Below are 206,855 nucleotides of genomic sequence, written 5' to 3'. Positions count from 1 at the left end.
TATGAGGCAAAAAATGAAAATCATCAAAAAGGCTTTAACTTTAGGAGTAATCTTTATATTCCTTTCCTGCGAAAAAGATTTATATGATGAATATATAAATTCTGATAAACATTCAATACTCGTTCAAAGAAAAAACTTTGAAGATTTAAAAAAGAACAAAAAATTAATGAAGTCTATTGAAAAATTCACTTCAAAAAGTACTTACACTTTACAAAAACAACATTATGATTCAATAAATAATTTTTATATTGATTTAGACAATGTAATGTTTACTTTAGATTCTTTGAATCATCAAACTTATACATTTAAAATCAACAGGATTCCAAATAATTATTTATTTGAAAATCTTATACTAAAAACGAGCAAAACAGGTGGTTTTGATGCAATTTTAGCACAATACAATCAAAATGCTCTCAATTTAAGTTCAACAATACAAGGAGAAATACAAAATTCTATAAATCAAAATATTACTTTTACATATTTAGGAAAAAAATCACTTTCTGAAATAAATAGTAAATTTTCATATAATGAAGAATGTTTTGAACCTGGCTATGTTTACTCTTCTGGACAGAAATGTGCATCAGGGGACCATACATTTGCTCATGGTGCAAATTGTGATTATTGGGGAACAACTGATATGGCAACAACAAGTGGCTATGTTTACACGATGATGGCAGTATCATGTCCTGGAGGTGGTGGAGGTTCAGGCAGTCTAGGTGGAGATTTTTCAACTGGACCACACGGAGGTGACGGTGGTAGTGGTACACAAACTTTTCCCAATACTCCTTGTGGTAGATTACAAAAAGGTACAAACAGTGATAAATACAAACAAAATTTTAAGAATTTAAACATACCAGAAAAATTTGTTTTACCTTTTGAATCAGGTTTTGCTCAAAAAATGACAAATGGGGTTTTAATTTACTCTTATTTACAAGCTTCAAATGGAGCCTCTTTAAGTGTTCCACAAAATTCGTTGAATTATACTCATGTACACAATAATCATTTAGTTACAGACTTAAATGGAGATACTTATGATGGTGGTGTAAAAATTTTATCCCCAGCTGATGTGGTAGGATTAATAACTACTTGTCAAAATGCTTCAGTAAGTGCAAATATAAATCCAACTGAAGCTTTTGGGATTATGATATCTAATGAAGGTATTTTTGCTATAACTTTGTTAGAGCCAATGTCATTAGCCGAATTAGGTCAATTACATCCTAAATGGAATACATTTAAAGATGAATTCAAAGAAAAAGCTGGTAATATTGTTAAAAATCCCAATTTAGATGCAACTGGAAGAAAAAATGCTTTACAAAAAATGCTTTTGACATTACTAAAAAATGTAGGATTAGAAAATAAAGTTGGCTTATTTGAAGGAGAAGCACAAGACAATATTGACACTTATGATATAATTTGGACCAAAAAATCATTAAATCCAACTAATCCTAACGCAACACCAGTAGAAACACCTTGTTAAATTTTAAAATAAAAAAAATGAAATATTTAATAAAATTAATAGCTTGTCTTTTAATAACACTCAATGCGAACTGTCAAGTAACAACAACTGTACCGATATCCAGTTACGACTATCCTAATGGTGCTTATCTAAAAGATTTTAATGACGAATTAACATATTGGGAAGGCACATGGGAAGGCACAATAAATAACAAAAAATATACATTTGTGTTTACTAAATTTATTCAACATTTAAAAGGAGATGCTAATTCACATTATTATTATCGGGATGAAATACTTGGAAAATATAAGGTGGTAGATTTAACTACCAATCAAATTTTATATGATAACTTATTTGCAACTAATTATGATGATTATTTGATACTTGGATTAGCAATAAGAAATGGTGATTTTATTTTTAATTTTGAAGATGTTGCCAGTAAATGCTATAATTCTATAGAGTTTCATTTACAAAAAATTAATGGTCAGACTAACCAAGTCAAATATGGTTATTTTAGATTTCTTGATTATCAAAATTGGGATTGCACTAATTATTCTAACCAAGCTAGTATACCAATGTTCTTACCACAACAAGAATTAATACTTACTAAACAATAAAACCTCTTACAACAGTCATTTTAATAAATTGCGAAAAATGTGCAAAATTCATGTACATTTTTCGCAATTATATTTTACTTTTTAGAAGAAAATAGACCACAGCTACACAAAGTCTCACAACTTTGAGCAATAAACAACCAAAAAAAACCAAAACCGTAAACATTAGCGCCAAAAACCGTAAAATCGTATCAAGTATTTGGTATATTTTTGTGGGCTGCTAATGGCTTAAGTTTTTATAACCAAAATATAGTCGCGTATATTTATGAGTTATAACTCATTTTTCCAAACGAAAACTAAAAATCATGAAATACATATTCACAATTTTAATTATTTGCATATCATTAAATATCTACTCTCAAGACATGAAATTGAAGAATAAGGATAAAAAAGTTAATATTGAATTGATTAAATCTGGAAAATTCATTCAAGAGATTAAAAATCCAAAAGCTTCACAAGGATACTTTATGGTTATTAATGACAGTCTTCGCTATGATTACGCTGAAAATGGTAAATACTATACGAAATCAAAGATTAAGTTTGTTAAACCTGATGTAATTGAATCAATAGCATACGAAACAACTGTACCAAATTTCAACTGTCATATGGAAGAAATAGTTGAAACCAAAATTTTAGAAACTTCAACGCAAGATAGTTTAATAAGGATGAAAGAAAGAATTAACAAAGGTAGATGGCAAATTTATGTTTTGCGAAAAGTTAAGAATGAAAACGAGTTATAACAGCAGTTACACAAGATGCAAGGATTTGGTGGAACTGCCGTTTCGCATGAAATTTTATATTTAACAGAAAATATTCAGTTCCGAAGTTCTTACCTCATAATGCGCCGAAACGTTAGTCACAATTATTAAAAACAAAACAATGAAGCAACTATTTCCTGGTTACTACAAAAAAAACGAACTCGAAATCAAAAAAATTTGGGAAAACGGAGTAATAATATTTGATACTAATGTATTATTGAATCTTTATCGATATTCTGATTCAACTAGAGATACAATTTTAGATTTAGTCAGTAAATTTTCAGAACAAATTTATTTACCACATCAAGCTGCATTAGAATATAATAGAAATAGATATGAGGTTATTGCTGAACAGGAAAAAGCTTATAATGAATTTTTAGGTAAAATTTCTCAAATACAAAAAGACCTTCAATCAACTAACAAACCTCCTTTTTTATCTAGTAAAGTAGATAAAGACTTAAATTCTGTATTTGAACATGTAAGTTCAGAAGTTCAAGATAGCATTAAGAAATATTGTGAATATTTAAAAGACGATCCTATCTATAATAGAATTTCAGAACTATTTTCAGAAAGAATTACTGTGCCTTTTTCAATTGAAAAATTAAATGAAATTTACAAAGAAGGTGAAGAAAGATACAAATTAAAAATTCCGCCTGGTTTTGAAGATGAAAAAACAAAAGAAGGTGTTCGAAAATTTGGGGATTTAATATTATGGAAACAGATAATTGAAAAAGCAAAAGAATTAAATAAAGATATAATTCTTATAACTGATGACAGTAAGATAGATTGGTGGTGGAAAATTAAAGATGGTAGAAATATGGGACCACGACAAGAACTCGTAGAAGAAATAAAAACTGAAGCAAATGTTGATTTTCATATGTATTCATCAGAAAGATTTTTAAGTTACGGACAATCATTCTTAAAAGAACAAATTAATCAACAAGCATTAGAAGAAATTCAAGCAATGAAAAAGGCTGAAATGGAAGAAATGCGAAGAATAAAGAGGTTTAAGGAAAGAAATTTTATGGAAAAAGAAGCAACTACAAAAGAAGAAATTTCTTTTCTCAGAAATAAAATTGAAGATTTAAACAAGAAAATTTTCAATCTTAATAAACATTCTGAAAGTTTATTCAAAGAAACTATAGAGAATCCTGAAATTCAAGAATACATACATAGTTTAAGTATTCATGAAGCAGAACTTGAAGAGGAAAAGTCCGCTTTAATTCACAAACTTGAATCTTTACAAAAAACATTATTGAATTTTAGAGATAGAGATAGCGATATAAACTTTAATAGTGAGAAAAAAAGAATCTGGAAATATTTATCGGAAGAGAATGATAAATTTAGAATATAACTGTGTCTAACAGACGTTTACCAAGATTGCAAATTTTATAGTAAATACACATTTACATTTCCTAGAAATTTTATCTTTGATAGAAAATAATCGGTTCAAAAGCTAGCATCTTTGCCAAACGCCAGCACGTTGTATGCCATTAGCTAAAAAAACGTAAAAAAAATAAATTAAACTATTATGAAAAACCTTAATCGAATTTTAGCAGTCATAGTTCTGTCTATTTCTTTATTTAGTTGTAAAAATTCCAAAAATGAAGTAGAAAACACAGAAAAAGTTGAAAATACTATATCAAAAGACCCAAATCTTGAAAAATTAGAAAGCGAATCTTCAAGATTGAGAGCTGGTGGAAGTGTTAAAAATGTTGAACTAAACGATGGAAAAGCAGTAATTAGCTATGTTAAAGATTTTGCTGAATATAAAGAATTGAATCCTCAATCTGGATTAACTGAAAATGATTTTGAAGCATATTGGGAAAGTGGAAATGCAATTGAAAAAGCTTTAATTGATGGTACAGTAAAAATTATGGTTAAACTTGATTACATAAATGCTGTTAAAATTATTTTACCATACAAATCCAAAACATATTCAATTGATTTAAACAAAAATGATTTAGAAAAATTTACTGGTTCAGATTTTAATAAATTAAAAGGCGATTTAGAAAATAATTTTACAAAATTATATGTTTATAATGATAAAGGAAGAAATGAATTTTTTAAAAAGTTTGGAAAAATAGAATAATATCCTAAGCTAGCGCGAGCTTCTAGCTCGTGCCCACAAAGAAAAAATCATACCAACAAAAAATCCAAATTCCACCCTTGAAATTTGGATTTTTTTATGCCTATATTTCACAAAACACCTGATAATTAATCTGTTACTTTTAGGGCTCTAAACCACAAAAAAAATTTAACATTTTTTACGGAATAGCCGTAATAAAAATATTCTCAAAGTAATTATTTTGCATGCGATTAAAAAAATCGTAGTAAATAACCTATAAAACTAAAAAACAGCAAATTATGGCATCAACATCAGAGGTAGGACACGTAAAAAACGTAGCAAACTTAGGCACAGGCATTCAAATTTTACAAGAAATGGGCCCTATGTACAATCCTTCAAACAGCAACATTCAATTAACCAATTTAGTGAGCTTCAAAACAGCAATTGAGGATACAATTAGCCAAATAAATAGCAAAATTCCAAGCTACAAAAACGCAGTAGCTAACAGAGAAGTCGCTATCGAAAAATTGGGAAGAACATCAACAAAAGTGCTAAACTTCTCCAAATCACTAAACATTTCTACAACCGACAAAGAAAACATCCTAAGCCAAGTAAAAAAAATCAGAGGCCATGCTAAAATTAAAGCCGTAAACCCAGAAACTTCAGAAGCATCTGGATTTTCAACCTCACAAATGAGTTACGACAGCAGAATCGCAAACCTTTCTTTACTAATAAACTTTGTAGCTTCGCATCCAGAATACCAACCTAACGAAAACGAAATAAAAATAGCCAATCTAAAAACCTATCAACAAGAATTAAGTACTTTAAGTAGTATCGTAAATGCTTCAGGAAATGAACTTATAACCGCTCGTTTAAACAGAAACAACGCGATGTATTTATCAGATATCAATATTATTAAAGTAATGAACGAAACAAAAGCCTACTTAAGATCATTAGGTCAAGCAGCACAACCGTATTATAAAGCGTTCGTAAAATTAAAATTCAGAGATAAAGATTAATTATAAAACTAAAGTAAAAGTCTAAAAACGTATCGGGAAGTTCTAAAAATGCATCGGGAAGTTCTAAAAACGTATCGGGAACTTCTAAAAATGCATCGGGAAGTTCTAAAAACGCGTCGGGAACTTCTAAAAACGTATCGGGAAGTTCTAAAAACTCATCGGGAACTTCTAAAAACGCGTCGGGAACTTCTAAAAACTCATCGGGAAGTTCTAAAAACGCGTCGGGAACTTCTAAAAACGCGTCGGGAACTTCTAAAAACCCATCGGGAACTTCTAAAAACGCGTCGGGAAGTTCTAAAAATGCATCGGGAACTTTTTAAAACGTCCCAAAAAACTTTATAAACACCACATAAAACCAAAAAATCCCAACCTTTCGATTGGGATTTTTTTATCTTCTTTATTTGTACGAATCTTATTTCGTCAAATACATTTTTCTTCTTGCGTATAAATCGTAAAACTGATCATCTTTTAAATCATCAATGAATAAAATACTTTCTCCTGTACTCTTCATCTCTGGTCCTAAAGCTTTATTCACATTCGGGAACTTACTAAAAGAGAAAACCGGTTGCTTAATCGCATATCCATTTAATTTTGGTTCAAAAGTAAAATCAGTTACTTTATTATGACCTAACATCACTTTCGTAGCATAGTTCACATAAGGCTCGCCATACGCTTTCGCAATAAACGGCACCGTACGAGACGCTCTTGGATTCGCTTCAATAATATAAACGATATCGTCTTTAATCGCAAACTGAATGTTTATCAATCCAACTGTTTTTAAAGCTACAGCAATTTTCTCCGTATGATCTTTAATTTGTTGCATCACAAATTCACCTAAGTTAAACGGTGGCAAAGTAGCATTACTATCTCCAGAATGCACCCCACAAGGCTCAATATGCTCCATAATCCCGATAATGTAAACATTTCCATCGGCGTCACAAATCGCATCTGCTTCGGCTTCTATCGCACCATCTAAATAATGATCCAATAATAATTTATTTCCAGGAATCGATTTTAATAAATCAATTACATGCTCTTCTAATTCTTGTTTGTTAATTACGATTTTCATCCCTTGTCCACCCAAAACATAAGAAGGACGCACTAATAATGGGAAATCTAACGTGTCAGCTAATTGTGTAGCTTCTTCCGCACTTTCCGCAATCCCGAATTGTGGGAAAGGAATTTTTAATTCAGTTAATAAATCTGAGAATCTTCCTCTATCTTCCGCTAAATCTAACGCATCAAACGAAGTTCCTAAAATTTTAATCCCATATTTCGATAATTTCTCCGCTAATTTCAAAGCAGTCTGACCACCTAACTGTACAATTACACCTTCAGGTTTTTCATGCTGAATGATGTCGTAAATATGTTCCCAGAAAACCGGTTCGAAATACAATTTATCCGCCGTATCAAAATCAGTAGAAACCGTTTCTGGATTACAGTTAATCATAATCGTTTCATAACCACATTCTTTAGCCGCTAAAACCCCATGAACACAAGAATAATCGAACTCAATTCCTTGTCCAATTCTATTCGGTCCAGAACCTAAAACCACTACTTTCTTCTTGTCCGTTACAATACTTTCGTTATGAACGTATCTTGTTCCATCTGCTTTTTCAATCTCTGCTTCAAAAGTCGAGTAATAATAAGGCGTTTGTGCTTTAAATTCTGCCGCACAAGTATCCACTAATTTGTACACACGTTGAATGTTCATTTCATCGCGTAATTTGTGAACCTGACTTTCTAAACAACCCATCATATGAGCAATTTGTCTGTCTCCGTACCCTTTTTGCTTAGCTTCAAGTAATAATTCTTTTGGTAAAGAATCAATTTTATATTTCGAAATTTCTTTCTCTAAGTGGAATAATTCTTCATATTGTTTTAAGAACCACATGTCAATTTTTGTGATTTCATGAATTCTACTTAATGGAATTCCCATCGCAATAGCATCATAAATAACAAAAACTCTATCCCAACTTGCAAACGTTAGTTTTTCAATAATTTGATCGTAGTTGCTATATCCTTTTCCGTCAGCTCCTAACCCATTTCGTTTAATCTCTAAAGATTGAGTCGCTTTGTGTAAAGCTTCCTGGAACGAACGTCCAATTCCCATTACTTCACCAACAGATTTCATTTGTAAACCTAAAGTTCTATCCGCACCTTCAAATTTATCAAAGTTCCAACGAGGTATTTTTACGATAACATAATCTAAAGTCGGCTCAAATAAAGCAGAAGTCGATTTTGTAATCTGATTTTGTAATTCATCTAAGTTATACCCTAAAGCTAATTTCGAAGCGATTTTCGCAATCGGATAACCCGTAGCTTTTGAAGCCAATGCCGAAGAACGAGACACTCGAGGATTGATTTCAATCGCCACAATATCTTCTTTTTCATCTGGTGAAACCGCGAATTGTACGTTACAACCTCCTGCAAAATTCCCGATAGAACGCATCATCAAGATGGCCATATCACGCATTCTTTGAAAAGTCGTGTCCGATAAAGTCATCGCTGGCGCCACAGTAATAGAATCTCCAGTATGAATTCCCATTGGATCCATATTTTCAATCGTACAGATAATAACCACGTTATCATTACTGTCACGTAATAATTCTAATTCGTATTCTTTCCAACCCATTAAAGCTTTGTCAATCAAAACTTCGTGAATCGGTGAAGCTTCTAAACCATAAGTTAAAGCCGCATCAAAATCTTCTTTTTTATAAATAATCGCCGCTCCAGTTCCACCCAAAGTAAACGAAGGACGAATTACCAAAGGAAATCCGAATTCTTGCTCAATCTCTTTCCCTTTTAAGAAAGAATTAGCCGTCTTAGCAGGCGCTTGAGGAATCCCGATTTTATTTAATAAGTTTTTAAACTGTTCTCTATCTTCCGTAATATTAATCGCATTGATATCAACTCCAATTAATCTTACGTTAAAATCTTTCCAAATTCCTTTTTCATCTGCCTCAATACACAAGTTTAACGCAGTTTGTCCACCCATTGTTGGTAAAACAGCATCAATTTGTGGATGTGCTTTAAGGATTTCTATAATAGATTTAGTGGTAAGAGGTTTTAAATACACATGATCCGCCATTGTTGGATCAGTCATGATAGTTGCAGGGTTCGAATTGATAAGAATAACTTCAATTCCTTCTTCTCTTAAAGAGCGCGCTGATTGTGATCCAGCATAATCAAATTCGCAAGCTTGTCCGATTACAATTGGTCCAGAACCAATAATTAATACCGATTTAATTGAATTGTCTTTTGGCATGTTGTTGTGTTGTTGTGAAAGTTGTTGTGGGTTGTATTACTTCGCAATTATAAAAAAAGGTGCTACTATTAAAATAGTAACACCCTGATATTTTATTTAAATAAAAACATTATTTTTTATGTCTTGGTTCACAAGATACAGTCAATTTATGTCTTCCTTTAGCTCTACGACGAGCAAGCACTTTTCTTCCGTTAGGAGATGACATTCTGTCCATGAAACCGTGCTTATTTCTTCTTTTTCTCTTTGATGGTTGAAACGTTCTCTTACTCATTGCTAGTATTTTTAAATTCTATATAAATTCTTTAATAAAATGGCTTTCTTTAAACCGAGTGCAAATATACAAAGACTTTTTTCAAATACAAATACTTTTTTAAAAATATTTTTAATAGATTTTATTACCTTTGCAATCTAAACTAAAAATCATGTTCAATAAAAACATAAAACTTATTGTTGCTGCGAGTATTATAGCGTTTGCAATCTATCAATTTACAGAAGGAAATATAGGGAATGGTATTTTCTTACTACTATTATCAGCTATTTTTATCTTGTTTTACTTTAAAAACGAATTAATTATCTTGTCTTTTCTACAATTAAGAAAGCAAAATTTTGAAGGCGCTAAGAAATATTTAGATATGATTAGCAATCCTGATACGGCTTTAGTAAAAAAACAACAAGGGTATTACAACTACCTAAATGGTTTAATGGTTTCGCAAACTAACTTACATCAAGCTGAAAAATACTTCAAAAAAGCAATTGAATTAGGTTTAAGCATGGATCAAGATTTAGCCTTAGCCAAATTACAATTAGCAGGAATAGCCGCTTCAAAAAGAAGAAAAATTGAAGCAGAAAAATTATTAGGTGAAGCTAAAAAATTAGACAAACACAATATGTTGAAAGATCAAATTGTAATGATGAAACAACAATTGAAAAGAATTTAATACCTTAAGAGTCCCAAACGGGACTCTTTTTTTTGCAAAATTTTATAATAATGGATTTATTTACACCACCAAAAGATTGGAAAATCATCCTTCAACCAATTATTGATACATATAAAGGAAGAAAACATCCTTTAGAATATTCCAATTTATATGAATTAATGGTGGCGGTACTTTTATCTGCACAGGATTCTGATGCACATATTAATAAAATTATGCCCTATTATATTGAGAAATATCCAAATTTAGAAGCAATTAACACTTCAAATCTAACTGCAATTGAAAACATAATTTTTCCAGTTATGAATTCAAAAAACAAAGCTTCTTGGCTTTATGAAATTGCAAAAACTTTAGAAAAAAACGAAAATATACCCATAACATTACATAATTTAATGCAATTAAAAGGAATTGGAAGAAAATCAGCCAACGTCATTTTAAAAGAAATGAACCAACCCGCTGAAGGTATAATCGCCGATTTACACGTAATTAGAGTAGCACCTAGAATAGGTTTAACAGATGAAAGTAAAGACGGAATAAAAATTGAAAAACAATTAATGTCCATCTTACCAAAAGAAATCTGGAACGAAATTGGAATGGCTCTATCCTTTTTAGGAAGAGAAATTTGTAGACCAAGTCATCCAAAATGTCCAATTTGTTCCCTAAAAAGCGACTGTAATTACTTCAAAAAAGTATAAATACAGCATAATTTAGCAGATTTTCACTCAATAAAACTCAATCTTTCAATTCTTAAAAGATAACTTAATCGTTTTCTCTTCTGGGCGTTCCCTTTCAGGTCGTGTGTTCCGTTATATCTTTTATTTTGTTGCAGAAGTTTGGTAATAAGACAAGTAAATTCGGTAAGCAACAAAAAAAAGGATGCCACTCCAACCACTAACGCTTAGGTTTTCATAAGACACACACTGCTATAAACAAAAAACCGTCCCATCGGGACGATACATAGATAAAAAAAAACCTCAATCTAAAAGATTGAGGTTTTAATAAAAGAAGGCGGCATTTGATATTAAGAGGAGAATGTCCTGTGGACATTCGGTAAAAAACATCAATTAAGACACGATATAACAAAAAAAAAGAGGCTATCTTTTCAGATAGCCTCTTAATAAAAGAAGGCGGCGACATACTCTCCCACATAACTGCAGTACCATCTGCGCAGTTGGGCTTAACTTCTCTGTTCGGAAAGGTAAGAGGTGAGCCCCAACGCAATAACCACCTTAATGGTTTGTTACATTTGACAACTATTGTGTTGTCAATCATAACAGCTCCGATAAATCGGATGCAAATATCTTAACATACTGAGATAAAAATAATAAAAGTATAAAAACGATTCTTTCTGTGAAAGAATTTCGTTTCTCCCGATTACTCGGGAGAAACATTACAATAAGCTTACGGGTTATTAGTACTACTCGACTATGACATTACTGCCTTTACATCTATAGCCTATCAACGTAGTCATCTCCTACGACCCTTAAAAGAAATCTCATCTTGTGGTGGGTTTCGCGCTTATATGCTTTCAGCGCTTATCCCTTCCAAACGTAGCTACTCTGCGGTGCTCCTGGCGGAACAACAGATACACCAGAGGTTTGTCCAACTCGGTCCTCTCGTACTAGAGTCAGATCCACTCAAATTTCTAACGCCCACAGTAGATAGAGACCGAACTGTCTCACGACGTTCTGAACCCAGCTCGCGTGCCACTTTAATGGGCGAACAGCCCAACCCTTGGGACCTTCTCCAGCCCCAGGATGTGACGAGCCGACATCGAGGTGCCAAACCCCCCCGTCGATATGAGCTCTTGGGGGAGATCAGCCTGTTATCCCCGGCGTACCTTTTATCCTTTGAGCGATGGCCCTTCCATGCGGAACCACCGGATCACTATGCTCTACTTTCGTACCTGATCGACCTGTATGTCTCTCAGTCAAGCTCCCTTATGCCATTGCACTCTACGCACGGTTACCAAGCGTGCTGAGGGAACCTTTAGAAGCCTCCGTTACTCTTTTGGAGGCGACCACCCCAGTCAAACTACCCACCAAACAATGTCCCCCCATTGGGGGTTAGGCCTCAGACAAGTAAAGGGTGGTATTTCAACAATGACTCCACAACGCCTAGCGACGCCGCTTCAAAGTCTCCCACCTATCCTACACATCACGTGTCCAAGGTCAATATTAAGCTATAGTAAAGGTGCACAGGGTCTTTTCGTCCCACTGCGGGTAAGCGGCATCTTCACCGCTACTACAATTTCACCGAGCTCATGGCTGAGACAGTGTCCAGATCGTTACACCATTCGTGCAGGTCGGAACTTACCCGACAAGGAATTTCGCTACCTTAGGACCGTTATAGTTACGGCCGCCGTTTACTGGGGCTTCATTTCAATGCTTCTGCTTGCGCATAACATCTCCACTTAACCTTCCAGCACCGGGCAGGTGTCAGGCCCTATACTTCATCTTACGATTTTGCAGAGCCCTGTGTTTTTGATAAACAGTCGCCTGGACCTCTTCACTGCGGCCCTCATTACTGAGGGCGACCCTTCTCCCGAAGTTACGGGTCTATTTTGCCTAATTCCTTAGCCATGAATCTCTCGAGCACCTTAGGATTCTCTCCTCAACTACCTGTGTCGGTTTACGGTACTGGTACTTATAATCTAAGTTTAGAAGTTTTTCTTGGAAGCCCTTAGGCGCACTATCCCATTGTCCGAAGACTCCGAGTACTATCGTATTTCCCCAAAACCCGCGCATTTGACTACGGGTCCTATAGGTAGGTACTTCAACGAACTATTCCGTCAGTTCGCGGCGCTTTCATCACTCCGTCACTCCATCACAATTATAAGTAGTACGGGAATATTAACCCGTTAGCCATCGACTGTCCCTTTCGGGTTCGCCTTAGGACCAGACTAACCCACAGCTGATTAGCATAGCTGTGGAAACCTTAGTTTTTCGGTGTGCGGGTTTCTCGCCCGCATTATCGTTACTTATGCCTACATTTTCTTTTCTAAACAGTCCAGCATGACTCACATCACACCTTCGACCCAGTTTAGAATGCTCCCCTACCACTTGACTCAAAAGTCAAATCCATAGCTTCGGTAATACACTTATGCCCGATTATTATCCATGCTCGTCCGCTCGACTAGTGAGCTGTTACGCACTCTTTAAATGAATGGCTGCTTCCAAGCCAACATCCTAGCTGTCTATGCAGACAAACCGCGTTATTTCAACTTAGCGTATATTTGGGGACCTTAGCTGATGGTCTGGGTTCTTTCCCTCTCGGACTTGGACCTTAGCACCCAAGCCCTCACTGCTGGTAAACATTATATAGCATTCGGAGTTTGTCAGGAATTGGTAGGCGATGAAGCCCCCGCATCCAATCAGTAGCTCTACCTCTATATAACTATAACCCAGCGCTGCACCTAAATGCATTTCGGGGAGTACGAGCTATTTCCGAGTTTGATTGGCCTTTCACCCCTACCCACAAGTCATCCGAAGACTTTTCAACGTCAACCGGTTCGGACCTCCACTGTGTGTTACCACAGCTTCATCCTGCCCATGGGTAGATCACACGGTTTCGCGTCTACCATTACTGACTAAAGCGCCCTATTCAGACTCGCTTTCGCTACGGATCCGTGACTTAATCACTTATCCTCGCCAGCAACGGTAACTCGTAGGCTCATTATGCAAAAGGCACGCCGTCACACCACTTGGATGCTCCGACCGCTTGTAGGCGTATGGTTTCAGGATCTATTTCACTCCGTTATTCACGGTTCTTTTCACCTTTCCCTCACGGTACTGGTTCACTATCGGTCTCTCAGGAGTATTTAGCCTTAGCGGATGGTCCCGCCAGATTCACACAGGGTTTCACGTGCCCCGCGCTACTCAGGATACCACTATCGTTATCTTCTCTTACTTATACGGGACTATCACCCTCTTTGGTTAACCTTTCCAGGTTATTCTAATTCAATCCGTAACAAATGTCGTGGTCCTACAACCCCAATATTGCCGTAACAACATTGGTTTGGGCTAATCCGCGTTCGCTCGCCACTACTTACGGAATCACTTTTGTTTTCTTCTCCTCCGCCTACTTAGATGTTTCAGTTCAGCGGGTTCACTCTCCTATCGGAGTAACATGTCTTCAACATGTTGGGTTGCCCCATTCGGATATCTACGGATCAATTCGTGTGTGCCAATCCCCGTAGCTTTTCGCAGCTTATCACGTCCTTCATCGCCTCTGAGAGCCAAGGCATCCCCCATACGCCCTTATTTTGCTTATTGTATTCTTATAATGAGCTAAATTGTTTATAAAAACAACTTAATTATATGTTTTTTTTGTTTGTCTAGTGCTGTGCGCAACTAAACAAACGTGTTTTTCTACTTTTTGTATTTTATCTCAATATGTCAATGAACTTTAATGCTAAATAGCATTCGTGGAGAATAACGGAGTCGAACCGTTGGCCTCCTGCGTGCAAGGCAGGCGCTCTAGCCAGCTGAGCTAATCCCCCAATCTGTAGTGTTGAGTTATTAGTGATGAGTATTTAGTAATAATTACCGTAACCCCTCAACCCTAGAATTTCCTTTTTCTTAAGTAGTAATTAGTAGTCCCGCCCAGACTCGAACTGGGGACCCCTACATTATCAGTGTAGTACTCTAACCAGCTGAGCTACGAGACTCTATAACTTACTTAATATTTTGAACTAACAGCAAGAGTAAATTCTCTTATTTTATATTATAAATTGAAACCTAAATGATTATCTATTGTCTCTAGAAAGGAGGTGTTCCAGCCGCACCTTCCGGTACGGCTACCTTGTTACGACTTAGCCCTAGTTACCAGTTTTACCCTAGGCAGCTCCTTGCGGCGACCGACTTCAGGTACCCCCAGCTTCCATGGCTTGACGGGCGGTGTGTACAAGGCCCGGGAACGTATTCACCGGATCATGGCTGATATCCGATTACTAGCGATTCCAGCTTCACGGAGTCGAGTTGCAGACTCCGATCCGAACTGAGACCAGTTTTGAAGATTCGCTCCTTATCACTAAGTGGCTGCTCTCTGTACTGGCCATTGTAGCACGTGTGTGGCCCAAGGCGTAAGGGCCGTGATGATTTGACGTCATCCCCACCTTCCTCACAGTTTACACTGGCAGTCTCGTTAGAGTTCCCGACATGACTCGCTGGCAACTAACGACAGGGGTTGCGCTCGTTATAGGACTTAACCTGACACCTCACGGCACGAGCTGACGACAACCATGCAGCACCTTGAAAAACGTCCGAAGAAAAGTCTGTTTCCAAACCTGTCGTTTCCCATTTAAGCCTTGGTAAGGTTCCTCGCGTATCATCGAATTAAACCACATGCTCCACCGCTTGTGCGGGCCCCCGTCAATTCCTTTGAGTTTCATTCTTGCGAACGTACTCCCCAGGTGGGATACTTATCACTTTCGCTTAGCCACTCAGATTGCTCCGAACAGCTAGTATCCATCGTTTACGGCGTGGACTACCAGGGTATCTAATCCTGTTCGCTCCCCACGCTTTCGTCCATCAGCGTCAATATATTAGTAGTAACCTGCCTTCGCAATTGGTATTCCATGTAATCTCTAAGCATTTCACCGCTACACTACATATTCTAGTTACTTCCTAATAATTCAAGCCAAACAGTATCAATGGCCGTTCCATCGTTGAGCGATGGGCTTTCACCACTGACTTATTTGGCCGCCTACGGACCCTTTAAACCCAATGATTCCGGATAACGCTTGGACCCTCCGTATTACCGCGGCTGCTGGCACGGAGTTAGCCGGTCCTTATTCATACAGTACCGTCAAGACGCTACACGTAGCGTTGTTTCTTCCTGTATAAAAGCAGTTTACAATCCATAGGACCTTCTTCCTGCACGCGGCATGGCTGGATCAGGCTTGCGCCCATTGTCCAATATTCCTCACTGCTGCCTCCCGTAGGAGTCTGGTCCGTGTCTCAGTACCAGTGTGGGGGATCTCCCTCTCAGGACCCCTACCCATCGTTGCCATGGTAAGCCGTTACCTTACCATCTAGCTAATGGGACGCATACTCATCTTTTACCGTTGGAACTTTAATAATCAAATGATGCCATTCAAAAATACTATGAGGTATTAATCCAAATTTCTCTGGGCTATCCCTCTGTAAAAGGTAGATTGTATACGCGTTACGCACCCGTGCGCCGGTCTCAATTACCGAAGTAACCTACCCCTCGACTTGCATGTGTTAAGCCTGCCGCTAGCGTTCATCCTGAGCCAGGATCAAACTCTTCATCGTAGATTTTTTAAGATATCACTATCTAATTTATTTTATCGACGATAATCATTTTGCTAGGTATTCAATTCTTTATAATACTCGAAAAAGATTTACTCTTATTCTTATATGCTGTCAATCCAATATGTCTATGAACTTGTTCTCTTATTTTATTTGTTCGCCTTAACTTCGAGCGTTGCTCTCTGTGTTAGCGGGTGCAAAAGTAGAACCTTTTTTTTAATTACCAAAACTTTTTGAAACTTTTTTTTGAGAAAATTTTCATCCGCTTTAATCAATCATTATTTGTAAGAACTCCCTCTCTTGCGGGGTGCAAAGATAACATCTTTATATTTTAAATTCCAAATCTTTTTTTACTTTTTTTTAAAAAAATAATCTCCAATCTGTCTGTCATTATATAAAGAACTTCTCTCTCATTGCGGGTGCAAAACTAGCACTTAATTTTGTATTTCCTAACATTATCTTAACATATTTATAAAGTATTTTGCTATCTTTTGGTTTGCAGTAAGTTACAAACAAAATTTATTTAAACCATTTTACTCCATCTTAAGGTTTTATCGATTTTATAAGGCTTGCGATACTATTTCATCTTCTTGATTAGATATAAAAAATATGATTTACATCTAAAATAGTCTGTTTTCGGAGGTGTTTTTACAAATTCAACTCCCAAACTTCTCTCAAAAAAGGAATATTTTGCGAGAATTTCTTCTAAAACAGGATAAAACCATCTAAAAGTGGAGAATGTTTTACATTTATTTCTTTTGAAAACGGATTTCTAGCCCTGATAGGAGCGGCATCCTTTTATTTAATTACTCAAAAATTAAATAAAAGATATAGCGGATAGCAGGAAATGGCTTCTGAAAAAACCACACCTATATATAATAGCAAGAAACCATACCTATATACTGTATAAAATCACACCTATATATAGAATAAGAAACCAGACCATTATATTGTAGAAAACTATACCTATATATATTGTAGGAAATATTGGTTTGTACTATATTTGCATTTCAATAAAAACTAAACAATGATTAAAGTTACTTTACCCGATGGTTCGGTGAGAGAGTTTGCGCAAGGCGTGACTCCTATGGATGTTGCTAAGAACATTAGCGAAGGATTTGCTAGAAATGTGATTTCGGCTAATTATAATGACACAACAATTGAAACATCTACCCCGTTAACTACCGATGGTAATCTTACCTTATATACTTGGAATGACAAAGAAGGTAAAAAAGCTTTTTGGCATTCGACTTCGCACGTATTGGCGCAAACACTAGAAGAAATGTATTCTGGAATTAAGTTAACACTTGGTCCGGCGATTGATAATGGGTTTTATTATGATGTTGATTTTGGAGATAACAAAATTACGGATGCTGATTTTAAAAAGATTGAAGATAGAGTTTTAGAAATCTCAAGAGAGAAACACGAATTTAAAATGCGTGCCGTTAGTAAAGCGGAAGCATTAGAAGTCTATAAAGATAACGAGTACAAAACAGAATTGATTTCTAATTTAGAAGACGGTACGATTACTTTTTGCGATCATGCTAACTTCTTTGACTTATGTCGTGGTGGACATATTCCGAATACTGGAATTATCAAAGCTGTAAAAATCATGAGTATCGCTGGTGCTTATTGGCGTGGTGATGAGAAAAACAAACAGTTGACTCGTGTTTACGGTACTTCTTTCCCAAAACAGAAAGATTTAACGGAATATTTAGAACTTTTAGAAGAAGCTAAAAGACGTGATCATAGAAAATTAGGAAAAGAATTAGATTTATTCCATTTTTCACAACGTGTTGGACAAGGTTTACCATTATGGTTACCTAAAGGTGCTGCTTTACGCGATAGATTAGAGCAATTTTTAAAGAAAGCACAAAAGAAAGCAGGTTACGAGCAAGTGGTTACGCCTCATATTGGTCAGAAAGAATTATATGTTACTTCTGGACACTATGCAAAATATGGTGCAGATAGTTTTCAACCAATAACAACTCCAGCTGAAGGCGAAGAGTTTTTATTGAAACCGATGAACTGTCCACATCACTGTGAGATTTATAACTCTAGACCTTGGTCGTACAAAGATTTACCAAAACGTTATGCTGAATTTGGAACCGTTTATAGATATGAGCAATCGGGTGAATTACACGGTTTAACTCGTGTTAGAGGATTTACTCAAGATGATGCGCATATTTTTTGTATGCCAGATCAATTGGATGCGGAATTTAAAAACGTAATTGATTTAGTATTATATGTATTTGGTTCTTTAGGATTTGAAAACTTTACGGCACAGGTTTCTGTTAGAGATTTAAACAATCCTGAGAAATATATAGGTAGTGTTGAAAACTGGGAAAAAGCAGAAAACGCAATTATTAGCGCTGCAAAAGACAAAGGTTTAAACTATGTTATTGAAGCTGGTGAAGCTGCCTTTTACGGTCCGAAGTTAGACTTTATGGTCAAAGATGCCTTAGGAAGAAGTTGGCAACTAGGAACCATCCAAGTAGATTACAACTTACCAGAACGTTTTGAATTAACATACAAAGGGTCAGATGATAAATTACACAGACCCGTAATGATTCACAGAGCACCATTTGGTTCAATGGAAAGATTTATTGCCATTTTACTAGAACATACTGCAGGAAATTTCCCACTTTGGTTAATGCCAGAACAGGCTATTATATTAAGTTTAAGTGAGAAATACGAAAAATATGCGAAAAAAGTTTTAGATTTGCTGGAAATTCACGAAATTCGCGCCCTAATTGACAACCGAAATGAAACAATCGGGAAGAAAATTAGAGAAGCAGAAATGCAGAAAATGCCGTTTATGCTGATAGTTGGTGAAGAAGAAGAGAAAAATGGTACCATTTCTGTACGTCGTAATGGACAAGAAGGAAAAGGAAATATTACAGTTACAATTGAGGAATTTGCCAAAATTGTAAATGAAGAAATAAGCAAAACATTGAAACAATTTTAAAGTTTAACTAAAATTACTGAGTCATAGCAATTAGAAGAGGAAGAGGGAGTTACACTCCTAGAGTAGAAAAAGTAGCAGCACACCGTATTAATAATTTAATTAGAGGTGTAGCTGAAGTACGATTAGTAGGTGAAAATATTGAACCTGGAGTTTACAAAATGGCCGATGCATTAAGATTTGCAGAGGAACAAGAAGTAGACTTAGTGGAAATTTCGCCTAACGCAGAACCACCTGTTTGTAAATTGATGGATTATGGAAAATTCTTATACCAACAAAAGAAAAGGGAAAAAGAATTAAAAGCAAAATCTAGTCAAGTTGTAATTAAGGAAATTCGTTTCGGACCTCAAACAGATGAACATGATTATGAATTTAAGAAAAAGAATGCTTTAAAGTTCTTACAAGAAGGTTCTAAATTAAAAGCGTTTGTATTCTTTAAAGGACGTTCTATCATCTATAAAGAGCAAGGACAAATTTTATTATTACGTTTGGCTCAAGATTTAGAAGAATATGGTAAGGTAGAAAGTATGCCAGTTTTAGAAGGAAAACGTATGATTATATACATTGCTTCTAAAAAGAAAGTAAAATAATGCTATAAGCAATATGCAATAAGCCATAAGCTATCAAAAGCCTAATGCTTACTGCCAAAAGCCTAAAGCTATCAAGATAGTAAGTAAGAATAAATTAAATACCTAGGAAAAAATGCCTAAAATGAAAACAAAATCTAGTGCTAAGAAACGATTTAAAGTTACTGGTTCTGGAAAGATCAAAAGAAAACACGCTTTTAAGAGTCACATTTTGACAAAAAAATCTAAAAAACGTAAATTAGCTTTAACTCACTCTGCGTTAGTTCATAAAACAGATATGAGAAGCATTAAACAACAATTAAATATTATTTAATTAGTTGTTTGGTTAAAACAAATTAATAACCCTGGAGTGGGCAGACTTCAACAGGTTCTACCTGATAAAAGAAGTCGAAAGTACTTAAAGTCGCCTTACTACAAAAAACATTTAAAATTATGCCAAGAGCAGTAAATTCAGTAGCTACAAGAGCTAAAAGAAAAAGAGTATTAAAACAAGCAAAAGGATTCTTCGGAAGACGTAAAAACGTTTGGACAGTAGCTAAAAATGCGGTAGAAAAAGCAATGTGCTATGCATACCGTGATAGAAAGCAAAAGAAAAGAAACTTCCGTGCATTATGGATCATGCGTATCAACGCTGGTGCAAGACAATACGGAATGAGCTATTCTCAGTTTATGGGTAAAGTTAAAGCTAACAACATCGAATTGAACCGTAAAGTTCTTGCAGATTTAGCTATGAACCACTCAGAAGCATTTGCAGCTATCGTAAATAAAGTGAAATAATCAACGTTTAATCATATTTATTCTTACTTATACAAAATCCCAATCGAAAGGTTGGGATTTTTTGTTTATAAAAATTACTGATACTATTTTATTAATCGTAAATTTGCAACTTACAATAGTATATGGAAAACAATGAAACAAACCTTTCTTTTGAAGGTTTACACCCAAGAAACAAACATATTGGAAGATATGATTTTGCACAATTAATTAAAACGCATCCCGATTTAAACTTACATTTATTCTTAAATAAAGCAGGAGAAAAGTCTATTGATTTTTCTAATCCAATTGCAGTAAAAGCCTTAAACAAAGCGTTATTAATGCACTTTTACAATTTAGAATATTGGAACATTCCGAAATCTAACTTATGCCCTCCTATTCCAGGAAGAGCCGAATACATTCATCATATTGCCGATTTATTAGCGGCTTCAAATGGCGGAGTGGTTCCAACAGGAAACGCCGTTAGAATTTTAGACATTGGCGTGGGCGCGAATTGCATTTACCCAATTATCGGAAATCATGAATATGGTTGGACGTTTGTGGGAACGGAAGTTGACAAACAATCTTTATTGTCTGTTGAAACCATTTTAAGCAAAAACCCGAAATTAAAAGAAAACGTAACTGTTCGTTTTAACGATAACAAAAGAAATGCTTTAAAATACATGTTAGAATCGGAAGAAGTTTTCGATTTTGTAATTTGTAATCCACCATTTCATGCATCTGCAGAAGAAGCAGCAAAAGGCTCGGAACGAAAAAGTAAAAATTTAGGTCAGAAAGCAACAGATAAACCGGTTTTAAACTTTAGCGGTAACAATAACGAATTATGGTGTGAAGGTGGCGAACTTGGCTTTTTAACCAATATGATTTTTGAAAGTGTACACTTTAAAAGTCAATGTAAATGGTTTAGCGCAATCGTTTCTAAGAAAACAAACCTGAAACCGCTATACAAACAAATGAAGAAAGTAGGCGTAAAAAACAGTACAACACTTCATTTAACGAATGGAAACAAAACAACTCAAATTATTTGCTGGCAGTTTTAGGTTAGCCGCAAATTGCACGAATTTTCACGAATTACATTGCACAAAAGCATAAAAAAAAAACACATAGAAACATTTCGCTTTTATGTGTTTTTTTATGTTCAATCTTGTCATTTCGACCAAAGGGAGAAATCTCATAGAATCTTTCAATAATATAGCCTATATAAAAGTAGTTTATACATAGTTTAAGTTGTATATTTTATTTATTTTTCATATTATTGTATAGTACAATTTCGATTTTATAAAAATCTCTTCAAACTACATGTACTAAAATTTATCTTCGGTAATGAAATCACAAGCCTATTTCGAAAAAATTCATAAGCAAATTGAATATCGCTTAATAAAATCTGAACATAATATTAAATTAGCAGTAGCCTGGTTAACTGACCAAAAGTTATTTGATATATTATGTAAAAAAGCATTAGAAGGATTAGATGTTCAATTAATAATCGCTTATCAAGAAATTAACTTAGAAAGTAATATAAATTTCGATAAATTAATTTCATCTGGTGGGAAAATTTACTGGATTGGAAATGGATATAAGTATGAGGCATTGATGCATAATAAATTCTGCATTATTGATAATTATACATTAATTACAGGTTCTTATAATTGGACACAAAAAGCAAAATCAAATCACGAAAGTATTACTGTAATAGAAGATGATTCAAATTTAATTTTAGATTTTTCACAAGAATTCGATAGAATACTAAAAAAATATAATAAAACTTCAGATTTAGATTCAAAAACAGATTGGAATATCATAAGTATTAGACTTCAAACATTATTAAGTTTAATAAAATTGGAAGATGAAGAAGATGTTTTATTTCAAATAAAAAAACTTAAAAATCTAATAAATACTGATGAAAAAGATTCAAATACTAATAAAATTAAAGAAATTATAAGTAATTGTGAAAAAAAGTTATTTCATACTTCAGTTGTTCTAATTGAAGAATTTCTAAAACAATTTAGTCAAGTTAAAATTTATCAAAATCCAGAAGTTTCTGCTTTAAAATTAGAAGTTAAAATTTTAGAAAATCAAATTAATGCTTTTGATAACGAAAAAATCGAACTAGAAAAGATCTTAAATGATTTTCAACATCGTCATACTATAGAACTAGGCGATATTATTTTGGAGGTTTTAAATTATACCAAAATTTTATATAAAGATGATTATAAAAAGAAAAAAGAAGTAGAAGAAGACTATAAAAAATATAATGAACAATTTGAAATAGAAAAAAGTAAACCCCAATTTGATTTAACTGAAGAAGAAAGAATTGAACTAAAGAAAAATTTTCGCAAAGCTACAATGCTATGTCATCCTGATAAAGTAAATGAAGAGCAGAAATTAGAAGCAGAAAAAGTATTTATTGAACTTAAAGAAGCACAGAAAAAAAATGACCTTTTGACTGTTAATCGTATTTTATATGATTTAGAAAATGGAAAAATATTTAGTTCGCAATCAGAAAAAATCACAGAAATAGAAACTTTAAAAATATTAGCTGAAAAATTAAGATTAAAACTAATACAACTTGAAACAGAAATTAATGAAATAAAAGAAAGTGATACTTTTAACATTATTATAAAAATTACAGATTGGGATAGTTATTTTGCAGAAAAAAAAACACAATTACAACAGCAATTAGAAGATGTTAAGTTACAAATAATAGAGAAAGCATAATGGAAAACAATAAACTTGTAATACATAACCAAAATATCCTTTTACCTAAAGTTGGCAATCTTTTAGAGATTACAAATAAGCTTTTAAGTTTAAATGATAGGCAACTTGTTTTAGAAATTTTCAAAAAAAACCCTAAATTGTTTGTTGATTTAATATCTGAATATTATAATTTTAATGAGCTAAATTTAAAAAGGTATTTTAAAAATTTAAACAATGATTTGTTAAATAAAAACAGATTTATAATATGGACAGATGATTTAATTGAAAATTTTATTGATTTATTAGATTGGAATAATAATTTATCAAATAACGAAAAAATTCCTTGGTCTTTAGATTTATACATGAAATATCAAGATAAATGGGATAAATTAAAACTTAAAAATAATAAATCATTTTGTAATATTAAAATAGACGAAAAACAGCTACACAAGAACAAAGAAGTTTTTAATATAATTTATAGTAGTTATAATGATAACTTTTACTGGAATATTGAAACGATTATTAAATATGATAAGTATATTGATTGGTCAGATCTTTCAGCAAATAATAATGTTGATTGGTTAGAAAATTTAATTGACAAATTTATTGATAAGTGGGATTGGACAAAACTATCAAGCAACAATAATATTCCTTGGTCAGAAAGTTTAATTGACAGATTTATCAATAATTGGGATTGGAATAAACTATCTAGAAACAATAATATTCCTTGGTCAATTAAACTAATTGGAAAATATGAAGAAAAATGGAATTGGAAATTTCTATCACTAAACTTTTCAATACCATGGTCTTTTGAATTAATAAAAAAGTATGAAAATAAATTATACTTTGGTAGTCTAGGACTATCATATATTTCAACATTACCTTGGACATTAGACTTAATTAACGAATTTGAAAACAAGTGGGACTGGCATGATCTTTCTACTAAGGAATTACCTTGGTCTATAGAACTAATTAATAAATATGAAGATAGATGGCATTGGTCAGAACTTTATAATAACAAATCAATCATATGGACTATTGATATGATAGAAAAAAGAAAAAACTTAAATTGGAATTGGTCTGAACTGTCCAGAATAATCACTATTCCATGGAAATATAATTTAATTGAAATGTATGTAGATAAGTGGTACTGGCCTTTTTTATCTAGTAATGAAACAATTCCTTGGTCAGATGAATTAATCGAAAAATATAAACACAAATGGGATTGGGGAAGCTTATCTGAAAATAAATCTATAGCTTGGTCTGAAGAATTAATTGAAAAATATAAACACAAATGGAATTATATTTTTATGTCTAGAAATATATCTATACCTTGGAAATTAAATTTAATCGAGAAATTTGAAGAAAAATGGAATTGGAATAATGACAGGTTCTTTGCTAAATCTTTATCAAGTAATAGTTCAATACACTTTGATATAGAGATTATTGATAAATATAAAGATAAATTAAACTGGGAAGAAATATCAAAAAATGAATCTACAAAATGGTCAATGAAATTAATACACAAATATGCAGAAAAATTATCAAGTAGTTTTAATATATGGTTAGCTTTAGAAAAAAATATAGATGATAATTTAATTGAAGAAGTATTTAATAATTTAAATAAAAAATAAACATGAATCTAAATTTAAACACATATATAGATTTTGATGAAAGTCTATTAATTTCAATAAGTCAGGAAAAAATTCTTGAGTTAGCACATAAAAACATTGAATTTTACAATGCTAATTTTAAAGAAATTAGAGTTCAATACATTAAAGAAGATGGTTTACGAAAAGGTTTTTTCATGGATATTGAAGATAAAGCCTTAAATCATATTCTTAAGAACCTACCCAATTTTGTTTATGGTAAAATATCTCCTGATGAATTTTTCGGAAAGCATCATGATATAATTATGAATTTAATTAATAAATCTGAAAATATCAGAAACATTGAAAACAGATTTTTAAATTATTATTTTTATTTTGGTAAAGAACATGAGGTACGTTGTGAAAAGGTTAAAAATGAAATCAATGATTTTATAAGAAATCTTTAAATAACATTTGTTGTTATAATTACTCAAATTATTTGCTGGCAGTTTTAGTAACTATTTAAATATATAATAAGTTATAATATAAACTTTAGCTGTTATAATTCGATATTAAAAAAAATATGTTTAGAAAAAAACATATCAAAACACAAACAACTAAAAGAACAAATCCAAAATTCGCATTTGTAAAAACAACTAGAATGTCGTTTTTACTATATTGTACCTCTTTTTTCATACTACTATTTTTTATAATGTAAAAATACTAAGTTAAATTTGTGTGTAACTTTTAAATGTTATGAATGAGTTATTTTTATGTATGAAAAACACATATTAATGTATGAATACAATTATAGTGTAGAAAATTAAAAACAAAAACACCTGATACGATTTAAAATGTATCAGGTGTTTTTTGTTTCTGGCGACTGGATTGAAGTCCAGACAATTGAAACTATTCAGGAATATTTATATAAAGAAAACGAAGAAAGTAACGCTTAGAAATCAGACCTGACAGGTTTTAAAAACCTGTCAGGTCTTGTTATTTAAAAAATAGACATTCCTGTTTTGGTTGTCAATTGTTCTAAAGCATACATGCCTAATTCGGAATTTCCTTTTTCGTTTAATCTTGGATTCCATGTGGCAACAGAAAATTGTTTCGGTAAAACGGCGGCAATTCCACCACCAATTCCACTTTTTCCTGGTAAGCCTACTTTATATGTGAATTCTCCTGATTCGTCATAAAATCCGCAAGTTTGCATTAAGGCGTTAATTCTTTTGGCTTGGCTTGAAGTTAAAATTTGTTTTCCGTTTTTAGTAACACCTTCATTCGCTAAGAAAAAGAAAGCATCGGCTAATTCTTTACACGTCATTTCAATCGCACATTGATGAAAATAGAAATCTAAAACTTGATCTACATCATTATTTATATTTCCGAAAGATTTTAGAAAATTGGTTAAAGCCGCATTTCTAAAACCTGTATCTTTTTCAGATTGGGCAACTTTTAAATTGTAATTAATCGTATCACATCCTGAAATTTCTCTAATAAAATGTAAAAAATCTTCTTTTGGATTTTCTAAACAAGAAACCAACATATCTGCAATGACTAAAGCGCCTGCGTTTATAAATGGATTTCTCGGAATTCCTTTTTCGTATTCTAGTTGAACTAAAGAATTAAATGGATTTCCTGAAGGTTCTACTCCTACTCGTTCCCAAATTTTTTCTCCCAAATGCGAAAAAGCTAAAGTTACAGATAAGGCTTTTGAAACGGATTGTATGGAGAATTTTTCATTGTTGTCGCCCACACTAAATTCTTTTCCATCGATTGTGGTTAGGCAAATTCCAAATTTATCTGGATTTACATTCGCTAATTCTGGGATAGTTGTAGCAATATTACCGATTATTGGCAACGATTTAGATTGTAAGTATATTTCTTCAAGTATTTGCTGATAGTTCATTTGGCTGACTTTATAAGCAAATATAAATAAAAAAGGCTACAATTTCTTGCAGCCTTTATATATTATGAATTGATTACTAAACGGAAACCTTCACCATGAATGTTTAAAATTTCCACACGTTCATCTGGTTTTAAATATTTTCTAAGTTTGGCGATGTAAACGTCCATACTTCTTGAAGTAAAGTAATTATCGTCTCTCCAAATTTTTGTTAAAGCCAATTCACGAGGCATTAAATCATTTTCGTGTAAGGCTAACATTTTTAATAATTCAGATTCTTTTGGCGATAATTTAATTGGTTCTTCATTATCGAAAGTTAAGAATCTCAATTTAGAATTCAAATGAAATTTACCGATATTAAACTCGAAAACCGTTGAATCTGGTTTAGACTCTGATGCTTTTCTTTGAATAATAGCTTTGATTTTCATTAATAAAACTTCAGAATCGAATGGTTTATTTAAATAATCATCTGCACCTACTTTATACCCTTTTAAAACATCTTCTTTCAAAGTTTTTGCAGTTAAAAAGATAATTGGCACTTCTGCATTTTTTTCTCTAATTTCTCTAGCTAAAGTATATCCATCTTTATAAGGCATCATCACATCCAAAATACATAAATCGTATGTGTCTTTTTTGAATTTTTCAAAGCCTTCCATTCCGTTTTTAGCCAGTGTAACTTCGAAATCATTTAATGATAAATAATCTCTTAATACTGATCCGAAATTTGGATCATCCTCTACTAATAATATTTTTTTTGCTTCCATATCTTAATTTATTAATGGCAATTTAATTATAAATGTGCTCCCTTTTCCTTTTTCACTTTCCACAAAAACCTCGCCATTATGGTCGTCGATTATTTGTTTTACGTATGCTAATCCTAATCCGTGACCTTTAACGTTGTGTAAGTCGCCGGTGTGTTCTCTAAAAAATTTTTCAAAAACCTTTTTTTGTACGGTTTTTGGCATTCCAATTCCATTATCTTCTATTTTAATAAGAACATAATCTTTTATATTTTCTGTATATACATTAATAACTGGTTTTTCAGCCGAATATTTCATGGCGTTATCCAAAATATTAACCAATACATTGGTAAAATGTACATCATTTAATAGCACCGTTGTTCTTGTAGCATTAAAATGCGTATGAATTTCTCCTTCTCTATCTTCTAAAATTAAACTCACATGATCAATTGCATCTTCAATAAACTCAGTTATTTCTTGTGGTTCTTTATCAATATTTAATTCGTTTCTTTCTAATTTCGAAATTCTAAGAACGTTTTCCACTTGGGCATGCATTCTTTTATTTTCGTCCTTAATCATTTGAAGATATTTTTGAACTTTCTCTTTATCATCAATAATTTTCGGATTCTTAATTGCATCTAAAGCTAAGTTTATAGTAGCTATAGGTGTTTTAAATTCGTGTGTCATGTTATTTATGAAATCTGTTTTAATTTCAGAAATCTGTTTTTGCATGATCAATTGTTTTAATGCACTTGTATATGTTAATAAAATAATTACAACGAATAATAGGGTTAATATTGTCATTGGCAACATGGACGAGAATACAAAATTTGTTTTGTTAGGAAATCTAAGTAACAATTTGTAGTCTGTTTTTCCGTCTGCGTCTAATAATATTGGAACACTATATGTGGTGCATTTATCGTATCTAAATTCTTCCGATTTAACCTTTGTTGCTAATCCATTTTTGTAAACTGCAAATTCATAAGGCGTTTTTAATTCCGATTTATACAATTCAAAATTTAAAACATCATTAACCAACTTAGAAGAAATTCTTTGCTGAATGGGTCTTTTAGATAATACATCTTTTGATAAAAGTTCGAACTGCACTATATCAAAAATAGTTAAGTTTCCTGACTTTTCAATTGTTTCAGTTGGTTTTGAACTTAAATTTGTTCCGCTACCATCTAATGAATTGTCTTTATAAATTTGAGTCTTACGTTTAGCCGAATATTCTTTTATATTTACTCCTTTCAACTTCTTATCAAAGAACGAACCATCTATACCAAAATCTTCAGGAACAATAGCGTTTGTATAAATTAAAATTTCCTTTGAATTCGCGTCTTTTTCGTAATAAAAAAGTTGTTTTAATTGTTCTTGCTGTGGCTCTTTTCCAGTACTATCTTTAAATTTTTCGATAGAAGTTTTAAAATCAAGCATTTCTTTTTTATTCAACTTTTCAGAAACATTGTTTAAAACCACTAAAGCGTGATGTCTAAATTGCTCGTCATTCTTTTGAAAAGAACTATTGATCCAAAATAATTGTACCAATATAATTCCTATCAATGAAATGCTCATTAAAAAAACTAGTATTCTAAACCTCGTTTTATTCATTATTACAAAGTTAAGGGGTAATTGACTAATGTTAAAACAATTAACCAATATTTAACAAATGTGTTAAAATTTAATTTTTATTCAAAATTTCGATTAAATTATCAACTGTTTTATACGTAATATTCAAATTCTCATTTGTAACTACAAATGTTGCTAACTTCATTTTTTCTTCTTCAGGAAGCTGATTATTAATGATTTGAAGAATGTTTTCTCTTGAACTAGCATCTCTTTCTATAACTCTTTTAATTCTTGTTTCAATTGGAGCTGTAACTAAAATTGTAGCATCACAATATTTATGTCCATTGGTTTCAAATAAAATAGCAACTTCTTTAATAACAAATGAAGCTTTTTTGTTTTTTTTTAACCAATTTTCAAAATCTGTCTTCACTTTTGGGTGAATGATTTTATTGAGTTGCTCTAATTTACTTTTATCTTCGAAAACCAATTCACGAATGGCATTTCTATCTAACAATCCATTTTTTAAAATTACATTTTCAGTAAATATAGACTGTACTTCGCGAACCACATTTGCATCGTTCATAATATCTTTAGCTGCTTCATCAGCAATATATACCGGAATTCCTTTTGAAGCGATATATTTAGCCACAGTGGTTTTCCCACTTCCAATTCCGCCAGTAAGTCCAATTATTTTTGTCATCTTATCTTTTAAAAAACATTTTTGGAAAAGCGATTTCAGGTTGTTGTTTTAAAATATGAATTTTAACAAATGAAAGTAGAAACCCTTTCCCATATCCATAAAACTGAATCGCGCCTGCCACAATACTATAAAACGCGATTTCCAATGATTTATTTTGCCATAAAGAAGAAATAAACAATATGGAAAAATAGAAAACATAACAGTATAAAAAATACGGAAAATTAAAAATCGCACATAAAACAGAAAACAAAAATCCTACTAAAAACAAGGTTGGAAACCAAAATGTAATTTTTGTATATTCTGGATACCATGAGTTTAATATGGGTCTAGCTAAGCCGAATTTATTCACTTGAGTATAAAATTTATTCCAATCGATTCTGCGTTTGTGATATACGAAAGCTTTTGAAATTAATTTGGTTTTATAGCCCAATTTCCATAATCGAATAGACAAATCTGGATCTTCACCTGGATGAATATTCCCGAAACCTTTTGATGCCATAAAAGCATTTTTAGACAATCCCATATTAAAACTTCTGGGTTGAAATTTATCTAATTTTTCACTTCCGCCTCTAATTCCACCTGTAGTTAAAAAAGAAGTCATCGTGAAATTTATAGCCTTTTGTATGTTTGAAAAAGAATCTAAAGCGGCGTCAGGACCACCAAAACAATCTACATAATCATTAGATAATTCCTCATGAACCGTTTGTAAATAAGTGGATGGAATAATACAATCCGAATCTAAAATAATAAAATAGTCACCTTTAGCGACATTCATTCCATAATTTCTAGAATCACCAGGACCAGAATTGTTTTTAAAGAAGTAGCTAACATTTAAATCTTTATATTTTTCAATAATATGTTTACATGTTATTGAAGAACCATCTTCAATAATTACAATTTCATAATCGTTAGAATAAGTTTGCTTTGTTAAACTTTCTAACAATTCGTCAATTTCTTCTGGACGGTTATAGATAGGAATAATTAAAGAAAAATGCATATTAAAATTTTATATAAACAAAGATATGTATAAAAACAAAAAAGTCCCGATTTCTCGAGACTTTTAAGCAAAAAATATTTACAAAATTATTCTTTTATAACTTTAATTGTATGAACTGTATCTTCAACAGTAATATTAACAATATAAGCACCTGCAGTTAAAGCAGACATATTAACTTGAACGTCATTAGTATTAGTTTTAGTATTTAAAACTTCTTGACCTAATAAGTTAACAATTCTCACATTACTAATTTCAGTTTTGTATGATAAATTTAATACATCTTTAACTGGATTCGGATAAGCTACAAAAGTAGATTTATCAAATGAATCTGAACTTAAAGCTGATAATACTACTTTGAAATCATCAAAATTGATTCCATTTGGAGCAAAAGTAGGAGCTACTGCATGTACACCAAAAGAATAATCACCAGTTGTACTTGGAGTAAATTCAAAATTATATAATGTCCATGTTGGATTTTGGAAACCAGTTAATGGTGTTCCTAAAGTAGTTGTCATTGCAGCGCTATTTTGCCCTGTTCCAACACCAACTGTAACATTATATCCAACAGTAGCATCAACAGTTCTCATATAATAACTAAATGTATAAGAAGTGGCTGCAGTTAAAGTAAATCTTGGTGTAAATGCCCAACCATCTGTACTCCATGTTCTACCTAAAGAATTTACTCCTGAATTTGCTACTGGAGTTGTTTCGATATTCCAATCACTTGCTGTGTTAGAATACCCCCAACAAGTTGGGAAAATATTATTACCTAAAGCTAAACCTTCAAATCCTTCTGTCCATGGTAATGTAGTAACTGGTACACAAGAAGTAGTGAAAGAAATTGTAGCCCAGTTTCCATAAGTACTACCTGTACATTCAGATCTAACATGTAAATAGTAAACTGTTTGTGGTGATAAACCTGTTGGTTGAACATAAACATTAGCTGTAGTTGCAGTTCCAGAAGCTGGAGGAGTTGCAGAAGTTGTAATTGCATACTGATAACCTACTGCTCCTGTTAGAGACATATCATCCCATGAAGTTTCAACTCCTGTAGCAGTAACGTTTGTAAATGTTAATCCTGTTTGATCAGGACAAGTTGGTGATAATTCTACTCTGAAATCATCAAAATTGATTCCATTTGGAGCACTTGTAGGAGCTACTGCATGCACACCAAAAGAATAATCTCCTGTTGTACCTGGAGTAAATTCAAAATTATATCTTGTCCATGTTGGATTTTGGAAACCAGTTAATGGTGTTCCTAAAGTAGTTGTCATTGCAGCGCTATTTTGCCCTGTACCAACACCAACTGTTACATTATATCCAACAGTAGCATCAACTGTTCTCATGTAATAACTAAATCTGTAAGAAGTACCTGCAGTTAAAGTAAATGATGGTGTAAATGCCCAACCATCTGTACTCCATGTTCTACCTAATGAATTAGCTCCTGTATTTGCTACTGGAGTTGTTTCAATATTCCAAACATCTGTTGTGTTAGAATACCCCCAACAAGTTGGGAAAATATTATTACCTAAAGCTAAACCTTCAAATCCTTCTGTCCATGGTAATGTAACAACTGGTACACATGAAGTAGTGAAAGATATTGTAGCCCAGTTACCATAAGTACTACCAGCACATTCAGATCTTACATGTAAATAGTAAACCGTTTGTGGTAATAAACCTGTTGGTTGAACATAAACATTTGCAGTAGTTGCTGTTCCAGAAGCTGGAGGAGTCGCAGAAGTTGTAATTGCATACTGATAACCTACTGCTCCTGTTAGAGACATATCATCCCATGAAGTTTCAACTCCTGTAGCAGTAACATTTGTAAATGTTAATCCTGTTTGATCTGGACATGTTGGAGCTAATTGTAAAGCATAATCGTCAAAACCAATACCATATGATGAAAATGAAGATGTAGTTCTTCCTTGAGCAATTATGTAAAAATTACCACCAGTATTAAATGTTAACGGAACATCTACTATATAATTATACCATCCAGCAGAAGCAACCGTTGGAGCCTGAGTAATAGGAAGTGGTACATCTAATAATTGTGTTGCACCTGCTAAATTATTAGTAGTGTTTGCATGAAAAGTAATTCTATCAGCAGCTAAACCATTAGCACTTCTATAAATCCAAACATTAATTCTTGCTTGATTTGTTGGATAAGCAGCTAAATCATAAGCTGGACTTATTAATAATGCATCATCATTTCCAACCCAAGATTTACCTGCAAATCTAGTACCCGTTCTTGGAGCAGGTACACCATCATTATCCGTATCAGGAGCCCAATTTGTAGTTCCAGTTATTAAAGCAGTTGTCCAACAGCTTGGATTAGCTACTGCATCAAAACTTTCAACGTGAGGAAGAGTTGTGATAGCTAAACATGATGTTGTAAATGAAATTGTAGCCCAATTACCATAAGTACTTCCAGCACATTCAGATCTAACATGTAAATAGTAAACTGTTTGTGGAGTTAAACCTGTTGGTTGAACATAAACATTAGCATTAGTTGCTGTTCCAGAAGCTGGAGGAGTCGCAGAAGTTGTAATTGCATACTGATAACCTACTACTCCAGATAGAGACAAATCATCCCATGAAGTTTCAACACCTGTAGCAGTAACATTTGTAAATGTTAATCCTGTTTGATCAGCACAAACTGGAATTGCTTCCCAACGTACATTATCAATTAAAACACTATTTGCTGGTACACCAGTGTGCCTGAAAGCTATATAATCCGAATAAGTACCTGCAGGAGGCGAAAATTGAAAATTAGCATATGTTAAACTCGAAGCTGTAAAACTTGTTAAAGAAACAAAACTTGAAGCATTAGATATATCCGTTAAATATCCGAATTCGATAACCCCGCCAACTGTACCGCTAGCTCTCATATCAAAAACGATTCTATTTGTTCCTGCTCCTAAATTAGAGACTGGTTGCATAGATAATATTCCCTTATTAACAGCAGAAGTCCCTGCCATATTCAATGTATTTGGAACAGAACTTGCATTAGCAGTTTGTGTAATTACAGTTCCAGTTGTACCAACTTTAGTCCAACAAGAAGGCAAAGCAGGTGCAGTAACACCACCAAAATTTTGAGTAAAACTAGTTACAGAACTACAAGGAGTTAAAAATGAATATGTACTCCAAGAACTAAAAACGCCACCACAGTTAGATCTAACAAAAACATAATAAACTGTTTGTGGTAATAATAAAGTAATTGGTTCTGAAATATTAGTTGTAGGTGTCCCTGAACCAGCAGGAGTAACATTAGATGTAGATACAACATATTCATACCCAGTTGAAGGAGAAGGAACAGCTGCGTTCCAACTTAATGTTGCAGTACTAGTTGTTAAATTTGAAGCAATTATTCCACCTGGAGCTGAACATGCTGGTGGTGCAAATCTATACATTTTATTAGCCACATTTGTTACTGCAGCAACTGCATGATTAGCTGTAGCATTAGAAGAAGTTCCTGGTGCACCTGGTGTTACACTTTGAAAACCAGAAACATCACTTAAACATATTGTAGCTGATAAAGTACCAGCTGTAGCCATCGTACCATAATGAAATTCAACTACATTTGTTGTTTCGTATAATTTTATTTGATAATTCGCTAAATTCGTTGCGCTTGTTGCACCACTACCACCAATATTAACAGCGTTATAATCAACAGTTAATACTTGATTTGGTGATACTCCAGATAAACTATAAGTAATTGCACCTGTATTTCTATGATTATCATCCCACATTGGAGCAATAATTGGTCTATGCGTTGCTGCAATAAAATTAGCAGCACTATTAGAAAAAGTGCTGGCTGGCATTGCATTTCCTAATCTAATCCATCCATTAGTTGTTGCGCTAAAAGTTGTAAAATTAGTCCCTCCAAATGTAAAGGTAAATCCGATTGGAAGCCCATCTTGAGAACTATCATCTCCAGTTGCGGTAATGTTAGTTCCTCCCAAAGCAGCATAAGTGCTAACTCCTTCGGTGAAACTATACGCTCCTACCTGTGCTGACATTTGCCAACACGTAAATAAGGCAAATAACCATAAAGTAATTTTTTTCATTGTATAAAATTTAATGTTTAGTAACCGTAAATAAACAAAAAAATAATTAATTCATAATATAATTAACTTTTTTACCGACGAAATGCAGATAATATCGATATAAAACAAAAAAAATCCCGCAAAGCGGGATTTTATAACATTTAAACAAACTTATGTTATACTATACTTGGTACAAATACCATTTCTGATGTTTCTGCTTGATAATCAACACCATTAAAACCGAATCCAAATAAATTTAGAAAATCTTGTTTATAACCTGCTAAATCACCTATTTCTGAAAGATTTTCAGTAGTTGCAATTTCCCATAATTTAGAAACTTGCGCTTGTACGTCATCACGCATTTCCCAATCATCAATTCTAACTCTTCCTTTATCGTCAGTTGGAATAGTATTTCCACTGTATAATCTGTCAGCATACAAACGTTGTATTTGTTCAATACATCCTTCATGAATTCCGTCTTCTTTCATAGTTTTATATAACAATGAAATATATAATGGAATTACTGGAATGGCTGAACTTGCTTGAGTAACTAAAGCTTTATTTACAGAAACATATGCTTTACAATTTACACTTTCTAATTGTTTTGTAATTTCGAAAGCAGTTGCTTCTAAATGATCTTTTGCACGACCAATTGTTCCTTTTCTATAAACTGGTTCTGTAACTTCTGGTCCGATATAAGAATAGGCTAAAGTCATCGCATCATTTGCTAAAACTCCAGCATCATTTAAAGCATTCATCCACATTGACCAATCTTCACCTCCCATTACCACAACGGTATTATCAATATCTTCTTGATTAGCCGGTTCAATAGAGACTTCAGTTACATTTCCTGTATGAAAATCAACTGTTTTGTTTGTAAATTTTCCACCAATTGGTTTTAATGTTGAACGATGTAAAACTCCTGTTGTTGGATGCATACGCACCGGAGAAGCTAAACTATAAATTACTAAATCAACTTTACCTAAATCTTTTTTGATTAAATCAATTGTTTGTTGTTTTATTTCATTTGAAAAAGCATCGCCATTTATACTTTTTGCATATAAACCCACTTTTTCTGCTTCTATTTCTAATGCTGCAGAATTATAATAACCTGGCGTAGCCGTTTTTCCTTCACTTGGTTCTTTTTCGAAGAAAACACCAATTGTAGAGGCATCACAACCAAATGCACTTGTAATCCTTGAAGCTAAACCAAAACCTGTTGAAGCACCAATTACTAAAACTTTTTTTGCTCCATCGATTTTTCCTTTTGATTTTACATATTCAATTTGATTTTTTACATTTTGCGCACAACCTTCTGGGTGAGCTGTTAAACATATAAATCCGCGCATTCTTGGTTCTATAATCATAATTTTATATTTTATTGTTGTTGTATTTTATTTTTAAATGTGATACAAAAGTATAAATTTTAATTTAATAATGTTTTAGCGTGTGTCAATGCCGAATCTGTAATTTGCTTTCCTGATAACATTTCAGCAATTTCAACTATTCTTTCTTCGTTATTTAATCTTACAATTTTTGAAATCGTGTTTTCTGCGATAGTTTCTTTTGAAACTTTATATTGCGCATTTCCTTTTGAAGCAATTTGTGGTAAATGGGTAATGGCAAAAACTTGTCGGTTCGCACTCATTTTACTCATTATTTCGCCCATTTTTAATGCGATTTCTCCTGAAACTCCTGTATCAATTTCATCAAATAAAATGGTTGGTAATTGAGAAAAATCAGCTAAAACAGATTTTATTGCCAACATGATTCTTGACATCTCTCCACCAGAGGCTACTTTCTTAAACGATCCTAAACTCGTACCTTTATTAGCAGAAAATAATAATTCTAATTCGTCTTTTCCGTTAGATAAAAACTGATTAGAAGGAGTTAGCTCCATTTTGAATTGAGAATCTGGCATTCCTAATTGGAACAAAATAGAAGAAATTTTATCTATAAAAATTGGAATGGCTTTACTCCTATTTTCTGTAATCTTTTTAGCAATTGCATTTAAATCTGCTGTTTTTGCACTTAAATACGTATTTAATTTATTAATTTTCTCATCTAAATTATCCACTAAAAGCACTTTTTCATCCAATTGATTTCTAATTTCAATTAAATCTTCAATGCTTGAAACTTGGTGTTTCTTTTGTAAATCGTAAATAGTTTGTAATCTTCCAGAGATAAATTCTAATCGTTCTGGATTGTAAACGTTTTTCTCTGCTAAATTGAAACTTGTATCTGCAATATCCTCTAATTCAATTAATGACGAATTTAATCTTTCGTATAATTCCGAATAAGAAGTTGAAAAAGCAGCAATTTTGTGCATAGCATTTTTACACTCTTTCAAAGCATTTATAAATCCGAATTGTTCTTCATTAGCACTTGAAACCAATTTACTTAACGTTTCACTAATTAATTCCGAGTTGTTTAAACTTAATAATTCTTCTTCTAAATCTGCTTGTTCATTTGGTTGTAAACCCACTTGAATTAATTCATTTAACAAATATGAATTATATTCTTGAGCACTAAATAACGTATTTTTATCTGCAATTGCTTGTTCTAATTCTTTTGATTTTTGTTTGAAATCTGACAATAAAATCGAAAATTCTTTTAGATTTTCAGAATTGGAACCAATCGCATCTAAAATAGAAATCTGGTAATTTTGTTGTTCTAATTCACGCGTTTGATGTTGTGAATGTATGTCGATAAGATTTTCTGCTAAAACTTGTAGCTCAGATAAATTAACTGGAGTATCATTAATGAAAGCACGTGATTTACCAGAAGGCAGAATTTCTCTTCTAATTATAGTAGTATTTTCGTAATCTAAGTCGTTGGCTTCAAAAAGAGGCTTTAAATTGTATTTTGAAACTTCAAAACTGGCTTCCACCACGCATTTTTTTTCTTTATCTTTAAGAGAAGACAAATCGGCACGATTACCCATTATTAATCCTAAAGCACCTAATAATATAGATTTTCCCGCACCCGTTTCTCCAGTAATGGTAGCAAACTGATTGGTAAAATTAATATTAAGCTGTTCTATTAAAGCGTAATTTTGAACTGATAAAGATAAAAGCATATTATCTTATTTTATTCCATTTAGAAGAATTTAACGGAGAAATTGTTGCTAAATTATCTTTTACTTTTGAAACATCGATAACTGGTCCTCCAGTAAAAATATTGACAATTTCATCTGTTTTGGCATCAAAAAAAGTTCTGGCTAATAGTGAATTTGGTCTCACGTTATGAAGTTTAAGCAAGGTTTCAATGGAATTGATTATTTCTAATTTACCGGTTTTTAAATCGTCAGCCATTTTATCTAAACCATTAATATGATATTGATACAAAGTTTCTCTGTAGCCATCAAAAGTATTAGATATTAAATCTGAAATTAAATTATATCTGGTTGTTTTTTTACCTGTTTGCACCCAACCTGAAAAACCGCTTGACTGTGCAACATTAGCAATATTTAAAGCACTTTCTAAAAACTCTGAACCTCCTTTATCTGAAAAAGTATCGGCATCTGAAGCTAAAACAATATTTGCATAAAATGACAAAACTGATACTAAATTAGAAGTAAATGAATTTTGATCGTAAACTAGATTTTCAAATTCGATATATTTAAAACTTATGTCTTTGTCGTTAATATTTAAAATTGGTGTGGTATAAGTTGTATTAAAAACAGGTCTTGTTGAATTGACTTGTAAAGTGACTTCAAAATTATTAGCTTCAAATTTATTAATAATAAAGAAAAAAGAACAATTTACTTTTTCAATTAGTTTTGTTTCTTTATCAGTGAATTTGGTGTTATTTAAGAAATCAAAAACTTGTTTTTCTAAATTCTTAAATATCTGTTTATTGACATTAGTTACCTGATCTGAATTTATAGAAACCACAGCTTTTAATTCTTGTGAAGAAGCGCAAAAAGCACTCAGAACAAAAAGTAATAAAAATTTAATTCGCATATTTTTTCACAATTAGGTTAACAATATCTTCAGCAACTAATTCTTTAGATTTTAAAGGATTTTCAAATATATTAAAATCTTTATCAATAAAAGTAACTTTATTGGTTGGCTTTCCAAACCCTGCACCTTTATCATTTAATGAATTCAAAACAATTAAGTCTAAATTCTTTTTTTCAATTTTATTTTTTGCATTTTCTACCTCATTCTCAGTCTCTAAAGCAAAACCAATCAAAAATTGATTCTTTTTAATTTGACCTAAAGATAATAAAATATCTCTATTCTTTTCCAATTCTATAGTAAACGTAGCTTCGCTCTTTTTTATTTTCTGAGTTGCCACATTTTTTGGTTTATAATCCGCAACAGCTGCTGCTGCAACGGCGACATCCACATGATCAAAATATTGATGACAAACGTCATACATTTCGTCAGCTGAAGTTACTCGTATCAAATTTACCAAACTGTGTTTCATTTGCAAATGCGTTGGTCCGGAAACCAAAACTACTTCAGCACCCAAATTGGCAGCTGCAATTGCAATATCAAATCCCATTTTTCCAGAAGAGTGATTTCCTATAAAACGAACAGGATCAATAGCTTCATAAGTAGGACCTGCGGTTATTAAGACTTTTTTACCTTTTAACGGCAATTTACTTTCTAAATCCTTTTCAATAAATTGAATGATATTTTCTGGCTCAGCCATTCTTCCTTCTCCGCTTAAACCACTTGCTAATTCGCCACTTTCAGCAGGAATTATTGTGTTTCCGAAACTCTGTAATTTATCGAAATTAATTTTTGTAGTTGGATGAATGTACATATCTAAATCCATTGCTGGAGCAAAATACACTGGGCATTTGGCAGATAAATAGGTTGCCATAAGTAAATTATCACAAGTACCAGAAGCCATTTTAGACAAGGTATTTGCTGTTGCTGGAGCAATAAGCATATAGTCGGCCCAAAGTGCTAATTCTACGTGGTTATTCCAGGTAGCATTTTCTTGATCTTCGTTATAAAACGTACTATAAACTGGATTTTTTGAAAGTGTAGATAATGTTAACGGTGTAACAAAATCAATAGAAGCAGGTGTCATGACAACTTGTACATGTGCACCTGCTTTTATAAGAAGTCTTACTAATGAGGCTGTTTTATATGCTGCAATTCCGCCAGAAATACCTAGCAAAACATTTTTACCGTTTAAAACAGACATCAATATAAGTTTAAATTATTTAGTATCTCTATGATAAATTTTATCTTCTAACCATTCTTGTACGGCTAAAGCATGAGGTTTAGGTAATTTTTCGTAATATTTAGAAACTTCAATTTGTTCTTTATTTTCGAAAACTTCCTCTAAACTATCATTATAAGTAGCAAATTCGTCTAACTTATCTAATAATTCTTTTTTAATTTCAGAATTAATTTGATTCGCTCTTCTTGCTATTATAGTAATTGCTTCATATACATTTCCAGTCGGTTCTTCAATTACACTTTTATTGTAAGTTATTGTGTTTACTGGAGCATTTGTTTTCTTTAAATCCATAATAATGATTAATTTGTATATTGTTTCAATTCTTTATCTACTGTTTCAAGCATTTTGTTAGATTTCTCTAAATACTTGGTATCTGCTTTAAATTTAACTAAATTTTGATAATATGTTTTAGCTGTAGTTAATCTTTCTTCTTTCTTAGCTGGAATACTATTTATTGCTAATTTATACATAGAATCGTATTTGTAAAACAAAGCGTCTTCTTTATATTTTGACCCTGGATAATTAAAAACAAAATTATCTAATGCTTTAATTGCTGCATTGTAATCTTTTGTATATTCTCCAACTGTATTGTATTGTCTTGCGATTTCAAAAGCTTTTAACTCTAATTTATCTGTTAATACTTTAACAATCTCATTAGCTTTAGGCAAATATTGAGAATTTGGATATTTGTTTACAAAAATTTGAATTTTGCTTAATGCTTTATCTGTATCTACTTGATCTAAACTATAAATTGGTGAAACTTTACTATAGCTTTCTGCAGCTAAAAAAGAAGCTTCTTCTGCATTAACACTTTTTGGATAGCTACTTGCAAAACTTTCAAATTGATAGGCCGCTGTAATGTATTGTTTTGTAGCATATAAAGCCTTTGCGTAATTTAAAAAAGCGCTTTCTCCTTGAGGTTTTCCTCTATAAGATGTAGCATATTGCTCGAATAATCTAATTGCTTTTGAATACTTTTTCTTCGCAATTTGTTCAGTAAAAACTTTTGTTTTGAATTCAACATCATCTGATTTTAAAGCCTTTTGATACTGACTACATGATGATAATGTTAGAACCGCTAAAAGTATATATAAAAATTTGTTCATATTTATTGTTACGTTATGCCTTTTGCGCACTTTGAAAAAGCAACTGCAAAGGTAGATATATTTTTATGTTTTACAAAAAAGATTTTTAACCTAAATTTTTAATGAAATTTGACAATCTTCCAGATAAGTTTTCATCAACAGTTACTAACGGTAAACGTACCGTGTTTTCTGATAAACCTAAGTGTTTAAAGACTTCTTTGATACCTGCTGGATTTCCTTGTTCGAAAATCATATCAATTGAATCAGCTAATTTGTAATGAATTTTATATGCTTCTGTTACTTTTTTGTTTAATCCTAAACGAACCATTTCTGAAAATTCTTTCGGAAAACCTTCACCAATTACAGAAATAACTCCTGCTCCACCAGCTAAAACCATTGGTAAAGTAATCATATCATCTCCAGAAATTACTAAAAATCCTTCTGGTTTAGTTTGAATTAATTTCATAGCCTGAACAATATCTCCAGCCGCTTCTTTAATTCCTATAATATTTTTAAAATCGTTTGCTAATCTTACAACCGTACTTGGCAACATATTACTAGCCGTTCTTCCAGGAACATTGTATACAATAATTGAAATTGGAGACGCTTCTGAAACTGCCTTAAAATGTTGATAAATTCCTTCTTGAGTTGGTTTGTTGTAGTAAGGAGAAACGGATAAAATAGCTGCGAATCTTGACAAATCTCTTGTTTTTAATTCTTCAACTACTTTTGCTGTATTATTTCCACCAACACCTAAAACCATTGGTACTCTACCATTATTAGCAGCAACAATTGTTTCAATTACTACTTCTTTTTCTTCTGCATTAAGCGTTGCGCTTTCTGCTGTTGTTCCTAATATTACTAAATATTCTACTCCGCCTTCGATAACGAAGTTTGTAATTTTAGCTAAAGCTTCTGTATCAACAGAAAAATCTTTTTTAAAAGGGGTAACCAACGCTACTCCTGTTCCGATTAATGATTGCATGTTATATTTTTTTTAGTATTTTTAAATATTTAAATAATTCTGAAATAAATTCCGTGTGATTTTCTGCTACTGTATTTATTGATAAATGATTGATTCTTTTATCAATGGTTTGAAAACCTACTTTAAATTTGGCTTTTGAACTTTTAGTAACCAATAATAATGTTGGTTTTTGAACGTCGTAATAACTAATTAACATATCAAAATGTTGGTCGGTAAAATTAGTAACTCTTTCGCTCTTAAACAACCCACCAAACGTAATATCTTTCCTGAAAAAATAATCAAATTTTTCCAATAATGTTTTCTTATTCTTATTTACAAAAGATAAAATTTCAATGTTTTCTTTCGCAATTCCGTGCTTCTCAATTTCTTTTATTAAATCTTCCTGATTCGTAAAATAATTTCCATCAATTAAAACACCGACTTTTACAATTTTGTCAGAAGACACTTGCAGTTGATAGTTTATTAACTTTTTATTTACTTTTCTTTTAAGAAAAAAATCCTTTATTATTTTAGAAATCATTGTAACTTTACTTCCTTTACAAAATTAAAGTAATCTATTGGAATATATGACATTCAAAAGTAAAAATACTAATCTTCTTTACACAATTTTTGTTACAACTTTAACATTAATAAGTTTAACATCTTGCAAAACAAAAGCATACAACAATTATTTAGTTGAAGGAAAAAAGATTGAAATCAACAAAAATTATGCTGCTAATGAGCGTTTTGAATCTTACATTGCACCTTACAGAAGCCACATTAACAAAGATTTAGATAGTATTATCTCCTATTGTCCAGAAACTTTAGACAAAAGTAAAGGAGAATGGCAAACCAATATTGGGAATTTTATGGCAGATGCTTGTATGGAAATGGCCAATCCTGTTTTTATGAAGCAACAAAACAAGCAAATTGACATTATTCTTTTAAATAGCGGTGGAATTCGATCTATAATTCCAAAAGGAAATATTACAAAAAGAAATGCTTTTGAGGTTATGCCTTTTGAAAACAGTTTAATTGTAATTGCCTTAAAAGGTGAACAAATTAAAGCTTTGGCACAACATATAATTACAGAGAAAAAGCCTCATCCTTTAAATGGTCTAAAAATCAAATTAAATAGCCAAAATGTAATTACAAATATTCTTTTCAAAGAGCAACCTATCGACGATAATAAGATTTATTTTGTTGCAACTTCAGATTATTTAGCCAATGGTGGTGACAACATGACCTTTTTCCTTAAAAATGAAGGGACATATGATTTGAATTATAAAATAAGAAATGTGTTAATCGATTATTTCTACAAACACAAAACCATTGAAGCATCAATCTCACCAAGAATAATCAAAGAATAATACGGAACAAATGAAAAGAAGAACTTTTATAAAAAATACAGCAGCAACTACTGCATTAGTTACTCTTAGTGGCGTTTCTTTATCAAGTTTCACAACAATTAAAGAGCGTAAGATTACAATTTTACATACGAATGATGTTCACAGTCATATAGATCCATTTCCTGAAAATCACCCTAAAAACCCAGCCATGGGAGGAGTATCAAGACGTGCCAGTTTGATTGAACAAATTCGAAAAGAAGAATGCAATGTGCTTTTACTAGATGCAGGCGACATTTTTCAAGGAACTCCATATTTCAATTATTATGGTGGTGAATTAGAATTCAAACTAATGAGTATGATGAAATATGATTTGGCGACAATGGGTAATCATGATTTCGATAATGGAATTGATGGTTTTTATGCGCAATTGCCTCATGCTAATTTTGAATTTGTATCTGCAAATTACGATTTTAAAAACACGGAATTAAACGGAATTGTAAAACCGTATAAAATTTTCATAAAAGAAGGAATTAAAATCGGCGTTTTTGGTTTAGGCGTTCAATTAGAAGGTTTGGTAGACAAAAAACTATATAAAGAAACCGTTTACAATAATCCGATTGAAGTAGCAACAGACATCTCAAAACAATTAAAAGAAGTTGAAAAATGTGATTTAATTATCTGTTTATCACATTTAGGTTTCGATTATAAAAATGAACCTGAAAAGCCTTCGGATATAAAACTAGCCGCTTCTACTAAAGATATTGATTTAATTATTGGTGGACATACTCATACGTTTTTAGACAAACCAATTATAAAAACCAATAAAATTGGTAAACAGGTAGTTGTAAATCAAGTTGGTGCTTATGGCATAAATTTAGGAAGAATAGATTTCTATTTAAGCAATGATGAAAAATACATTAGCCAAGAAAAAAACATTATTGTTCAATAATATTTTTTTCTCTTTTTAATAAATATTTTAATAAAAAATAGTAAACAGGAACTTCAACAATAAAAATTAGAAATTTGAAAGCAACATGACCGTTGTAATAATGATGTATTGAAAAACATAATTCAGATAAAAACAGAGAAAGTAAAGCTAAAAAAAAATACTTTGTCTGTTTTGACTTTTGTTGAATAAAATTAAAAGTACTAATTAAGAACAAAAGTAAAAAAACTATCATATATTCAAATACCATAAACTTTTCTCCTGCTTTTTCTTTTGGATTATAAAAACTGAACCAATACAATAAAGTTGTTATAATTACACCTAATAAAACATACACCAAATTTCTTTTAAAAAATTTATTACTATTAATAAACTTATTATCTAACAAAGCATAATACAATAAAATAAACACGCTAAACATGTAAATCATTGTAGCGTAAACATATAAAGTTCTCATTTCAAGCAAAGTCGAATTGTCCGAAATAAAAATTAATAATAATAATAATAATAATAAAATACTTATTAAGTTTCGCTTACTGTTTTTATTAGTAACATATAAAAATGCAATAATTGGAATAATTAATGGCTTAACAAGTAAAGCATAATCTTTCATCTCCAATACTCTATCAAAAAATAGATATAAAAAATAAAAGATAAAATAGGCTATTAGAGGGATTACTTCTAAATCGCGTCTTAATAAACTCTGAATGTTTTTTTTCATTATTTACCTTTAGCTTTAATTAAAGAGAAAGTTACAAAAAAATAATATGACAACAATTGACTTATTACATTTACAGATTTAAACACCCAATTATATTCTACTTTAACAATGAAAATATAAAACATATCAGAAAGTATAAAAGCAATGACTGTCATAACCAAAAAAAGGTTTGAAACGGAATGCTCTAAAAGATATAATGCTATTGCAAAAAAACCTAAAAGCAATAAAACAAATCCATAAGTGTCTAACAATATTTTTTCAAATAATGATTCAGTCTCCAAAATCGACATAATACTTACATACAAAAAGACTAAAAACAGCAATACAAAAACTACTAAAACATTAATTTTATTATAACCTTTACTTTTCAAAAGTGGAATCAAATCCCTAACAACAAAATACAATAATATTAAATAAGGAATTAAAAAAAAACATACTGAATTAACATAATAGTTTTTTTCATCATTTAAAACCAGCATTTCTCCAATATAATAAAATATAAAACTGACAATAACTCTGTTTTGATATTTATCTTTTGCCTTTTTAATGTAAAAAAAAAGTAAAATAGGTAAAAACAAAGGCTTAACAAGAATTTCTAAACTATCTAATTGCAATAGTGCAGAAAAAAAATATAAAATACAAACTACGATAAAAGTATATAAAATTGTTTTTTTACTCATTAATCATTTTTTGAAATTGATATTCGTCAATTATTTGAATTTTAAGTTGATTGGCTTTTTCTAACTTGGCTGGACCCATATTTGCACCAGCAATAACATAATTTGTTTTGGCTGAAATGGAACTTCCTACTTTTCCACCATTATCTTCAATTGCTTTTTTCAGATCATCTCGAGAATAGACTTCAAAAACACCTGAAACTACAAATGTTTTACCTTCTAAAACATTAGAAACAGAGGTTGAAATTTCATTTAATTCAAATTGAACTCCAACTTCTTTTAATCTTTTAATTATAATAACATTTTCTGAATTTTGGAAAAAATCCATAACACTTTGTGCAATTCTTTCGCCAATTTCATCAACTGTTACTAAATCTAGTAAATCAGCTTTAGCTAATTTATCAATATTTTTGTAATGTTTGGCTAATTTTTTCGCAACCGTTTCACCAACATATCGAATTCCTAACGCATATAAAACTCTATCAAAAGTAATCTCTTTAGACTTATCAATACCAAAAACCAGATTATCTGCAGATTTATCAGCCATTCTTTCTAAAACAATAACTTGTTCTTTTTTCAAATCGTATAAATCGGCATAATTATGAACCAAACCTGCATTGAAAAGCAACGCAACTGTTTCGCCACCTAAACCTTCAATATCCATTGCTTTTCTACTAATAAAATGCTGAATTCTACCAATAATTTGTGGCGGACAACCGTAAAAGTTTGGACAATAATGATTGGCTTCACCTTCACTTCTTGTCAATTCCGTGTTACATTCGGGACAATTTGTGATGTAAACTGTTGGATTTTCTTGATTTCCTCTGTTCGCTACACCAATTATTTTTGGAATAATTTCTCCACCTTTTTCTACAAAAACTTCATCGTTGACACGAATATCTAATTTTGCAATTTGATCTGCATTGTGCAAAGAAGCTCGTTTTACAATAGTTCCCGCTAATTGCACAGGTTCTAAATTCGCTACTGGAGTTATCGCACCAGTTCGTCCAACTTGATACGAAATCGATTGCAAAATCGTACTCACCTGCTCTGCTTTGAACTTATAAGCCATTGCCCAACGAGGCGATTTTGCGGTATATCCTAATTCTTCCTGGTAATGAATGTTGTTGATTTTAACCACAACACCATCCGTTTCATAAGGCAAATTATGCCGATTTTTGTCCCAATTTTCGATAAACTCAAAAACTTCATCGATATTTCTTGCTAACTTACTCTGAGTTGGTACTTTAAATCCTAATTTTCGAGACAATTCTAAACCTTCATATTGCGATGCGATTGGCAAATTATTTCCAATCATACCATATAATAAGCATTCTAAAGGACGTTTGGCAACTTCTGCACTATCTTGTAATTTTAAACTTCCAGAAGCGGTGTTTCTTGGATTTGAATACGGAGTTTCACCTATTTCAATTAAATCTTGGTTCATTTTTTCGAAACCTGCAAATGGTAAAATAATTTCACCACGAATATCAAATTTATCAGGAAAACCAGCATTTAATTGCAATGGAACTGATTTAATTGTTTTAATATTATTCGTAACGTCGTCACCTTTAAAACCATCACCACGTGTAACGGCTTTAACTAATTTTCCATTTTCGTAAGTAATACTTATAGAAGCGCCATCATATTTTAATTCGCAAGTAAATTCTAAAGGCACATCGCCTAGGATTTTCTGACAACGTGTTTGCCAATCTAGCAAATCTTCTTTTGAATACGAATTATCCAAAGAAAACATTCTGTATTCGTGCTCAACAGTATTGAAGTTTTTTGTTATTGTTCCTCCGACACGTTGCGTTGGTGAATTTTCATCAAAAAATTGTGGATTTACAGCTTCAAGATCTTGTAATTGTTTCAATTTAGTATCGAAATCGAAATCTGAAATTGTCGGATTATCTAATACATAATAATTATGGTTATGTAAATTTAATTCTGTTCTTAATGATTGAATTGTTTCTAAAACAGTCATATTACGATACTTTTATTAATGCAATTAGTTTGATATACAATTCACCTTTACTGATAATCCCACCGTTTTGAATAATTTTAAAAACTTCTTCATTACGATTTTCTGCAACTTCTTTTTTCCCAGTTTGAATACTAACCACATCTGTGAAAAGATTATTTCCTAACCACTCTAATCCTTCTGTTGTAAAGAAATCAACGTCTTCATTTGACGTTTGAACAATCAAAGATTCTAATAACGTATCATGACATTTGAAAAGGAAAATATGATTTTTAGAAAAATGATCCACGAAGCGAACATTTGTAATGGCTTTATCCCAAATTAAATCTGAGAAGACATCAATTTCTTGCAAAGCAATTTCTGGTTTATTCGTTTTTAATTCGTCCCATTCTTTTTTATCAATAGTTTGTGTCGCTAAGAAGGTAATAAACTCAGGATGAAGTTCTTCTAATTGTTCTTTAGTTAATCGGGTATATTTCATTGAGATTTTTTATTTTCAAACTTAAGGTTTCGTAAAAATAAAAAAAGCGTTGCAATTGCAACGCTTTTTAAAGAAATATTTTAAATAAAATTATGCTTTTTCAGCAACAATTTCATAAGGTAATTCAATGATTACTTCTCTGTGTAAACGGATAGTAGCATTGTATTTTCCAGTTCTTTTAACAATACCAGACGTAATAAATTTTCTGTCGATTGATTGTCCGTTTGCTTGTAACGCTACTGCGATATCTGCATTAGAAATTGATCCGAATAATTTTTCACCACCTGCTTTTGCAGTAATTTTTATCTCTAAAGCTTTGATTGCTTCTGCAGTAGCTTTTGCATCTGCTACAACTTTAGCTTCTTTATGAGCTTTTTGTTTTAAATTCTCAGCTAATACTTTTTTAGCAGAAGAAGTAGCTAAAATAGCAACTCCTTGAGGAATTAAAAAGTTACGACCATATCCGTTTTTCACAGATACTACATCATCTTTAAAACCTAAATTTTGAACGTCTTGTTTTAAAATTAGTTCCATTTTGTTGTCCTTTTTTATATAAGTTAGGTTCCGCTAAACGAAAACCAACAAATGATTAATATTATTTTAATAAATCCGCCACGTAAGGCATTAAAGCTAAATGACGTGCTCTTTTCACAGCAACAGACACTTTTCTTTGAAATTTCAATGAAGTACCAGTTAAACGTCTTGGTAAAATTTTACCTTGCTCGTTTACAAACTTTAATAAAAAGTCACCGTCTTTATAATCGATATACTTGATACCAGATTTTTTGAAACGACAATATTTTTTTTGTTTGTTAGTATCAATGTTTAAAGGAGTAAGATATCTGATATCTCCTTCTTTTTTACCGTTGTTAGCTATCGACATGATTAGTTTCCTTTAGTTTTTAATTTTTCTCTTCTTCTTTCTGCCCAAGAAATAGCATGTTTGTCTAAAGAAACAGTTAAGAATCTCATGATTCTCTCGTCTCTTCTGAATTCAGTCTCTAAAGAGATGATTAATTCAGCTGGAGCTTGATACTCAAATAAATGGTAAAAACCACTTTTTTTGTGTTGGATTTCATAAGCTAATTTTTTTAAGCCCCAATCCTCTTTTGATACCATTTTAGCACCCTTAGAAGTAAGAAAATCTTCAAATTTGCTTACTGTTTCCTTTACCTGAACATCAGATAAAACGGGATTCAAAATGAAAACAGTTTCGTAATTTTTCATTTGTACGTATTTTTTAAATTGGGTGCAAAGATATACAATTATATTTAATTTACAAATCCTTTAAAAAGTATTTTTTTTAACACAATATTAGTTTATTGTGTTTTTTTTCCATATTTTTATCCTGTTAAACGAAACTTAAATAAAATGATTCCTAATCATTTAACCAATTTTTGCCTATGAAATTAAATACTATTGTTGTTGATGACAGTTCGATTCAGAGAATTACTATTGCAAAATTAATTTCTGAACACACTAATCTTAGATTAGGTGGAGACTTCTCGAATGCTTTAGAAGCTAAAAGTTATATCACAAATAACCATGTTGATTTAATTTTCTTAGATATAGAAATGCCACATATTACAGGTTTTGACTTACTTGACGGGCTAAAAATAAAACCATTAATTGTTTTCATTACTTCAAAAGCAGATTATGCTGTAAAAGCTTTTGAATACTCTGCCTTAGATTTTTTACAAAAACCTATAAAGAAAGAACGTTTTTTAGTTTCTGTAAAGAAAGCAATAGAAATGCATCAATTGAAAAATGATCAAATTCATGATGATCATGGTCCGCATTTAATTATCAAAAGTAATCTTAAAAAAATAAAAGTATATACTTCTCACATTAAATGGGTAGAAGCTTTTGGTGATTATATTAAAGTGGTGACTTATGAAGACACTCATTTAGTACTATCTACAATGAAAGCTTTCGAAACAGAACTTCCAAAAGATAATTTTCTAAGAATTCATAAATCGTATATTATCAATTTAGATAAAGTAGAACGTTTTAATAGTAAGCAAGTTGAAATTGACGGAGAAAAAATTCCGTTAAGTAGAAACAAAAAAGAAGAAATTATTACAATTTTAGAGAGCTATTAATAATCTACATTAATTGTAGTTCTAATAGAACGATACTGCGAAGTCGCCTCAAAACTTATCAAAGCTTTTTTGATAAGTTTTTTTGTATTTATAAGGTTTGTATTATTCGGAATCTTGATTAAAATTGTTCTGATGTATTCATTTCGAATTCGATTTATTGCTGGTTCTTCTGGTCCTAAAATCGGCACCGAAATCGCTTGCTTCAAAACATTATACAGCCAAGTCGAACCTTCACGAAGTTTTTCGTAATCCTTGTGTTTTAATCGAATCTGTAACAAACGGAAATAAGGTGGATATTGAAAATTACGTCTTTCGTATAATTGTTCGTTAAACATTCCCGTATAGTTATTATTCACCACTTGCTGAATCGTATTATGCATTGGGTTGTACGTTTGAATCACAACACTTCCCTTTTTAGCTTTTCTACCAGAACGTCCCGCAACTTGAACCATCATTTGATAGGCGCGTTCGTAAGCACGATAATACGGCTGATTTAATAAATTATCCGCGTTTAGAATTCCGACTAAAGTCACATTTTCGAAATCTAAACCTTTAGCAAGCATTTGTGTACCGACTAAAATATCAATTTCTTGATTTTTAAACGCATCAATCATTTTTTCGAAAGCAAATTTTCCGCGAGTGGTGTCTTGATCCATTCGGGCAATTCGCTTAGTTGGAAATAATTTTATTAATTCTAATTCCACTTGTTCCGTACCAAAGCCTTTTGCAGAAATATCTAAGGAATTACAAGCGTGACAATGCGTTGGTTTTGCCATGCTATGTCCGCAATAATGACATTTTAAATGATTTTTATATTTGTAATATGTTAAACTTACATCGCAACTTGGACATTGAGGCACGTGTCCGCAAGTCGTACATTCTATATATGGCGAATAACCTCTGCGATTTTGAAACAACATAATTTGTTCATTATTCGCTAAAGTTTCGTGCATTCTTTCCAATAATTCATCGGAAAAATGACCATCCATTCGTTTACGGAAGTATTTATCTTTTAAATCGATGAGATGAATTTCGGGTAAAACCACATTATTAAATCGGGTAAACAATTCAATTAAACCGTATTTATTGGTTTTGGCGTTATGATACGATTCTAAACTTGGCGTTGCACTTCCTAATAACACTTTTGCATTATGGAACTTAGCCAAAACAATAGCCGCATCTCTGGCATGATATCGTGGCGCAGGATCTTGTTGTTTGTAAGTTGCCTCGTGTTCTTCATCTACCACAATTAAGCCTAAGTTTGAAAATGGTAAAAACAACGCACTTCGCACACCTAAAACCACTTTTGCTTTTTCAGAATTCTGCAACACATGATTATACACCTCAACACGTTCATTAGAATTGTATTTCGAATGAAAAACGGCAATTTGATTTCCGAAATACGCAGACAAACGTTGTACTAATTGAGTTGTTAAAGCAATTTCAGGCAATAAGAACAATACTTGTTTGTCTTGTTGCAAAAATTCTTCGATAAGTTTTATGTAGACTTCCGTTTTACCAGAAGCGGTTACACCATGTAATAAATTGACATCAAACTGAAGAAATTTTTCTTTAATACTTTCTAAAACTGTAGCTTGAGATTCGCTTAACTGAATTTCGTAATCTTCTTCTTTTTCGAATGAAACACGGTCAGTATTGATATAATATTCTTCGAAAATTTGTTTATCGACTAACGATTTTATGACTGCTGCACTTACACCAGAAGTTTCGATTAATAATTTTGCAGGAATTGGCTTTTTTTCCGTGGCTTGCAATTGAAAATACGACAAAACAATTTCTTTTTGTTTTTTGGCTTTTCCTAAAATCTCTAATAATTCTTGAAGTTTTTCCGCTTGTAAAAATGCATCTTGCAATTTGATGTATTTTACCAATTTGGGCTTGTAATTGTCTTGCACCTCATCTTGCATCGTAAGTAAACCTTTCGCTAGCAAACTTTGAACAATTGGAATTACATTTTTCTTATTTAAAATCTGAGTAATTTCGGAAATCGTTATTGAAGATTTATTTTCTAAGGCTTCTAAAACTAAGAATTCTTCATCAGTGGCTAACGTTTTATCTGATTCTGTATGCGAAGAAGAAATCATCGTTTCACTTTCCAAAATCAATCCAGAAGGTAAGGCCGATTTAAAAACTTCTCCAATCGAACACATATAATAAGACGCAATCCAACTCCAATGTTTCAGTTGAATTTCGTTTACAATCGGAACCTCATCAATAATTTGACTGATTTCTTTGGCTTCGTATAATTCTGGTGGATTGGTATGTTTCTCGACAACTAAAGCCGTGTACACTTTTGTTTTTCCAAACGGAACTGTAACTCGCATGCCTGGTTGCAAAAACTTGTATTCTTCCACATTTACGGCATACGTAAACGTTTTATCAAGATTTAAAGGAAGAATGACGTTGATGAAGTGCATTTTGAGTTGGGAGTTTGGAGTATTTAGTTGGGAGTTTACCTGTTTTTGTCTTCTAAAATAGCTTTTAAATCTTCAATTCTATCATTTGTACGTTCTGATAAACAAGTCGAATAAATTAATGATGAAATACTACCTCCTTTGAATTGTTCAATTTCAAATTTACAATGTGAATCTCGAAATTTCAACCAATCTTTTTGGGCTTTAATCATTAATTGCTTTTCGGTTACATCCAAAACTTCAATTACTTTTTTATAGACTTTATTAAGTTCCTCATCTGCTTTCTTAAAATCATCATGAGCAATTTTATTCATTTCAGCTTGAGTTTGTGCGCTCAGGTTGAAACTGAAACATAATAGAAATAGTAAAAATATTTTATTCATATTGAAATTAAAAAAGAGATTTTTCCTTCGTGAGAACGACAAACTATACTTTTAACTTTTGCCTTTTTACTTGGCTCTTTAGCTATTAATCTAACTTGTCTGTTAATTTAGCAAACACTGCTTTGGCGTCTTTACCTTCGTATAGAATTTGGTAAACGGCATCAACGATTGGCGTTTTCGCTTTGTATTCTAAATTTAGGTTGTAAGCACTTTTTACAGCGTAATAGCCTTCTGCAATCATACTCATTTCCATTTGAGCCGATTTTACGGTGTAGCCCTTCCCTATCATATTACCAAACATTCTGTTTCTGGAGAAAACGGAATATCCGGTTACTAACAAATCGCCCAAATAGGCAGAGTCGTTAATATTACGTTTCATTCTATGTACTTTTTTAATGAATTTTTTCATTTCACGAATGGCGTTACTCATTAAAACTGCTTGAAAGTTATCTCCATAACCTAAACCGTGAGCAATACCTGCAGCAATAGAATAAATATTCTTTAAAACCGCTGCATATTCTGTTCCAACAATATCGTCAGACGTTTTGGTTTTTATATAGTACGAAGAAACATTTTTAGCTAAATATTTGGCTTTTACTTTATCTGAACAAGCAATTGTTAAATACGATAAACGTTCTAGCGCCACTTCTTCTGCGTGACAAGGTCCTGTAATTACCCCAATATTTTCGTAAGGGATATTAAATTTCGAATGAAAATGTTCTCCAACAATTAAACTTGTTTCTGGCACGATTCCTTTAATGGCAGAAAAAATAGTTTTTCCTTCTAAAGACTCGGTCATTTTTTCTAATTCTCCGCTTAAAAACGCAGATGGAATAGCAAAAATAAGTATATCAGCAAATTTTATAGCTTCATTAATATCGTTAGTTAATTGTAATTTATCGGTATCAAAAGCAACAGAACTTAAATAATTTGGGTTGTGTTTTTGGTGCTTCAAATGCTCTAAAGCATAAGTACTACGCATGTACCACGCAATTTTTTCTTGATTCTCACATAACATTTTTGCGATCGCTGTTGCCCAACTTCCGCCTCCTATAACTGCAAATTTTTTATTGTTTTCCATATTCAAAATAATGAACTTCAAAAATACACTTTTTCAATTAGAAGTGCAAGTTCAAAAATCAACATATGGGAACACAGATTGAACAGATATTAAAATTTTATTTAATCTATGTTTTAAAAAACAACTTCAATAAGATAAAAACACACAAAGTACATCTTTAAAAAAATCATGTTGCGGAAAATCTTCTGAAACCTTAATTATAAAGACACTACTTCATCTTGATTCTTTAAAAACTTGTTAATGAGTTGTGAATAAAACAATTTTGGCACGGCTATTGGAATGTACTTTATAACCTTAAAATTAATTATTATGAAAGCAAAATTACTTATAGTGGCATTTATTTCACTCTTCACTTTACAGTCTTGTACAACTGATGTAGTAGTAAATGATTATCAGGATTATCCTAACAACGTTAGTTTACCTGAATTGATGGAAAGTTATGATATATGGTATGTAGATTATAATATGACGACAGGAAATGGAGACGTTCCGTTTTTATCAAAAGCATTTACTGTTTCTTTTTTAGGTGGCGACTTATTTGCAAACAATAATTTAGTTGGATTAGGAAGTAACGGAAATGGTTTCGGAACAAATATTGGATATTACGATTATACTTCAAATTCTGTTCGTGTGAATCACAATATTTATGGATTTTATGAGTTAGCTGTTTATCAGATTTCTCAAAATGAAATTAAGTTAGTCGATCCACATACAAATACGACATATTATTTGATTGGTTACCAAAGGAGTTCTTTTGATTATGATAGAGTGTTTTACGACAATATGCATTATTTCTTGCAAGAATATGTAGCTTGGGAAAAAGTATATACAAGTGCAGCAGGAAATCCAAATGCTTTTGATGCGGAAAACTATTTGAAATTTGTAATTGGTAGTAACAATACGTTTCGTTCTTCACAAGATTACATGATTGGTAATATCAATAACATTTATTGGGATTATACTGGGAATTATAACATTCAGAATGTAGCTGGGAATTATTACACCAAAAAATTAAATCTGTACTACAACAGTAATGATTACGAAGGATTTAACATCACCGTAATTAACGATGGTAGAATAAGATTATATCACATAGCAAGTGGAACAACATACGAATTTGTAGGAAGAGGCTTTATTCCGATTATGAGAAATGCAGCCCAAAGAACCAAAACAAATTTAGAGTTTAAAAAATAGTTAGTAGTTTAGTTTGTAAAAAGCGTCTCGAGGTTTAGTTCTCGGACGCTTTTTTTTATTATCTTATTAAGCAGATAAAAAGTTTTTATAAAATTGAGCTTAGCACCTTTTTACTTTTGCCTTTTTACTTGGCTCTTTTAATTTGCCTCTTTGCTTAATAGCTCATTTCTACAATTTCTCTAACTTTTTCTGGAGTAATATTTTGTTTTTCTCCTAAAGCTTTCCAACCTCTTTCTTCAAAACGGTTTACAATGAAATCGGCTGTTTTAGCATACTCTTCTGTATTTTCAGATAACTTAGTTTTCATTCCCATGGTATGGAAAAATTCTACTGTTTTTTCAATCGCTTTATGAGCAATTTCTTCTACTGAATCTCCTGTTAAATGAAAAACTCTTTCCCCAAATTGTGCTAATTTTTCTTTTTTTGTTTCGAACATTACACGGTATAAATTCGGACCGATAATTGCCAAAGTTCTGGCGTGATCAATTTCGTATAAAGCGGTTAATTCATGGCCAATCATATGCGTTGCCCAATCTGAAGGAACTCCTTTTTGAATTAATCCGTTTAAAGCCATTGTGGCACTCCAAACAAAATTGGAAGCTAATTTGTAATCCGTTGGGTTTTCTACTACATCAGGACCGATTTCAACTAAAGTTTTCAAAATTCCTTCCGCAATTCTGTCTTGTAAAATGGCATCATGCTTATAGGTTAAATATTGCTCCATAGTGTGTGTAAAAGCATCTACAACTCCATTTTGCAATTGTCTTTTTGGTAAAGAAGCAATAACTGTCGGATCAACAACAGAAAATTTAGGAAATAAAGCACTTCCGCCTAATGTTAATTTTTCTTGAGTAGCGTTAATAGTAACTACAGCTCCAGAATTCATTTCAGAACCCGTTGCTGGTAATGTTAACACAGTTCCAAAAGGAATTACTTGAGAAATATCTGTAAAAAGAATTCTTTGTCTTAAAATTTCGGCGGCATCACCTTTATAATTTACAGCAGCAGAAATAAATTTCACACCATCAATTACACTTCCACCACCAACAGCTAAAACAAAACCAATTTTTTCGGTACGAATAATTTCTACCGCTTTCATTAACGTTTCATATCTTGGATTAGGCTCTATTCCACCAAATTCTACAATATTATTTTCTTCAAATTGAGTCGATAAAGCAGCTTTTACTTGATCATACACGCCATTATTAAAAATACTTCCACCACCATAAGCAATCATGATTTTAGTGTTCGCAGGAACCAAATCTTTTAATTTTTCAATTTGTCCTTTTCCAAAGACATAATTTACAGGATTATATAATTCGAAATTATTCATACTATTATTTATTTAATTGTTCTAATAATTTTTTTGCTACTAATTTTGATGATGCTGGATTTTGACCCGTAATTAACAAACCATCTTCCACAGCATATGGCGCCCAATTTTCTCCTTTACTATATATAGCACCATTCGCTTTTAAAGCATCTTCCAATAAAAACGGAACTATTTTAGTTAAGCCAACAGCTTCTTCTTCTTCATTGGTGAAACCTGTTACCTTCTTACCTTTAACCAAATAAGCATCATTTACTTTTACGTTTTTTAATACTGCAGGAGCATGACAAACAAATGCAACTGGTTTATTGGTCGTATAAAAAGTTTCGATTAAAGATATAGAATTTTTATCAGAAACCAAATCCCATAACGGTCCATGTCCTCCAGGATAAAAAATAGCGTCGTAATCAGCAGCATTAATATCTGCTAATTTAACTGTGTTTTTTAATTTTTCTTGTAAAGCTTTATCTCCATCGAAACGTTTAGTATCTTCAGTAGCTGCACTTGGATCTGAGCTTTTAGGATCAATTGGAGGCATACCTCCTTTTGGAGAAGCGATTATAATTTCTACACCTTTATCAGCTAATTCATAATAAGGAGCAACAAATTCTTCAATCCAAAATCCTGTTTTTTCTCCGGTGTTTCCTAGTTCATCATGACTAGTTAATACAAATACTACTTTTTTCATGTTTTCTTTATTTATTAATTGATTTTTTTGAGTTGTGGTTGCTGTTGATTTTACTTTACAACCGAAAGTTAAAATTACAAGTAAGCTTACTAAAATACGTTTCATGATTTTTTATTTTTTTTTCAAAATTACGACTTAAATGATATTAGTAAAAATAATTTAAATTATATTTGTGATAAATAAAATTATATCATGGTAAATTTAGAATGGTATCGAACCTTTAAATCTGTATATAAAAACGGGAATTTTTCACTAGCTGCAAAGGAATTATTTATTAGTCAGCCAGCTGTTAGTCAGCAAATGGCTATGTTAGAAGCGCATGTTGGTTATAAACTATTCAATAGAAAATCGAAAGGTGTTGAACCCACCGATTATGCTAAGTTACTCAATAATTTGATTATAGAAGCTTTAGATAGGTTGGAAAGTGTAGAAAACGGGTTTCGAGAAAAAGCTTTCAATGCGAATAAAGTAGTTTCTGTTGGAATTTCTCAACATTTATTTACAAGTATAGGTTCGAAGTTACTTTCGAAATTTGATTTTATTGATTTTTCTTTTGGAACAAATGATGAATTATTCCAGTTGGTAGATAACAAGAAGATTGATTTCGCTATAGTTTCTAAAAAATACGACACGTTTGATACGATACAAAGAATAGTAGGAACTATAAAACAAATAATTGTTGCTAGTAAAGATTTAGAACTAAATACCGTTAAAAAAGAAATTGAAAATGAAAATTATACCGCGATTGAAAATTGGTTGAACCAACAAAAATGGTATAATTATGATGCGCAAATTCCACATGTAAAATTATTTTGGCTATATGTTTTTGATAAAAAAAGACCGTCGATAATTTCAAACTATATTATTCCTTCTGAATCGCAATTATTAACCACATTATCTGAAAATACTGGAGTTTCAGTTGTTTGGAATATCAATGCAAAACCATTTATTGAAGAAAAAAAATTACAATTGGTTTGGAATAGTACGAAAATGCCAAGTACAGAAATTTATATATTGTCAAGAAAAAATGATACCTTAAGTTCGATATTAGAAGAAGTTCAAAAGGAAATTAGTGCGTCTTTATCCGTTTAATTTTCCTTCTTGAATTACTTCTTATAAAACAAATTATGCGCTACATAATCCCAAACTTTGTGTGGCAACATGGGAATCACATTTTTATTGTTTTTAATACTTTCGCGAATGAACGTCGATGATAATTCAACAACTGGTGCTCCTACTCTATGGATTTTTGGATGGTTGACAAATTGCTCGTCTATTTCTCCAGAATTTAATCGTGGATACACATAAATTTCATGATGTTGCAAAATGGCTTCGTAGTTTTTCCATTTATGAAGCGAATTCAAATTGTCTTCGCCCATAATTAAAGAGAATTCGTAAGTAGGATGTTTCTCTTGTAAATGCACTAACGTATTTATCGTATAATTAGGCTGTGGCAATTTAAACTCAATGTCCGAAGGTTTAATTTTTGGAAAATCTTCTGTTGCTAAATGCACCATGTGTAACCGATGGTAATCATCCAACAAGGTGTTCTTTTGTTTGTGTGGATTGTGCGGCGTTACGACCATCCAAATTTGATCTAAATCCGAATGCTCCGCCATATGATTGGCGATAATTAAATGCCCAACATGTATTGGATTAAACGTTCCGAAATATAAACCTATTTTCATTTTTATTGTTGTTTCGCAGAGATACACAAAGTTTTTTCACAGAGCATCGCAAAGAATAAAAGTTTTGTGAAACTCTGTGTAATATCTATTTGTTTACAAATTCTTTTACCAAATTATACGCATCAACCTTTGCAACGTCTAAATCGTAATTTTTAATAATCGTATCAAATTGTGGAGCTGTAGCTAATTCAACTGAAGCTTTTGCAATTCGCATGTTGATTTTATCGTCGCTTTCTGTAGAACGTTTTTTTAATCGGATTTTCAATTCGTCAATACTTGGTGGTTTTACAAACACTGCCAACGTTTCTTGTTTGAATTTCGATTTAATTCGTAATCCGCCAGACACATCAATATCGAAAATGACATTTTTTCCTTTTGCCCAAATGCGTTCTACTTCGTTTTTTAAAGTGCCATAGAAATTATCTCTATACACTTCTTCCCATTCTACGAAATCTTCCGCTTTGATGTGTTTTTTAAATTCGTCTAAAGAAATAAAATAATAATCCTTTCCATGAACTTCTTCGCCACGTGGTTCACGAGTAGTACAAGAGATTGAAAATTCTAAATTTAAATCTTCTTGTTTTAATAAATGCCTTACTATAGTTGTTTTTCCCGACCCAGATGGTGCTGAGAATACTAATAATTTACCTTGATTCATTGTGTTGTATCATTGATGTTCTGTCACTCTGAACTAGTTTCAGAGTCTCAATTTTTTAGATTCTGAAACAAGTTCAGAATGACAAAAATTTACAGTACGTTTAAAACTTGCTCTTTAATTTTTTCTAATTCGTCTTTCATCATGACTACCAATTTTTGCATTTCGGCGTGGTTCGATTTGGAACCCATGGTGTTGATTTCTCTACCCATTTCTTGCGTGATGAATCCTAATTTTCTTCCGTTAGCTTCACTTCCATTTAAAGTTTGTAAGAAATAATCTAAATGATTGGTCAAACGTACTTTTTCTTCGGTAATATCTAATTTTTCTAAATAATAAATCAATTCTTGTTCGAAACGATTCGTATCTACATTCACTTTTAATTCATCAATAGCGGTTTGTAAACGTTCTTTGATAGCTGTTACTCTTTCTGGATCTAAAGCTAAAGCTTGATTCATGTAACTTCTAATATTTTCAATTCTTAATGTGAATTCTTTTTCTAAAGACGCACCTTCAGAAGTTCTGAAAGACAACATGTTTTCAATCGCTTCGTCAATTACGGTTTGAATTTGTTTCCATTCGTTCGGGTCAATTTCTTCACGTTCGGTTTTCATCGTATCTGGCATTCTTACTGCCATTTTCATCAATTCCGTTTCGTCAGCATTTGGCAAAATGGCTTTCATTTGAGCGATGTAAGCTTTTACAATAGCCGCGTTAATTTTAGAAGAAGTTTCTTCACCAGTTACCTCAACAAATAAAGAAAAATCAACTTTTCCTCTTTCTAACTTTTGAGCTAGAAGATTTCTTAAAGCCAATTCGTTTTCTCTATAAACAGAAGGCATTCTTGTGTTTAAATCGAGTCCTTTACTGTTTAAAGATTTAACTTCTACTGTAATTTTTTTGGTTGATAATTGCAAACTTGCTTTACCAAAACCGGTCATTGATAATATCATATATTTTTATAAAAGAGTGTAAAGATAAGTTTTTTTAGTGATTCGTAAAAAGCGAATAGTGATTAGTCTTTGCTAGTCTCTTTCTTTTTATGAATTACCAAATAAACGCCAACAAATATCAATGAAGCTGAAATAATTTTAACCCAATTCAAATTGTCTTTTCCTAAACCAATAGCAAAAATCGTAGCAAAAAAAGGTTGCAAATAAATAAAAACGGCAACAGTCGTTGGCTTTAAATTTCGCATGGAAATTAAGTTTAGCAAATACGTAAAAAACGTAGAAAAAATCACAACAAATCCAATTTTCAGACTAATATCTAAAGGAATTTCGTTCCAATTTACCATTTGTAATTCGTTATAACCAAACGGTAAAACCATAAAAAATCCGAATAAATAAATGTATTTCACAAATGTAAACGCATTGTATTTATCCATTAATTTCTTAACGAAAATAAGGTAAAAACCATAAGAAACTGCATTTACAAACACTAATAAGTTACCTAAAGTGGCATTTGGTGCATTGTTTAACGCTTTTCCGTATAAAATTAAAGTGATAGTTCCTGCTAATCCTAACAAAATACCAATGATTTTTTTAGATTGCATTCTTTCTTTCATAATAATCGAAGAAAGTATTAACACAATCATTGGTGTGGTTACCATTAAAACTGCTCCCATAATTGGAGAAGTGTAACTTAAACCTTTAAAAAAAGTCAGCATGTTAAGAGCAACTCCAAAAAAAGCACAAGCTGCAATTCGAAGAAAATCGTTTGTCGCAATTTTTTCTTTTGGTCCGAGAAAAGAAACCAACCAAAATAGAATTGTCGCCCCACCAACTCGTAACACAATAAAACCATAAGCATCAATATACTTTGGCATTACATCTTTAGCGATGGTGAAAGTCATTCCGTAAATAATAGCTACAATCCAAGCGCAAACTAACGCCCAAGAACGACTATTCATTACTCAAAGCCTTTTGTAATTTTAAAATATTAGGCTGACTGTTTCCTATGAAAATTTCATTCTCTAAAATCACAACTGGGCGACTCAAAAAAGTATAATGTTCTAGAATATATCTTTTATAATCTTCTTCTGTTAACGTCAAGTTTTTCAAGCCTTTTTCTTTGTACAATTGGGCTTTTTTACTAAAAAGTGCTTCATAACTTCCAGAAAGTTGGTGCATGAATTCAAGTTCTTCAACTGTAATTGGATTTTGACGAATATCGTGAAACTCTAAATTTGCATTTGAAGGTAACGACTTAATTATTTTTCGACAGGTATCGCAAGAAGCGAGATAATATATTTTTCGCATAATAAATTTAAAGTGCAAAGGTAAGAAAGTTATTTTTTTATAATAAATTTACGGAAACAATTTAAATGCAGGTTATGAACACCCTTTTCAAATCCATAAAAAGAAGTCGAGAAATTTACGCTTCTTACATAGAAAACTATACTTTAGAGCAATTGAACCTTATTCCTGAAGGTTTAAGAAATAATTTGATTTGGAATATCGGACATATTATTGTTTCTCAACAACGATTAGCGTATTTACTTTCTGGAAATGAAACGTTATTAACTGAAGAATTTACCAATAAATATGTAAACGGAACAATTCCTGATGGAAAAACTACACAAGAAGAAGTGGATGAAATTAAGAGTTTGTTATTTTCTACAATTGAACAAACCATTTTAGATTATGAAAAGGGTAAATTTGAAAATTACACCGAAACACAAACTAGAACAGGATTTTTATTAACAAATTTTGAAGAAGGCATGCTTTTCAATCATTATCATGAGGGCGTTCACTTAGGATTTATGATGAAAATTAAACGTTTTATTTAATAATCAGATATTTATCAATTTCTTGATACGTTAAAAACACTTCGTAAGAACCTTTATCGTAAGAAGAAATTTCATTGATATTATAAAGGAATTTTACACCTTCAATATTAAAAAAAACGTTGTTTGTAAGATAAAATGAGCCCGTTTCAAAACAATAACCTTGTTGATTTAACGGAATTGAATTATTAACATTATATTTATCTCTAAATTTAGCTTCCACTAATTTAGAAACAGCTTTAGGATCGGTAAATATATCTTCAATTTTTAGCTGATTTCCTGATAATTTATTAAAAACGAGTGATCGTTTTCCTCCAAAACCTGAAGCATCGTCATAAGAAGAAGTATAATTAATACCAATATTAACAAATTCTTCGGTTTCGTATTCAATGATTGATTCTAGTTCGAAATCCCAGTTTTTAATATTATTTTCAGGCGTTTTGTTTTTTGCGTTTTTATAAGTATCCACAAACCCTTTTGTGAGTTGATTGTAATTATTTATCGTTAAGTTTTGACTGTCAATAAAACTAGAAAGTTCTTTAATATTTTCGAAAATTACTTTATTAATATTTTCATCATTTTTGGCTTCTAAAACTTCCATTTTAATATTTGCCGAATTATAACTTGTTGTATAATTTGGGCTATATGACGAATTGTATTGCTTACGCTCAAAAACTAATTGCTGCGCACAACTAGTAAGCAAGAATAAAAAAAGTAAAAGTATTGAATTTCTCATTATAGATTTTTGCAAGATTTTGCTACAAGTTATTTATCAAAAACCGAGCCAATCCAACCATTTTAAACAAAAAAATCGGATACAAAATCCGATTTTAGTATTAAAAAGCAATAAAAACTTATTCTTTACTTGCTAAATATCTTTCAGCATCTAATGCAGCCATACAACCTGTTCCCGCAGCTGTAATTGCTTGTCTGTAAACATGATCCGCAGCATCTCCACCAACAAATACACCTGGTATATTTGTTTTAGAAGTTCCAGGTACATTTACAATATAACCTGTTTCATCTAACGTTAAATAATCTGCAAAAATATCTGTATTTGGTTTGTGACCAATTGCTACGAAAAATCCAGTTGCAGGAATATCAAAATCTTCATTTGTAGTTTTGTTTTTAGCTTTTACACCAGTAACTACTTGTCCGTCACCTAAAACTTCAACCGTATCATGATTCATTAAAATAGTAATATTTTCTGTGTTTTTCACACGTTGTTCCATAATTTTAGAAGCTCTGAATTTTTCACTTCTAACCAACATGGTAACTTTTTTACATAATTTAGATAAGTAATGTGCTTCTTCACAAGCGCTATCTCCTGCTCCAACAATTACAACTTCTTGGTTTCTATAGAAAAACCCATCACAAATCGCGCATGCAGAAACACCACCACCAGTTTGTAAATAATGTTGTTCTGAAGGTAAACCTAAATATTTTGCTGTTGCTCCCGTAGAAATAATTACAGTATCAGCGTGAATTTCTTTTGTATCGTTAATCCAAACTTTATGTGGTTCAGAGCTAAAATCTACTTTTGTTGCCCAACCATCACGAACATCTGTTCCAAAACGTTGTGCTTGATTTTGTAAACCAACCATCATTTCTGGACCTGTAATTCCTTCCGGATTTCCTGGCCAGTTTTCTACTTCATTCGTAGTTGTTAATTGTCCACCTGGTTGTGTTCCTTGGTATAAAACTGGATTCATATTAGCTCTAGCAGCATAAATTGCAGCAGTATATCCTGCAGGACCAGAACCGATTATAAGGCATTTTACTTTTTCTATTTCGTTTGACATTGTCGTGTTTTTTTTAATTTGTAGCAAAAATATAAAATTCAAATGCTTTTTTATGTAATAAAAGTTACATTTTTTATTATTGTGATATAAATGTTTTTTATAAAGAAAAGAGGTTTTAAGAAAAACACTTCGACTCCGCTCAGTGTGACAATAAAAACAAAATAATTCCTAAGTTCAAAACCTTTTAAACTTTTAAACTAAAACCTTTTAAACCAAAATTACAACTGATCCAATTGATTTGTTTTTTTATTATCGGAAATCGTCCAAAAGAAACCTATGAAGAAAAATCGGCTTGCTGGCTGAGTTACTGCTTGTCTTTGAAACGTTCCAGAAGCATCAGGTGAATTCGCATATTGGTAGCCAAAAACATTATTCGCACCTAATAAGTTGGAAACGGATAAATATAATATTTTCTGTTGTGATAGTAAATACGACCAACCTAAACTAAAATTATTATACGACTTGGTTTTCTGATTCATAAATTCTGTTTCATTTGGATTATCGTAAGGTCGTCCCGAATTAAAACTGTATGTCAATCCAATTTGCGATTTCAATTCATTAACCCAATATTTAGTAACAATAGAGAAATTATGATTGGCTATAAAACTTGGAGTGACTTGTTTCTCGTAATTTTTATAATCTCTTTCCGAATCTATAAAGGAATATGTAATCCAATAATCTAAACCTTTGAATGTTTTATTGTCTCTCCAAAACAAATCGATTCCTTTGGCATAACCCAATCCATTATTATTGAAGTTTGAAGTATGACTGGAAATAGTTGTATCGAATTTTACCAAATTGTTATAGTCTTTAAAATACGCTTCTGCACGAAACATTTTCCCATCATTATTGTATAAATAATTTAAAATATAATGGTGGGTGTTTTCATATTTTAGGTTTTGAGTGAACTTCAAATAATCGGGATTGGCGGTTTGATGAAAATTTCCATAAGCTACCGAAAGCTGACTCTTTTTAGCAATTTTATAAGCAACTGAAACTCTCGGTTCTAAAGTAAATTCATCAACAATCGAAGCGTTTGATGAACGTAAACCAACATTAAAAGCTAAATCTTGAGATAAGAAAACTTCTGCTTCTGTAAAAAGGGCTACTGTATTATTTTGATAGCCATAATCAAATCTGTTTTGAGAAAAAGCTTGATAATTTTCATCGAAATTCGTGTGAAAAAACTCTCCACCAACATTTAACTTGAACATATTAGAGAACGTTTTTCGCAGTTTCAATTTATAATGTAAAGCGCGTTCGTGATTATTTAATTTATCTGAATTAATTTCGATTTTATTGTTTCCATATCCGAAACTAAAACCAGTTTGTAATTGTAAAGCGGTTGCTATATTTCCTTTATAAACAGAATTGATATAAAAATTATTATTGATCAATCCGAATTTAATTTTATCAGTATAATTTATGTCTCTCTGATTTACATTCATTGTTGAATGATCAAAAGCTGCATACACTTTTAGTAATCCTTCTTTAATTTTAGTTCTGAAAACCGTTTCACCTGCAATAGATTCTGGCGCTTTATTCCAATCTAAACTTTGTGGAGCAATTAAATAATACGGTTTCAAATTAATATAACTCGTATTAAATGAAATCGAACTATTTTTCCATTTTTTCGATTTTCCTAATCCTACTCCAACCGTCATAATTGAAATATCTGTCTGATTTTGAGCCGGTTCATCAACCGTATTCAATAACAAAATACTCGATAAAGCGTCACCAAATTCGGCACTATAACCACCTGTTGAAAATGTAATTCCTTTAAATAAAAAAGGAGAAAATCGGCCACGAGTTGGAATATTATTTGGAGAAGCTCCATAAGGTTGTGCCACACGAATTCCATCAACATAAGTCTGAGTTTCACCTGCTTCTCCACCACGAACAAACAAACGTCCGCTTTCACCAACTGCATTTACACCTGGCATAGTTTCCAAAGCTGCAACAATATCACCAGAAGAACCTGCTGTTGTTACAATATCTAAAGGTTTTAAAGCTGTAACTTTACTATTATCACCCGCTTTTATTGTTCCTGCAGAAATAACAACCGTGTCAATCGTATTCATATCTTGAAAAAGCGTAAAAACGCGATTCGTATAGGTTTCTACCACAATATTTTCGGTAACATCTAAAAAACCATTCAAAGTAAATTTCAAAACCTGATTTTCTTTCGCCTCAGTTTCGAAACTAAATTCACCTTTTTCATTAGTTAAAGCGCCATCGTAAGTGCCATCAATAAAAACGTTTACACCTTGCATGGGAACATTTTTTTTACTGACTACTTTTCCTGAAATTTTAGTTTGAGAAAAAGCGGTTAAACTAAATACAGAAACTAAAATGATAATAAAATTCTTCATGTGATATTGTTTTTAATGAAGCAAAGTTGTCACAATTGTCTTTCAATAGAAAAAGTAATGTGCCGAATTGTAGAATTTTGCATCTGAATTGTGTTTTCAATATCAAAAATCAATGGCAATGTCAAAAATCAATATTAAAAATCAATAAATATCAAATTCATCAAATCTCTATTTCACAAATGCTTACTATTTTTATTAACAATCGTATTTTTCACTAAAAAACCTTTCAAATATTACTTACTTTTGCCTTTTAAAATTACATATTATGATTTATAAGTTTAGAGCCATTTTAGACAACGAAGAAGATATTTTTAGAGATATTGCTATTGAAGCAAAAGACACTTTAGAAGATTTACATAATGCTTTAGTCAACGCTTTTGGCTTTGATGGTTCAGAAGTTGGTGCTTTTTACACTTGTGGTGACGATTGGGCTTGGCATGAAGAAGATGGAATTCCAATGTTTGACACTGGCGATATTCCAGGTGAGATAAAAACAATGGCCGAATATAAATTAGACGATTTAGTTCATGAACAAAACACTAAATTGGTTTATGTGTACGATTTGTTTTCAATGTGGACATTTTTCGTAGAATTAGCTGCCATGGAAAATAATAAAGAAGGTGTGGATTATCCTGCCTTACTTTTTTCTCACGGTGTTTTACCAGAAGAAGCTACAACTAGTGGTTTTAGAGGTGGCGATTTAGAAAATGAAGACTTATTTAATGACTTTGAAGACGATTTAGACGAAGATGATTTAGATGCTTATGGCGATACGGAATCCTATGACGATCCTGGTTTTGAAGAGAACTGGAATTAGTTTAATTAGCCAATGTGCTAATGTGGCGATGTGCCAATTAAAAAACTAAATAAAAATTAATAATTATAGTTAATTGACTAATTGTCAAATTGACTAATTGACACATTAATAATGATAAACTTATTTAATACACACGTAGAAAATCTTTCTATACACCGAGTTGGAAATAAAAACAAAGAAGAACAAATTTTCTTATCTGAAAGTCCGTATTCGTTGAATGATGAAATTATGCCGATTTTAAAAGAATATTTCTTTAAGGCGTTTCGTGAAAAAGAAGAAAACTACTATCAGTTTGCACATGATGTAGATTTAGAATACAATGAAATGTTCAACTTGGCGACGGAAATTTTCAATAAACCAAGTGAAATTCATAACGTTTCTAAAAAAATTACACAGCATTTATTTGAGCAATCCAATCATCCACATATTAAAAGCGGTGAAGTATATATTGCTTATTTAACTAACGTTTCTATCGATAATAATGTGGTAGATGCGATTGGTGTTTTCAAAAGTGAAATCAAAACCGACTTCTTACAATTTCAAGAAAACGGAAGTAACTTAGAAATGATTTTACAAGACGGAATCAACTTAAACAAGTTAGATAAAGGCTGTTTGATTTTCAATTACAAAAAAGAAGAAGGGTATAAAATTTTAACTGTAGACAGCAACAGATATGATGCGCGTTACTGGTTAGAGCATTTTTTAAGTGTAGATGTGTTTCAAGACGAAACATTTATGACTAAAAAATACTTACAATTTTGTAAAGATTTCGCTAAAGAAGTAGTTTTACCAGCAGAAGACAAAAAAGAAGAAGTTTTATTTATGAACCGTGCCGTAAATCACTTTGCGAAAAACGACGAATTTGAAGAAACGGCTTTTTTAAATGATGTTATCAATAATCCAGATTTGATTCCTGAATTTAAAAACTATAAAGTGGATAAAGGTGCAAAATATAGCATTGAAGATGTTTCTAATTTTCCAATTGCGAATGCAGCTGTAACAGATGTACGTAGAAAATTAAAAAACACCATTGAATTAGACACTAACATTCAAATTAGATTAGATTTCATCAATCCTGAAAGTGCAGAGAAATTTGTAGAAAAAGGTTGGGACGAAGAAAAACAAATGTATTATTACTTGGTTTACTTCAATAAAGAGAACAAATCGTAAGTTACCTTCGAGAGCCTCGGGCAACTTAAAAAGCAAAAATATAAAAATCCTCAATTAGCAATAATTGGGGATTTTTTTTTAGATTGATTTGTGACTTTTTTGAATATTAAAACTATACTTTATTTTTATTACAATTTAAAAATAAATTGAAACACTTTCATTGAAGTTGGATTAAACTAAACCATACTACAATATTTTTCATACATTATTTATAAATAAAATTCAAAGCTATGTATGGCGAAATCTGTTTTTGGAATTTTTGGTAATCTTTGATGTAATTCTTTGAAATAACAATTATAAAAGTGAAATGAAACTTGTTCCTAACTTTAGCGGAAATTTCAATGAAATCAAAAAAGGTGGTTATAATATTGATTATCTTTGAAATAATTAATGGTGAAACACTTTTGTCTTGTATAGATATTTTTTCTGGTATAGGTGGAAATTGGTTAGGATTCTTTTTTTATAGATACTATTTTATGCGGCTTGGCTCTATTTTGAAATATTTTCTATAAATTTTCAATGAAAATTCTTGTGTTTTGGTATCGTATAAGAAACAAATACTGTGAAAAAGTTAAAATCTTTATCTAACATATTAACATTAATAGTAAATTAAAATCATTAAATAAGACTCTTTAAAGCGGTTTTTATCAATGAAAACAATACGTTATAAAAAATAACACCATATTCTGTTGATAAGTATAATTTAGAATTAAAAAATAAATGTCGAAATTTGTAATTCAATATTTAAACTAATTAAAAATACATAATACAAGAAGTATAACCATTAAAAAATAGAATAAAAATGTAGAAGTTAAAAGACACAAAAAAAAGCGAGATAATTAGATTACCTCACTTTAGATTATTAACTGATTGTTTAACGATTAAAAACCAAAAATAAATGAAGAGTCGAAAATCATTTAAGAAAGGTTTTAAATCAATCACAGAAGCGATAAAGAAATTAGGAAAGTTGTACGTCCTACTTCAACCGTCAATTGTGATAATGTTGGATATTCTCCGACATTGGATTTAAAATAACATTATGCTGGGGTCTTAAGCTCCAGCATTTTTTATTTCATTACAAAACTACAAAATTAATTTATTATTAAAGCAAAATAATTATTAAAAAGTGTAAAAAAATTACAATAAATAGTAAAAATATTATCATATATGGTAAAAAAATTGCCACTTTAGTTGTATATTAGTTTAGCTTATAACCTACTTTAAATGAATACATTGGTTCATTATTCTGTAAACCAATTCCAGTTCCAAAAATCCATTTATTTGATACGTAATCAAGATTCAATTTTTATTTTAGTTGATTTTTTTCATTATTGAAAATTGTAAATTATTTTTGGGATAAATTCATTGTTTTGGCAAACAAGAAGCAACAAAACTCATTCGTTTGGAAAAAATAAAACCCATGATTTGACAAGGGATTGGGTAAAAGATAAATATAAATAATAACAAAACGGGAACAACTTTAAAAGTCATTCCCGTTTTTTGATACTATGAAATAAGACGTTTATCTAACAAAAACTTCAATATTTCCACTAGCATCTTTTAATTTCAATTCGTTAAGTGTTAAATTAACGATATCTTGAACTGTTGTTACTCCATTTACAACTCGTGTTACATTATTATGAGAACGAGAATAAATTCCGCTATCAGTAAATAAAGCACAAGGATCTATGGTTGAATCGTAATCACCTTCAATTACTGTATTATCCGTTTTTAAATCAATATAATCTTTACTGCAACCCGCTTGATTTTGTGGCGCATCAATTAATGTTTCCGTTCCTCCAGTAGTTGTTCCTACTTTAGATAAATTCCATTTCCCTACTAAAGGCGCTAATGTTTCACCTTGATTGCTGTCGTCATTATTACAAGAAATTGTAAATAAACCAACACTTAGTATTAAGGCGAATAATTTAATTCGATTTTTCATATCTTAATTGTTTAAATTGTTAGATACGAAATTAGGTGTAATCACTCAGAAGGTTGTTACAAGATTAGTTGTATAACTTATATAATTATTTTTGATTGAATGTGTCACCAATACGAGAATAAAATTTTAACTCTTTCTTATTAGATTGTTTAAAAACGAAATCCGATTTTGATTCCACCCCATTTACTGCTATAACTTGGCTTAAATTCTCTAGTTATTAAGGTTCGAGTATATTCAAAATACAAAGTACGTGTTTGTAGAATAATTCCGAAATTAGCTTGAGCTGTTATACGTTCCATTTCAGAGTTTGAAATTGTATAAGGACTTTTTTTATTGAACATTCCGCCTTGTAAAGTCGCATCATAACCAATAACATTCACCATAGATTGTGCAAAACCATACAATGAAAAGCTTTTTTTGGTTTTTATTGACGAAAATGGTGTGTTAACAATTCCAAATGTAGTAGTTACTCCAATTCCAGCATTTGTAAATAAAGTTCCTACACGCAATCTTGTATTAGAGGATACTGAAAATAAATTCCGATAACTTATCAATTGTTTTTCATAACTAACTTCGTAATTTAAAACTACGTCATTTTTTATTTGATTTTGCCAACCTTCTGGAATCGTATTTCCAGTTGCTTCATGAATAGCGACTTGCATTTCTTTTCCAAATGCACCCGGACCAATTAATCCAATATTCATAGAAGAAATTAAACGAGATTTATTGATTGTATCTGAAGCAATTGCAAAACTTTTTAACATAATTGTTGCAGCGAAAGGACGATCGCCATATTCAATTTTAGAATTTTTAATATTGAAAGGTGTAAAACCGATGTGTTCAATGGCAATTCCGTACTTATTTTCAGTGTTTTTGAGATTAAAAAGCATTTTATTTATTGGATTTTTTCTCAAATTAGGTGAAACCAATTCAAAACTATAGCCTTGCGTATAATCTTGGTCTCGTGAAGCAAAATAGTCGTTATCATAATTAAAACGGAAATAGCGTTTCGCATTCATATCACGAAAAGAAGCCATATTATCAATCTTCTGAGCCAAAAGACAAATCGGAAATAGAAATGTAAATAAGAAATATAGTTGGAAATTTTTCATACTTTTATATACGCAAAATAGACCCAAATAGTTTTCAATTCGTTTAGAAAAAACATTTAAAAGACAAATTAATCTTCTTTTGGTATATTATTTGCTAACTATAGAAATGAAATAAAAAATCTTAATAAATTAGAATATGAAAAAGATCACTTTTGCCTTTGTTAGCTTTTTAGCACTTGCATTTAATTCATGTACCACATTAAAAAACACTACAACTATTTCAAACGAAACTTGGGAATTAGAATATATAACTGGACCAAGAATTGCTTTTGACGGTTTGTTTCCAGAAAATAAACCTCAAATTACATTCAATACAGCAAAAAAAGAAGTTAGCGGAACAACTGGTTGCAATGGCTTTTCGACGAAATATACTTTAGATGGGCAAACTATTAAATTTGATGAAAATTTCCCAATGACTATGAGATATTGTGATGGCGGTGGCGAACAAGTTTTCTTGAAAATGATAAAAGAAGTAAACCATTATTATATTGATGCTGAAGGGAAACTCTTTTTAAATAAAGGCGATGTTCCAATGATGCGATTCAAAAAAATTACTAAATAAGTTATGAAAAAGTCAATTTTTTTCGGAATTTTAGTTTTGACGATTTTAAGTTGTAAAACAGCTTCGGTTTCCAACACAACAGTTGCAAATGATACCGAAAAACTTCCGTATTTTAAAGCAAGTGGAACAGAACCATTTTGGAATATTTCAATTTCAGAAGATCAAATTGTATATAAAACACCTGAAGATTCTATTATTTTGCCTTATGTAAAACCAATTTTTGCTATGGATAGCAATGTGAAATTATATAGAGTTAAAACCGAATCGGCTGAGTTTACTATTCAAATTTCACAACAAGAATGTCAAAATGAAATGTCGGGAGAACTTTCTCCATACAAAGTTTCTGTCGATTATAGAAAAAATAAGGCTTCTGCATTTGAGAACATAAAAGGTTGCGGACAATATATTACAGATTATCGTTTGCATGATATTTGGGTTTTAGAAGAATTAAATGGAAAAAAAATAAGCTCTGAAGATTTTGGTAAAAAATTCCCAATGATGGAAATTTATGCCAGTACAAACAAATTTTCTGGGTTTTCGGGATGTAATCAAATGAATGGCGCTTTATTTTCGGAAAAAGAAAAACTACGATTTATCAATATTGTAACCACTGAAATGATGTGTGATAATTCATATAAAGAAACGGAATACATAACCACACTTCAAAATATAACAAGTTATTCCATTGGAGAAAATAGATTAATATTATCAAATCCATCGGGAAAAAAAATAATATTTAAAAAAATTGATTAACATTTAAAAACTTAAAAAGATGAAGAAGTTCACTATCCTATTTTTTACGATATTAACAATGTTACATTGTAAAAACAAAGAAGAAAATACGGAAAACACAAATAATCAAGAGATTACAGCTAAAGAAAAAAAGGTGGATACGTTAGCAATGGGAAACTATCTTTTTGAAGATGGGAAAAACTTAATCACTTTTGTAATTGAAGAAAATGGAAATGAAATTAAAGGCTTTTTAACTTATGAATTAGCTGAAAAAGATGAAAATTCTGGAAAATTCTCTGGAAAATTTGAAGATGGAATTTTAATTGGAAAATACACTTTTAAGTCTGAGGGAAAAGAAAGTACAAGAGAAGTAGCTTTTAAAGTTGATGGAGACAAATTAATTGAAGGTTATGGTGAATTAAATGATGATGGAACAGCTTTTAAAGATGCTTCAAATCTGAATTTTACTTCAAAAATGCCATTAACAAAAATAGATGGCGTTTTTGAATAACTAAATCTTTTTAAAATATTTTGGAAATATCAGGAATCGGTTTCTGATATTTTCAAATTTTTTATTGAAAGGATAAATTCTGTTGGAAGTCATGTTGTTAAATATAAGTGCTATCAATAGTAAAATCAATACTCCACTTAAAACGGGAGAAATCACATAAAAATATCCCATTTTTTTAATCGCTACAGAACCAGTAACGGCAATCAAAGCTGTTGCACCACCTGGTGGATGAAGCGTTTTTGTAATCTGCATAAAAACAATAGATAAAGAAACAGCCAATGGTGCGGAAATCCACAAAATGTCTGGAATTAATTTTTGAACAGAAACTCCAATAATTGCTGAAACTAAATGTCCGCCAACTAAATTTCGAGGTTGTGCTAAAGGACTTTGAATCACACCATAAACCAAAACACTTGAGGCTCCAAAAGAACCAATTAGAAAAACCAAATCAGAAGTTTCTAAGGTTTGACTTTGCAAATACGCAATTATTCCAATTCCGAAAAATGAACCTATAAACGACCAAAAATGTTCTTTAAAGTCGATTAAAGTTTCTTTATAAAAGATATATCTTGTTTTTCTATAACCTCGTTTTATCTTTTGAATGGGCATACTAACTAATTAATTGTTATATTTTACAAAAATAGTCAAATTAGCTTTTGAAAATTTTAATCTTCTTACTTTTAAGATAACTTTATACTAATTTATATTAGAAAGAAAAACGGCAAATAATAGCCTAAATAAGTTGATTTATTAATTATAAATTTAGACTTTGTTTTGTACTTTTGAAAATAGTACTACTAATATTTCCGACACAACTTATTAAAAACAAACATTTTATGAGAAACAACATAGATATTGCTGGATTTCTTTTAGGTTGGATAGCTATTATAGGACAATTTATTTTACTGATTCAAAACAGACAAGCTGATATTCCTGAAACGATTATCCGATTTTTTAGTTTTTTCACTATTCTGACAAATATCTTAGTCGCTTTATATTTCACCTCACGATTTTCAATTTTTAAGAATACTTCTTTATCAAAACTATCAAATAGTGGCAATTTAACAGCGTTAACAGCTTTCATTTTAGTAGTTGGTTTAGTATATCAAATTATTTTAAGAGGTACTTGGCAACCAACTGGTTTGCAAATAATTACTGACGAATTGTTACATTCTGTAATTCCACTTTTTGTGTTTTTATATTGGATGAAATTCGCTGATAAGAACGATTTAATCTTCAAAAATATTAAAATTTGGTTTTGGTATCCAGTTGTTTATTTTTTATTTATAATTATCCGAGGACATTTTTCAAATTTTTACCCTTATCCTTTTGTTGATGTTTCTACAATTGGATATCCACAAGTATTAATCAATGCTACAATAGTCAGCTTGTTTTTTATATTTATAATGGGAACTTTAATTTTTATTGGAAACAAAACTCGAAAATCGTAATTATCCCAACCAACCTTCTCTGTCTAAACTTCTGTATTGAATGGCTTCAGCGATATGATGTGAATACACATTTTCAGAATTTTCTAAATCGGCAATCGTTCGGGAAACCTTTAAAATTCTATCATAAGCACGTGCCGATAAATTCAAACGTTCCATTGCAGTTTTCAATAATTGTAGAGAAACTTCGTCTAAAGCACAATATTCTCGAATGAGTTTACTGCTCATTTGGGCATTATAATGAATGTGATTGTAGTTTTCAAAGCGTTGTGTTTGAATATTTCTAGCTTCTGTTACTCGTTTTCTTATTTCTACACTACTTTCTGCTTTTCGAGTTTCTGATAATTTATCAAAAGGAACTGGTGTTACCTCAATATGAATATCAATTCTATCTAAAAGTGGTCCTGAAATTTTACTTAAATAACGTTGCATTTCCATTTGCGAAGCACCATTTGAGTTTTTCGAATCAATAAAAAAACCACTAGGACTAGGGTTCATACTTGCCACTAACATAAATGAAGATGGATAAGTAATGGTGAATTTAGCTCTAGCAATGGTTACTTCTCTGTCTTCCAAAGGTTGACGCATAACTTCTAAAACTTCCCTTTTAAACTCTGGTAATTCATCTAAAAATAAAACACCATTATGTGCTAAAGAAATTTCTCCAGGTTGCGGATAACTTCCACCACCCACTAAACTCACCGAACTTGCCGTGTGATGTGGCGCTCTAAAAGGTCTTTGCGTTAACAAACCAGCATCTTTAATTCTACCCGTAACGGAATGGATTTTTGTCGTTTCTAAAGCTTCTTGCATACTCATGGGTGGCAAAATACTTGGCAATCGTTTTGCTAACATGGTTTTTCCAGCTCCAGGCGGACCAATTAAAATAATATTATGTCCGCCAGCTGCGGCAATTTCCATGCATCTTTTAATGGACTCCTGACCTTTTACATCGGCGAAATCGAATTCTGGAAATTCTAAGTTTTTAGAAAATTCTTCTTTGGTGTCAATTATGGTAGGAATTAAAGTTTCTTTACCTTCAAAAAAATTAATGACTTGTAACACATTATCGACACCATAAACATCTAAACCATCAACTATTGCTGCTTCTTTTACATTTTGAATCGGAAGTATAATTCCTAAAAAACCTTCTTCTTTGGCTTTTATGGCGATGGATAATGCGCCTCGAATTGGTTGTAAACCACCATCTAAAGACATTTCGCCCATAATGATATACTTTCCAACTTCTTCCGCATTAATTTGATCTGAAGCGGCTAAAATCCCTATAGCAAGCGTTAAATCATAGGCAGAACCCTCTTTCCTTAAATCGGCAGGCGCCATATTTATGGTAATTTTCTTTCCGGGAAGATTGTAATTGTTGTTTTTTAGAGCGGCAGCAATGCGATAACTGCTTTCTTTTATGGCGGAATCTGGTAATCCTACCAAATGGTATCCGATTCCTTTATCGATATTTACTTCTACAGTAATGGTGGTAGCGTCCACACCAAAAACGGCGCTTCCGAAGACTTTTACTAACATGGCTTGTACTTTTAAAATTGGCTTATAAGAATACAAATGTAAAAAAGTTTTCGAAATAAAAAAACCTGTAAGAATTTATCCTACAGGTTTTTTTAAATTTTAAAATTGCAATCTTATTTTTTAGAAGCTTCAGTAATTCCGTCTTCTAACCATTTTTTATATTCTTGAATATCTGTTGTATAAGCAATTGGTTTTGATGTATCAATTCCTTCATTATTTAAGATTACATATAAGGGTAATGAATTACTTCCATATCTTGTTATTTGAAAATCTGTCCATTTATTACCTATAGTAACTACTTCTTTTCCAGTTGATTTTGAAACATATTGTTGTTCTTTTGGTAACTTAATTTTTCTGTCACCATATAAAGAAATTAAAATCAACTTATCTTTTATTAAAGTTAAAATCTGTGGATTTGACCACACTTTATCTTCCATCAATCTACAATTGGCACAATTATCACCTGTAAAATCTAACAATACTGGTTTACCTACTTTTTTCGCATAAGCTAAACCAATTTCATAATCATCAAAAGCCACAATTCCATGTGGACCTTGATGTGCATGCTCTGGTAATTCAATTTTTGAATTTGAATAATTTCCTCCAATACCATTTGGAATTTCACTATAAGTAGATGGTGGAGTTAAACCACTTAATATTTTTAAAGGAGCACCCCATAAACCAGGAATCATATAAAATGTAAATGTACTAACAATAATAGCCATTATTAAACGACCAACACCAATTTTATCGGCTTTTTCATAATCGTGAGGCAACATATACTTACCGAATAAATATAAAGCCCAAGCAGCAAAAATGGCAATCCAAATAGCTAAGAACAATTCTCTTTCTAATAAATGTTTTTGATATGCTAAATCTGCGTTAGATAAAAACTTAAAGGCGAAAGCTAATTCTAAAAACCCTAAAGAAACTTTAACTGTATTTAACCAACCACCAGATTTTGGCATAGAATTTAACCATCCTGGGAACATAGCAAATAACATAAATGGTAAGGCAATGGCTAATGAAAATCCGAACATTCCCACTACAGGAGCAATTCCTCCATTTCTTGAAGATTCAACTAATAAAGTACCAACAATTGGTCCGGTACAAGAAAATGAGACAACCGCTAAAGCTAAAGCCATAAAAATTATTCCAATAACCCCTCCTTTATCAGCTTTTGAATCTAATTTTGTAGCCCATGAACTCGGTAACATTATTTCAAATGCACCTAAAAACGACATAGCGAAAACCACTAATAAACCAAAAAATATTAGATTAAATGTCGCACTTGTTGATAATTCATTTAAGGCTTCTGCTCCAAAAATTCCAGTAATTAAAGAACCTAATAAAACATAAATAGCTATAATTGCTAAACCATAAACTACAGCATTTCTAATTCCAGCTGCTTTTGTTTTACTTTGTTTGGTAAAGAAGCTCACTGTCATTGGAATCATTGGGAAAATACATGGCATCAAAAGGGCTGCAAAACCACCTAAAAAGGCTAAAAAGAAAATCGTCCATAAACTTTTTTCTTCTTTATCTGCAGGTTTTTCGATGTTTGAATCCTTTATTGGTGAACCAGCTTGTTTAATAGTATCCGTCTCTGTTGTTGCAACAGAATCTGTTGGTTTTGAAACCGAATCTGTTGTTGCTGATGTAACTTCAGTGACTTTAAGTTCCGGTAATTTGAATTTTAAATTAGATTCTGTTTGTGTACATTTTCCATCAATACAAGCTTGTCCTTCTGCAAAAACATCTATATTTTTTAATTTAGGATTGATTATTTTTACACGTTGGGTAAATTTGGCCGTTCCAGAAAAATAATATTCATCGATTTCAAAAATATCACTAAATACTTTTTTATACTTTCCTTCTTTGGTTTTACCTACTAATTGGTAATTCCCTTTTTGATTTTTAAATGTAAAAACTAAGGGTGTAGCGCCACCTTCAGGTGTAAATTGCGAATACAAATGCCATTCATCTTCAATATTTGCGGTAATTACTAAATCTAATTCTGTATCTGAAACTTTAACAATATTTGAACTCCATTTTACTGGCTCTACAATTTGTGCTGTTCCAAAAAAAGTAATTAATAAGGCTAATAAACTAAATAATTTCTTCATTGTTAAATGCTATTTTTATTGTGGTTTGAGTTGTGTTTTCTACTTTAAATCGTTCATCGGCTCTGTATCCAATGATCCAAACTATTTGCTTGTTACTTTCTAAAATCCAAGTATCCTGCTTTTGAAATAATGTAAATTTTTCGTCTTTAAAATATTTACTTACTTTCTTTTTTCCTTGCATTCCAGAAGGATAAAAATAATCGCCTTCCTTCCATTTTCTTATAGTTAAAGGAAATTTTAATTTATTTTCATCCACAAATATAACGTTCTTCAATTGATTTGAAATGTCACTTTGGTTACATAAGTTCAATTTTAACGGAAAATTAAGTTTTTCTGTTATAGAATGTATAATAATTTCATCAAAATCTGTTGTTTCTTTACTTGAAAGAATTAAAAATTCTCTATCTTTTAATAAAATATATTTTTCAGATAAGATTTGTTTTCCGGATTGTGATTCTATTAAGTTATAAACATCATTCCAAGCTGAAAAACCATATTTATTGAGCCATTGATACAAATACGCTTTATAATTTTCATATTGAAGTAAGACTGAAATATCAATTTTCAATTGTCCTTTTTCTTCAGAAACCACTTTTTCATAAACCATTTGTACCGCATCATTTACCAACGATTGCTCTTGATTTAAATGTTCTAATGTATTTTGAAACGATTGCAAAAACGATTCATTAATTTCCTTAAAAACAGGAACAATATGATGCCGAATTTTGTTTCTCAAATATTTATCTGAGGCATTGCTGCTATCTTCACGCCAATATAAGTTATTTTCTGAAACATACTTTTCGATTTCTGTACGAGAAAAAGGCAATAATGGTCGAATTATGTTTCCGTTTTGCGATGGAATTCCTGTCAAACCATCCAAACCGGTTCCACGAGAAAGGTTAATCAGGAACGTTTCTACCGCATCATCAGCGTGATGCGCCGTAACAATATAATCGAATTTCTCTTGCTCTAAAATTTCATTAAACCAATTATAGCGAAGGTTTCTAGCGGCAACTTGAGTTGATAATTTATGTGCTATGGAATAGTTTTCTGTATCAAATTTTGTTATAAAACAATTAATATCGTTTTGTTTTGCATAAGTAACAACGAAACTTTCATCACCATCGCTTTCCGTTCCACGTAATTGAAAATTGCAATGAGCTAAAGCAAAATTTAGGTTTAATTTTTGAAATAAATGTACCAAAACCATACTATCCATGCCACCACTTGTAGCCACAAGCAATTTTTTATCTTGAAGAAAAGAAAAGTTTTGTTGGATATGATTTTGAAAATTATTAAGCATAGACAAATATACTTATTTTACTTGTAGAACTTCAAACATCGCTTTGGCTTTCAGTAAACATTCTTCATATTCCTTTTCAGGAATGGCTTCAGACGTAATGGCACTTCCGACAGAAAAACTCAAATAGTTATTTTCCGAATTGTACAAAATACTGCGAATAACCACATTGAAATCGAAATTTCCTGTTGGTGTAAAATAGCCAACGGCTCCGCTGTATAAACCGCGTTTGGTTTCTTCCAATTCTTCAATTATTTGCATGGCAGAAATCTTTGGAGCTCCTGTCATACTTCCCATTGGGAAAGTCGTTCGTAAAATTTCGATGGGTGAAGTCGTGTGTTCCACATTCGAAACAATGGTTGAAATCATTTGGTGAACTTGCTTAAATGTATACATTTCGCATAATTCTTCCACTTCTACTGAACCTTTTGTAGCAGTATGTGATAAATCGTTTCGAACTAAATCGACAATCATGATATTTTCTGAACGTTCTTTTGGATTATTTTGAAGATCAATTTTATTTTGTTCGTCTAATTCAATGTCCAAATTGCGTTTCGCAGTTCCTTTAATCGGTTGTGAAATCACTTTTTCGTCTTCCTTTTTTAAGTAGCGTTCTGGTGATGCCGAAAGCAAATAATGTTGGTTCTTTTTGAAATAAACTGCAAATGGAGAAGCTGAGATTTTATTCAATTTCTGATAAATTTCAACAGGTTCAATACTCGCATCTTCAGCGAAAAATTCCATACAAAAATTAGCTTCATAAATGTCACCACGATGAATGTGAGCTAACATTTTTTCTGTTTTTTTAAGGTAATTTTCTTTAGAAATTCTTTGTTGGATATTTATTGATAACTTTTGACTTTGAACTTTTGACATTTGACTTTGAATAATTTCTTCAAAATCAGATTCTACTTCATCATCACACATATTTAAGTACTGAATTTCAACTGTATTCCCTTTTAGTAAGAAGATTTTCTTTGGTTGGAAAAAGTATAAATCAGGAAATTGTAACCCATCAAAATTTTGAGATTTTAGATGTTCTACATCGTTTTTTAAATCGTAAGATAAATAGCCAAATAACCAATCGTTTGCTTTAGATTGGTATTGATATACATCTTCGAAAGCTTTTTCATAATCAGTTTGAATGGAAGTGAAAGCTTCAACCGCCACAACCAAATCGTAGGACTTATACAACTGATTTTCATTGCTTTCGATATTACTATCTAAAACAACAACTTCTCGGAACTGATTGCTCCAATACAAAAGTTGCTCTTTAAAAAGAGCAACATTGTTTATATATTTTGAAATATTGGTTCGCAAGGATTATTTTTTTTCGCCTAAATAAATTAAGTCGTATTCGATTATCATTTCTTCGTTAGCGATGTAAATTTGTTTACTACTTCCTGCATCTTTTGGAGAAACGATAGTAATAACTGTATCTAAACCTACGTTATCTACACAAAAATACTTGTTCGAAGTTCCTTCAGGCGTTTCTACTTTATCTTCATATTTTAAAATACTATAAAGCTGAATAATTTCTGAATGTACTACAAAACGATGTTTGTCTCTATCCAAGTTGATTAACAATTCTGTTGGTTGCACTTTTGACCATTTTGTCCAACTTCCTTTTTCAGTTTTTTGAGAAACAGAGAAATTTACTGTTTTAAATTGATAAGTTTGAGAAAATCCAACTTGTGCACACAAACCAAAAAATAAGATTACAACTAATTTTTTCATTTTATTATTTTATTAAAATTGAATTTCATTCATAGCAACTTTTGCCGAATTAAACTCAGCAATAACATTGCCAATTATAGTTTCTACTGGTAAAATATCGTGAATTAATCCTGCAATTTGTCCAATTTCTAATTCGCCTTCTACTAAATCACCTTCAAACATACCACGTTTTGCTCTTGCTCTGCCTAATAAAGTTTTTAAATCTTCAACTGAAGCGCAATTGGCGTAAGCTTCTTGCACATCATTAAAAAACTTGTTTTTAATTAAACGAACTGGTGCTAATTCTTTCAAAGTAACCAACGTTTCGCCTTCTTGAGTTTCTATAATGGTTTTCTTAAAATCGATATGCGCGCTAGATTCAGTTGAAGCTGCAAAACGACTTCCCATTTGTACACCATCAGCGCCTAAAACCATAGCAGCTAACATTCCTTTTCCAGTAGCGATTCCGCCAGCTGCGATTAATGGAATGGTAATATTTTCTTTAACCATTGGGATTAATGTCAGTGTTGTCGTTTCTTCGCGACCGTTATGTCCGCCCGCTTCAAATCCTTCTGCAACAACGGCATCGACACCAGCTTCTTGAGCTTTTAATGCGAATTTAGAACTACTCACTACATGAACCACAGTTATTCCATTTTCTTTTAAGAAAGGCGTCCAAGTTTTTGGGTTTCCTGCAGAAGTGAAGACAATTTTCACACCTTCATCTACAATGATTTTCATGATTTCTTCCACATTTGGATATAACATGGGAACGTTAACACCAAAAGGTTTTGTGGTAGCTTTTTTACATTTTTGAATGTGTTCTCTTAATACTTCTGGATACATGGAACCTGCACCAATAAGTCCTAATCCGCCAGCATTACTGACAGCACTTGCTAATTTATAACCACTATTCCAGATCATTCCTCCTTGAATAATTGGATATTTTATGCTAAATAATTTTTTAACTCTATTCATTTTAATTGGTACACGGATTTAACAGATAAACGCCGATTTTATTTAAATATTATTCTTTCTAAAAAAACTATTAACTTTTTACTTGGCTCTTTTTACTTTTTACTTGGCTCTTTTTACTTTGCGTTAGGGATTGTAGCGACATCTTTTTTATTGGTTGCCTTTTCCTAAAAAAGGGAACCAATAAAAAAATATAGCGAAAAGCCCGACCCTTGTGGTAACGCCCAAATTATTTTTTTATTATTTTTCCTTTATATGTTTTATTCGATTCAAAATTATAATAATAAACGCCGTTTGACAAATTTTGGATGTCAATTGAATTATTTTTCTCTGAAATTTCTTTTGTTACTATATTTTGACCTAAAACATCATATAAATAAACGACACCTTTTTGCTTATTTTCCAATTGAAACGTAATTTGATTTTCTGCTGGATTTGGATACACTAAAAAGCTTTGATTCGATTGAATTGCTTCTAAATTTAAGGCGTTTGTTAATGCCAGTTGAAAATCTGGAATTCCGTATCCTTTTTGATTGGTTGGTGCGTTATAATTATCTGCAGATTGTCTGATAAAATTCACCACTTGTTGTGCGGTTAAATTTGGAACTGCCGACCAAAATGTAGCTGCCATTCCAGCCATAACTGGACTCGAAAATGATGTTCCGTTTGATGTGTAAATTGTTCCTGTTGTTGAACTTACAGTAGTTCCAGCGCCTTTTGCACAAACATCTGGTTTTATTCTTCCATCAAATGATGGTCCGATAGAACTAAAGCTAGCATATGCTTCAGTAGTATCAACAGCACCAATAGTTAATGCACCAATAGCATCTGCAGGTGTTGAAATATGAGGCTCTGGGAAAGTACCAGAATTTCCAGCACTAATTACCACTACAATTCCTTTATTGAAAGCCATATTGGCTCCACGAGAAGCAAAAGTTTTATTTCCAACCATATCGTCATATTGATAAGAATAATTTGGATTATCATAACCGAAATAGCCTAAAGAAGAATTTATGACATCTACTCCATAATAATCTGCCAATTCTGCTGCTTCTACCCAATACGATTCTTCTACAGGATTTTCTGAATTTACATCTTCTGTAATAAATAAATAATATTGTGCACTTGGAGCTGTTCCGACTAATTGTCCATCGGCAAAAGCACCCATTGTAGACAAAACATTTGTTCCGTGATTGTGTCGTGAAAAATAATTCGTATTTCTATCTGGAAAATTATATCCATCTAAAATCTGATTATTAGTGATTAGATTTTGAAAAGGAGCTGCAGTATTAACACCTGTAAATCCGGAATCTAAAACCGCAATGATTTTTCCTTGACCTGTAAAATTTTGTTGGTGTAATAAATGGCCGTTTAACATTTCAATTTGGTTTTGAGAACCACCATAATTGTAGGCAACTAGAGCATCTAAATTTTTATTTACGGCTTTAATTTTATTCGAATTTTGAGCAATTCTTCCGCCTGGATTTAAAGAATGATTGGCGAATTTTACATTATTTACAAAAGACAAACCTGTTAATGCTTGGATATCTGTTTGTGCGCCACGAATATGTAAAGCATTTAACCATTTCGATTTTGCCATAACTGTAATACCAGTAGCATTTGTTATTTGTGTAATATAAGTCTGTTCCACTGGAACATCCGTAATATCTAATGAAATATTTTGAGTGGTTCTTCTGTCTAAAGAACGTTGCGTTAACATGGTTAAAGGGTTCGCTAAAAACGTTGCAGAACTTGGTTTATTATTAAAATACACCCAAGCATCTTCAATTTGAGCATATCCAAAATTGGATACAATTAAAATTAGTAAAAAGTATAGTTTTTTCATAACAAAAAAGTTTTACCAAATATAACAAATTTCTAATTAAGAAATTACGCCACTTCCTTGCAATTCATCATCGATATACCAGGCTACAAATTGTCCTTCTGTTATAGCCGATTGTGGATTTTCAAATTGTACATACATGCCACTTTCAAATTGATGTAATGTCGCTTTTTGTAAAGGTTGACGATATCTAATTCGTGCCATAACTTCTGTGGTTTCTCCAATAGCTAGTTTTAAATCTTGACGAATCCAATGTACTTCATCTGATTTTACAAATAAAGTATTTTTGAATAATCCTAGATGATTCGCACCTTCACCAACATAAATGATATTATTAATTACATCCGTTTGAATGACAAATAAACCTTCTTTCGTACCACCAACATTTAAACCACGACGTTGTCCGTTTGTAAAATAATGCGCACCTTGATGCTTTCCTTTAACAATTCCGTTTGCGTCTGAATACACTTTATTTTGAGATTCGAAAGCTAATTCAGCTTCTACATTTTCAAAACGAGGTTTTGGATTAAGATATACTTGATTGTTTGCTGGAATTTCAATAATTAAACCTTCTTTTGGTTGTAATTTTTGTTGTAGAAACTCTGGTAAACGTACTTTTCCGATGAAACATAACCCTTGAGAATCTTTTTTCTCAGCAGTTACTAATTCCATTTGAGTAGCAATTTCTCTTACTTCTGGTTTGGTTAATTCGCCAATTGGAAATAAGGCTTTTGCTAATTGATCTTGCGATAATTGACACAAGAAATACGATTGGTCTTTGTTATCGTCTTTTCCTGTTAATAGTTGATGAACTTCTTTTCCGTCAACTTCTATGGTGTTTTTACGACAATAATGTCCGGTAGCCACATAATCCGCACCTAAAGAAACTGCGATTTTCATGAAAACATCGAACTTAATTTCTCTGTTGCATAACACATCAGGATTTGGTGTTCTACCGTTTTCGTATTCTTTAAACATATAATCGACGATTTTTTCCTGATATTGCTCAGATAAATCAACCGTTTGAAAAGGAATACCTAATTTTTCTGCTACTAATAACGCGTCATTACTATCTTCTAACCACGGACATTCGTTTGAAATGGTAACCGAATCATCGTGCCAATTTTTCATAAAAAGCCCAATCACTTCATAACCTTGCTCTTTTAAAAGATAGGCTGCAACGCTCGAATCTACACCACCGGAAAGTCCTACTACTACTCGTTTCATTTATTTTTTCTCTTCTACTTTTTTATCTTCTACTGTTTGTTCAACTGGTTTGTTTTTTGCTGCTTTTTTAGCTAATTTTTCTTCAAATTTAATTAATTCTTTTGAAAATTTTTCGGCTTTGACTTGTTTTACAACTTTGTCTGCTTCATAAAATTTCCAAGTACCAATTTTAGAATTATCTTTATATTCTCCTTCGTACATTTTTTTACCGCTTACATTAAAATAAGTTGCTTTTCCTTCAAAAACATCATTTACATAGGTATGTTGATCAATTTGTTTACCGTTTTCACCGAAAGTTTTGCCAATTCCGTTTTTCTTTCCGTCCACATAATTAACTTCTTCCGCTAATTCATTTTCTTTGTAAAACACTTTTCTTGGCCCATTTAACTTTCCGTTTTTATAGTTTTCAAGAGTCATAATGTCTTTTGATTCTTTATGATAATATTTCCATTGTCCTTCAAAAAGTTTATTTTTCACTAAACCTTCACTGACTTTATTATTTTTTTGGTCGTAGAAAATCGTATAACAAGATCCGTCACCCTTAGAAAAATCACGTGTTGCAATTACTGTTCCAGCTTTTGTATCGTCAAAATATTTGAATGTTCCTGTTTCTTTTCCATGATCAAAAGTTCCTTCATAACGCGGACGTTTACTTTCATCATGGTAGCCTTTCCAAAGACCGTGACGTACTCCTTTATCATCAAATTGATTTAATTTATCTTGTGCTGAAATGAAATTTGAAATGGCTAAAAAAGCTATAAATACGATCTTTTTCATATGTTTTTTTTTTGTTTTTCTTGTCTTTTTCTAACGTTAAAATCTTAAAAAAATTGCTTGGTAAAAGTATATAATAAAACTTTACTTATCAATTACTTTGCCAAGTTCTTTTGCTCTTGCATTCGCTTGGATAATTCCTTCGTTTATTTTCGAATTTAAATCGTGTGAATGAAACACATTTAAAGCAGCTTCAGTTGTTCCGCCTTTAGATGCTACTTTCTCAATCCACTCTAAATTTGATAAATTACTTCTGTTTTGTAATTGTGTAGACCCTAAAAAAGTCTGTTGCACTAAGAATTCGGCTTCCGAATTAGTGAAACCTAAATTTACGGCTGAATCTACCATCGCATTCATAAAATAATATACATAAGCCGGACCGCTTCCAGAAATGGCAGTTGCTGCATTTATCATTTCTTCATTTTCAATAAACAACGATTTTCCAGTAGTATTAATTAGATTTTGAATGATAAATAAATCCTTTCGATCTACTTCTTGAGAAGCTGTAAAAACCGTCATTCCTTGTCCGATTTGCGTTGGAATATTTGGCATGGAACGAATCACTTTTTTGACTTGTAATTTTTCTGAAATATTTTCAATTGAAATTCCTGCCATAACTGATAAAATCAAATGATTTTCTGTAATAAAATCTTTAATTTGCAAACATAAAATCTCAAAATCTTGAGGTTTAACGGCAATAATTACAATATCAACCGACAAAAATGAGGTGCTTATTTCTGTTAAAAAATTTGCTTCAGGAATAGTATATTTGTTTGAAACAGTAGACAAATTTCGTGTCAATACAAAAATATCTTCCGATTTAATAAAGCCAGAACTGACAAAACTACTTGCGTAAGTTTGTCCCATATTTCCAAAACCAATTATTGCAATTTTCATATATGTAAAATATATTTTTTAGTGGTCATATATGTTATCACCTTTTTATTTATTGGTGTTTGCTTTCGCAAACTTTTTATTAATGGCGATTTAATACTTTATTTAAATAAAAAAAGCCTGTTCACAAAATGAACAGGCTTTTAAAGAATTTATTTTTTCTTTTGATTTAGAGCTTTTTGAGCTTCTTGCTGTTCCATTATTTCACGCATTTTCTTTTGAAATTTCGATTCCGTTTTCGGTTTCGTTTTATTCACTTGAATTTGTGCGTGGATTTTTTTCTCGTCAACTACGTAGTTTTTAATTACTAACATGATTCCGATAGTAATTAAGTTAGAAATAAAGTTGTATAAACTCAATCCAGAACCGTAATTATTAAAGAAAATCAACATCATAATTGGAGAAACATAAATCATAATTTTCATGATTTTACCCATATCTGGCATTCCTTCTTGTTGTGGTGCTTGCATCGCTTGATCTCCAGTTGTCATTTTCATGTAGAAGAAAATCGCAATTGCCGCTAAAATTGGGAATAAACTTACGTGATCACCATAAAATGGAATATTAAATGGTAATTTATAAATTGAATCGTAAGAAGATAAATCGTCTGCCCAAAGGAAACTTTTTTGTCTTAAATCGAATGCAGAAGGGAAAAACTGAAACGAAGCATACATAAAAGGCAATTGAATTAATGCTGGAATACAACCCGCCATTGGGTTTACGCCGGCTTTAGAATACAAGGCCATTGTTTCTTGTTGCTTTTTCATTGGGTTGTCTTTGAATTTTTCACCCAATTCTGCAATTTCTGGTTTCAATACTTTCATTTTTGCTTGTGACAAGAATGATTTATATGTAATTGGTGACATCGCAATTTTAATGATTATCGTAAAAATAATAATTGCAATTCCGTAAGGCATAAATCCTGATAACAATCCGAATAATGGAATGAAAACAAACATATTTATCCAGCCGAAAATTCCCCAACCTAAAGAAACAATTTCATCTAAGTTTTTATTGTAATTACTTAAAGTCTTATAATCCGTTGGACCATAATACATGTTCATATCATAATTTAAAGCTCCGTTTTTAAACTCTAATGGCATTTTTGCAGTAAAGTTTTTTGTAAAAATAGTATCCTTTTTATCGTCATCAACTAAATTATCTGATTTTAATTCAGCTGTTTTAAAAGGCGTATTTGTTAATAAAACCGAAGTATAGAAATGTTGCTTAAAAGCTACGTAAGAAACCTCTTCGGCTGTATCTTCTTTATCAGAAGCCGCATTTAAGTAATCGTCTTTTCCGCCTTCAAATTCGTAAATTAATTCGGTATATCTGTTTTCATACGATACACTTTTTTCATTACGATAGGTTTTTAAGTTCCATTCTAAACTTGGAGATTTAGACGTATTTAATACATTTTCTAATCCTTGTGTACGAATAGAAAATTCTAACATATGATCATTATCTTTCATTACATAACGGTACTCTAAAAACTGATTTTCACCTGTTTTTAATTGCATCGTAAGTACTTGATTTTTTCCTTCTTTAGTGAATTTTGGTTCGAAGTATAACTCTTTCGTATTGATAACTTTACCATCTTTCGTAGTTAAAGTTAAATTGAAGTTCGCGTTATTGTCTTTAATAATTTGAACTGCTTTTCCAGAACCTTTTTTAAATTGTTCTTGATTTAAAATGGTTGCTTCAGAAATGTAACCACCTTTATTTGCAATTTTTAAGCTTAATAAGTTGTTTGCTAATAAAGTTGTTGAATTTTTAGCAGAAGGTAACGTTTCGGCATAAGCAAATGCACCTAATTTAGCTAAAGCTTCTGGTGAAACTTTTGCTGTAGAATCAGTACTTTGAATTGTTGGAGTTGCAGAAGCTACACTTTTTGGTGTTTTTGCTTCTTTTTCCGCTTGTTCTTTTTTTGCTTTTTCGGCTAATTCTTCTTTAGTAGGTTGATTTGAATACATCATCCACATTAAAATTCCGAAGATTAATGTGAAACCAATTAACGACTTAATGTCGAACTTTTTTTCTTCCATGTTATAAATGTGCAACTCGGTTGGAGTTGAGTTAGTTATTATATGTCTGCTTTTATTATAATTCGTTACGTTTTATTTGTTTTTAACAGCAGCAGCAACCAATCCCATAAATAATGGATGTGGATTTAGTACTGTACTTTTATATTCTGGATGGTATTGCACTCCGATAAAGAATGGATGATTTGGTAATTCTACAATTTCCACCAATCCTGTATCTGGATTTAAACCTGAAGCAACTAAACCAGCCGCTTCCATTTCTGCTAAATAATCGCCATTGAACTCAAAACGGTGACGGTGACGTTCTAAAATATCCGTTTTTCCGTAAATTTTGTGTGCTAAAGTATTTTCTTTGATGGCACATTTCCAAGCACCTAAACGCATGGTTCCACCTTTTTCTGTAACTGTTTTTTGCTCTTCCATCAAACTGATAATTGGATAGCTTGTATTCGCGTTCATTTCAGTTGAATTGGCGTCTTTTTTTCCTAAAATATTTCTAGCAAATTCAATAGAAGCCATTTGCATTCCTAAACAAATTCCTAAAAATGGAATATTGTTTTCACGCACATATTTTATAGCTTCAATTTTACCTTCAATTCCTCTTTCTCCGAAACCTGGAGCTACTAAAACACCATCTAAACCTTTTAATTTATCAGCTACATTCGATTTGTCTAAAAATTCTGAATGAATACTTACTACATTTACTTTCGTTTGTTGTGTCGCACCAGCGTGAATAAAAGCTTCTAAAATTGATTTGTAAGAATCTTGTAATTCCACATATTTCCCAACCAATCCGATATTTACTTCGTGTTTTGGATGTTCTAATTTATATAAAAACTCGTTCCATTGTTTTAAGTCTGGAGTCGCTTTTTCTGGTAAATTTAATTTCTTTAAGGCTACTTTATCTAAACCTTCTTCTTGCATTAAGTTAGGCACTTTGTAAATCGTAGAAGCATCAATAGATTGAATAACTGCTTCTTTTTTCACGTTGCAAAACAAGGCTAATTTCTGACGTAAATCTTGAGACAATTCATGTTCTGTTCTACAAACTAAAATATCTGCTTTGATTCCGCTTTCCATTAAAGTTTTAACAGAATGCTGAGTTGGTTTTGTTTTTAATTCACCAGCAGCAGCCAAATAAGGCACTAATGTTAAATGAATTACAATTCCGTTATTGTCACCTAATTCCCAAACCAATTGACGAACTGATTCGATATATGGCAACGATTCAATATCACCAACCGTTCCACCAATTTCAGTAATTACAATATCATAATCGCCAGAATTCCCTAGCAATTGCATGCGTTCTTTAATTTCGTTGGTAATATGAGGTACCACTTGTACGGTTTTACCTAAAAATTCACCACGACGTTCTTTTTCGATAACAGATAAATAAATTCTACCTGTCGTTACGTTATTTGCTTGAGACGTTGGAACATTTAAAAAACGTTCGTAATGTCCTAAATCTAAATCTGTTTCTGCTCCATCATCTGTTACATAACATTCACCGTGTTCATACGGATTCAAAGTTCCTGGATCTACGTTAATATACGGATCAAATTTTTGAATAGTTGTTCTGTAACCTCTTGCTTGTAATAATTTTGCTAAAGATGCTGCAATGATACCTTTTCCTAAAGAAGAAGTTACACCACCTGTAACGAAAATGTATTTTGTTTGATTCATGTTGTTGTTTGTTGTGTTGTTGCGATTATCCGTCCGTATTTTGTGTTTAAAAAACGTGCAAAGATACTATTAATTAGTAAATGTGCCAATTCTAATTAGCCAATTTTCAATTAAATCAATGTGTAGTTAAAAATGAAAGAATTTCTCTGCAATTAAAAATACTTAGACCAATTCACAAATCGTTTGATCCAAATTAATTTATTAGCAGAATAAGCGGAATATCTCAAAGGAATTTCAAAAAAAGTAGGTTTTTCTATGATACTTTTGAAGTGAGAAAACGTTTTAAATCCTTCATATCCGTGATAAGCGCCAATTCCACTAGAACCTACACCACCAAATCCGAAATTTCCGTTTACTAAATGCATAATTACTTCATTTATACAGCCGCCACCAAAAGAAAACTCGTTTAAAAATTGGTCTTTATATTTTGAATTTTCAGTAAATAAATAAGCTGCCAAGGGTTTTTCTTTAGCTTTTATTTGTTGAATAACGTCGTTGAAATTTTCGTAAAATAAAATAGGTAAAACAGGTCCGAAAATTTCCTCTTGCATGATTGCGCTTTCCCAAGTTGGATTTAAAATCAAAGTGGGTTCAAAATCTCTATTTTCGATATGATAATTTCCTCCAAATATTACTTCTTGATTTTCAAGTAAATTCACTAATCGTTGTGTATGTTTTACAGAAACTATTTTAGTGAAATTCTGATTTTCAACAGAATACTTTCTTAATTTAATTTCTTCTTCAATTCCTTTTAAAAATTCGGTTTTTAAAGAATGATGAACCATCACGTAATCTGGTGCGACACAAGTTTGACCTGCATTTAAAAATTTTCCCCAAACTAAACGTTGAATACTTCTTTTTAAATGACAATCTTCTGTTAAAATAGCTGGTGATTTTCCGCCTAATTCTAAAGTGACAGGGATTAAATTTTCGGCGGCAGCTTTATAAACAATTTTCCCAACTTGCGTAGAACCTGTGAAAAATATTTTATCAAATTTCGAATGAATTAATTGGGTTGTTTCTTCTACTCCACCTTCAATAACGGCTAAAATAGTTGCTTTAAAATTTTCAGATATTATTTTTTTTAAGGCATTACTTGAATGAATGGCTACTTCGCTCGGCTTAATAACAACTGTGTTTCCAGCAGCTAAACTTGCAATAGCTGGAGCTAAAGCCAATTGATACGGATAATTCCAGGCGCTAATTATTAAAGTTACACCTAATGGTTCGGGTACAATATAATTTTTAGAAGGTAAATTTATTAAACTTGAGGAAACACTTTTTTTAGAAGACCATTTTTTTAACTTTTTAACAGCTTCATCTATTTCTATATACAAAAAACCGAATTCAGTTAAATACGTTTCAAATTCTGATTTATTAAAATCTAAATAAATAGCTTCAGACAACAATTTTTCATTTTGTTGCAAAACCTGTTTCAACTTTTTTAAAATAGTAATTCTAAAAGAAATTGATTTAGTTTCATTCGTTTTAAAAAACTCCTTTTGGCTATTTAAGATTTCTTCTATCATTGCGGTTTTGGATATTTTTTTTGAATATTATGAATTAATTCTTCTAATCCATTTAGCTTTAATTCGTACACCAATTTAAGTTGTTCACCTAAAGTTCCGGCTGGAAAGCCTTTGTTTTTATACCAAACAATATAATGTTCAGGCAAATTAATAAGATAACGTCCTTTGAATTTTCCAAAAGGCATTATAGTGTGTGCAAGTTTTATAAGTTGGTCTTGGTTTGTCATTTTAAAGTTTACTTCCAATTAAAAACCACTTCCTTTTTAATATCTGGATGTAAACTATTGAAAACTGGGCAAGTCAAAGCCGTTTTTTCTAGAATTGTTTTTTCTTTATTAGATACAGAAATATTCATAGAAAAAGTAACGTGAATTTCAGTAATTCGGCGTGGTTCTGTTCCCATAACTTTTGTTACTTCAGCGGTTGCATTTGAAAAATCCACTTCTAAATCGCGTGCCTTAATTCCCATTACGGTAAACATACAACTTGCTAATGCGTTTGCCACCGTATCAGTTGGTGAAAACGCTTCTCCTTTTCCGTTATTGTCAATTGGAGCATCTGAAATAATTTCTGAACCAGAAGCTAAATGTATGGATGATGTTCTTAAATCGCCTAAATAAGTTACTTTAGATGTTGCCATTATTGTGCTTGTTTTATAGTTAAATCGGAATTATAATACATCATATACACTCCGTAATTGTTGTTATTTGAATAGTTGAATTGACTTTCAATTTGTTCTGAAATTTGACTTTCAGTAGATTTGATAAAACCTTCTTCTTGACACATTCTTAAAATCGCATCAAACGTTACATCAAAACCACGAGTAGCGTATTGATTAGGTTGCACTTTATTATCTTTTCTATATGCTTTCGCGAAATTCATAGCTTCAATAGATTCATTTTCACGAATCGCAGAAGGATACAACAATTGTAATGTCGCTAAATTTTTAGATGGAATTTCTTCAAAATCTAAGGCATCGTTTCTTTCCACAACCACTAATTGAACATCAAATTCTTTCTTCAATTTCAATAAATTATTGACCACAGAAATCACTTGCATAATTTTGTCGGAATCTAGAATTACGAAATTCTTTTTTCCTTTTTGTAATTGGGTTTTAAAAATGGTGTAGTCAAAAAGTCCTTTATCATTAAAACTAGACGATTGTACTTCTGGATAATTAGCTGCGAAATACGAACTCAAACTTGTTTTTGAAGCAGAATGAATCGCGAAAATTGCATCTGATTTCGATTTCAAATACGACAGTAGTTGTTGTTTTTGAATGTTTTCGTTTGGCATGGCATAAAACACATTACTTCCACCTTTTCCAGAATCATTCGTCAATGGAGAAATTATGGCTGTATTTTTATCTAATAATTGTCCGGCTGTTTCTACAAATGAATTGGTAAATGGTCCGATAACCACATCTACATTTGAAAAATTATTATTTTTGATTATTGTCGCAACATTTGAAGAATATTTTGACGTTTCTGCATCGTAAACCTTAGCATTAATTGGCAAACCCAACACTTTAGCTGAATCAATTGCCTTTAGCGCACCCGCATAAAAATCAAGGGTAATATTTAAAAATTTATCAGTCTTTAAATATTCGATTTTTGTTTTAGCAGAATCTTTTTCAATTCTATTAATATTGAAAGGCATCAATAAAACAAGGTTTCTTTGCTTGTTTTTATTCGCCTTCTCTAATAAGTTCCATTTTTTTTTTAACCCATCTGCAGAATCACTCTGAATGGTTGAATTAATTTCTTTTTTCTCAGGAAGCAGGAGTTCCATTCCGACAGTTAAACCTGTTGAAACAGCGGGATTCTTTTTTGTGATTTCATCAACAGAAATTCCGAATTTTCTTGAAATAGAAAATAACGTTTCACCTTGTTGCACCGCATAAAACATTGTTTTTGTAGTTGTAGGTTGCACTTCTGCAACTGCTACTTTTGGTAAAACAGTATTTTTATTTAATCGAATTTGCATACCAATTTCGAAAACGTTTTTGATATGTGGATTTAATTCTTCCAACTCAGGAATAGAAATTCCGTATTTTTTAGACACACTATATTTTGTTTCTTCGGCTTGAACGGTATGTAGATTTACGATTTCTTTTTTAGCAACTACTTCTGTTTTTACTACTTGTTGTGTAGCTACGTGTTTTTTAGCTGCAAAATAAATTAAAGATTGACCAGTTGAAACACCTTCTTTAGAAGTTGGATTATTTTTTATCATTTCGTCAACAGAAACTCCTAATTTTTTAGAAATAGCATATAAAGTTTCACCTTGTTGTACTTGGTATTCGTACTTATTTAAAATTGATTTTGTTGCAACGACTTTTACACTTGATGGTAAAGTTAAAACCGTATTTTCTTTAACTCCATCTTTTGCATCTGGATTTAGTTTTAAAATATCATCTGGTTTTACATTATATTTTTTTGAAATACTATATAATGTTTCTCCTTTAACAACAGTATGCTTGCTTTGCGAATAACCTGCAAAACTTACTAAAAATAAAATAATGTATATATGTGCCTTTTTCATACGTAAATATTTATTGCTTTTATATTGAATTTCTAATAAGAAACAATTTTAATGCCAAGATTCAGAATGACAAAATCAATTTCAATATCAATTTTCAAAAATAAGCATTATAATTTCATTTACAACATTTCAAAATAAAAAAAGCAATGCCAAATTTTATATTAAATATTGACATTGCCATTGCTTTTTGAAATTGTTATTTCTTTATTATTCCCACTCAATAGTTGCTGGTGGTTTTGAACTAATATCGTAAACTACACGATTTACACCACGAACATTATTGATGATATCATTCGAAATTTTTTGTAAAAACTCATAAGGTAAATGTACCCAATCTGCTGTCATTCCATCAGTAGATTCAACTGCTCTAAGTGCCACTACTTTTTCGTAAGTACGCTCATCACCCATTACACCAACACTGTTTACTGGCAATAAAATCGCTCCCGCTTGCCAAACTTTATCGTACAAACCGTGTTCTTTCAATCCGTTGATAAAAACAGCATCTACTTCTTGTAAAATGGCTACTTTTTCTGGTGTAATATCTCCTAAAATACGAATCGCTAAACCTGGACCAGGAAAAGGATGACGACCTAATAATTCTGGATCGATTCCTAAAGTTGCTCCAACTCTACGTACTTCGTCTTTAAACAACATACGTAAAGGTTCAACAATTTGTAATTTCATGAAATCTGGTAAACCACCCACATTATGGTGTGATTTTATAGTTGCAGATGGACCGCCAGTTGCTGAAACTGATTCGATTACATCTGGATAAATGGTACCTTGACCTAAAAATTTCACATCCGTTAACAAATGTGCTTCAGCATCGAAAACTTCAATAAATGCATTTCCAATTGCTTTACGTTTGGCTTCTGGATCATCTAAACCAGCTAAAGCATCGTAGAATTTTTGTGAAGCATCAACACCTTTTACATTTAAACCCATTCCTTTGTATTGATCTAATACACCTTGAAATTCATTTTTACGTAACAAGCCGTTATTTACGAAAATACAATATAAATTATCTCCGATTGCTTTGTTTAAGATAACTGCTGCTACTGTAGAATCTACTCCACCAGATAAACCTAAAACTACTTTATCGTTTCCGATTTTAGCTTTCATATCAGCAATAACTTCTTCTACAAAAGCATTTGGTGTGAATGTTTGTTCTACTTTGGCAATTTTAACCAAAAAGTTTTCTAACATTTGTTTTCCATCAGTAGAATGGTATACTTCTGGGTGAAATTGAATCGCATAAGTCGTTTCGCCTTCAATTTTATAAGCGGCGTTTTCTACATCTTTCGTACTAGCGATTTTAACACCGTTAGTTGGTAAGCTTTTAATCGAATCTGAATGCGACATCCAAACTTGACTATTCTCAGAAACACCTTCTAAGAAAACTTCGTCTTCTTTAATAAATGCTAAATTAGCTCTTCCGTATTCTCTTGTGTTGGAAGCCGCAACTTCTCCACCAGAAAAATGGGCTAAATATTGTGCGCCATAACAAACTGCTAATAATGGTTTTTTTCCTCTAATTTCAGATAAATCTGGATGTAACACTTCTTCTGAACGAACAGAAGCAGGACTTCCACCTAAAATTACAGCTTTATAAGATGATAAATCAGTTGGGATTTTATCAAAAGGAAAAATTTCGCAGAAAATATTTAATTCTCTTACTCTACGGGCAATTAATTGTGTGTATTGCGAACCGAAATCTAAAATTAATACGTTGTTCATTATGTTGAGTTGTTGTTTTATTATTGTTAGGGACAAGTCGCGACTTTTCCGTACGAATTTATTTTATTTAATATTCGAAAGTTCCGTATTCGGAATTGATGGTTAATTTTGTTTTCTCTGAAGCTTCTACTCGACCAACAATTTGTGCATCGATATTGAACGATTTCGAAATTTCTATGATTTCATTAGCGATTTCAGCAGGAACATAAATTTCCATACGGTGTCCACAATTGAAAACTTGATACATTTCTTTCCAATCCGTTTTAGAATTTTCTTGAATCAATTTGAATAATGGTGGTACTGGAAATAAATTATCTTTAATAACATGTACATCTTTCACAAAATGCAGCACTTTAGTTTGTGCACCACCACTACAATGCACCATTCCGTGAATTTGATTTGGTGTGTAGGTATCTAATAATTTCTTAATAACTGGAGCATAAGTTCTTGTTGGAGAAAGTACTAATTTACCTGCGTCAATTGGGCTATTTTCAACGGAATCAGTTAATTTCGTTTGTCCAGAATATACCAATTCGTTAGGAACAGCAGCATCAAAACTTTCAGGATATTTAGTCGCTAAATATTTAGCAAAAACATCATGACGCGCAGAAGTTAAACCGTTACTTCCCATTCCGCCGTTGTATTCTGTTTCGTATGTTGCTTGTCCGAAAGAAGCTAAACCAACAATTACATCGCCAGCTTGAATATTGGCATTATTGATGACTTTATTTCTTTCCATACGAGCAGTTACGGTAGAATCGACTATAATTGTACGAACTAAATCACCCACATCTGCCGTTTCTCCACCTGTTGAATGTATTGTAACTCCGTGTTTCTTTAATTCAGCTATTAATTCTTCCGTTCCGTTGATAATTGCTGAAATTACTTCAGCTGGAATTAAGTTTTTATTTCTTCCAATTGTAGAAGACAACAAAATATTATCAGTGGCACCCACACATAATAAATCGTCAATATTCATGATTAATGCATCTTGAGCAATGCCTTTCCAAACTGAAATATCTCCCGTTTCCTTCCAATACATATAAGCTAAAGCCGATTTTGTACCAGCTCCATCAGCATGCATGATGATGCAATAGTTTTCGTCATTTGTTAAATAGTCAGGAATAATTTTGCAAAATGCTTGAGGAAACAATCCTTTGTCGATGTTTTTAATAGCATTATGCACGTCTTCTTTAGAAGCAGAAACTCCTCTAAGATTGTAGCGTTGGCTCGTTTCAGAACTCATGTTTGTTGTGTTGCTTGAACTGAATTTAATTCAGTTTTTGTTGTGTGCGGCAAAGATATAAATAATTAGGTAATGTGCCAATTTATTAATGTGTCAATTTTCGATTTTCAATGTGTCAATTAGTTTACAAATGGCACATTGAAAATTGTTTAATTGATCTATTTCTCTAAAATCATAATTTCCACTCTTCTATTCGCTGCTGCTTGTTCTTCAGTTGCTTCAGGAATGGCGAATTTTGGCTTCGTAACTCCAAAACCTTTTACTTTTACACGGCGTTCTAAAATGTAATTCGATTGTAAAATGCGACGCACTTGTTTGGCGCGATCTAAAGATAAATTTCTAACATCGTTATCCACACAACAAATATGACCTTGAATTTCGATATGTAATCTTGGATTTTCAGTCATAATTCGGATCAATTCGAAAACTTCTCTTTGTGAAGAAGGCATAATTCCGAATGAATTTTTATAGAATTGAATTTCTGGTAAAACGATTAGAGTTCCTGGTCGAGATAACTCGATTTTTTCGGCTAATGTCGCACCTTCTGGGAAATTCATATCTTTTTCTTCAATTGGCGTTAAACCGTTTGTTGGAATATCTTTTGGAATTTCCACTACCACTTTTGGCTTAATTAATTCCGCTTCTTTGGCTAAATCTTTTTCTTGTAAAAAAACAATAATTGCTTTTCTGTTTTCTGCTTTAGTTTTCGATTTTGCTCCTTTTTCCCCTAAAGATATCGATTTAAAATCTTCTCTAATTTTTACCGAAACTTTGACTTTATTAAAAATATAATCGACACGTTTTTGAGATAATGTATCGTTATAGCCTGAAGAACCTACTTCATCCGTAGAACCTGTAATAGAAAGAATTTTTGATTTTTTATTAAGAGAAACCCATTTGTTTAGTTTAGCCAACTCTACTTGATTTAAAGCTGATTTGTTGTTTTCGAAATAAAATGACACACTTTCTTGTCCGAAAAAAGAAAAAGGCAAAAAACAAAAGGCAAAAGCAAATAAGATTTTCATTTTATAAATATTTTTATGATTTGAGATTTACAAATATAGAACTAAAATTGAGGAATAAAAGTTGTTCTCGATACATTCCGATGAAAAATCGGAACACTCGAACTGACGCTTACTTTTAAAATTGACTAAAAACTATGCCAATTATTTATCAACGATTAAAATTTCAACGCGGCGATTAGTTTGTTGTTGGTCTAATGATTCTTCAGGGATTTTATATATTGGTATACTACTTCCAAAACCTGAATATCTTAATCTATTCTCATTAATTCCTAATTTAATTAAAAAATCATTTATTTTTTTTGCTCTTTTTAATGATAAACGAATTGACTTTTTATCTTTTGGGTTAGAATTACAACAAACGTGTCCTTGTATTTCAATTTTTAATGCTTCAGATTGATTCAAAATTTCATACAAATCATTCAACTCTTTATAAGATTTTTCAATTAAAACATCAGAACCTAAATAAAATTCAATGTTTTTTAATTTTATAATATCACCACTCTTAGAATTTAAAATCATATCATTTAAATTATTTTGGGGATCAATTTCAGTTGTAATTTCATCAGTTTTGAAAAATAATAATTCTTCTTTAGCCAAATCTTTTTCTTGTAAAAAAACTATAGTGGCTTTTCTGTTTTCTGCTTTCGTTTTAGACATCGCTCCTTTTTCTCCCAAAGAAATCGATTTAAAATCTTCTCTAATTTTCACCGAAACTTTGACTTTATCAAAAATATAATCGACACGTTTTTGAGATAATGTATCGTTATAGCCTAAAGAACCTACTTCATCCGTAAAACCTTTGATAGAAAGAATCTTAGATTTTTTATTTAGAGAAATCCATTTGTTTAATTTCGTCAATTCCAATTGATTTAAAGCTGATTTGTTGTTTTCGAAATAAAATGACACATCTTCTTGTCCGAAAAAAGTAAAAGGCAAAAAACAAAAGGCAAAAGCAATTAAGATTTTCATTTTACAAATATTTTTATGATTTGAGATTTACAAATATAAATCTAAAATTGAGGAATAAAAGCTGTTCTCGATACATTCCGATGATAAATCGAAACACACGAACTGACGCTTACTTTTAAAATTGCCTAAAACTATGCCAATTATTTATCAACGATTAAAATTTCAACACGACGATTGGCTTTTTTCTGATATTCCGCTTTTTCAGGAATTGGAAAAATAGGTTGACTGGCATCAAAACTTTTATAAGATAATTGATTTTTATTTACACCACGAACAACTAAATAATTATAAGTTGCTTTACAACGTAACAAAGCAATTTGCTCTTCATCTTTTCCAATCGTACAACAAATATGCCCTTGAATTTCAATTTTAAGTTTTGGATTTTGTTTTAAAACCGTAACTAATTGCTTTAAAACTATTTCAGATTCAGGATACATTATGTCTTTTCGATCATAAAAATTCATGTTTTTCAGCACTAATTTATCTCCAATTTTAGAAGAACTAATTTTAGTTGATAAATCCGTATCTAATTCATTTTTTTTGGGAGAAATAAATTCGTTATAACTAATGACAACTTTTCTGTTCTCTGCCAAATTAGTGCTTTGATTAAAATTTTCACCTTTACTAATTATTTGATATTTAGAAGCATTAACTAACTTTTTTAAAAGATTCCCCACAAACTTCGCTCTGTTTTCTGCTAAACTATCATTATGTCCGTTAGTGGCTCTGTCATCACAAAAACCAGTTATAGTCAAAATATCTACATTCTTATTTTTGAAATTTTTATCTAATCTGTTTAATTCCGACAAACTCAATTGATGAGAATTGGTATCAAAATAAACCGTAAATGTTTTTTGCGCGTAAAAACTTGACGCAATTAATGAAAATAGAATACAAAAAATAGATTTCATGGTTTTTATAGATTTGGATTTGGTTCGTAATAATTTATTTATCTACAATTAAGATTTCGACTCTACGATTGGCTTTTCGTTCTTCTTCGTTTTTTTCAGGAATGGGATAAATAGGTTGCTCTGCATCAAAACTTTTATAGCTTAATCTCGATTTATCAATACCGTTAATTACTAAATACTCAACTGTTCCAATGCAACGTTTTAAGGCAATTTCTTCATCATCTTTTCCAGAAAAGCAACAAATATGACCTTGAATTTGAATTTTTAGTTTTGAATTTTCTTTTAAGACTTTTAGTAGTTCTTCACGCGTTTTGAATGATTCTGGATATAAGATATCTGTTCTGTCGTAAAAATTTAAGTTTTTCAATACCAATTTATCACCTATTTTAGATTTCGCAACAACATCAGATAACTCTTTATCGTTATTTATTTTTATGGATGCTGCTTTTTCAATTTTAAAATGAATTTCTACTTTTCTGTTTAAATCTAAATTTTTTAATTGATTGAAATTTTCTCCTTTAGATTTGACTTCAAAAACAGTATTAAAAGTGGTTAATCGAATTAAACTTGCTACAAAATTTGCTCTTTCTAAAGCTAATGAATCATTGTATTTATTAGAAGATCTTAAATCGCAAAATCCAATAACCTTCACTATTTTTAAATCTTTAGTTTTTACGAAAGCATTGAATCTTTCTAATTCTTTTTTGCTTAATTCGCTCGAATTGGTTTCGAAATAAAGTGACATTTTCTTCTGAGAAAAAGCATTCAAACTGATACATGAAAAAAAAATAAAGTATAAAAATTTCATAAGAGAAAACTATTTTATTGAGACTTACAATTATTAAAGAGTTAGACGCTATTGTGTATTTTATGTAACGCTAAACATCAAAATTTATTGTAAAAAAAAACTTGCCATTTATGACAAGTCTTGTTTTTATTTTTCTAAAATCATAATTTCCACTCTACGATTGGCTTTTCGTTGCTCTTCATTCTTTTCTGGAATTGGAAAAAGCGGTTGCGTAGCATCAAAACCAACATACGTCATTCTGTCTGGAGAAATTCCGTAATCCACTAAAAAATCATAGACAGCAATACATCTTCTTAAAGAAAACTCTTCGGCATCTCTTCCTGGTGTACAGCAAATATGTCCTTGAATTTCGATTTTAATTTTTGGATTTTTCTCTAAAACTTCATATAAATCTTCTAAAAAAGGAACAGATTCTGGATAAAACTCGGCAGTTCTTACATAGAAATTTAAATTGTTAAGCAAGATTTTATCACCTACTTTACTGTTAATAATTTTCTTTTGCAATTCCGTTGGATATTCATTAAAAATCAATCCTTTTTCAATTGGTTTTTCGATAATTTCGATTTCTTTGGTTGGAATTGATTCTATAATTGGCAGGTTAATTTCGTATTCGATTTCCACTTTTCTGTTTAAGGATAAATCTGCTTTTTGTTTGAATTCTTCTCCTTTTGAAGCGACTAAAACAGTAGATTTATCCACAATTGGAAGTAAATTTAAAATCGTATTCGCACGATTTAATCCTAATTGATAATTGTAAGCATTACTTGCTCTAAAATCACAAAATCCAGTAACTTTATTTACTTTAATATCTTTTTTCTGAATAAATCCAGATAAAACACTATCCTGATTTTGATTTAACACATACTTATCTGTATCAAAATACACCGTGAATTTTTCTTGAGAATATGTAGAAAATGTTACAAGTAACATAATAAATAACAATCGCATAGTTCCTAATTTTGGGACAGCCGAAAAGTAGGGTTTTTTATTTTATTAACCAAAAAAAAGCTTATCATTTCTGATAAGCTTTTAACATATTTATAAACAAAATTATTTTATAAAAAACAATTCTCTGTATTTCGTTAATGGCCAAATACTGTTATCTACCAAAAGTTCTAATTTATCGCAGTGCTCGCGGATAATTTCGAAATATGGTTTCACTTTATTACAATACGCTTCAGCCATTTTTTCTGTATTGTCTAAGTTGTTGGCAATTTTACGTTGCTCAATCATCTCATCAATATTGTGATTGATTCCTGCAATATGTTCCGAAATCTCTTTGATTAACTCAATTTGTTCTTTCGCAATTTTAGTAAAATCTTTCTCAAAAATATCTTTTAGACCTTTAACGTTTTCAATTAACGTATTTTGATATCTAATTGCAGTTGGAATTACGTGATTACGAGCAATATCTCCTAAAACTCTTCCTTCAATTTGAATTTTCTTAGTATAATCTTCTAATTCAATTTCGTAACGAGATTCTACTTCAATGTGATTCATTACACCTAATTCTGCAAATAAGTCTAGTGCTTTTTTAGAAACTTTTGCTTTTAAGGCTTCAGGAGTCGTTTTATGATTACTTAATCCACGTTTTTTCGCTTCTTTTTCCCAAGCATCGCTATAACCGTCACCTTCAAATAAAATGGCCTTTGTTCCTTTGATGTATTCTCTTAACGTATTGAAAATAGCTTCGTCTTTCTTTAAATCTTTTGTTTCGATTAATAAATCCACTTCTTTTTTGAAGTCGATTAATTGTTTCGCTACGATTGAATTTAAAGTAGTCATAGAAACCGCACAGTTTGCAGTAGAACCGACCGCTCTAAATTCGAATTTATTTCCTGTAAAAGCAAATGGAGACGTTCTGTTTCTATCTGTATTGTCTAATAAAACGTCTGGTAATTTACCTACTACGTTTAATTTTAAATCTGTTTTTTCTTCTGGAGATAATTTCCCTTGCGTAACACCTTCTAATTCTGCTAATACTTTTGTTAATTGTTGTCCAATAAATACAGAAATAATTGCTGGTGGCGCTTCGTTAGCTCCTAAACGGTGATCATTACTAGCCGATGCAATAGATGCTCTCATTAACTCTTCGTAATCATGAACCGCTTTAATCGTATTGATAAAGAACGTTAAGAACATTAAGTTACTCATTGGCGTTTTTCCTGGCGCTAATAAGTTAATTCCAGTATCTGTTGCTAATGACCAGTTGTTATGTTTACCCGAACCATTTACTCCTTTGAAAGGTTTTTCGTGGAATAACACTTTGAAATCATGTCTTTCCGCTACTTTTTCCATCACATCCATTAATAAAGAGTTGTGATCCACGGCTAAATTAGTTTCTTCAAAAATTGGCGCTAATTCAAATTGTCCTGGCGCTACTTCATTGTGACGCGTTTTAACCGGAATTCCTAATAACATACATTCGTATTCTAATTCTCTCATGTATTGTAACACACGAGTTGGAATAGAACCAAAATAATGATCATCTAATTGTTGCCCTTTAGAAGAAGTATGTCCTAATAAGGTTCTTCCAGTTGCTAAAATATCTGGTCTGGTTGCAGCTAAATCCGAATCAATTAAGAAATATTCTTGTTCCCAACCTAAAGTTGGTGTAATTTTTTTAATGTTTTTATCGAAATACTTAGCTACTTCAGTTCCAGCAGCATCAATAGCACTTAAAGCTCTTAATAAGGGTGTTTTATTATCTAAAGCTTCACCTGTATAAGAAACAAAAATAGTTGGAATACATAAAGTACTACCAAATATAAATGCTGGTGATGTAGGATCCCAAGCTGTATAACCACGTGCTTCGAATGTATTTCTAATTCCTCCGTTTGGAAAAGAAGAAGCATCTGGTTCTTGTTGTACCAATTGCGAACCACCAAATTTTTCTACCGGATCTGAACCATCCATTGACGTTTCAAAAAAGGCATCATGTTTTTCAGCAGTTGTTCCTGTTAACGGTTGAAACCAGTGTGTATAATGTGTTACATTTTTAGTTAACGCCCATTCTTTCATTCCCATCGCTACATAATCCGCAATTTTACGATCGATTTTGGTTCCTTGTTCAATGGCATTTTTAACTGCTTTATAAGCATCTGGAGTTAAAAACTGTCGCATAGCTTTGTCACCAAAGACATTTGAACCAAAAATTTCTGATTTTCTTGCTGTTTCTTCAAAAGAAACTGGTTTTCTACTAGTAGCTTTGTCTAAAGCTTGGAAACGAAGTGTAGCCATAAAGTTGTGTTTAAAAAATTATATCCTTAATTTTATGGCACAAAAATACAAATAAAACGCAAATAAAAAAATTTACCCCTAAAAATTTAGGGGTTAAAATAAAATATTCTACTTTTTACTAATTTCAATATCATTTTTATAGGGCACACCTTGAAAATAATAAAAAAGAAAAGCATAAAGTGTTTTTTGGAACTTTAACCTTACCAACTTCCTAAATTCTTAATTTTAATTTATATTTGCTAAAAAATCAAGTATTATGACAGTTTGGATTATTTTTCTAATCGCTATTTCTATTTTCTTAGCCTTAGATTTAGGAGTTTTTAATAAAAACCCACACATTATTAGCAGTAAAGAAGCTTCAAAATGGACCATTTTATGGGTAACTCTTTCTTTTATGTTTTCTGGAGTAGTTTACTTATTATATGATGGTGATTATATTGCCAACCCAACCAATTTGAAACCACTTGAAGCATCTATCAAATTCATTACAGGCTATTTAATTGAACTTTCTTTAAGTGCTGACAACATATTTGTAATTGCTATTATTTTTGCATCTTTCAAAATACCTCAAAAATATCAACATAGAGTTCTATTCTGGGGAATCATTGGAGCTATTGTATTTAGAGGTTTAATGATCTTTTTAGGTGTTGCACTTATCAATAGATTTGAATGGATAATATATGTTTTTGGAGCCTTCTTAATTTTCACTGCGATGAAAATGCTTTTCAGTAAAGAAGAAGAAGAATTTGATCCAAAAGATTCGAAAATTTACAAATTCATTGGTAAAATATTTCCGGTTCACACTGAAATTGAAGGGCAGAAATTTTTTATTAGAAAAGACAACATCAACTACGTAACACCTTTATTTATTGCTTTAATCGTAATTGAAGTAATGGATGTTATTTTTGCTTTAGACAGTGTTCCCGCGATTTTAGCTATTACATCCGATCCATTTTTAGTATTTAGTTCTAATATTTTTGCCATTTTAGGATTACGTTCTATGTATTTCTTCTTAGCAAACATGATTGAAAAATTTAGCTATATCGAATATAGTTTAATTGCTATTTTGACATTCGTAGGTGTAAAAATGCTATTGATTCACCATTTCCCAGAATTTTTCCCAGAATGGTTGTCGTTAGTATTTATCGCTTTATCAATTACACTTGGCGTTGTGGTTTCATTACAGAAAAATAAAGACAAGTAATGAAAGTATACACTAAAACTGGAGATAAAGGTACAACAGCACTATTTGGTGGAACTCGTGTACCAAAAGACCATATCAGAATTGAAAGTTACGGAACAGTTGACGAATTAAATTCGCATATTGGATTAATCCGTGATCAAGATATGGATTTACATTATAAAGAAATTTTAATAGAAATTCAAGATAGATTATTTACTGTTGGCGCTATTTTAGCCACTCCTCCTGAAAAAGAAGTTCTAAAAAATGGCGAAAAACGCCTGCAAAATCTTGGAATTCTTGAAAGTGACATCGAATTATTAGAAAATGAAATTGATGTAATGGAAGACGCTTTACCCCCAATGACACATTTTGTTTTGCCAGGCGGACATACAACCGTGTCATATTGTCATATTGCACGTTGTGTTTGCAGAAGAGCCGAGCGTTTAGCCGTGCATTTAAGTCATAATGAACCTGTCGCTGACATAGCCATTAAGTACTTAAACCGACTTTCTGACTATTTATTTGTCTTGGCACGAAAGTTGTCTCATGATTTGAACGCTGACGAAGTAAAATGGATACCTAGAAAGTGAGTTTAGAGTAAAGAGTAATTAGTAAGGATAAAATAGAAAAACTCCGAACTAAAAACTACTAACTCTCAACTAAAAATTAAGTTCTTAAAATTTATTAAAAAATAGTTCAAAAAAAACTTGTCTTTTTAAGTAATAAATTTATTTTTGCATTAAACTAAAAAATCTAAATAAGATGTATTGGACGTTAGAATTAGCATCATATTTAAGTGATGCGCCATGGCCTGCAACAAAAGACGAATTAATTGACTACGCGATTAGAGCTGGAGCACCATTAGAAGTGGTTGAAAACTTACAGTCTATTGAGGATGAAGGTGAAATTTATGAGTCAATGGAAGAAATTTGGCCAGATTATCCAACAGACGAAGATTATCTTTGGAACGAGGATGAATATTAAAAAATAAATAACCAAATAAAAAGTCTCTTCGGTGAGGCTTTTTTTTTGGTTATCTTAGCAAACGGAAAACAAAACCGAAAGGTTTACAACATATATAAAAAACAGATTATGAGTATTATAAATTCGATATTAAAAGTATTTGTAGGTGATAAAGCTGCAAATGATATCAAAGCCATTCAGCCAATTGTGAATAAAATCAATTCTTTTCAAGAAGGATTAAAAAGCATTTCACATGACGAATTGAGAGCTAAAACAGCTTTCTTTAAAGATAAAATCAATCAAGCTCGTGCTGAAAAAGACAACAAAATTGAAGCCTTAAAAACAGAAGCAGAAAATACTGTTGATGTTGATGCGAGAGAAAACATATATTCAGAAATTGATAAGTTAGAAAAAGAAGCTTACGAGATTTCTGAAAAAGTATTAAACGAAATTTTACCTGAAGCGTTTGCTGTATTAAGAGAAACAGCTCGTCGTTTTAAAGAAAACTCATCTATTACAGTTACTGCAACTGCAAAAGACAGAGAACTTTCTGCAGATAAACCTTATATTACACTTGTTGGTGATGAAGTAAACTGGGCAAATTCTTGGGATGCTGCTGGTAAACCTATTACTTGGGACATGATTCACTATGACGTTCAGTTAATGGGTGGTATCGTTTTACATCAAGGTAAAATTGCCGAAATGCAAACGGGAGAAGGAAAAACTTTAGTAGCTACTTTAGCACTTTACTTAAACGCGCTGACAGGAAACGGAGTACACTTAGTAACCGTGAATGACTACTTAGCAAAACGTGATAGTACTTGGAAAGCTCCAATATTCGAATTCCATGGTTTAACTGTGGACTGTATTGACAACCACCAACCAAACACAGAAGCAAGAAGAAAAGCCTACAACGCCGATATTACTTACGGTACAAATAACGAATTTGGTTTCGATTATTTACGTGATAATATGGCCAATTCTCCAGAAGATTTAGTACAAAGAAAACACAACTTCGCCATTGTCGATGAAGTCGATTCAGTATTAGTGGATGATGCAAGAACGCCATTAATTATTTCTGGACCAGTGGAAGATGGAGACAGACATGAATTTTTAGAATTAAAACCAAAAGTTGAAAATTTATTCGCATTACAGAAAAAAATTGCAACAGATTGTTTAACAGAAGCCAAACGTTTATTAAAAGAAGGAAATACTAAAGATGGTGGTTTCCAATTATTAAGAACGTACCGTGCTTATCCAAAAAATAAAGCATTAATTAAGTTTTTATCTGAAGAAGGTGTGAAACAAATTCTTCAAAAAACGGAAAATGCTCACATGCAAGATAACAACAGAGAAATGCCTAAAGTAGATGAGGCCTTATACTTTGTTATCGAAGAAAAAAACAACCAAGTAGAATTAACAGATAACGGAATTAAGTATTTATCACAAGATACAGATGAAACTTTCTTCGTTTTACCAGATATTTCTACTGGAATTTCAGCTATTGAAAAACAAAATTTAGATAAAGATGCAGAAGCAGAATTAAAAGAAGATTTATACAGAGAATTCTCTATCAAATCTGAAAGAATTCATACGCTAACGCAATTATTAAAAGCATACGCGGTATTCGAAAAAGACACAGAATACGTAATCATGGACAATAAAGTAATGATTGTTGATGAATCTACAGGTCGTATTATGGATGGTCGTCGTTACTCTGACGGATTACACCAAGCGATTGAAGCCAAAGAAAACGTAAAAATTGAAGCTGCTACTCAAACATTTGCAACAGTTACTTTACAAAACTATTTCCGTATGTACAGCAAATTAGCGGGTATGACGGGAACTGCCATCACTGAAGCTGGTGAATTCTTCGAAATCTATAAATTAGATGTTGTGGAAATCCCAACAAACAGAGGAATGGCTCGTATTGACAGAGAAGATTTAATTTACAGATCAGTACGTGAAAAATTTAATGCCGTTATTGAAGATGTTGTAGAACTTTCTAATGCTGGAAGACCCGTATTAATCGGAACAACTTCTGTAGAAATTTCAGAATTATTAAGTAGAATGCTAAAAATGCGTGGGATCAATCATAATGTATTGAATGCTAAAATGCATAAAAGCGAAGCGGAAATTGTAGCAGAAGCTGGTCAACCAGGAGTAGTTACTATCGCAACAAACATGGCTGGTCGTGGAACGGATATTAAATTATCTCCAGAAGTAAAAGCGGCTGGTGGATTAGCAATTATCGGTACAGAACGTCATGATTCTCGTCGTGTTGATAGACAGTTACGTGGTCGTGCTGGTCGTCAAGGTGATGTTGGAAGTTCACAATTTTATGTTTCATTAGAAGATAACTTAATGCGTTTGTTTGGTTCAGAAAGAGTCGCGAAAGTTATGGACAGAATGGGATTAAAAGAAGGTGAAGTGATTCAACATTCTATGATGACAAAATCTATCGAACGTGCGCAGAAAAAAGTAGAAGAAAACAACTTTGGAACGCGTAAACGTTTGTTAGAATATGATGATGTTATGAATTCACAACGTGAAGTCGTTTACAAACGTCGTCGTCACGCTTTACAAGGGGAAAGATTGAAAGTAGATATCGTAAACATGATTTATGATACGTGCGAAGTAATTGTAGAAAACAACAAAATTGTTAACGATTTTAAAAATTTTGAATTCCAATTAATTAGAACTTTTTCTATAACTTCTCCAGTTACTGAATCGGAATTCGCTAAATTAAATCAAGAACAAATTGTTGGCAAAACTTATAAAGCAGCTTATGCTTATTATGAAGACAAAGTAATTCGTGATGCAAAAGAAGCCTATCCAATTATTAAAGATGTTTACGAAAATAACAACGGTCAATTTGAAAGAATTGTAGTCCCTTTTTCAGACGGAATTAAAACATTAAACGTAGTTACTAATTTAACGAAAGCCTACGAATCAGAAGGAAAATCGTTAATTACTGACTTCGAAAAAAATATCACTTTAGCTATTGTAGATGAATCTTGGAAGAAGCATTTACGTAAAATGGATGAAATGAAACAATCGGTTCAATTAGCTGTTCACGAACAAAAAGATCCTTTATTAATTTACAAGTTTGAAGCGTTTAAATTATTTAAAGCGATGATTGAACAAGTAAATAAAGATGTGATTTCATTCTTATTTAAAGGTGAATTGCCAAGACAAAACGCAAACGATATTCACGAAGCACGTCAGGAAGCTAAGAAAACAAATTATACAGAATCTAAAGACGAAGTATTAAATTCTGATGAATTAGCAGAAACGAACAGAGAAGCAGGTAACAATGCGCAACAACGCCCAGCTGTAACAGAAACTATCACTCGTGACCAACCGAAAATTAACAGAAACGATAATGTAACTGTTAAACACGTTATGACTGGAAAAAGCGAAACAATGAAATACAAAAAAGCAGAAAGCATGATTGCTTCTGGCGAGTATGTAATCGTAAATGAATAAAACTTCAAGCTAATTTAGCGGAAGTACAAAATCCTTAATTAGAAATAATTAGGGATTTTTTGTTTTAAAACCCTATCTTTACTAAACAAATAATGCGCAGTAACTATAAAACTAACCATCATGGCTAAAAGTCAAGACGCAAAAAAGGTTGCCAAAAAAGAACCTTTAAAAACCGCAAAAGAGAAAAAAGAAGAAAAAAGAGATAAGAAAAACAATCCTAAAAGAGATTAATAACCAAGTCCTGAATTAGCAATAATTGAGGACTTTTTTATTACAAACTTTTAGTACTTTTACAAAAAAATTAAAATGATTTACTTAGAACCCATTCACGCCATATTTGAAGCACTAAAAACAAGTTTAGCTAACGGAACATTTGCCAAATTAACCTTAGGTAAAACCATTGGAAAAACAGAATTAACGAATATTTATTTCCGTACGATTGTTGATAATGACGTATTAAAATTCAATGTGACTTTTAGATATTTATCTGAAGAAGTTGTAGAAATAAAACCAATTGAAGATGTAGTGATGCTATTAAGTCAGTACATCAACAATCCGTTTTTGACTGTAATTTTATTCACTACAGAAAAAGACATCCTAATCAAACTCAACAAAAAACGAATTGCTACAGTTTCAGAAATGGACAATACGTTTAAAAATGCCGATCCAGTTTTGTTGGAATACTTGAAGAAATAAAAAAATCCCGATTAGAACATAATCGGGATTTTTTTTACAACTCATCCGGAAAAATCTTCCCAGGATTTAAAATATTATTTGGATCAAAAATGGCTTTGATGCGTTCTAATAATTCCAAATGGACTTTTCCAAAAGCAATATCCATATAGTTCTTTTGTACCAAACCAATACCGTGTTCACCAGAAAGTGTACCTTTTAATGAAACGGTTAATTCAAAAATTTCTCGAATCCCTTTTGGGACTTCAATTTGCCAATTGTCATCTGACATGTTTTCTTTGATGATATTCACGTGTAAGTTTCCATCACCAGCATGTCCGTAACAAACCGAACGAAATCCGTATTTATTTCCAATTTCTTTAATTCCTTTTAGCAAAATTGGCAATTCATAACGTGGCACCACCGTATCTTCTTCTTTATATATCGAATTCGATTTTACGGCTTCACCTACTCCTCTTCGCATTCTCCAAAGTGCATTTTTTTGCTCTTCGGTATCGGCAAACAGCACCTCATCAATTTCAAATTGCTCCACTACTTCCAATATTTTTTCAGCTTCTATCATTAAAATTTCAGGATAATTCCCATCGACTTCAATCAACAAATGCGCTTGATGTTCAGGTTTAATATCAACCGAAATGCCTTCTAAAAATTTGACTGTCCAATCAATGGCATCACGTTCCATAAATTCCAAAGCACTTGGTACAATTCCGGCTCTAAAAATCGCTGAAACGGCTTCACAAGCTTGCTCCGCTTTATAAAACGGAACTAATAACAACACATTATGTTTATTTTGCGGAATCAACTTTAAAACAATTTTAGTCACCACACCCAAAGTGCCTTCACTTCCAACCATTAATTGGGTTAAATTATAACCAGTAGAGTTTTTTAAGGTGTTTGCTCCTGTCCAAATAATATCTCCTGTTGGTAAAACGACTTCTAAATTTAGTACGTAATCTTTTGTCACGCCATACTTTACAGCACGAGCACCACCAGAATTTTCGGCAATATTTCCGCCAATCCAGCAACTTCCCATACTACTTGGGTCGACAGGATAAAACAAGCCTTTTTCAGCAACTGCTTCACGTAAAACTTGTGTGATGACTGCTGGTTCCACAATCACTTGTAAATTATTTTCGTCTATTTCTAAGATTTTATTCAAACGTTCTAGCGACAAACCAATTCCACCATAAATGGATAACGAACCACCACTTAATCCTGTTCTAGCACCAATTGGCGTAGTTGGAATTTTATATTGATTGGCCACTTTTAAAATTTCAGAAATTTCTTGAGTATTTGATGGTTTTATTACGACTTGCGGAGGAAAAGATAAATCTTCTGTTTCATCGTGTCCGAAATGCAATAAAGTTTCTGCATCGGTAAAAATATAGTTTTCGCCAACAATAGCGGTTAGTTTTTGAAAGGCTTCAGTATTGAAATTCATTGTTATGTTTTTTTATTTTTTTTATTTTGCCACGAATTCACGAATTTTCTTTTTCTGTTTGTGAATTAAAAAATTTCATCTTCGATGAACGAATTTGTCGAATCGTTTATTTTTAATTCGTGCATTCGTGGCTTATATTTATTTGATAATCAAATTTTTATTATGAAAACGATTGCCCTAGCCCTGATAGTAGCGGCATCCTTTTGTTTTTGATGTTTTTTTTGGAACAGCAAAAAGAAAAGATATAGCGGATAGCAGGATTTGGCTTCTGAAAAAAAATTCTTACTTTTACACAAAGCAATATTCATTGAGTAAAAATAATAAAATATCTGCACTTTCCGAAAAAGACGGAGTAAATAAACCTGAAATACTGAGTTTACAGGTGGCAAAGCATATTCAAGAATTTAGAAAGAAAGAAATTCTGGCGTCTGAATTAATTGAAAAAATTATTGCTGGCGATAAAGTCGCTTTGAGTCGTGCTATAACTTTAATTGAAAGTACGAATATCAATCATTTAGAAAAGGCGAACGAAGTCATCAATGGTTGTTTGCCTTATGCGAATAAGTCAGTTCGAATTGGGATTACTGGAGTTCCTGGTGTTGGAAAAAGTACATTTATTGAAGCGTTTGGAAAACATTTAACTGGTTTAGGTAAAAAAGTCGCAGTTTTGGCTATCGATCCAAGTAGTACGTTGAGTCACGGAAGTATTTTAGGCGATAAAACCCGAATGGAAGAATTGGTAAAAGATGAAAATGCCTTTATCAGACCAAGTGCTTCTGGCGAAAGTTTAGGTGGTGTGGCAAGAAAAACCCGTGAAGCGATTATTTTATGTGAAGCCTGCGGATTTGATACGATTATTATAGAAACCGTTGGTGTGGGACAAAGTGAAACCGCCGTTCATAGTATGGTGGATTTCTTTTTACTATTAAAGATTTCTGGCGCTGGCGATGAATTACAAGGAATCAAACGCGGAATTATGGAAATGGCAGATGCCGTTGTGATTAACAAAGCAGATGGTGACAACATACAAAAAGCTAAAATGGCAAAAGTAGAATTTAACCGTGCGTTGCATTTATTTCCTTTGAAAAATTCTGGTTGGAGTCCGAAAGTGACGACTTGTAGTGCCGTAACCACAGACGGAATTGCAGAGGTTTACGATATAATTACAGAATATATTACGTTAACCACAACATCCGGTTATTTCAACCAAAAACGCGAAGAGCAAAACCAATATTGGATGTTGGAAACCATCAATGAACAATTGAAAAGTAGTTTTTACAACCATCCAGAAATTATCAAACAATTAGAATTGGTAAAACAACAAGTTTTCAATCATGAAATTTCTCCTTTTTCAGGTGCACAGTTTTTGTTGGATGTTTTTAAAAAAATATCAAAATAAAAAATAATACACCTCAACATAAATTTAAAAATCCTGAAAGTTCTATTTTCAGGATTTTTTTTTAAGAGTTGCTGAAAGTGGGAGAATTCAATGAATCAATACAACATTTGATAAAATAGCTTAATAATTTTCATTACTTTATTTACGTATCTTTTAACAAGACTTTTTAGATAAATTAACATCTGCTATAGCAAATTATCATAGGTTTGCTTGAAAATAATTAAATCAAAAATCTTATGAAAAAATCCTTTTTAGCAGTCGTACTACTGTTTTCGTTTTTTGTTGCTAAGGCACAAAATAAAAATGACGCAATTGTAAATCCTTATGAAAAGAAAAATGAAGTTATAGTGAATTTAATTGCACCTTTAGCGGGAGGGATTGGTGTAAGTTATGAAAGACATTTAAACAAAAAATCATCATTGGGAACTTCTTTTATGTATACTTACGACAATAGTAAGGATGAAGATATGAATTATTCGATTTCTCCATATTACAGAATGTATTTTGGTAAGAAATATGCTTCAGGCTTTTTTGCAGAAGGATTTGGAATGATTATGTCAGTTGATGGAAAAAAAATATATGATACAGCACAAAAAATAACATTTACTGAGAACCCTGATGTTATTAATTTTTCCGTTGGTTTAGGATTAGGCTGGAAAGGAGTTACTAAAAGCGGATTTGTATATGGCGCTAACCTTGGTTATGGAAAAATGTTGTTTAATGAAGATAAAACCGACCATGACATAGTTGCTAAAGTTGGTTTAAATTTAGGCTATCGATTTTAATACAAAAACCCAATAGCGCTGATTTGAAATCCGTGTCTTAAAAATCCTGAAAGTTTCTATTTTCAGGATTTTTTGCATATTATGAAACCTCAGTTTGTTTATCGAAACGTAAATCAAAATACTAAAAAACAACTTTTATTAGAAATATTTTATCAGAATGAGGAAATCCGTAAAATGACTCCAAACATTAATTTTATTTTCGCTAAAATAAAGTGGAGCAGAAACCGCTATAAAAAACGAAGAGTTACTGAAAATCTTTAAGAGTAGGGAAATAAAAAAATAAAAAAATGAACAAACACTTTCTATCATTTATGATGTCAATCTTGACATTTTCATTTTCATTCGCACAGGAAATAAAGCATTCTGATTTAGCAACAGCTTCAAGAGGGGAATTTACCTCATATATAGCAAGTGATGGTGCAGTTTATAAAATTGGCGATAGAATTAAAATAGGTGTTCCATCATCAAACAAAACTTTTGCATATATTACAGAAGGAGATGGTCTATTGCTTCCAATCACAAATTTAACAGCAAGTTCAAGTGGTCAGGAAACAGAGATTAAAAAGATTTGGGTTGTTGGTAACAAAAGAGCTGGTTACTCTGTTTCTTTCAGAACTAAAGGAATAACTGGCTTGTCAAATTATACAATTCAATTTGAAAATGCTTTATCAACTGGAGAAGTGAAAGGATATGGAAAAACAAGTGACGAAGCATTAACGGAATTAAAAAAAGCTAAAGACAAATTAGACCTAGGACTTATAACTCAAGAAGAATTTGACAAAGCGAAAGTTGAATTGAGTAAATACATAAAATAAAACACAATTTCACGGATTTGTAATCACCACAACAACAAAAATCCTGAAAGTTTCTATTTTCAGGATTTTTTAGTTTGTGAGAATTTTTGTAGGTTTGAAAACCTCAAATAAAGTTAAACACATCTACTCTCTTCTGAATGTAGTGGCTTAATAAAAAGCGTAAAAATTGCGTATATTAACTAGTGGCAAGGCTAACCAACATTTGTCATTATTGCAGAAAACATGGAAATCATAAAAACTAAACTTGAACGAATAACAAACTTCTGGAACGATTTTGTTTGGGACTACGAAATGATTCAAAAATGTATTGTTTGGAACGCGGAAGTAAAAACAAATTACTATGGAGATATTTTAAGTTACTTTAATGAAACATTCGATATTATAGTAACAAAACCTCAGGAAAATGATTTTCAAAAAAGCATTTTTTACGCTACTGGATTACTTCAAATAATTTATGTTCATCAAGATATAACAGATGAGTTACTAATGATTTTTAAAATCAATAACAGTCTTAAAGAAGATAAAAATCCAAATCGAGAAATTCGAAATGAATTAATTGGTCATCCGATTAATAAAGATTCAAAAACAAAAGAATTGCTTTCATCAATATTTTGGGGTAGACACTTATCTGTGAATAATATACATTATATAAAATATTCAAAAGAGAATAATTTTTCGGGAATAGAAAAATCATTTAGCGTAGATGAAATCATCGAATCTCATAAAGCATTCCTCAATAAATACTTTGACTTAATTCTTGATAAAATCCAGAAAATATCAAAAGGATATATTATCAAATTGAAAGAACTTGAAAACGTTATTTCTAAAGATGATTTTAATCTTATCGTCGAATTAACCTCAAAGGTTTTTGAGCATATTTTTACCACTGATTATTTATATGAAAAAGAAATTTTAAAGGATTGTAATCGAAGAAAGGATGAACATATTAGATATAAATTAGTGGTAGAAAATTTCAAAAAGGACTTATCGCAAATGCTAGTGGAGAAACGGCTTCAGATAAATGAAATTTGCTCTGAAGTAACTATGAAACCTATTGTAGAATTTGAGATTGCTCAACCTAAAATTAAAATTAGTTTTGTTTCAAGTGATGAAATGAATTCAGGAAAGTCGTTAATGAAAAAAGATTATCATTACGAAATTGAAAAGCTTTTTAGTAAACATCCAATTTGGGGAGTTTCATATTTTAAAAAAGAATTTAATGATGATCCAGAAATTCTTAATGAGCTAATTAATATGGAAACTAATATTGATAGCAATTTGGAATATTATAGTTCATTTCACTACTTAAAATCATTAATTAAAAAAAGAATTGCCAAGCCCAGCCACTAAAAGGCGTTCCTATGTAAAGCATCATAAAGTTATTACCCCGCTAGCTCCCCGCTGCGCAAAGTCTCCCGACTTTGAGCTATTAATAAATATAAAAAAGAAATGAAAGTTCAAAGTCAGGAGACTTTGCACAGCAAACAAAACCCAAAAGAGCATCATTCCCTTGTTGCTCTTTTTTATTTCATAAACTTCTCACCACTCCCAATCTCCCAATCTCCCCATCTCCCATCTCCCATCTCCCAACTCCCGCTTCTCAAAAAACGTAATAAAAAACTTTCATTTATAAAAATAATTTTACTATTTTCGCCCCCATAATTTTTTATTAACAACAAGTAAAACATTTAAATTATGGCGTCAACATCAGAGACAGGGCATGCCAAAAACATTGCCAACTTCCAACACCTAATTGCATTCGTTACAGGTTACGGAACAACGTACAATCCCGCAAAAGCGGCCTTAAAAATCCCACAACTCAACACAATTGCCACAACAGCACAAACCAAATTGGCAGATGTAATTACCAAAAACACCGCATACAACAATGCCGTGAATGATAGAGTACTAGCCTTCGCAGGACTAAAAACATTATCAACACGTTTAGTAAGCGCATTAGAAACAACAAACGCAACAAAAGAAAAAATCAGCGATGCAAAAGGTTTTAATCGCAAAATGCAAGGCAGAAGAGCTTCAACAATTCAAACACCAACCGACCCAAATACGCCTGCACCCAAAACAATAAGCTCGGCTCAACTATCATACGACCAGCTAATTCAACACTTTGCAGCATTAATCTCTGTACTACAATCAGAAACCAGCTACCTTCCAAACGAAAACGATTTAAAAGTAGCCACTTTATCCGCCAAGCAAACCGATTTAATGGCTAAAAACATTGCCGTAGCAACTGCCTACACTACAATTAGCAACTCAAGAATAGCACGCGACAAAACGTTATACGATCCAACTACAGGATTAGTAGACACCGCTTTAGAAGTTAAAAAATACGTCAAATCGGTTTATGGTACCACAAGTCCAGAATACGCACAAGTAAAAAGTATTCCTTTTAAAAAAGAAAAGAGATAAACAAACAACAAGCTAAAATGTAGCAACCCCCCATTTCTTTTTAACTTACTCAAGTATACAATTACCTTCCGCTCTGTTAGAATTACCTTCAGCTTTATCAGAATTACCTTCCGACCTGTTAGAATTACCTTCCGACCTGTTAGAATTACATTCCGCTCTGTTAGAATTACATTCCGCTCTGTTAGAATTACATTCCGCTTTATCAGAATTACATTCCGACCTGTTAGAATTACCTTCCGACCTGTTAGAACTACCTTCCTCTATATTAGAATTACCTTCCGAAGCAAGATTTACTTATACAAATTTGTCAAAATTCGTGAATTCCGAGAAATTATCAACTACAACTGAACCGTTCTTTATAATAACGAATCAACCTCTTATATTATCGCATACGGACTTTCAGCAATAGCTTTATAAAAGAGGGAGAACTTCCCTACAAACCTATTCAAACAAAAATAGATCCTAATGTTTATAACAATTATGTTGGTAAGTATGGGGAAATTGAAATCCTAAAAATAACGGCAAATTATATACTAACAGTAAAGAAATAGAACTACTTCCTGAATCCAAAACAAAGTTCTTCAGAGCAGATAATAACGATAAAACTATTGAATTCATGTTAGAACAATCAGGTAGTTGCAATGCAATACTTATAACAAAAAGGGAGTAAAGAAACGGAAATGAAAAATATAGACTAAAAAGACAATTGCAATTCGTACCGAAAATAAAAACAAAAAAAGAGCATCAATTACTTGATGCTCTTTTATTTTTTGTGACCTTGTCTGGATTCAAACCAGAAACCTCTTGAGCCGTAATCAAGTGCGCTATTCAGTTGCGCCACAAGGCCTTATTTTTGTGAGTGCAAATATAGGAATAAATCCATTCCCTCCAAACATTTTTAAATAAAAAAATAAATAAAATAATTGTCGTCCTATCATTCTATTGTAAATCAACATTCTGTATATTTACTTTTCAACAATGAGTTAATTATTTATACATGAAAATTGAAGATTTTTTCAGAGATGTTCCAAATTTCCCTAAAGAAGGGATTCTATTTAAAGACATCACACCTCTTTTATTAAATTACGAAGCAACAAAATTATGTTTGGATGCTTTAGCAAGTACTTTAATAAACAGAAAAATTGATAAAGTAATTGGAGTGGAAAGTCGAGGTTTTTTCTTTGGAACGCTTTTGGCTCAAAAATTAAATGCCGGATTTGTTCCTGTTCGAAAACCTAAAAAACTGCCCTATCAAACCATTTCTGCTTCTTACGCTTTAGAATACGGAACCGATAGTCTTGAAATACATATTGACGCCATACAACCAGGCGATAAAGTAGTAATCCACGATGATGTATTAGCCACTGGCGGAACCGCGGAAGCCGTTTGTAAATTAGTAGAACAATTAGGTGGTGAAATAGTACAAGTAAATTTCTTAATGGAATTGACTTTTTTAAACGGTAAAAACAAATTACAAGGAAAAGAACTATTTGCTGCGGTTACTTATTAGTTTCATCTAAAGCCTTGCAAGTAATAATATAGCGCCAAGCAATAATTGCTTTTTGTAATTTTGTAGCTTTCGCTAAATCAAGACGTTGCTTGGAATAACTTGGCAAAAGGACTTTATTAATTTTGGCTATTATTTTAAACATTCTTTTTTTGTTTGGCGCAAAACTAATAAAAAAAATCCCATATTGCTGTTAAAACAATATGGGATTTTGATATTTATTCGCTAGTTCAGTTCAAGTGTTCCGATTTTTCATCGGACAGTATCGAGAACCTACTATTTATCGTCGCTAATGTATGTTTTGTTACCATTTTTATTGATGTAGTATCTTCCACCTCTTGGTCCAGTGTATACTTTTTTACCGTTATACATTCCAGTTGCTTTATCAGCTACTTTTTTCTCAGCTGCTTTAGAAGCTGGCGTTTCTTTTACATCTTCTTTAATTTCAGCTGGTGTTTTTTTCTTAACCTTAGCTTTTGGTTCAGCTTTAGTAGCTGTCGTTTTAGCTTTAGCTTCTGCTTTATTTCCTGCTGCTTTTGCTTTTCCTGCTGCAGCCTTAGCTGTTCCAGTTGCAGTAGCACTATTCTCTTTCGCTTTGGCAGCTTTTGCTTTTGCAGCCGCTTTAGCTTTTTCTGATTTTTCTTTATCAGCTTTTATTTTATCTGCAGTTTCTTTCGTTTCTTTCGCTTTTTTATCAGCTACTTTCGCTTTAGCAGTTGTTTTTTCTTTAGCCACTTTTGCTTTTGCCGCTTCTTTTTTAGCTGCTGCCTCTTCTTTTTCTTTGGCAACTTCTGCTTCTTTTTTAGCTTTGGCCTTTTTCTCTTTAGCTACTTTTTCTTTTTTTGCTTTTTCAGTTTTAGCTCTTTTTTCTCCAGCAGATGTTTCTTGAGCCATTGCTCCATAAGACAACATCAATGACAAACATAATAAAAGGATTTTCTTCATAGTTTTGTTTTGTTTTAGTTTTAAATAATTTTATGAATTCTGTTTATTGGTATGATCACCCCTTTTTTTAAAATCACTTCATCTGCAGTAATTCCCCAAACCGTGGTTTCTGTGACTCTTTTAGAAGATTCATCTTCAAAAAAGATTTTAATTTTTAAATGTTCTAAGTTTCCCAATGTTAAAGCACGTTCCAAATCTGATTTGCGTTGCACCACATCATCTCTATCTGACATCACATCTTTATGTGGAAATTTCAAAGAAGCAACCTCTTCTTTTTCAATTAGTTGAAAATCGTTCATAATTATAAATTTTTATTTAGTTAGGTTAAGTTATATAAAGTTACACTTTTTTATATTTATGAACAAATGTAAATCCTAAAAATTAAATATTTTCTTTCGTATGTAGCTGATTATTTTTTTTATTGGTCATACGTTATAGCCTATCTTTATTGGTGTTTATCTCAGTAATATATTTCCCATCGGTTTTCGATGATTTACAATTGCAAGCAAACTTATTTTTTGTGGCTATTTCAAAAATAAACCTTAATTTTGCCCTACTATGCAAAAGATTATAAACATATTAAACAAACGAGCACGCTTCGACTATGAAATCATAGACAAGTACGATGCTGGAATTGTATTAACTGGAACTGAAATTAAATCGATTCGTTTAGGAAAAGCTTCTATTGCGGAAAGTTTTTGCGAATTTAACGATCATACGGAATTGTTCTTAATTAATGCTACCATTGAAGAATATGCTTTTGGTACGCATTACAACCACAAAGCAAAAAGCGAACGTAAACTGCTTTTAAACAAAAAAGAGCTAAAAAAACTAGATAAAGATTCAGACAATAAAGGTTTAACTATTGTTCCTTTGAGATTATATACGAATGAAAAAGGTTTCGCAAAAGTGGAAATTGCTTTATGTAGAGGTAAGAAAAATTACGACAAGCGTGAAACAATGAAAGAAAACGATACCAAACGCGATATTGCTCGAATTAAAAAAGAATTTAAGTAATTTGGGATTTAGGAATTACGAAGTAAGAATAAAAAAGCCAGAATTTTAATTTGAAAATTCTGGCTTTTTTATGACTAACCAACACTTAGAATAAAAATCATTAGTAATTATATGTTAATTTATTACTATATATGGTTAAATTTATTTAAAAAAAAGACAATAATTCAATTACATTTAACTAAATTTGGAATACCTACCAATCAATTTTTTCAAAATTGAAATAAAAATTCTCATATGGCAAACAATTCTTTTACCTATCAAGAATTAGAAAATCAGATTGTAGAGCTAAAAAGACAAAATGAAATTCTAAAATTACATTCTTTTATTCAGAAAGAAAAAAGAAGAGAATATTATTACAATACTATTCTTAACAATATTGGTGACCCAGTTTTTGTAAAAGACGATCAGAGCAGATTGCTTATGGTTAATGATGCTTTTTGTGAAATTTTTAATCTTCAAAGAGAGCAAATTATTGGAAAAACCCTTTCAGAAGATGTATCTCCAGAAGAACGAGAAATCTTCTTAAAGATTGACAAACAAGTTCTTGAAAATGGGATTGAAAATATTAATGAAGAATCTTTAACAGTTCGTGGAGGAGAAACTCGAATAATTACTACAAAAAAAACACGATTCCTTGATGCTGATAATAAAAAGTATCTCGTTGGAGTTATTCATGATATTACAGAACGAAAAAAAATAGAAAATTCACTAAAAGAGCTTATCGCAACAAAGGATAAACTTTTTTCAATTATAGCTCATGACTTAAGAAGTCCTTTTAATAGTATCATTGGATTTTCAGAATTGTTAATAGAAAACAGTGATGATATTTTGTTAGAAGATTCAGAACAGTATATTAAAATTATAAATTCGGCAGCAAAAAACACACTTATTTTACTAGATAACTTATTAAATTGGGCAAAATCTCAAACAGGACAACTTAGTTTTAACCCTGAAAAAATTCTTTTCTCAGAAGTAGTTCAAGAAATAATAACACTTTCAAAAACTATTGCAAAATCAAAAAATATAGCTTTAGAATATTCTTGTACAGATAATTTAGAAATTTATGTTGATGTAAATATGTTAAATACAGTATTAAGAAATCTAATTTCAAATGCGATTAAGTTTACAAATGTTGACGGTCACATTAAAGTTAGTGCAGAATTAAAACAAGATCATGTTGAAATTACAATTTCTGATAATGGAATTGGTATCAATAAAGAAAAGTGTTCCGAACTTTTTAGTATTGCTTCAAATACAACAACACTTGGAACTGCAGACGAAAATGGATCGGGATTAGGATTAGTACTTTGTAAAGAATTTATACAGAAAAACAACGGAGACATTTGGGTTGAAAGTGAAGAAAACAAAGGAAGTAATTTCATATTTACCTTACCGATACACAACGCATAAAAACGCCCCAATAAGTGCATTACTTTTGAGGCATTTTAAAATTCTTTTGTTAAAATTTTCCTAGTTTTAGAGATTCCTTTTCCCTTCTTACTTGGCTCTTTTTACTCTTTACTTGGCTCTTTTTACTTTTTACTTGGCTCTTTTTTTAGCTCCTTTGTCTTTTTGTAAATCAGATTTCAATTTTTCTAAATCGGTTTTGGTTTTTTCTAATTCCTTTTTTAAGATTTCTAAATCCGATTTATCATCTTCATTGAAATTAAATTTTTTCTCAATCTTCATTTTTCCTGATTGGTTTGGAGTTCCGCTTCCGAAATTCTCAGAAAAAATCATGGTATTTCCTTTTCCATCAGAATATTTTTTAGTTACGGTTCCGTTTTCATCGGTTTTTTCTTCTTCTAATTTCATATCCGGTTTGTCGCCTAACATTTCGCCATCTTTAAAAGTAAATGATTTGAAATTTCCACCACCTAAAGAATCCATTGAAAAACCTTTTTGCAATTCTTTAAATTTATCTAAATCGATAGTATTTCCATCCATCAAACCTTTGAAAACGTTGTTATCTAAATTCTGAAACAAATCATTATTTAACATACCATCAAATCCTTTCATATCGAAACCATTTCCGAAACCTGCAAAACCGTTTCCAAAAATATCGTTTCTTTTATCGCCCGATTGAACATTGATTAGACCTTTTCCAGTTCCATCAAATTGTTTTGTGATTGAAATTGGGGCAATTGGCGTATCTGAACCTACATTATAATTTCCTGAATTGCCGTCTTTGTCTTTATAAGCGATTTTAATAGCCGTAATTTCTTTTTTGTCGTTACGCTTCACACCCGTGAAAGAAACTTCAAAATCGAACTTCTTAGCATCTGTTTCGTCTTGTTTCAATTGTGCGTCGGTCATTGCTTTGTCAATTCGCAACTCGAAACTATTGTTTTTGGGTTGAGACAATTGTTGTAAGCGGTTGTTTTGAGCAAAAGTCTCAGTTGGCAAAAAGGTTATTGCACTTGCCAATACGAATCCTTGAAATAACATTTTAGCGTTCATAATAATTTAAGTTTTAATTTTCTTGTCCAAAAATATAATTTTTATAAAAATGAAATTTTAAAATTTTGTTAATTAACGGGTTTTAACAAAAAAGGACTGCCGAGTTGACAATCCTTTTTGACTTTGTAATGAACCAGATTAAATTTAAACCTTATTTTTTTGGTTCCTTTTTAGTTTTTATTTGCAATTTATTTGTACCTCCAATTTCTTTCATAATAAAAACATCTTCAATTCCATCATCAGTAATTTGTTCGTATTTAACTTCTTTATTGTCAGAATTTTTAGCAATAATTTTAATTGCAATTATTTCCTTTTTATTGTTTCGTTTTATATCAGAAAATTTCACACTTACATTTTCTTCTTCAACAATTGATAATCTGGAAATTAGTTCATTATCAGTATCATTCTTTGTAATATATGCTACCTTAAAATTACTGATATTCTTTCCTTCTTTCATTTTATGTTCAAAGAAACCTATTTGGCCTTTTCCATTTTCATCTGTATCAACAGTAAAATGAATAGGTTTTATTGGTTCATCTCCAATTACTTCATGTTCGCCATTATTTCCTTTATTGTCATTGAATGAAATTTTAATAGCAATAATTTCATCTTTTTCATTTCGTTTAATATTTGAAAATTTGTAGTCAATGTTATGGTATTTCTGTAAAGATGCTGCGTCATTTTTCATTTCTTCTTCAGTTGTATTTTTATTAGTTACGTAACCAATACAAACGGCGACTGCACTATCAATTACTGCACTATTTTTTTCTTGGTTATTCGGCTTAAATTTAACTGACTTTTTCTCTTGAGCAACAACTTTTACCTGAAACAAGTAAATAAATCCTGCAATAATTGGAAGTATTAATAAAACTTTCCAAATGTTTTTTCTGTTTGATTGATTTGTGTTTAACATAATGATTCGTTTTTTGATTGATGATTGATTAAATGTATTAATGATTGAAATATTTGATGCTTGTGTGGTGATTTTCAACATGGTTTTCTGATACACCGTTCTGTCTAAAACTTTTGATATGGCATAACTATCTGCTAAAAATTCTAAATTTTGCACGATACTTTTTCGATAGAACCAAACGATAGGATTGAACCAAAATAAGATAATAAAAAATTGCGCTAACAATGTGTCGAAACTGTGCTTTTGCATAGAATGGGCTTCTTCATGTTTGATTATATTTTGCAATTCAATTGGATTGATGAGTTCCGAATTGAAAACTATATAATTAAAGAATGAAAAAGGCGTTTTAACTAAATTCGAATTGATATAAATCAATTTATCTCTCTTTTCCGAATTGGAAACTTTGATGATTTTAAACAATTTGAAAAAATCGAATAAAGTCTTAATCAAAAACCCAAAACAAATGATTCCGTATACCAAAAACAAGATTTCTTGATTCGTTAAAATGGGTTCTTGCACAACTTCATTAGTGGCACTTACTGCATGAAAAAATTGGTTGTCAATTGAATTTTTTACTTCGTAATATTCAATTTTAGTAAAAGTTACAAAAGGTAATACTAATGAAACGAATAATCCTGAAAGCAAAAACCATCTCGAATGTTTGTAAAAGGTTTCTCTAGAAAGTGCCAATTGGTAAACCAAATAAAACAATACGAGTAAAGCATTGACTTTTAATATGTAGATAAAAACCGTTTCCATACCTATTTCTTTTTTTATTTTATTTTATTTTGTTGTGAAGTAAATTGAATATCCTACTTGAACATCGTCTTTAAACATTTTTAAAACATTAACAGATTTTAAATTTTTATGTTCATAATTGTAAAACATGTCTTTATGAAATTGCTTATCATTAATAAAGATTTTATTTTTTGAATCATTTAAGTTAATTGATGGATAACTAGGAATTTTTAACATGTAACCATTAATTAATACACAACCATCGCCGTTAGCTAATTCAAAATATTTTTTCTCAGGATTTTCAGGAACTGCTTTTAATAACTTTGGATCATCGGTAAAAGTTGTTTTTCCATTTAACACATAAACGCCATCTTTACCTTTTTCACCAAATTTTTCAAGACCTTCTTTTTCATTATAAATCGTTGTTTCTCCATCTGTGATTATAGATTTATGTACAATTTCAGAACGTCTCATTTCTTTTCCGTTTACAATAAATAAGGGATCTTTTTCATTTTTTTTTGAAACTTTTGTCGATTTAGCTTGATTAAGTATTGCATCAACTTGCTTCCAATCTCCACTTTTTACAATAGTTTTCTCTGAATTAATTTCATCTTCCACAACAACTGTAACGGAATCAATTTTTCCTTTCATTCTTTTTGTACCATTTGGATAAAGTAATTCTTCTTTATCCAAAATTTCTACAGTTTCATTACCATTATTCTTAGCAATTTTAATTGCAAATTTGCCTATTGGAGAATCTCCGTGAACAATATGATTTATTTTTTGACCTTCTTTTGTCTTTATTGTAACATTAATAGCTGTTATCTCATTTTCTGAATTTCTTTTAACATCAGTAATAACAAGTGTTAAATGATGATTTTTATCAATTTCTTTAACATAATTTTCAATAGTGCTATCGTCATACTGCTTTTCAAAAACATATAAGAAACTCTCAGTTGCTTTTTTAGTTTGCTCTTTAGATTTTTTCTCTTGTGCTATAGTTTCAATTTGAAATAAAAGCATAAAACCTGTTAATAATGGAACTACTAAAATGTACTTCCAAATGTTTTTCCTTTTTGATTGATTAGTGTTTAACATAATGATTCGTTTTTTGATTGATGATTGATTGAATGTATTGATGATTGTAATATTTGATGATTGAGTTGTAATTTTTAACATGGTTTTTTGATAATATTCTTTATCTGAAACTTGTTGAATAGCGAAACTATCAGCTAAAAATTCTAAATTTTGTACGATACTTTTACGGTACAACCAAACGATTGGATTGAACCAAAATAAGATAATAAAAAACTGCGCTAACAAGGTATCGAAACTGTGTTTTTGCATAGAATGTGCTTCTTCATGTTTGATTATGTTTTGTAATTCAATTGGATTGATGAGTTCCGAATTGAAAACTATATAATTAAAAAATGAAAAAGGCGTTTTAACTAAATTCGAATTGATATAAACCAATTTATCCTTTTTTTCCGAATTAGATACTTTGATGATTTTAAACAACTTGAAAAAATCGAATACTGTTTTAATCAAAAACCCAAAACAAATGATTCCGTATACTAAAAACAAGATTTCTTGATTAGTTAATATAGGTTCTTGTACGATTTCATTAGAGATTTGAACCATTTGCGGCACATTGTTTTCAATAGAATTACTTAGCACTTCCTTTACTTCATAATATTCAATTTTAGTAAAAGTTACAAAAGGCAATACTAATGAAACGAATAATCCTGAAAGCAAAAACCATCTCGAATGTTTGTAAAACGTTTCTCTAGAAAGTGCCAATTGGTAAACCAAATAAAACAATACGAATAAAGCATTGACTTTTAATATGTAGATGAAAACGGTTTCCATACCTATTTCTTTTTCTCGATGATGTTTAAAATCTCACGAAGTTCGTCTGCTGAAATTTTTTCTTCTTCAGCAAAAAACGAAACCAAATTTTTGTATGAATTACCAAAGTAATTCTGAATAGCCGTTTTCATAAAGGTTTTTCTGTATTCTTCAATATCCACAGTTGGATGATATTGATGCGTATTTCCATACACATTATAAGAAACATATCCTTTTTCTTCTAAATTTCTGATAATTGTAGAAAGTGTATTATAGTGTGGCTTGTCTTCAGTAAACTCCGCCAAAACATCTTTTACGAAAGCTTTTTTTAGCTTCCATAAAATGTGCATCACTTCTTCTTCTTTATTGGTTAACTTTTGCATAACTATATTTTTGTTACACAAACTTATAACTATATTTTTAGTTACACAACTATTTTTATAGTTATTTAACTACTTTTAACGTTTAGCTTTTCTTTTTCCACTAAATTGAAAACGTAAATTCCAATTAAAGTCCCAATAAAACCTAGTGATCCCATTACTAACCAATTCGTTTGATAACCATATTTATCAATAATAGTCATTCCTATTTTAGCACTTAAAATATGCGCTAAACTATAACTCATAGCAAAAATTGCCATGTATCGACCTTGATGATGTTTGGGAGCACGACTCAAAGCAAAAGCATTTGAAAACGGAAAGTTGAACATTTCTGCGAAGGTCATAAACAACATCATTATTAGTAAAATTCCAGCCCAAGTGTTTACTAGCATTAAGAATAAACTAATAGTCATTAAGAAACAACCTAAAATAATTACTTTCAGTTTGTCTTTTTTGTTCTTTTCGATATAGTTCACAATTGGCATTTCTAAAAAGAAAACCAATACACCATTTAAAGTCAATAACAAACCGGTTTGTAGTTCGGTTAACCCGAATTGTTCTCTGTGATAAATTGGAATTGTCGTAAACAATTGGAAAAACATAATTCCAACAATTAAGGTTGATGCTAAAAACAACCAATATATTTTATCTTTAAAAACTGATTCTACCAAAACGTCACCAGGATGTTCTTTATCTAAATACGTAGATTTTTTCTTCTCTTTTACTTTAATCCAAAATATTAAAATTGCAATTATACAAGTCAATCCGTCAACCCAAAATAAACCTTTGTAACCGATATTCATAATAATTAATCCTCCTAAAGCTGGACCGGCAGCAAATCCTAAATTAATCGCTAAACGCACTAAAGTTAGCGCTCGAGTTCTGTTTTCTGGCTTCGCATAAGCACCTAAAGAAACGAACATTGCTGGTCGAAACATATCAGAAACCGCCATAATTAGGAACATACTAATACATAAACCGTAAAATGAAGTAACAAATCGTAATCCAAAAAACATCAGACCACTAACAAGTAAACTAAATATCATAATTTTATAAAACCCAATGGTATCTGATAGCTTTCCGCCTAACCAAGAACCCAACATAGAACCTATACCAAAAAAGACCATTATGGTTCCCACTTGCGATAACGAAAAATGTAAATCTTCGTGCAAGTATTTGGACAAGAATGGCAAAACCATTGTTCCAGCTCTGTTGATAAAAGTAACAAGTGTAAGTATCCAAACTTCACGAGAAAAACCCTGAAAGTTAGAAATGTAGTTGCGAAATGCTTTCTGAATCATAATAAAATATCTGATACAAATTTAGACAAATAACTTGTTAAAATATGTTATTTTTGTGAAAACAATTTTATGAAATTTGTTAATTTACACACTCATTTTTATACGAATTCTGATTCAATTTTAGAAATTGTAAATCAATATCCGAAGGATTTTTCAGAAGAAATTCCGCTATATTCTATCGGAATTCACCCTTGGCATATTGACGAAAACCGTTTGGAAGATGATTTAAAAATAGTTAAAGAAAAACTTTTAACAAAAGAATGTATTGCATTGGGGGAATGTGGATTAGATAAGCGTATAGATAAAATCTATAGTACTCAAATAGACGTTTTTGAGTCGCAACTTGACCTTTTACACGAAATTTCAAAGCCTGTAATCTTGCATTGCGTCGCTTCCTTTGACGAAGTAATTTCATGTAAAAAAAACAGCGGACTCACCTCCCCTTTTATCATTCATGGGTTTTCAAAAAATGTTCAAGTGGCTAGGCAATTATTGAATCAGGATTTCTATTTATCTTTTGGAAAATACTTACTTCGAAATCCAGAATTAGGAGAAGTGTTTCAACAAATTCCGAATGAAAAAATTTTCTTAGAAACAGATACAATTGCGGAAAGTTTGGAAGAAGTTTATACTTTTGCAGCAAAATGTAAAAACATCTCAATTGAAGAAATGAAGGAAATTGTTTGGAAGAATTACCAAACCGTTTTTAAATAAAAGTAAAAGTTATGGCAAAGTGGCAAGAAAGAGCAGAGTTATTATTTAAAGAAGAAGGCTTAAATAGATTAAAAGATTCCAACGTATTAGTTGTGGGTTTAGGTGGCGTTGGTTCGTTTGCAGCTGAATTTTTAGTTCGTGCAGGCGTAGGAAAAATGACAATTGTAGATGGAGACACTGTTGATATCACAAATATTAACCGACAATTACCAGCTTTACATAGCACAATTGGACAACCAAAAGTTACTGTTGTGGCGAATAGATTAATGGATATCAATCCAGAATTGAAGTTAACTTGCGTGGAAGAATTTTTATCTCCAGAACGTGCTTTAGAAATTGTAACCCCAGATTTCCACTATGTTTTAGATTGTATTGACAGTATAACTCCAAAATTAAATTTAATTATTGCAGCGAAACGCAAACGTGTAAAAATCATTTCATCGATGGGTGCAGGTGGAAAAATGGAAGTTTCTAAAGTAAAAGTCGCAGATATTACAAAAACAGAGAATTGTTTTTTAGCTAAAACGATTAGAAAACGCCTTAAAGAGCATAAAATTGATAAACTAAAAGTGGTTTTCTCTTCTGAAATTCAGGACGAAAGTAGTTTAAAGATGACAGACGGTTCTAACTACAAAAGATCCTTTTATGGTACAAATAGTTGGATGCCCGGACTTTTTGGCTTACACGCCGCAGAAACGGTCGTAAAACACTTGATTAAGGAATAAAAAAAGGCTGGTTTTAGAAACCAGCCTTTTTTTATTTATAATTTATATGTCTTTTTTATATTGTTCCAACTTTTTAACATCACCACCATAATTATAAAATTCAACTTCAATAATGCAACATGAACTAAATTTCAAGCGGTTTTTATATTTTACTACTTTAACTATATTACATTTCATTTTTTTAGCAAGCACTTTCGCTCTTTCAAAATTTGAATCACAATCGCAATTATCAGTAAAACCGGTATCACCATATTTAGCTTGACCAATTCTAACAGCAGTTGGTGGTATTTGATGATATAAATCTAATATTGCAACATCATCAACTAATAATAACAAATTACTTGTGTCAACAAAAGTCGATTTTACTGCCGGAGCACATCCAAATAAAACAATTAACAGAAATAGGGAACTTAACTTTTTAATCACAATAATTATTTTGCATTCAAGTACGCTTGAACATTATTAAAAATACGTTCTTCAATATTTGAAATGTCGCTTTTTACGAATTTTTCTCCTAAAATATTTTCGAATAATTCGATATATCTTTCAGAAACGGAAGCAACATATTCTGCATTCATTTCTGGAATTTGTTGTCCTTCTTTACCTTGAAAACCATTTTCAATTAACCAACGACGTACAAATTCTTTAGACAATTGCTTTTGTTCTTCGTTATTATTTTGTCTTTCTTGATACCCTTCAGCATAAAAATAACGAGAAGAATCTGGCGTATGAATTTCGTCAATTAAAACGATTTTACCGTCTTTCGTTTTTCCGAATTCGTACTTCGTATCCACCAAAATTAAACCTCTTGATGCGGCGATTTCTGTTCCTCTTTGGTATAAATCTCTTGTGTATTTTTCTAAAACTAAATAATCTTCTTCTGTAACAATTCCGTTAGCTAAAATCGCTTCACGAGAAATATCTTCATCGTGTGAACCATTATCTGCTTTAGTTGTTGGCGTTATAATTGGTGTTGGGAATTTATCGTTTTCTTTTAAACCTTCTGGCATCGTAACACCACAAATCGTTCTTTTTCCTAAAGCATATTCACGAGCAGCGTGTCCAGATAAATATCCACGAATTACCATTTCCACTTTAAAAGGTTCACATAAATGCCCGACAGCTACATTTGGATCTGGAGTCGCAATTAACCAATTTGGAACAATATCTTGTGTTAATTGCATGAATTTTGTTGCAATTTGATTCAATATTTGTCCTTTATACGGAATTCCTTCAGGTAAAACGACATCAAAAGCAGAAAGTCGGTCTGTAGCAATCATAACTAATAAATCGTCATTGATGTTATAAACTTCTCTTACTTTTCCTCTGTAAACGGATTTTTGACCTGTAAAATTAAAATTTGTTGTAGTAATAGTGTTCATTTTGTTGTGTTGTTTATTCTAAAATAATTTTAGAATCTGTTGTTGTGGTGCAAAAGTAGTTGTAATTATTTATATTCAAAAGTAAAATTATTGGAAATAATATTTAAATATCAATCCACTCAAACAAATATTTTTCATCATATTCGATTGCGAATTTCTGTAAAAAATCTAAATATTCTTCTTTGAATGTTTGTTTTGTATGATGTTGCTTTTGATTATTAATATACTTAACCACATGATCAATATGACTCTGACTGTATGAAAAAGCTCCAAAACCTTCTTGCCAATGAAAATTTGATGCAGTCAGTTTTTGCTCATTTATAAAACTATTAGAAGCTTTTTTAATTTCTCTAACTAAATCAGACAAATTACAACTAGGTTTCATTCCAATAAAAATATGAATGTGATCTGGCATCCCATTTATCGCAATTAATTTTTGACCTTTATTCTGAATTATTCCTGTAATATATTTATACAAATCATCTTCCCATGATTGGTGAATCATTGCTTTTCTGTATTTAACTGCAAAAACAACTTGAATATATATTTGTGAAAACGTATTTGGCATGGCGTATAAAAATAAATGGTTTGGATTATAAATTTTGATTTTGGCGATAAATATTTGATTCGGTCTAGAAATATGTGATTCCGATGGAATCGATTCTGTTTGTGTGAATTGTTTTGTGTTAAAATATATGATTCCGCTGGAATCAATTCTGTTTGTGTGTAATATATTGCGTATATTTTTGGCTATAAATATATGATTCCGCTGGAATCAATTCTGTTTATCATATTATTTTACTTTATCAAACAAATGATTCCGGAGGAATCACACATTTCTAGAATCATATATTTATAAAAAAAAAACCATCAGGTTTTGATACGACCTCAGAGAGGTCGCACCCTCTAATCATTATTCTCAATACTTTTATAAGCGTTAATAACTGCTTTCACTAATCTGTGACGTACAATATCTTTATCATCTAAATATAAAATTCCAATTCCATCTACATCTTTTAATACTAAAATAGCTTCTTTTAATCCGGAAATGGTTCTTCTTGGTAAATCCACTTGTCCAGGATCACCATTGATGATAAACTTGGCGTTTTTTCCCATACGCGTTAAAAACATTTTCATTTGCGAATGAGTGGTATTTTGTGCTTCATCTAAGATTACAAAAGCATTATCTAAAGTTCGTCCACGCATAAAAGCCAATGGCGCAATTTGAACAATTCCTTTTAAAATATAATCTTCCAAAGTTTGAGGCGGAATCATATCGCGTAACGCATCATACAAAGGTTGCATGTAAGGATCTAATTTTTCCTTCATATCACCAGGTAAAAAACCTAAATTTTCCCCTGCTTCTACTGCTGGTCTGGTTAATATAATTCGTTTGACTTGCTTTTCCTTTAACGCTCTTACCGCTAAAGCTACAGCCGTGTATGTTTTACCAGTTCCGGCCGGTCCAACAGCAAAAACCATATCATTTTTATTTACAAAATCGACTAACTTCTGTTGATTTGGCGTCATCGCTTTTATCAACTTTCCACCTAATCCATGAACTAAAATTTGATCGCCTTTAGGCATTTCACCTGTTTGCTGTGCATCGCCTTCAATTACTCGCATAATTACATTGTCGTCAATGGTATTAAAACGGGTAAAATGCATCATTAACCTTCGGAAACGCTTTTCAAATTCATCTAAAACCTCAGCTTCGCCAAATGCCTTCAAAACCGTACCTCTGGCAACAATTTTCAATTTTGGATAGTACTTTTTAATTGTCTCTAAATGACTGTCATGTGCGCCCCAAAAATCTTTAGGTGCAATGTTTTCTAGTTCAATAATTCTTTCGTTCAAAGGCTATAAATTTAAATTGTTTTAATTCTGTAAAAAAAAGATTAGTTTTGTATCACTCAAATATAGCAAAAACAACTATTCCATTTCAAATAAGTTATAAACAATAAAATGTCAATAATTACTCTTACTACAGATTATGGTCTAAAAGATCATTTTGCGGGAATTTTAAAGGGTAAGATATTCTCCATTTTGCCTGAAACCAATATTGTAGACATCACACACACCATTGACAAGTTTAACGTTTTGGAAGCCAGTTATTTACTTACCGTTTCTTATGCTCATTTTCCAAAAGGTACTGTTCACGTTGTTTGCGTGGATGCCTCAAGAAACGCAGATACCTTTCATATTGCAATGTTATATGACGGGCATTATTTTATTGGTGCAGATAATGGCATTTTTGGTGGATTAACCAGTAAATTAAATGCTGAAAAAATTGTTCAAATCAATATTCACGACAGATTAATCAACGGTTCTAGCGATTTAGATGTTTTTGCAACTGTAGCTACTCATTTAGCTAAAGGCGGAGAAATGAATGTCATTGGCACACCACTTTCTGAAATTAAAAAAATGAATGTTTTGGTACCGATTGTGGAACAAAATGCAAAATCTATTCGTGGAAATGTGGTTTATATTGACGATTTTGGAAATTGTGTAACCAATATTTCTAAAAGTTATATTGAAGAAATTGCAAAAGGACGACATTATTCCGTTCGTTTTTCATCGCATATTATTAAAAAAGTTAAAAATAATTATTCCGATTTTAAAGATAATTCATCTGCAGCTTTGAATGCAATGTCTGGAAATGAAATCGCCATTTTTAATCAAGATAATTTCTTGGAAATTGCGATTTACAGAAGCAACCCTTCTCGTTCTGGTTCCGCACAAACTTTATTGGGTTTGAAAATACAAGATGTGGTTATTGTTGAATTTACGATTTAAGATTTGGGATTTACGATTTGGGATTTACGATTTAAAAAATTAAAAAAATATGTTTGTAAGAATAGTGAAATTAACGTTTCAAGAAGATAAAATAGACGCATTTTTAGCGAATTTTGAAGAAATTAAGCATCAAATTAGAAATTTTGAAGGAAATGAATTTTTAGAATTGTATCAAGATAAACAAGACGCCCGAATTTTCTTTACTTACAGTTATTGGAAAGATGAAGACGCTTTGGAAAAATATAGAAAATCGGCACTTTTTAATGAGGTTTGGACGTATACTAAAACACTTTTTGATGGCAAACCAGAAGCGTGGAGCGTAAATAAATTGGCAACTTTAACATAAAAGTTAAAGAGCCACGAATTCACTAATTTTAAAATTTACAAATAGCAATGATTAGAATCGACGATGTCGATAATTAATTCGAATAAAATTAAAATTATCAAAGTAACATTCGAAAATTCGTGGTGAAAAACAACAATACAAATAGGCATATTTAAATTAAAGTTTTAAGTTTCAAGTTAATCCTTTACTTTTGCGAAAAACAAAACAATTTTTAAACGTTTCAAACGTTAAACTAGTATATGAAAGCACTTTTATTACGTGAAATAAAATCCTTTTTTGGTTCGCCAATTGGTTATTTAGTGATAGCCATTTTTCTGTTATTGAACGGATTATTTCTTTGGGTTTTTGATGGAGATTTTAATATTCTAAACTCGGGCTATGCAGATATGAGTCCGTTTTTTAAATTAGCTCCTTGGATTCTTATTTTCCTTATTCCAGCAGTAACGATGAAAAGTTTCTCAGACGAAAAAAAACAAGGAACTTTAGAAATCCTATTCACCAAACCATTAAGTCTTTGGGAAATTGTAAACGGAAAATTTTTAGGCGCTTTTATTTTAATTCTAATTGCGATTATCCCTACTCTTTTTTACGTGTTTATCGTTTCAAGTTATACAGCAGCACAAAGCACTTTCGATTACGGTAGCACCATTGGTTCGTATTTCGGATTGTTGTTTTTAATTGGTGCTTATACTTCTATCGGTGTTTTCACTTCTACCCTTTCAGACAATCAAATTGTAGCCTTTATTGTTGCGGTTTTCTTATGCTTTTTCTTCTATTTTGGTTTCGACGGATTATCTAATTTATTTGGAGGTTTCAGCAACATTATCAAAACATTAGGAATGGATTTTCACTTTAAAAGTATGAGTCGAGGTGTATTAGACACACGAGATATTATTTATTTCATAAGTATCACAATCTTGTTTTTAGCTGGAACAGTGTATCAACTTAAATCGCTTAAATGGTAATGAAGGAAGTTCAAAAAAATAGTTTAAAAAAATTAGGATTCTTAGCCATAGGTTTATTTCTATTAAACTTTGCGAGTTATTATATTTACAAGCGTTTCGATGTTACGCAAGACAAAAGATATACGCTTTCTGAAACCACTAAAAAAATTATTGATGGTGTCGATTCGCCGTTAATCATTGATGTGTTTTTAGAAGGGAATTTCCCTGCCGATTTCAAGAAGTTACAAACGGAAACCCGTCAGTTATTAGAAGAATTCTCCGCTTATAATTCAAACATCACTTTCCAATTTGTGAATCCGATTGAAAAAGAAGAAGAACGTGTGGAAGTCATGAAAAAATTCTTCGACAAAGGTTTAACACCAATCAATGTTTCTGTTGAGGACAAAGGAAAACAAACACAAGAAGTCGTTTTTCCTTGGGCTTTAGCTAATTACGGAGATAAAGGTGCGAAAGTGCAATTACTGAAAAACTTAATGGGTGCTTCTACCGAGAAAAAAGTAGAAAGTTCGGTACAACATTTAGAATATGCTTTCGCGGAAGCTATCAATAAAATTTCAAAAGAAAAACAACGTAAAATTGCCGTTATTAAAGGGAATGGTGAATTAGACGATATTTATATTGCGGATTTCTTAAAAACCATTCGTGATAATTATTACATCGGACCAATTACTTTAGATTCTGTAGCTTCACAACCCGAAGCAACTCTAAAAGCCTTAAATGTTTACGATTTAGCCATTATTGCGAAACCAAGAGAAAAATTTACCGAACCAGAAAAACAAGTGTTAGACCAATTCATCATGAAAGGTGGAAAAACGCTTTGGTTAGTGGATGGTACAACTGCAGAAATGGAGCAATTGTACAATGAAACGGGTACGACTTTAGTTGCAGGTAACGATTTGAATTTGACAGATATGTTCTTCAAATACGGATTCAGAATTAATCCGCAAATGATTAAAGACGAATACGGAACTCCCATAAAATTAGCTTCTGGAAATGAAGGTAGCGAAAGCCAAATGGAAACCTATAACTGGAGAATGTCACCCTTTATTTACCCGGCTTCAAAACAACATCCCATTGTAAAAAATACAGACGGTGTGAAATTCGAGTTCTGTTCGCCAATTGAATTATTAAAATCTGACGTTAAAAAGACGATTTTATTAGAAAGTTCTCCGTATTCAAAAGTTATTGGAACACCAACAACGGTTTCTTTGGAAATGATTGCAGAAGAAACTACTCCGAAAGATTATGCTGGTGGCGGATTAATTCCTGTTGCGGCTTTGTTAGAAGGTTCTTTTACCTCAATGTATAACAATCGTGTGTTACCTTTTAAAGTTGCTAAATTTTTAAAGAAAAGTGTCTCAACAAAAATGATTGTGATTTCTGATGGTGACGTAATTAAAAATCAATTAGACAAAGGTGCGCCTATCGAATTAGGGTATGATAAATACACAGGACAATATTTTGGAAACAAAGAATTTATCTTAAATAGCGTAAATTACCTTTTAGACGACAACGGACTTATTAACATTAGAAGTAAAGATGTAACCTTAGCACTTCTAGATAAACAGAGTGTTCACGACAATTACAGTCAAACACAAATGCTAACGGTAGCGTTACCTATTGTATTATTAGGAATCTTCGGATTTTTATTTACCTATTTGAGAAAGAAGAAATACAACCGCTAGTTGTTGATAAGTATATTTTTAGATTAAGCAGTAACCCATTATATTTGTAAAGCAAAAAAAATAGATGATGATGAATTTTATAGTATCCAGTTCGTATTTATTAAAACAATTACAAGTTTTAGGAAGCGTTATTAATAGTAACAACACTTTACCTATTCTTGATAATTTTTTATTTGAATTAGATAACAATCAATTACACGTTTCAGCTTCTGACTTAGAAACTACTATGTCGGCAAGTTTAGAAATTGAATCCAACAGTACAGGAAGTGTTGCGATACCAGCAAAACTTTTGTTAGATATTTTAAAAACGTTTCCAGAACAACCTCTTACTTTTACAGTAGAAGAAAACAATACGGTAGAAATTAGCTCAAACTCTGGTAAATACGCTATTGCTTATGCAGCTGGCGAAGAATTCCCGAAAGCAGTAGCTTTAGAAGATCCATCAACAACAGTTATTCCTGCAGAGGTTTTGGCAACAGCAATTGGAAAAACTATTTTTGCTACAGGAAACGACGATTTACGCCCTGTTATGAGTGGTGTATTTTTCCAATTTTCTACAGAAGGATTAATTTTCGTAGCGACGGATGCTCATAAATTAGTAAAATATGCTCGTGCAGATGTGAAAGCGTCTCAAAGTGCAGAATTTATTATGCCTAAGAAACCTTTAAACATTTTAAAAGGAATTTTAGCAACTTCAGATGCAGAAGTAAAAGTAGAATACAACGATTCTAATGCAACGTATTCTTTTGAAAACTACGTATTAACATGTCGTTTAATCGATGGGAAATATCCAAATTACGAAGCGGTTATTCCTAAAGAGAATCCAAATAAATTAATCTTAAGTCGTGTTACTTTTTTAAACTCGGTTCGTCGTGTGGCTATTTTTGCTAACAAAACTACGCACCAAATTCGTTTAAAAATTGCTGGTACGGAGTTGAACATTTCTGCTGAAGATATTGATTATTCAAACAAAGCAGATGAGCGTTTAACTTGTGATTACCATGGTGACGATTTACAAATTGGTTTCAACTCACGTTTCTTAACAGAAATGTTAAACAATTTAACCAGTGACGAAATTCAATTAGAAATGTCATTACCAAACAGAGCCGGAATTCTTACTCCTATTGACGGATTAGACGAAGGTGAAACTGTTACTATGTTGGTAATGCCAGTTATGTTGAATAACTAAAATTAGAGTATACATAATAGAAAGAAGAAATACGTTTCTGAATTCGAAATTATATATAACTAACCTAACTACTACTATAAACCACAAAAGCTGAAAAGTGATTGTGGTTTTTTTTTGCACTATTATGGTTACTGAGATGACGCTGATTAGAATGGATTTTACTGATTTTTTTTAATTCGAGAAATTCGATAATTCGTGGCAGAAAAAATCAACGCAACGTTTGTCATGCTGTAAGCATCTCGCGCAAACCATGGAAAAACTGTATCAAGTATAACGTAAGATTATTTCAGGATGACAAGTTTGTGGTTACGTTGTGGCGAAAATTGATTGTGAGATTCCTCTAAGGTCGGAATGACATGATTGTGGAAGTGGTTTACGTGAGATCCTTTAACTTCGTTGAATCTTCGATTTCAGGATGACAAGTTTGTGGTGATTGGTTTGTGGTAATTGGCACGCAGATTTAAAGGATTGAAATGGATTTAACTGATTAATTTTAATTCGAGAAATTCGATAATTCGTGGCAGAAAAATTTACCATCAAGTTTGTGGTTACGTTATGCTGAAAAAGTAATTATGAAAACAAAAAGTTCTATAATAGACCCGATAGGAACGGCATCTCCCGATTTTTCATCGGGAATATAGTGGATAGCGGGACAACTCCTGTTTTGAAAACAAATTGTCTTCTTCTAAAAACTTTTCACCATTCACCATTCACCATTCACTATTCACCATTCACTATTCACTAAAATAACTATCTTTGCATTTCAAAACCCAAAATATGATTCCACACGAAACCATAGTTGCTTTGGCTACACCTTCTGGTGCGGGAGCGATTGCTATTATTAGATTATCAGGCGCTGATGCGATTGCCATTGCAGCTGAAGTATTTGAATCGATTTCGGGAAAAGACATTAGTAAGCAAAAAACGCATACGATACATTTAGGGCATATTGTGGATGGAACTAAGGTTTATGACCAGGTTTTACTTTCCATTTTTAAAGGTCCGAATTCGTATACGGGTGAAAATGTGGTGGAAATTTCATGTCACGGTTCTGTTTTTATTCAACAACAAATTATACAATTATTACTTCGTAAAGGTGCGAAAATGGCACAAGCTGGTGAATTCACCTTAAGAGCCTTTTTAAACGCTAAATTAGATTTATCGCAAGCAGAAGCTGTGGCTGACTTAATCTCGTCGGATAACGAAGCCAGTCACCAAATAGCGATGCAACAAATGCGTGGCGGATTCAGTAATGAAATTGCTAAGTTGCGTGAAGAATTATTAAACTTCGCTTCTTTAATTGAATTGGAATTAGATTTTGCAGAAGAAGACGTAGAATTTGCAGATAGAACCGCTTTTTACGAATTATTAACGCGAATTGAATTTGTGTTAAAACGATTAATTGACAGTTTTGCGGTGGGTAATGTGATTAAAAACGGAATTCCAGTTGCAATTGTGGGTGAACCAAATGTCGGGAAATCGACACTTTTGAACGCTTTATTAAACGAAGAACGCGCCATTGTTTCAGACATTGCTGGAACGACTCGTGATACCATTGAAGACGAATTAGTCATTGACGGAATTGGTTTCCGCTTTATTGATACGGCTGGAATTCGTGAAACAAAAGATGTGGTAGAAAGCATCGGAATTCAGAAAACCTTTGAAAAAATTGAACAAGCGCAAGTAGTTTTATATTTGTTTGAAAGTTTAAAGTTTCAGGTTTCAGGTTCGGAATACATTAATGAAATTGAAAAAGTTAAAAATAAATATCCGCTGAAAACTTTATTAGTGGTAATTAATAAAGTGGATTTATTAACGAATGACCAAATTTTAAACATTCAGCAACAACTTGAAACGTTAAACGTAAAACTTTTACCTATTTCTGCCAAACAAAAAACAGGAATTGACGAACTTAAAAATCAGTTGTTATCTTTCGTAAACACTGGTGCTTTACGTAATAATGAAACCATCGTAACCAACACACGTCATTACGATTCGTTATTAAAAGCATTAGAAGAAATTCAGAAAGTACGTTTTGGATTAGACAACAATATTTCTTCCGATTTTATGGCTATTGATATCCGACAAGCATTATTCCATTTTGGAGAAATTACAGGTCAAGTATCTAACGATGAGTTGCTTGGTAATATTTTTGCGAACTTTTGTATCGGGAAATAATTTAACTTTTCTTTAGTTTCCTTTGTGTTCTTTTGCTTGACTGTCAATAAATTAAGAGTATTTACGCTTGTTTTTGATTTCTCATATGTATACATTTGTTTCATCTAATGTACACCTTCAAACAAAAAAGGTGTAAAAATGTACACCTATGAAAATTACACTTAAAAAGAAAAAACTTAAAAATGATAAACTTAGTCTTTACCTTGAATACTACAAAGGTTCCCAACTTGATAAAGAGGGAAAGCGAATTCATATACGGGATTTTGAATATTTAAAACTTTATTTACATCAAAATCCTAAAACTGCTACTGAAAAGAAAGAGAATAAAGAAACTGAAATAACTGCTGAAAAAATCTTTTCTATTAGAAAAGCTGAATTTTTTCAGGGAAAATTTGATATTAAAAACACTTCAAAATCAAAGAGATGTTTTCTCGATTTTTTCATTGAAAAAGCCGAAGAAAAAATTAATTCACCTAAAAACTATGGTAATTGGACTGCTACTTTAGTGCATTTAAAAAAATGCATAAATCCAAATTTACAATTTGAAGAAATCGATGAGAATTTTATAAAAAAAGTTCGCAATTATTTTGACCAAGAAGCTAAAACAAAAAGTGATACCCCTTTATCATTAAACTCAAAATATTCATACTTCAACAAATTTAAAGCGTGCTTAAGAGCCGCTTTTGACGAAGGCTATCTATCAATCAACTATGCGTCAAAAGTAAAATCATTTGAACAAGCTGAAAGTCAAAGAGAATATTTAACACATCAAGAATTACAAGCTTTAGCTAGTACTAATTGCAAATATGAAATTGTAAAAAAAGCATTTATATTCTCTTGTTTATGTGGATTACGATGGTCTGATATAAATAAATTGGTTTGGTCTGAAGTGAGAGACGAAGATGATGATGTAAGCAAATTAAATTTTATTCAGCAAAAAATTGACGGTGTTGAATACTTATATATTTCAGCTCAAGCTCGAAGTCTCTTAGGAGAAAGGCAACTTCAGTCAGAAAGAGTTTTTAAAGGTTTAAAGTATAGCGCTACTTATAATAATGAAATTGTCAAATGGTGTAATAAAGCCGGAATTTCAAAACACATCACTTTCCACAGTGCCAGACACACAAATGCGGTTCAATTACTTGAAAATGGAGCCGATATTTATACGGTATCAAAACTATTGGGACATAGAGAAATAAGAACAACAGCTATTTACGCTAAGATCGTTGACAAAAAAATGAAAGAAGCTGCTAACTTAATTCCTGAATTAAAATTTTAAAAAATGAAAAAAATAATAAATCAAAACAGAATTTGGATAATCTCTTTATTACTAATTTTCATTATCCATATTTACTTTTTTTACTCAGACAATACCTTTTTAGCTTACTATATTTTATCTATAATTTTTATAAAATCTGTAATCTTAACCTACTTTATATCAAGGATAGTAAAGTTATACGTCAAGAACTTTATTTATTTCATGTTCAATTCAAGAAATAAATCTTATGATAAAATGGTTGAAAGACCAAGATTAGCTATACACATTACATTACTACCCATAATATTATCATCAATTTTATTTTTTGCTGATTCCTATTCCAAACTAAATGATAATTATAATACTGAATTTTTCAAACAAGTAATTCTTATTTTCTTATTTTTAATTTCTTCAAGAATATTGATTTTAAGTTGGTCAGAAAGTTTTAAAACAAAAATTATTCCTGAAATTGAAACCAAACTTGATGAAATAAATTATGATTTTAAAATTGATTTATCTAAAGTAGTTTTAGAAAAAACCTTTGACATACTAAAAGAAAATAATTTAATTAAAAACATAAACGACCTTGAAGCAATTCCAAATAAAGAAAAATTCATTGATATTCTTGTTTCTGGAAAATTACCTGAACAAAGGCTATTTAAATTAGAATTAGACAATATTCAAACAAAATACTTACACGAAAAAATACAGATGAATAGTAAATCATTTACATTAAATAAATTTTTGGCTATTTTCGGAAACAAAAACATTAGTGTTACTGCAAAATCAATTTCATCATCATCAAGTAAATCTGAATCAACTAGCCCAAAAAATATTGAAATTTTAAATCAACTTTTTTAATAGGTTAGCATTTTAAAAAATAAGGTTAACATTGTTAATCTATCAACTTTTAAAATTCTGTCCATCCTTTCCTTTGCTTTCATAATCTTAAAAAAAAGACAACAATGGAAAGCAACGATGTAATCTTAAAAAAGCTAAATCAATTAGAAATTTTAATTGTAAGCACAGCAAAACAAATTTTAACTGTAGAAGATTTAATTAACTACACTGGTTTCTCACGCAGTTATATTTACAAATTGGTTCATAAGAGCATAATCCCCTACTCTAAACCAAATGGTAAAACACTATTCTTTCAAAAGAATGAAATTGACGAATGGTTATTACAAAATAAATCAAGCTCAATATCTCAATTAGAGCAAAAAGCGAATAGTTACACTACAACTTTCAGAAAGTAAAAAAGCACAATTGAATTCGCCGTTCAATTGTGCTTATATTTTGTATATCTCTTTGTATATCTGCGTTGCAAATATACAATAATTCTTTTATTGTATGAAGAACAAATCACAAAATGTGCTGTATCAGTCTGATATAGCATCAAATACCATATTTGATAGAATTATCAAATACATCAATTCTAAATATAGAATTCGGTTCAATACTATTTCGTTAGACTATGAAATAAATATTAGCGGAAATGATAATTGGGAGTCGTTAAATCTTAATTCGCTCTTAATTGAGTTAACCAGGAATAACATAGAAACCAATTATAATAAGCTCGAAATTTTAATCAAATCTAACCTTATTGAACGATATGATCCTATCAAAGAATATTTTTTAGAGTTGCCAAAATGGAATAATCAAGTTGATTACATCAAAAAGCTTGCTTCTTATGTAAAAACTAATGATGATGAAGCATTTGCCTATCATTTGAAAAAATGGTTTGCGAGAGCGGTTATTTGTGCTTTTGAAAAAGATAAAATAAACAAACATTGTCTTGTTCTCGCAAATGGTGACCAACACGCTGGTAAATCAACCTATTTCCAAAAATTCATTCCAAAAAAGCTGTCTAATTACATTGCTGAAGATATAGGAACCGACAAGGATTCTAGGGTTAAGATGTGTAAGAACCTAATCATTAACCTGGAGGAATTATCTGTTATTGGAAAAACTGAAGTAAACTACTTGAAATCTCTAATCAGTAAGGTTTTCATTAACGAACGTCTTCCTTACGAACGCAGAGCTGAAAATCTACCTCGTATTTGCTCTTTTGTAGGCTCTACAAATATGGTTGATTTTCTTACTGATGAAACTGGTTCTGTTAGATGGATTATTTTCGATGTTATTGGAAGAATAGACTTCAATTATTCCAAAGAAATATTGATTGATGATGTTTGGTCACAAGCTTATTATTTGGCTTATCATGACAAAGACTTTGAACCGGAATTAACCCAGCAAGATATTATTGATAATGAAAAGAGAAATGAAAAATATACCAGTCTGACAATTGAGCAAGAAATGGTAATTAAATATTTCGAAAAAACGGATAATTTAAGCCATTTCAATACAGCAACCGAGATAATGACAAAACTAATTCCACTTGGATTAAAACTCAATAGAGAAAGAATTGGCAAAGCATTAAGTGGATTTAAATTTAGTAGAATTAAGCACCCACAAAAGCAAGTATACGGATATTTAGCAAAACCAAAATTTAATATTAGTCCTGTTGAAATAATGAATAATTAAAAAACCTACTTACCTAACTTACCTACTTACCAAAACCCATATAAATCAAGCCTTTTCTAAGGTAAGTATATATAAATTAACCTACCTATACTTACCTTAAATAATAGGTAACAAGGTAACCAATAGGTAATTTTAAAAATTATTGTAAACAATTGATTTTACTCATTTAGGTAAGTAGGTAGGCAAAATCGGTAAATACTTAGATAAAACTAAAAATGAATATAGAAAAAGCAAAGCAAATTCCACTAGAATTAGTGCTCGAAAAAATGAATTATGTACCATCAAAAACTAACGGATTTGATAAATTTTATTATAGCCCTTTTCGTGACGAAAGAACCGCATCTTTTAAGATTAATACTAAAATTAATATGTGGTACGATCATGGACTTCAGAAAGGCGGAAACATAATAGATTTTATTGCAATTAAATTCAATTATACGATTCCGGAAGTTTTAAAATTCTTAGAAAATTATTCAAATGAATCTATTTTTTCTTTTCAAAAGCAAAAAAATATTGTATCCAATTTTAGTGAATCTGAAAGTAAAGTAAACATAATTAAAGTAATTGAAATACAACATTTTGCTTTAAAACAATATTTAGAAAATAGAAAAATTTATCATTACGAAAATGAATCAAATTTAAAAGAGGTGCATTATGAAATAAATGGAAAAAAATATTTCGGAATTGGATTCCAAAATCGTAGCAATGGATTTGAAATTCGTTCCAAATATGCAAAAATTTGCATTGGAAAAAAAGACATTACTTTAATTGTAAAAGGTGATAAAAACAAAAAAAATATCCGAATATTTGAAGGTTTCACTGACTATATTTCTTTTAAACATTTAAAAAAAAAATCAAGTGATTATTTAATTCTTAATTCAATAGCAATGATAAATCGTTGTGATGAAATTTTATCAAACTATGATGAAATTGAGCTTTATTTTGATCAAGATGAAGCAGGTAGTTTATACACAAAATCAACTCTCGAAAAATTTAAAAATGCAAAAGATTGTAGGGAATTCTATAAGGACTTCAAAGACTTAAATGAATGGCTTATTAATACTCATTTATAAGGGTGGTTTAAGTTACGCAAGAAGAAATGGAGTTACACTCAATTTTGTAAGTAAATACGACATTAGTTTTTTGAATCTTACGGAAATAATACGGAAATATAACTTAATTAATTTATAATCAACAATTTAACAATACGGAAATGAAAAAAATGACACAAAATAAAGACATCCGTTTATCGGGAACTTTAGCAGACAGATGGGTAACATTACAAAATAGATTTGGTTACAAAACCAATATTCATTTAATTGAAGATATGATGTATTTTTTTGAAACAAATCCAGTAAATCCAAAACAAAGTTTTGGTGGACTTTTGAAAAAATTAGAAGATAAAATGATTGAATTTAATTCAGATAATAATAGAGTTATTGCAATTGTGCGTAACATTGAAAAGAATAAAATTGATTCAATCTATAGATATATAAGTGGAGAAGTTACGGGTGATTTAAGAGCAATAAAAAAGAGAATATTGCTTTCAGATGAGTTTAAAAAACCTACAGAAAATAATCATGAAATTCAAAAAGAGGCTGAAGATAAAGTTACAAAGTTGCTTACAGATAAATATGAAAAAAAACTAAATGATAGTAGAAATGAATACATGAACTTAAAAAAAGAACAGGATAATATTAGATTAGAAAATGCCAGAATTTTAAACAAACTTACTAAATTAAGTAAAATTTACTCTGTTGAAAAATCAACTTTTAGTTCAAAAAATAAAATTGTTTTCGAAATGAGTGAAAGTGAATTTTTAGAATTAATTTCTTTGAAATAATATTTTAAATTTATTTAAGCGGTAATTTTTTTGTAGTGTAAATTTTCAAAATGGATTTGTATTCTTGTTCTGAAATCTGAAAAAATATTGAAAATTTAGATTCATACAAATCAACGAAATATAATTTGAAATAGATAAGAATAAACATATTCAATTGATTGTCTGATTGATAATAAAGTAACATTTTTAAGAACTCAGCTTGAATATTATCAGGCTTATTTTTGAATTGTTTTTCAATTTCCATTGCGAAAAAAAACAATAATACATCATAACTATTTTTGTCGTCTAATATGGTATCAATGATTTCTCCTCTATCTTCATAGTCCAGGTTAAGTAATTGAATTTTAAATATGTCAATTAATTTTGAATTCAGGACTTCGTCAGTTGATGCACCAGTTTTGTTGCTCTCAATAAAATTTTTAGATAGATTTACAAGCCCTGGACTAAAGTCTGGACTATTAAAATCTTGAAACAATAAATAGTTTAGAATTTTTTGAAAAGCAGTTTTACTGCTTTTTTTTGTTGCTTTTTCTTTCATAAGTACCAAAAAAATGCGTGAAGCAATAGCCAACCGACACAGAGGTACTAGGAGACCCAACATCCAGAAGACTACGCCCACGCAAGTATTTTGCACAGGCGTAAGCCTATTAAATTTGGATGTTTTCAGAAGATTCCTAGTTTTCCGTGTTCCAACTTAACAGCTTACGCGATTAAAAATATTTTCTGGTGTAAAAATAGACAAAATAAAACACGTATAAAAACATTATTTTATTGATTGTCTTTGATTTCTTATGATTTCCTTTGTTACTATAATGTTGATAACTTATGTCAGAATTTACTCTTAAAAGTAAAATACTTTTCTAAATTTGAGAACTCCCCAATTGAATACGGTTTTCCGTAAAACCTGTATTAAAACTTATCCTACATTTACAATAAAAAATAAAATATAATGGCATTAAGCTGGAACGAAATTAAAGACAGAGCAGTTAAATTTTCTAAAGAATGGAAAGATACAACTAACGAAGAAGCTGATGCAAAACCCTTTTTAGACGCCTTTTTTGATGTTTTTGGAATTACTCGTAAAAAAATTGGAACCTTTGAGCATAGAGTAAAAAAACTATCAGATGCAGATGGTTATATCGATTTACTTTGGAAAGGAACTATTTTAGTTGAAATGAAAAGTCGAGGTAAAAACCTGGATAAAGCTTTTCAACAAGCTATCGACTACACACACGGATTAAAGCAAAATGAACTACCTAAATATGTATTAGTTTGTGATTTTCATATTTTCAGACTTTACGATACAGAAGAACAAACCACATTAGAATTCACTCTAGATGAATTGGTTTTGAATGTTCAAAGTTTTGGTTCTATTTTAGGGTATCAAAAGAAAACCTATAAAGAACAAGATCCAGCGAACGTTAAAGCTGCTGAATTGATGGGTAAACTTCACGACCGATTAGAAGAAATTGGATATGAAGGACATCCATTAGAAGTATATTTAGTTAGAATTTTATTTTGCTTGTTTGCAGAAGACACTACCATTTTTGAAAAACAACAATTTCAAGATTATATTGAAGATAGAACCGCTGAAGACGGAAGTGATTTAGCTTCTAAAATTCAAGAATTATTCCAGGTTTTAAATACAGCAAAAGACAAACGATTTAAAAACCTTGATGAGCAACTAAACGATTTTCCTTATGTTAATGGAAAATTATTTGAGGAAATATTACCAATGGCGAGTTTTGATAGTAAAATGCGCCAGGCCCTATTAGAATGTTGTTACATCGATTGGAGTAAAATATCACCAGCTATTTTTGGTTCAATGTTTCAAAGTGTTATGAATCCTAAAGAAAGACGAAACTTAGGAGCACATTATACTAGTGAAAGTAATATCTTAAAGCTAATTAAACCTTTGTTTTTAGATGAACTTTGGGCAGATTTTGAAACTATAAAAGGAAACAAAAACAAGCTTCCTGAATTCCATAAAAAAATTAGTCAATTAAAATTCTTAGACCCAGCTTGCGGTTGTGGTAACTTCTTGGTTATTACCTATAGAGAATTACGTTTATTAGAGTTAGAAATATTAAGAGCCCAATATAAAAACCAGTATGTAACAGAAATTGAAAGTATTATTTGGTTGAATGTTGATATGATGTGCGGAATTGAATATGAAGAATTTCCAGCCCGTATTGCCGAAGTAGCTATGTGGTTAATTGACCATCAAATGAACATGCAAATTAGCAATGAATTTGGACAATATTTTGCTCGTTTACCATTAAAAAAATCTGCTAAAATAGTTCATGGTAATGCATTAGAAGTTAATTGGGAAGAAGTAGTTTCAAAAAATGATTTATCTTATATTATTGGTAATCCACCATTCATTGGAAAAAAAGAACAGAAACCTGAGCAGAAAGTTGATATGGAAAAACTTTTTTCAGATGTAAAAGGTGCTGGAGTTTTAGATTATGTCGCTGCATGGTATTTAAAAGCAGCTCAATATATAGAAAACACAAAAATAAGCACTGCATTTGTATCAACTAATTCAATTGTTCAAGGTGAACAAGTTGGTCTTTTATGGAATTTGTTATTTAATAAATATCACATTAAAATTCATTTTGCACATCGAACTTTTAATTGGAGAAATGAAGCAAAAGGAAATGCAGCTGTTCATTGTGTTATTATTGGTTTTGGAAATTTTGATATCACTTCTAAAAAAATATTTGAATACGAAGACATAAAAGGAGTACCTCATGAAATTAAGGTAAAAAACATAAATCCTTTTTTAGTTGAAGGTAAAGATATTACTGTACAAAATAGAAAAAAGCCAATTTGTAATGTTCCTGAAATCATTTATGGAAGTTTCGCTTTAGATGATGGTAATTTTACATTATCGGAAGAAGAAAAGAATTCTATATTAATTCAAAACAATAATTCTGAAAAACTAATTAGGCCTTTTATTGGTGGTAGAGAATTATTACATTCGGAAAAAAGATATTGTCTTTGGTTATTAAATGCTGATCCAATTGATATAAAAAATAATAGCATCATTAAAACCAAAGTTGATTTAGTAAAAAAATGGAGAGAAAACAGTAACAGAACAAACACAAAAAAACTAGCTCAAACACCTTCTATTTTTGCAGAGATTAGACAACCAAATACAGATTATTTAGCTTTTCCAACTGTTTCTTCTGAAAATAGAAAATATATTCCAATTGCCTTTTTAAGTCCAAATGTAATTGCTTCGAACCAATTGTATGTATTACCAAATGCTAATTCATATTATTTCGGAATTTTAACTTCACTAATGCACATGGCATGGGTAAAATCTGTTGGAGGAAGATTGAAAAGTGACTTTAGATATTCTGCGAGTATTATATATAATAACTACCCTTGGCCAGAAAATCCATCTGAAAAACAAATAAAAACTATTGAAGAAAAAGCACAAAATGTTTTAGACGTTAGAGCTTCTTTTCCTAATAGTTCATTAGCAGACTTGTATAGTCCATTAACCATGCCTCCTACTCTAGTTAAAGCTCATAACGAATTAGACAAAGCCGTTGATACAGCGTACAGTAAACAAGCATTTACTAGCGAAGCAAAACGCATGGAATTTTTGTTTGAGTTGTATGAAAAATATACTGCTGGGTTGTTTGTTAAGGAGAAGAAGGGGAAGAAGTAACCAAGTGTATATAAAAAAACAATATTTTGAAAAAAATTATATTTTACCTGTCAAATAGATTCATATTAGCCATAGCTTTTACGTTATTATTTTTCATAATTCATTACTTCTATACATCAAGTGTATTACCAAGCACTAACACAAAAGATACTTGGTTTTATTCTGGATTATTATTGCTTTTGTTCTCTATAATTTTTGTTGAACCATTTTATACATCTCCTAAAAATATTATTACAAATACAATACCTCTGCTAATCTCGTACATAGCAATTAAAAACGATTTTAAGGATAGTTCTGTATGGTATTATACCTTTTGGTTTGTGTTTTTATGCTTTTTATTAGCATTAATTTCTTTAGCATTGCATGATACTAATGAAAGTTCTGAATCCACAAAAAACAAAATTGCGGAAAAAATCAGGACAATAGTTTCAATAATTGCTACTGGAAAAATAATATATTCTTTAGTGTTTATTTCTATAATTTTTTTATATAAATATGACTTAGATAAAGAATTTGGAGTAAATTATTTTTTTGTAATGATTATTTTGTGGGGATTAATATTGATAATAAACCCGAAATCATTGCATAGTAAATTAACTATGGAATTTACTAAAAAAGACATTAATCAAATTGGAAGTATTTTTAGTATTCAATCAAATAATATGTATTTGGTGAAATTATTTGAAGATAAAAACGACATTCAAAAGTTTGATTTAGTAAAGTTTAAAGAATCTTCTCAAAACAAGAATAATTTAATTAATCAGGGATTTGTTTTTGATACATATAAGTTGAATTCAGAAAAATGGGCAAAAATATTATGCTTAGATTCAAGTATTGAAAATAAAAAGTATGAAAAAAACATAGTATATAAGTTATCTTCAAATGATTTAAAACTTCATAATGAAACGATAGATATAAATAATTTTGTAGGTGTTATTGTTGAAGGTAGTAAAATCGGTAATATTAAGTTTGAATATTCAAAGAAAAACAACAATATTCAAGAAGGTGATTTAATTGAGCTTCAATCGCAAGAAAAAAAGATTTTTTATCAGATTGTTGGAGGTTTTACAGAATACGAAAAACTGGAAAACAAAAATGAATCAGGATTTATTATTGGTGATGCAATTCAACTAGGTATTTGGAATGAAATAAATTCTTCATTTGAAAAATTTGGTTGGATTCCAGAAATTAATACGCCAATATTTTTAGCTGAAACCAAGGATTATCAAGTAGAAGAAATTACTTATCCCGAATTTAAACTCGGAAATATTCCAAACACTTCCTTACCTTCAATAATTAATTTAGAAGAAGCAGTAAGTCATCATACTGCTTTATTAGGAATAACAGGTTCTGGAAAATCTTTTCTTGCCCGAGAAATTATTAATTCATTAAACGACAGTGGCACAAATGTTATTTGCATTGATTTCACAGGAGAATGGAAAAGAAGTATGGATTTACAATCTTTAAACAGAAAAAATTTAGATGATTTTCTTAAACCTGAAAATAAACAAATTGGTTTAGTTGAACTTCCAACTATGAGTAATACTGTTGCGGTAATTGAATCAACAGAATCTTTTATTAGTACAATTTTCAATAAAGCAAAAGAAGCATATGAAGCTGGTAATCCAATGAAAATTTGTTTAGTCCTTGAAGAAGCTCATACAATAATACCTGAAGCGAATTTTCTTGGCGTAAATGATTTTAATAGCAAGGCGGTTGTTAATAAAATGGGGCAAGTTGCTTTACAAGGTAGAAAATATGGAGTTGGACTTTTTGTTATAGCCCAGAGAACAGCCAATGTTTCTAAAACTGTTTTGACTCAATGTAATACAATAATTTGTTTTCAAGCATTTGATGAAACAAGTTTTACTTTTTTAGGAAATTATATTGGAAAAGATTTAGTACAAGCTTTACCAAATTTAAAAAAATATCATGCTATTGTTACTGGAAAGGCTATCAAGTCTAATATACCTATGATAGTTGATTTAGAAAGAAAATAAATCTATCTACAATTATGGCAGAATATAAAATTTCAATAAACCAATTAGCTACTTTTTCAAAGGTTACAGATGCCCGTAAAAGAGCAATTGTTAAGCAACAGAAAAATCCACCATTAATATTAGTGGGAAGATATGTTATGGCAAAGGCTAGAATAAAAAAAGCTATTGGTAATGGAGGTGATATGATTCCTGTTTTGGAAGGAATTGAAGAATTGAAACAAAGAAATCCAGATACACCATGGAAAAAAAATGACAAAACTGTTTCAATTGATGCCATGGAGCGTTATATAAAAATGAGTTTGCCTAATATTTTGAAAGATAATAAATATGAAATACTTCCAAAGCAAAAAATTAGATCGTTTTTTGTTTCAGAAGTTGAAATACTTGTTTCACCAGATTTAATTATTAAAGTACAAATTGGGGATAAATGGTTTTTAGGTGGTTTAAAACTTCATGTTTCTAAATCAGAACTTTTTGACAGAGATCAATCAAAGTATGTAGCAACTTGTATTTATCAATACCTTGACTTAATTTTTGAAGATGATGAAATAATAGTTCTACCTGAATTATGTTTTTCACTTGATGTTTTTGCTAATAGTATAATTTCTGCTCCAAAAAAAATCGAAAAAACATTAGAAGAAATTGAAAGCATGTGTTTAGAAATAAAAAAGATTTGGCCTAATGTTTAAAGAATTTAATAATTGCATGAAAAATTCATATGAAATTAAAAGAAGATTTTCTTTCTATTAGAGAAGAAATGAAAGTAAAAAAGTAAAAGGATTAAATGCAAAAATTAACAAAACAGTTAAAGAAATAGACCAAACGGTTTTTAAATTGTATGGATTAAGTAATGATAAAAAATATATAATTGAAATTAAAAAAAAATGAAATTAAAAGAACTCTATAAACACAGAACAGATTTTACAATAATTGGACTTACTGGAAGAACTGGCTCTGGATGCTCACAAATTTCAGATTTATTAAGTAAAGATTTTAATAATTTAAGTAAAGGTCTTAGAGATGCTGAAAGTTTTTCTGACCCAGTATTTAAAAGAAAGTTTGAAATTACAAAGAATTATTTATCTCATGGAAATAATTGGCAACAATATGATATTATTGAGTATAAAAAAGTTTTATTATTATATATAATAAAAAAAACAGGAAGTAATTTCTTAAAAATCAGTAATCTATTAAATAAATATTATAGGGAGTCTAGAGTTGAAGATAATAAAGAATTAGTTAAAAAAAAGTTTGCTGATTTAGAAATAGTTTTTACAAAGTATAAAACTTTATTGGTAGAAATAGATGAGCTAGTTAGTTTTGAAAAAATAAAAAAAAGTGAAAGTTTACTCATATTGAATAACATTTTTTTTGGCGAAAAATTTATTGAATTTACAAATGATTTCATGTATGTTCTTGAAGCTGATGGAAACTATTTTAGGAGAACATGTTTATTACATTCTATTTCTTGCAATATTAGAATGTCAAAAAAATCTGCTATTGACAATAATACTGATCCAAATAATGTATATACAATTGCTGAGTTAATAAATAAAATAATAAAGGCAAGAAAAAAATTCAATGATTTAGAAAATAAATCAACAAAAATTGCAATCGATTCACTTAGAAATTCATTAGAGATTACTTTTTTTAAAGAGCGCTATTCTGCATTTTATATGATTGCAACTAAAGATATTATTGAGAATTCAAGGGAACGATTAGATGAAAGATTTCTTAAAAAAATCCCTAATGATAATGAGCGTTTTGAATTAATAGAAAAATTAATCGATTTAGATGAAACTGAATACAAAAACAAAGATTTTTCAAAAGGGATATTTACTTCACCTAATGTTGAAAATTGTATTCAAAAAAGTGATTACCATATTTTTAATTTGAAAGTTGATCAAATAGATACTTTCGTTAAATTGTTTGAAATAGAAAATGGTGCAAATTTGATTGAAAAAGAAAAAATTGCAAATACATTTTTGACAAGAGAAGAGCAATTGATGAAACTTATTTCGTTAATTTATCAGCCAGGCTTAATAACTCCGAGTGCTAGTGAAAGAAATATGCAGATAGCTTACACAGCAAAATTGAATTCAGGTTGTATATCAAGACAAGTAGGTGCAGTTATTACTGATAAAAATTTTGTAGCAAAATCCATAGGTTGGAATGATGTTGCTAAAGGTCATACACCTTGTAATTTAAGAAATGTAGAGGACTATTTTAGTGACAACATCAAAGATAGCGTTCATTATAGTGAATTTGAAAAAGGAAACCCAACAAGTACATCAGATTATAAATATAAAAATAGCACTGTCTCTAATTTTAAAGAAGCGATTATTGATTATTTTGAAAAAGATTATAAAGCTAAAAAAGAGGAACTAAATGGAAAAAATTGTTCTTTTTGTTTTAAATCAATTCATAATCATTATGAAGGAGAATCAAATCAAGTCCATACAAGGTCTTTACATGCTGAAGAAAATGCTATGCTCCAATTAACAAAATCAGGTGGATTAGGAGTTGAACATGGAATACTTTTTACAACTGCAAGTCCTTGTGAATTATGTTCAAAAAAAGCTTATCAATTAGGAATTAGAATTATTTTTTACATTGACCCCTATCCAGGCATTGCCGTAGATCAAATTCTTCATGGTGGTAGAATTAAACCAATATTATTTCCTTTTTCAGGTGCAATTGGAAATTCTTACCATAGATTATATGAGCCATACTTATCTCAAAAAGATGAAATAACTATGTCTTTAGAAATGAATGATAAAAACATAAATATAAATCAATTTAAAAATATCTTAAAGAAAATTTATCCAAAATATGAACATATTAAAGATATTAAATCAATAGAAGATGTTCAAATGATTATAGACCAAGGGCTTTCACAGTTTGTTAATAACGAAGGAGAAGCTGAGAATTTATAAATCCTAATCAAAAAGTTAAGAAGATGATTATTCAGTTAAAACAATAAGATAATGGAGTTAAAAGATTTTAGAAAATTTGTAAATGAAAGCTCAATCAAAGATAAATTGAGAGGTATAAAAATGGTTTTAAACTACTCACACCTTGATTCAAAAATTGAATTGGAGGGAATTGAATCCATTTATAAATTTACACTTACTCAAGTTAAAGGATGGAATCAATATGAAAATATCCCAGAGTATTTAAGGAATTCTAAAACTTTTTTTGAATCATTTAAATCAAATGTTATAAGATTAACAGATTATTTTAGTGAAAACAATCTTCAGCAGTTTGATTACCAATGGAATAATTTAAATTCTAATTTTTCTGGTGAAAAGTATCAAAATCAATATTATATTTTTTTGTATGATTCTGCAGAAACTGATTTTATAATTAAATTAAACAATAAAGATAAATATTTGGTTCAAGGAGCAATTGATTATTTAACTAACAATACAGTTAGTTTAAATAGTAATAATAGAGAATATTTAACTGGAATTTTATTTAGCTATGAGTTTAAAAATCAAACCGAAAGCGAAATACATCACAGAAGAAATAATGAGAAAATTAGTTTAGCAAAAATTAGAGAAAAGTATAATGAGTATATAGTTGAAGCTGAACAACAATTAAATGGTTACATAACTGATGCTAAAGATAATTTAACCAATCATTTTGAAACAGTTAACAAACTAAAGGAAGATAAAAATTCCGCCTATGAAGAATGGTTTAATGGGATTCAAATAGGATTTGATAGATTCTTCAAAGATTCTAAAGATAGTATAGAGTCAAATGAAGATTTATATCGAGAAAAATTAAGATTAGAAGCTCCGGCTGAATATTGGAAAAAGAGAGGTAAAGTATTAAAAAGTGACGGACAAAAATTTTTGATTTGGTTAATAATATTGATTGTTTTTGCAGCAAATGGTTTATTTATTTTATTATTCCAAATACCAGATGGTATGTTGCTAAAAGTATTTGAAGATAAAGTAACAGCTATAAAATGGTCTATTATATTAGTTACGATGGTATCATTATTAGCTTATGGAATAAAGATACTCGCTAGGCTTACGTTTAGTTCTTATCATTTATCAAGAGATGCTGAAGAAAGAGAACAGTTAACACATTTTTATTTAGCCTTAAAACAAGACACTAGTGTTACTGATAATGATAGACAATTAATATTACAATCACTTTTTAGTAGAGCTGATTCTGGTTTGCTAAAAGAAGATTCATCACCAACAATGCCAACATCAGGAATAATTGACAGATTAAAACAATAATGGAAAATTTATATAAATTAAAAGAAGAGTTTCTTTCTATTTGGAGTGAAGAGAAAGTAAAACAAATGACTCTTGAAGAATACACAAATCTAGAAAAAGATAATTCATTTTGCTATTGGCTTGAAAGCAAGTCTACAACTTTGGGTGGATTTGGAGGTGGTTCGTCTTATAAGTTTGGAATTTACAAAAGAAGTAATATAAGCAAGTCAGTAGATGCAGATAATAGAAAAACTGATGGAGTTTATGCTTGGTTTATTAAGTATGGCGAAACTAAAGAAGAAGCTTTTCAATCAATAAAAAATATCATTTTAGAAATTATTGATGCTGTAAATAAAAACAATCTTGAAAAAATTGATGAATTAAATTTAGGAGATGCTTATAAATGGAAAATTGCTTTTTTATATAGTGATTTTAGCGTATTAAATATCTTTAAGTATGAAGCTTTAAAATTTCTTTCCATAAAAAACGGTTTTAATTTTTATAAAAAAACCCCTACTTCTGTGTTTCAAAAGTTTCTTTTGAATTTAAAAAAGAGTGATGAAGACTATTTTGCTTTTTCTCATAAACTTTGGAGAGATTATGAAAATGGAAATAATTTAGAAATTTCTATAGCAAATAAAAGAAAGCTATTATTTATTAATTGGTTAAAATTAAATGACTTAAGTATAGAAATTGCTGATGAATTAGAAGAGCTATCTGAAAAGGTATTATTAAATGGGGATTTTAATATTTTTATTTATGATTGTTTGGAATTTTTCGACGTATATCAACTTCAATTTTATGAACCTATAAGTGAAAATTGGGACAGTCTTTATAAATACTATTATCATTTTTCTACAGAACAAATTAAAAATGAAACAGGTATTGATTTATCAATTAAATATGCCTTAGTTAAAGTAACAGATAGTAATGAATTAAATTATTTTATTGAAAATGGAATTTGGAACAATAAGTTAAGGAGAAACACTTATGAATCTTATTTAAATAAATTTACTTCTGGGAATAAAATAGCAATAATAGATTACATAAACGGAAACCCAATTATTAATGCTACAGGAACTATAATAAACTATTCTGTAAGTGGGAGAATTAGTCAATTTAAGGTCAATTGGGATTTAAGTAATGTTAATTTTCCAGTTAATCTATTAAGACATCCTGGTACATTAGATTTTTTTGAAATAGAACCTGGAATTTATATTGATGGATTTAACGATATTAAGAATGTATTTTACAACAATAATAATTTACCAAAAATGACACAACCACTCAATCAAATTTTATTTGGTGCACCTGGAACAGGAAAAACATATACAACTAAGAAATTAGCTGTTGAGATTATTGATGGTAAAGATTATAAAGATAAGGATAGAGATTTCATTACTGATAGATATAATACATTGTTTAAGGCTGAACAAATCAATTTTACAACCTTTCATCAAAGTATTAGTTATGAGGATTTTGTTGAAGGTATAAAGCCTGTTTTAAAATCTGATGTTGAAAATGACGAAGATGATGAAAAAGAAAAAAAGGAAGTATCAATTGAATACGAAATCAAAAATGGAATCTTTAAAAAAATGTGCCAACTTGCTGAAGGTGTAACAGCTAAAGTTGAAGTCATAGATAATTTTGATTTTCAAAATAAGGATTTCTACAAAATGAGCTTAGGTGGAAAACACAGATTAGAAAAACACAATTGGAGCATTAAAAACAATTTAATCTTTCTTGGTTGGGGTGGTGATAAAGATTTTACTGAGCTAAATAAAATTAAGGATTGGAAATTATTTCGTGATAAATTTAAAAAAGATTTTCCTGATTTAGTTAAAGAAACGAAATATGTAATTCAAGCAGTTTATATTTTCCAAAAAATGAAAATTGGAGATATCGTTGTCATTTCTAAAGGAAATAAAATTATTGATGCAATTGGAATTATAGAAAGTGAATATTTCTATGATGATACTAAAGAGATTGATAATTATCAATTTAGAAAAGTAAAATGGTTAGCAACTAATATGAATTCTACAACTGATATTTTTATACGTAAAGAAATATCACAACAAACCATTTATCAATTTTATAATGATGATGTTAAAATTGAAGCTTTTAATGAAAACTTCAAAAAAGAAACTAAAATTGAAGAACCAAAAAAATATGTATTAGTTATTGATGAAATAAATAGAGGTAATGTTTCTTCTATTTTTGGAGAATTAATTACGCTACTTGAAAAAGATAAAAGAAAAGGAGTTTTAAAGCCAAATAAAGAAACTTTAGTCGTTGACTTACCTTATTCTAATGATAAATTTTCTGTACCTGATAATTTACACATTATTGGAACAATGAATACTGCCGACCGAAGCGTAGAAGCTTTAGATACAGCTTTAAGGAGAAGATTTTCATTTATTGAAATGCCTTCAAAACCTGAATTGTTAATTTCTGAACATATTTCAAAAGGAATAATTACTGATTCTGAAGGAAAAGAAATTAATTTAATTTCAATACTAACAAATATTAATGAGAGAATCGAACTTTTAATTGATAAAGACCATCAAATAGGACATTCATTTTTTATAAATACAAATTCTTTTGATGAATTAAAATTGGTTTTTAAGGATAGTATTATTCCATTGTTAGAAGAATATTTCTTTGGAGACTTTGGTAAAATTGGATTGGTTATTGGTGGCGAATTTATAAAACATAAAGATACTAAACCAAAATTTCCTAGTAATTTTAAATATGGTGAGGATAACGATATAAGCACATTTACTGATAAAATTGTTTACGAATTCACATCATTTGATAATTGGACAGCTAAAACATTTACCTCAATTTATGAGTAACACAAAACCTATTCAAGTATTTGAATACCAAAAATTAAAAATTGGTGAATTTGGTTTTTCTAAAAATCAATTTGATGCTATGGTGCGTTTTAATGAAAAAAATCAAAATAAATACTTTACAATAGTTCATAAAGGAATTCTTTTTAATAGTTATGTTGGAGTAATTCAAATTGGTGGTTTGACCATTGAAATACTTCCAAAAGCTGATAAAAATGATAATCCCGATAAAGGAACTTGGCAAAGTGTATTACTTCAAATGCTTAAAGTTTGTAAACACATAAATATCGATAATGTTTCAGAAACTAATTTAAAGAAAAAATATAATTCGATCCTGGACATTTATTTTGAAATGTATCTTAATGAAATTGAAATTCTAATAAAGAAAGGATTAATTAAAAAATATAGAAGAGTTCAAAGTAATCAATTAGCTTTAAAGGGTAAACTTGTTTTTACACATAACATTCAAAAAAACGTAATTCATAAAGAACGCTTCTATTGTGAGCATCAAGTTTATGACAAAGACCATTTAATTCATCAAATATTATTCAAAGGATTAATCATTTTAAAGGATTTACTGAATAATGAATTTAAAGATAAATTAAACAGACTATTATTTCAGTTTCAAGATTATCAAGAAGTTAATATTAATAAAAGCCATTTTGATAAAGTAATATTAAATAGAAATTCGGTATCTTATAGCAGAGCTTTAGATATTGCTAAAATGATTATTTTAAATTATTCACCTAATTTGAATTCAGGTAATGACAATATGCTAACGTTGTTATTTGATATGAATAAGTTATGGGAAGAATACATTTATAGAATATTACAAAAGCATAAAAAGGAAGGTTATAGTGTGTCTTACCAAAACTCTGATAAATTTTGGGAACATAAAACAATTAGACCTGATATTGTAATTACTTCGGATGATAATCAAACTTTTGTAATTGATACAAAATGGAAAATAATAGACACTAAAAAACCATCTGATGATGATTTAAAGCAAATGTTTACTTATAATCTTCATTGGAAAGCAGAAAAAAGTATGTTATTATATCCTAAAGTAAATCAAGAAGATACCAAATTTGGTAAATTCCATTATAATGGACTGGAAAAAAAATGTAAATTAGGTTTTGTTGAAATACTTGAAGATACTGTATTAAAAGACGCTAGTGTTATAAGTGAATCAATTTTTCAAAAGTTGATTTAAATATAATTAAATAATTTTACTCTTTTACATTCCATCCATTACTTCAAATTAATGAAACTTTGATTATATTTCAAAACACTATTTTCATTAATATTAAAATAACGATTTCACTTTGATAAACTGTTTATCAAATTTTAAATTATGTCTTTAAATAATGGAGTTTCCAAAAAACAATATCATCAGCGATTGGCTACAAGAAAATGGTAATCCAGAAATCGCTAAACTAGTAGAGAAAAATTCAGCAATTGCTAATAAAATTCACGCAATATTAGAAGAACGTGGATTAGAAGTAGTTGATTTAGCAAGTATGTTGAATAAGAAGCCATCTGAAATAAGTAAATGGCTCACAGGTACACATAATTTTACGACTAAAACAATTAGTGAAATTGAAATAATTTTAGGTGAAGATATTATATATATCTATTAAACGATTTTGCTTTGGAAATACTTTTTGCATTTGATTAAACAACTAAACTTCTTCCATTAATTTAATAGTTACAGCACCAACCAAATTACCTCCAACAACTATTAATTGAGAAAAGTAATCATTAGGGGCGCAATTAGTATTTTGTAATAATCCATCTAACATTGTGCCTTCAGGAAGTAATCCATCAAAAAAAGGTGGAAATGAATTATAGCTATACTTTTTTTGACTTATAGGCATAGTTAAAGAAACTGGCTCACTTTCATAATTATTATCATATTCAAAATAATATTCAGCTGGAGAAACTTCAGTCAGCACCCCTGCTCTATTGTTGTGGACATAAACGATTGCCTTTCTCATAATTATATTTTTAGCCGAAATTAAATATTTTTACCTTATAAATAACAAAACAATAAGCTCAATACATATTGAAGTTTTAAAATCAGAAAAAACGTTATTATTTTACTGCCATAGCGGTAAAAAACAACGTTTTAATAAAAGTTTGCGGTGAATAAATCCTCTAATCACCGCATAATTTGCGGTGATTATTTAGTTTTCAAAACTCTGGCAACATTTTTGCGTTATGTAAACAAAAATGTTTACATTTGTATTATGAAAACCTATTTAGAAAAATATAAAGGAATACATCCTGGAATTATTTTGGATCGCGAATTTAAAAAAAGAGCGCTCCAACAACGTCCTTTTGCCTTGTCTATAGGTGAACATCCTCAAACACTTAATGCAATCACAAAAGGCAAAAGAAAACTAAATACAGCGTTGGCTTTAAAGATTGAAGAAAGACTTGGTCTAGAAGAAGGAACTTTAGCACTACTTCAAACCTATTTTGATATAAATGAAGAGAAAAGTAAATTAAAACAAATCTCTCCTAGCCTATCTAAATTAAGAAAATCATTATTTTGGGATACAGATATTAATAAAATAGACTGGTCAAAACAGTATAGAGCTGTTATTCAACGCATATTTGAAAGAGGCAATGAAACCGAAAGAAAAGAAATTATTCGTTTCTATGGACAAGAAAAAATCAAAATAGCTTTAAATCAAAATAACTTACCTTACACTATCTACAATAAGTAAAATGATATATTACAATACTGTAAACGAACTACTTAAAAGTAGTTTATTAAAATTAATGGCAGCCGAGGAATTTTCTCAATTCAGATTGGTTGGTGGAACTGCATTAAGTTTACAAATAGGACATAGAGAATCCATTGATATTGATTTATTTAGTGATGTAGAATATGGTACATTAAATTTTAATGAGATTGAAAACTTTTTGAAAAACAATTTTGAATATGTTGATTTTTTAGATGTTCCGCCTGCAATGGGAAAGGCATATTTTATTGGAGAAGACAAAGACAATACAGTAAAATTAGATATATTTTATACTGATACTTATATTCAACCATTTATAGAAGAAGATGGTATAAGAATGGCTACCATTGAGGAAATTATTGCTATGAAAGTAGATGTTATTCAAAGAGGTGGTCGAAAAAAAGACTTCTGGGATTTACACGATTTATTGGACTCTTACAACATCACGCAAATGATAGAATTTCATGAGCAACGCTATCCATATACTCATGATAAAGATTTGATTATTCAAAATTTCACTAATTTTGACCAAGCAGATGATGATTTTGACCCAATTTGCTACAAAGGAAAATACTGGGAGTTCATTAAAGAGGATTTTGAAGAAATAATAAAAAATAATTTTTAACTATTATTTATCTAATTTTTTAACACCCAGAGTACACCTCTACCCTCTTCAACCCTTACCAATAAAGAGAAGTTAGATATTGTATCGGGAAATAAAACAGGAACGCAGATGTAGCGGATTTCTTTATAATTGTATTGTGGTGATGGATTTCACGCAGATTTAAAAGATAAAAAGGATTTTTTATACGCAGAGTTTGTCATGATGAAATCGAAGATTCAACGAAGTTAAAGCATCTCACGCAAACCACTTCCACAATCTTGGTCGTAAATCGTAAATCGTAATTTTCTAAACATATAAGTCATATAAGTTTTTTTTAAACACATAGAAAATGATTTAGTTTGTGAGTAAAGGCGCTTCGCTCAAAATAGTTCACATAGCTATGCGCAAAGTTTGTCATTACGACCTTAGGAGGAATCTCATAATCCACTTCCGCAAACCACTTCCACAAACTTGGTCGTAAATCGTAAATCAAAAATCAAAAACCCACTTCCACAATCTTGTCATGCTGTAAGCATCTTACACAAACCACTTCAACAATCTTGGTCGTAAATCACAAATCGTAAATCGTAAATTTCAAATTGTAAATCCAAATCATAAACCTAGCTTTTTTAAAAGCATTTTTTCTTGTGCTTGTAAAAATTCTAATTCTAATTGATACTTAGTTACCACACCTCAATTGTTTTTTCTCAAATCTGATGCTGCTCTACCTTCAATTAGTTCTAAAAGATCATCTGGTGTTTCCCCTTTTTTAGTGGCTTCATTTTCTAAATACTGCATGAGATGTATAGCCGACATATTCGCCTGATACTTGCGCTCCGCCATTTCAAGTTTTTTACTCACTTCGGTTTGAAAGTATTTATTCTCTCTTAGCAAATGCTCCAATACTTTTTTCTGTTGTTCCGCTTGCGATTTCAATATTTCCGCACTACACGACTTCAACCTTTCTTCTTTTAGAAACTGAAACATGGGTACGAGTGATAACAGGGCTGAAACTGGCAATTCTCTTTTCCCTGTTTCATACATGGCTAATTGTCCTTTACTTACCTTTAAAAGCATCGCCAATTCTTCTTGTTTCAGGCCTAATAGCTTACTTACTGTTTTTCCCTTTTGCATACCATTTAGTTTTAGATAAAATTTCCAAATCAAAAATGCCGCCAAATTTCTTGTTATTTTATTTTTGAAGAAAAAAAATAATAACGGATTGTGTTATTTTATTATTGAAACGAGAAAAAATAACAGGTTTTGTTATTTTATTTTTGGAAGTGAGAAAAAATAACGGAGGTGAAAATCTGATAGAAATAACTATTGTTACAACCATTTTAAATTTGTAAGTTTGAGAAATATACTACAATTAAAATCTTTTAAAAGAAAAAGCTCAAAAAATGATAAATGTCACTTGTGCAATAATTTATTTCAATGATAAAATTTTAGTCACTCAACGAAGCGAAAAAATGAAATTACCTTTGAAATGGGAATTTCCTGGAGGAAAACTAGAAGAAGATGAGAGTGAAATAGATTGTATAAAAAGAGAAATAAGAGAAGAAATAAACATTGAAATTAAAGTTTTAGAAAAATTATCAAATAGTATTTATGATTATGGAACTTTTAAAATTAATTTAATTCCTTTTATTTCAACCTATGTTTCGGGCGAAATTATTTTGTCTGAACATAGGGATTATAAAATAATTGACAAATCAGAATTATTAGGTTTAGATTGGGCGGAAGCTGATTTGCCAATTGTTGAAGAATTATTAAAATTTGAGCTATGAACCAAGGATTATACGAAGAATTAGTAACAAAACTAATTAACCATAAATTAAACGAATTAGATAAAGATACGTTTCAAGTAAAGAAAACTCCAATAGATAAAGCTGAAGCCGCTCTAATATTATCACAGCATATTGGTAAAACAATAAAACATGCTTTTACTTTAATCAAAGGCGATGATATTATAGAAACTCAAATTGAGATTGCTAACAAAATAATTTTATTTTTAAAAGAAGAATTAAAAAAAGAAGAATTCGAAGATGATTTAATTGAAACTGAAGGTAAAATTTTAAAAGCCGTTTTTACAAAAGTTGATTCACATTTTACTGATTTAGATTTACACTTAAAAGAGATTACACCTTATACTAGATTAATTCATAGTGAACTGTTTACAGGCGGAAATTCAGGAACAACATTAGAAAGTGAATTAAGAAAAGAAATATTATCTTCTGATAAAATAGACTTACTAGTTTCATTTATTAAGTGGAAAGGAATTAGGATTCTTGAACGTGAATTGAGAGACTTTACAGAAAGAGGTGGAAAACTTAGAGTAATAACTACCACTTACATTGGAGCAACCGATGCAAAAGCAGTTGAGTTTTTAGCATCTTTAAAAAATACAGAAGTAAAAGTTTCTTATAATACTGGAAATGAAAGACTTCATGCAAAAGCTTATTTATTTCAAAGAAATACAGGTTTTCATACAGGTTATATTGGATCATCAAATTTTTCTCGTTCAGCATTAACTGATGGTTTAGAGTGGAATTTAAAAATAACTACTAAAGAAGTTGGTCATATAATTGATAAATTCAAAAAAACTTTTGAAGCCTATTGGCAAAATTCTGAATTTGAATTATATGATAAAAATATTCATTCCGTAAAATTAGCAGACGCTTTAAAACAAGGGAAGTTTTCAAAAGAATATACTTTTACAACTTCTTATTTTGACATCAAACCCTTTCATTATCAAAATGAAATACTTGAAAAATTAGAAGTTGAAAGAATAGTTCACAATAGACATAAAAATCTTTTAGTCGCTGCAACAGGAACAGGAAAAACCGTTATTTCAGCTTTTGATTATAAAAATTTCAGGAAGAACAACAAATCTTCAAAATTGTTATTTGTTGCGCATAGAAAAGAAATTTTACAACAAGCACAAGCAACATTTAGAGGAGTTTTAAAAGATAATAACTTTGGCAATTTATGGGTTGATGGATTAGAACCTGGTTCGAATGAGTATGTTTTTGCATCAGTTCAAACTTTAAATAATAGACTTAAAGAAATTAAAATTTCGCCAGAATACTACGATTTCATTATCATTGACGAAGTCCATCATATTTCTGCATCAACTTACAGGCCTATATTAAATTATTTTCAACCAAAAGTATTGCTTGGACTAACAGCGACACCAGAAAGAATGGACGGTGAAAATATATTAGAAGATTTTTGCAATCGTATTGCTGCCGAAATAAGACTTCCTGAAGCATTAAATAAAAAATTGCTAAGTCCTTTTCAGTATTTTGGAATTACTGACAGTATCGATTTAAAAAAAGTAAGATGGGAAAAAGGAAAATATGTAGCAAGTGAATTAACAAGTTTGTATACTAAAAATGACATAAGAGTTGGTGAAATAATTTCTAATCTTCACAAATACACGAATGATATACATGATGTTCGTGCAATTGGATTTTGTGTAACAATTGAACATGCTACTTTTATGGCTGAAAAATTCAACTTGGCTGGTTTAAAAGCAGAATATTTGAGTTCGAAAAATTCAAATATGCGTGATGAAATCAGAGAAAAATTCAGAAAAAAAGAATTTAATTATTTATTCGTAGTTGATATTTTTAATGAAGGTGTTGATATTCCAGAAATAGATACGGTTTTGTTTTTAAGACCAACAGAAAGTTTAACCGTTTTTCTTCAACAATTAGGTCGTGGATTGCGTTTGGCTGAAGGAAAAGATTGTTTAACTGTCCTAGATTTTGTTGGAAATTCAAGACCAGAATATGATTTTGAAAGTAAATTTAGAGCTTTAATTGGAAAAACATCTACTTCTGTTCAAAAAGAAATTGAAGATGATTTTCCACATCTACCTTTAGGATGTTCAATTGTTTTAGAGAAAAAAACAAAAGAAACTATTCTTGAAAACATCAGAAAAGCTACAAATTTAAATATTAATCAGCTAATAACTAAAATAAGAAATTTTCAACATCAGACTACTCTACCATTAACTTTAACTAATTTTATTGAATTAAACCATATTTCAATAGAAACTATTTATAAAAAAGGAACTTGGTCAAGATTATGTCAATTAGCAGGTGTAATTGAAGATTTTGATAGTATAAATGAAAAACAAATTTTATCTGCTATTAGTAAAAAGTGGCTCTCAACAAGCTCTACTAGTTATTTTAATTTTATTTTAAAGATTGCTAAACAAAATTTCAATATAAAAATTAATGATTTTCATGAAAATGAAAAAATAATGTTGTTAATGCTACATTATGATGTTTGGCAAAACGCAGGAGGTTTTAATTCATTAGAAGAAAGCATCAATTCAATTGGTAAAAATAAAATATTGGTAACTGAAGTAATTGAAGTATTAGAACTTTTAATTGAAAGGGTTGATTTCAAAGAAATAGATATTCAATTGCCATACAAACAACCATTAAAAGTTCATGCCAGATATACAAGAGATCAAATCTTATCTGCTTTTGGATTAAGTACCTTTAATAGAAAATCACCAAGTCGTGAAGGTGTTGCTGAAAATGTAGATTTAAATACAGAATTACTTTTCATTAATTTAATTAAATCTGAGGAAAATTTTTCTCCAACAACTATGTATGACGATTATGCAATTAGCGAAACTTTGTTTCATTGGCAAAGTCAAAATTCTGCACGTCCTGACTATGGAAAAGGATTAACATACGTTAATCATCAAGAAAATGATAAAAAAATATTGCTTTTTGTTAGAGAAAAAGCAAATGATGAAAAAGGAAACACAATGGGCTATGTTTTTATAGGAGAAGGGAATTTCAAAGAAAATGAAGGTTCAAAACCTATGAATATCAAATGGGAATTAAATGAACCTTTGCCAAATTATTTATGGAATGAATCTGCAAAATTATCTATTGGATAGTTAAAAAAAACAAGCCGATTAAACTTCTTAATCGGCTCATTTATTTAAAACTTAGTCATCCTCCTCATCAGATTCGAAAGCATCAAAATCATCAAAGTTAATTGGGTCTTGGTAGTCATTTGGATTGGGTGGAATCGCACCTTTTGGATTAAACAATTCCCATTCGTCCCAAAAGTAATTAGTTGTATCAAAATTGGCTACCCAATCGATAAACAACAATCGAAATTCCTCAATTTCTTGTCGAATTAAAGGAATGTAATTTTTGTCTTTAAAATTGTCAAACATCCTCAAACTGCCCACTTGCACGTACAAATCCATAGCCGCTTTTCTAATCAAGGCCGCATTTTGCATTCTGATACTGTATAAATCACCACCTTCTGCACCTATGATTTTCGCACAAATTAGCATGGCGTCACTGGTCATAAAGTGTTTGGTATCGTTTAAATAGTCGTCGTCTTCTGGCAAAATAGCAACTAAACTTTCTACCAATTGAAAAATATGTTCGGCTTTTTTATAAATAGGTAAATTTTCTTCTCTTTGACTTCTCATCTCTAATCCGTTTTAAATCCTCGGCTTATTCAAACCTCTATCATATAAAACTATACTTCCAGCAATAGAAACATTTAAACTTTTCTCCGAATTAAATTTGACTAAATGATGGCATTTTTCCATGGCTTTCTTGGTCATACCATGATCCTCGGCACCTAATAAATACACACAACGTTGTGGATGATGAAAGGTTTCTAAATCCACCGCGGAATCGTCTAATTCCACACCAACTAATCGCGCACCTTTTGGTAAGTGTTCGTAAAAGGCTTCAAAAGTATCGTAATGAAAATACGGAATCATCTTTACGGCATTATGCGTATCGCAAGCTTGTTTGGCGTAACGTTTTCCAATGGTAAAAATAAAACTCGCTCCAAAATTTTGAGCCGTACGCCAAAGCATACCTAAATTTTCAGGAGTTTTACCGTTTTGTATGCCTATTCCAAAGTATTCGTTTATAAAATTATCGTTCATGTTTTGGGTGATAAGTACTTTTAACCGCAAAGTTCGCAAGGATTTTCGCAAAGTTCGCAAAGGTTTAAATTTCGTAAATTACACTTGTTTCTTTCTACTTTTTACTTGGCTCTTTTTACTTTTTACTTGGCTCTTTTTACTTTTTACTTGGCTCTTCTAAACCTAAAAGCTTTACAAAAAACTAAATTAATCGTTGCATTTCTTTTTTATTGGTAATCGTAATTTTTTTACCTTGTAAAGTAATAAATCCTTCTTTATTAAATTCTGATAATAATCTAATGCAACTTTCTGTAGCGGTTCCAATCATTCCAGCAATTTCTTCACGAGACAATTGAATTTTCAAACTGCCATCTTCGTGTATACCAAAGTCAGTTTCTAGTTTCAATAAAGTTTCTGCTAAACGTTGTTTTACGGTTTTTTGTGCCAAATTCACCATGTTATCATCGGCGTCTTTTAAATCACCACAAACCGATTTCATCATGTTTAAGGAAAACTGATTGTTCTCATTAAAAAACTGTAAAATTTCTTGTTTTGGAATATAACAAACCTGCATGTCTTCAATGGCAACGGCACTTAAATTAGTAGATTCTTCGCTAATTAACGAACGCTGACCCAACAATTCTCCTTTTTTAACCAATTTTACAATTTGGTCTTTTCCATTGTCACTAAGTTTCGACAATTTACAAACGCCATCTTTAATACAATAAATACCGTTTAAAGAATCGCCTTCATCAAAAATAGTCTCGCCTTTTTTAACGGTATAAGAAGTTTTACAATCTGCTATTCTAATTAATTCGTCCTTGTTTAATGCTTTTAAAGCACTAAACTCTCTTACTATACATTGTTCACATTTACCCATTTAGACAAAATTAATTGATGTTGGTACAAATTTACGAAATTGTATGACAAATATCATATTTTACTTATAAACAAAATTTAACCTTTGTTCTAGGTAAAATGAGCATTATTATGGATATTAAAAATTGTTTTCATTGTGGTAAAGAACATACCGCAAAGGAGGAAATACAATTTGACGCAAAATCATTCTGTTGTGTAGGATGCAAAACAGTGTATGAAATTTTTAGTCAAAACGATTTAACGTGTTATTACGATTTTCAATCGGCTCCAGGAGCAACACCATTAGAAATTAAAGGCAAATATGATTTTTTAGATGATGAGAAAATTCAATCCAAATTATTGGAATTTCAAGAAAATGCAACACACATTGTTTCCTTGTACATACCACATATTCACTGTAGCTCATGTATTTGGATTCTGGAAAATTTACAGAAACTTCAAAAGGGAATAAGCACTTCGCAAGTTAATTTTACGCAGAAAAAAGTCAGAATTACGTATAATGCGGAAATTACTTCACTTAAAGAAATTGTGTATTTATTATCTTCAATTGGGTACGAACCGTATATCAGTTTAGAAAATTACGAAACCGGCAAAAAAGAAATCGACAGAAGTTTAATTTACAAACTTGGAATTGCCTTTTTCTGTTTCGGAAACATCATGCTTTTATCGTTTCCAGAATATTTTGAAGTGGACGAATTTTGGATCAACAAATACCGAAATTTCTTTAGAACTTTAATCTTCTTTTTATCGTTACCCTCGTTTTTATATTCGGCAAGCGGCTATTATATTTCTGCTTATAAAAGTATCAAATCGAAAATGTTAAACATTGATATTCCTATTGCTTTAGGAATTATTGTGATGTTTGTACGAAGTGTGATTGATATTACTTTCGATTACGGACAAGGATTTTTCGACAGCTTAACAGGTTTAGTTTTCTTCATGTTATTAGGGAAATTATTCCAACAAAAAACGTACGATTTCTTATCTTTTGAACGCGATTATAAATCGTATTTTCCAATTGCAGTAACCAAAATTAATCCAGAAGGAAACGAAGAACCTTGTCAGATTTACGACATTAAAAAAGGCGACCGATTAATCATTCGTAACCAAGAATTAATTCCAGTAGATGGGATTCTAATTTCCCCAAAAACGTCTTTAGATTATAGTTTTGTAACAGGTGAAGCCATTCCTATTGAGAAAAAATCGGGAGATAAAGTCTACGCAGGTGGAAAACAAATGGGCGGAATTATTGAAATGGAAGTCTTATTTTCGGTTTCACAAAGTTATTTAACCCAATTGTGGAGCAACGACGTTTTCCAGAAGAAAATAGATCAAAAACACAAATCGATTACAGATAAAGTCAGTCAGTACTTCACTCCTGCTCTATTGTTATTAGCTTTTGGTTCCCTTATTTTTTGGTTGTTTATTGATGCGTATGTAGCTTTTAATGTATTCACAGCGGTGTTAATTGTAGCTTGTCCGTGTGCCTTGGCTTTAACTGCACCTTTTACTTTAGGAAATGTGTTGCGAATTATGGGTAGCCATAAATTGTACCTCAAAAACGCCCAAGTTATTGAACAAATGGCCAAAGTAGATACGATAGTTTTTGATAAAACAGGTACGATTACTTCTTCGTTAAAATCGAACATTGAATATGTGGGTGAAACGTTAACTCAAATTGAATTTGCAAAAATTAAAAGCATTGTTAGAAATTCAAATCATCCGTTAAGTCGAAAATTATACGAATTCTTACCACAATCTCAATTAGCAGAAATTGCAACTTATGAAGAAATTGTAGGTAAAGGCATGTTGGCCACCATTGAAAACGTGTCTTATAAAATTGGTTCGTTACACTTATTAGAAAAACAAGAAGATTCGGAACAAGATAAAAGCACAAAAGTACATATCGAAATAAACCAAGTGTATAAAGGGTATTTTGTATTCAACCACCAATATAGAGAAGGTTTACACGATTTGTTTTACCAACTAAATTCAAAAAATTATCAAACGATTGTGCTTTCTGGAGATAATGATGGAGAAAAGTCGTATCTTGAAACAGTTTTACCAGAAGCTACACTATTAGTTTTCAATCAGAAACCTGAACAAAAACTACAATATATTGAAGCACTTCAAAAAGAAGGTAAAAATGTAATGATGGTTGGCGATGGTTTAAACGATGCTGGAGCCTTAGCACAAAGTAACATTGGAATTGCACTTTCAGAAAATGTAAATGTATTTTCTCCTGCTTGTGATGGTATTATGGATGCGTCGCAATTTCAAAAACTATTCCATTATATCCAGTATTCTAAAAATGCGATGAAAACAATCTATATGAGTTTTGGTTTGTCTTTATTATACAATGCGGTCGGATTAACTTTTGCCTTAACTGGTGAACTTTCTCCTTTATTTGCCGCGATTATTATGCCCATGAGCGCTATTACAATTGTGAGTTTCGTAACCATATTGAGTAAGTTTTATGGGAAGAGAATTAAGGGATAAGGCAGAAGGCAGAAGTGAAAAGGGACAAGTAAGTTGTTTGAGAAATTTTAGTTCAAACTTCAATCTTCCAGCTTCCAACTTCCAGCTTTAAAAAAAATAAATCCAATACATGACAAATGTCATATTTATTGAAGCAGCACTAATCTAACTTTGTTTAAAACTTATAGAGGTATGAGTATCATATATTTTCTTATAACCATTAGCATTTTAATTGCCATTGTGTTCTTAATTACATTCATTTTAGCCGTAAGAAACGGACAATTTGATGATGATTATACACCTTCTGTGCGTATGCTATTTGACGATGAATTGAAAAAAACTAAAACTAAAACTAAATAAATAATCAGTAATTATGGAAATGCAACAATTTCGTTATGATAATAAAATCGTTCGTAATTTTATTTATGCATCACTACTTTTTGGAGTAGTAGGAATGTCGGTAGGATTGCTTGTAGCGTTCTTTTATCTTTTTCCAAACTTAACAGACGGAATTCCGTGGTTAAGTTATGGTAGACTAAGACCTTTACACACCAATGCAGTAATTTTTGCTTTCGTTGGAAATGCAGTTTTTGCAGGAGTGTATTACTCTTTACAACGTTTACTAAAAGCCAGAATGTATAGCGACTTTTTAAGTCAAGTGAACTTCTGGGGATGGCAACTTATTATTTTAGGTGCCGCTATCACCCTACCAATGGGAATTACCACTTCAAAAGAATATGCCGAATTAGAATGGCCTTTTGATATTGCTATTGCTTTAGTTTGGGTAGCGTTTGGTATCAACATGATTGGAACGATTATTAAAAGAAGAGAACGCCATATTTATGTTGCGATTTGGTTTTACATTGCCACTTTTGTTGCCGTAGCCTTATTACATATTGTAAACAGTATTGCGATTCCGGTTTCTTTAACAAAAAGTTATTCAGTATATGCTGGAGTACAAGATGCCTTAGTACAGTGGTGGTACGGACATAATGCCGTTGCGTTTTTCTTAACTACGCCATTCTTAGGTTTGATGTATTATTTCTTACCAAAAGCAGCAAACAGACCCGTATATTCTTATAGATTATCAATTATCCACTTTTGGTCGTTAATTTTCTTATACATCTGGGCAGGACCTCATCACTTATTGTATTCAACATTACCAGATTGGGCACAAAACTTAGGAGTAGTATTCTCAATTATGCTAATCGCTCCATCTTGGGGAGGTATGATTAATGGTTTATTAACTTTAAGAGGTGCTTGGGACAAAGTAAGAACGGATGCCGTTTTAAAATTCTTCGTAGTGGGGGTTACAGGATACGGAATGGCCACTTTTGAAGGACCAATGTTATCTCTTAAAAATGTAAATGCAATTGCGCACTTTACAGACTGGATCGTTGCTCACGTTCACGTTGGAGCTTTAGCATGGAATGGTTTCATGACTTTCGGTATGATTTATTGGATCATCCCACGTATTACGAAAACAAAATTATATTCTGAAAAATTAGCCAATTTGCATTTCTGGATTGGAACATTAGGTATCATTTTATATGCTTTACCAATGTATGTAGCTGGTTTTGTACAATCATTAATGTGGAAACAATTTAATGAAGACGGAACGTTAGTTTACGGTCAATTTATGGATACAGTAGTTGAAATTATGCCGATGTATGCTATGCGTACGGTTGGAGGAATTTTATACTTAGCCGGAGTTTTAGTTGGAGTATATAACGTAATCAAAACCGTAAAACAAGGTTCACCAGTTGCAGATGAAGAAGCAGAAGCAGCAGCCTTACCAGTTATCGCGTCAAGCCGATTAAGAAATGAAAAAGTACACGCTTGGTTAGAACGTAAACCAGTTCAATTTACCATATTAACTGTTTTAGCGGTTTCTATTGGAGGTTTAATTCAAATTGTTCCGATGTTAATTGTAAAATCTAATATCGCAACTATTACAAGTGTAAAACCATACAAGCCATTAGAATTAGAAGGAAGAGATTTATATATCCGTGAAGGTTGTAACAACTGTCACTCACAATTGGTTCGTCCGTTTAGAAGTGAAGTAAAACGTTACGGAGAATATTCTAAATCTGGAGAATATGTTTACGATCATCCACATTTATGGGGTTCAAAAAGAACAGGTCCAGATTTAATGAGAGTTGGTGGAAAATATCCTCACAGTTGGCACTTTAGTCACATGTGGAATCCGCAAGCGACTACAACAGGTTCTATCATGCCAGCGTACAAATGGATGTTTGATAATAAGAAAATGAAACATGACGACATTCAGAAAAAAATGAGTGTGATGAAAATTTTAGGAGTTCCGTATACAGATAAAGATATCGCCAATGCCTTTACAAGTATCGAAAAACAAGCGCTTGAAATTGAAAAAGGTTTAGAAACAGATCCAAATTTCTCTAAATCATATGCAGCAAGTAAAGAAAAAGCAAAACTTACAGGTGAAAAATTTGTTCAAATGAAAGACAGAGAAATCGTAGCCTTAATTGCTTACTTACAACGTTTAGGAACTGATATTAAAGTTAAAAAATAAGAAGATGTTAAAATTTGTCAAACACAATATGGAAGGTATTAATGGGGTAGAAATTTACCCTATAATATCTCTAGTAATTTTCTTTATCATATTTGTTTCTTATATGATTTATGCATTATCATACAGCAAAGAACAAGTGAAAATTATGAGTGAATTACCTTTTAACGATAACTAAAAATTCAAGATAATGAGAAAATATATTCCAGTATACGTTAGGTTTCCATTTTTTTATGCAATGGTTTTTGCTTTAACAGAATACTTTATTGATTCTGGTGACAGACCCGCTTTTGTAAAATATCCGATTGTACCCATAATTCATATATTATTAATATTTATATTTATTACAGTTGAAGTAATTCTTAATGCCGTTGATAATGTTTCGTATCAATTACTAACAGAAGAAGCTAAAGAAAAATTTGATATTGAAAATGCAAAACCATTTACTCAAACTGAGTTTTACAAAAAATGGATGTTCAAAGTTTCGGCCTTAACACCAATTGAAAACGAAAAAAATATTGAATTAGAACACGATTATGATGGTATTAAAGAATTAGATAACGGTTTACCACCATGGTTTACAGGGTTGTTTTATGCTACAATTGTATTTGCTTTAGTGTATTTAGTTCGTTTCCATATTGTTGGAGATTATACACAAGCTGAAGAATATGTGATTGAAAATACTTTAGCAGAGAAAAAAGTAGAAGAATACAACAAAACGGCACCTGATTTAATGAATAAAGAAAAAGTTACATTATTAACTGATGCTGCAGCTGTTGCGGAAGGAAAAGCTATTTTCACAACTAATTGTGTCTTATGTCATAAAGCTGATGGTGGTGGTGCGATTGGACCCAACTTAACAGATCAAAATTGGATTTTAGGTGGCGGAATTAAAAATTTATTCAACACAATTACCGAAGGTGGCCGTCCAGGAAAAGGAATGGTAGCGTGGAAAGAAAGTTTAAAACCTACTGAAATTCAAAAAGTGGCGAGTTATGTATTATCTCTTCAAGGAACAAAACCTGCAGGTGGAAAAGCACCAGAAGGTGATGTTTGGAAAGAAGAGGGTGCTGCAAAACCAACTACAGCTGATGTAGCCGTTACTGATACCATAGCAAAAAAATAAATAACAACAGTTTGGTTGTGATATCATTACACCCAAATTTGTTCCAGCAGAAATGCTAAATATAAAATGTGATGTCAAATATAGAAGACGATAGTTTCAGAGATTCCATCGGAACCATAAACGAAAAAGGAAAAAGAAAATTCATTTTTCCTAAAAAACCTCAGGGTAAGTTTTATGAGAGAAGAAAATTAGTAAGTTATGTTTTATTACTTCTTTTATTATCAAGTCCGTTTATAAAAATAAATGGCAATCAGTTCTTATTATTTAATGTTTTAGATCGCAGATTCAATATTTTCGGAATGCCCTTTTGGCCACAAGACTTTTATTTAGTGGTGGTTTTAATGATTACAGGAGTGGTTGGTTTAACTTTATTCACCGTAGCATTTGGTCGTGTCTTCTGTGGTTGGTTCTGTCCGCAAACTATTTTTATGGAAATGGTTTTCAGACGAATTGAGTACTGGATAGATGGCGATAGAGGTGCACAAATAAAATTAGACAACCAAGAATGGAATGCGGAAAAAATAAGAAAACGCGCCCTGAAATGGACGGTGTTTTTAATCATTTCATTTGTCATTGCGAATGTATTCTTAGCCTATTTAGTAGGAAGTGACACGTTAGAAGCCATGATTATCGAAGGTCCGTTAAGTAACGTGAAAACCTTAATCGTGTTGTCCATTTTTACAGGTATTTTCTATTTCGTATTCACCTGGTTTAGAGAACAAGTTTGTATTATCGCTTGTCCTTACGGAAGATTGCAAGGTGTTTTGCTAGACAACAAATCTATTGTTGTGGCTTACGATTATGTTCGTGGAGAAAACGAAAACGGAAGAGCCAAAATTAAAAAAAATGAAGACCGACAAGCGTTGAAATTCGGTGATTGTATCGATTGCCATCAATGTGTAAATGTTTGTCCAACCGGAATTGATATTCGTCACGGTACGCAATTAGAATGTACGAATTGCACCGCATGTATGGACGAATGCGATTTAATGATGGAAAAAGTAAACTTGCCAAAAGGGTTAATTCGCTATGCTAGTGAAGTGGAAATTACCAAAAAGGAAAAGTTCCAACTTTCTACCAGAATGAAAGGGTATATTGCGGTTTTAGTCATCTTAACCACAGTAATGATTTCTATGATTTTATTACGAACAGAAGTCGATACCAAAATATTACGATTATCAGGTCAGTTGTATGAAGAAAAAGGGAAAAACATCAGTAATGTGTACACGTATCGAATTATTAATAAAACGAACGATAATTTAAAAAACATCACGTTTAAGTTAATCAATCCGAAGCAAGGAACGCTGAAATTAGTTGGAAATCCTACCCTTCACGTGGAAAAAGCAAGCGCAGCAACAGGAACTTTATTTGTTGAAATTCCTAGTGTTTTGTTAGAAACCGACAATACAAAAATAAATATAGAAGTGCATCAAGGTGATAAAGTGATTCAAACCATCTCTACAAATTTCCTTGGTCCAAGAACGTTTAATTAAAAATTTACAAAAATGAAATTCAATTGGGGAACAGGAGTAGTCATAGGTTTTGGAAGTTTTATGACTTTTATACTATTTTTTGTGTTTTTAGTACAATCGAACTCAAAATACGATAACGAATTAGTCGCTGACGATTACTACAAACAAGAAAGTAAAGTGCAAAGTGATATTGAAAGTCAAACCCTTTCTAACGCTTTAAAAACGAAATTAAAAATTGAAAAAACAGCCGAAGGCTTACAAATTGTTTTCCCTGCTGATATCGATTATAAAAAAATAAATGGAACTATTTCCCTATACAGACCGTCAAACCAAAAGTTGGATTTTGAAACGAAAATTTCTTTATCAAGTCCAATAATGCTCATACCTAAACATAAATTGGTGGGCGGTCTTTGGGAAATATCTATCAACTGGAAAGTGGATGAGTTGGCTTATCTAAACAAAGAAACGGTCTATTTTTGATTTACGATTTGGGATTTACGTTTTACGATTTGATTTCTTAAAGACTTCGACAAGCTCAGTCTGACATTAGGATACACTATTTACTTTTCACTAATTACTAATCACTATTCACTAAAACAATGCTTTATTCTGCACTTCTTTTCGGATTAATAAGTAGTTTGCACTGCGTAGGTATGTGCGGGCCAATTGCTTTGATGATTCCTGTGGATAAAGACAATGCCGTGAAAAAATGGTTGCAAATTAGTACTTATCAAATAGGTAGAGTAACCGCTTATACTTCATTAGGAGTGATTTTTGGATTTTTAGGAGCTGGATTTTTCTTAGCCGGATTCCAACAACAATTATCCATTGCAGTAGGTGTAATGATGATCTTAATTGCCATACTTCCTGAGAAGAAATTAGCACAGTACAATTTCTCCAAACCGATTTATAAAATAATTTCTAATGTCAAAACCCAATTAGGACTCCAATTCAAAAAGAAAAGCTACAAATCGTTGTTTTTAATTGGTTTGTTCAATGGGTATTTACCTTGCGGAATGGTGTATGTGGCACTGTTCGGAGCCATGGCTATGAACAATGTCTTTTTAGGAAGTTTATATATGACTTTATTCGGATTAGGTACGATTCCTTTAATGATGGTTTTGGTGAATTTCTTAAAAACCACTCAGTTTTCTTATTATTCTCAATTTCAAAAAATAATTCCCATACTGATTATTTGTATTGGAATTCTATTTGTTTTGAGAGGTTTCGGATTAAATATTCCTTATATATCTCCAAGTACGATGCATTTGCATATTCAGTCGGAAGTAAATTGCCATTAATTTGTTGCCACAAAGACGCGAAGTTTTTTTCTTGCAACAAAGACACAAAGGCACAAAGTTTTTTTTGCACGCAGATTGAAAAGATTAAAAGGATTTTGGATTGCGTATAGTTTGTCGTCCTGAAAGTATCTCACGCATTCCACTTCTACAATCTTACCCTCAAACTTGTCATGCTGAAAGCATCTCACGCAAACTACTTCCTCAATGTTTAACCAAAAAGTACTTAACGTAAATCCCAAATCGTAAATCCCAAATTATTAACCACATAGTTTTATGTTGGATTGCGGATAAAGACGCTTCGCTCAAAATAGTTCACTTAAGTTGGGTACGCGGATGTAGCGGATTGTTTTTTATGTTGGATTGTGGTGAGGGATTATCGCGGATTTATTCCCCTCTTCTAGAGGGGTGCCCGTAGGGCGGGGTGTTTTATTTACAATTTACTTCTACAATCTTACCCTCAAACTTGTCATCCTGAAAGGATCTCACGCAAACCACTTCCGCAATGTTTAACCATAAAGAACTTCCCGTAAATCCCAAATCGTAAATCCCAAATCGTAAATCGTAAATATTAAATCGTCATAGAAAACAATTCCGTTTGTGGCGCAGCTCTTTTCAATCTTAAATCGAAAGCCATACAAATGTTTCTTACATACGCTTTTCCTAAATCGGTAACCGTAAGTTTTTTATCTTGAATGATTAATAAACCGTCTTGTTGCATTTCTTCCAGACTTTCTAAAACCTCATATATTTCTGGAAAAAATAAAGAATCTGAATCCCAAGAAGTTTCAAAATGACACATTAAATTTAAAATGTGTTGACGGATAATTAAATCTTCTTCAGTTAAATGATGCCCTCTGAAAACGGGTAATTTATTCGCATTAATTTTTACATAATACGCATCTAAAGATTTTTCATTCTGAGCAAAACTATTCCAACTATCGCTAATGGAAGAAACACCTAAACCAATCATTACATCCGTTTTGGAAGCGGTGTAACCCATGAAATTTCTGTGTAAGGTTTTGTTGTTAAAAGCCAAATACATTTCATCTGTTGGTAAGGCAAAATGGTCCATTCCAATTTCTAAATAACCGATTTCTAAAAGCATTTTCTTTCCTAATTCGTACAGTTGTCGTTTGGCATCGCTTTGAGGAATATCTTCATCGTTAAAACCACGTTGCCCATTTCCTTTTAACCAAGGCACGTGTGCATAACTGTAAAACGAAATTCTGTCAGGTAAAAGTGAATTGGTTTTTAAAATAGTATCTTCTACATCTTCTAATGTCTGAAATGGCAATCCGTAAATTAAATCGTGACCAATAGAAGTATAACCAACTTCTTTCGCTAATAAAGTCACTTTCGAAACATTATGAAACGATTGCATTCTGTGAATGGCTTCTTGCACTTTCGGACTATAATCTTGCACACCAAAACTCACTCTTCTAAAACCTAAATTATATAAGGTTTGTAAATGTTCTTTTGTAGTATTGTTGGGATGTCCTTCAAAACTGAAGATATGATTTTCTGCTTTATTTGCGGTTTCGAAAATGCCATTAATTAATAAAGTCAAATTTTCTGTAGAGAAGAATGTCGGCGTTCCACCACCTAAATGGATTTCTTTAATATTCGGTTTTCTAGAAAACAAATTGCAATACATACGCCATTCTTTAATCACAGCTTGAATGTAAGGCAATTCCACTTCATGACGCTTGGTAATTCGTTTGTTACAACCACAAAATGTACACAAACTTTCGCAAAAAGGTAAGTGAATATACAAACTAATTCCGTCGGTTTGATTGCTCACTTTAAAGGTTTCTTTTACATCCTGTATCCATTGTTGTTCGGTGAATTTTTCTTCATTCCAAAACGGAACTGTTGGGTAACTGGTGTAACGAGGTCCAGGAACATTATATTTTTGAATTAAAGACGTCATAACTTTAGAATTTATGTCAAAATTATATCGTTTCGTAGAATTAAATTATGATAATTGTCATACGAAGATTTTTTTTCTTTAGCACTACTCTATTTTTGGCTACAAAAATTTTTGGCACAGTTTTTAGTAAGTAAATTCATATCACCTAATCATAAAAATTTGTTAATGGCGCACAATTACTTTTTACTTATTAACCAACCATTAAACACAAATTATTATGAACAGAAAATTCAAAACTGGAGGCGCAATCCTGCTTCTAACTTTAGCAATCGCTTGTAGCAAAAAAGCAGAAGAAAACATTACAAAAATGGATTTAGAAGCTGTTGTAGATAGCAGTTCAGTCGCTGACGACATGAGTTCCTCCGCAGCAGTGGAAGACAAAAATTCCAAACGAAAATTTATTAGAACCGCCGATGCTCGTTTTAAAGTGAAAGATGTTGCGCAATCGACCTACAAAATTGAGAATGTAACTAAGAATTGTGGTGGATTTGTAACGCTTTCCGAATTAAGAAGTTCGATTACAGAAAACGATGAAACTCAAGTTAGTCAAGATAGTTTATTGAAAACAACACGTTACGAAGTGAACAACACCATGTCTTTACGTGTACCAAATGTAAAATTAGACACACTATTGAGAAGTTTAGCCAAAGAAGTTCAGTTTTTAGATTATCGTGTCATTAAAGCGGACGATGTGAATTTACAACTCTTAGCCAACGAATTATCTCAAAAAAGAAATGTCAATACTTCAAAAAGATTAGAAACGGCTATCGATAAAAAAGGGAATAAACTAAAAGAAATTAATGAAGCTGAAGCGAATTTAGCCTCGAAAAAAGAAAATTCAGATTCGTCATATATCAATAACTTATCGTTAAAAGATCAAGTGAATTTTTCAACTGTAACATTAGAATTATACCAAAACGAACAACTAAAATACGAATTGGTAGCCAACGAAAAAAACATAAATGCTTACCGACCAAATTTAGGTTTACAAATTTGGGAAAGCATCAAAACAGGCTGGTTTGTTTTTGAAGGAATTGTGGCGTTTTTAGTCCAACTTTGGCCAATAGTTTTCTTCGGATTTTTAGCTTGGTTAGGATTCAAAAAATGGAAAACGATTAAGAAAATCGCTTAAATTTATACCATAAAAAAAGGTTGTCTAAAAACAAAACTGTCTTTCTGAATTTATTTCAGAATCTCAAAAAAACTAATTTTAGTATTAATAAGAATCTGAAACAAGTTCAGATTGACAGAATAATAGTCTTTCAGACAACCTTTAACTTATTTTAACCTTCTACCTCAGCATTCAATTTACTATTTTTATAACTGAAAGTAAAATAAATGACCAATCCAATTACCAACCAAACTCCAAACCACATCCAGTTAGAAACCGCCATTCCTGTTAGTAAATAACAACAAGAAATTAAGCCTAATAATGGAATTAAAGATAAGTTTTTAGTGAAAGACACAAATGTCATTACGATACAAACGATTAAGAAAACTAACATTGGAATATTTGTCGCTAATTTTTCACCTGTAGAAAAATCAAACACATTCGTAAAGAAATCTGGCACATATCTTAAAATTAAAACTACAGCTGCTACAACAAGAACTGGGAAAATAAATTTAGAATTCACATACGGAATTCTGAATTTTCCTTTGGTTTCACGTTCTGCAATTTCTTCTTCACTTTGTGGAGAAAGCATTAAAACACCACCACAAACCAACACGAATGCAAATAAAGTTCCGATACTTGTAAAATCTAATACGAAGTTTTCATCTGTAAAGAAGATTGGAATTCCAACCACTAAACCAGTTACAAGCGTTGCGTAACTTGGTGTTTTATATTTCGGGTGAATTCTAGAAAAACGTTTCGGCATTAAACCATCACGACTCATAGTCATCCAAATTCTAGGCTGTCCCATTTGGAATACTAATAAAACGCTTGTCATCGCTACAACTGCAGCAATCGAAACCACAAATAACATCCATTTCACACCTTTTAATGCGAAAATTTCAGCTAAAGGATCACTAACTCCAAGCAATTCATAAGAAACCATACCAGTGATTACTAAAGCTAAAACGATAAAAACGACCGTACAAATTACTAACGAATAAATCATTCCTTTTGGTAAATCGCGTTGTGGATTTTTACTTTCCTCTGCCAAAGTAGAAACGGCATCAAAACCAATATAAGCAAAGAATACCGCAGAAACTCCGCCCATTACTCCACTAAAACCATTTGGCATAAACGGCGTCCAATTGTCAATATCTACATAAAAAGCACCAACAATAATTACTAAAGCAATAATCGCTAACTTAATATAAACCATTACATTACTAAAATTCTTTGATTCTTTTGTACCTCTATAAACTAAATACGTAATTAAAATATTAATCACCACGGCTGGCAAATCGAAAATCACTTTCAAATTTCCTAACATCGGTGCATTTTGCCAAGCGGCTAAACCTTCATCACCTTTACTTGCTAAAAAAGCCGCATGAGCCGATTTGTAATTTATAGTCAACCATTCTGGTAAATGTATTCCGAAAGTTTCTAACAAATTGGTAAAATAACCACTCCATGAAAAAGCAATATAAATGTTACCAATAGAATATTCCATAATTAAGGCCCAACCAATTATCCAAGCAAAAAGTTCTCCGAAAGAAACATAAGCATACGTGTAAGCACTACCAGAAACAGGCACACGAGAAGCAAATTCTGCATAACACATCGCTGTAAATCCACAAGCAATAGCACACATTATATATAAAAGTACAACTGCAGGTCCACCAGAAAAACAAGCATTTCCGATAGCACTAAAAGTACCACCACCGATAATGGCAGCTATTCCAAAAAATGTTAAATCTTTTACCGTCAATACCTTAGTTAAGCCAGAATGTTCTCCATCTCCACCTTGTTTTAATATCGTTGCTATCGATTTTTTTCTGAAAATATTCATTTTTTTAGTAATTTTGGTTAGGAAGGCAAATATATAATTAAAATTGAAATTGCTTTCAGTTATTAAAATTAAATTGCGATAATCTAAAACTATCATAAAATAAATTTATATAATTAAAATTTATTTATTACTTTAGTTTAAACTTTACTTTTGTGAGAGAAATAATCAAAAAACAAGATACTATGGAACACAACACAAATTCAAACGGAGGAAAATGTCCTTTTTCAGGAGGTTCAGTAAATCAATCCACTGACAATGCAACTAAAAATCAAGATTGGTGGCCAAAATCACTAAACCTAGATATACTTCATCAACACGATAAAAAAACGAATCCTTTAGGCGAAACATTTAATTATGCCGAAGAATTCAAAAAATTAGATTTACAAGCTGTAAAAGATGACTTAAAAGCTTTTATGACAGACAGCCAAGATTGGTGGCCAGCAGATTATGGTCATTATGGTGGATTGATGATTCGTATGGCTTGGCACTCAGCTGGAACGTATAGAATTGCTGATGGTCGTGGTGGAGCTGGAACGGGTAACCTTCGATTTGCTCCTTTAAATAGTTGGCCTGATAATGGAAATTTAGATAAAGCCAGACGATTATTATGGCCAATCAAAAAGAAATATGGAAATAAAATTTCTTGGGCCGATTTAATGATTTTAGCCGGAACGATGGCATATGAATCGATGGGATTAAAAGTTTTCGGATTTGCAGGAGGTCGTGAAGACATTTGGCATCCAGAAAAAGATATTTATTGGGGAGCTGAAAAAGAATGGTTAGCTAAATCGGGAAGCCAAGGAACAAGATATTCTGGAGAAAGAGATTTAGAAAATCCATTAGCTGCTGTGATGATGGGATTAATTTATGTCAACCCAGAAGGTGTTGACGGACAATCAGATCCTTTAAAAACTGCTCATGATGTTCGTATTACATTTGCAAGAATGGCCATGAACGATGAAGAAACAGTGGCATTAACTGCTGGTGGGCATACAGTTGGAAAAGCACACGGAAATGGTGATGCTTCTATTTTAGGAAAAGAACCTGAAGCTGGCGAAATTGAAAATCAAGGTTTTGGTTGGTTAAATCCAAAAGGAAACGGAAATGGTCCTGACACGGTAACTAGTGGACTTGAAGGCGCTTGGACTACTCACCCAACTCGTTGGGATAACGAATATTTCAATTTGTTATTAAATTACGATTGGGAATTAAAGAAAAGTCCGGCAGGCGCTTCGCAATGGGAACCAATAAACATGAAAGAAGAAGACAAACCTGTTGATGCATTCAATCCGTCAGTAAAAAGAAATCCAATCATGACAGATGCTGATATGGCTTTAAAAATGGATCCAGCTTACCGAGTAATTTCGGAACGTTTTCATAATGACCAAGCTTATTTCTCAGAAGTTTTCGCAAGAGCATGGTTCAAATTGACACACAGAGATTTAGGTCCAAAAGACAGATATTTAGGTGCAGATGTTCCTGCTGAAAATTTAATTTGGCAAGATCCAGTTCCGAAAGTAGATTACACATTATCTGATGCGGAAGTTGAAGAATTAAAAGAAAAATTATTAAATAGTGGTTTATCAAGAGCGGAATTAATTAACACGGCTTGGGATAGCGCCAGAACTTTTAGAGGTTCCGACTTCAGAGGTGGTGCAAATGGAGCAAGAATTCGTTTACAACCTCAAAGAAGTTGGGTTGCCAACGAACCAGAAAGACTTCAAAAAGTTTTAACTAAACTTGAAGAAATTCAAGCAGGTTTAAGTAAAAAAGTAAGTATTGCCGATTTAATCGTACTTGGTGGAAGTGCAGCTGTAGAAAAAGCAGCTCAAGATGGCGGTTTCAATGTAAAAGTTCCTTTCCATGCTGGACGAGGTGACGCTTCACAAGAAATGACAGATGTAGAATCTTTTGAAGTTTTAGAACCAACAAACGATGCTTTCCGAAATTTTATGAAAGATAAATATGTAGTGCAACCAGAAGAATTAATGTTAGATAAAACACAACTTCTTGGATTGAATGCAGCTGAAATGACAGTTTTACTTGGCGGAATGCGTGTTTTGGGAACCAATTATGGTGGAACACAGCATGGTGTTTTCACTAATAAAGAAGGTGTTTTAAGTAATGATTTCTTTGTAAATCTAACAGATATGAATTACAGTTGGAAACCAGCTGGCGACAATCTTTACAATATTGTAGATAAAAAATCGGGTGCAACAAAATGGACGGCAACAAGAGTTGATTTAGTTTTTGGTTCGAATTCTGTTTTAAGAGCGTACGCCGAAATTTATGCTCAAGACGACAACAAAGAAAAATTTGTAAAAGATTTTATCTCAGTTTGGACAAAAGTGATGAATTTAGGGAGATTTGATATCTAAAATAATTTTAACATTAGCCACGAATTATCGAATTTGACGTTGTGAATATTTCATTTAATTCGAATTTCATCGTAGTTGAACAAATTTTAATCTAGTAACTCTTTTTAATTTGTGAATTCCTGGCTAAAAAAATCAAATTTACATTATATAAACAACTTATTTTAAAGGCGATTTGTTTCCAAATCGCCTTTTTTATTTCCATAAAAACAAAAGAAAATTTCATCATAAGCATATCCTATTATCTAATAAGAAATTACAATAAATTCCCCTTGAAAAACTGATAATAATACCTAATTTTGCATCAGAAATAAAAACAATAAAATAAATAAAAAAATTATGGCATTAGTAGGAAAACAATTCCCGAACATTACCGTTGACGCAATCTCAGAAATGGGTGACAACTTAAGAATTAACGTTTTAGAAGAAGCTACAAAAAACAACAAAAAAGTACTTTTATTTTGGTATCCAAAAGACTTTACATTTGTTTGTCCAACTGAATTACACGCTTTTCAAGCCGCTTTACCAGAATTTGAAAAAAGAAACACTATTGTAATTGGTGCTTCTTGCGATACTAACGAAGTACACTTTGCTTGGTTAAACACTGCAAAAAATAATGGTGGAATTGAAGGTGTAACTTATCCTTTAATTGCTGATACAACTCGTAATTTATCTGCTGCTTTAGATATTTTAGATGCAGAATGGGTTTATAATGAAGAATTAAACGATGAAATTTTAGAAGGTTCAAATGTTACTTTCCGTGCAACGTATTTAATTGACGAAACAGGTAAAATTTTCCACGAAAGTGTTAACGATATGCCATTAGGTAGAAACGTAAACGAATACTTACGTATGGTTGATGCTTACACGCATATCCAAACCAAAGGTGAAGTTTGTCCTGCAAACTGGGAAGCTGGTAAAGAAGCAATGAACGCTGATAGATTAAGTACTGCTGCGTATTTAAGCCAAAACTAAAATAATAAGACAATTCTCAATGTGTCAATTAGTCAATTTAATTGGCACATTGTTTTTTAACTTCAAAGTGACGATAAATTTATTTCAAGTTTAACATTTCAAGTTTATAACAACGGAACTTGAAACCAGAAACCTGAAACTTTAAACAAAAAAACATGTTCTTAGAATTAGAAAAAGATAATTTAGCAGAAGTAATTGCTTCAAACGAAGTAGTTTTAGTACAATTTTCAGCCTCTTGGTGTGGAAATTGCCGAATTATGAAACCAAAATTCAAAAAAATGGCTTCAGAAAATGAAAACGTTCCTTTTTTAATCGTAGATGCTGAACTATATCCAGAATCAAGAAAATTAGCTAACGTAGACAATTTACCAACGTTCGCTGCTTTTAAAAATGGCGTTTTAGTAAACCAAACACAAACCAACAAAGCAGAAGTTTTAGCGGAATTAGTAGCTGAAGTATTGTAAAAATATGGTTTCAAGTTTCAGGTTTCAAGTTTATGACTTGTAGAACCTCAGCAACTTGAAACTTCAAACCTGAAACAAAACAAAACATGAAATTACCCGTAATAAAACACCTTAACCAATTTATAGAAGAAAACGATGCGGATTATTTAGTGGAAACCATTGCCGTTTTAGAACATCTTTGCGAATTAGAATCTTTAAAAGAGGAAGAATTAGATGTGATAGCCGAATTAATTTCCAATATGTATGGCGCCATTGAAATCAACAAAATGGTCAAAGAAGGTAAAGACAAAAAAACAGCCCTAAACGATTTTATGAAACGCGTTTTAGGTGCGATTGATAAATAACAGAAACTCTCAAGAAATTGAGAGTTTTTTTTGTAGTAATTTTCAGAAAAAATAATATATTTGAGAAGTTGTACTAAATAATTAATACATAAAAGATAGTAACAATTTATAAAACCAATCCTATGAAAAAACTCTTATTCTTATTTGTACTTTTTTCTCAATATGGCATTGCACAAAACCCAAAACCATTTGTAACTTGTAGTAAAAAAATCTCATACACTGTTGATGATTTGAACTTACGAAAAAAAGTTGGAATGGATTTAGCCTTTCCACTTTCGAATCCTACTTATTTTGGAGGTGAAGAAGCCTTAAAAAAATATTTTTTAACCAATCCACTTAATACTTCGAAAACTTTCAGAACTTTAATTGGTTTCGCCGTAAATTGTAAAGGTCAACTTGGTAACTTTATAATCGCAAGTAATGGCGAAGGAGAAATGCTAACTTTATCTGAACAAGTTTTAGAAATCGTAAAAAAAATGCCCCGAAAATGGAAACCAGCAACCTCAGCAGATGGTAAACCAGTTGATTCTTATCAGGTTATTCAATTCATGATTGAAAACGGTAAATTTAGAGATGTGAATTATAAATAAAACACAATTTAAACTCCCAACCAAACCCTTTATTTTACTAAAAAATATGCGATACGTAAACTTATTGTTAATAATTTAACAAAAAAAAGTTAAATATTAAATGTATTTATTTATATTGCCATACTAATTTAGTATGTATGCATATGAAAAAAACTACTTTATTGACATTATTTTCACTTTTTTCAATTACTATTGGTGTTGCACAAGACATAATTTATAAAACAAGACCATCAGAATTTGAATATCAAGAAATTAGAAACGATACTATTTTTCCATTAAAATCTGTTAATCAGAATAATAAAACGGGTTTCGAAAGTAAAAACCCTTATCCTATTCTTTTCATTCATGGATTAAATTCAAGTTCAACTACTTGGGATGCCTCTACTGCTTATTTTGATACGCAATACGGATATACTTTTGGTGGAAGATTTGATTTTTGCTTAAATGCCGATGGAAATAACGGAACAGCAAATTTAAATATATTTCCAACAGCTGGAGCCGATATTGCTGCTTTTGAAACTACAATGATCAATGGCGATTATTATACTTTAAATTTCAACGTGAATACTGATGGTTCGATTGGAACTGCTGCTTTAAGCAATCAATCAGCTATTTACAAACAAGGAATTGCGGTTAAAAAAGCTATCGAAAGAATCATGCAATTAACAGGGAAAAACAAAGTGATTTTAGTTGGCCACAGTATGGGCGGCTTGGCTTCTCGTCAATATTTACAAAACTCCAATTATTGGCAACCTGATAACGCACATCACGTAGCAAAACTATTAACTTTAGGAACTCCACATGGTGGAAGTAATGCCAGCGACTCTGGTTTGGGTTGGTTCGCAGGAATCGATACCAAAAGTGAAGCGATTAGAGATTTAAAAATATCGTATTATTATAGTGGAGATGCTGGTCGTTTTTTATCTGGTGGATTAGAAGTGAACAATTCTAGTAATATGAACGAACATCTTTTTGGTGCCGATTTCTATAATTACGATGTGAATTGTAGTGGAGCAATTGGTGATAATATCGTTGGTTTAAATCAAAAACCCATTGATAATCTAATTGATTTTTCAAGTGTAATTGGAAGGATTACTGGCGGAACTACAGATGGAGTTGTAGCTGAACCACAATCTATTATGGACACCTATTACACGAGTTTAACGTATCCAACAAAATTTTTCTATTTTAATTCGGCTTTCGATTTCATTGAAAATCATACTGAATTACCAGGATATTATTATGAAATCATGCAAGGTTTAGACGAACCAAACTTTAAAGAATTGGCTTATAATGTCAACACTAATAAAATTTACAATGGTTTTACAACTTTACAATCTAACCCTGTAAACGCAGATCAAGACTTTTATAAATTCACTATTTCTGGCGGAACGATGACTGCAAATGTAGATATCACTTCTATCACAACAAGTGCGATGAATGCTTCTATTTTAGATAATAGTGGCGCTTTAATTGACTCTGCGGTAACTAATTCTGGAAACACCCTTTCGTTTGTAAGAACTTTAACCCCTGGAGATTATTTCTTAAAAATTGTAAGTACAACTCCAACAAATACAAATTATCAAACACCATATAATTTCGTAATTAACACCACTTTAGGAACTTCTGAAAATGAAATTAATAAAGTCTCATTTTATCCAAATCCAGTAAAAGACATTTTGTATATAGATAATATTACTGCTTCAAAAGCTACAATTTATTCGTTATTAGGACAACAATTAGAGGTAAAAGACATTGATACTTCTTCTTCTACAATTGACATGTCGAAATACGCAAAAGGAATTTATCTAATTACATTAGAAAACGAGAATCAAACGCAAACCATTAAAGTTATAAAAGAATAATTGAATATGTTTTTTACAAAAAATCCCGCTAAAAACGGGATTTTTTTATTTATGTAAGTTCTTTAAAAAGATTAAAAAAACTTTTTCTTCAACCAAAACGCAACGTTTACTAAAATTATCAAAGCTGGAACTTCTACTAAAGGTCCAATCACACCTGCAAACGCTTGTCCGCTATTGATTCCGAAAACGCCTATAGAAACGGCAATGGCTAATTCAAAATTATTTCCTGCAGCGGTAAACGACAACGCAACAGCATCTCTGTAATTGGCACCAATTTTCTTCGACACAAAGAACATCAAGAAAAACATAATAGCAAAGAAAATCACTAATGGAATGGCAATTCGAACTACATCTAAAGGTAAATCTACAATCATTTCTCCTTTTAAACTGAACATGACTACAATCGTAAAAAGCAAAGCAATTAATGTGATTGGAGAAACGAAAGGAATAAATTGCTGATTGAAAAACTTCTCTCCCAAATATTTTTTTATTGCGAATCGACTCACAACAGCCAAAGCAAACGGAATGCCTAAATAAATTCCAACGGTTTTTGCAATTTCAGAAATCGTAATATTCAATTCTAAACTTTTAATTCCGAATAACGGCAACATGATTTTCAAATAAAAATAAGCATACAAACTAAAGAAAAACACTTGCAACAAACTGTTAATCCCAATTAAACCTGCAGTTAATTCGCGGTTTCCTTCGGCTAATTCGTTCCAAACAATTACCATAGCAATACACGGCGCAATTCCGATAATAATTAAACCCGTCATGTATTCTGGATAGTCTTTTAAGAAAAAGGTTGCCAATAAAAACATTAAAAAAGGTCCGAAAATCCAAGTAATGAAAAACGAAGCAGTTAATAACTTTGGTTTTTCAAACATTTGTGGCACTTTTGAAAAATCGATTTTGGTCAATGGTGGATACATCATCAAAATCAATCCAATGGCTAACGGAATATTTGTCGTACCAGAAGAAAATGAATTAATAAAATCAGCTGAATTTGGTATAAAATAACCAATCGCAACACCAATTAACATCGCTAAAAATATCCAAAGCGTTAAAAAACGGTCTAAAAATCCTAATCTTTTTTTCATATGTAAATATTTATTGTTTTTTAAAGGTCATATGGTATCGCTTTATTTCATTGGTGTTTGCAAGCAAACGAGTTTGTTTATGGCGATTTCATATTTAAGGTTTACCGCAAAGGCGCAAAGAAAGCGCAAGGTTCACGAAGTTTTTAAATTATTTAATTTGATTGAAAACGTAATACATTTCAGAAGCAATTTCTAAACTTCTTTCTGTGTATTTTTCGTTCATTATTTCTGTTCCATCAAAAGCTTTTGGATCGTCATATTTTATTGGAAATCGAGCTTCTGCACCAAAAACCATCGGGCAACCTTCATCTGCGTTGTTGCAAGTCATAATCGCACCAAAATTAGTTTTCGGATTAAAATCATTAAAATAAGCTTTAGAAAAACCTATAATTGGTGGTTCATTATCTGAAAATTTTATAGCGTAAACTGGATTTTCATTTTCACTTAATTGCTGAATTTCAAAACCTTGATTGACTAAAATTTCTCCAACTTTCGAAAACATAGCTGTAGCTTCCGTTCCACCAGAATAACAAAACACATTTTTAATTCCGAATTGAAACGCCATAGTTTGCGCCCAAATCTGACTCAAATGACTTCTTCTCGAATTGTGTGTACAAATAAAATTCAAACGAATTTCTTCGTTAGTATCAACTTTATTTTGAATGTAATCTACTAAAGATTGTAAAACTCCTTTTCGTTCGTCAGAAACAGAAATTTTTGAAATATTTTCTATTGTGTTGGATAAATTTTGAAACATAATATTCTTTTAACCGCAAAGCGCGCTATGATTTTATATTATTTCTTTTTAAACGTGCAAAAGATAAAATTTTGAGTTGTATCAAAAGGCGTTTGATGATTTTCTGTAAAACACATTTTTTTTTCAAAATTATCACTAAAAGTTAACTCACATTTTGATTCAGAATATTGTGTAATTTCTAAACCACTGCATTTTAATGGACCATTTTCAGAGAAAGTTCCTAAAAACATAAATCCACTTTCCGAAATAGAATTAGAAACTAAACTTTTATAGGTTTCGATTTCTTTTTCAGTTGTTAAGAAATGAAAACTCGCTCTGTCGTGCCAAACATCAAAAGTAGTTTTGGGCTGAAAATCTAAAATATCAGAAACTATAAAAGTCACTTTTTCCGACTTCACTCCTAACCTATTTTTAATACGTTCGATCGCGTTGGCAGAAATATCTAATAGAAATAAATTCGTATAACCTAAATCTAATAAACTATCAATCAAATAGCTATCACCGCCACCAATGTCAATAATTTTAGCGTCTTTTGGAATGTTATTTTCTACAAAAAATTGAATAGAAGTTTCTGGTTTTTGTTGGTACCAACTCACTTCTGTTTCTTTCTTAGTCGCAAAAACGTTTTCCCAATGTGCTTTTTTATCTAAACTCATATCCAATAATTTATTCACATTTTTCACCAGTAGTACAACAAGCTTCTGTCGCTTTTTCAGTTACAGGAACAGTTTGTTGTTCTATTTTCGTAACTTTTTGATTTTCAGAATTATAATTTTGAACTTCAAAATAAGTAAAAAACACAATACTTGCCACTAATCCAACCCAGAAAGACCAAAATGGAAAGGTTTTATGAAGTGGTTTTTGAGGTGTATCACAACCACAATCTGTTTCACAAGAAGTTGCTGATGCGTATTTTGGCAAAACATATAATTTATAATACGAAATGGTAAATGCCACCGCACTAATGACTAATAATAATGGAAATAACGATTTCATCAAAGGTGAAGCCGTTAAACTCGCACTAGAAATTCCAAATATTGAGGCGATTGGACTCACACAAACTGCAGTACAAGCACCACTTTTACAAACGGCAAAAAACAATGGAATAGCAGCACTGACACTTCCTGTAATTGTGGTCCAAATTGATTTTATTTTATTCATTTTTTGAATTTAATTTGATTAACAACATCCAGAATCTGGTGCACAAGAATTTCCTTTTGGTTTCCACTCCCCAATTTTAACTTTCAATTTTTCTGCTGGAATACCGCAATTGTTTTTGGCCAAACAATCCGTTAATTTCGATTTTAATTGGAAATTCGTACCATCAAATTCTAAACTAAATTTTCCAATAGTTTCTTTCATTTGGTATTCGACTTCAATTTCTAAATCGGGAATTTGTAGTTTTTCTTCCGAAAGTTCAATAATATGAACTAATTTTTCTGGATGCAAACGGTGATCATAATCATTCGCTTCCCAAAGTTGAAAATTCACAACCTCTTCATTGCGAACCACACCGCCACAATCGATGAAATTTTTAGTGATTTTACCGACTTCCGTAACATGAAAATAACTTGGAACTAATTCGCCATTAGGCAATTGAAAAGCTATTGTAGTTAACTTTTTTAGCTGATTTTTAATTTCTGATAGTTTCATTTTTTTTAGATTTTTGGATCATTAGATTTTTAGAATGTTAGAAATTTAACTTGTCTAAGTCGGTCTAATTTTATAGTTAACAACATTTGTTTTTTAATTTTTGAGAAATTCCTCCAAAATAACGTTCAATTTTCGACATCGTTTCTGGATTGATGCAATAACAAATTGATTTCCCTTCAATGGTTCCTTGAATGATATTGGCGTTTTTTAATTCTTTTAGATGTTGAGAAATCGTGGGTTGCGCCAAAGGCAATTCGTTGACAATATCGCCACAAATACAAGAATCGACTTTCAACAAATACTGAATAATCGCCACACGAGCCGGGTTGGCTAAAGCTTTCAGTAAGCTCGCCATTTCGTTTTGTTCGTCTGTGAACGATGCTGATTTTGTAATTCCCATTCTATATCATATTTATATATTGCAATATTACGATAATAAAAGGTAACAAAAAAATTATTTCATTTTTTGTTCAATATTTTTAAGGATTTCCAATTGTTTCGCTTGACTATCGAATAAAATTTTGATTTGTTCTTCCAATAATAAATCGATTTTTTGGTTTAAAGCTCTGATTTCTAGTTCCGATTTCAGATTAATTAAGTAGTCGTTTTCACTGCGTTTTCTGTCTTTTTCTTCTTGACGGTTTTGGCTCATCATAATAATTGGAGCTTGTAAAGCCGCAATGCAAGATAAAATTAAATTCATTAAAATAAACGGATACGGATCAAAAATAAAGTTTTTTAAAGCAATGGAATTGAAAGCAATCCAAATAATAAGCACTACAAAAAAAGAAATAATAAAGGCCCAACTTCCTCCAAAATTAGCCACTTTATCAGAAATAATTTGTCCTTTTGATAATTTATCTGTTGGCGGATGAAGCAAATTATTGATGATTAATTGTTCTTCATCAATCGTTTTTCTAACAATTTCTTGCAGTTTTTTCAATTGAGCATCTTCAGAATCTAATAAATCTTTTGTTTCTTTTTTCATTTTAAATGAATTTAACAATTAAAACCATCTTCTTTTTTTAAAGTAAATAATCATTGCAATAAATAATAAAACCATGCCTGCAATAATATAAAAATAACCATATTTCCAGTGTAATTCTGGCATATTATCGAAATTCATACCATAAATACCAACCACAAAAGTCAACGGCATAAAAAATACCGAAACGACCGTTAAAGTTTTCATGACTTCATTCATTTTATGACTTTGCATCGAAAAATAAAAAGCAGAAGCACTATCTAAGGAATTTAAGTCGGCATCCACTTGATCTAAAAGTTCTAAACATTTTTGATGTAATCGAGAAAAAAAAGTATAATTTTCTGCTTGAATAACGTTAAAAACATCATCATCTTTCATACTTTTTATAGAATACAACGAATCGCGAAGTGGCACAATAGAACGACGTAAAAAATTTAAATTATCTCTGTGTAATTCAATATCTTCTAAAATATTTGGATTAGGTGTTGACTTAATTAAATCTATTAAAGCATCAATTTTATGCTCTTCACTTTCAATAGTAATATAAAAATTCTCCATTACCGCATCTAACAACAAATACAATAGATAATCGACTTTTCTATCTCTTACAATTCCAGCGTGTTGACGCATTCTTTCTCGAATATGTAGAAAGAAATCACTCTTTTTTTCTTGAAACGAAAACAACAATCCATCACGTAAAATAAAACTAATTTGTTCTACATCAATCCCATTAGATTCAGGTAATAACGACTTAATATTAAAAAACAAAGTATGATTATATTCATCAACTTTCGAACGTTTTAGAATGTTTAAAATATCTCCTAAAATGAAATCGTCAATTTTAAATTTTGCACCAATATCTTTAATCAAAGCAACATCGGATAAACCGTGTAAATTGATCCAATTGTTTTTATTGGATTCCATATTTTTATCTAATTGAGACAGTTTTATGTCTTCATATTCAGATAATTCATCAGAATCGTACACAAACAATTGCATTTCTGGCTTTGTATTATCGTGTTCGCCAGTATATTCAATTATTGATGGTACAACTTTTCGTCCTTTTTTGTATAATAGTTTTCGCACTTTATTTTAAATAAGTATTTTTACCATTCACAAATATAACTAAAAGTTATGCAAACCCTTATTATAAACATCAAACAATTACTACAAGTTAGAGAAACATCCATAAAAAAAGTTTCTGGTGTAGAAATGGCGAATTTACCAATACTAGAAAATGCTTTTTTAGTTTTAGAAAACGATTTAATTTCCGATTTCGGAGATATGGAAAATTGTCCAAAATTAGAAAATGCTACTATAGTTAATGCAACTGAAAAAATTGTGATGCCTAGCTTTTGCGATAGTCACACGCACATTGTGTATGCTGGAAATAGAAGTGGTGAATTTGTAGATAGGATTAACGGTTTGTCGTATGAAGAAATTGCGAATCGTGGTGGTGGCATTTTAAATTCGGCAAAAAAATTAAACGAAACTTCAGAAGATGAGATTTATAACCAATCGAAAAAGCGTTTGGAAGAAGTCATTTCGCAAGGAACTGGCGCGGTTGAAATTAAATCGGGTTACGGTTTAACGGTTGAAGGCGAATTGAAAATGCTTCGTGTCATCAAAAAATTAAAAGAAAATTATCCAATTGCTATAAAGTCAACTTTCCTTGGCGCACACGCTTTTCCAACAGAATATAAAGAAAACCATCAAGCCTATATCGATTTGGTAATCAATGAAATGTTGCCAAAAATCGCAGCTGAAAATTTAGCCGATTATATTGACGCCTTTTTAGAAACAGGTTATTTCAGTGTTTCAGAAACCATTCAAATCATGGAAGCTGGAAAAAAATATGGCTTAACGCCGAAAATTCACGTAAATCAATTTACTGCGATTGACGGAATTAAAGCTTGTGTAGAAAATGGTGCAATAAGTGTCGACCATCTAGAAATTGTTACCGAAGAAGATATTGAAGTTTTAAAAAATTCCGCTTGTATGCCAGTAGCTTTACCAAGTTGTTCGTATTTTATTTCGATTCCATATACACCAGCACGACAAATGTTAAACGCAGGTTTACCTTTAGCTTTAGCTTCCGATTTTAATCCTGGAACAACTCCGTCAGGAAATATGCATTTTGTAGTTGCCACAGCTTGTATCAAAATGAAAATGACACCAGAAGAAGCCATAAATGCAGCCACAATTAACGGTGCTTACGCGATGGATTTAAGCGATTCTCATGGAAGTATTACAAAAGGTAAAAAAGCGAATTTGATTATCACAAAACCTTTACATAGTTTTTACGAAATCCCGTATTGTTTTGCTACGAATTTGATTGATAGTGTTTGGTTGGATGGGGAAATATTTAACCGCTAAGTTCGCAAAGATTACGCAAGGCTCACAAAGTTGTTGGTATTCTTTGTGGTAAAAAAATAATTAAATAAACTTCAAAATAATAAACACTAAGTTCGCAAAGATTTTCGCATAGTACGCAAAGACTTAGCGAGCCTTGCGAATACCCTTGCGTCTTTGCGGTAAAAACCTAAAACCCAGCTTCCACCAAAATCTCCATCATTTCCTTAGTTACAGGATGTTCAAACTGAATATATTCGGCATGTAAATGCAATCTATCGGCTTTTGTGCCGTATAAATCGTCGCCAACAATTGGAGTGTGTAAACCTAAATTATGAGAAGCATGCACACGTAATTGATGCGTTCTTCCCGTAATGGGATGAAAATGCACTTTGGTTTTTCCGTTTTTAACTTCAAGGGTTTTCCATTTAGTTTGCGCGGGTTTTCCATGTTCGTAACAAACTAATTGTCGGGGTCTGTCGTCTAAATCTACTCGTAAAGGCAAATCAATATAACCGTGAGATTTTTCTAATAAACCGTCTAATAAAGCGACGTAACGTTTCTTAATCGTTCTATTGATAAACTGACTTTGTAATTGTACAGCTGTAGCTTCATTTTTCGCGATAAGCATAATTCCGGAAGTCGACATGTCTAAACGATGCACAATTAGTGGACCAGTTGCCTCAGGATATTTTTCCTTAATTCGAGCGTAAACCGAATCGGAAATGGTTTTTCCAGGAACTGATAAAAATTCAGTAGGTTTATTTATGGCTAACATCACTTCATCTTCGTACACAATTTCAATATCTTTTCCTTCTGCATGATTCATAATAAACGGATTTTCTTCCATTTCTAAATCTTGTAACATATGTCCCATCAAAATCGGTTCACATTTACTTTTACAAGACGGATAAAATTGCTTGTGTTGTCGTACTTCAGAGTTTGGCGATTGTCCCCACCAAAATTCTGCCATGCAAATCGGCTTTAAATTATTTTGAAAAGCATAATGCAATAACTTCGGTGCAGCACATTCTCCTGCTCCAGCGGGCGGATTATTATTGAAAATTTCGCCTAAACTTTTCTTTACTTTATATTGATTAAAAAACGAATATTCCGCAAATAATTTTTGTTGTAAAGCTGCAGATTTTGCCTTTCTTTCTTCTTTTAATTGCGTTAATTCATTCGAAAAAACTAACCCTTTTTCTTCTAAAGTTTGTAAAGTTAATTTCCAATATTTGGTCATTTTTTTTAACAAAATGCTTTCTTTCTTACTTTCTTCAGCTAGTTGATTGTTAAATTCCAGTAATTCTTCTTCGTTTAAAGTGGGTTCTATCTGAATTCTTCTTTCGTCACGAAGTATTTTTTGTTCTTTAATTCTAATTTTCTGATTTTGTAATTCGGTTTCCGCTTGAATCTTAGTTTTCTTGAAATTTTCTAATTCGTTTAAATACTCTTCAGAAATTTCTAAATTTTCAATTTTACGATTGTAAGCATTTAACAGGGCTTCTTCTTTACGGAAAAAACTATTGTCGACTAACATATCAAAAACTGTTGGCACAAAAAAATCATGGTGATTTTCATTCGCTAATTTCCCTGAAAACGCCCATAAATAACCTAATTCGCCGTTTTCATTTTGACAAACCAAAACACCAAACATTTTCCCAATCACTAATCCGTTTTGAGTGGTATCTAATCCGAAATTATGATCAAAATTAGTTTGCGATTCTAAGTAATTTTGCAATTCTAACGCCGCCATTTCGCTCAATTGATGTGGCTGATAATAAAATGGAAACGTGAATTTTTCAGGTAACGAAATTCCTGAAATATCGGTTGAAAAAGGTTGAAAAAATTGGTTTTGCATAGGGCAAAGATAAAGCAATTGACATATTATTTAATCTGGAAAAAACGGAAAAATTAGATAACCATAAAAAAAACACTCAAACATTTTTTTTTACTGCTTGCTTATTTTATTTTTGCACTTATATAAAAAAACCAAAACGAGAAATGGGAAGAGCGTTTGAATTCAGAAAAGGAAGAAAAATGAAGCGTTGGTCGGCAATGGCTAAAGCATTTACCAGAATTGGTAAAGATATTGTAATGGCGGTTAAAGAAGGTGGTCCAAATCCGGAAGCTAACTCGCGTTTAAGAGCCGTTATTCAGAACTCTAAGGCAGTAAATATGCCAAAAGAAAACGTAGAACGTGCCATTAAAAAAGCAACAGACAAAGATACAGCGAACTATAAAGAAATTTTATTTGAAGGTTACGCACCACACGGAATTGCGATTTTAATTGAAACTGCTTCGGATAACAATAACAGAACTGTTGCGAATATTAGAAGTTATTTCAACAAATGTAATGGAACAATGGGAACGCAAGGTTCGGTTGATTTTATGTTTGATCACACTTGTAATTTCAGAATTCCAGCTGCCGGACAAGATATTGACGAATTAGAATTAGAAATGATTGATTTCGGTGTAGAAGAAATTTTCGCTGATGATGAAGACGGAATTTTAATGTACGCGCCTTTTGAAAGTTTCGGAGCAATTCAAAAAGAATTAGAATCTAGAGGTTTAGAAATTTTATCTTCTGGATTTGATAGAATTCCACAAGTAACTAAGGAATTGACACCAGAGCAAGTAGCTGATGTGGAAAAATTATTAGAAAAAATTGAAGAAGACGATGACGTGATGAACGTTTTCCATACAATGGTGGAGAACTAGTATTAAGTTTTCATTCATAGTTTATAATACAAAATGCAGAATTTGATTTAATTGAATTCTGCATTTTCACTTCTAACTCCCATCTTCTAACTCCCAACTCAATATGAACATCAAACTTATAGCCATTGGCAAAACCGATAATAAAAACTTACAAGCGTTAATTGACGAATATACGAAGCGATTGGGATTTTATATTAAGTTCGATTTGGATGTTATTTCAGATATCAAAAACGTAAAAAATTTATCAGAAAGTGAGCAAAAAACAAAAGAAGGACAATTAATTTTATCCAAATTAACGCCAACAGATCAATTGATTTTATTGGATGAAAACGGAAAAGAATTCAACAGTGTTGGTTTCTCGGATTTCTTACAAAAGAAAATGAATTCTGGAATTAAAACGTTGGTTTTTGTTATTGGTGGACCGTATGGTTTTTCGGAAGAAGTGTATCAAAAAGCACAAGGAAAAGTAGCGTTATCACAAATGACTTTTTCACATCAAATGGTTAGATTATTTGTGATTGAACAGGTTTATAGAGGCTTTACGATTTTGAATAACGAACCGTATCATCATAATTAATGTTCAATTAGTCAATTTGACAATGTGCCAATTAATCACTATTACTCCAAGTTAACACGCCTTTTAAAGGAAAATTAAAACAATCTAAAATATCATGTTTTTCATCATAATAAACATCTACATAAATCCATGATTCGTGTGATTGTTTTAACATATCTAAATCAATTTTAATAAAATCTGATAATCTATATTTATCTAGAATTTTATTTATAATTTCAATATCGACTTCTCTTAAGAAATCACATCCATATTTTGAAAAATATTCAAATAATTCAATTTCTGGACTTATTAATTCATTTGATAGACTACAAGAATTTACAATTGGCAAATAAACACCTTCAATTGATGGTTGATAACAAGTAGTTCCTCCAGTTTGATTTGAAATTTCAACACCAGATGGATAAGAAATTATTAATCCCAAACCAACTGCATCATATAATTTTATTTTAGGTTTTAACATAATCTTGGTAAATTGACTAATTGTTAATTGCCTAATCGGCACATTAGTTTCACGCACTCTACCGCTTCTTTTACATCATGAACTCGTAAAATATTTGCTCCTTTTTGCAAACAGAAAGCGTGTAAAAATGTTGTTCCGTTTAAGGCATTTTCTGCTGAAGTTTCTAAGGTTTTATAAATCATTGATTTTCTTGAAATCCCAGCTAAAATAGGTAATTCGTGAAATTGTAATAAGTCTAAATTTTGTACTAATTCGTAATTATGTTCGATGGTTTTGGCAAATCCGAATCCGGGATCGATGATAATATCGTTTAAACCAAAATTTCTAGCTTTCGCAATTCGTTCCGAAAAATAATAATTCATTTCTTTTAATAAATCGACATATTTCGCTAAGCTTTGCATCGTTTTTGGTGTGCCTTTCAGATGCATCATAATGTATGGTACTTGCAATTTCGCAACCGTTTCCAGCATCTTTTCATCTAACAAACCTGCTGAAATATCATTGATGATTGCCGCGCCATTTTCAACAGATTGCTTGGCAACTTCACTTCTAAATGTATCAATCGAAAGTAAAATGTCAGGAAATTTTTCCACTAATAACTTCACAATTGGTATTACTCGATTTAATTCTTCAGATTCAGAAACAAATTCAGCTCCAGGCTTACTTGAATAACCGCCTAAATCAATAAACGTAGCGCCATCGTGAAGCATTTTCTCCACTTGACCAACAATTTCATCAGAATTGGTTAGTTTTCCACCATCAAAAAAGGAATCTGGCGTAACATTTACAATTCCCATGACTTTAGGTGTTGATAAATCGATGAGTGTTCCTCTACAGTTTATTGTTGACATAGTATTTTTTACTTATATTTGAAGTTTGAACAAAATTACTAACTAAAAAACAGAAAAAATCTGTGTAAATCAGTGAAATCTGTGGCTTTCTAAAGTACAAATATAATATAATAATGAGCAATACCTCACAAGAATACGACAAAGTAATTGCAGTTTGCAGAGATTTATTTACTAAAAAAGCGCACGATTACGGAACCGCTTGGCGCGTTTTACGTTTGCCTTCGTTAACTGATCAAATATTTATTAAAGCACAACGAATCAGAAGCTTACAAGAAAATGAGGTTCGAAAAGTCGATGAAGATGAAACTTCAGAATTTATCGGAATTATCAATTATTGCGTGATGGCCTTAATTCAAATGGATAAAGGTGTTGCTACTCAACCCGATTTAACTGCTGAAGAAGCAATCAAATTATACAATCATAAAATTGATATTACGAAAGAATTAATGGAAGATAAAAATCACGATTATGGGGAAGCTTGGCGCGATATGCGTGTGAGTTCCCTAACAGATTTAATCATTCAGAAGTTATTACGTGTGAAACAAATTGAAGATAACAAAGGGAAAACCTTAGTTTCGGAAGGAATTGATGCGAATTATCAAGACATGATTAACTATTCGGTTTTTGCTTTGATACTGATGAATCGTTTTAATTAGTTTCAAGTTTCAGGTTTCAAGTTAAATAACAACTCATTAACACAAACAATCTAAAAGCATAACTAAATTTGTTTTAGGAAAACCTGAAACTTTAAACCTGAAACAAAAACATAAAAAACTCATGAACAAAAAAAATATTTCTTGGACTCTAAGAATAGTCATCGCCTTACTTTTTATCGTTTCGGCAGTTGCGAAAATATCTAAAGGATGGATTTCTGATTTTCCTTTTATCGATTTTTCGCCCTATTTTGCTATTTCTACTTTTGAAGTTAAACAACTTTTAACGTTAGGATTTTCAGAATCGGTTGCACCCTATTTTTCAAGAATTTTAATCGGAATTGAGTTTGCACTTGGATTTTTATTACTGAATAATAATTTCTTAAAACGTATTACGATTCCAGCAACTATTGGATTATTAGTTATTTTTATTATTCATTTGAGTTATGTCACTTTTTTAAGCGGTGGAAATTCAGGAAATTGTGGTTGTTTTGGCGAATTAATCCCAATGACACCCATTGAAGCGATTATCAAAAATATCATCGCTGTTGGTTTATTAGCTTGGCTTTGGAAACTTTTAGAAAATGATCAAAAATCGAACTTTTGGATTTTAACAACTATAACTTTAGCTTGTATTTTAGGTTTATTCATGTTGGCACCGATGAAAGCTTCAACAACATCAAGTTCTTCAGACACTAATGATGTTGTTTTAACTGATACCATTTCTCAGGTTGAAGAAACAATCAAAATTGAAGAAATTAAAACTATCGATTCCTCAAAAACTAAAGTCGAAAAAATGGTTGAAGAAGTCAAAAAAGAGGTTGGACCAAAACCAGTCTTTTCTGGATATTCAGAGTTTTATGCTGATATCGATAACGGTAAAAAAATATTATGTTTCTTCGTTCCAGGTTGTGAACATTGTCGTGATGCCGCTAGAGATTTAAACGCTTTACAAAAAAAACATAAAGATTTCCCACAAGTACAAATTGTATTTATGGATGAAGAAGCGGAAAAAATTCCAGATTTCTTTAAATATGCTGGCAAACAATTTCCATACAAAGTGATTGATGTGATTCCATTTTGGACGAAATTAGGTTCTGGAAAAGACACACCAGGAATCGTATATTTACACAACGGAAACCTAATTAAATTTTACGACGGAATTGCAGAAAAAGCATTTAACAGTAAAGCAATAGAAAAAGTAATTTATAAATAAAATTGCGCAGAGATGCACAAAGATTTCACAGAGAAACACAAAATTATTTTGCGAATCTTTCGTTTACTTTGCGTGACTTTGTGAAATAACTAAAATCAATATCATGAAAAAAATCTTAGCAACATTAGCATTAGGACTTACCTTAACTTCTTGTCAAGCGCAAACAGAATTTTCAAAAGAAAGTTTAGCCGGCAAATTAACTACAACTGACAACAAAGACATTACTTTCGAAGAAATCTTAAATCAAAACGAAGGAAAAGTAGTCGTTATTGAAGTATGGGCATCTTGGTGTTCCGATTGTATCAAAAGTATGCCACAAGTTAAAATATTGAAAAACAATTATCCAGACGTAGCGTTTGTAAATTTATCTTGTGATAAAACGCATGATGCTTGGTTAAATGGTATTGAAAAACACGAAGTTACTGGTGAAAACTATTTAATCAAAGACGGAATGAAAGGCGAATTCGGACAATCGATCAAATTAGATTGGATTCCACGTTTTATTGTTTTGGATAAAAAAGGAAACATTGCGTTATTCAGAGCTATTGAAAAAGACTTTGATAAAATTAAAGAAACTATAGAAAAATCTAAATAAAATATCATAACCAAAAGAAGCATTTTTTATTCTTTGAACACAGATTGGAGAAATTTTAATAATTTAAATAATTTTTCCAATCTGTGTCGAAAAAAAATGTTGTAACTAAATAAAAAATGAGAAAAAACATCGTCGCTGGTAATTGGAAAATGAACAAAACTTTACCACAAGCCATAGAATTAATAAACGAAATCAAAAACAACAAACCAAACAACAACGCTGAAGTCATTTTAGCTACTCCATTTCCATTTTTAGCAAAAGCGGTGGAATTAGTGGCTGGTTCAGATATTAAAATCGCCGCTCAAAACATGCATCAAGCAGAAAGTGGCGCGTTTACAGGTGAAGTTTCCGCGTCAATGCTAACAAGTATTGGTGTGAATACTGTGATTTTAGGTCATAGTGAAAGAAGAGCTTATTTTCATGAAAATGATGCGTTATTAGCAAATAAAGTGGATACGGCTTTAACTCATGATATGGCGGTTATTTTTTGCTTTGGTGAAGAATTAAAAGACAGACAAAACGACAATCATTTTAATATAGTTGAATATCAATTACGTGATGGTTTGTTTCATATTTCTAATGAAAAATGGAATAATATCGTATTAGCTTATGAACCAGTTTGGGCCATTGGAACGGGAGAAACCGCTTCTCCAGAACAAGCACAAGAAATGCATTTATTTGTTAGAAACTTAGTAGATAAAGTTTTCGGAAGAGAAATCGCTGAAAACGTTTCTATTTTATATGGTGGAAGTGTAAAACCAGACAACGCCAAAGAAATTTTCTCAAAACCTGACGTTGATGGCGGATTAATTGGTGGTGCAGCTTTAAACGCCAACGATTTCTTCGGAATTATTGCTGGAATATAGTTTTTTTTGTTTCAAGTTTCAGGTTTCAAGTTAACTAAAACAACCTGAAACTTTAAACTTTAAACTTTAAACTCAAAAATGGAATACATCCTAATCCCAATTGTAGCACTACTCGCTTCTACCCTAACCTTTTTCTCAGGTTTCGGATTGGGAACTTTGTTATTACCTGCTTTTGCCTTGTTTTTCCCTGTTGATGTAGCGATTGCTTTAACAGCGATTGTACATTTTTTAAACAATACATTTAAATTAGTATTAGTTAAAAAACATATCAATTGGAAAATTGCCTTACAATTTGGATTGCCTGCTTTGCTTTTCTCTTTTTTAGGAGCTTTTCTTTTAGATAAAATAACCAATGCTAATATTCTTACCGAATACACATTAAACCACAAAGTTTTTCAGATAACATTAATGAAAATTATTGTTGCGTTTTTACTGATTTTTTTCGCTTTATTTGAGTTAATTCCGAAGCTAAAAAACTTGCAATTTCGGGAGAAATATTTAACAATTGGCGGAATTTTGAGTGGTTTTTTTGGCGGACTTTCCGGACATCAAGGTGCATTGAGAAGTGCGTTTCTAACCAAAGTTGGATTATCTAAAGAAGCTTTTATTGCTACAGGAGTTATAATCGCTTGTATGATTGATGTGAGCAGAATGTCGGTTTATTTTACTAACATTTCAAAAGTGAAAGATTCTTTAAACTTTAACTTGATTTTTATAGCAACACTTGCTGCTTTTATGGGTGTGTATTTCGGAAATAAATTAGTCAAAAAAATAACCATAAACACTATTCAGAAAATTGTAGCTTTTATGATTATTGTATTTGCGATTGGTTTAGGATTGGGAATTATTTAATTAGCAACTATTATTTAAGTGGGTTACTCTCACTAATATTTTTCACATAGATCAAACCATCAAAATTGTTGATATATTTTTCTGAAAAAATGTTATATTTCAAATATTTTAGATTTAATCCATAACCACCTATAAAAACAAAAGCCCTTTTTTCATTCAGAAAATCTCTCATTATCAAATCTTCACTTGCTATAGAAAAATCAAAGTAAAAAATGTCTTTATTTACTTGAAAAAGAAATTCGGAATTGGTGTTTTTTATCGGTTTATCAAGTATAACATCCTCATTACCATGAGAAAAAAATTTTCCTATTCCAAATTCAAAGCCAACTGCAAAATATAATTTCTTGTATTTTTCATAAAGTAATTTCCCCATAGAAGGTATACTTTTATCGACATTTGTTTTACGAATATGTGAATTATGAGCACAGACAAAAATCTTACATTTAGAAAATTCCTTCAAATTGACTACATGTAAAAACATATTTTTGTCCCTAACTTCTTGATTAGGATTTATTAAAAACTCATTAAAATAGGCTAAAGCGTTTAAAGTATTTTTTAAGTCGTAATTATTCGACTTACGAAATAAATCTTCATTTAACTTAGTTATCTCGTTA

General features: G+C 31.1%; 185 protein-coding genes, 3 tRNA genes and 3 rRNA genes (1 of these 191 only partly in view). 89 read left to right on the top strand and 102 right to left on the bottom strand.

Features of this window, described 5'->3' with window-relative positions:
• The 6 genes from UEQ13_RS10530 to UEQ13_RS10505 all read left to right on the top strand — a co-directional run.
• The coding region (locus tag UEQ13_RS10530; RefSeq protein ID WP_329806300.1) for a hypothetical protein at window positions 1-1,477 on the top strand (1,477 nt) is incomplete at its 5' end.
• A gap of 17 nt (window positions 1,478-1,494) precedes the next feature.
• On the top strand, window positions 1,495-2,073 hold the full coding sequence (locus UEQ13_RS10525) for a DUF6705 family protein (protein WP_329806299.1): 579 nt from the start codon (window positions 1,495-1,497) through the stop codon (window positions 2,071-2,073).
• A 302-nt stretch (window positions 2,074-2,375) separates the two neighbouring features.
• Complete coding sequence (locus tag UEQ13_RS10520) at window positions 2,376-2,810, top strand: hypothetical protein (RefSeq protein WP_329806298.1); 435 nt, start codon at window positions 2,376-2,378, stop codon at window positions 2,808-2,810.
• Window positions 2,811-2,949: 139 nt separating this feature from the next.
• Entirely contained in the window at window positions 2,950-4,182 is a 1,233-nt protein-coding gene (locus tag UEQ13_RS10515; RefSeq protein WP_329806297.1) for a PIN domain-containing protein, read from the top strand.
• Between the two features lie 177 nt (window positions 4,183-4,359).
• Window positions 4,360-4,920, top strand: a complete 561-nt coding sequence (locus UEQ13_RS10510) for a hypothetical protein (RefSeq protein WP_329806296.1) — start codon at window positions 4,360-4,362, stop codon at window positions 4,918-4,920.
• 275 nt (window positions 4,921-5,195) lie between these two features.
• On the top strand, window positions 5,196-5,915 hold the full coding sequence (locus UEQ13_RS10505) for a hypothetical protein (RefSeq protein ID WP_329806295.1): 720 nt from the start codon (window positions 5,196-5,198) through the stop codon (window positions 5,913-5,915).
• 412 nt (window positions 5,916-6,327) lie between these two features.
• Here UEQ13_RS10505 and carB read toward each other — a convergent pair whose 3' ends face one another.
• Together carB and rpmH are read right to left on the bottom strand one after the other, a co-directional pair.
• A complete protein-coding gene (gene carB / locus UEQ13_RS10500; RefSeq protein ID WP_166131135.1) occupies window positions 6,328-9,183 on the bottom strand; it encodes a carbamoyl-phosphate synthase large subunit in 2,856 nt (951 codons plus the stop codon).
• A 109-nt stretch (window positions 9,184-9,292) separates the two neighbouring features.
• Complete coding sequence (gene rpmH, locus UEQ13_RS10495; protein ID WP_091315350.1) at window positions 9,293-9,454, bottom strand: 50S ribosomal protein L34; 162 nt, start codon at window positions 9,452-9,454, stop codon at window positions 9,293-9,295.
• Between the two features lie 151 nt (window positions 9,455-9,605).
• On the opposite strand from rpmH, the gene UEQ13_RS10490 reads away from it, so the two are divergent.
• Together UEQ13_RS10490 and UEQ13_RS10485 are read left to right on the top strand one after the other, a co-directional pair.
• Window positions 9,606-10,121, top strand: coding sequence for a DUF2892 domain-containing protein (locus tag UEQ13_RS10490; protein ID WP_329806294.1), 516 nt, complete (start codon window positions 9,606-9,608; stop codon window positions 10,119-10,121).
• Between the two features lie 50 nt (window positions 10,122-10,171).
• Window positions 10,172-10,813, top strand: coding sequence for an endonuclease III domain-containing protein (locus UEQ13_RS10485; RefSeq protein ID WP_329806293.1), 642 nt, complete (start codon window positions 10,172-10,174; stop codon window positions 10,811-10,813).
• Between the two features lie 427 nt (window positions 10,814-11,240).
• Here UEQ13_RS10485 and rrf read toward each other — a convergent pair.
• From rrf to UEQ13_RS10460, 5 genes are all read right to left on the bottom strand, one after another.
• A 5S ribosomal RNA gene (gene rrf / locus UEQ13_RS10480) occupies window positions 11,241-11,350 on the bottom strand.
• Between the two features lie 159 nt (window positions 11,351-11,509).
• A 23S ribosomal RNA gene (locus tag UEQ13_RS10475) occupies window positions 11,510-14,392 on the bottom strand.
• Window positions 14,393-14,545: 153 nt separating this feature from the next.
• Window positions 14,546-14,619 (bottom strand) — tRNA-Ala (locus UEQ13_RS10470).
• A 94-nt stretch (window positions 14,620-14,713) separates the two neighbouring features.
• Window positions 14,714-14,787 (bottom strand) — tRNA-Ile (locus UEQ13_RS10465).
• A gap of 95 nt (window positions 14,788-14,882) precedes the next feature.
• Window positions 14,883-16,396 (bottom strand): 16S ribosomal RNA (locus tag UEQ13_RS10460).
• The 16S, 23S and 5S rRNA genes sit together here with 2 tRNA genes alongside, the layout of an rRNA operon.
• 1,024 nt (window positions 16,397-17,420) lie before the next feature.
• Here UEQ13_RS10460 and thrS point away from each other — a divergent pair.
• The 8 genes from thrS to UEQ13_RS10420 all read left to right on the top strand — a co-directional run bounded on the left by thrS (window position 17,421) and on the right by UEQ13_RS10420 (window position 25,472).
• On the top strand, window positions 17,421-19,361 hold the full coding sequence (thrS, locus tag UEQ13_RS10455; protein WP_329806292.1) for a threonine--tRNA ligase: 1,941 nt from the start codon (window positions 17,421-17,423) through the stop codon (window positions 19,359-19,361).
• Window positions 19,362-19,447: 86 nt separating this feature from the next.
• A complete protein-coding gene (gene infC, locus UEQ13_RS10450) occupies window positions 19,448-19,948 on the top strand; it encodes a translation initiation factor IF-3 (RefSeq protein ID WP_143055624.1) in 501 nt (166 codons plus the stop codon).
• Window positions 19,949-20,060: 112 nt separating this feature from the next.
• Window positions 20,061-20,258 (top strand): 50S ribosomal protein L35, encoded by a 198-nt coding sequence (gene rpmI / locus UEQ13_RS10445; RefSeq protein WP_166126816.1) that lies wholly within the window; start codon window positions 20,061-20,063, stop codon window positions 20,256-20,258.
• A 119-nt stretch (window positions 20,259-20,377) separates the two neighbouring features.
• A complete protein-coding gene (rplT, locus tag UEQ13_RS10440) occupies window positions 20,378-20,722 on the top strand; it encodes a 50S ribosomal protein L20 (RefSeq protein ID WP_091312626.1) in 345 nt (114 codons plus the stop codon).
• Window positions 20,723-20,844: 122 nt separating this feature from the next.
• The gene (gene rlmF / locus UEQ13_RS10435; protein ID WP_329806291.1) at window positions 20,845-21,759 is read left to right on the top strand and encodes a 23S rRNA (adenine(1618)-N(6))-methyltransferase RlmF; all 915 of its coding nucleotides are present in this window, start codon (window positions 20,845-20,847) and stop codon (window positions 21,757-21,759) included.
• Between the two features lie 283 nt (window positions 21,760-22,042).
• A complete protein-coding gene (locus UEQ13_RS10430) occupies window positions 22,043-23,437 on the top strand; it encodes a phospholipase D-like domain-containing protein (protein ID WP_329806290.1) in 1,395 nt (464 codons plus the stop codon).
• A complete protein-coding gene (locus UEQ13_RS10425; protein WP_329806289.1) occupies window positions 23,437-25,050 on the top strand; it encodes a hypothetical protein in 1,614 nt (537 codons plus the stop codon). The genes UEQ13_RS10430 and UEQ13_RS10425 overlap by 1 nt, the downstream gene beginning before the upstream one ends.
• Window positions 25,051-25,052: 2 nt before the next feature.
• The gene (locus UEQ13_RS10420) at window positions 25,053-25,472 is read left to right on the top strand and encodes a hypothetical protein (protein WP_329806288.1); all 420 of its coding nucleotides are present in this window, start codon (window positions 25,053-25,055) and stop codon (window positions 25,470-25,472) included.
• Between the two features lie 533 nt (window positions 25,473-26,005).
• On the opposite strand, the gene UEQ13_RS10415 is transcribed toward UEQ13_RS10420, so the two are convergent.
• The 14 genes from UEQ13_RS10415 to UEQ13_RS10350 form a co-directional block, all read right to left on the bottom strand.
• Complete coding sequence (locus tag UEQ13_RS10415) at window positions 26,006-26,917, bottom strand: glutaminase (protein WP_329806287.1); 912 nt, start codon at window positions 26,915-26,917, stop codon at window positions 26,006-26,008.
• A 62-nt stretch (window positions 26,918-26,979) separates the two neighbouring features.
• Complete coding sequence (locus UEQ13_RS10410) at window positions 26,980-27,678, bottom strand: response regulator transcription factor (RefSeq protein WP_329806286.1); 699 nt, start codon at window positions 27,676-27,678, stop codon at window positions 26,980-26,982.
• Between the two features lie 3 nt (window positions 27,679-27,681).
• A complete protein-coding gene (locus tag UEQ13_RS10405) occupies window positions 27,682-29,265 on the bottom strand; it encodes a sensor histidine kinase (RefSeq protein ID WP_329806285.1) in 1,584 nt (527 codons plus the stop codon).
• A 70-nt stretch (window positions 29,266-29,335) separates the two neighbouring features.
• On the bottom strand, window positions 29,336-29,923 hold the full coding sequence (coaE, locus tag UEQ13_RS10400; RefSeq protein ID WP_329806284.1) for a dephospho-CoA kinase: 588 nt from the start codon (window positions 29,921-29,923) through the stop codon (window positions 29,336-29,338).
• Between the two features lies 1 nt (window position 29,924).
• Window positions 29,925-30,920: a glycosyltransferase gene (locus UEQ13_RS10395; protein WP_329806283.1), complete on the bottom strand. Its 996-nt coding sequence runs from the start codon at window positions 30,918-30,920 to the stop codon at window positions 29,925-29,927.
• A gap of 86 nt (window positions 30,921-31,006) precedes the next feature.
• Window positions 31,007-34,987, bottom strand: a complete 3,981-nt coding sequence (locus tag UEQ13_RS10390; protein WP_329806282.1) for a T9SS-dependent choice-of-anchor J family protein — start codon at window positions 34,985-34,987, stop codon at window positions 31,007-31,009.
• Between the two features lie 155 nt (window positions 34,988-35,142).
• A complete protein-coding gene (gene fabV / locus UEQ13_RS10385; RefSeq protein WP_329806281.1) occupies window positions 35,143-36,333 on the bottom strand; it encodes an enoyl-ACP reductase FabV in 1,191 nt (396 codons plus the stop codon).
• A gap of 59 nt (window positions 36,334-36,392) precedes the next feature.
• Window positions 36,393-38,045 (bottom strand): DNA repair protein RecN, encoded by a 1,653-nt coding sequence (gene recN, locus UEQ13_RS10380; RefSeq protein ID WP_329806280.1) that lies wholly within the window; start codon window positions 38,043-38,045, stop codon window positions 36,393-36,395.
• Window position 38,046: 1 nt separating this feature from the next.
• On the bottom strand, window positions 38,047-38,931 hold the full coding sequence (gene porD / locus UEQ13_RS10375; RefSeq protein ID WP_329806279.1) for a type IX secretion system protein PorD: 885 nt from the start codon (window positions 38,929-38,931) through the stop codon (window positions 38,047-38,049).
• Entirely contained in the window at window positions 38,921-40,132 is a 1,212-nt protein-coding gene (gene coaBC / locus UEQ13_RS10370) for a bifunctional phosphopantothenoylcysteine decarboxylase/phosphopantothenate--cysteine ligase CoaBC (protein ID WP_329806278.1), read from the bottom strand. The genes porD and coaBC overlap by 11 nt, the downstream gene beginning before the upstream one ends.
• 15 nt (window positions 40,133-40,147) lie before the next feature.
• Window positions 40,148-40,462 carry a DNA-directed RNA polymerase subunit omega gene (locus UEQ13_RS10365; protein WP_091312562.1) on the bottom strand — a complete coding sequence of 105 codons (315 nt, stop codon included), beginning with the start codon at window positions 40,460-40,462 and terminating at the stop codon, window positions 40,148-40,150.
• Window positions 40,463-40,470: 8 nt separating this feature from the next.
• The gene (locus UEQ13_RS10360; protein WP_329806277.1) at window positions 40,471-41,277 is read right to left on the bottom strand and encodes an outer membrane protein assembly factor BamD; all 807 of its coding nucleotides are present in this window, start codon (window positions 41,275-41,277) and stop codon (window positions 40,471-40,473) included.
• An 85-nt stretch (window positions 41,278-41,362) separates the two neighbouring features.
• Complete coding sequence (dapA, locus tag UEQ13_RS10355) at window positions 41,363-42,241, bottom strand: 4-hydroxy-tetrahydrodipicolinate synthase (RefSeq protein WP_329806276.1); 879 nt, start codon at window positions 42,239-42,241, stop codon at window positions 41,363-41,365.
• A 1-nt stretch (window position 42,242) separates the two neighbouring features.
• The gene (locus tag UEQ13_RS10350; protein ID WP_407934656.1) at window positions 42,243-42,761 is read right to left on the bottom strand and encodes a DUF6913 domain-containing protein; all 519 of its coding nucleotides are present in this window, start codon (window positions 42,759-42,761) and stop codon (window positions 42,243-42,245) included.
• 46 nt (window positions 42,762-42,807) lie between these two features.
• Here UEQ13_RS10350 and UEQ13_RS10345 point away from each other — a divergent pair, with 46 nt between their 5' ends.
• Both UEQ13_RS10345 and UEQ13_RS10340 read left to right on the top strand, forming a co-directional pair.
• On the top strand, window positions 42,808-43,590 hold the full coding sequence (locus UEQ13_RS10345; RefSeq protein ID WP_329806274.1) for a 5'-nucleotidase: 783 nt from the start codon (window positions 42,808-42,810) through the stop codon (window positions 43,588-43,590).
• 10 nt (window positions 43,591-43,600) lie between these two features.
• Window positions 43,601-44,518 (top strand): bifunctional metallophosphatase/5'-nucleotidase, encoded by a 918-nt coding sequence (locus tag UEQ13_RS10340; protein ID WP_329806273.1) that lies wholly within the window; start codon window positions 43,601-43,603, stop codon window positions 44,516-44,518.
• On the opposite strand, the gene UEQ13_RS10335 is transcribed toward UEQ13_RS10340, so the two are convergent.
• The 7 genes from UEQ13_RS10335 to rpsF all read right to left on the bottom strand — a co-directional run bounded on the left by UEQ13_RS10335 (window position 44,505) and on the right by rpsF (window position 49,605).
• Window positions 44,505-45,236 carry a hypothetical protein gene (locus UEQ13_RS10335; protein WP_329806272.1) on the bottom strand — a complete coding sequence of 244 codons (732 nt, stop codon included), beginning with the start codon at window positions 45,234-45,236 and terminating at the stop codon, window positions 44,505-44,507. The genes UEQ13_RS10340 and UEQ13_RS10335 overlap by 14 nt on opposite strands.
• Window positions 45,236-45,916: a lysoplasmalogenase family protein gene (locus tag UEQ13_RS10330; protein ID WP_329806271.1), complete on the bottom strand. Its 681-nt coding sequence runs from the start codon at window positions 45,914-45,916 to the stop codon at window positions 45,236-45,238. The genes UEQ13_RS10335 and UEQ13_RS10330 overlap by 1 nt, the downstream gene beginning before the upstream one ends.
• Window positions 45,909-47,900 (bottom strand): NAD-dependent DNA ligase LigA, encoded by a 1,992-nt coding sequence (gene ligA / locus UEQ13_RS10325; RefSeq protein ID WP_329806270.1) that lies wholly within the window; start codon window positions 47,898-47,900, stop codon window positions 45,909-45,911. Before ligA ends, UEQ13_RS10330 begins: the two co-directional genes overlap by 8 nt.
• Before the next feature lies 1 nt (window position 47,901).
• Complete coding sequence (locus UEQ13_RS10320) at window positions 47,902-48,378, bottom strand: DUF6495 family protein (RefSeq protein WP_329806269.1); 477 nt, start codon at window positions 48,376-48,378, stop codon at window positions 47,902-47,904.
• Between the two features lie 90 nt (window positions 48,379-48,468).
• Complete coding sequence (gene rplI / locus UEQ13_RS10315; RefSeq protein WP_329806268.1) at window positions 48,469-48,912, bottom strand: 50S ribosomal protein L9; 444 nt, start codon at window positions 48,910-48,912, stop codon at window positions 48,469-48,471.
• 61 nt (window positions 48,913-48,973) lie between these two features.
• Window positions 48,974-49,261, bottom strand: coding sequence for a 30S ribosomal protein S18 (gene rpsR, locus UEQ13_RS10310; protein ID WP_091312528.1), 288 nt, complete (start codon window positions 49,259-49,261; stop codon window positions 48,974-48,976).
• 2 nt (window positions 49,262-49,263) lie between these two features.
• Window positions 49,264-49,605, bottom strand: a complete 342-nt coding sequence (gene rpsF / locus UEQ13_RS10305; RefSeq protein WP_091312525.1) for a 30S ribosomal protein S6 — start codon at window positions 49,603-49,605, stop codon at window positions 49,264-49,266.
• A 176-nt stretch (window positions 49,606-49,781) separates the two neighbouring features.
• Between rpsF and UEQ13_RS10300 the strand changes: the two genes are divergently transcribed.
• On the top strand, window positions 49,782-50,480 hold the full coding sequence (locus tag UEQ13_RS10300) for a LytR/AlgR family response regulator transcription factor (RefSeq protein WP_329806267.1): 699 nt from the start codon (window positions 49,782-49,784) through the stop codon (window positions 50,478-50,480).
• Here the strand turns inward: UEQ13_RS10300 and priA are convergent.
• From priA to UEQ13_RS10285, 3 genes are all read right to left on the bottom strand, one after another.
• A complete protein-coding gene (gene priA / locus UEQ13_RS10295; protein WP_329806266.1) occupies window positions 50,477-52,918 on the bottom strand; it encodes a replication restart helicase PriA in 2,442 nt (813 codons plus the stop codon). The two genes, UEQ13_RS10300 and priA, sit on opposite strands and share 4 nt — an antisense overlap.
• Window positions 52,919-52,953: 35 nt before the next feature.
• The gene (locus UEQ13_RS10290; RefSeq protein ID WP_329806265.1) at window positions 52,954-53,298 is read right to left on the bottom strand and encodes a lysozyme inhibitor LprI family protein; all 345 of its coding nucleotides are present in this window, start codon (window positions 53,296-53,298) and stop codon (window positions 52,954-52,956) included.
• An 85-nt stretch (window positions 53,299-53,383) separates the two neighbouring features.
• Window positions 53,384-54,379, bottom strand: a complete 996-nt coding sequence (locus UEQ13_RS10285) for an NAD(P)H-dependent glycerol-3-phosphate dehydrogenase (RefSeq protein ID WP_329806264.1) — start codon at window positions 54,377-54,379, stop codon at window positions 53,384-53,386.
• A gap of 309 nt (window positions 54,380-54,688) precedes the next feature.
• Here UEQ13_RS10285 and UEQ13_RS10280 point away from each other — a divergent pair, with 309 nt between their 5' ends.
• Window positions 54,689-55,573: a nicotinic acid mononucleotide adenyltransferase gene (locus tag UEQ13_RS10280; RefSeq protein WP_329806263.1), complete on the top strand. Its 885-nt coding sequence runs from the start codon at window positions 54,689-54,691 to the stop codon at window positions 55,571-55,573.
• Between the two features lie 154 nt (window positions 55,574-55,727).
• On the opposite strand, the gene UEQ13_RS10275 is transcribed toward UEQ13_RS10280, so the two are convergent.
• Together UEQ13_RS10275 and UEQ13_RS10270 are read right to left on the bottom strand one after the other, a co-directional pair.
• Window positions 55,728-56,906, bottom strand: coding sequence for an iron-containing alcohol dehydrogenase (locus tag UEQ13_RS10275; RefSeq protein ID WP_329806262.1), 1,179 nt, complete (start codon window positions 56,904-56,906; stop codon window positions 55,728-55,730).
• Between the two features lie 4 nt (window positions 56,907-56,910).
• On the bottom strand, window positions 56,911-57,696 hold the full coding sequence (locus UEQ13_RS10270; protein ID WP_329806261.1) for a type 1 glutamine amidotransferase domain-containing protein: 786 nt from the start codon (window positions 57,694-57,696) through the stop codon (window positions 56,911-56,913).
• An 87-nt stretch (window positions 57,697-57,783) separates the two neighbouring features.
• On the opposite strand from UEQ13_RS10270, the gene UEQ13_RS10265 reads away from it, so the two are divergent.
• Window positions 57,784-58,683, top strand: coding sequence for a LysR family transcriptional regulator (locus UEQ13_RS10265; RefSeq protein ID WP_329806260.1), 900 nt, complete (start codon window positions 57,784-57,786; stop codon window positions 58,681-58,683).
• A gap of 14 nt (window positions 58,684-58,697) precedes the next feature.
• Here UEQ13_RS10265 and nadD read toward each other — a convergent pair whose 3' ends face one another.
• The 5 genes from nadD to UEQ13_RS10240 form a co-directional block, all read right to left on the bottom strand.
• Entirely contained in the window at window positions 58,698-59,279 is a 582-nt protein-coding gene (gene nadD, locus UEQ13_RS10260) for a nicotinate (nicotinamide) nucleotide adenylyltransferase (RefSeq protein WP_329806259.1), read from the bottom strand.
• A gap of 85 nt (window positions 59,280-59,364) precedes the next feature.
• Window positions 59,365-59,937, bottom strand: coding sequence for a guanylate kinase (gene gmk, locus UEQ13_RS10255; protein ID WP_166126630.1), 573 nt, complete (start codon window positions 59,935-59,937; stop codon window positions 59,365-59,367).
• Window positions 59,938-60,026: 89 nt separating this feature from the next.
• Window positions 60,027-60,887 (bottom strand): YicC/YloC family endoribonuclease, encoded by an 861-nt coding sequence (locus UEQ13_RS10250; protein ID WP_329806258.1) that lies wholly within the window; start codon window positions 60,885-60,887, stop codon window positions 60,027-60,029.
• Window positions 60,888-60,949: 62 nt separating this feature from the next.
• Window positions 60,950-61,846, bottom strand: coding sequence for a DMT family transporter (locus tag UEQ13_RS10245; protein ID WP_329806257.1), 897 nt, complete (start codon window positions 61,844-61,846; stop codon window positions 60,950-60,952).
• Window positions 61,839-62,195 (bottom strand): arsenate reductase family protein, encoded by a 357-nt coding sequence (locus UEQ13_RS10240; protein ID WP_329806256.1) that lies wholly within the window; start codon window positions 62,193-62,195, stop codon window positions 61,839-61,841. The genes UEQ13_RS10245 and UEQ13_RS10240 overlap by 8 nt, the downstream gene beginning before the upstream one ends.
• Before the next feature lie 74 nt (window positions 62,196-62,269).
• Between UEQ13_RS10240 and UEQ13_RS10235 the strand changes: the two genes are divergently transcribed.
• On the top strand, window positions 62,270-62,725 hold the full coding sequence (locus UEQ13_RS10235; RefSeq protein ID WP_329806255.1) for a DinB family protein: 456 nt from the start codon (window positions 62,270-62,272) through the stop codon (window positions 62,723-62,725).
• Here UEQ13_RS10235 and UEQ13_RS10230 read toward each other — a convergent pair.
• From UEQ13_RS10230 to UEQ13_RS10220, 3 genes are all read right to left on the bottom strand, one after another.
• Window positions 62,718-63,458 carry a DUF3298 domain-containing protein gene (locus UEQ13_RS10230; protein ID WP_329806254.1) on the bottom strand — a complete coding sequence of 247 codons (741 nt, stop codon included), beginning with the start codon at window positions 63,456-63,458 and terminating at the stop codon, window positions 62,718-62,720. The genes UEQ13_RS10235 and UEQ13_RS10230 overlap by 8 nt on opposite strands.
• A 118-nt stretch (window positions 63,459-63,576) precedes the next feature.
• Entirely contained in the window at window positions 63,577-64,524 is a 948-nt protein-coding gene (gene trxB / locus UEQ13_RS10225; protein WP_329806253.1) for a thioredoxin-disulfide reductase, read from the bottom strand.
• A 218-nt stretch (window positions 64,525-64,742) separates the two neighbouring features.
• A complete protein-coding gene (locus UEQ13_RS10220; RefSeq protein WP_329806252.1) occupies window positions 64,743-66,896 on the bottom strand; it encodes a TonB-dependent receptor in 2,154 nt (717 codons plus the stop codon).
• 265 nt (window positions 66,897-67,161) lie between these two features.
• Here UEQ13_RS10220 and UEQ13_RS10215 point away from each other — a divergent pair, with 265 nt between their 5' ends.
• Window positions 67,162-67,713: an IS1096 element passenger TnpR family protein gene (locus tag UEQ13_RS10215; protein WP_329806251.1), complete on the top strand. Its 552-nt coding sequence runs from the start codon at window positions 67,162-67,164 to the stop codon at window positions 67,711-67,713.
• 111 nt (window positions 67,714-67,824) lie between these two features.
• Window positions 67,825-68,883, top strand: a complete 1,059-nt coding sequence (locus UEQ13_RS10210) for a nucleoid-associated protein (protein WP_329806250.1) — start codon at window positions 67,825-67,827, stop codon at window positions 68,881-68,883.
• Window positions 68,884-70,405: 1,522 nt separating this feature from the next.
• Here the strand turns inward: UEQ13_RS10210 and UEQ13_RS10205 are convergent.
• Complete coding sequence (locus UEQ13_RS10205; protein ID WP_329806249.1) at window positions 70,406-70,828, bottom strand: lipocalin family protein; 423 nt, start codon at window positions 70,826-70,828, stop codon at window positions 70,406-70,408.
• A gap of 149 nt (window positions 70,829-70,977) precedes the next feature.
• Window positions 70,978-71,940 carry a lipid A deacylase LpxR family protein gene (locus tag UEQ13_RS10200; protein ID WP_329806248.1) on the bottom strand — a complete coding sequence of 321 codons (963 nt, stop codon included), beginning with the start codon at window positions 71,938-71,940 and terminating at the stop codon, window positions 70,978-70,980.
• Window positions 71,941-72,076: 136 nt separating this feature from the next.
• Between UEQ13_RS10200 and UEQ13_RS10195 the strand changes: the two genes are divergently transcribed.
• The 3 genes from UEQ13_RS10195 to UEQ13_RS10185 are packed head-to-tail and all read left to right on the top strand — an operon-like array spanning window position 72,077 to window position 73,745.
• Window positions 72,077-72,502, top strand: a complete 426-nt coding sequence (locus tag UEQ13_RS10195) for an META domain-containing protein (RefSeq protein ID WP_329806247.1) — start codon at window positions 72,077-72,079, stop codon at window positions 72,500-72,502.
• 3 nt (window positions 72,503-72,505) lie between these two features.
• On the top strand, window positions 72,506-73,255 hold the full coding sequence (locus tag UEQ13_RS10190) for an META domain-containing protein (protein ID WP_329806246.1): 750 nt from the start codon (window positions 72,506-72,508) through the stop codon (window positions 73,253-73,255).
• A 19-nt stretch (window positions 73,256-73,274) separates the two neighbouring features.
• Entirely contained in the window at window positions 73,275-73,745 is a 471-nt protein-coding gene (locus UEQ13_RS10185; RefSeq protein ID WP_329806245.1) for a hypothetical protein, read from the top strand.
• Here the strand turns inward: UEQ13_RS10185 and UEQ13_RS10180 are convergent, their stop codons facing one another.
• Complete coding sequence (locus UEQ13_RS10180; protein ID WP_329806244.1) at window positions 73,746-74,354, bottom strand: HPP family protein; 609 nt, start codon at window positions 74,352-74,354, stop codon at window positions 73,746-73,748.
• Between the two features lie 227 nt (window positions 74,355-74,581).
• On the opposite strand from UEQ13_RS10180, the gene UEQ13_RS10175 reads away from it, so the two are divergent.
• Window positions 74,582-75,196 (top strand): Pr6Pr family membrane protein, encoded by a 615-nt coding sequence (locus UEQ13_RS10175; protein WP_329806243.1) that lies wholly within the window; start codon window positions 74,582-74,584, stop codon window positions 75,194-75,196.
• On the opposite strand, the gene UEQ13_RS10170 is transcribed toward UEQ13_RS10175, so the two are convergent.
• The 24 genes from UEQ13_RS10170 to UEQ13_RS10055 all read right to left on the bottom strand — a co-directional run bounded on the left by UEQ13_RS10170 (window position 75,197) and on the right by UEQ13_RS10055 (window position 105,321).
• The gene (locus UEQ13_RS10170) at window positions 75,197-76,732 is read right to left on the bottom strand and encodes a YifB family Mg chelatase-like AAA ATPase (RefSeq protein ID WP_329806242.1); all 1,536 of its coding nucleotides are present in this window, start codon (window positions 76,730-76,732) and stop codon (window positions 75,197-75,199) included.
• 113 nt (window positions 76,733-76,845) lie between these two features.
• Entirely contained in the window at window positions 76,846-78,858 is a 2,013-nt protein-coding gene (locus UEQ13_RS10165; RefSeq protein ID WP_329806241.1) for a protein-disulfide reductase DsbD family protein, read from the bottom strand.
• Complete coding sequence (gene tilS, locus UEQ13_RS10160) at window positions 78,842-80,161, bottom strand: tRNA lysidine(34) synthetase TilS (RefSeq protein WP_329806240.1); 1,320 nt, start codon at window positions 80,159-80,161, stop codon at window positions 78,842-78,844. The genes UEQ13_RS10165 and tilS overlap by 17 nt, the downstream gene beginning before the upstream one ends.
• A 12-nt stretch (window positions 80,162-80,173) precedes the next feature.
• The gene (locus UEQ13_RS10155; RefSeq protein WP_329806239.1) at window positions 80,174-81,478 is read right to left on the bottom strand and encodes a chorismate-binding protein; all 1,305 of its coding nucleotides are present in this window, start codon (window positions 81,476-81,478) and stop codon (window positions 80,174-80,176) included.
• A 3-nt stretch (window positions 81,479-81,481) separates the two neighbouring features.
• Window positions 81,482-81,895: a hypothetical protein gene (locus UEQ13_RS10150; RefSeq protein ID WP_329806238.1), complete on the bottom strand. Its 414-nt coding sequence runs from the start codon at window positions 81,893-81,895 to the stop codon at window positions 81,482-81,484.
• A 12-nt stretch (window positions 81,896-81,907) separates the two neighbouring features.
• Window positions 81,908-82,852, bottom strand: coding sequence for an NAD(P)H-dependent flavin oxidoreductase (locus UEQ13_RS10145; RefSeq protein ID WP_329806237.1), 945 nt, complete (start codon window positions 82,850-82,852; stop codon window positions 81,908-81,910).
• 226 nt (window positions 82,853-83,078) lie between these two features.
• A complete protein-coding gene (locus tag UEQ13_RS10140) occupies window positions 83,079-84,695 on the bottom strand; it encodes a S8 family serine peptidase (RefSeq protein WP_329806236.1) in 1,617 nt (538 codons plus the stop codon).
• A gap of 36 nt (window positions 84,696-84,731) precedes the next feature.
• A complete protein-coding gene (gene mnmA / locus UEQ13_RS10135) occupies window positions 84,732-85,919 on the bottom strand; it encodes a tRNA 2-thiouridine(34) synthase MnmA (RefSeq protein WP_329806235.1) in 1,188 nt (395 codons plus the stop codon).
• Entirely contained in the window at window positions 85,920-86,696 is a 777-nt protein-coding gene (locus UEQ13_RS10130; protein ID WP_329806234.1) for a toxin-antitoxin system YwqK family antitoxin, read from the bottom strand.
• Window positions 86,697-86,777: 81 nt separating this feature from the next.
• Entirely contained in the window at window positions 86,778-87,590 is an 813-nt protein-coding gene (proC, locus tag UEQ13_RS10125; RefSeq protein WP_329806233.1) for a pyrroline-5-carboxylate reductase, read from the bottom strand.
• Between the two features lie 149 nt (window positions 87,591-87,739).
• Window positions 87,740-89,632 (bottom strand): membrane protein insertase YidC, encoded by a 1,893-nt coding sequence (gene yidC / locus UEQ13_RS10120; RefSeq protein WP_329806232.1) that lies wholly within the window; start codon window positions 89,630-89,632, stop codon window positions 87,740-87,742.
• Window positions 89,633-89,704: 72 nt separating this feature from the next.
• On the bottom strand, window positions 89,705-91,312 hold the full coding sequence (locus UEQ13_RS10115) for a CTP synthase (protein WP_329806231.1): 1,608 nt from the start codon (window positions 91,310-91,312) through the stop codon (window positions 89,705-89,707).
• Between the two features lie 152 nt (window positions 91,313-91,464).
• Window positions 91,465-92,841: an aldehyde dehydrogenase family protein gene (locus UEQ13_RS10110; RefSeq protein WP_329806230.1), complete on the bottom strand. Its 1,377-nt coding sequence runs from the start codon at window positions 92,839-92,841 to the stop codon at window positions 91,465-91,467.
• Window positions 92,838-93,068 carry a DUF3820 family protein gene (locus tag UEQ13_RS10105; protein WP_329806229.1) on the bottom strand — a complete coding sequence of 77 codons (231 nt, stop codon included), beginning with the start codon at window positions 93,066-93,068 and terminating at the stop codon, window positions 92,838-92,840. Before UEQ13_RS10105 ends, UEQ13_RS10110 begins: the two co-directional genes overlap by 4 nt.
• Window positions 93,069-93,076: 8 nt before the next feature.
• Window positions 93,077-93,481 carry an OsmC family protein gene (locus tag UEQ13_RS10100; RefSeq protein ID WP_329806228.1) on the bottom strand — a complete coding sequence of 135 codons (405 nt, stop codon included), beginning with the start codon at window positions 93,479-93,481 and terminating at the stop codon, window positions 93,077-93,079.
• A complete protein-coding gene (locus tag UEQ13_RS10095; protein WP_329806227.1) occupies window positions 93,481-95,385 on the bottom strand; it encodes a LysM peptidoglycan-binding domain-containing protein in 1,905 nt (634 codons plus the stop codon). Before UEQ13_RS10095 ends, UEQ13_RS10100 begins: the two co-directional genes overlap by 1 nt.
• Before the next feature lie 207 nt (window positions 95,386-95,592).
• Complete coding sequence (guaA, locus tag UEQ13_RS10090; RefSeq protein WP_329806303.1) at window positions 95,593-97,125, bottom strand: glutamine-hydrolyzing GMP synthase; 1,533 nt, start codon at window positions 97,123-97,125, stop codon at window positions 95,593-95,595.
• 64 nt (window positions 97,126-97,189) lie between these two features.
• Entirely contained in the window at window positions 97,190-98,368 is a 1,179-nt protein-coding gene (locus UEQ13_RS10085) for an AIR synthase related protein (protein ID WP_329806226.1), read from the bottom strand.
• A 158-nt stretch (window positions 98,369-98,526) separates the two neighbouring features.
• The gene (locus UEQ13_RS10080) at window positions 98,527-99,393 is read right to left on the bottom strand and encodes an OmpA family protein (protein WP_329806225.1); all 867 of its coding nucleotides are present in this window, start codon (window positions 99,391-99,393) and stop codon (window positions 98,527-98,529) included.
• 141 nt (window positions 99,394-99,534) lie between these two features.
• Window positions 99,535-100,362 (bottom strand): OmpA family protein, encoded by an 828-nt coding sequence (locus UEQ13_RS10075; RefSeq protein WP_329806224.1) that lies wholly within the window; start codon window positions 100,360-100,362, stop codon window positions 99,535-99,537.
• A 140-nt stretch (window positions 100,363-100,502) separates the two neighbouring features.
• Window positions 100,503-101,273, bottom strand: a complete 771-nt coding sequence (locus tag UEQ13_RS10070; RefSeq protein WP_329806223.1) for an OmpA family protein — start codon at window positions 101,271-101,273, stop codon at window positions 100,503-100,505.
• 34 nt (window positions 101,274-101,307) lie between these two features.
• Window positions 101,308-102,018, bottom strand: coding sequence for an OmpA family protein (locus UEQ13_RS10065; protein WP_329806221.1), 711 nt, complete (start codon window positions 102,016-102,018; stop codon window positions 101,308-101,310).
• Between the two features lie 189 nt (window positions 102,019-102,207).
• Window positions 102,208-103,029: an OmpA family protein gene (locus UEQ13_RS10060; RefSeq protein ID WP_329806220.1), complete on the bottom strand. Its 822-nt coding sequence runs from the start codon at window positions 103,027-103,029 to the stop codon at window positions 102,208-102,210.
• Between the two features lie 102 nt (window positions 103,030-103,131).
• Window positions 103,132-105,321 (bottom strand): glutamine synthetase III family protein, encoded by a 2,190-nt coding sequence (locus tag UEQ13_RS10055; RefSeq protein WP_329806219.1) that lies wholly within the window; start codon window positions 105,319-105,321, stop codon window positions 103,132-103,134.
• A gap of 256 nt (window positions 105,322-105,577) precedes the next feature.
• On the opposite strand from UEQ13_RS10055, the gene UEQ13_RS10050 reads away from it, so the two are divergent.
• From UEQ13_RS10050 to UEQ13_RS10030, 5 genes are all read left to right on the top strand, one after another.
• Complete coding sequence (locus UEQ13_RS10050; RefSeq protein ID WP_329806218.1) at window positions 105,578-106,525, top strand: TerC family protein; 948 nt, start codon at window positions 105,578-105,580, stop codon at window positions 106,523-106,525.
• Window positions 106,525-107,094: a cob(I)yrinic acid a,c-diamide adenosyltransferase gene (locus UEQ13_RS10045; RefSeq protein ID WP_329806217.1), complete on the top strand. Its 570-nt coding sequence runs from the start codon at window positions 106,525-106,527 to the stop codon at window positions 107,092-107,094. The genes UEQ13_RS10050 and UEQ13_RS10045 overlap by 1 nt, the downstream gene beginning before the upstream one ends.
• Before the next feature lie 172 nt (window positions 107,095-107,266).
• On the top strand, window positions 107,267-107,488 hold the full coding sequence (locus UEQ13_RS10040) for a DUF2795 domain-containing protein (RefSeq protein WP_022828503.1): 222 nt from the start codon (window positions 107,267-107,269) through the stop codon (window positions 107,486-107,488).
• A 108-nt stretch (window positions 107,489-107,596) separates the two neighbouring features.
• The gene (secA, locus tag UEQ13_RS10035) at window positions 107,597-110,956 is read left to right on the top strand and encodes a preprotein translocase subunit SecA (RefSeq protein WP_329806216.1); all 3,360 of its coding nucleotides are present in this window, start codon (window positions 107,597-107,599) and stop codon (window positions 110,954-110,956) included.
• Between the two features lie 306 nt (window positions 110,957-111,262).
• Window positions 111,263-111,652 carry a hypothetical protein gene (locus UEQ13_RS10030; RefSeq protein ID WP_329806215.1) on the top strand — a complete coding sequence of 130 codons (390 nt, stop codon included), beginning with the start codon at window positions 111,263-111,265 and terminating at the stop codon, window positions 111,650-111,652.
• Between the two features lie 34 nt (window positions 111,653-111,686).
• On the opposite strand, the gene UEQ13_RS10025 is transcribed toward UEQ13_RS10030, so the two are convergent.
• Window positions 111,687-113,090, bottom strand: a complete 1,404-nt coding sequence (locus UEQ13_RS10025) for an FAD-binding oxidoreductase (RefSeq protein WP_329806214.1) — start codon at window positions 113,088-113,090, stop codon at window positions 111,687-111,689.
• Window positions 113,091-113,397: 307 nt separating this feature from the next.
• On the opposite strand from UEQ13_RS10025, the gene meaB reads away from it, so the two are divergent.
• The 5 genes from meaB (at window position 113,398) to UEQ13_RS10000 (ending at window position 118,516) form a co-directional block, all read left to right on the top strand.
• On the top strand, window positions 113,398-114,489 hold the full coding sequence (meaB, locus tag UEQ13_RS10020) for a methylmalonyl Co-A mutase-associated GTPase MeaB (RefSeq protein ID WP_329806213.1): 1,092 nt from the start codon (window positions 113,398-113,400) through the stop codon (window positions 114,487-114,489).
• Window positions 114,490-114,725: 236 nt separating this feature from the next.
• Window positions 114,726-115,274 carry a DUF3575 domain-containing protein gene (locus UEQ13_RS10015; protein WP_329806212.1) on the top strand — a complete coding sequence of 183 codons (549 nt, stop codon included), beginning with the start codon at window positions 114,726-114,728 and terminating at the stop codon, window positions 115,272-115,274.
• A 287-nt stretch (window positions 115,275-115,561) separates the two neighbouring features.
• On the top strand, window positions 115,562-116,089 hold the full coding sequence (locus UEQ13_RS10010; protein WP_329806211.1) for an SHOCT domain-containing protein: 528 nt from the start codon (window positions 115,562-115,564) through the stop codon (window positions 116,087-116,089).
• A 222-nt stretch (window positions 116,090-116,311) separates the two neighbouring features.
• On the top strand, window positions 116,312-117,439 hold the full coding sequence (locus tag UEQ13_RS10005) for a hypothetical protein (RefSeq protein ID WP_329806210.1): 1,128 nt from the start codon (window positions 116,312-116,314) through the stop codon (window positions 117,437-117,439).
• A 345-nt stretch (window positions 117,440-117,784) separates the two neighbouring features.
• On the top strand, window positions 117,785-118,516 hold the full coding sequence (locus tag UEQ13_RS10000) for a hypothetical protein (protein WP_329806209.1): 732 nt from the start codon (window positions 117,785-117,787) through the stop codon (window positions 118,514-118,516).
• A 773-nt stretch (window positions 118,517-119,289) separates the two neighbouring features.
• Here UEQ13_RS10000 and UEQ13_RS09995 read toward each other — a convergent pair.
• A tRNA-Arg gene (locus tag UEQ13_RS09995) sits at window positions 119,290-119,363 on the bottom strand.
• Window positions 119,364-119,513: 150 nt separating this feature from the next.
• Between UEQ13_RS09995 and UEQ13_RS09990 the strand changes: the two genes are divergently transcribed.
• Window positions 119,514-120,026 carry an adenine phosphoribosyltransferase gene (locus tag UEQ13_RS09990; protein WP_329806208.1) on the top strand — a complete coding sequence of 171 codons (513 nt, stop codon included), beginning with the start codon at window positions 119,514-119,516 and terminating at the stop codon, window positions 120,024-120,026.
• On the opposite strand, the gene UEQ13_RS09985 is transcribed toward UEQ13_RS09990, so the two are convergent.
• The 3 genes from UEQ13_RS09985 to UEQ13_RS09975 form a co-directional block, all read right to left on the bottom strand.
• Complete coding sequence (locus UEQ13_RS09985) at window positions 120,016-120,168, bottom strand: SsrA-binding protein (protein WP_329806207.1); 153 nt, start codon at window positions 120,166-120,168, stop codon at window positions 120,016-120,018. The two genes, UEQ13_RS09990 and UEQ13_RS09985, sit on opposite strands and share 11 nt — an antisense overlap.
• Before the next feature lie 131 nt (window positions 120,169-120,299).
• On the bottom strand, window positions 120,300-120,968 hold the full coding sequence (locus tag UEQ13_RS09980) for a hypothetical protein (protein ID WP_329806206.1): 669 nt from the start codon (window positions 120,966-120,968) through the stop codon (window positions 120,300-120,302).
• 20 nt (window positions 120,969-120,988) lie between these two features.
• Window positions 120,989-121,267 carry a hypothetical protein gene (locus UEQ13_RS09975; protein ID WP_329806205.1) on the bottom strand — a complete coding sequence of 93 codons (279 nt, stop codon included), beginning with the start codon at window positions 121,265-121,267 and terminating at the stop codon, window positions 120,989-120,991.
• Between the two features lie 259 nt (window positions 121,268-121,526).
• Between UEQ13_RS09975 and smpB the strand changes: the two genes are divergently transcribed.
• A complete protein-coding gene (gene smpB, locus UEQ13_RS09970) occupies window positions 121,527-121,985 on the top strand; it encodes an SsrA-binding protein SmpB (RefSeq protein WP_329806204.1) in 459 nt (152 codons plus the stop codon).
• Between the two features lie 234 nt (window positions 121,986-122,219).
• Entirely contained in the window at window positions 122,220-123,395 is a 1,176-nt protein-coding gene (locus tag UEQ13_RS09965; RefSeq protein WP_329806203.1) for a PAS domain-containing sensor histidine kinase, read from the top strand.
• A gap of 129 nt (window positions 123,396-123,524) precedes the next feature.
• Here the strand turns inward: UEQ13_RS09965 and UEQ13_RS09960 are convergent, their stop codons facing one another.
• From UEQ13_RS09960 to UEQ13_RS09940, 5 genes are all read right to left on the bottom strand, one after another.
• Window positions 123,525-124,445 carry a hypothetical protein gene (locus UEQ13_RS09960; protein ID WP_329806202.1) on the bottom strand — a complete coding sequence of 307 codons (921 nt, stop codon included), beginning with the start codon at window positions 124,443-124,445 and terminating at the stop codon, window positions 123,525-123,527.
• Window positions 124,446-124,596: 151 nt separating this feature from the next.
• Complete coding sequence (locus UEQ13_RS09955) at window positions 124,597-126,117, bottom strand: M56 family metallopeptidase (protein WP_329806201.1); 1,521 nt, start codon at window positions 126,115-126,117, stop codon at window positions 124,597-124,599.
• Between the two features lie 24 nt (window positions 126,118-126,141).
• The gene (locus UEQ13_RS09950; RefSeq protein WP_329806200.1) at window positions 126,142-127,965 is read right to left on the bottom strand and encodes a M56 family metallopeptidase; all 1,824 of its coding nucleotides are present in this window, start codon (window positions 127,963-127,965) and stop codon (window positions 126,142-126,144) included.
• 2 nt (window positions 127,966-127,967) lie between these two features.
• Window positions 127,968-128,327 carry a BlaI/MecI/CopY family transcriptional regulator gene (locus UEQ13_RS09945; RefSeq protein ID WP_329806199.1) on the bottom strand — a complete coding sequence of 120 codons (360 nt, stop codon included), beginning with the start codon at window positions 128,325-128,327 and terminating at the stop codon, window positions 127,968-127,970.
• A 65-nt stretch (window positions 128,328-128,392) separates the two neighbouring features.
• Window positions 128,393-129,625, bottom strand: a complete 1,233-nt coding sequence (locus UEQ13_RS09940; RefSeq protein WP_329806198.1) for an MDR family MFS transporter — start codon at window positions 129,623-129,625, stop codon at window positions 128,393-128,395.
• A 42-nt stretch (window positions 129,626-129,667) separates the two neighbouring features.
• Between UEQ13_RS09940 and UEQ13_RS09935 the strand changes: the two genes are divergently transcribed.
• Together UEQ13_RS09935 and UEQ13_RS09930 are read left to right on the top strand one after the other, a co-directional pair.
• Entirely contained in the window at window positions 129,668-130,339 is a 672-nt protein-coding gene (locus UEQ13_RS09935) for a TatD family hydrolase (RefSeq protein ID WP_329806302.1), read from the top strand.
• Window positions 130,340-130,350: 11 nt separating this feature from the next.
• Window positions 130,351-131,064, top strand: coding sequence for a tRNA threonylcarbamoyladenosine dehydratase (locus tag UEQ13_RS09930; protein ID WP_329806197.1), 714 nt, complete (start codon window positions 130,351-130,353; stop codon window positions 131,062-131,064).
• 42 nt (window positions 131,065-131,106) lie between these two features.
• On the opposite strand, the gene UEQ13_RS09925 is transcribed toward UEQ13_RS09930, so the two are convergent.
• The 4 genes from UEQ13_RS09925 to UEQ13_RS09910 form a co-directional block, all read right to left on the bottom strand.
• Window positions 131,107-131,490 carry a hypothetical protein gene (locus UEQ13_RS09925; RefSeq protein WP_329806196.1) on the bottom strand — a complete coding sequence of 128 codons (384 nt, stop codon included), beginning with the start codon at window positions 131,488-131,490 and terminating at the stop codon, window positions 131,107-131,109.
• Window positions 131,491-131,495: 5 nt separating this feature from the next.
• Entirely contained in the window at window positions 131,496-132,446 is a 951-nt protein-coding gene (locus UEQ13_RS09920; protein WP_329806195.1) for a phosphoribosylaminoimidazolesuccinocarboxamide synthase, read from the bottom strand.
• Between the two features lie 103 nt (window positions 132,447-132,549).
• Window positions 132,550-133,014, bottom strand: a complete 465-nt coding sequence (gene tnpA / locus UEQ13_RS09915; RefSeq protein WP_329806194.1) for an IS200/IS605 family transposase — start codon at window positions 133,012-133,014, stop codon at window positions 132,550-132,552.
• A gap of 338 nt (window positions 133,015-133,352) precedes the next feature.
• Window positions 133,353-134,303 (bottom strand): PhoH family protein, encoded by a 951-nt coding sequence (locus tag UEQ13_RS09910; protein ID WP_329806193.1) that lies wholly within the window; start codon window positions 134,301-134,303, stop codon window positions 133,353-133,355.
• Between the two features lie 108 nt (window positions 134,304-134,411).
• Between UEQ13_RS09910 and UEQ13_RS09905 the strand changes: the two genes are divergently transcribed.
• From UEQ13_RS09905 to UEQ13_RS09850, 12 genes are all read left to right on the top strand, one after another.
• On the top strand, window positions 134,412-135,242 hold the full coding sequence (locus UEQ13_RS09905; protein ID WP_329806192.1) for an SAM hydrolase/SAM-dependent halogenase family protein: 831 nt from the start codon (window positions 134,412-134,414) through the stop codon (window positions 135,240-135,242).
• Between the two features lie 49 nt (window positions 135,243-135,291).
• A complete protein-coding gene (locus UEQ13_RS09900; protein ID WP_091312118.1) occupies window positions 135,292-135,588 on the top strand; it encodes a putative quinol monooxygenase in 297 nt (98 codons plus the stop codon).
• A 239-nt stretch (window positions 135,589-135,827) separates the two neighbouring features.
• Entirely contained in the window at window positions 135,828-136,553 is a 726-nt protein-coding gene (gene gldF, locus UEQ13_RS09895) for a gliding motility-associated ABC transporter permease subunit GldF (protein ID WP_166126386.1), read from the top strand.
• On the top strand, window positions 136,553-138,238 hold the full coding sequence (gldG, locus tag UEQ13_RS09890; RefSeq protein ID WP_329806191.1) for a gliding motility-associated ABC transporter substrate-binding protein GldG: 1,686 nt from the start codon (window positions 136,553-136,555) through the stop codon (window positions 138,236-138,238). The genes gldF and gldG overlap by 1 nt, the downstream gene beginning before the upstream one ends.
• Before the next feature lie 70 nt (window positions 138,239-138,308).
• On the top strand, window positions 138,309-139,427 hold the full coding sequence (gene dnaN / locus UEQ13_RS09885; RefSeq protein WP_166126381.1) for a DNA polymerase III subunit beta: 1,119 nt from the start codon (window positions 138,309-138,311) through the stop codon (window positions 139,425-139,427).
• 777 nt (window positions 139,428-140,204) lie between these two features.
• Window positions 140,205-141,605 (top strand): tRNA uridine-5-carboxymethylaminomethyl(34) synthesis GTPase MnmE, encoded by a 1,401-nt coding sequence (mnmE, locus tag UEQ13_RS09880; RefSeq protein WP_329806190.1) that lies wholly within the window; start codon window positions 140,205-140,207, stop codon window positions 141,603-141,605.
• Between the two features lie 148 nt (window positions 141,606-141,753).
• Window positions 141,754-142,884 carry a site-specific integrase gene (locus UEQ13_RS09875; protein WP_329806189.1) on the top strand — a complete coding sequence of 377 codons (1,131 nt, stop codon included), beginning with the start codon at window positions 141,754-141,756 and terminating at the stop codon, window positions 142,882-142,884.
• Between the two features lie 3 nt (window positions 142,885-142,887).
• Window positions 142,888-143,724: a hypothetical protein gene (locus UEQ13_RS09870; protein WP_329806188.1), complete on the top strand. Its 837-nt coding sequence runs from the start codon at window positions 142,888-142,890 to the stop codon at window positions 143,722-143,724.
• 104 nt (window positions 143,725-143,828) lie between these two features.
• Window positions 143,829-144,119: a helix-turn-helix transcriptional regulator gene (locus UEQ13_RS09865; protein WP_329806187.1), complete on the top strand. Its 291-nt coding sequence runs from the start codon at window positions 143,829-143,831 to the stop codon at window positions 144,117-144,119.
• A gap of 94 nt (window positions 144,120-144,213) precedes the next feature.
• A complete protein-coding gene (locus UEQ13_RS09860; RefSeq protein ID WP_329806186.1) occupies window positions 144,214-145,407 on the top strand; it encodes a VapE domain-containing protein in 1,194 nt (397 codons plus the stop codon).
• Between the two features lie 215 nt (window positions 145,408-145,622).
• The gene (locus UEQ13_RS09855; RefSeq protein ID WP_329806185.1) at window positions 145,623-146,480 is read left to right on the top strand and encodes a toprim domain-containing protein; all 858 of its coding nucleotides are present in this window, start codon (window positions 145,623-145,625) and stop codon (window positions 146,478-146,480) included.
• Window positions 146,481-146,620: 140 nt separating this feature from the next.
• Window positions 146,621-147,250, top strand: coding sequence for a BfmA/BtgA family mobilization protein (locus UEQ13_RS09850; protein ID WP_329806184.1), 630 nt, complete (start codon window positions 146,621-146,623; stop codon window positions 147,248-147,250).
• A 10-nt stretch (window positions 147,251-147,260) separates the two neighbouring features.
• Here UEQ13_RS09850 and UEQ13_RS09845 read toward each other — a convergent pair whose 3' ends face one another.
• Window positions 147,261-147,788: a hypothetical protein gene (locus UEQ13_RS09845; protein ID WP_329806183.1), complete on the bottom strand. Its 528-nt coding sequence runs from the start codon at window positions 147,786-147,788 to the stop codon at window positions 147,261-147,263.
• A 411-nt stretch (window positions 147,789-148,199) separates the two neighbouring features.
• Between UEQ13_RS09845 and UEQ13_RS09840 the strand changes: the two genes are divergently transcribed.
• From UEQ13_RS09840 to UEQ13_RS09805, 8 genes are all read left to right on the top strand, one after another.
• On the top strand, window positions 148,200-150,932 hold the full coding sequence (locus UEQ13_RS09840) for a class I SAM-dependent DNA methyltransferase (RefSeq protein WP_329806182.1): 2,733 nt from the start codon (window positions 148,200-148,202) through the stop codon (window positions 150,930-150,932).
• 26 nt (window positions 150,933-150,958) lie between these two features.
• Window positions 150,959-152,932 (top strand): ATP-binding protein, encoded by a 1,974-nt coding sequence (locus tag UEQ13_RS09835; protein ID WP_329806181.1) that lies wholly within the window; start codon window positions 150,959-150,961, stop codon window positions 152,930-152,932.
• Between the two features lie 14 nt (window positions 152,933-152,946).
• Window positions 152,947-153,621: a hypothetical protein gene (locus UEQ13_RS09830; RefSeq protein ID WP_329806180.1), complete on the top strand. Its 675-nt coding sequence runs from the start codon at window positions 152,947-152,949 to the stop codon at window positions 153,619-153,621.
• A 195-nt stretch (window positions 153,622-153,816) separates the two neighbouring features.
• The gene (locus UEQ13_RS09825) at window positions 153,817-155,868 is read left to right on the top strand and encodes a hypothetical protein (RefSeq protein WP_329806179.1); all 2,052 of its coding nucleotides are present in this window, start codon (window positions 153,817-153,819) and stop codon (window positions 155,866-155,868) included.
• Between the two features lie 51 nt (window positions 155,869-155,919).
• Window positions 155,920-157,185 (top strand): DUF6161 domain-containing protein, encoded by a 1,266-nt coding sequence (locus tag UEQ13_RS09820; RefSeq protein ID WP_329806178.1) that lies wholly within the window; start codon window positions 155,920-155,922, stop codon window positions 157,183-157,185.
• Window positions 157,185-160,019 (top strand): AAA family ATPase, encoded by a 2,835-nt coding sequence (locus tag UEQ13_RS09815; RefSeq protein WP_329806177.1) that lies wholly within the window; start codon window positions 157,185-157,187, stop codon window positions 160,017-160,019. The genes UEQ13_RS09820 and UEQ13_RS09815 overlap by 1 nt, the downstream gene beginning before the upstream one ends.
• Window positions 160,012-161,229: an McrC family protein gene (locus tag UEQ13_RS09810; protein WP_329806176.1), complete on the top strand. Its 1,218-nt coding sequence runs from the start codon at window positions 160,012-160,014 to the stop codon at window positions 161,227-161,229. Before UEQ13_RS09815 ends, UEQ13_RS09810 begins: the two co-directional genes overlap by 8 nt.
• 154 nt (window positions 161,230-161,383) lie before the next feature.
• Window positions 161,384-161,656: a helix-turn-helix domain-containing protein gene (locus tag UEQ13_RS09805; RefSeq protein ID WP_329806175.1), complete on the top strand. Its 273-nt coding sequence runs from the start codon at window positions 161,384-161,386 to the stop codon at window positions 161,654-161,656.
• 42 nt (window positions 161,657-161,698) lie between these two features.
• On the opposite strand, the gene UEQ13_RS09800 is transcribed toward UEQ13_RS09805, so the two are convergent.
• The gene (locus tag UEQ13_RS09800) at window positions 161,699-162,013 is read right to left on the bottom strand and encodes a HipA N-terminal domain-containing protein (RefSeq protein ID WP_329806174.1); all 315 of its coding nucleotides are present in this window, start codon (window positions 162,011-162,013) and stop codon (window positions 161,699-161,701) included.
• 252 nt (window positions 162,014-162,265) lie between these two features.
• Between UEQ13_RS09800 and UEQ13_RS09795 the strand changes: the two genes are divergently transcribed.
• Window positions 162,266-162,748: a helix-turn-helix transcriptional regulator gene (locus UEQ13_RS09795; RefSeq protein ID WP_329806173.1), complete on the top strand. Its 483-nt coding sequence runs from the start codon at window positions 162,266-162,268 to the stop codon at window positions 162,746-162,748.
• 1 nt (window position 162,749) lies between these two features.
• Window positions 162,750-163,391 carry a nucleotidyl transferase AbiEii/AbiGii toxin family protein gene (locus UEQ13_RS09790; protein ID WP_329806172.1) on the top strand — a complete coding sequence of 214 codons (642 nt, stop codon included), beginning with the start codon at window positions 162,750-162,752 and terminating at the stop codon, window positions 163,389-163,391.
• A gap of 672 nt (window positions 163,392-164,063) precedes the next feature.
• Here UEQ13_RS09790 and UEQ13_RS09785 read toward each other — a convergent pair.
• The gene (locus UEQ13_RS09785; protein WP_329806171.1) at window positions 164,064-164,504 is read right to left on the bottom strand and encodes a helix-turn-helix domain-containing protein; all 441 of its coding nucleotides are present in this window, start codon (window positions 164,502-164,504) and stop codon (window positions 164,064-164,066) included.
• 269 nt (window positions 164,505-164,773) lie between these two features.
• On the opposite strand from UEQ13_RS09785, the gene UEQ13_RS09780 reads away from it, so the two are divergent.
• Both UEQ13_RS09780 and UEQ13_RS09775 read left to right on the top strand, forming a co-directional pair.
• A complete protein-coding gene (locus UEQ13_RS09780) occupies window positions 164,774-165,160 on the top strand; it encodes a (deoxy)nucleoside triphosphate pyrophosphohydrolase (RefSeq protein ID WP_329806170.1) in 387 nt (128 codons plus the stop codon).
• Window positions 165,157-168,297, top strand: a complete 3,141-nt coding sequence (locus UEQ13_RS09775) for a DEAD/DEAH box helicase (RefSeq protein WP_329806168.1) — start codon at window positions 165,157-165,159, stop codon at window positions 168,295-168,297. The genes UEQ13_RS09780 and UEQ13_RS09775 overlap by 4 nt, the downstream gene beginning before the upstream one ends.
• Window positions 168,298-168,348: 51 nt before the next feature.
• Here the strand turns inward: UEQ13_RS09775 and UEQ13_RS09770 are convergent, their stop codons facing one another.
• The 3 genes from UEQ13_RS09770 to UEQ13_RS09760 form a co-directional block, all read right to left on the bottom strand.
• The gene (locus UEQ13_RS09770; protein ID WP_329806167.1) at window positions 168,349-168,846 is read right to left on the bottom strand and encodes a hypothetical protein; all 498 of its coding nucleotides are present in this window, start codon (window positions 168,844-168,846) and stop codon (window positions 168,349-168,351) included.
• A gap of 12 nt (window positions 168,847-168,858) precedes the next feature.
• Complete coding sequence (locus UEQ13_RS09765) at window positions 168,859-169,317, bottom strand: RNA methyltransferase (protein ID WP_329806166.1); 459 nt, start codon at window positions 169,315-169,317, stop codon at window positions 168,859-168,861.
• A 181-nt stretch (window positions 169,318-169,498) separates the two neighbouring features.
• Window positions 169,499-170,176 (bottom strand): Crp/Fnr family transcriptional regulator, encoded by a 678-nt coding sequence (locus UEQ13_RS09760; protein ID WP_329806165.1) that lies wholly within the window; start codon window positions 170,174-170,176, stop codon window positions 169,499-169,501.
• A 110-nt stretch (window positions 170,177-170,286) separates the two neighbouring features.
• Here UEQ13_RS09760 and UEQ13_RS09755 point away from each other — a divergent pair, with 110 nt between their 5' ends.
• From UEQ13_RS09755 to UEQ13_RS09725, 7 genes are all read left to right on the top strand, one after another.
• Window positions 170,287-172,674 carry a heavy metal translocating P-type ATPase gene (locus UEQ13_RS09755; RefSeq protein WP_329806164.1) on the top strand — a complete coding sequence of 796 codons (2,388 nt, stop codon included), beginning with the start codon at window positions 170,287-170,289 and terminating at the stop codon, window positions 172,672-172,674.
• A gap of 171 nt (window positions 172,675-172,845) precedes the next feature.
• The gene (gene ccoS, locus UEQ13_RS09750; protein ID WP_329806163.1) at window positions 172,846-173,013 is read left to right on the top strand and encodes a cbb3-type cytochrome oxidase assembly protein CcoS; all 168 of its coding nucleotides are present in this window, start codon (window positions 172,846-172,848) and stop codon (window positions 173,011-173,013) included.
• Window positions 173,014-173,026: 13 nt separating this feature from the next.
• Window positions 173,027-175,204 (top strand): cytochrome-c oxidase, cbb3-type subunit I, encoded by a 2,178-nt coding sequence (gene ccoN / locus UEQ13_RS09745; protein WP_329806162.1) that lies wholly within the window; start codon window positions 173,027-173,029, stop codon window positions 175,202-175,204.
• 187 nt (window positions 175,205-175,391) lie between these two features.
• Window positions 175,392-176,327, top strand: a complete 936-nt coding sequence (locus tag UEQ13_RS09740) for a cbb3-type cytochrome c oxidase N-terminal domain-containing protein (protein WP_329806161.1) — start codon at window positions 175,392-175,394, stop codon at window positions 176,325-176,327.
• A gap of 71 nt (window positions 176,328-176,398) precedes the next feature.
• On the top strand, window positions 176,399-177,820 hold the full coding sequence (gene ccoG, locus UEQ13_RS09735) for a cytochrome c oxidase accessory protein CcoG (protein ID WP_329806160.1): 1,422 nt from the start codon (window positions 176,399-176,401) through the stop codon (window positions 177,818-177,820).
• A gap of 12 nt (window positions 177,821-177,832) precedes the next feature.
• On the top strand, window positions 177,833-178,279 hold the full coding sequence (locus UEQ13_RS09730; protein ID WP_329806159.1) for a FixH family protein: 447 nt from the start codon (window positions 177,833-177,835) through the stop codon (window positions 178,277-178,279).
• Between the two features lie 119 nt (window positions 178,280-178,398).
• Entirely contained in the window at window positions 178,399-179,100 is a 702-nt protein-coding gene (locus UEQ13_RS09725; RefSeq protein WP_329806158.1) for a sulfite exporter TauE/SafE family protein, read from the top strand.
• 568 nt (window positions 179,101-179,668) lie between these two features.
• Here the strand turns inward: UEQ13_RS09725 and hemN are convergent.
• A complete protein-coding gene (gene hemN, locus UEQ13_RS09720) occupies window positions 179,669-181,030 on the bottom strand; it encodes an oxygen-independent coproporphyrinogen III oxidase (RefSeq protein WP_329806157.1) in 1,362 nt (453 codons plus the stop codon).
• Between the two features lie 217 nt (window positions 181,031-181,247).
• Between hemN and UEQ13_RS09715 the strand changes: the two genes are divergently transcribed.
• Window positions 181,248-182,162: a DUF4349 domain-containing protein gene (locus UEQ13_RS09715; protein WP_329806156.1), complete on the top strand. Its 915-nt coding sequence runs from the start codon at window positions 181,248-181,250 to the stop codon at window positions 182,160-182,162.
• Between the two features lie 151 nt (window positions 182,163-182,313).
• Here UEQ13_RS09715 and UEQ13_RS09710 read toward each other — a convergent pair whose 3' ends face one another.
• On the bottom strand, window positions 182,314-183,990 hold the full coding sequence (locus UEQ13_RS09710; protein WP_329806155.1) for an amino acid permease: 1,677 nt from the start codon (window positions 183,988-183,990) through the stop codon (window positions 182,314-182,316).
• Between the two features lie 182 nt (window positions 183,991-184,172).
• Here UEQ13_RS09710 and katG point away from each other — a divergent pair, with 182 nt between their 5' ends.
• From katG to UEQ13_RS09680, 6 genes are all read left to right on the top strand, one after another.
• A complete protein-coding gene (gene katG / locus UEQ13_RS09705) occupies window positions 184,173-186,368 on the top strand; it encodes a catalase/peroxidase HPI (protein ID WP_329806154.1) in 2,196 nt (731 codons plus the stop codon).
• Between the two features lie 336 nt (window positions 186,369-186,704).
• Complete coding sequence (locus UEQ13_RS09700; RefSeq protein WP_166126281.1) at window positions 186,705-187,340, top strand: peroxiredoxin; 636 nt, start codon at window positions 186,705-186,707, stop codon at window positions 187,338-187,340.
• Between the two features lie 155 nt (window positions 187,341-187,495).
• A complete protein-coding gene (locus tag UEQ13_RS09695) occupies window positions 187,496-187,804 on the top strand; it encodes a thioredoxin family protein (protein WP_329806153.1) in 309 nt (102 codons plus the stop codon).
• Between the two features lie 86 nt (window positions 187,805-187,890).
• The gene (locus UEQ13_RS09690) at window positions 187,891-188,148 is read left to right on the top strand and encodes a DUF6952 family protein (RefSeq protein WP_329806152.1); all 258 of its coding nucleotides are present in this window, start codon (window positions 187,891-187,893) and stop codon (window positions 188,146-188,148) included.
• A gap of 122 nt (window positions 188,149-188,270) precedes the next feature.
• Window positions 188,271-188,738, top strand: a complete 468-nt coding sequence (locus UEQ13_RS09685) for a hypothetical protein (protein WP_329806151.1) — start codon at window positions 188,271-188,273, stop codon at window positions 188,736-188,738.
• A gap of 143 nt (window positions 188,739-188,881) precedes the next feature.
• Entirely contained in the window at window positions 188,882-190,603 is a 1,722-nt protein-coding gene (locus UEQ13_RS09680) for an alpha/beta fold hydrolase (RefSeq protein ID WP_329806150.1), read from the top strand.
• 71 nt (window positions 190,604-190,674) lie between these two features.
• Here UEQ13_RS09680 and arsB read toward each other — a convergent pair whose 3' ends face one another.
• The 8 genes from arsB to corA form a co-directional block, all read right to left on the bottom strand.
• The gene (gene arsB, locus UEQ13_RS09675; RefSeq protein WP_329806149.1) at window positions 190,675-191,703 is read right to left on the bottom strand and encodes an ACR3 family arsenite efflux transporter; all 1,029 of its coding nucleotides are present in this window, start codon (window positions 191,701-191,703) and stop codon (window positions 190,675-190,677) included.
• Window positions 191,704-191,851: 148 nt separating this feature from the next.
• Window positions 191,852-192,460: a protein-tyrosine-phosphatase gene (locus UEQ13_RS09670; protein ID WP_329806148.1), complete on the bottom strand. Its 609-nt coding sequence runs from the start codon at window positions 192,458-192,460 to the stop codon at window positions 191,852-191,854.
• A gap of 38 nt (window positions 192,461-192,498) precedes the next feature.
• Complete coding sequence (locus UEQ13_RS09665) at window positions 192,499-193,116, bottom strand: class I SAM-dependent methyltransferase (RefSeq protein ID WP_329806147.1); 618 nt, start codon at window positions 193,114-193,116, stop codon at window positions 192,499-192,501.
• Window positions 193,117-193,126: 10 nt separating this feature from the next.
• A complete protein-coding gene (locus UEQ13_RS09660) occupies window positions 193,127-193,621 on the bottom strand; it encodes a hypothetical protein (protein ID WP_329806146.1) in 495 nt (164 codons plus the stop codon).
• 18 nt (window positions 193,622-193,639) lie between these two features.
• A complete protein-coding gene (locus UEQ13_RS09655) occupies window positions 193,640-194,113 on the bottom strand; it encodes a DUF6428 family protein (RefSeq protein ID WP_329806145.1) in 474 nt (157 codons plus the stop codon).
• 76 nt (window positions 194,114-194,189) lie between these two features.
• Window positions 194,190-194,513 (bottom strand): ArsR/SmtB family transcription factor, encoded by a 324-nt coding sequence (locus tag UEQ13_RS09650; protein WP_329806144.1) that lies wholly within the window; start codon window positions 194,511-194,513, stop codon window positions 194,190-194,192.
• A gap of 54 nt (window positions 194,514-194,567) precedes the next feature.
• Complete coding sequence (locus UEQ13_RS09645) at window positions 194,568-195,101, bottom strand: DUF1003 domain-containing protein (RefSeq protein ID WP_329806143.1); 534 nt, start codon at window positions 195,099-195,101, stop codon at window positions 194,568-194,570.
• A gap of 18 nt (window positions 195,102-195,119) precedes the next feature.
• Complete coding sequence (corA, locus tag UEQ13_RS09640; protein ID WP_329806142.1) at window positions 195,120-196,184, bottom strand: magnesium/cobalt transporter CorA; 1,065 nt, start codon at window positions 196,182-196,184, stop codon at window positions 195,120-195,122.
• Window positions 196,185-196,232: 48 nt separating this feature from the next.
• Here corA and hutI point away from each other — a divergent pair, with 48 nt between their 5' ends.
• The gene (hutI, locus tag UEQ13_RS09635) at window positions 196,233-197,474 is read left to right on the top strand and encodes an imidazolonepropionase (RefSeq protein WP_329806141.1); all 1,242 of its coding nucleotides are present in this window, start codon (window positions 196,233-196,235) and stop codon (window positions 197,472-197,474) included.
• 166 nt (window positions 197,475-197,640) lie between these two features.
• Here the strand turns inward: hutI and UEQ13_RS09630 are convergent, their stop codons facing one another.
• Window positions 197,641-199,311, bottom strand: a complete 1,671-nt coding sequence (locus UEQ13_RS09630; RefSeq protein ID WP_329806140.1) for an RluA family pseudouridine synthase — start codon at window positions 199,309-199,311, stop codon at window positions 197,641-197,643.
• Window positions 199,312-199,454: 143 nt separating this feature from the next.
• Between UEQ13_RS09630 and UEQ13_RS09625 the strand changes: the two genes are divergently transcribed.
• Both UEQ13_RS09625 and rlmH read left to right on the top strand, forming a co-directional pair.
• Complete coding sequence (locus tag UEQ13_RS09625; protein WP_329806139.1) at window positions 199,455-200,171, top strand: YebC/PmpR family DNA-binding transcriptional regulator; 717 nt, start codon at window positions 199,455-199,457, stop codon at window positions 200,169-200,171.
• Window positions 200,172-200,274: 103 nt separating this feature from the next.
• Entirely contained in the window at window positions 200,275-200,748 is a 474-nt protein-coding gene (gene rlmH / locus UEQ13_RS09620; protein WP_329806138.1) for a 23S rRNA (pseudouridine(1915)-N(3))-methyltransferase RlmH, read from the top strand.
• 31 nt (window positions 200,749-200,779) lie between these two features.
• Here rlmH and UEQ13_RS09615 read toward each other — a convergent pair whose 3' ends face one another.
• Both UEQ13_RS09615 and folP read right to left on the bottom strand, forming a co-directional pair.
• Entirely contained in the window at window positions 200,780-201,208 is a 429-nt protein-coding gene (locus UEQ13_RS09615; RefSeq protein ID WP_329806137.1) for a DUF6210 family protein, read from the bottom strand.
• A 23-nt stretch (window positions 201,209-201,231) separates the two neighbouring features.
• Window positions 201,232-202,059: a dihydropteroate synthase gene (gene folP / locus UEQ13_RS09610; RefSeq protein WP_329806136.1), complete on the bottom strand. Its 828-nt coding sequence runs from the start codon at window positions 202,057-202,059 to the stop codon at window positions 201,232-201,234.
• A 113-nt stretch (window positions 202,060-202,172) separates the two neighbouring features.
• Here folP and UEQ13_RS09605 point away from each other — a divergent pair, with 113 nt between their 5' ends.
• The 5 genes from UEQ13_RS09605 (at window position 202,173) to UEQ13_RS09585 (ending at window position 206,241) form a co-directional block, all read left to right on the top strand.
• Window positions 202,173-202,715 carry a DUF1599 domain-containing protein gene (locus tag UEQ13_RS09605; protein WP_329806135.1) on the top strand — a complete coding sequence of 181 codons (543 nt, stop codon included), beginning with the start codon at window positions 202,173-202,175 and terminating at the stop codon, window positions 202,713-202,715.
• 121 nt (window positions 202,716-202,836) lie between these two features.
• On the top strand, window positions 202,837-203,928 hold the full coding sequence (locus tag UEQ13_RS09600; protein WP_329806134.1) for a MauE/DoxX family redox-associated membrane protein: 1,092 nt from the start codon (window positions 202,837-202,839) through the stop codon (window positions 203,926-203,928).
• Between the two features lie 103 nt (window positions 203,929-204,031).
• Complete coding sequence (locus UEQ13_RS09595) at window positions 204,032-204,523, top strand: TlpA family protein disulfide reductase (RefSeq protein ID WP_329806133.1); 492 nt, start codon at window positions 204,032-204,034, stop codon at window positions 204,521-204,523.
• Window positions 204,524-204,639: 116 nt separating this feature from the next.
• On the top strand, window positions 204,640-205,389 hold the full coding sequence (gene tpiA / locus UEQ13_RS09590; protein ID WP_329806132.1) for a triose-phosphate isomerase: 750 nt from the start codon (window positions 204,640-204,642) through the stop codon (window positions 205,387-205,389).
• Window positions 205,390-205,467: 78 nt separating this feature from the next.
• Window positions 205,468-206,241, top strand: a complete 774-nt coding sequence (locus UEQ13_RS09585; RefSeq protein WP_329806131.1) for a sulfite exporter TauE/SafE family protein — start codon at window positions 205,468-205,470, stop codon at window positions 206,239-206,241.
• Between the two features lie 10 nt (window positions 206,242-206,251).
• Here the strand turns inward: UEQ13_RS09585 and UEQ13_RS09580 are convergent, their stop codons facing one another.
• Window positions 206,252-206,855: the final stretch of an erythromycin esterase family protein gene (locus UEQ13_RS09580; protein WP_329806130.1), read on the bottom strand. The gene runs 629 nt beyond the window's last position; only the last 604 of its 1,233 coding nucleotides appear in the window; its start codon lies off the right edge, out of view; its stop codon occupies window positions 206,252-206,254.

The sequence above is a fragment of the Flavobacterium facile genome, from assembly GCF_036321945.1.
Lineage (GTDB): Bacteria > Bacteroidota > Bacteroidia > Flavobacteriales > Flavobacteriaceae > Flavobacterium > Flavobacterium facile.
Note: the sequence above shows the minus strand (reverse complement) of the source record. Positions and strands in the feature narration are given on the sequence as shown.

What these genes read in the sequence shown, in the direction of transcription:
- UEQ13_RS10525 (WP_329806299.1), top strand. Translation starts at nt 1,495, where the DNA reads ATGAAATATTTAATAAAATTAATAGCTTGTCTTTTAATAACACTCAAT.
- UEQ13_RS10520 (WP_329806298.1), top strand. Translation starts at nt 2,376, where the DNA reads ATGAAATACATATTCACAATTTTAATTATTTGCATATCATTAAATATC.
- UEQ13_RS10515 (WP_329806297.1), top strand. Translation starts at nt 2,950, where the DNA reads ATGAAGCAACTATTTCCTGGTTACTACAAAAAAAACGAACTCGAAATC.
- UEQ13_RS10510 (WP_329806296.1), top strand. Translation starts at nt 4,360, where the DNA reads ATGAAAAACCTTAATCGAATTTTAGCAGTCATAGTTCTGTCTATTTCT.
- UEQ13_RS10505 (WP_329806295.1), top strand. Translation starts at nt 5,196, where the DNA reads ATGGCATCAACATCAGAGGTAGGACACGTAAAAAACGTAGCAAACTTA.
- carB (WP_166131135.1), bottom strand. Translation starts at nt 9,183, where the DNA reads ATGCCAAAAGACAATTCAATTAAATCGGTATTAATTATTGGTTCTGGA.
- rpmH (WP_091315350.1), bottom strand. Translation starts at nt 9,454, where the DNA reads ATGAGTAAGAGAACGTTTCAACCATCAAAGAGAAAAAGAAGAAATAAG.
- UEQ13_RS10490 (WP_329806294.1), top strand. Translation starts at nt 9,606, where the DNA reads ATGTTCAATAAAAACATAAAACTTATTGTTGCTGCGAGTATTATAGCG.
- UEQ13_RS10485 (WP_329806293.1), top strand. Translation starts at nt 10,172, where the DNA reads ATGGATTTATTTACACCACCAAAAGATTGGAAAATCATCCTTCAACCA.
- thrS (WP_329806292.1), top strand. Translation starts at nt 17,421, where the DNA reads ATGATTAAAGTTACTTTACCCGATGGTTCGGTGAGAGAGTTTGCGCAA.
- rpmI (WP_166126816.1), top strand. Translation starts at nt 20,061, where the DNA reads ATGCCTAAAATGAAAACAAAATCTAGTGCTAAGAAACGATTTAAAGTT.
- rplT (WP_091312626.1), top strand. Translation starts at nt 20,378, where the DNA reads ATGCCAAGAGCAGTAAATTCAGTAGCTACAAGAGCTAAAAGAAAAAGA.
- rlmF (WP_329806291.1), top strand. Translation starts at nt 20,845, where the DNA reads ATGGAAAACAATGAAACAAACCTTTCTTTTGAAGGTTTACACCCAAGA.
- UEQ13_RS10430 (WP_329806290.1), top strand. Translation starts at nt 22,043, where the DNA reads ATGAAATCACAAGCCTATTTCGAAAAAATTCATAAGCAAATTGAATAT.
- UEQ13_RS10425 (WP_329806289.1), top strand. Translation starts at nt 23,437, where the DNA reads ATGGAAAACAATAAACTTGTAATACATAACCAAAATATCCTTTTACCT.
- UEQ13_RS10420 (WP_329806288.1), top strand. Translation starts at nt 25,053, where the DNA reads ATGAATCTAAATTTAAACACATATATAGATTTTGATGAAAGTCTATTA.
- UEQ13_RS10415 (WP_329806287.1), bottom strand. Translation starts at nt 26,917, where the DNA reads ATGAACTATCAGCAAATACTTGAAGAAATATACTTACAATCTAAATCG.
- UEQ13_RS10410 (WP_329806286.1), bottom strand. Translation starts at nt 27,678, where the DNA reads ATGGAAGCAAAAAAAATATTATTAGTAGAGGATGATCCAAATTTCGGA.
- UEQ13_RS10405 (WP_329806285.1), bottom strand. Translation starts at nt 29,265, where the DNA reads ATGAATAAAACGAGGTTTAGAATACTAGTTTTTTTAATGAGCATTTCA.
- coaE (WP_329806284.1), bottom strand. Translation starts at nt 29,923, where the DNA reads ATGACAAAAATAATTGGACTTACTGGCGGAATTGGAAGTGGGAAAACC.
- UEQ13_RS10395 (WP_329806283.1), bottom strand. Translation starts at nt 30,920, where the DNA reads ATGCATTTTTCTTTAATTATTCCTATCTATAACCGTCCAGAAGAAATT.
- UEQ13_RS10390 (WP_329806282.1), bottom strand. Translation starts at nt 34,987, where the DNA reads ATGAAAAAAATTACTTTATGGTTATTTGCCTTATTTACGTGTTGGCAA.
- fabV (WP_329806281.1), bottom strand. Translation starts at nt 36,333, where the DNA reads ATGATTATAGAACCAAGAATGCGCGGATTTATATGTTTAACAGCTCAC.
- recN (WP_329806280.1), bottom strand. Translation starts at nt 38,045, where the DNA reads ATGCTTTTATCTTTATCAGTTCAAAATTACGCTTTAATAGAACAGCTT.
- porD (WP_329806279.1), bottom strand. Translation starts at nt 38,931, where the DNA reads ATGCGAATTAAATTTTTATTACTTTTTGTTCTGAGTGCTTTTTGCGCT.
- coaBC (WP_329806278.1), bottom strand. Translation starts at nt 40,132, where the DNA reads ATGTCTGTTTTAAACGGTAAAAATGTTTTGCTAGGTATTTCTGGCGGA.
- UEQ13_RS10365 (WP_091312562.1), bottom strand. Translation starts at nt 40,462, where the DNA reads ATGGATTTAAAGAAAACAAATGCTCCAGTAAACACAATAACTTACAAT.
- UEQ13_RS10360 (WP_329806277.1), bottom strand. Translation starts at nt 41,277, where the DNA reads ATGAACAAATTTTTATATATACTTTTAGCGGTTCTAACATTATCATCA.
- dapA (WP_329806276.1), bottom strand. Translation starts at nt 42,241, where the DNA reads ATGCAATCATTAATCGGAACAGGAGTAGCGTTGGTTACCCCTTTTAAA.
- UEQ13_RS10350 (WP_407934656.1), bottom strand. Translation starts at nt 42,761, where the DNA reads ATGATTTCTAAAATAATAAAGGATTTTTTTCTTAAAAGAAAAGTAAAT.
- UEQ13_RS10345 (WP_329806274.1), top strand. Translation starts at nt 42,808, where the DNA reads ATGACATTCAAAAGTAAAAATACTAATCTTCTTTACACAATTTTTGTT.
- UEQ13_RS10340 (WP_329806273.1), top strand. Translation starts at nt 43,601, where the DNA reads ATGAAAAGAAGAACTTTTATAAAAAATACAGCAGCAACTACTGCATTA.
- UEQ13_RS10335 (WP_329806272.1), bottom strand. Translation starts at nt 45,236, where the DNA reads ATGAAAAAAAACATTCAGAGTTTATTAAGACGCGATTTAGAAGTAATC.
- UEQ13_RS10330 (WP_329806271.1), bottom strand. Translation starts at nt 45,916, where the DNA reads ATGAGTAAAAAAACAATTTTATATACTTTTATCGTAGTTTGTATTTTA.
- ligA (WP_329806270.1), bottom strand. Translation starts at nt 47,900, where the DNA reads ATGACTGTTTTAGAAACAATTCAATCATTAAGAACAGAATTAAATTTA.
- UEQ13_RS10320 (WP_329806269.1), bottom strand. Translation starts at nt 48,378, where the DNA reads ATGAAATATACCCGATTAACTAAAGAACAATTAGAAGAACTTCATCCT.
- rplI (WP_329806268.1), bottom strand. Translation starts at nt 48,912, where the DNA reads ATGGAACTAATTTTAAAACAAGACGTTCAAAATTTAGGTTTTAAAGAT.
- rpsR (WP_091312528.1), bottom strand. Translation starts at nt 49,261, where the DNA reads ATGTCGATAGCTAACAACGGTAAAAAAGAAGGAGATATCAGATATCTT.
- rpsF (WP_091312525.1), bottom strand. Translation starts at nt 49,605, where the DNA reads ATGAAAAATTACGAAACTGTTTTCATTTTGAATCCCGTTTTATCTGAT.
- UEQ13_RS10300 (WP_329806267.1), top strand. Translation starts at nt 49,782, where the DNA reads ATGAAATTAAATACTATTGTTGTTGATGACAGTTCGATTCAGAGAATT.
- priA (WP_329806266.1), bottom strand. Translation starts at nt 52,918, where the DNA reads ATGCACTTCATCAACGTCATTCTTCCTTTAAATCTTGATAAAACGTTT.
- UEQ13_RS10290 (WP_329806265.1), bottom strand. Translation starts at nt 53,298, where the DNA reads ATGAATAAAATATTTTTACTATTTCTATTATGTTTCAGTTTCAACCTG.
- UEQ13_RS10285 (WP_329806264.1), bottom strand. Translation starts at nt 54,379, where the DNA reads ATGGAAAACAATAAAAAATTTGCAGTTATAGGAGGCGGAAGTTGGGCA.
- UEQ13_RS10280 (WP_329806263.1), top strand. Translation starts at nt 54,689, where the DNA reads ATGAAAGCAAAATTACTTATAGTGGCATTTATTTCACTCTTCACTTTA.
- UEQ13_RS10275 (WP_329806262.1), bottom strand. Translation starts at nt 56,906, where the DNA reads ATGAATAATTTCGAATTATATAATCCTGTAAATTATGTCTTTGGAAAA.
- UEQ13_RS10270 (WP_329806261.1), bottom strand. Translation starts at nt 57,696, where the DNA reads ATGAAACGTATTTTAGTAAGCTTACTTGTAATTTTAACTTTCGGTTGT.
- UEQ13_RS10265 (WP_329806260.1), top strand. Translation starts at nt 57,784, where the DNA reads ATGGTAAATTTAGAATGGTATCGAACCTTTAAATCTGTATATAAAAAC.
- nadD (WP_329806259.1), bottom strand. Translation starts at nt 59,279, where the DNA reads ATGAAAATAGGTTTATATTTCGGAACGTTTAATCCAATACATGTTGGG.
- gmk (WP_166126630.1), bottom strand. Translation starts at nt 59,937, where the DNA reads ATGAATCAAGGTAAATTATTAGTATTCTCAGCACCATCTGGGTCGGGA.
- UEQ13_RS10250 (WP_329806258.1), bottom strand. Translation starts at nt 60,887, where the DNA reads ATGATATTATCAATGACCGGTTTTGGTAAAGCAAGTTTGCAATTATCA.
- UEQ13_RS10245 (WP_329806257.1), bottom strand. Translation starts at nt 61,846, where the DNA reads ATGAATAGTCGTTCTTGGGCGTTAGTTTGCGCTTGGATTGTAGCTATT.
- UEQ13_RS10240 (WP_329806256.1), bottom strand. Translation starts at nt 62,195, where the DNA reads ATGCGAAAAATATATTATCTCGCTTCTTGCGATACCTGTCGAAAAATA.
- UEQ13_RS10235 (WP_329806255.1), top strand. Translation starts at nt 62,270, where the DNA reads ATGAACACCCTTTTCAAATCCATAAAAAGAAGTCGAGAAATTTACGCT.
- UEQ13_RS10230 (WP_329806254.1), bottom strand. Translation starts at nt 63,458, where the DNA reads ATGAGAAATTCAATACTTTTACTTTTTTTATTCTTGCTTACTAGTTGT.
- trxB (WP_329806253.1), bottom strand. Translation starts at nt 64,524, where the DNA reads ATGTCAAACGAAATAGAAAAAGTAAAATGCCTTATAATCGGTTCTGGT.
- UEQ13_RS10220 (WP_329806252.1), bottom strand. Translation starts at nt 66,896, where the DNA reads ATGAAGAATTTTATTATCATTTTAGTTTCTGTATTTAGTTTAACCGCT.
- UEQ13_RS10215 (WP_329806251.1), top strand. Translation starts at nt 67,162, where the DNA reads ATGATTTATAAGTTTAGAGCCATTTTAGACAACGAAGAAGATATTTTT.
- UEQ13_RS10210 (WP_329806250.1), top strand. Translation starts at nt 67,825, where the DNA reads ATGATAAACTTATTTAATACACACGTAGAAAATCTTTCTATACACCGA.
- UEQ13_RS10205 (WP_329806249.1), bottom strand. Translation starts at nt 70,828, where the DNA reads ATGAAAAATCGAATTAAATTATTCGCCTTAATACTAAGTGTTGGTTTA.
- UEQ13_RS10200 (WP_329806248.1), bottom strand. Translation starts at nt 71,940, where the DNA reads ATGAAAAATTTCCAACTATATTTCTTATTTACATTTCTATTTCCGATT.
- UEQ13_RS10195 (WP_329806247.1), top strand. Translation starts at nt 72,077, where the DNA reads ATGAAAAAGATCACTTTTGCCTTTGTTAGCTTTTTAGCACTTGCATTT.
- UEQ13_RS10190 (WP_329806246.1), top strand. Translation starts at nt 72,506, where the DNA reads ATGAAAAAGTCAATTTTTTTCGGAATTTTAGTTTTGACGATTTTAAGT.
- UEQ13_RS10185 (WP_329806245.1), top strand. Translation starts at nt 73,275, where the DNA reads ATGAAGAAGTTCACTATCCTATTTTTTACGATATTAACAATGTTACAT.
- UEQ13_RS10180 (WP_329806244.1), bottom strand. Translation starts at nt 74,354, where the DNA reads ATGCCCATTCAAAAGATAAAACGAGGTTATAGAAAAACAAGATATATC.
- UEQ13_RS10175 (WP_329806243.1), top strand. Translation starts at nt 74,582, where the DNA reads ATGAGAAACAACATAGATATTGCTGGATTTCTTTTAGGTTGGATAGCT.
- UEQ13_RS10170 (WP_329806242.1), bottom strand. Translation starts at nt 76,732, where the DNA reads ATGTTAGTAAAAGTCTTCGGAAGCGCCGTTTTTGGTGTGGACGCTACC.
- UEQ13_RS10165 (WP_329806241.1), bottom strand. Translation starts at nt 78,858, where the DNA reads ATGAAGAAATTATTTAGTTTATTAGCCTTATTAATTACTTTTTTTGGA.
- tilS (WP_329806240.1), bottom strand. Translation starts at nt 80,161, where the DNA reads ATGCTTAATAATTTTCAAAATCATATCCAACAAAACTTTTCTTTTCTT.
- UEQ13_RS10150 (WP_329806238.1), bottom strand. Translation starts at nt 81,895, where the DNA reads ATGAAAAAATTAGTTGTAATCTTATTTTTTGGTTTGTGTGCACAAGTT.
- UEQ13_RS10145 (WP_329806237.1), bottom strand. Translation starts at nt 82,852, where the DNA reads ATGAATAGAGTTAAAAAATTATTTAGCATAAAATATCCAATTATTCAA.
- UEQ13_RS10140 (WP_329806236.1), bottom strand. Translation starts at nt 84,695, where the DNA reads ATGAAAAAACTATACTTTTTACTAATTTTAATTGTATCCAATTTTGGA.
- mnmA (WP_329806235.1), bottom strand. Translation starts at nt 85,919, where the DNA reads ATGAAACGAGTAGTAGTAGGACTTTCCGGTGGTGTAGATTCGAGCGTT.
- UEQ13_RS10130 (WP_329806234.1), bottom strand. Translation starts at nt 86,696, where the DNA reads ATGAAAAAGATCGTATTTATAGCTTTTTTAGCCATTTCAAATTTCATT.
- proC (WP_329806233.1), bottom strand. Translation starts at nt 87,590, where the DNA reads ATGAAAATTGCAATAATTGGTTTTGGAAATATGGGACAAACTTACGCA.
- yidC (WP_329806232.1), bottom strand. Translation starts at nt 89,632, where the DNA reads ATGGAAGAAAAAAAGTTCGACATTAAGTCGTTAATTGGTTTCACATTA.
- UEQ13_RS10115 (WP_329806231.1), bottom strand. Translation starts at nt 91,312, where the DNA reads ATGAATCAAACAAAATACATTTTCGTTACAGGTGGTGTAACTTCTTCT.
- UEQ13_RS10110 (WP_329806230.1), bottom strand. Translation starts at nt 92,841, where the DNA reads ATGATAGAAGAAATCTTAAATAGCCAAAAGGAGTTTTTTAAAACGAAT.
- UEQ13_RS10105 (WP_329806229.1), bottom strand. Translation starts at nt 93,068, where the DNA reads ATGACAAACCAAGACCAACTTATAAAACTTGCACACACTATAATGCCT.
- UEQ13_RS10100 (WP_329806228.1), bottom strand. Translation starts at nt 93,481, where the DNA reads ATGGCAACATCTAAAGTAACTTATTTAGGCGATTTAAGAACATCATCC.
- UEQ13_RS10095 (WP_329806227.1), bottom strand. Translation starts at nt 95,385, where the DNA reads ATGAAAAAGGCACATATATACATTATTTTATTTTTAGTAAGTTTTGCA.
- UEQ13_RS10085 (WP_329806226.1), bottom strand. Translation starts at nt 98,368, where the DNA reads ATGAGTTCTGAAACGAGCCAACGCTACAATCTTAGAGGAGTTTCTGCT.
- UEQ13_RS10080 (WP_329806225.1), bottom strand. Translation starts at nt 99,393, where the DNA reads ATGAAAATCTTATTTGCTTTTGCCTTTTGTTTTTTGCCTTTTTCTTTT.
- UEQ13_RS10075 (WP_329806224.1), bottom strand. Translation starts at nt 100,362, where the DNA reads ATGAAAATCTTAATTGCTTTTGCCTTTTGTTTTTTGCCTTTTACTTTT.
- UEQ13_RS10070 (WP_329806223.1), bottom strand. Translation starts at nt 101,273, where the DNA reads ATGAAATCTATTTTTTGTATTCTATTTTCATTAATTGCGTCAAGTTTT.
- UEQ13_RS10065 (WP_329806221.1), bottom strand. Translation starts at nt 102,018, where the DNA reads ATGTCACTTTATTTCGAAACCAATTCGAGCGAATTAAGCAAAAAAGAA.
- UEQ13_RS10060 (WP_329806220.1), bottom strand. Translation starts at nt 103,029, where the DNA reads ATGCGATTGTTATTTATTATGTTACTTGTAACATTTTCTACATATTCT.
- UEQ13_RS10055 (WP_329806219.1), bottom strand. Translation starts at nt 105,321, where the DNA reads ATGGCTACACTTCGTTTCCAAGCTTTAGACAAAGCTACTAGTAGAAAA.
- UEQ13_RS10050 (WP_329806218.1), top strand. Translation starts at nt 105,578, where the DNA reads ATGACAGTTTGGATTATTTTTCTAATCGCTATTTCTATTTTCTTAGCC.
- UEQ13_RS10045 (WP_329806217.1), top strand. Translation starts at nt 106,525, where the DNA reads ATGAAAGTATACACTAAAACTGGAGATAAAGGTACAACAGCACTATTT.
- UEQ13_RS10040 (WP_022828503.1), top strand. Translation starts at nt 107,267, where the DNA reads ATGTATTGGACGTTAGAATTAGCATCATATTTAAGTGATGCGCCATGG.
- secA (WP_329806216.1), top strand. Translation starts at nt 107,597, where the DNA reads ATGAGTATTATAAATTCGATATTAAAAGTATTTGTAGGTGATAAAGCT.
- UEQ13_RS10030 (WP_329806215.1), top strand. Translation starts at nt 111,263, where the DNA reads ATGATTTACTTAGAACCCATTCACGCCATATTTGAAGCACTAAAAACA.
- UEQ13_RS10025 (WP_329806214.1), bottom strand. Translation starts at nt 113,090, where the DNA reads ATGAATTTCAATACTGAAGCCTTTCAAAAACTAACCGCTATTGTTGGC.
- UEQ13_RS10015 (WP_329806212.1), top strand. Translation starts at nt 114,726, where the DNA reads ATGAAAAAATCCTTTTTAGCAGTCGTACTACTGTTTTCGTTTTTTGTT.
- UEQ13_RS10010 (WP_329806211.1), top strand. Translation starts at nt 115,562, where the DNA reads ATGAACAAACACTTTCTATCATTTATGATGTCAATCTTGACATTTTCA.
- UEQ13_RS10005 (WP_329806210.1), top strand. Translation starts at nt 116,312, where the DNA reads ATGGAAATCATAAAAACTAAACTTGAACGAATAACAAACTTCTGGAAC.
- UEQ13_RS10000 (WP_329806209.1), top strand. Translation starts at nt 117,785, where the DNA reads ATGGCGTCAACATCAGAGACAGGGCATGCCAAAAACATTGCCAACTTC.
- UEQ13_RS09990 (WP_329806208.1), top strand. Translation starts at nt 119,514, where the DNA reads ATGAAAATTGAAGATTTTTTCAGAGATGTTCCAAATTTCCCTAAAGAA.
- UEQ13_RS09985 (WP_329806207.1), bottom strand. Translation starts at nt 120,168, where the DNA reads ATGTTTAAAATAATAGCCAAAATTAATAAAGTCCTTTTGCCAAGTTAT.
- UEQ13_RS09980 (WP_329806206.1), bottom strand. Translation starts at nt 120,968, where the DNA reads ATGAAGAAAATCCTTTTATTATGTTTGTCATTGATGTTGTCTTATGGA.
- UEQ13_RS09975 (WP_329806205.1), bottom strand. Translation starts at nt 121,267, where the DNA reads ATGAACGATTTTCAACTAATTGAAAAAGAAGAGGTTGCTTCTTTGAAA.
- smpB (WP_329806204.1), top strand. Translation starts at nt 121,527, where the DNA reads ATGCAAAAGATTATAAACATATTAAACAAACGAGCACGCTTCGACTAT.
- UEQ13_RS09965 (WP_329806203.1), top strand. Translation starts at nt 122,220, where the DNA reads ATGGCAAACAATTCTTTTACCTATCAAGAATTAGAAAATCAGATTGTA.
- UEQ13_RS09960 (WP_329806202.1), bottom strand. Translation starts at nt 124,445, where the DNA reads ATGAACGCTAAAATGTTATTTCAAGGATTCGTATTGGCAAGTGCAATA.
- UEQ13_RS09955 (WP_329806201.1), bottom strand. Translation starts at nt 126,117, where the DNA reads ATGGAAACGGTTTTTATCTACATATTAAAAGTCAATGCTTTACTCGTA.
- UEQ13_RS09950 (WP_329806200.1), bottom strand. Translation starts at nt 127,965, where the DNA reads ATGGAAACCGTTTTCATCTACATATTAAAAGTCAATGCTTTATTCGTA.
- UEQ13_RS09945 (WP_329806199.1), bottom strand. Translation starts at nt 128,327, where the DNA reads ATGCAAAAGTTAACCAATAAAGAAGAAGAAGTGATGCACATTTTATGG.
- UEQ13_RS09940 (WP_329806198.1), bottom strand. Translation starts at nt 129,625, where the DNA reads ATGATTCAGAAAGCATTTCGCAACTACATTTCTAACTTTCAGGGTTTT.
- UEQ13_RS09930 (WP_329806197.1), top strand. Translation starts at nt 130,351, where the DNA reads ATGGCAAAGTGGCAAGAAAGAGCAGAGTTATTATTTAAAGAAGAAGGC.
- UEQ13_RS09920 (WP_329806195.1), bottom strand. Translation starts at nt 132,446, where the DNA reads ATGAACACTATTACTACAACAAATTTTAATTTTACAGGTCAAAAATCC.
- tnpA (WP_329806194.1), bottom strand. Translation starts at nt 133,014, where the DNA reads ATGCCAAATACGTTTTCACAAATATATATTCAAGTTGTTTTTGCAGTT.
- UEQ13_RS09905 (WP_329806192.1), top strand. Translation starts at nt 134,412, where the DNA reads ATGTCAATAATTACTCTTACTACAGATTATGGTCTAAAAGATCATTTT.
- UEQ13_RS09900 (WP_091312118.1), top strand. Translation starts at nt 135,292, where the DNA reads ATGTTTGTAAGAATAGTGAAATTAACGTTTCAAGAAGATAAAATAGAC.
- gldF (WP_166126386.1), top strand. Translation starts at nt 135,828, where the DNA reads ATGAAAGCACTTTTATTACGTGAAATAAAATCCTTTTTTGGTTCGCCA.
- gldG (WP_329806191.1), top strand. Translation starts at nt 136,553, where the DNA reads ATGAAGGAAGTTCAAAAAAATAGTTTAAAAAAATTAGGATTCTTAGCC.
- dnaN (WP_166126381.1), top strand. Translation starts at nt 138,309, where the DNA reads ATGAATTTTATAGTATCCAGTTCGTATTTATTAAAACAATTACAAGTT.
- mnmE (WP_329806190.1), top strand. Translation starts at nt 140,205, where the DNA reads ATGATTCCACACGAAACCATAGTTGCTTTGGCTACACCTTCTGGTGCG.
- UEQ13_RS09875 (WP_329806189.1), top strand. Translation starts at nt 141,754, where the DNA reads ATGAAAATTACACTTAAAAAGAAAAAACTTAAAAATGATAAACTTAGT.
- UEQ13_RS09870 (WP_329806188.1), top strand. Translation starts at nt 142,888, where the DNA reads ATGAAAAAAATAATAAATCAAAACAGAATTTGGATAATCTCTTTATTA.
- UEQ13_RS09865 (WP_329806187.1), top strand. Translation starts at nt 143,829, where the DNA reads ATGGAAAGCAACGATGTAATCTTAAAAAAGCTAAATCAATTAGAAATT.
- UEQ13_RS09860 (WP_329806186.1), top strand. Translation starts at nt 144,214, where the DNA reads ATGAAGAACAAATCACAAAATGTGCTGTATCAGTCTGATATAGCATCA.
- UEQ13_RS09855 (WP_329806185.1), top strand. Translation starts at nt 145,623, where the DNA reads ATGAATATAGAAAAAGCAAAGCAAATTCCACTAGAATTAGTGCTCGAA.
- UEQ13_RS09850 (WP_329806184.1), top strand. Translation starts at nt 146,621, where the DNA reads ATGAAAAAAATGACACAAAATAAAGACATCCGTTTATCGGGAACTTTA.
- UEQ13_RS09845 (WP_329806183.1), bottom strand. Translation starts at nt 147,788, where the DNA reads ATGAAAGAAAAAGCAACAAAAAAAAGCAGTAAAACTGCTTTTCAAAAA.
- UEQ13_RS09840 (WP_329806182.1), top strand. Translation starts at nt 148,200, where the DNA reads ATGGCATTAAGCTGGAACGAAATTAAAGACAGAGCAGTTAAATTTTCT.
- UEQ13_RS09830 (WP_329806180.1), top strand. Translation starts at nt 152,947, where the DNA reads ATGGCAGAATATAAAATTTCAATAAACCAATTAGCTACTTTTTCAAAG.
- UEQ13_RS09825 (WP_329806179.1), top strand. Translation starts at nt 153,817, where the DNA reads ATGAAATTAAAAGAACTCTATAAACACAGAACAGATTTTACAATAATT.
- UEQ13_RS09820 (WP_329806178.1), top strand. Translation starts at nt 155,920, where the DNA reads ATGGAGTTAAAAGATTTTAGAAAATTTGTAAATGAAAGCTCAATCAAA.
- UEQ13_RS09815 (WP_329806177.1), top strand. Translation starts at nt 157,185, where the DNA reads ATGGAAAATTTATATAAATTAAAAGAAGAGTTTCTTTCTATTTGGAGT.
- UEQ13_RS09810 (WP_329806176.1), top strand. Translation starts at nt 160,012, where the DNA reads ATGAGTAACACAAAACCTATTCAAGTATTTGAATACCAAAAATTAAAA.
- UEQ13_RS09805 (WP_329806175.1), top strand. Translation starts at nt 161,384, where the DNA reads ATGGAGTTTCCAAAAAACAATATCATCAGCGATTGGCTACAAGAAAAT.
- UEQ13_RS09800 (WP_329806174.1), bottom strand. Translation starts at nt 162,013, where the DNA reads ATGAGAAAGGCAATCGTTTATGTCCACAACAATAGAGCAGGGGTGCTG.
- UEQ13_RS09795 (WP_329806173.1), top strand. Translation starts at nt 162,266, where the DNA reads ATGAAAACCTATTTAGAAAAATATAAAGGAATACATCCTGGAATTATT.
- UEQ13_RS09790 (WP_329806172.1), top strand. Translation starts at nt 162,750, where the DNA reads ATGATATATTACAATACTGTAAACGAACTACTTAAAAGTAGTTTATTA.
- UEQ13_RS09785 (WP_329806171.1), bottom strand. Translation starts at nt 164,504, where the DNA reads ATGCAAAAGGGAAAAACAGTAAGTAAGCTATTAGGCCTGAAACAAGAA.
- UEQ13_RS09780 (WP_329806170.1), top strand. Translation starts at nt 164,774, where the DNA reads ATGATAAATGTCACTTGTGCAATAATTTATTTCAATGATAAAATTTTA.
- UEQ13_RS09775 (WP_329806168.1), top strand. Translation starts at nt 165,157, where the DNA reads ATGAACCAAGGATTATACGAAGAATTAGTAACAAAACTAATTAACCAT.
- UEQ13_RS09770 (WP_329806167.1), bottom strand. Translation starts at nt 168,846, where the DNA reads ATGAGAAGTCAAAGAGAAGAAAATTTACCTATTTATAAAAAAGCCGAA.
- UEQ13_RS09765 (WP_329806166.1), bottom strand. Translation starts at nt 169,317, where the DNA reads ATGAACGATAATTTTATAAACGAATACTTTGGAATAGGCATACAAAAC.
- UEQ13_RS09760 (WP_329806165.1), bottom strand. Translation starts at nt 170,176, where the DNA reads ATGGGTAAATGTGAACAATGTATAGTAAGAGAGTTTAGTGCTTTAAAA.
- UEQ13_RS09755 (WP_329806164.1), top strand. Translation starts at nt 170,287, where the DNA reads ATGGATATTAAAAATTGTTTTCATTGTGGTAAAGAACATACCGCAAAG.
- ccoS (WP_329806163.1), top strand. Translation starts at nt 172,846, where the DNA reads ATGAGTATCATATATTTTCTTATAACCATTAGCATTTTAATTGCCATT.
- ccoN (WP_329806162.1), top strand. Translation starts at nt 173,027, where the DNA reads ATGGAAATGCAACAATTTCGTTATGATAATAAAATCGTTCGTAATTTT.
- UEQ13_RS09740 (WP_329806161.1), top strand. Translation starts at nt 175,392, where the DNA reads ATGAGAAAATATATTCCAGTATACGTTAGGTTTCCATTTTTTTATGCA.
- ccoG (WP_329806160.1), top strand. Translation starts at nt 176,399, where the DNA reads ATGTCAAATATAGAAGACGATAGTTTCAGAGATTCCATCGGAACCATA.
- UEQ13_RS09730 (WP_329806159.1), top strand. Translation starts at nt 177,833, where the DNA reads ATGAAATTCAATTGGGGAACAGGAGTAGTCATAGGTTTTGGAAGTTTT.
- UEQ13_RS09725 (WP_329806158.1), top strand. Translation starts at nt 178,399, where the DNA reads ATGCTTTATTCTGCACTTCTTTTCGGATTAATAAGTAGTTTGCACTGC.
- hemN (WP_329806157.1), bottom strand. Translation starts at nt 181,030, where the DNA reads ATGACGTCTTTAATTCAAAAATATAATGTTCCTGGACCTCGTTACACC.
- UEQ13_RS09715 (WP_329806156.1), top strand. Translation starts at nt 181,248, where the DNA reads ATGAACAGAAAATTCAAAACTGGAGGCGCAATCCTGCTTCTAACTTTA.
- UEQ13_RS09710 (WP_329806155.1), bottom strand. Translation starts at nt 183,990, where the DNA reads ATGAATATTTTCAGAAAAAAATCGATAGCAACGATATTAAAACAAGGT.
- katG (WP_329806154.1), top strand. Translation starts at nt 184,173, where the DNA reads ATGGAACACAACACAAATTCAAACGGAGGAAAATGTCCTTTTTCAGGA.
- UEQ13_RS09700 (WP_166126281.1), top strand. Translation starts at nt 186,705, where the DNA reads ATGGCATTAGTAGGAAAACAATTCCCGAACATTACCGTTGACGCAATC.
- UEQ13_RS09695 (WP_329806153.1), top strand. Translation starts at nt 187,496, where the DNA reads ATGTTCTTAGAATTAGAAAAAGATAATTTAGCAGAAGTAATTGCTTCA.
- UEQ13_RS09690 (WP_329806152.1), top strand. Translation starts at nt 187,891, where the DNA reads ATGAAATTACCCGTAATAAAACACCTTAACCAATTTATAGAAGAAAAC.
- UEQ13_RS09685 (WP_329806151.1), top strand. Translation starts at nt 188,271, where the DNA reads ATGAAAAAACTCTTATTCTTATTTGTACTTTTTTCTCAATATGGCATT.
- UEQ13_RS09680 (WP_329806150.1), top strand. Translation starts at nt 188,882, where the DNA reads ATGAAAAAAACTACTTTATTGACATTATTTTCACTTTTTTCAATTACT.
- arsB (WP_329806149.1), bottom strand. Translation starts at nt 191,703, where the DNA reads ATGAAAAAAAGATTAGGATTTTTAGACCGTTTTTTAACGCTTTGGATA.
- UEQ13_RS09670 (WP_329806148.1), bottom strand. Translation starts at nt 192,460, where the DNA reads ATGTTTCAAAATTTATCCAACACAATAGAAAATATTTCAAAAATTTCT.
- UEQ13_RS09665 (WP_329806147.1), bottom strand. Translation starts at nt 193,116, where the DNA reads ATGAGTTTAGATAAAAAAGCACATTGGGAAAACGTTTTTGCGACTAAG.
- UEQ13_RS09660 (WP_329806146.1), bottom strand. Translation starts at nt 193,621, where the DNA reads ATGAATAAAATAAAATCAATTTGGACCACAATTACAGGAAGTGTCAGT.
- UEQ13_RS09655 (WP_329806145.1), bottom strand. Translation starts at nt 194,113, where the DNA reads ATGAAACTATCAGAAATTAAAAATCAGCTAAAAAAGTTAACTACAATA.
- UEQ13_RS09650 (WP_329806144.1), bottom strand. Translation starts at nt 194,513, where the DNA reads ATGGGAATTACAAAATCAGCATCGTTCACAGACGAACAAAACGAAATG.
- UEQ13_RS09645 (WP_329806143.1), bottom strand. Translation starts at nt 195,101, where the DNA reads ATGAAAAAAGAAACAAAAGATTTATTAGATTCTGAAGATGCTCAATTG.
- hutI (WP_329806141.1), top strand. Translation starts at nt 196,233, where the DNA reads ATGCAAACCCTTATTATAAACATCAAACAATTACTACAAGTTAGAGAA.
- UEQ13_RS09630 (WP_329806140.1), bottom strand. Translation starts at nt 199,311, where the DNA reads ATGCAAAACCAATTTTTTCAACCTTTTTCAACCGATATTTCAGGAATT.
- UEQ13_RS09625 (WP_329806139.1), top strand. Translation starts at nt 199,455, where the DNA reads ATGGGAAGAGCGTTTGAATTCAGAAAAGGAAGAAAAATGAAGCGTTGG.
- rlmH (WP_329806138.1), top strand. Translation starts at nt 200,275, where the DNA reads ATGAACATCAAACTTATAGCCATTGGCAAAACCGATAATAAAAACTTA.
- UEQ13_RS09615 (WP_329806137.1), bottom strand. Translation starts at nt 201,208, where the DNA reads ATGTTAAAACCTAAAATAAAATTATATGATGCAGTTGGTTTGGGATTA.
- folP (WP_329806136.1), bottom strand. Translation starts at nt 202,059, where the DNA reads ATGTCAACAATAAACTGTAGAGGAACACTCATCGATTTATCAACACCT.
- UEQ13_RS09605 (WP_329806135.1), top strand. Translation starts at nt 202,173, where the DNA reads ATGAGCAATACCTCACAAGAATACGACAAAGTAATTGCAGTTTGCAGA.
- UEQ13_RS09600 (WP_329806134.1), top strand. Translation starts at nt 202,837, where the DNA reads ATGAACAAAAAAAATATTTCTTGGACTCTAAGAATAGTCATCGCCTTA.
- UEQ13_RS09595 (WP_329806133.1), top strand. Translation starts at nt 204,032, where the DNA reads ATGAAAAAAATCTTAGCAACATTAGCATTAGGACTTACCTTAACTTCT.
- tpiA (WP_329806132.1), top strand. Translation starts at nt 204,640, where the DNA reads ATGAGAAAAAACATCGTCGCTGGTAATTGGAAAATGAACAAAACTTTA.
- UEQ13_RS09585 (WP_329806131.1), top strand. Translation starts at nt 205,468, where the DNA reads ATGGAATACATCCTAATCCCAATTGTAGCACTACTCGCTTCTACCCTA.